Origin of the sequence: Nocardioides zeae (assembly GCF_030818655.1) — a bacterium.
Lineage (GTDB): Bacteria > Actinomycetota > Actinomycetes > Propionibacteriales > Nocardioidaceae > Nocardioides > Nocardioides zeae_A.
Genome location: NZ_JAUTAN010000001.1, coordinates 1250976 through 1481661, shown reverse-complemented (window position 1 = coordinate 1481661; position 230686 = coordinate 1250976). Strand labels below are relative to the sequence as shown.

The window sequence follows — 230686 nt, the reverse complement described above, 5'->3', positions numbered from 1 at the left end:
ACGTGGTGTTCCCGGCGCTCGCACTGCTCGACTGGCTGCTCGTCGGTGACCGGCACCGGCTGCGGTGGCGGTCCTGGTGGATCGTCCTGCCGTACCCCGTCGTCTGGCTGGTCGTCGTGCTCGTCCGCGGGGCCACGGACGGCTGGGTGCCCTACGGCTTCCTCCTGCCGGAGCGCGGCGTGGCCTCCCTCGCCGCGCACTGCGTGGGGCTGCTCGTCGCACTCGTGGCGGCGGGCGCCGTCGTCTGGGCGGGTTCGCGGCTGCGGGGGACCCTGCTCCCCCGCAGCTCGCGCCGCCCTGCCTGAGGCGGCCGGGTCAGGCGGCCGACCGGGTGGCCGGCCCGCCGTCGACGTCCACGTCGCGGCGGTCGACCCCGGTGGTGACGGCGTACGCGAGGCCGGCGATCGCCGCGCCCGCGAGCGGCGCGACGACGAACAGCCACGACTGGCCCAGCGCCGCGGTGTCGAACCAGGCGACGCCCAGCGACCGCGCCGGGTTGACCGAGGTGTTGGTGACCGGGATCGAGACCAGGTGCACGGCGGTCAGCGTGAGGCCGATGGCGAGCGGCGCGAAGCCGACGGGCGCACGGCGGTCGGTGACGCCGAGGATGACGAACACGAAGACGGCGGTGAGCACGACCTCCGTCACGGCGGCCGCCAGCAGCGTGTAGCCCTCCGGTGACCGGTCACCGAAGCCGTTGGTGGCGAAGCCGTCGGCGACGGAGAACCCGTCGCGGCCCGACGCGACCACGTAGAGCAGCCCACCGGCCACGCTCGCGCCGACGAGCTGCGCCGCGACGTACGCCGGCACGTCGCGCCACTCGAAGCGACGGGCGACGGCGAGGCCCAGCGTCACGGCGGGGTTGAAGTGACCGCCGGAGACGTGACCGACGGCGTACGCCATCGTGAGCACCGCGAGCCCGAACGCGAGGGCGACGCCGAGGTACCCCACCTGCTCCCCCGCCAGCACGGCCGTGCCGCAGCCGGCCAGGACGAGCCAGAAGGTGCCGACGGTCTCGGCGGCCAGGCGCGGGCCGAGGCGGGCCGGGGCGGCCTCGGCGCGGGCGGGCGTGGGACGGGTGGCGCGGGTCATGCGGTGCTCCTCGGTTCGGGTCGGGGCCGGGTGGCCGGGACGGTCGGACGGGAGTTGGTCGCGCGGCGCGGTGCGATCGTCACGCTCGACCTCCTGGGAGGATCACCACATGACCGTCCCCCTCGGAGTCGCGACGACCGCCGACGTCCGTGCCTGCGCCGCCGTCCTCGCCGAGGCGCTCGCCGACGATCCGGCCCTCCACCGCCTCGTGCCGGGCGAGCACGACCGCCACAGCCGGGTCGCGGCCGTCTACGAGGGCACCGTCCGCGGCGCGCTCGTCGCCGGCATCGTGGACGTCGCCCGTCGGGAGCCCGGCGGACCCGTCATCGGCGTGGCCGTCTGGGAGGCGCCGGACCGGCGCCGGGCTCCCCTGGTCGGACTGCGCGGGCTCCCCCGCGCCGTCGGCGCCGTCGGGGTCCGCAACCTGCGGGCGTCGCACGCGGAGAGCGCGCGGTACGCCGCGGCCCGGCCCGCGACGCCGCACTGGTACCTCACGGACATCGCGGTCGGGGGCGCGGCCCGCGGGCTCGGCGTGGGCAGCGCGCTCCTGCGCCACCGGCTGGCGACGATCGACGCCGACGGCGCCGCGGCGTACCTCGAGGCGACGAGCCCGGTGAACCAGCGGCTCTACGAGCGCTTCGGCTTCGCTCCCCGGGGCCGCATCGGAGGGCCGGGTGACGACGAGGGCCTGACGACCATGTGGCGTCCCGCCCAGGGCTGACCGCGCGCCTCCGCCGCGGCGGGCGGCGACCTGGCTACCGTCCTCCCGTGGTCGCTGCACGGGAGCTGGACCGGGTCACGGTGCGGGTGGCGGTCGACCGCTACCTCGACGGCGTCGCGCGGGCGGTCGCGGGTCACTCGCTGGCCGCGACGACGGCCGCGAACTACCGGCGCGACCTGGCCGAGTTCGTCGAGCTGGCCGGTCCCGAGACCGTGCTCGACGACATCACCGGGGCGCAGCTCGACGACATCGTGCTCGCCTACGGCGCCCGGCCCGACGGCCGCTTCCGCGGCAACCGGGACGGCGGCAGCGCCGTACCGGCTCCCGGGTCCACCAAGACCCGCGGCGCTGGCGCGACCCGCCGCTTCCAGTCCTCCGTCTCGCGGTTCTTCGAGCGGGCGACCCGTGAGCGCTGGGTCGAGGCGAACCCGGTGCTCGACGCGGAGGTGCGCGTCAAGCGGCCCCGCACCTCCGACCCCGCCCGCAAGGCCGTGCCCACGCCCGTCGCGAAGGCGCTCCTCGACGGCACCACGGCGACGCCGCCGGGTGCGGCCACCAAGCCCGGCGCCGACCGCGACCTCGGTCCGCGCGACGAGCTGATCTTCCGGCTGCTGCTCGAGACCGGCATCCGGGTCTCCGAGCTCTGCGGGATCGACCAGGCCGACATCGAGGAGCGGATCGTCGGCGAGGGGTCGGGCGCGGACGGCGACTACGCGACCCAGACCTGGCTGCGCGTCCTCGGCAAGGGCAGCAAGGAGCGGTGGGTGCCCCTCTCCCCCGGCACCGTCGCGATGGTCGACGCGTACGTCGCGGGCTCCCGCCCGACGCCCCAGCCGCGGACGGTCAAGGACCCGGAGACCGGTGAGCGGGTCGTGACCGTCGGGGTCGAGGACGCCGAGCGGGCGCTGCTCCTGACCTGGCGGGGCCTCCGCATCCGACCCCGCGACGTGCAGCTCATGGTGAAGCGGTCGTGCGACGCGCTCCCCCCGCGGCTGCGCCGCCGCGTGACGCCCCACGGGCTGCGGCACACCGCGGCCACCGTGCTGGTGCACCACGGCGTGCCGGTCAACGTCATCAAGGACCTGCTCGGTCACGCCTCGATCGCGACGACGGACGTCTACCTCGACACCGTTGCCGAGGAGCTGGTCGCCGCCGTGAACCGGCATCCGTTGACGTCGGGATGAACGAGCCACGCCCGGCCGCCCCGGCATCCGGCTTCCTCGGAATGTAACCGAGCCGACACCCCTCGAGCCCCCCCGCCATGTTCAGATGATTCTGAACCTACTGGGGGGGTCTCGGGATGAACCACGGACAGGTCCACCGGGTGGCGGCCGCGCATGCGTCGCCACTCGTGCTGAGCGGGCTGGAGGCGGCGCTCGCCGACGTCGACGAGCTGCGGCACGTGGGCTCGTGGAGCCCGCCGACGAGCATCGACGAGCTGGTGACGACCTGCCGGCCCGACGTCGTGCTGATGGAGTACGAGCACGTGGTGCGCACCCCCGGCTGGCGGGCCGCCCTGCGGCGCCACGAGAGGGTCCGGGTGGTCTTCCTCGGGCGGGTCGACGAGCCGCAGGAGGTCCTGCGTTCGCTGCACCTGGGCGCCGTGGGGTTCCTGCACCACAGCGTCCCGGTGCCCGACCTGGTCCGGGGCCTGCTCGACGTCGTCCGCGGACGCACCTGCATCTTCCTCGACGCGGGCCCGCCGCCGCCGGTCGAGGCAACGCCTCCCTCTGCGGCCTGCGACCTGACGCGGCGGGAGCAGGAGGTGCTGGGCATGCTGCTGCTGCGGCAGTCGAACGACGAGATCGCCGAGCACCTGACGATCACGCGCCAGACCGCCAAGAACTACGTCAGCCAGGTGTTCCGCAAGCTCGGGGTGTCGAGCCGACGGGAGCTGCTCCACCTCGACCCGCCGCGCGCTGCCTCGGCCACCGTGTCGGCCGCCTCGTCGGTCGTCGGCGCGGCGCCCCTGCGGGCTCGTGTGCGTCACGGATGAAGCCGGGCACGCGGTCGTCGTGCTAACGTTCAGAATATTCTGAATCTGAAGCACCTGCTCGGGAGGCCACCATGACCGCCGTCATCCACTGCACCGCGTTGACCAAGAAGTTCGGGGACTTCACCGCGCTCGACGCCGTCGACCTCACCGTCGGCCCGGGCACCGTCCTCGGCTACCTCGGCCCCAACGGGGCCGGCAAGAGCACGACGATCCGGATGCTCCTGGGGCTCTCGACACCGACGAGCGGCAGCGTGCGCGTGCTCGGCCACGACCCCGCGCGCGACCCCGCCGTACGGGCTCGCATCGGGTACTCCCCCGGTGAGCTCCGCCTCGACGACCGGCTGACCGTCGCACAGACCCTCGAGAGCTGGAGCCGACTGCGCCCCGGCGTCGACACCGCCTTCCGCGCAGAGCTGGTCGACCGCTTCGCGGTGCGCCTCGACAAGCCGGTCAAGGGCCTCTCCACCGGCAACCGTCGCAAGATCGGGCTCGTGGGCGCGTTCATGGCCCGACCCGAGCTGCTCGTCCTGGACGAGCCCACCAACGGCCTGGACCCCCTCATGCAGGAGGTCTTCCTCGACACGGCTGCGGAGGCCGCAGCCGCGGGGGCCACCATCCTGCTGTCGTCCCACGTCATGTCAGAGGTCGAGCGCATCGCGGACCAGGTCGTCGTCATCCGTGCGGGCAGGGTCGTCGCCAGCGGCACCACCCAGGAGATGCGTTCCGGTGCACCGCTGCGCGTCCGGGTGGTGTTCGACGGCAGCGGGCCGTCCGCGTCGGACGTGGCCAGGCTGCCGGGCGCCGCGGCGGTCGAGCAGGTGGCTCCGCAAGAGCTCCGGCTGCGGTGGACCGGGCCCCCCAACGACCTCTTGCGCCTTCTCGCCGCCCACGACGTGCACACGCTCAGCCTGCCGGAGCCCGACCTCGAGGATGCGTTCTTCGAGCACTACCGCTCCCCCGCCCCCACCGCTTCCAGTCCGTCCGTCCGCCCGTCCGCCTCCGTGCACTGAGACGAGGGAGATCCCATGTCGTCCACCTCCGAGCTCGTCAACCGCGGCCTCCAGGCGCAGCGCCGCGCGACCGTGGTCTGGACGGTCGCGCTGCTGCTCCTGGCGGCGTCCGTCGTGTCCGTCTGGCCGTCCATGGAGGAGTCGGGCTCACTCGACTCGCTGAGCTCCGGACTGTCCCCGGATGTCGCCGCAGCCTTCGGGCTCGACCAGATCGCCACTGCCAGCGGCTACCTGCGCGGGAACCTGTACGCGGTCCTGCTCCCCCTCCTCCTCGGCCTCATGGCCCTCACGGCGGCGACGTCGCTCACCGCCGGTGACGAGGAGGCTGGTCGGCTCGAGCTCCTGCTCGCGCTGCCGGTACGCCGCCGTACGGTCTTCCTCACCCGTCTGCTCACCGTCGTCGTCAGCCTCGCGGTGGTGTCGGTGCTCGTCGGTCTCCTCGTCGCCGGCTGGGTGGCTGCCCTCGACATGGACGTGTCGACGACCGGCGTCGCCGCGGGCACGACCGCGACCTCGCTGCTCGCGGCGCTGCACGCCTGCCTGGCCTATGCCGCCGCCTGCTCCGGTCTGAGCCGCTCGGCGACGATGGCGGTCGCTGGGGGCGTGCTCGTGCTGGGATACCTGCTGCACGCCATCGCGCCGCTCTCCTCGGCACTCGAGCCCCTCGCCGTCGTCTCGCCGTGGGAGTGGGCCCTGGGCAGCAACCCGCTCGAGACCGGCTTCGACCCCGTCGGCCTGCTCGCACTGCTGGTGGCGTCGGTGGTCGTGACGGCGGTGGGCACTGCTCTCGTCGAGCGGCGCGACGTGCGCACCGCCTGACGGGGGGCGCTCCACCCGTTCCACCACGGAGGGGCCGGTGACCCGAGGGGTCACCAGCCCCTCGTCCATGCCCGGTCGCGGCCGTCGACCCTGCTCGTGAGGTCGGTCACGGTACCCGCGGTCCTGCTACCCGCCGGTTCCAGTACCGCGCGGGCCTACGGAGGCACGGTCGACGGCTCCTAGCGTCGTGCCATGGCCGACCACACCATGCACGAGGATCCCGTCGTCGTCACGGGCATCGGAACGGTGCTCCCCGGAACCCACGACGTGGGCGACCTCTGGTCGCACGTCAGCAACGGCCGGTCCCAGGTCTCCCGCCTGGACCGGTTCGACGCCGCGGCGGCCGGGCTCCCCGTCCACGCCGCCGCGCAGGTCCGCGACTTCGACCACCGGTCCTACCTCCCCGCGCTGAAGGACGAGCACGCCGCGAAGTACAGCCGAGAGATCCTGGTCGCCATGTCGGCCATCGCCTCGGCGCTGGCCGACGCGGGCCTGCAGCGCGGCGACGTGCCGGGCGAGCGGGTCTCGATCGTCCAGTCGTCCTCGCGAGGCCCCCTGGCGTGGTGGGCCTCGGCCATGGACCCGGGAGCCGGCGGAGCGCCGTACGGCGACAGCGGCGCCATGTTCCGGGGGTTGGCGGGCTGCCCGGCCTCGCTCGCGGCGATCTACCTCGGTGCGCAGGGCCTGGTGACCACCATCAGCAGCGCCTGCGTCGGCGGGCACCACGCCGTCGGCATCGCCCTCGACGAGCTGCGCAGCGGCCGTGCCGACGTCGTGCTCGCCGGGGGTCACGAGTTCCCGGTGCTCGCCGAGGTCGCCCGCTGCTACCTGGCGTTCGGTCCGGGTGTGCTCTCCAGCGAGTCGGAGGACCCGACCCGAGCCGTACGGCCCTACAGCGCGGACCGTGAGGGCTTCGCGCTCGGCGAGGGCGCCACCACGCTCTGCCTCGAGCGGGAGAGCTCGGCGCGGGCACGCGGCGCGCGGATCTACGCCCGTGTCCTATCCCACGCGCCCGCGAACGAAGCGGCCCACGGGACGAGCATGGACCTCACAGGGAAGGTCACCGCCAGCGTCATGGGTCGAGCCCTCGCTGCTGCGGACCGCGACCGTGACCAGGTCGGGCTGGTTGTCGGGCACGGGACGGCCACCCGCTACAACGACCTCGCCGAGTCGCGAGCGTTGCGGGCGCTGTTCGTCGGGCGTGACGACGCGGACCTTCCGCCACACACCTCCAACAAGCCGATCTACGGCCACACCTTCGGCATGGCCGGCGTCATCAACGTTGCCGCGACCGCGCTCGCGCTGCACCACCAGACCCTCACCCCCACGGCGAACCTGGTGGCGCCCGACCCCGAGTGCGACACCGACCACGTCGCCGGGGGGCCCCGGCGTGCCGCGATCGACGTCGCCCTCTCCCTGTCGTTCGCCTTCGGGAGCCAGACGTCCGTCATGGCGATGGAGCGGGCGTGAGGGCCACCCCGGGGTCGCTCGCCGTGTTCCACGCCAGCGGTCCCGACGACCTCGTCAGCACCTTCGTCGGCGCGGACGACCACGTCCACCTCGCAGCCACGCTCTCGCGGCCCAACGCCCTGGGCAACGCACTCGCCCGGCAGTTCCGCGGGCGGCGGTCGCTGACCGTGAGCACGACCGCCGTCCACTCCAGCGCCCACGCCCTCACGATCGCCGGCGCGGTCCGCAAGGTCGTCACGGGCTTCCTCGGTGACACCTATCCGACTCCCCGGCCCAACCCCCTCTACCGCGCCGTCGCCGACGGCGAGCCCTTCGAGGTGGAGATGTGGTCGCTCCTCACCTACACGCAGCGCCTCATGGCGGCTGCCACCGGGCAGCCCTGGGCGACGACCGGCTCCCGGATCGCGGAGTCGGACCTCTCTGCCGCCCGTACCGAGCACGTGGCCCGCGTGACCCACCCCGACGGCACGGAGGTCACGCTGCTCTCGCCGTTGCGGCCCGACTGGACGCTCGTGCACGGCGCCTGCGCGGACCGACGCGGCAACGTCGTCCTGGCGGCCCCCGTGGGCGAGGGCGCGTGGGCGGCGTACGCCGCACGTCACGGCGTCCTCGCCTCGGTGGAACGGGTGGTCGACGAGCACGACGCCGTGCTGCCACCCGACCACGTGATGGTGCCGGGCCACCTCGTGCGGGGCATCTGCGAGGCCCCGTACGGCGCCCATCCCCAGTCGCTGCGCAGTGCCGGCATCGGCGGGGTCGAGGGCTACCTGGACGACTACCACCACCTGACCGAGATCGTGGAGGCCTGCCGCACCGAAGAGGGGAGGCAGGCCTGGTTCGACCGGTGGGTCCACGTAGAGGGCCACGAGCAGTACCTGGAACAGCTGCGGGTGGACGGAGCCCCGGCGCGGATAGCTCCGTCGGCCCCGCCCGCCGCCGCGGCCACCGTGGGCCCGGGGGTCGTCGAGCCCGGCCCCCCGTCCTCCGCCTCGACGCAGGAACAGCTCACGGTGCTGGCCGCGCGCGCCGTGGTCGCGCTCGTGGAGGAGCGTGGGTACGACACGCTGCTCGCCGGCATCGGTACGTCGCACGTCGCGGCGTGGCTGGCGCGACGGATGCTCCAGGAGCGGGGGCGGCGGGTGGCTGTGGCCGCGGAGCTCGGGTTCCTCGACATGGACCCCGTCGACGGCGACGTCTTCCTCTTCAGCCAGCGCCACGCCAGCCGCTCAGCCATGCTCGGCGGGGTCGCGGAGGTGCTGGGCGGCGCGGTCGCCGCCAACCCGCGTTGCCTCGGGGTGCTGTCCGCGGCCGAGATCGACCGCACCGGAACGATCAACACGAGCCAGCTGCCCGACGGTCGCTGGATCACCGGGTCGGGCGGCGCCAACGACATCGCCTCCACGACGGACTGCCTGGTCGTCGCGCCCGCCTCCCGACGCCGCTACGTCGACCGGGTCGCGCACCGCACCAGCCCCGGTGACCGCGTGCGCGACGTCGTGTCGCAGTTCGGCTGGTTCCGTCGCGACGACGCCGGGCAGGACTTCACGCTCACCACCTGGCTCGCCCCTCCCGACGCGCCGCCCGACCTCGACCCGCGCGGCGCGCTGCGCGGCCTCACGACCTGGCCGGGCGACGGCGCCCGTGCGACCGCCGAGAAGCCCGTGACCTCGTCCGAGCTGCGCATCCTCCGCTCCCTCGATCCGGAAGGCCACTACAGATGACCACCATCGACCGCTCCCCGGCACCGGCCCCGCCGGTCGTCGGCCCCGCACCCGGGCTCGCCGTCGCCGCGCCCACCCGCCTCCGTGGCATCGCTCACTACTTCCCCGGCGAGCCCGTGGGCAACGACTTCTTCGAGGCCATCCCCGCACTGGGGATCGACGACGCCTGGATCCAGCGCAGCACCGGGGTCCGCAGCCGACACTGGCCCGAGGAGGACGGCGGCGAGCGTGCCGTCGAGATGGGTGCCCGTGCCGTCGAGGTCGCCCTGGACCGCGCGGGCCTGCAGCCCGAGGACGTCGACCTCGTGGTCGGCACGACATCGACGACCCGGCCCCGCGTCAACCCCAGCTCGGCGACGAACCGCTACATGGACATCTCGCTGCCGCTGCAGGCACAGGCCGGCCTGGTCAACGCCACCTGTTTCGACGTCACGGCCGTCGCCTGCGCCGGTTTCCTCTACGGGAGCGCGGTGGCGGCGTCCCTGATGCCCACCCTCGGCATGCGCAACGCGCTCGTGGTGTGCGCCGAGAACCCGCGTCCGATCCTGAACTTCAACTACCGCTACTCCGCCCTCTTCGGCGCCGGTGCCGCGGCGGCAGTCTGGACGTCGGTGCCGACCGACGGCGCCGGGCCGGGAGCGAACGGCACGCCCGCGATAGCGGGCCCGCAGCTCATCGACGTGGTGCTGCACGCGGACGGCACCCACTTCGACGCCTTCGACATCGACGACGACGACAAGATGCTGATGAAGGGCAAGCAGGTCGGCGACCTCGGGCCCCGCCTGCTCGGAGCGGTCGGCACGGAGCTGCTCGAGCGCAACGGGCTCACCGTCGACGACGTCGCCTGGTTCGTCCCGCACCAGGGCAACCTCAACATGATCCGTCAGGTCTGCGCCGCCCTCGACGTGCCGCTGGACCGGGTGCTCACCAACATCGAGAGCCGAGGCAACACCTCCAGCGTCAGCATCCCCAGCTGCCTGTCGGAGAACCTCGCCGCGGGACGCATCCGCACGGGTGACCTGGTGGTCGCGATCGGGATCGGACGGGGCTTCAGCTGGGGCGGCATGCTCCTGCGCGCCTGAGCCCCGCCCCACCTCATTCCCCGACACGAGAGGGACCTCATGGACGAGGCACAGCTCTGGGCCCGCAGCGGCCTGAGGATCACCGGCTACGGGCACCACCTGCCCGGCGCACCCATCACCAACCCCACCCCGCCCGTTCTGGACGCCACGTCCGTCGACGCCGCCGTGATGGGAGCGGTGGACGTGCTGTCGCGTCACCGGGCCGAGGACGGGCAGACGCCGGACGTCCTGGGCGCCGTCGCGGCCGAGCGGGCGCTCCAGGACGCCGGGATCGACGCCTCCGAGGTCGACCTCGTGGTGCTGAGCAACTGGACCGACCGGCAGTTCGTGCCGGAGTGGGGGCCCAGGCTCGCCAGTGCGCTCGGCGCACGCCGTGCCTTCGCCTTCGACGTCTGCGGGGCCTGCACCGGCTTCGTGCACGGCACGCAGACGGCCGCGGCGCTGTTGACGGCCACGCCGCACTGGCGCACCGCCGTCGTCGTCTGCGCCGAGCGCTTCTCACGGCGGGTGCGCCCCACCAGCCACGGCGAGCAGATCGTCGGCGACGCCGCCGCCGCCGTGGTGCTCCGGGCCGATGGCGCCGACCAGCGTCTCGGGCTGCTCGACAGCATCATGGTGAGCGACGGCGAGCAGCACGAGGCGACCACGGTGTTGCCCCCCGCGGGCTGGATCAAGAGCCGCAAGGACCTCCTCGGCACCGCGGTGGCCTCGCACGTCGACACCGTGCGGCGACTCCTCGACCGCGCCGGTCTCGGGATCGAGGACCTCGACTGGGTGGTACCGCACCCGGGGACGGGTGCGCTGCACCGGGCGGTGCAGGAGGCGATCGGCGTCGACGAGCGCCGTTTCGTCACGAACTTCGCGCGGATCGGCAACACCGGCTCGGCGTCGATCCCCGTCGTCCTGTCGGAGATGCGTGCCGACGGCCGACTCCGGGACGGCGACCTCGTGCTCACCCCGTCGGTCGGTTCCGGCTGGTTCTACGGGGGGCTGCTGCTCCATGTCTGAGACCCGTACCGCCCTCGTGACCGGCGCCAGCCGTGGCCTCGGTGCCGCCCTCGCGCTCCGTCTCGCGGCCGCCGGCTGGCACACCGTGACCTGCGCACGAGACCCCCAGGCGCTCGCTGCCCGCGCGGCCGACGGAGCGGCGCAGGGTCTCCGGCTGCATCCCGTCCCCGCGGACGTCACGGACGAGGAAGCGGTGACCCGACTCTTCGACCGCATCGCGCAGGAGGCCCCTCCGCTCGGCCTGTGCGTCAACAACGCCGGGGGCAACTACGCGCACACGCTCGTCGGCCGGCGCTCGCCCGCACCGGGCGCGGGTGGTGTCGACCTCCGCCCGCACCCGCTCGACGCCTGGCGTCGCACCATCGACCTCTGCCTGACCGGCACGTTCCTGGTCGGCCGTGGGGCCGCAGGGGCGATGCTGCGCGCCGGCACCGACGGCGTGATCGTCAACATCTCCTCCACGGTCAGCCGCGGTGCCTACGCCCAGTCGGCGTACACAGCGGCGAAGGCCGGGGTCGAGGCCCTGACCCGCACCTGGGCCGTCGAGCTGGGCGACGCGGGAATCCGCGTGCTCGCGGTCTCCCCCGGCGTCATCGACGGTGATGCGCTGCGCAGCCGCACGGCAGCGAGTCCGCGCCACGCGGCGTACATGGCGGCGATGCTCGAGCAGGTGCCCCTACGCCGCTGGTGCACCGAGGACGACGTCGCCGACGCCGTCCTCCTGGCGGCCACGAACCGTGCGATGACCGGAACGATCCTGGAGGTGGACGGTGGAGGCATCCCCGCTCGTGTCGTGGTCTAGCCCGAGCTCGGCCGCGCAGGCCCCGGCGCAGCTGGAGCAGGCCCGAGGCGCGGGCCTGATGGCCGGGCGCACGGTGCTCGTGACCGGCGCCAGCAGCGGCATCGGCGAGGTCGTCGCGCGCACGCTCGCTGCCCAGGGCGCCCAGGTCGGCCTGCTCGCCCGCAACGAGTCCGAGCTGCGGCGGGTCGCCGGCGACGTCTCGACGGACGGCGGCACGGCGTGGGCCGCCCCCGCCGACCTCCGCGACACCGCAGCGGTGGGCCGGGCGGTGACCGAGGTCGCCGAGGCACTGGGCCCGGTCGACGGGCTGGTGCACTGCGCCGCCGAGGCGCGGGACCAGGCGTTCTTGTGCGACCTGCCCGAGGAGGTGTGGGACCGCACGCTCGACATCAACCTGACGGGCGCCTACCGGGTGTGTCGCGCGGTCGTGCCGACCATGATGCAGCGGCGCTCCGGCGGGATCGTCCTGGTGACCTCGATCGCCGGTTCCCGCGGCCTGCCCGCCAACACGGCCTACTGTGCCTCGAAGTTCGGGCTGACCGGTCTGATGCAGTCCCTGGCGGCCGAGCTCGGCGCGTTCGGCGTCCGGGTCAACGCCGTCAGCCCCGGGCTCGTCGAGAGCCCTGCGTCCACTGACGCCGACCGCTACGGCGACGCGTTCATGGCGAGCCTGGCCCGCCACCACGGGCCGGCTGACCTGACGTGGGAGCGCTACCTCCGGCGCGCCGTCAACGGAACCATCCTGCGCCGCATGGTCCAGCCCCAGGAGGTCGCGAACCACGTCCTGTTCCTGCTCTCCGACCTCTCCGACGGCGCCACGGGCCAGTCGGTCGCGGTGGACGGCGGAGTCCTGTGACGTCCTTGCAGCGCAGCGCGCGGGACGCCGTCGTCACGGGGATGGGCTTCTGCCTGCCTGGGTCCGGCGGACGCCCGAGCGTCACCGCTGCGGACGTGTGGCGGACCGCGTCGACAGGTAGCTCGCACCTCGACAACGACGGCTTCTTCCACGGCATCGTCCACGGTGCGCGGGAGGAGTTCGCCGCGCGGTTCCCCGAGGTGCCGGCCCGCCACCTGCGCAGCTACGCCGACGTGCACCTCTACGGGGCGGTCGCCCTGGACGAGGCCGCCCGCGACGCCGGTCTCGACCGCGCTGCCGGGGACCTCCGCGACGCCGCCGTCCTGACGGCCCGCGCAGGCGTCGACAGCAACTACGACGCCTACCGGGCGTGGCACGACGCCGACCCTGCCACCATCGACGCCGCGAGTGCCAAGTCGCTGTTCGTGGCCCTCGTGATCGCCGGGACCAACAGCGACGTGGGCGCGGTCCAGGCCTCGTTGTGCTCAAGCCAGGGGCCCAGCTTCACGGTCAGCTGCGGCTGTGCCTCGTCGGCGGTGCTGCTCGGCATCGCCCGCACCCTCATCGCCACGCGGCAGAGCGACCTGGTCGTCGTGACCGGTGCGGACCGCTTCGACGTCGAGCGCGTGCTCCACGGTGACGCGCTGCGCGAGGTGGTCGAACGGGAGCAGCCCGTGCAGGCCCGCCACAACGACGAGCCCCCGGCCGCGCCGCGCCACGACCGTCGCATGCGGCCCTACGACGCGCGCAGCGACTGCATGAACTACGGCGACGGAGCCGTCACGCTGGTGCTGGAGAGCCGGGAGCGCGCGGACCGCCGCGGAGCGTCCAACTGGGGGACGGTGCGCGCGCAGGCGACCACCCGCTCGGGTCTCGGCAGCGCCGTGGGCATCGACACCAGCGGGTCGGCGCTGGTCGAGGCGAGCCGGGCCTGCCTGGAGCAGGCCCGCCTCGACCTGGACGAGATCGGGTACGTCAACGGCGGCGCCGAGGGCGATCCGCTGTTCGCCCGCATCGAGGCCAACGCGGTCGCCGCTCTGTGGGGCACGCCGAACGACCTGCTCGTGTCCTCGCAGGAGGGCGCCTTCGGGCACAGCGGCGCACCCCTGGGCAACCTGGGCGCCGCGCTGACCCTCATGATGATGCGCGAGCGTGCCGTGTGCCCGTCCGCCGGGTGCGAGGAGCCATCGCCGGTCCTCACCTTCGACCCCGTGGCCGGCACCGCCGTGCGGCGCCGCGCGTTCGAGCACGCCCTCTCGTTCAACTACCAGATCGGTGGCGTCAACAGCGCCCTGCTGCTGGGGGCCGACCGTGAGCGCTGAGGCGTCGTCCCGGTCGACCCGGGGGACGCGCGGTCCCGCGGGAACGCTCTCGGTGACGCTGGCGGGCGCGGGCGTGGTGCTGCCGGGCCCGGGCGCGGCCTGCACGGACCTCGCGACCTTCTTCGAAGTGGTGGGCGCGGGACGCTCGTGCCTGGCGCCGTACGACCAGCCCGGACTTCCGCTGCGGATCGCCGGCACCGTGGGCGCGTGGGACGAGCAGGCCGCCACCGGGCTGGACGAGCGGCGGCTCGCCCGGACGTCCCGGGCGGCTCGGATGGCGCTGGCCGCGGTGCGTTCCGCGCTCGCGGACGCAGCACTGTGCGCCGCGGACCTCTCCGACGAGCGCTCGCTGCTCGTCGCCTGCTCGCTGCAGTTCGCCTCGCCGGAGTTCGAGGACTACCACGCCACGATCGCCGCCGAGGGGCCGGCCGCGCTGGGCATGCGGTACTGGATGACCGGGACCCCGGCGAGCGTCGTCGGGACCGTTGCCTCCAGCCTCGGCACGGGCTGCCCGACCCTGAGCGTCGCGGGGTCGTGCAACGTGGCGCTGCGCGCCGTCCATCTCGTGCACCAGCTGCTCCTCGCCGGGGAGATCGACCGTGCCGTCGTCGTGGGGGTCGACACGACGGTCGACCCGGTGTTCGTGGCGGGAACGTCCTTCGAGGGCCGCAGCGGCTACCGCGCCTCCTCCCTGAGCGACGACCCGCGCGACGTCCGCCCGCACGACCGTGTGCAGAGCGGCAACGCGACCGGGGAGGGAGCGGTGGCCGTGGTGCTGGAGCGCACCTCGTTGACCGCACGCATCGACCGGCCCGCCTTGCGGGTCCTGGCCGCCACGTCCCGCAGCAACGGTCCGTCCGCGGTCGCGACGGGGCCGCCGGACAACGTCGTCGCCGACGTGCTGTCGCTCCTCGACCGCAGCGGGCGGGGGCTCGGCGACGTCGCCTTCCTGAGCGACTACGCCGACGGCAATCGCTTCGTCGAGGACCACTTCTGCGACGCGCTCCTCGGCGTCCGACGGCGTACAGGTCACGACGACGAGCTGTTGGTGACCAACCAGGAGGCCGTGTTCGGCCACGTCGCCGGCACCGGTGGCCTCGTGAAGCTGATCTCTGCCGTCCAGATGCTCGCCGACGGCCGGGTCGCCCCCAGCGCCGGCTGTCTCACGCCGTACGAGCGCCTCCTCGCGCGGCCCGTCGGGGCCGCCGGGACGCCCCACGACGGTGACGCCGCGCTCGTCGTCACGTCGGGCGCCGGGGGCGACGCCACCAGCATGCTGCTCCAGCTCGAGGGAGGAACCCTGCGATGACCCACCCCCCGATCCCGCTCGCTCCCGAGCGCGTCACCACCGCGCCGCCTGCCGTCGGGACGCCCTGCGTCCTCCTCGGCACGTCCGACCAGCCGTCCTCGGTCGTGGGCGCCCTGCGCGCCGCGCTCGGTGTCGCCGGTCTGGTCGAGTCGACGGCCCACGACGCGGACGCGGCGGTGGTCGTCGTGCCGCTCATGGGCTGCACGGCGCTCGGGGCCGTGCCCCCGGCCGGCCTCGACCGCGGAGCGGTGGTCCGTGCGTTGGCGCGCGCCGCCCGCGGCGGGGCGGCTCGAGCGGTGCTGGTGACCGACCTCGGGGGCTCTCCGCCCCTGCTCGAGCCGGAGCTCGCGGGCCAGGTCGCCGCCGACCTGGCCTGGTGGCAGGACCTGGCCGTCACCTACGCCGCGCGTGGCGCGCTCCTCAACACCGTGCGTCTGGGCTTCTCCCCGATCTTCGGGCACCGGCTCACCGCGGCGGAGCAGCGCGCACGCCACCGCTACCAGCCGCTGCGCCGCGACGTCGGCGTGCGGGACGTGGCCGCCGCGCTGCGGTTGTTCACCGACCCGGCCAGCAGCTACCTCGTCGGCGAGACCCTGCCCGTCGACGGGGGCGCGTCGCTCGGGCTCTTCCCGGCCGTGGCACGTCCCGGTAGCGGTCGCCCGGCCCGGCGACGACCGACGGACACGCCGACAGCGCTCCCCGGATCCGAGGACCTCTCCCCGCTGCCCCCCGAGGACCTGCTGGGACGCACCGTCCTCGTCACCGGGGCGAGCAGCGGCATCGGGCGCGCCGCCGCGCTGCACCTCGCCCGCCGCGGTGCCGACCTCGTCGTCGCGGCGCGCCGCGAGGACGCGCTCGCGGACCTGGCCGACGAGGTCGTGCGGCAGGGGCGCCGGGCGTGGACGTTGTCGGTGGACCTCGCCGACCCGGGCGCGGCGGCGGCACTCGCGCCGCGGGCTTGGAGGGCAGCCGGACGGGTCGACGACCTCGTGTACGCCGCGGGTCACCTCGGACTCGCGGCACCCGACGACGACGCCACCCGGCGCCGTACGTTCGAGATCAACTTCTTCAGCTGCGCCCACGTCACCGAGGCCTTGACGACCCGGTGGGTCGAGACGGCCCACCGGGGCGCCAGCGTCGCCGTCTCCTCGGTGAGCCACACGCTGGTGCCCGTCCCCCTTCTCGAGCACTACGGCCCGAGCAAGGCGGCGCTGACGCAGCACGCCCGCGCGCTCGCCGTGTCCGTCGGCCGCCACGGCCTCCGCTACAACGTCGCCGCACCGGGCATCATCGCCACCGACATGGGGGATGCGGCGGGTCCGGCGTACCGCAACGGCTGGATCAGTCGGATCCCCCTCGGCCGGGTCGGGAGCGCCGAGGAGGTCGCCCCCGTGCTGGGTCACCTGCTCTCGCCCCACGCCGCGGCCGTGACCGGCACACACCTGCGGGTGGACGGCGGTTTCGGACTGGGCTGGATCGACACGAGCGCGGACGGCGGTGACCGGTGACGGCCCCCGGCACCGCGCTCGTCACGGGCGCGTCCTCGGGGATCGGTGAGGCGACCGCCCGAGCCCTGGCGCGCGCCGGCTGCCACGTCGTGCTCGTGGCGCGGCGGCGCGACGAGCTGGAGCGGGTCGCGGCGGCGATCCGCGCCGAGGGTGGACGCGCCGACGTCGCGCCCGCGGACCTGCGGGAGACCGGTGGGGTCGACGCCGTGGTGGCCCGCGCGGAGGCCCTCGCCGGACCGATCGAGGCCCTCGTCGGCTGCGCGGGCGCGGTCCGCCTGGGCGAGCTGCACGAGGTCGACGACGGCTCGTGGCACAAGCAGATCCTGCTCAACGTCACGGTGCCCTTCGCGCTCACGCGTGCCGTGCTGCCCGGCATGCGACGCCGGGGGCGTGGCTGGATCGTCCACGTCGGCTCGGCGGTCGGCGGGACGGCCGTGCACGGCAGCGGCGCCTACGGCGTGAGCAAGAGGGCCCTGCAGCACCTGACGGAGCTGACGCACCTCGAGAACCGTGACCACGGCATCCACGCCCATGCCGTGTGTCCCGGATGGGTGGCCACCCCGCTGGCCGCCGATCCGGCCGCGCTCGGGATCGACCCCGACCTGGTGCTGTCGCCCGAGGACGTCGCTGCAACCGTCGTCTGGTTGCTCGAACGCCCCGGGCACGTGGCGGTGGGGCCGGTGGTGAACGTCGAGCCCCTCGCCGGTGCAGCCGACGCCCGCGCCACGATGACCCGCGTGGCCCGCGCGGGGGCCACGAACACGCCCCCGCCCGTCCGGACGGTGGTCGAGCACGACCTGGCGGTGCCGATGCGCGACGGCACGCTGCTGCGCGCGGACGTGTGGCGTCGCGAGGGCGACGCGCCACGGCCCGTCGTGCTGTTCCGCACCCCCTACGACAAGTCGGCGGCACCGCTGGGGACCCTCAGCCCCGCCCAGTGCGTCGACGGGGGCTACGCGGCGGTCGTGCAGGACACGCGGGGCCGGTTCGCCTCGGACGGCCCGTGGACGCCGCTCGACTGGTCCCAGGAGGGCCCGGACGGCCACGACACCATCGAGTGGATCGCTGCGCAGCCGTGGTGCGACGGCAACGTCGTCATGGCCGGGACGTCCTACCAGGCGATCGTGCAGTGGCTCGCGGCCGCCGAGCGTCCGCCCCACCTGCGGGCCATCGCCCCCACGATGTCGACGTCCGCCGGGTTCGACCGGGAACAGACCGGTGGTGCCCTGCGGCTCGACCACCTGACGAGCTGGCTGGCCCTCACCGCCGCGGAGTGGGTCCGCCGGCGCGCCGCGGCAGGGCACCGCACGGACCCCCGGGTGCTCGAGGAGATCACCGCGCTCCTCACCGACCCCGAGTGCGCCGTCCTGGCGCGGCCCGCGGCCGAGATCCTGGACGTCGAGGGGTTCCCCGGTCGGCTCCGCGACGTGGTCGAGGGCCGTCGCGCCACCATGTCCGAGCTCGACCTCGACGGCGTCGAGATCCCGACGCTCTCGGTCGGCGGGTGGTTCGACGTCTTCCTCCACGGCACGGTGTCGCTGCACCGCGCGTTGGTCGATCGCCACCCCCACGTCGGCCACGAGCTCGTCGTCGGCCCGTGGGTGCACGGCGGCCAGCTGCCGCAGGTCTGCGGCACCGTCAACACGGGCGTGCTCGGCTCGGCTCTGGGCGGTGGTCTCGCGCGACGGCACCTGGAGTTCTTCGACCGCCACGTCGGCCGCGGCGACGCGGACGGCTCCGGCGCCGAGGAGGAGCGCGGGGACGCTGTCCACTACTTCGCGATGGGGCCGAACCGCTGGCTCTCGGCCCCGGCCTGGCCACCGCCCGGCACCACGCACGTGGAGGTGCCGTTGGTGCCGCACGGCGAGCACGCTCCGGGCGCGCCCGGACCGCTCGTGCACGAGCCGCACCCCGCTCAGCGAGCTCGGCCCGCGGGCGACGGCGCGAGTGCGTCCGTCCGCTTCACGTACGACGCGGACGACCCGGTCCGCACCCACGGCGGGCGGGTGCTCCAGCTGGGCACCCAGGTCGCGGGTCCGCAGGAGCAGTCCCACCTCTGCGGGCGCGCCGACGTCGTGACCTGGACGTCGGCGCCGCTGACCGAGGACCTGCTGCTCGTCGGTCGCCAGCGCCTGGTGCTCGACCACGACATCGACCCCACCACGACCGACCTCGCGGTGCGGCTGTGCGACGTCGGTCCGGACCTGCGCTCGACGCTCCTCGCCGAGGGCCACCACCGACCCGACCCGCTCCGGGCCGGTGCCGCCACGACGTCCGAGGTGCTGCTCGGCGACACGGCGTGGCACGTGCCGGCCGGGCACCGCCTGCGCCTGCACGTGACCTGTGGGAACCACCCGCAGCACGACCGCAACCCCGGGCTCGACCGGATGGTCGCGGACGGGCTGCGCCCCGTGACCGAGCAGTCGGTCGTCCACGGCTGCGGCAGCGCCAGCCGGCTGCTCCTCGAGGTCGGCCCGCGGTCCGGTTCGGACGCATCGGCGGCGTCGGCCACGAGGGCCGCGCCCGGTCCGGTCCCCCCTGACCCTGCACCGGCCGACCCTGCGCCGGCCGACCCGCCGCTGCTCGACCCCGGCGACCCCACGGTGCCGTCTCCCCGGCAGTGCGTGGTGGAGCCCCTCCTGCGGTACCGGGCGCGGCGCACGCCGGATGCACCCTTCGCGGTGTTCGAGGACGGCCGGACGTGGGACTACGCGACGCTCCTGCACCGGTCCGAGCGGACCGCAGCGGGTCTGCAGCAGCTCGGCGTCCGACAGCGTGACCACGTGCTGTCGTGGCTGCCGAACGGCCCCGACGCGCTGCGGACCTGGTTCGGCACCAACCTCGCGGGGGCGGTCGTCGTGCCGATCAACGTCGCCTACCGCGGCGCCATGCTGGAGCACGTCGTGGCCGACTGCGGTGCGCGGATCCTCGTGACGCGCCCGTCCCTGGCCGTGCACCTCCTCGACGTGGCGGTGTGCAGCCTGACCACCGTCGTCCTGGTGCCGGCCCCGGGCGAGACGGTGCCCGACGAGGTCGCCGCCCTGGCCGAGCGGGGCATCACCGTGGTCCTGGGACTGGACGCCGACGTCTTCGAGCCGCCCGGCGAGCCGGTGCGGGCCGAGGACACCCAGAGCATCATCTACACCTCGGGCACGACGGGCCCCTCGAAGGGCGTGCTGTCGTCGTACGCGCACCTCTACTCCAGCGCCGCCGCGGCCTTCGGGGGGCGCACCACTCCCGCAGACCGCTACCTGCTGCAGCTGCCGCTGTTCCACGCGGGCGGCACCATCGGTGTCTACGGCATGCTGCTGCACGGGGCGTCGGTGGCCGTGGTGCCGTCCTTCCGCACGTCGACCTTCTGGGACGTCGTGCGCGAGCGGAAGGTGACCTCCTGCACCTTGCTGGGCGTGATGGCGTCGTACCTGCTCCAGCAGCCACCCGGTCCCGCGGACCGCGCCCACCCGCTCCGCGAGATGTTCGTCATCCCCCTCGGCGCCTCCGCCGACGAGCTGCGTCGGCGCTTCGGCGTCCGCGTGCACGCCCTCTTCAACATGACGGAGGTGGCGTGCCCGGTGATGGCCCTCGATGCCCCGGCGGTGCCGATGCTCGCGGGACGGCCACGTGCGGGGGTGGAGGCCCGTGTCGTCGAACGCGACGGGTCGGAGGTGTCGGCCGGGGAGGTGGGTGAGCTCGTGCTGCGTCCGCACCGACCGTGGTCGTTCGGCCACGGCTACCTCGGGCGGCCCGAGGCCACGGCCGCCGCCTGGAGGCAGGGCTGGTTCCACACCGGCGACAGCTTCCGCCAGCTGCCGGACGGGTCGCTGGTGTTCGTCGACCGGATCAAGGACGCGATCCGTCGGCGCGGCGAGAACATCTCGTCGTTCGAGGTGGAGGCCCAGGCCCTGGCACACCCGGCGGTGCGGGAGGCCGCCGCGGTGGCGGTGCCCTGCGCCGACGGCGAGGACGACGTGCTGCTCGTGGTGGCGGGCCCGCCCGGTGGCCCGCCACCGGACCCCCTCACGCTCTGCGTCCACCTGCAGGAGCGACTCGCGCACTTCATGGTCCCGCGCTACGTGCGGGTCGTCGACGCCCTGCCGCTGACGGTCACCGCCAAGCCGCGCAAGGACCTGCTCCGTGCGGAGGGGGTCGCGCCCGGCACGTGGGACCGCGAGGCGGCCGGCCTGTCGGTGCGGGCGGTGAAGGTCCGGTGACGGACGGGCCCCCGCCTGCGGCCACCGACCCGACGGTGGGCAGGCGCGGCGGGTACGGCGCGTTCGTCGCCTCCCTCGATCCCTCGGGACCGCTGGCGCTGGAGCTCGACGGCGCCGTCGCCGTCGTCCGGATGCGGCGAACGGAGCGTCGCAACGCGCTGGTGCGCGCGATGACCGAACCCATGCTCGAGGCGCTCGTGCGCGCATCCGCTGACCCGGACGTGCGGTGCGTGCTCCTGACCGGCGGCGAGGACGCCTTCTGCGTGGGCGACGACGTGGCCAGCGTCGAGGCGTGGCGGCATGGCGACGCGGCCACGACCCCCTTCGACGCGCTGACCCACGACGCCCACTACCTCCGCATGTGCGAGGAGCTGCTGCGGATGCCGAAACCGGTCGTCGCCGCCGTCGGCGGTGCGTCAGCCGGGGCGGGCACCGAGCTGTTGTGCGCGGCGGACTACCGCGTGGCGGGGCGGGACGCCGTGATCGGCAACCGCCTCCTGCAGGTGGGTCACGTGGGGAACGTCGTGCTGCTCTCACGCCTGGTCGGGCCCGGGCGGGCCACCAACCTCTACCTCACGGGTCGCATGGTGCCCGCGGAGGAAGCACTGTCGATCGGTCTCGTCGACGAGGTCGTGCCCGCCGGTGACGTCGTGGCCGCCGGTCGGCGGCGCGCCGCCGAGCTCGCTGCTCTGCCGACCCGCGCCATCGCGCTCTTCAAGGACCTGCGCGAGCGCACCTGGGGTCAGCCCGCCGAGCTGGGCCTGCGCTGGCAGGACCGCTGCCACCTCGTCACCCACGACACGGTGCGGGACGCGGCCGAGGGCATGGCTGCGTTCGCCGAGCGACGGGCACCCCGCTACGAGGGGCGCTGAGCCACCGCGTCGAGCAGGTCGAGCGCCGTCGAGCCGAGCCATGCGGCAGCAGTGCCGGGGGTCAGGGGCAGCGCAGCGACCTCCGCGGCGAGCAGGTCGACGGCCACCGGGTTGACCCAGCCGGAGGTGCCGAACATCATGCGCCCCCGGGCGAGGGCACCGTCGTGCTGCAGCGCGGCCTCCCAGCCGGAGCCCGGCGTCGTCATCGTGCGGGCCCGGTGCGAGGAGAGCTCCAGGCGCACCCGGGGATGGCGGGCGGCCGTGAGCAGCATGTGCGTGACGTCGGGCCACCCGGCGTGCCCGGCCACGAGCCACAGCGACGGGTGGCGCCGGGCGAGCTCCTCGACCACCACCCAGCTCCCGAGGCCGCTCGGCTGGCTCGCGGCGACGTGGTGCCCGGTGTGCAGCCACACCGGTAGCCCCGCTGCGGCGGCCGTCGCCCAGAAGGCGTCGTGCGCCGGGTCGGTCGCGGTGGTGCCGTCGAGGAACGGGATCACGCAGAGCCCCTCGGCCCCGTCGGCCGCCAGCCGCGCCACCTCGGCGTCGGCACCGGGCTGCAGCGCGACACCCGCCCACACGGTGAAGTGGTCGGGGTTGGCGCGGGTGACCTCGAGCAGCCAGTTGTTGTCCGAGCACCCGTCGGGCCGTCGCCCGGGACCGCCCAGCACGACCTCGCGAACGACACCGCGCGCCCGCCGGTCCGCGACGTGGGCGGCCAGGTCGAGCTCGGGCCGGTCCGGCGGGAGCAGCACGTCGAGGGCGGCGTCCCAGTCGTGGGCCAGCGCGGCGGCGTAGGTCCCGTGGTCGGCACCGAAGTAGCGGCACATGGCGCGTCCGAACACCGACAGGTACTCAGGCGCGTGGACACGGAACCGGTCGAGGTAGAGGCGCCAGCCATCGGTGTCGTGCAGGAGCGCGCACATGTCGACGACCGGCGGGCGATCCGTCGGCGCCGTCACGCCGACGTGTCCCGCAGCGCGGCGACCTGCCCGGGGTCTGGCGGGCCGGTGCGCTCGGCGCGACGCTGCTCGAGCACGTCGTTCGACACGTCGACGTACACGTCGAAGAGGTCGGCGATGTCGGTGAGCCGCCGCTGCGTGCTGCCCTGCGCCACGCGCGCACCGTCGCGCAGCGTGCTGGAGAAGCGCTTCAGCTGCACCCCGTTGACCTTGAGCAGGCGCTCGATGTCGCCGTCGACCTCGTAGAGGATCCGGCGCGAGCCCGGCTGGGAGATGCGGCGCACGAGGAACCACGACTCCAGCTGGCGGGCCGCGACCGAGAGCCCGCTCTTCGAGGCGCCGAGGTCGAGGACCATCGTGTCGAGGTCGACCGGGTCCTCCTGGAGCAGGAGGTACGCGTACAGCTGCCCGGTCACCGGGGGCAGGCCCCAGCGCTTCATCAGTGACGCGAGGTCCGCCACGAACGCGTGCTGGTCAGGGTCGTGGGTCATGCCGCCTCCCTCTCGAGGAACCGGATGACCTCGTCGGCGACGAGGTCGGGCTGGTCGAGCTGCGCGACGTGGCCCGCGTCGGGCACCGTCACGAGGAGCGCCCGCGCGTCGCGCCGTGCCCAGCGCTGCATCGCGTCGCCGATGTTGCCGGTCTCGTCCCGGGCGCCGACGAGCAGCAGCTGCGGCACGTCGGAGGTGTACCCCGGCCGCGGTCGCACGGCACGCGCGACGCCGGCCCAGACCTGCACGAACCGCCGCTTGCCCAGAGCGGTGAACACGTCGGCCAGGTAGACGCGCGCGGGCTCGGTGACCGCGGAGGCACGCACCATCGAGCGCACGAGGCGCTTCCGGGGCACCAGGCGCAGGAGGGGGCCGGCCAGGCGCAGCTGGAACCGCTCCCACCGCGTCACGGGCAGCGTGTTGGACGTGGAGCCGATCGCCACCAGCGCTCCGCACCGTTCCGGGTGGTCCAGGAGCACCTGCTGGGCGATGTTGCCGCCCATCGACTGGCCGAGCAGCACCACGGGGCCGCGCACACCGATCCGGTCGAGCAGCTGCACGAGCACCTGTCCCGCCTCCGCCACGCTGAACCGGTCTTCCCCCAGCGGCGACCGACCGTGGCCCGGGACGTCCCAGACCAGCGTGCCGAAACCGGCGGCGTGCAGGCGCGGGAGCAGCAGGTCGAACATGTGGTGGTCCGCGCCTGCCCCGTGCGTGAGCACCACCGTCGCTCCGCCCGTGCCGGGCTCGTGCTGCCACCACACCCGACGGGACACGTCTGGCTCGTTCATACGATTCAGAATATGCCACGAGGTCCTCCGGCGGGCGGCTACGCGCGTCACGGTGTGCCGCCATGGACCGGCGCCGACTGACCTCTCGCCGACAACCTGACCTGGGTCAGATAATCTTCGTCCCGTGACCGTCGTCGACACCCTCCGCCGCTTCAACCGCACCTACACCCAGCGCGTCGGCGTGCTCGAGGAGTCGCACCTCGGCACCGGACGCACGCTGGGGGCCTCGCGCCTGCTCTACGAGGTGGACGGCGACACGGGCTCGACCGTCGGCGAGCTCCGCGACCTCCTCGGGCTCGACTCCGGGTACGTCGCCCGCCTGCTCCGCGCCCTCGAGTCCGACGGCCTCGTCGCCACCGAGCCCGACCCCGCGGACCGCCGACGCCGCCGCGTCGTGCTCACCGCCGCCGGCCGCGCCGCCCGGGCCGACCTCGACCAGCGCTCCGAGGACCTCGCCGCCCGGCTCGTCGCCCCGCTGACGCCGCGGCAGCAGGCGCGGCTCGACGACGCGCTCGCCACCGCCGAGCTGCTCGTGCGCGCCGCCACGGTCGAGCTCCGCGAGGTGGACCCCGCCGATCCCGCCTCCGTCCGCGCCGCGCGGGAGGCCCTCGACCGGTACGTCGCGGAGGTCGCCGACCGGCTCTCCGGGGGCTTCGCGCCGAGCGGCCTCGACGCGGTGGAGCCCGGGTCGACCTGGGTCGTGGCGACGAGCGACGGCCGCCCCGCGGCGTACGGCGGGATCCGCCCCCTCGACCTGCCCGCCGGTGTGGCGGGCGACGGGCCGGCCGTCGAGGTGAAGCGCATGTGGGTCGACCCGGCGTGGCGGGGAGCCGGGCTGGGCGGCCGGATGCTCCGGCACCTCGAGGAGCTCGCGCGGAGCCGCGGCGCCGAGCGGGTCGCGCTCGACACCAACAGCGCGCTCGACGAGGCGGTCGCGCTCTACGAGCGGGCGGGGTACGCCCGCGTCGAGCGCTACAACGACAACGCCGACGCCGAGCTGTTCTTCGCGAAGCGGCTGTGAGGGCGGCTCCTCAGGTCGACCACACCCCCACGACGTAGCCACCGCCGTCGTAGGGCGCGCGGTCCCACGACGCCCACACCTCCGGCGGCGCCAGGCCCGCCGCGGCGAAGGCCGCCTCGACGTCGGCCAGCGGCGTGGGCGGGCAGCCCGACGGCAGGTGGGCCGCGTCGAGGCCGAACCCCGCGACGAGGAGGCCGTCGGGCGCGACGTGCGCCGCGAGAGCCGCGGCCGTCGCGCCCAGCGTGCCCGGCTCCAGGAGCGGGAGCACGTTGCCCGCCACGACGACGACGTCGAAGCGCTCGCCCAGGTCGAGCGCCGCCAGGTCCGCGACGTGCCACGCCAGGTGGGGGGCGTCGCGGCGGGCGACCCGGACCATGGAGCGGTCCACGTCGACACCGACGACGGGGTGCCCCAGCTCGTGCAGCCGCACCGCCACCCGCCCCGTGCCGCAGCCCGCGTCGAGCACCCGGGAGGGCGGTGGGGCGAGCGCCGTCACCAGCGTCGCCTCGCCGTGCACGTCGGCCCCGGCGTCCGCCTGCTGCCGGAAGCGGGCGGCGTACGCCGCGGCGTAGTCCTCCCCGGCCTGTGCTCGTGCGACCTGCTCCCACCTCGTGACCACGGGGTGAGTCTCGCCGATGCCCCCTACTTCCGGCCGCGGCCCCAGTTGAGGCCCCAACCGAACGCCTGGTCCAGCTCGACCTGGTCCGCGCCGTACCGCACCTCGCGACGTACCTGCAGCGAGCCGCCCTCGTTGGTGAGGAGGGCGATGGCGCAGGCGCGGCGGTCGGCGGCGGGCTCGTCGAGCCGCACCTCGATGGGGGGCGCGCCGACCGGGTGCAGCGTGACGACGCCGTCGGCCGCCGCCCAGTTGGGGACGCCCTCGTAGATGAAGGCGTAGATCAGGATGCGCTTGATCTCGCCCAACCGGTCGAGGTTGACGAAGAGGTTCTCGCCGCCCTGCGCCGTACCGGAGCGGTCGTCGCCGTCGAGCATGACCCACGGCGGACCGTCGATGCTGCCGAACGCGTTGCCCAGCGCCTGCACGCCGCCCTTGCGGCCGTCGCTCAGCTCCCAGAGGCACCCGAGGTCGAGGTCGACCGCGCCGCTGCCGGCGGCGAACGCCCGCTTGAGGAAGCCGCCCTTGGCGGGCGCTGCGCCCTGCGACCAGTTGAGGTTGATGCGCATGCGGCCGCCGGCACCGGCACCCTTCGTGAGCGAGATGCTGGGGGCGGCCTTCGTGAGTGTGACCTTGGAGAGGTTCGGTCCCCCGGCCGGCGGCTGGCTCGGCGGCTGCTGGGGAGGCTGGCTCGGCTGCTGGGGGCGCTTGGTGTAGTCGACCATGGCGACCGTCCTGCCCCGCGGGCGCGCCGGTGAACCCCCGTGCGGCGGTCCGGATCGCGCGCGTTTGGACCGCGCGCGTTTGGACCGCGCGGCACGGGCAAGAGTGCGCGACGGTCCGGGAGGTCCGGTCCACGCACGGAGGAGGAACCAGTGGTCGACCTGACGAAGCGCGCCGACACGGCGCAGGGCGCCATCATCTCGCTGCTCAAGCGGGAGGCCGACAAGGGCATCGACCTGGGCGAGATCACCGCTCGTGTCGTGGTCGCGATCGACTACTCGGCCTCGATGAACAGCCGTTACGCCAACGGGGAGGTGCAGGACCTCGTCGAGCGCGTGCTGGCGCTGAGCCTCGCGGGGCTCGACGACGACGGCGACATCCAGGTCCACTTCTTCCACAACGACCCCTTCCCGCCGCAGGAGGTCGACAGCGCGAGCTACAGCGGCTTCGTCGACCGTTGGCGGTCCGGCAAGTCCATGGGCGGCACCAACTACTCCGGTGTCATGAAGGCGATCCTGGCCGAGGCCGGCCACGGCAAGAAGGGCCTCGGCAAGCGGCTCTTCGGCCGCGGCAACGCCCAGCCGGAGGGCCCGGTGGCGGTCCCGACGCTCGTGCTCTTCGTGACGGACGGCGAGCCGTTCGACAAGGACGCGACCAAGAAGCTCCTCGTCGAGGCCAGCGCCACGCCGGTCTTCTGGCAGTTCCTCGGGCTGGGCTACTCGCCGCAGTTCCTCCAGGACCTCGACACCATGGGCGGTCGCGTCGTCGACAACGTCGGGCTCACGTCGATGCAGGACTCGAAGGCCACGGCCGACGAGGCGTGGTTCCACGCCGTGCTCGAGGAGTACGTGACGAGCTGGGTGCCCGCGGCCCGCCAGGCCGGCCTCATCGCCTGAGGGCGGGCGACGCTCTCGCGGTCCGGGCGGGGTGCGCGCCACCGCGTACGTTGGTGGGCATGACCATCGACGTCCCGCTGCGGACCCTCAACGACGGCACGACGCTCCCCGCGGTCGGCTTCGGCACCTACCCGCTCAAGGGCGACGAGTGCGTCACCGGCGTGCTCTCGGCGCTTGAGGTCGGCTACCGCCTCATCGACACCGCGGTGAACTACGAGAACGAGGAGGCGGTCGGCGAGGCGCTGCGTCGCAGCGGCCTCCCCCGCGACGCCTACCAGGTGACGAGCAAGGTCCCGGGCCGCGACCACGGGTACGACGACGCGATCGCCAGCGTCGAGGGCAGCCTCGCGCGGCTCGGCCTCGACCACCTCGACCTGCAGGTCATCCACTGGCCCAACCCGAGCCGGGGGAAGTTCGTCGAGGCGTGGCGGGCGTTGGTCGACCTCCGCGAGCGCGGGCTCGTGCGGAGCATCGGCGTCTCCAACTTCACCGAGGCACACCTCGAGGAAGCGATCGACGCGACCGGCGTGGCCCCCAGCGTCAACCAGGTGGAGATGCACCCCTACTTCCCGCAGACCGCGCTGCGGCAGGCCCACCGGCGCTGGGACGTGCTGACCGAGGCGTGGAGCCCGCTCGCCCGGGTCGGCGACCTCGCCGAGGAGCCCGCCGTCACCGGACCGGCCGCGCGCCTGGGCGTCGACCCCGCCGCCGTCGTGCTGCGCTGGCACGTCCAGGTCGGGTCGCTGCCCATCCCCAAGTCCGCCTCACCCGCGCGGCAGCGCAGCAACCTCGACGTGTTCGGCTTCGAGCTCACCGACGCCGAGGTCGAGGCGCTCACCGCCCTCGGTCGACCGGACGGCCGCATCTTCGGCGCCGACCCCGAGACGCACGAGGAGATGTGACCGGGTCGCCGGCGACGCCGTACCTCGCCGTCGACGGCGCCCGTCTCGACGCCAACGTCCGACGCGTCCAGGCCGCCGCCGACCGCGCCGGCGTGCGGCTGCGGCCGCACGTCAAGACGCACAAGGTGCCCGCGATCGCGCAGCGCCAGCTCGACGCCGGCGCCGTGGGCGTCACGGTCGCGACGGTCGGCGAGGCGGAGGTCTTCGTCGAGCACGGGTGCACGGACGTGCTGGTCGCCTACCCGGTGTTCCTCGACGAGGCGCGGGTACGGCGCGTGCTCGACCTCGCCGAGCGCGCGCGGGTGGTCATCGGGGTGGACTCCGTCGACGGCGCCCGGCGGGCGGCTCCGCTGGCCGGAGCCGTGGGCGTCGCGGTGGAGGTCGACTCGGGACACCGCCGCAGCGGCGTCGATCCGGAGGGCGCAGGCGCGGTCGCGCTGGCCGCGGCCGACCTCGGCGTCGCGGTGGAGGGCGTCTTCACGTTCCCCGGCCACGGGTACGCCCCGGGGGTGGCCGCGGAGGTCGCGGCCCAGGAGGCGGCCGCGCTCGCCGAGGCGGCGGCGGTCGTCGTGGCCGCGGGGATCCCTTGCCCCGTGCGCAGCGGCGGGTCGACGCCGACGCTCGAGGCCACGCTGGTGCGGTCCGAGGCTCCTCCCGTGGTGGACGAGCTCCGACCCGGCGTCTACGTCTTCGGGGACGCGCAGCAGTGGGAGCTCGGCCACCACGCGCCCGAGGACATCGCCCTCGTGGCCGTCGCCACCGTCGTCAGCCACGCCGGGGGGCGCGCGGTGCTCGACGCGGGCTCGAAGACGCTGGGGGCCGATCGCGCGGCGTACGCCAGCGGGTTCGGTCGGCTCCTCGACCACCCGGGCGCCCGGATCGTCCAGCTCTCCGAGCACCACGCCGTGGTGGACCTCGCCGGGGCGGCGCTCCCGGCGGTGGGCGAACGGGTGCGCGTGGTGCCGAACCACGTCTGCGCCGCCGTGAACCTCGCCGACACGCTCGTCGTCGACGGCGAGCAGGTGGCGGTCGCGGCGCGGGGGCGCAACAGCTGACGGAGGAACCCTCCGCAGGAAGGCCTCAGGAACGCCCCCTACGATCGCGGCCCATGAGCTACCGCGCCTGGTCCTCCCGCCGCCTGATCGCCGTCACCGCCCTCGTGGCCGTCCCGCTCCTCGCCGGGTGCGGCGCCGACGAGGGCGACTCCGACAGCTCCGGCAGCTCCGGGAACGGGTCGTCCGCCGGGTCGTCCGCCAGCGCCGCGGACGATGCCGTCGCCGGCACGTGCGAGTACCGCGAGACCGGCCAGGCCGCCCGCGACGTCGACCTCCCGCCGGCCGAGCCGACGGTCACGGTCGACACGCCGGCGACCATCGCGACCAGCAACGGCGACCTCGACGTCACCCTCCTCGGCGCCGACGCGCCGTGCACGGTCGGCTCGTTCGTCTCCCTGGCGGAGCAGGGGTTCTACGACGACACCCCGTGTCCGCGGATCACGACCATGCCCGGCTTCGAGCTGCTCCAGTGCGGCGACCCCACCGGCACGACCTCCGGCGGGCCGGGCTACGAGTTCGACGACGAGCTCTCGGGCGACGAGACCTACGAGGCCGGCACCCTAGCCATGGCGAACGCGGGCCCGGGCACCAACGGCTCGCAGTTCTTCATCGTCTACGGCGACACGCAGCTGAGCCCCGACTACACGGTCTTCGGCACCGTGTCCGCCGACAGCCTCTCCGTCATCGAGGAGATCGCGGCGGACGGCGACGACGGCAGCAACCCCGCCGGCGGCGGCGCGCCCGTGACGCCGATCGACATCGAGTCGGTCACGATCGGCTGACCCGCGCCCCGCACCACCCGCGGGACGTCATGCGTCGCGGCGCCTCGGGCGACCGGGCCGCATGACGTCCCGAGGGCGTCGCGGTGCGCGGGGCTCCCGGGGCGTGCCCTCCGCCGCGGCCACCGCGTCCAGGCGGCGTTCCAGCACCTCGAGCCGGCGGTCCGCCGCGGCCCGGTACGGCGCGAGCCAGCGATCGACGGCCCCGAGCGGCGTCGGGTCGAGCGCGTAGATGCGCCGCGGTCCCTCGCTCCGCACCCGCACCAAGCCCGCGTCAGCGAGCACGGCGAGGTGCTTGGAGACGCTCGGCTGGGCCATCCCGGTGGCCTCGACGAGCGCCCCCACGGCGCGCTCCCCCGCGACGAGCTCGTCGAGGAGTGCGCGGCGCGCGGGCTCGGCGAGCACGGCGAAGAGGTCGCGTCCCATGCGTCCATATTCCCCGGCGGGCATAGGTCGGGCAAGGAATCGGGAGGCGCTGGATCCCGGTGGTGGAGCGGGATCGGGCCCGCGTCGCGCTCCCCCGGCGGCGCCGGATGCGCCCGCGGGCTTGATCGCCTCGCCAGGACGGGCACGGTGGGACCGGTCAACGCCCGCGACACGGAAGGTGGAAGCACATGCTGACCCTCACCGAGAACGCCAGCACGATCGTCAAGGACATCACCGACGCGCAGCCCGACGCTGCGGGTCTGCGGATCAGCAGCGAGAGCGCGACGGAGCCGGCCTTCGCCGTGGCCGTCGCCCCCGCGCCCGAGGAGGGCGACCAGGTCGTCGAGCAGAGCGGCGCGACCGTCTACCTCGACACCGACGCCGCCCAGCAGCTCGACGACAAGGTGCTCGACGCCGCCGTCGACGACCAGGGTGCGGTGCAGTTCGCGCTCGGGATCCGGGACTGATCTCGCCCCTCCTCGTGTAACGCGGTGTTCGTGCTACTGAAGCAGCGGTCGACCACTGCCATGGACACCCGGACACCGCGTTACAGCACGGCACGGCGGCCACCCTTCTCCTAGGGTGGCCGCCGTGACTGCTCCCAGCGTGTCCCTCCGCCACGACGAGGCCCGGCAGCGGGCGAGCCTGCTCGACGTCACCGCCTACGAGGTGGAGCTGGACCTCGCCTCCTCCGACGCGACCTTCGCCTCGCGCACCACGCTCCGCTTCACCAGCGAGGGCGGCCCGACGTTCGTCGACGTGAAGCCGCGCGAGCTGCGCAGCGCCACGCTCAACGGCTCGCGGCTCGACCCGGGCACGCTCGACCGCGGGCGGCTCCCCCTCGTCACCGCCGCGGGCGAGAACGAGCTCGTCGTCGACGCGGTCATGGCGTTCCGCACCGACGGCGAGGGCCTGCACCACCACACCGACCCGGCCGACGGGCGGCGCTACGTCTACGGGATGAGCTTCATGGACGCGGCCCCCAGCGTCTTCGCGTGCTTCGACCAGCCGGACCTCAAGGCGCCGTACACGTTCACGGTCCGCGCCCCGCGCGACTGGACGGTGACGGGCAACGCGCCCGGACGCGAGGTCGAGCCCGGGCTGTGGCGGTTCGACGAGTCGCAGCCGCTCTCGACGTACTTCGTCACCCTCGTCGCCGGGCCCTACCACCACCTGCGCGACAGCCACGACGGCATCGGGCTCGGGCTCTCGTGCCGCCAGAGCATCGCGCGGCACCTCGAGTCCGACGCCGACGAGCTGTTCACGCTGACGCGGCAGTGCTTCGACGAGTTCCACCGGCTGTTCGGCATCCGCTACCCGTTCGGCGACTACCACCAGGCGTTCGTGCCGGAGTTCAACGCCGGGGCGATGGAGAACCCCGGGTGCGTGACCTTCCGCGATCCGCTCGTCTTCACGAGCCGGGTCACCCGTGGCACGCGGATCCAGCGCGCCACGACCGTGGCGCACGAGATGGCGCACCAGTGGTTCGGCAACCTCGTCACGCCGCGCTGGTGGGACGACCTCTGGCTCAACGAGTCGTTCGCGGAGTACATGGGCAACCGGGTCACCGCCGACGTGACGGAGTACGGCGACGCGTGGGTCCACAACGCGCACCGGCGGCGCCAGTGGGGTCTGGTGGCCGACCAGCGGCCCACCACGCACCCGGTCGCCGGCAACGGGGCGACGGACGCCGCCGGTGCGCTGCAGGACTTCGACGGGATCTCCTACGCCAAGGGCTCGAGCGTGCTGAAGCAACTCAACGCGACCCTCGGCGACGAGGTCTTCCTGGCCGGCGCGGTCGACCACTTCACCCGGCACCGCTTCGGCAACGCGACGATGCACGACCTCGTCGGCTCGTGGGAGCGCGCGGGCGCCGGCGACCTGTCGGCCTTCGTCGAGGGATGGCTGCGCACCCCGGGCGTCGACGACCTGCGCCTCGACCGCGCGGCCGGTGCGGTGCTGCGGGTGCCGCCCGCCGCGCACCCCGCCGACCGCAGCCACACGGTCCGCATCGCGACCGCGGAGGCCGACGGGGAGTGGGAGGTCCACGCCACGACGCTCGCGGCGCCGTCCACGCCGTTCGCCGTCGGCCCCGCCACGGCGGTCGTCATCGACGCCTTCGAGGACTCCTGGTCGCGCTCCGCCCCGGACGCCGCGACCCTGGTCGCGCTCCCCGCGCTGCTCCGGCAGGGCGGGGACCCGATGCTGCGCGCGGGCGTCTGGAACAGCCTGCGCACCGGCGTCCACACCGGCGCGGTCTCCCCGGCGGAGGCGACCGGGGTGGTCGTCGCCGGGCTCGGCACCGAGGAGGACGACGACGGCGTCACGGTCGTCGGCGGCTGGGCGCTCGCGCGGCTCCGGGCCGTGGTCGACGACCCCGGCGCGCTCGACGCCGGCGTGCACCGGGCCGCCGGGGAGGTCCTGGCGCGGGCGACCCCGGCGAGCACCCTGCAGCTCGCGGCCTTCGGGCTGCGGGTGACGTCGAGCGCCGATCCCGCGGCGCTCCGCGGCTGGCTCGTCGGGGAGGGACTGCCCCCGGGCCTCGAGCTGGACGAGGCCGTCCGCTGGCGGATCCTCCTGCGCCTCGCGGTGCTGGGCGAGGTGGACGCAGGGTTCCTCGACGACCGGCTCGACGAGGCCCCGACCGCCGTGGCGCGGGTCGAGCACGCGCGGGCACGTGCCGCCCTCCCCACCGCGGAGGCGAAGGCCTGGGCCTGGCGCCGGTTCACCGGCGAGGACACGGCGCCCAACTACGAGGTCGAGGCCGCCGGCCTCGCCTTCTGGCAGCGGGGCCAGGAGGACCTGACGGACCCGTACGTCGAGCGCTACGTCACCGGCGTGCCCCGGCTCGGCGACGTGTTCTCGGGCTGGCTGCTCGGCGACGTCGTCGAGGCGTTCTTCCCGCTGACGGCCCGCCGCCCGGACGTCGTCGAGCGGACCCGTGCCCTGGCGGCGCAGCCCGACCTGCCCGGGCCGGTACGCCGGCGGGTGACCGACATGGCGGACGAGCTGGAGCGGCGCCTGTGACGCCGGCCCACGCCGGTGTCCCGGCGTGGGTGCGCAGAACTGTCGGCGGCCGAACCTAGGTTCGTCGCGTGCGCATCCTCCACACCTCCGACTGGCACCTGGGCCGCTCGTTCCACCGAGCCGACCTGCTGGGCCACCAGGCGGCGTTCGTCGACCACCTCCTCGAGGTGGTCGTCAGCGAGGGCGTGGACCTCGTGGTCGTCGCGGGCGACGTCTACGACCGGGCGCTCCCGCCGGTCGACGCGGTGCGGCTCGCGGACGACGCGATCGCCCGTCTCGCCGCGACCCCGGCCCGGGTCGTCGTGTCGAGCGGCAACCACGACTCCGCGCGACGCCTCGGCTTCGGCGCGCGGGTGATGGACGCCGCCGGGGTCCACGTGCGCACCGACCCGGCCGGGGTCGGCGTCCCGGTGCTGCTGGAGGACCGGCACGGGCCGGTCGCCGTCCACGCGCTGCCCTACCTCGACCCCGACGCCGTGCGCGAGCCGTGGGGGCTGCCGGCCCGCTCCCACGAGGCCGCGCTCGGTGCCGCGATGGAGCGGGTGCGCGCCGACCTCAGCGGGCGGCCGGGCACCCGCTCGGTCGTCCTGGCCCACGCCTTCGTCGCCGGCGCGCAGCCGAGCGAGTCGGAGCGCGACATCGCCGTGGGTGGCGTCGACCGCGTGCCGACGAGCGTGTTCGACGGGGTGGACTACGTGGCGCTCGGCCACCTCCACTCCCCCCACGTGCTCGACGACCGGTTGCGGTACTCGGGGTCCCCACTGGCCTACTCGTTCTCCGAGGCCGCCCAGACCAAGGGGTCCTGGCTGGTCGACCTCGCCGCCGACGGCACGGTGCGGGCCGAGCTCGTGCCCGCGCCGGTCCCCCGTCCGCTCGCGCGGCTGCGGGGCACGCTCGAGGAGCTGCTGGCCGACCCCACGCTGGCCGCCCACGAGGGTGCCTGGGTGCAGGCCACGCTGACCGATCCGGTGCGTCCCCGGGGCGCGATGGAGCGGCTCCGCCGCCGGTTCCCCCACGCCCTCGTCCTCGGTTTCGAGTCCTCCGACCGACCGGCGGGACTGCCCCCGCGCCCGACGGCGGGCCGCGGGGCGCACGACGTCACCCTCGACTTCGTCTCGTTCGTGCGGGGCACGCCGGCCGACGCCGCGGAGGCGGCCCTCCTGGCCACGGCCTGCGAGGCGTGCACGGGTGACCGTGAGGCCGACCCTGCGGACGGCCCCGTGGACGGCCCCGTGGAGGTGGCGGGGTGAGGCTGCACCACCTGGAGATCACCGCGTTCGGCCCCTTCGCCGGCACGGTGGCGGTCGACCTGGACGCCCTGGCCGACGGCGGCCTGTTCCTGCTGTGCGGCCCGACCGGGGCCGGCAAGTCGAGCGTGCTCGACGCGATCTGCTTCGCGCTGTACGGCGCGGTCCCCGGCGAGCGCAACGGCGCCCGTCACCTGCGCAGCGACCAGGCCGCTCCCGAGGTCGCGCCCCGCGTCGTGCTCGAGGCGACGCTGTCGGGACGCCGCTTCCGGTTCAGCCGCAGCCCCGCGTGGGAGCGGCCCAAGAAGCGGGGCGAGGGCCTCACGACCCAGCAGGCGACGGTGCTCGTGGAGGAGCGGGTCGACGGTGCGTGGAGCCACCTGACGGGACGCATCGACGACGCCGGCCACCTCGTCGGGCGGCTCGTCGGCCTCACCCTGACCCAGTTCTGCCAGGTCGTGCTGCTCCCCCAGGGCGAGTTCCAGCGGTTCCTGCGCGCGGGGGGCGACGACCGGCAGAAGCTGCTCCAGAGCATCTTTCGCACGGGCCGGTTCGGTGACGTCGAGCGCTGGCTCGCCGAGCACCGCCGCGTGCTGCGCCAGGAGTCGCTGGCGCTCCAGCGGCCGATCGCCGAGGCGGTCAACCGCATCAGCGAGGCAGCGGGCGTCCCGCTGCCCGCGGAGGTCCGGTTCGACGATCCTGCCGGCGGGGTCGGCGCCGACGACCTCGCAGCGTGGGCGGGGGCGGCCGAGGCGGACGCGGCCGAGCTCTCCGTCGCGGCGGAGGCGGCGCTCGCACCGGCCGTCGCCACGGCCGCCGCGGCGGCGCAGGCCCTCCGGGCGGCTGAGGAGCTCGAGGCCGCACGCCGGCGCCGGCAGCAGCTCGCCGCGCGTCACGACGCCCTGCTCGCCCGGGCGCCGGAGGTGGACGCCCAGCGCCGACGGGTCGAGGAAGCCCGGCGCGCCGCCCCGGTGCTCGGTCTCGTCATCACCCGTGACAGGGCGGCCGACGCCGTCCGGGCCGCCGACGCCGCGCTCGCCGCGGGCCTGCGTCGTCTCGGTCCCGTCGCCGCGGAGACGGCTGGCACGCTCGTGCTCACCCTGGACGACGTCGTCGACCCGCTCGTCCAGGCCGCGCTCGACGAGCCCGCCGTCCGGGCGGCGCTGGCGGACGCCCGGGCGCGCTGCGAGCGCTGCACGGACGCGGTCGGCCGCCAGGCGGAGCTCACCGAGCTCGAGGCCGCCTCCTCCCGGGCGTCGGCCGAGCTGGCCGAGCTCGACCGTCGAGGCGCCGAGCTCGACGAGGCGGAGCGGACACTGCCGGCGCAGATCGGCCGGGTGCGCAGCGCCCTGCGGGCCGACAGCGCTGCCGTGGAGGCCCACCGCGCGGCCGAGCACCGCCGCGCCGCCGCCGCGGCCGCGCTCGCCGCAGCCGAGCGGGTCGAGAAGCTGGCCGGTGTCCTCGCGCAGGCCGAGGTCGAGCTCGCCGCCGCCCGTGAGGAGACCCAGACGCGCCGGGAGCACTGGCTCGACCTGCGGGAGCGCCGCCTCGACGGCATGGCCGCCGAGATCGCCCTCGACCTGGCCGTCGGCGACGCCTGTCCCGTCTGCGGCTCCTGCGACCACCCGCACCCCGCGGCGGTCGGCGCGGACGCGCCCGACGCCGCTGCCGAGCGCACCGCACGCCGGGCCGTCGACGACGCCGAGGCCCTCCAGCAGGCGCGGGTGGACGCCGTGCGCGCCGCCGCCGAGAACCTGGCCCGGGCGCGCGAGGCCGCCCAGGGCACGGACGTCGCCGGGTGGCGCACGGTCGTCGCCGACCTCGACGCGATGCTCGCCGCCCTCACCGAGCAGGTCGACGGGCTCGCCGCCCGCGAGGCCGAGCTCGCGCTGCTGGAGGCGCGCCAGCAGGCGCTGGCCGACGACCGCCGAGCTCTCGCCGAGCGCACGGCGGCGCTGACCGCCGAGCGGCAGCAGCACGCGGTCCGCAGCGGCGAGCTCGCCCGGGTCGTCGGGCGCGTGCGGGCCGTCGAGGGGCAGGAGCCGGCCGCGGCGCTGGCCGCGTTGACCACCACCACGGAGCGGTGGGAGCAGGTGCTCGTCGCGCGGATCGACCTCGACCGGGCCGAGGTGCACCTCGCCGAGACGCAGGAGGTCGCGCTCACCGAGGCGAAGGAGCACGGCTTCGACGACCTCGACGCCGTCACGTCCGCCGGGCTGCCCCACGCCGAGCTCGCGACGCTCGAGCAGCAGCTGCGTCGCCACGACGAGGAGGTCGCCACCACGCGGGAGCAGCTGGCCGACCCGCTCCTCGTCGCGGCGGCGTCCGCCGCTCCCGTCGACCTCGGCGCCCTCCGCACCGCGGCCGAGGAGACGGCGCGCACGGCGAGCGAGCTCCGCACGCGGCACGACATGGCCGCGCGGCGGCGCGACCGCCTCCGGGCGCTCGTCGCCGACCTGCGCGGTGCGCTCGCCGCGTGGGCGCCGGTCCGCGCGCGGCACGACGTCGCCGACCGGGTCGCCACCCTGGCCTCCGGCCGATCGGCGGACAACCGCGTGCGGCTCGGGCTCGCGGCGTACGTGGTGTCGTGGCGGCTGGGGCAGGTCGTCGCGGCCGCCAACCAGCGGCTGGCGCCGATGACGGCGACCCGCTATTCGCTGGAGCAGGAGGCCGGCGCGCTGCGGCTCCTCGTGCGCGACGAGTGGAGCGGCGAGCTGCGGGACCCGGCCACGCTGTCGGGCGGCGAGACCTTCCTCGTCTCCCTGGCCCTCGCGCTGGGGCTGGCCGACGTCGTGGCCGGCGAGTCGGCCGCGGACGGCGAGGGCAGCGACCTCGAGACGCTCTTCGTCGACGAGGGCTTCGGCTCCCTCGACGCGGAGACCCTCGACGACGTCATGGACACCCTCGACGAGCTGCGCGAGGGCGGACGGGTCGTCGGGGTGGTCAGCCACGTCAGCGAGCTCCGCACCCGCATCCCCACCCAGCTCCAGGTCGCGCCGTCGCGCTCCGGGTCACGATTGAGCATCGTCCACGCGGACGGCTGAGGCGCGGCCGCGAGGCGGTGGGCCGGTGGTCTAGGTTCGGTCGCATGAGCGGTCTCGGCATCGACGCGTCATTCCTCGACCTCCCCTTCCGGCATCTGGCGGACGTCGCCCTCGGCCGCGCGGCCGACCTCGGGGTGACCCACGCGGACTTCCGGTTCGAGCGGGTGCGCTACCAGGACCTGCACGTCCGCGACGGCTCCCTGCTCGGCACGCAGGACAGCTCGGACGTCGGGTTCGCCGTCCGTGTCGTCCACGGCGGGGCCTGGGGCTTCGCCTCGGGGGTCGTGCTCACCGAGGACGAGGCCCGGCACGTCGCCGAGCGGGCCGTCGAGGTCGCCCGGGTCGCGGCGGCGATGACGACCGTCCCCGTCGAGCTGGCCGACGAGCCCGTCTACCCGGACGTGTCGTGGACGTCGCCCTACGAGATCGACCCGCTCGAGGTGCCGGTCGCCGAGAAGGTGGCCCTGCTCGTCGACTTCACGGAGCGCCTCCGCGCCCACGACGTCGTCGGCCACGCCACCGCCGGCCTGCGGCAGGTGCGGGAGAACAAGTTCTACGCCGACCTGGCGGGCACGCGCACCACCCAGCAGCGGGTGCGGCTCATGCCCGAGGTCACCGCCATGGGGGCCGACGCGGAGCGCGGCATCTTCGACTCCATGACGTCGATCGCCCCGCCGGTGGGCCGCGGGTGGGAATACTTGGTCGGCCGCCCCGACGCCGGCGGCTGGGACTGGGACGCGGAGCTGGCCGAGATGCCCGACCTCCTGGCCGAGAAGCTGCGGGCGCCGAGCGTCGAGGCCGGCACCTACGACCTCGTCATCCACCCGTCGAACTTGTGGCTCACCATCCACGAGTCGATCGGCCATGCGACCGAGCTCGACCGGGCGCTGGGCTACGAGGCGAACTACGCCGGCACCAGCTTCGCGACCTACGACCAGCTGGGCTCGCTCCGCTACGGCTCGCCCGTCATGAACGTGACCGGCGACCGCACCGCGCCCCACGGGCTCGCCTCGATCGGCTGGGACGACGAGGGCGTCGCCACCCAGTCGTGGGACATCGTCAAGGACGGCGTGCTGGTCGGCTACCAGCTCGACCGCGTGATGGGCCGCCAGAAGCTCGAGCTCAACGACGGTCGGTCCAACGGCTGCGCCTACGCCGACTCGCCCGGCCACATCCCCATCCAGCGGATGGCGAACGTCTCGCTGCAACCCGACCCCGACGGCCCCAGCACGGAGGGCCTCATCGAGCGCGTGGAGCGCGGCATCTACGTCGTCGGCGACAAGTCGTGGTCGATCGACATGCAGCGCTACAACTTCCAGTTCACCGGGCAGCGGTTCTACAAGATCGAGGACGGACGTCTCGCCGGCCAGCTGCGCGACGTCGCCTACCAGGCGACGACCACCGACTTCTGGGGATCGATGGAGGCCGTCGGCGGCCCCGAGACCTACGTGCTGGGAGGCGCGTTCAACTGCGGCAAGGCCCAGCCCGGCCAGGTGGCGTCGGTGAGCCACGGCTGCCCGACGGCGCTGTTCCGCGGCGTACGGATCCTCAACACCGGAGAGGAGGCGGGCAAGTGACCACCTCGCCCACGCCCCAGGAGCTCGTCGAGCGCGCCCTCGCGGCCAGCCGCAGCGACGACGCGGTCGTCATCGTCCGCACCACCTCCAGCGCCAACCTGCGCTGGGCCAACAACACCCTGACCACCAACGGCGAGATGAGCGGCGTCCAGGTGTCGGTGCTCGCCTTCGACCGCCGGGCCGACGGCGTCGCGGTCGGCTCGGTCACCAGCGCCGCGAGCGACCTCGCGCAGGTGCTCGCGCTCGTCGAGCTGGCCGACACGGCGGCGCGGGCGGCCGACGTCGCCGACGACGCCGCGGACCTCGTCGACGGCGTCGCCGCTCCGGACTGGGCGGAGCCGCCGGCCCGCACCTCCATCGGCGTGTACGACGCGGTGGCGCCCGCGCTCGGCACCGCGTTCGGCACCGCCGGGGGCGGCGGGCGGGTGCTCTACGGGTTCGTCGACCACGAGGTCGCGACGGTCTACGTCGGCTCCACCACGGGTCTGCGCCTGCGGCACGTGCAGCCGACGGGCCACTGGGCCTGCACGGCGAAGCCGACGTCCCTCGACCAGAGCGCCTGGGTCGGCGGGGCCACCCGCGACTTCGCCGACGTCGACCCGGTCGCGTTCGAGGCCGAGCTCACGCGTCGCCTCGGCTGGGGCAGCCGTCGCGTCGACCTCCCCGCGGGGCGCTACGACACGGTGCTCCCGCCCACCTCGACCGCCGACCTGATGATCTACCTGCTGTGGATCTCGGGGGCGCTCGACGCCCACGACGGCCAGTCCGTCTGGAGCCGGCCCGGCGGCGGCACCCGCGTCGGCGAGCAGGTCGCCGCACCCGGCGTGCGGCTGCACTCGGCGCCGGCCTACCCCGGGCTCGAGGCCGTCCCCTTCGTCCACACGACCGCGTCGAGCGAGACCAGCTCGGTCTTCGACAACGGCCTGCCGATCGTGCCGACCGACTGGATCCGTGACGGTGTCCTCACCTCCCTGCTGACCAGCCGCCACTCGGCGCGGGTCACGGACCTCCCCGTCAACCCGGCACCGGACAACCTCGTGCTCGACGTCGCCGGCGGGGCCGGCACGACGGAGGACCTCGTGGCGGGCACGGAGCGGGGGCTCCTGGTGACCTCGCTCTGGTACATCCGCGTCGTCGACCCGCAGTCGATGCTGCTGACGGGCCTCACCCGCGACGGCGTCTACCTCGTCGAGGGCGGCGAGATCACCGGCCTGGTCACCAACTTCCGCTTCAACGAGAGCCCCGTCGAGCTCCTCAACCGGTTCAGCCACGCGGGGGCGACGGAGCTCAGCTTCAGCCGCGAGTGGGGCGACTACTTCTCGCGCACGGCCACGCCCGCGCTGCGGATCCCCGACTTCAACATGTCGAGCGTGTCCCAGGCGCAGTAGCCGCGCACCGGTGGGTACCGGGGGCCCGCTGCGCCGACCGGGCGCAGCGGGCGCACGAGCGCCGCACACCGACCGAGGGAGATTCGCATGCGCAAGCTGACGCTGGTGATCGGGATCGGCATCGGGTACGTGCTGGGGGCGCGTGCCGGGACGCAGCGCTACGAGCAGCTGAAGGCCCAGGCCCAGAAGGCCTGGCGCAACCCGACCGTGCAGGACAAGGTCGAGCAGGCCCAGGAGAAGGTGAAGGAGACCGCGCCGCAGGTCGCCGAGAAGGTGAGCGGCAAGGCGGGAGAGGTCGCCCAGACCGTCACCGAGAAGGTCAAGGGCGACAGCGACGAGGACGGCAACGGCGGCGGCGCGCACGCGGCCGGTGCCGCGCAGCCCGGCTCCGCCTTCGGTGCGTGAGGGGCTGCCGATGAGCAGCGTCCACGGGGACGAGACGACCGGCGAGCTGATCGCGCGCCTGTCCACGCAGACGTCCGAGCTGCTGCGCGGCGAGATCCGTCTCGCGCAGGCGGAGATCACGCAGAAGGTGAGGTACGCCGGGTTCGGCGCCGGCGCGTTCGGTGCCGCCGGCGTGCTCGCGCTGTACGGCGGCGGGGCACTGGTGGCGACGGTCATCATCGCCCTCGCGGTCGTGCTCCCCGCCTGGCTCGCCGCGCTCGTCGTGACCCTGGCCCTCTTCCTCCTCGCCGGCCTCCTCGCCGTCGTCGGTCGGAGCCAGGTGAAGCACGCCGCTCCCCCGGTGCCCGAGCGCGCCGTCGAGGGCCTCAAGACCGACGTCCGCACCGTGAAGGAGGCCCGCGAGCATGGCCACGCCTGACGATCCGCACGAGGAGCACCAGCCGACCGTCGCCGAGCTGGAGGAACAGGTCGAGCAGACCCGGGCCGACCTGGCCGACACGGTCGAGGCGTTGGCCGCGAAGGCCGACGTCACCGGTCGCGCCAAGCACAAGGCCGAGGAGGTCGTGCAGCACGCCCGCACGTCCGCCGAGGTGACCGCCGGGCAGGCCGCGCAGGCGGTCGCGAACGCCCGTGACCAGCTGACCGACGACCGTGGCAAGCCGACGCCGGCCGCGCTCGGCGGCGCCGGTGGCCTGCTCGTGCTGGGCCTCGTCGTCGCGGTCGTCGTCTGGCGGCGGAGGAGGTAGCCGTGGCCCTGCTCGGAAGGCACCGCACCGACACCGCGGAGGAGCGCTCCGAGGAGCGCTCCACGGGGGGCTCCGCGGACCGCGCCGAGGAGCGCGCCGACGCGCCCTCGCCCGACGACCCGCGCAAGCCGGACTCGGTCGGCGACATCGAGGCACCGTCGTGGCGCTACGTGCTGCGTCGCACCCTGCGCGAGTTCAGCAAGGACCAGTGCACCGACCTCGCGGCGGCGCTGACCTACTACGCCGTGCTGGCGCTGTTCCCGGGCCTGGTCGCGCTGCTCGCGCTGGTGGGCCTCGTGGGCCAGGGGCAGGCGACGGTGGACACGCTGCTGCAGGTGCTCCGTGACGTGGGCGCCGGCAGCGCCGCCACCACGCTGGAGCCCACGCTCCAGCAGCTGGCGTCCTCGCAGACGGCCGGGGTCGCCTTCGTCGTCGGTCTCGCGACGGCGCTCTGGTCGGCGTCGGGCTACGTCAACTCGTTCGGCCGCGCCATGAACCGGGTCTACGAGATCCGCGAGGGCCGCCCCGTGTGGAAGCTGCGTCCGGTGATGCTGCTGCTGACGGCGGTCGCCGTGGTGCTCGTCGCGCTGGTGGCGCTGGCCCTCGTGCTGACCGGTCCGGCCGCCTCCGCGGTGGGCGACGCCATCGGCCTCGGCGACACCGCCGTGTTCGTCTGGAACATCGCCAAGTGGCCGGTCGTGCTCGGGGCCGTGGTGCTGGTCGTCGCGCTGCTCTACTACGTGACGCCGAACGTGCAGCAGCCGAAGTTCCGCTGGATCAGCCTCGGTGCCGTGCTGGCGATCGCCGTCTGGCTGGTCGCGTCGGCGGCCTTCGGCTTCTACGTGGCCAACTTCAGCAGCTACAACCGCACGTACGGGTCGTTGGCGGGTGTTGCGGTCTTCCTGCTGTGGCTCTGGATCACCAACCTGGCCCTGCTGCTCGGGGCCGAGCTGGACGCCGAGCTGGAGCGCGGGCGCGAGCTGCAGGCCGGGATCGCCGCGGAGGAGAGCATCCAGCTCCCACCGCGCGATACCCACGCCATCGAGAAGAGCGACGAGAAGCACGCCGACGACGTGGACGACGGTCGGCGGCTGCGGCACGCCGCCGGCCGACGTCCCGAGCGGGACGGCCGAGAGGACCGCTGACCCCTCAGGTGCCGGTCGCCGGGTGTCCGCCCGGCACCGGCACCTCGGGGTCGTACGGGGTGCGCGTGTAGACGAACGTCGCCACGACCAGGTGGCTCACGCTGCCGTCGGGACGGCGGTGCACCTTGAGGGTCTCGCCGTCGTGGTAGCCCCCGGTGCCGACCAGCCGCTCCTCCCCCGGCGCGCCGCGCACGGCGAACCGGTGCGCCACGGCGTCACCGCGGCGCACGACGACCTCGTCGCCCGCTGCGCCCTCCACCCGCACGACGTACGGCGTGTTGCCCCAGTGCCACACCCCGACGACGTCCCGGACCAGCGCGGGCACGGCGGCCGGCGCCCGCCAGGGCGTCGGCAGCGTCGGTTCGTGCGCGTGCAGCAGCTCGAGCAGGTCGACGGCGAGCCCGCCCGCCGGTACGCCGGTGGTCGAGCCCGCGAGGACGACCGCGCCCGTGCGGCGCGGGGCGTCGACGAAGCAGGCCGCCTGGAAGCCGGGCATCGAGCCGGTGTGGCCGCGGAGCATCCCGGACCCGCCCGCCAGGAGGGCGAGCCCGAGCCCGTGGGCGCTGGCCAGGCCTGACGCGCGGGTGGCGCCCACCGGGTGGCTCGCCAGGTCCAGCCACCGACCGTCGAGCACGTCGGGGTGCCCGGCGGCGAGGAACGCGGCGTACCGGCCCAGGTCCGTGACCGTCGACCAGACCTGCCCGGCGGGTGCCATGGCCCCCGTGTCGGTGGCGGGCTCGGGCACCAGCTCGCTCGTGTAGGGGTGCACCGAGGCGCCGCTGGCGTGCGGGGCCTCGGGGCCGTAGGAGGTGCGCGCCATCCCCAGCGGCTCGAGCACGGCGGAGCGCACGAGCGACCACCAGTCCGTGCCGCGGACGCGCGCGGCCGCCTCGCCGAGCAGGGCGAAGCCGAGGTTGGTGTAGTGGTATTGCTGGCCCGCCGGGAAGACCGCGCCCGCGCCCGGGTTGGCGGCGACGAGGTCGGCGAACGAGCCGCCCTCCGTGCGCTCCCACCACGCGCCGGCGGGCTCGGACTGCATGCCCGACGTGTGGGAGAGCAGCTGGCGGAGGGTGCGGTCGCCGTAGGTGCCGATCGGCTCGCCGAGGGCCTCGTCGATCCTGCCGCCGAGGTCGAGCAGGCCGTCGCGCACGGCCTGCAGCACGACGACCGCGGTGAGGGTCTTGGTGATCGACCCGATGCGGTACTGCGTGTCCTCGACCGGCCCGGGCACCTCGCCCCAGCCGCCCGACCAGACGAGCGTCCCGTCCCGCACCACGCCGGCGACGAGCGACGGCGCCCGGGCGGCGACCTGGGTCTCCGCGACGCGGGTGAGCAGCGCGCGGGCGGTGCCGGCCAGGACCGGCGCGTCGTCCCTCACGCGCCCTCCCCCACGAGGACCCCGTCCTCCGCGAAGGCCTCGAGGGGCGGGCAGGCACAGACGAGGTTGCGGTCGCCGTACGCCTGGTCGATGCGGGCGACCGGCGGCCAGTACTTGTCGACGTCGTGCCCCTGGGGGAAGACGGCCGTCTCGCGCGAGTAGGCGCGGTCCCACTCGCCGACCAGAGCGCGGGTCGTGTGCGGCGCGTGGCGCAGCGGCGACTCCTCCGCGCTCCACTCCCCCGCCTCGACCCGGGCGATCTCCGCGCGGATCGAGATCATCGCGTCGCAGAAGCGGTCGAGCTCGGCCAGGTCCTCCGACTCGGTCGGCTCCACCATGAGGGTCCCCGCCACCGGGAACGACATGGTCGGCGCGTGGAAGCCGTGGTCGACGAGCCGCTTCGCGACGTCGTCCACCGTCACGCCCGTGGCCTTCGTGAGCGGCCGGAGGTCGAGGATGCACTCGTGGGCCACCAGCCCGTTCGCGCCGCGGTAGAGCACCGGGAAGTGCTCCCCCAGTCGGGCGGCGACGTAGTTGGCCGACAGCACGGCGACCGCCGTCGCCCGCGCGAGCCCCGCAGCCCCCATGAGGCGCACGTAGGCCCACGAGATCGGCAGGATGCCCGCCGACCCGTGCGGAGCCGAGCTGATCGGGCCGATCCCGTCCCGCCGCTCCGGGTCGGGGTGGAGGGGGTGCGAGGGCAGGTACGGCGCCAGGTGCGCCCGCACGGCCACGGGGCCCACGCCGGGACCGCCGCCACCGTGCGGGATGCAGAACGTCTTGTGCAGGTTGAGGTGGGAGACGTCGCCGCCGAAGGCCCCCGGCCGGGCGTGGCCGACGAGGGCGTTGAGGTTGGCCCCGTCGACGTACACCTGGCCGCCGTGGGCGTGCACGACCTCGCACAGCTCGGTGACGGTGTCCTCGTACACGCCGTGGGTCGAGGGGTAGGTGATCATGATCGCCGCGAGGTCGTCCGCGTGCTCCGCGCAGGCGCGGCGCAGGTCGTCGAGGTCGACGCCGCCGTCGTCGCGGGAGGCGACGACCACGACCCGCATGCCGGCCATGACCGCGGACGCCGCGTTGGTGCCGTGGGCCGAGGACGGGATGAGGCAGACGTCGCGGGCGGACTCGCCGCGCGCCTCGTGGTAGGCCCGGATCGCCATCAGGCCGGCGAGCTCGCCCTGCGAGCCCGCGTTGGGCTGGATCGAGACGCGGTCGTAGCCGGTCACCTCGGCCAGCCAGCCCTCGAGGTCGGCGACGAGGCGCCGGTAGCCGGCCGCGTCCTCCGCGGGCACGAAGGGGTGGAGGTCGGCGAAGCCCGGGAGGCTCACCGGCTCCATCTCGGTCGTGGCGTTGAGCTTCATCGTGCACGAGCCCAGCGGGATCATGCCGCGGTCCAGCGCGTAGTCGCGTCCCGAGAGCCGGCGCAGGTAGCGCAGCATCTGCGTCTCGCTGTGGTGGCTCGAGAAGACGTCGTGGGTGAGGTACGGCGTCGTGCGGGCCAGCGCGGTGGGAAGGGCGTCACGGATCGGGTCCACGCGGGCTGGCACCACGCCGAACGCGGCGTGGAGGGCGCGGAGCGTGTGCGGCCCGCTCACCTCGGAGAACGCGATGCCGACCGTGTCGGCGTCGACGAGCCGCAGGTGGAGACCCTCGTCCCGCGCCGCGGCGACCGCGCGGGCGGCGCCGCCGGGGACACGGACCGTGACGGTGTCGAAGAACCCGGCCGTCGGTACGTCGAGACCGGCCGCCCGCAGCGACGCGGCGGCCCGCGCGGCGAGGTCGTGGATGCGCTCCGCGATCCGGCGCAGGCCGTCAGGCCCGTGGTAGACGGCGTACATCGACGCCACCACCGCGAGGAGCACCTGCGCGGTGCAGATGTTGGACGTCGCCTTGTCGCGACGGATGTGCTGCTCCCGGGTCTGCAGCGCGAGCCGGTAGGCCGGCCGCCCCTCCGCGTCCACGGACACCCCGACGAGGCGCCCGGGGAGGTTCCGCTCCAGTCCGGCGCGCACCGCGACGTACGCCGCGTGCGGTCCCCCGTGGAAGAGCGGCACGCCGAAGCGCTGGGTCGAGCCGACCGCGACGTCGGCCCCCAACGTGCCCGGCGACTCCAGGAGGGTGAGTGCGAGGAGGTCGGCGGCGACGACGGCGAGCCCGCCGTGCTCGTGCGCGGCGTCGATGACCGGCCGAGGGTCGCGGACCTCGCCGGAGGCGCCGGGGTACTGCACCAGCACGCCGCACAGGCCGGTCTCGGCGACCGACGACGGCAGTCCGCCGGCGAGGTCGGCCACCACGACCTCGATGCCCATGGCGGCCGCGCGGGTGCGCACGACCGCGATCGTCTGCGGCAGCGCGTCGGCGTCGACGACGAAGGGCCCGCGGGCCTTGCGGTTCGCGCGCCGCACGAGCGTCATGGCCTCCGCGGCCGCCGTGCCCTCGTCGAGGAGGGACGCGTTCGCGGTCGGCAGGCCGGTCAGGTCCCCCACCATCGTCTGGAAGTTGAGGAGCGCCTCCAGCCGGCCCTGGGAGATCTCGGGCTGGTAGGGCGTGTACGCCGTGTACCAGCTCGGGTCCTCGAGCACGTTGCGGCGGATCACCGCCGGGGTCACCGTGCCGTGGTAGCCGAGCCCGATCATCGGCTCCGCCAGGCCGTTCGCCGCGGCGAGGGCGCGCAGCTCGGCGGCGACGTCCTGCTCCGAGGCCGGCGCGGGCAGGTCGAGACGGACGTCGCGGTCACGGATGGAGGCGGGCACGGCGGCGTCCATGAGGGCGTCGAGCGAGTCGTGGCCCAGGCGGGCCAGCATGGTGGCGACGGCATCGGCGTCGGGGCCGATGTGGCGGCGGGCGAAGCCCAGCAGGTCGTCCGTCGCGAAGTCGGGGGTCGTGGGATCGGCGTCCATGAGGCGCTCCGTTCGGGGTCGGCCGGTTCGCCTCCCCCTCTGTCCCGACCACGGCGTGCGGTTCAGAGTCGCCTGCCCGTGCGGTCCGGGTGCCTGAGAGGTTCCGGGGAGGAATTGCCCCTTCGGCGCGCCGCGGGCGGACCCGCGGAGGCTCTCCCGCACGGGATGAGCAGCGATCGCCAACCTAGCACCCGGCGCCGCGGCGTACCGCCCCCTCGACGGCGTAGTCCCTGACGTTCTGCACCCGACACGCCGCCCCGGAGGGGCGACACGGTGCGGAACGTCAGGGACTACGGGGAGAAGAAGAACGCCCGTACGGCGCGGGGAGAGGTCAGCCGATGCGCCGGGCGCGGCGCGCGGCGAGCTCGTCGACGGCGCCCGGTCCGGAGGACGCCGCGGCGGCGTCGTCGCCGGTGCGCTCGCTCGGGAGCTCGGCGAGCGAGCCCTCGATCTCCCGCCAGACACCGCCGATGGCGATGCCGAACACGCCCTGGCCGCCCTGGAGCAGGTCGATGACCTCGTCGTTGGTCGTGCACTCGTAGACCGACGCGCCGTCGCTCATCAGCGTGACGCGCGTCAGGTCGTCGGTGCCGCGCTCGCGCAGGTGGGAGATCGCCGTGCGGATCTGCGGCAGCGAGATCCCCGCGTCGAGCAGACGCTTGATGATCTTGAGGATCAGGATGTCGCGGAAGGAGTACAGCCGCTGCGAGCCCGAGCCCTTCGCGCCGCGGATGGTCGGCTCGACCAGCCCGGTGCGGGCCCAGTAGTCCAGCTGGCGGTAGGTGATGCCCGCGGCGTTGCACGCGGTGGGACCGCGGTAGCCCTGGTCGCTCGGGAGCGGCGACACGTCGTCGGTGAACAGCAGACCCTGCTCCTCGGCGACCTCGGTCGCCTCGACGACCGCGCGATCGTCAGCAGCACCGCGCACGTGCTGCTCGTCGTTCATGCCCACTGCGACCTCTTCTCCGGTTCCTCCGCGCGTCGCAACTCCGTTGGGGGAAGGGTGTCGTGCGGAGCACAACGGTGGAGTTACAGCGAAGGGCTCCAACGTAGGCGGCACCCGTAGCCCGGTCAACGCACGACACGCCGACCAGAAGCCTCAATCTCAAGTTGAGGGTCAGACCTGGACCCCGGGTCAGTCCGACTCGAAGTCCTCGGGCGTCACGTGGTCGAGGAACTCGCGGAACTTCTCGACCTCGTCCTCCTGCTCGGCGGGGACGGCGAGACCGGCCTCGTCCAGCACCTCGTCGGCGCACACGATGCGCGAGCCGGTGCGGAGCGCCAGGGCGATGGAGTCCGACGGACGGGCGCTGACCTCGACGCCGGAGGCGAGCACGAGCAGCGCGAAGAACACGCCGTCGCGCACCTCGACGATGCGCACCTCCTCCAGGGCGTTGCCGGTCGCCTCGAGCAGGTCCTTCATCAGGTCGTGCGTCAGCGGGCGGGGCGGCGTCACCCCCTGCTGCGCGAACGCGATGGCGGTGGCCTCCACGGCCCCGATCCAGATCGGCAGGTACCGCTCCCCAGCCGCCTCGCGCAGCAGCACGATCGGACTGTTGGAGGGCATCTCCACCCGGACTCCGACGACATCGACCTCGCGCACGACGTCCACCATAGACGCACCCCCGAACCGCGGGCGGTGCGGCCGCCGCCGTCAGCGGTCGGGCAGGGCGGCCTTCACGAGCGTGGCGTGGAGGCGCACCGTGAGGGCGGCGATCTGGGCCGCCGTGTCCGCGGCGCGCGCCTCCGCCGCGGCGTCGCGGCTGCGACGCACGGGCGCCACGACCTGCTCCACCAGGCCCGCCTCGCGGTCCGCCGCGGCACGGAACGCGCGCAGGTGCCGGGGCTCGATGCCGAACGCGTCGAGCTCCCGGGCGGTGTCGGCGACGACGAGGTCCTCCGCGTCGTAGTGGCCCGACGCGTTCGCGCGCACCAGCCCGAACTGCTCGAGCACGGCGAGGAACGCGTCGTCGATCCGGGCCACCTCGACGAGCTCGCGGCGCGTGAGGCGCATGGAGGTGCGCCGGCGGAACTCCTCCGGACCGGGGAGGCCGTCGGACGCCAGCGCCACCTTCGGCACCTGCGGCTGCAGGCCCTCGATCGGCGGTGGCTCGAGGCCGCGGTCGATGGCGTCCAGGTGCTCGCCGATCACCTTGAGCGGCAGGTAGTGGTCGCGCTGCATGACCAGCACGTACCGCAACCGCTCCACGTCGTGCGCGGAGAACTTGCGGTAGCCCGCCGAGGTGCGCTCGGGCTTGATGAGCCCCTTGTCCTCGAGGAAGCGGATCTTGGGGATCGTGATCCCCGGGAAGTCCGGACGCAGCAGGTCGAGGACCTGGCCGATGGTGAGACGACCCGCCGGTGCGTCCTCGCTCCGGCGCGGGGCCGGGCCGGGTGCGGCCATGCTCAGACCGGCGAGCCCGAGAAGAAGACGAGCCGGTACTTGCCGATCTGCACCTCGTCGCCGTCCTTGAGCGTGACCTCGTCGATGCGGTCACGGTTCACGTAGGTGCCGTTGAGGCTCCCGACGTCGCTGACGGTGAACACTCCCCCGTCGCGGCGGAAGTCCGCGTGGCGACGGGAGACGGTGACGTCGTCGAGGAAGATCTCGCTGTCGGGGTGGCGACCGGCGGACACGAGGTCGGTGTCGAGCAGGAAGCGGCTGCCCGCGCCGGGCCCCCGCTGCACGACGAGCAGGGCGTGGCCCGGCGGCAGGGCGTCCACGGCGGCGGCGTCGACCGCGTTGAGCGCGCGGTCGGAGCTCTCCGTGGCCGACGACGACGGGATCGAGATCGTCGCCGTCGCGTCCGACACCGCGCTCGGCGCCGAGGTCACCATCTTGGTGCCGCACTGGGAGCAGAACCGGGCGTCGTCCGGGTTCTGCCTACCGCAGGCTGTGCAGAACGGCATGGTGAGGGCCTCCTGAGCGTCCTTCGTCGATGGCACGAACCCTCAGCACGCGGCTGAGGGTGTCGGGTGGTCAGAACCTATCAGCCACGCTGGTCCGATCAAGCCGAACGGGGCCCGGGGACGGGGCTGGTCCAGCCCTCGGTCCCCTCAGCCGGGGAGGTCGGCCTGGTACGCCGCGGCGTCGAGCAGCCCGTCCACCGCGTCCGCGTCGGCCGGCACGACCTCGAACAGCCACCCGTCGCCGTACGGGTCCGCGTTGACGACCTCGGGCGTGGCGTCGAGGGCCTCGTTGACCGCGACCACCTCGCCGGTGACGGGCGCGTAGATCTCGCTCACCGACTTGTGCGACTCCAGCTCGCCGCAGGGCGTGCCCGCCGTGACCGTCTCCCCGACCTCGGGCAGCGTGACGTAGACGATGCCGCCCAGCTCGTCCTGCGCGTAGTGGGTCACCCCGATCCGCACGGCCGGGCCGTCCCCGGTGCGGACCCACTCGTGCTCGGCGGTGTACTTCAGGTCGTCGGGGTACACGGCGCTCCTCGTGTCGATCGGCTGCGGTCGTGCCCGACCCTAGGTCATCGGTCGGACGGCGGTGGGTGACGTCAGTCGGAGCGGCGTGCGAACTGCGGCTCGGCGACGTCGGGCACCGTGGAGGCGATCTCGAGCTGGTCGACCTCGTCGACCTCGACGGTCGCCGCGCTCCCCCGCTCGAAGGTCTGCGTCGGTCCGTCGGGGAACGACATCGCCCCGTCGAGGGTGGTCGCGGTGCCGATCGCCTCGACGACGTACGGCGGGCGCAGCGGCACGCTGTCGACCACGATGCCGTCGCCGTCCTGGATCGCCCAGGACCCGGCGACGAGCCGCACCTGGTCGTTGATCTCGATGGCCTCGGCGCCCGCCGAGCGGAGCTCCTGGACCATGTCGACGATCGCCGAGGCGCGGATCGTGCCCGCGTCCTCCGCGATGGTCACGCGGATGCCCGGGCCCCCGACGGGCACGGTGCCGGCCAGCACCTCCAGGGCGCGCGCCTCGCGGCGCGCCTCCTCGATGGCGGCGCTGCGGGCCGTCGTCGAGGAGCGGAGGTCGTCGCGGATGTCCTCGAGGCGGGTGATCTCCGTCTCCGCGCGCTGGGTGGTGCCCGCGAGACCCGTCAGCAGGTCGATGAGGTCCTGCTCGCGGTAGCCCGAGTAGGTGTCGTCCTCCGCGGTGGTGCGCATCTGCACGACGCCCGCGAAGCCGACGACCGCCAGCAGCACGGCCACGACGACCTGGCTGCGCGACGGGCGCGTGAGCGCGTCCCGGAGCCGCGCCACGCCGGGCGGCGTCGCGCGCTCGCGGGTGGGCTCCGGCGTGGGCTCCGGGGTCGGCTCGGGCTCAGGCATGGAAGACGTGCCGGCGGATGGCGGCCATGTTGGAGAAGATGCGGATGCCGAGCACGACGATGACGCCGGTCGACAGCTGGCCGCCGACGCCGAGGCGGTCGCCCAGGTAGACGATGACGGCGGCGATGACGACGTTGCTCACGAACGAGACGACGAAGACCTTGTCGTCGAAGATCCCGTCGAGGTAGGCGCGCAGGCCGCCGAAGACCGCGTCGAGCGCGGCGACGACGGCGATCGGCAGGTAGGGCTGCAGCGCGAGCGGCACCTCGGGCTCGAGCACGATCCCGAGCACGATGCCGACGAGCAGGCCGAGGGCGGCGATCATGGGGTGTCCTCCGTGGAGCTGCTGGACGAGCCGGACGGCGTGGTCGGGTCGGAGAGCGTCGGGGCGTCGGCACCGACGGGAAGGGCGTTGCGGAGCACCGGGGTGCTGCCCGCGGGCAGCTCGAGCGCCTCCACGTTGTCGATCTGGAGCTGCAGGTCGAAGCTCGACACCACGGCGAAGAAGGTCTGACCGTAGACCGTGTCGGCGAAGTCCGCCTGCAGCGACCGCGTGTCGCCGATCGCCGAGACGACGTACGGCGGGGCGAGCGAGCGCTGGTTGACCGTGATCGCGGTGCCGGACGTGGTGATCGACGAGAGCGCGGTGAGCCGCAGGCCGTTGATCGCGATGGCCTCCGCGCCCACCTCCCAGAGGCCGGTGACGAGCTGGCGCAGGTCGCGGGCGACGACGACGCTGTCACCGTCGTCCCCACCGTCCTCGCCGTCGTCGACGACGAAGCGGACGCCCGGGCCGGTCACGGCGCTGTACCCCGTGGCGAGCCGGAGCGCGTCGACCTCGGACGCCACCGCGTTCTCCTGCTCGAGGGACCGGTCGTAGGCGGCCTGCAGGTCGGTGGTCTCCTGCGTGAGGTCGGCGATCCGGTCCTGCAGGTCGGCGAGCCGGGCGCGGCCCTCGTTGGCCCGCCCGACCAGCTCGGTGCGCGAGGTCTCGTCCGTCGCGGCCTGTCGCTCGGTCTGCACGGCGGCCGTGGCGACGAGCAGCCCGAACACCCCGACGACCACGGCCGCGGTGCGGCCGACACGGCGCTCCCGCGGCTCCAGGGGTCCCGCGGGGCCGCCGGACCGCGCGCGCTGCGCCGCGACGTGCGCGTAGTCGCCCTCGAGCGACTGCTGGACCACCCGCTCCAGGAGCGGCAGGGTGATCGGCGACCGGTCGCTCACCGGGGGCCGTCCACCGGGGGGCCGGAGCCCTCGGAAGTGCTCCGGGCCACCGCGTCGCGGTCGCCGCGCCTCGCGCGCGGCAGCGGCTCGGTGGTGGCGAGCAGGCGGCGTACCTGCCAGGCGTAGAGCAGACCGGCCCACCAGTACAGGCCGATGCCCCACACCGTGAAGGCCCACCCGAAGACCAGGGCGAGCGTCGCCACGACCCCCTCGCCCTCGCCGAGCAGGAGCAGGGGGAAGGCGTAGAGCAGGTTGAACGTGGCGGCCTTGCCGAGGAAGTGCACCGGCAGGGCGCTGTAGCCGCGGGTGCGGAGGAAGGGCACGAGGCCCCACAGCAGGGCGTCGCGCAACGGCAGGATCACGACCACCCACCAGGGGATGACCTCGCGGAGGCCGAGGCCGATGATCACCGCCAGGATGTAGAGCCGGTCGGCGACGGGGTCGAGGATCTCGCCGATCGACGACCGCTGGTCGAGGCGACGGGCCAGGTAGCCGTCGAGGAAGTCGGTGACGCCCGAGACGACGAGCACGAGGAGGGCGAGCTCGTCCTCCTCCGGCCCGAGGACCAGCCACAGGAAGAGCGGCACGCCGAGCAGGCGGAGACCCGACAGGACGTTGGGGATCGTCCACACCCTCGCGTCGCGGGTCACCTCGTCTGCCACGGACGGCACCTTAGCCACCCGCCCGGCTCAGCCGACGGCCGGCTCGTCGGCGTGGGCGGCGTCGCGGATCTCGCCCACCAGCTCCTCCAGCACGTCCTCGAGGGTGGCCAGGCCGAGCACCCGGCCCTCGTCGTCGACGACGCGCGACATGTGGGCACCCTTGCGCTGCAGCACCTCGAGTGCGTCGTGGAGCAGGTCGGTGGCCCGCACCCCGGCGAGCGGGCGGATCCACTTGTCGTCGACGACGCGGCCGCGCCGCTCCTCGTCCGTCTCCAGCACGTCCTTGATGTGGAGGTAGCCCACGAGGTCGTCGCCGTCGCGCACGGGGAAGCGGCTGAAGCCGGTGGAGGCGCACAGGTCCTCGACGTCGGCCACCGTGGCCCCGCGCGGCACCGTGGCGAGGGAGCCCAGCGGCATGATGACCGCGTCGACGCGCTTCTCGGTGAAGCCGAGGGCGCCGGCGAGACGGTCGTACTCCCCCGCCTCGATGAGGCCCTCGCCGCGTGACTCCTCCACGAGCGCCGCGACCTCCTCGCGCGTGAACGTGGAGGACACCTCGTCCTTCGGCTCGACGCGGAGCAGGCGCAGCGTGGTGTTGGCGACCGCGTTCAGCGCGATGATGACCGGCTTGAGCACGAAGACCACGACCATGAGGGGCGGTCCGAGCACGACGGCCGCGCGCTCGGGCGACGCCAGGGCGATGTTCTTCGGGATCATCTCGCCGAGCACCACGTGCAGGTAGACCACGACCGTGAGCGCGATGGCGAAGGAGATCGGGTAGACGAGGCCCTCCGGCACCCCGACCGCTGCGAAGACGGGCTCGAGCAGGTGGGCCACGGCGGGCTCGCCCACCGCGCCGAGGCCCACGGAGCAGATGGTGATGCCGAGCTGTGCGCCCGCCATCATCACCGAGACCTGCTCCATGGCGCGGAGCGTCACCTTCGCCCAGCGCGAGCCGCCCTGCGCGATGGGCTCGATCTGGCTGCGGCGGGCCGCGACCAGCGCGAACTCCGCGCCCACGAAGAAGAAGTTGAGGGCCAGCAGCAGCACGGCCACCCCGACCGCGACGTAGTCGTTCACCGCTGCTCCTTCCGGAAGGTGCGCGTGTCCGCGACGCCGCGGACCTCGCGCTCCTGCTCGGTCGCGGGCTCGTCGTCGAGCAGCCGCAGGCTGACCCGGTCGACGCGCAGACCGTCCATGTGCTCGACCGTCAGCACGGCCAGCCGCTCCCGCGGCGGCTCGTCGTCCTCGCCCGTGGGGCCCGGGACCGGGACCTCCGCGACGTCGCCGGTCACGGGGATGCGGCCGACCTCGCGCACGACGAGGCCGGCGACCGTGTCGTAGTCCTCGTGCTCGGGGAGCTCGATGCCGGTGACGTCCTCCACCTCGTCGGGGCGCAGCAGGCCGGACAGCGACCAGGTGCCGTCGCGCCGCTGCCGGGCGCGGGCGCCGAGCCGGTCGTGCTCGTCGGCGATGTCGCCCACGATCTCCTCGACGACGTCCTCGAGCGTGACGATGCCGGCCTGCCCGCCGTACTCGTCGACGACGACCGCCATCTGGAACCCGTCGCGCCGCAGCAGGGCCAGCAGGGGGTCGAGCGGCAGGGTCTCCGGCACGAAGCGTGCGGGCGCCATGATGCTGCGGATCCGGGTCGTGGACCGCTCGTGCACCGGCACGCCCACCGCGTGCTTGACGTGCACGGCGCCGACCACGTTCTCCTCGGCGTCGAGGACGGGGAAGCGCGAGTGGCCCGTCGAGCGCGCCAGCGCGATGACGGCGCTGGCCCGCTCGGTCTGCTCCAGGCTGTCGGTGCGCACCCGCGGGGTCATGATCTCGCCCGCGGTGCGCTCGCCGAACTCGACCGAGCGACCCATCAGCTCGGCGGTGTCGGGGTCGAGGGTGCCCTGGTCCGCCGAGCGGGCGATGAGCGAGGCCAGCTCGCGGGAGGAGCGCGCCGAGCGGAGCTCCTCCTGCGGCTCGAGACCGAGGCGCCGCACCGCCGAGTTGGCGGAGCCGTTGAGCACGCGGATGGGGCCGGCCATGACGGCGGTGAACGCACGCATGAACCCCTGGGTGGCCTTGGCGGTGCGCAGCGGCAGCGCGATCGCCAGGTTCTTGGGCACGAGCTCGCCGAACACCATGGTGAGGGCGGTGCCGATCACCAGGCCCAGCGTCACCGAGACCGGGGTGACCGCGCCGTCGGGCACCCCCGCGGCTCCGAGCGGCCCTCGCAGGAGCGCGGCGATCGCCGGCTCGGCGAGGAAGCCGACGGCCAGGTTCGTGACCGTGATGCCCACCTGGGCCCCGGACAGCTGCGTGGAGAGCTGTCGCAGCGCGCGCTGCACCCCCGCGGCGCCGACCTCCTCGTCGGCGACGGCGCGCTCGACCTGGCCGCGGTCGACCGTGACGAAGGAGAACTCGGCCGCCACGAAGAGCCCGCAGGCCACCACGAGCAGCAACGACACGGCCAGCAGGATCCACTCGGTCACCGCTGTCGCCCCCCGACGTGGTCGAGGTCAGGGGGCGTCGGACTTTGCGCTGCGTCCATCGGTGGGGTCGAACCGTCCTTCGAGATCGCGGTGGGGCAGGGAGAGGGACCGGGTGCCGGGCCGCCCGGGCGAGGGGCGATGGTTGGTCAGGGCAACAAGGTACCGGAGGCCCCCGTCGAACCTTGCCCCTGCGCCGCCGCCCGCCGGCGAGCCCGACAGGACTTCCCTCGGTTTTCCCCTCAAGGCGGCCGCCCGTCGGCCGATGACGTCCGCACGGAGCGAACCACTCGGGTCCCGCTCGCAGGCCGCCTGGAGGCATCGTGTCCCCCGCCCCCACCGTCCTCGCGTCCTTCACCCCGACCCGGTACGGCGCGGGCGCGCCCCTCGACGCCGAGCAGCGCCATTTCGTGAGCCGCTGGTCCTACGGCTACACCCCCGCGCTGGCCCGCGACGTGCTCACGGCCGGGGGCACGGCCGCCTGGTTCCGCCAGCAGCTGCAGCCGTCCGCCATCCCGGACACGGCGGCCGACGCCACGTGGGGATGGTGGCCGTCGCTGGCCCGCGGCGCCGCCGACCTGTGGAAGCGCCAGGTCGACGACGTGGAGGGCGGCTGGGAGGTGATGGCCTACTACGGCAGCTGGCTGATGCTGCGCCGCATCACCAGCAAGCGCCAGGTGCTCGAGCTCATGACCGAGTTCTGGGAGGGCCACTTCCACGTGCCCGTCAACGGCGACTCCCACTTCGTCTACCGCGTGCCCTACGGCCAGGTGGTCCGCCAGCACGCCCTCGGGACGTTCGCGGACCTGCTCAAGGCCACGATCACGCACCCGGCCATGGGGCTGTTCCTCGACAACGCCGTCTCCACCAAGAGCAAGCCGAACGAGAACCTCGGCCGCGAGCTCCTCGAGCTCCACACCGTGGGACGCGGCGAGTACACGGAGGCGGACGTCAAGGAGTCGGCCCGCATCCTCACCGGTTACCGCGTCGACGTGTGGCGCACGTGGGACGCGTCGTACCGGCCCGCGGACCACTCCACGGGCCCCGTGCGCGTCATGGGGTTCTCCCACGCCAACAGCGACCCCGACGGCCGGGCGGTCACCGCGGGGTACCTCGACTACCTGGCGCGCCACCCGGCCACCGCGCGCCGCATCTGCCGCAAGCTCGCGACCCGCTTCGTGCAGGACGAGCCCTCGACCGCCCTCGTCGAGCACCTCGCGCAGGTCTACCTGGCGAGCGGCACGAGCATCCCCGCCGTGCTGCGGGCGCTCGTCGTGCGTCCCGAGTTCCGGGCCGCCCGCGGCACGAAGATGCGCGACCCCGGCGCGGACGTCGTCGCGACGTACCGCTCCCTGGGCGCGACGTTCGCCACGCCGACCAGCACGGACGCCGCGGCGACGCAGATCCTGTGGATCGCCTCCAACCTGGGACAGCGCCCCTTCGAGTGGGGCCGTCCCGACGGCCCCCCGCTGGTCAACAGCGCCTGGAGCTCGACGTCGCGCGCGCTGGCGTCGTTCTCCTTCCACTGGAGCGCCGCCGGCCGCTGGTGGCCGGTCAAGGACATCGCCTACCAGTCCCCCGCGCAGTGGCTGCCCCAGGCGAGCCTGACCTTCGCGCAGCTCGTCGACCACCTCTGCGTGCGGATGCTCGGCGTGCCCTCGACGGCGGCGCTCCTGCAGGCGTGCTGCGAGGTCACGAACTACACCCCCACGACCCGCATCACGGCGGACCACGCGCTCGTGAAGTGGGAGTTCCACCGCCTCCTCAGCACGCTGCTCGACTCCCCGCAGCACCTCGCACGATGACCCCGCCGCCCCTCGGAGCCCCCATGACCTCGACGTCCTCCCCCTCGTCGACCCCCGGCGACTGCTGCGCCGAGTTCGCCCGCCTCTCCCCCCGGGGTCCGAGCCCGACCCGGCGGGGGCTGCTGCGCGGCGGCCTCGGCGTGGGTGCCCTCGCGACCTTCAGCGCGACCTTCGGCGACGCGGTCGTCAGCGCCGCGCCGGCGCTGGGGTCGAGCACGGCGGCGCCCAACGGCAACGCGCTGGTCGTGCTCTCGCTGCGCGGTGCGGCGGACGGCCTGTCGCTCGTGGTCCCCCACGCCGACCCCGTCTACTACCAGGCCCGCCCGGGCATCGCCGTCGCCGCGTCGACCTTGCTGGCGAAGGACGGGATGTTCGGTCTGCACCCCGAGTTCGCGCCGCTGCTGCCGCTGTGGAGCGCGGGGAAGGTCGCCGCGGTCCACGCGACCGGCCTGCCCGCCCCCAACCGCTCCCACTTCTCGGCGATGGAGGAGGTCGAGGACGCGGCACCGGGCAGCACCGTCCGGGAGGGCTGGCTCAACCGGCTGCTCGGGCGCGACGAGGTGGTCGGGGCCGACGGTCCGCTGCACGGCGTCGCCGTGGGCGACGGCGTCGTCCCGACGTCGCTGTACGGCGCGGAGCCGGTGCTCGCCATGCGCGACCCCGGGTCGGTCCAGCTGGCGGGTGCCGACCAGTGGGACACCTTCGGCGGGCGACGCCGGTCGATCCAGACCCTCTGGGGAGGGTCGTCCGCTCCGCTCGGGCCGAGCGTGCGCGACGCCCTCGCCGCCATCGACGACTTCGCGCCGGTGCGGACCGGCGCGTCGGCCCCCGCGAACGGTGCCGTCTACACGACATCGAGCCTGGGCAAGGCGCTCTCCTACGCCACCCGGATCGTCCGCGGGCAGATCGGCACCAGCGTCATCACCGTCGACCAGGGCGAGTGGGACATGCACAGCGACCTCGGCACCCTGTCCTGGGGCGCGATGCGGGGCAACGTGAAGGACCTCGCCACCAACCTCGCGGCCTTCTTCACGGACCTCGGCAGCCTCGGCGACAAGGTCACCCTCGTCGCGCTCAGCGAGTTCGGTCGTCGGGTGCGCGAGAACGCCAACTACGGGCTCGACCACGGCTACGGCAACGTCATGTTCCTCGCCGGCGCGGGCGTCAAGGGCGGGCGCTACTACGGCACGTGGCCCGGGCTCACCAACACGGCCGACGCCGACCTCCTGGTCACCACCGACTACCGCAGCGTGCTCGCCGAGGTGGTCTCGAAGCGCTTCGGGGCCAGCACCGCGGAGGTCTTCCCGGGCTTCTCGCCGACGCGCATCGGGGTGCTCTGAGGGCGGCTCCCGCGGCGTACGGCCCCGACGGTCAGCGGCGCGACGCGACGTAGCAGGCGACCGCGCTGGCCGCGGCCACGTTGAGCGAGTCGATGCCGCGGTGCATCGGGATGATCGCCCGGCGGTCGGCGGTGGCCTGCCAGCGGGGCGAGATGCCGTGGCCCTCCGAGCCCAGCACGAGGGCGATCTTGTCGACGCCGCGCACGGCGTCCTCGAGGTCGACGGCGTCGTCGGCCAGGGTCAGCGCGACGGTGGTGAACCCGTACGACGCGAGCCGCGGCAGCGCGTCGTACCAGTCCGGCAGGCGGGTCCACGGGAGCGAGAAGACGGCGCCCATCGCGACCTTGACGGCCCGCCGGTAGAGCGGGTCGGCGCAGCGCGGGGCGAGGAGCACCGCGTCGAAGCCGAGGGCCGCGCCGCTGCGGAGCACCGCGCCGACGTTGGTGTGGTCGACGATCTCCTCCAGCACGAGCACCGACCGCGCGCCGGCCAGCACCTCGTCGAGGGACGGCAGCGGCCGCCGCTCCAGCGACGCCAGCGCGCCGCGGTGCACGTGGAAGCCCGTCACCTCCTCGGCCAGCCGCTCCGAGAGCACGAAGCACGGCGCGTCGGTGGTGGCGAGCACGTCGGCGAGGCCGTCCAGCCAGCGGGGCGCCATGAGGAAGGAGCGCGGCGTGTAGCCGGCCTCGACCGCACGTCGCACGACCTTCTCCCCCTCGGCGAGGAAGAGCCCGTGCTCGGCCTCGACGTGCTTGCGGAGGGTGACGTCCCGCAGGTCGCGGTAGTCCGCGAGCCGGGGGTCGTCGGCCTCCTCGACCTCGACGAAGGTCGCCATCAGTGCGTCACGCGCGCACGCCGTAGTGGCCCGGGTTGGCGACCGCCACGACCTCGCCGACCACGATGATCGCCGGCGGGCGGACGCCCGACGTGGCGATGTCGTCCGCGAGCGTGGCCAGGGTGCTGAGCACGGTGCGCTGCTCGGGCATGGTGCCCTCGGCGACGACCGCGACGGGGGTGTCCGCCGGGCGACCGCCCTCGACGAGCGCCGCCGCGATCGCGCCGGCGTTGGCCACGGCCATGAGCAGCACGAGGGTGCCGCGGAGCCGGGCGAGCGCGTCCCAGGCCACGAGCGAGTCGGGGTGGCCGGGCGGGATGTGCCCCGAGATGACGGTGAACTCGTGGGCGACGCCGCGGTGGGTGACGGGGATGCCCGCCACGCCGGGCACCGAGATCGACGACGACAGCCCCGGGATGATCGTGACCGGGACGCCGGCCGCCTCACAGGCCTGGATCTCCTCGTAGCCGCGCCCGAAGACGAAGTTGTCGCCCCCCTTGAACCGCACGACGCGCTTGCCCTCGCGGGCCCGCGCGACGATGACGTCGTTGATGGCCTCCTGGCTGGCGGCCCGGCCGCGGGGCAGCTTGGCGACGTCGACCAGCTCGACGTGGGGCGCCAGCTCGTCGAGCAGCTCGCGCGGCGCGAGGCGGTCGGCGACCACCACGTCGGCCGTGGCGAGCGCCTGGCGGGGCGGCGACGGTGACGAGACCGGGGTCGCCGGGGCCGCCGCCGACCAGCACGACGCCCGGGCTGTGGACGGTCGAGCCGGTGCTGATCCGGCCGTCGACGAGCGCGCCGACGATCGCGTCCCGCAGGGCTGCGGAGCGGCGGGGCTCGCGGTTGCCGAGCACGGCGACGGTGACGCCGCCGTGGCGACCGGTGGCCGGCGTCCACGCCGAGGCCTCGCGGGCGTCGTCGGCGCGCACGCAGAAGATCCGGCGCTCGTCGGCGGCCTGCACGACGGCGTGGTTGACGCTGGCGTCGTCGGTGGTGGCGAGCGCGTACCAGGCCCCGTCCAGGTCCGCCGGCTCGAACCGGCCCTCGCGCCAGGTGATCTCCGCGAGCATGCCCTCGAGCGCCGGCGTCAGGACCGGCGAGACGACGAGCACGTCGGCGCCGGCGGCGATCAGCCCCGCCACGCGGCGCTGGGCCACGTGCCCCCCGCCCACCACCACGACGCGCCGGCCCGTGAGGCGCAGGCCGACGGGGTACGGCGGGTGCTCGGCCAGCTCGTCCAACCGGTCGGCGTCGGGGTTGGCCGCGCTGCGGGCGTGGGTGGGGCGGTCGGGCTCGGTGGTCATCAGACCTCCTTGCGGGCGACGCCCGCGGAGTCGAAGGTGGCCATCTCGGCGAGCACGAGCGCCGCGCTCCGCACCAGGGGGAAGGCCAGGGCCGCGCCGCTGCCCTCCCCGAGACGCAGGTCGAGGTCGACGAGGGGACGCAGACCCAGGTGCGACAGGGCCGCGAGGTGGCCGAACTCCGCCGAGCGGTGGCCGGCCAGCAGGTAGCCCGTCACCTCGGGGGCCAGCGCGTGGGCGACGAGCGCGGCCGACCCGGCGATGAAGCCGTCGAGCAGTACCGGCACGCCGGCCGCGGCGCCACCGAGCACGAACCCGGCCAGTGCCGCGTGCTCGAGGCCCCCGACCGCCGCGAGCGTGGCGACCGGGTCGGCGGCGGGGTCGGTCACGGGGGCACCCAGCCGGCGCACCGCTTCCGCCACCACGCGGGTCTTCAGCGCCAGCGTGGCGTCGTCCACGCCGGTGCCGCGCCCCGTGACCGCTGCCGGGTCCGCACCCGTGAAGGCAGCGACCAGGCAGGCCGCCGGCGTGGTGTTGCCGATGCCCATGTCGCCGGTGAGCAGGAGGTCGTGGCCCCGCGCGACGAGCTCCGTCGCGACGTCGATGCCGACCTGGAGCGCGGCCAGCGCCTCGTCACGGGTCATCGCGGCCTCGGTGTGGAGGTCGGCCGTGCCGCGCCGTACGTTGCGGTCCCAGACGATCTCGTCCGCGGCGACGGGCGCGGCCACCCCGACGTCGACCACGACGACGTCCGCGCCGCAGGCGCGCGCGAGCACGTTGACGGCCGCGCCGCCGGCCCGGAAGTTCTCCACCATGCCGAGCGTGACCTCGGCGGGCCACGGCGAGACGCCCTGCGCCAGCACCCCGTGGTCGCCCGCGAACACCGCGACGACCGGGCGCTCCGGCGCCGGCGGCGGGCACGTGCCCGCGATCCCGGCCAGCTGCACCGAGACGTCCTCGAGCACGCCGAGCGCACCGGCGGGCTTCGTCAGCTGGGCCTGCCGCTCGAGGGCCGCCGCACGGGCGGCGGGGTCGGGCGGGGCGATGCGGGCGAGCGTCTCGTCGAGGGTCGGCACGCGGGCATTCTCCCCTGCCCGCGCTTCCGCCGACCTCCTAGGGTCGAGGCATGAGCCTCGATCGCCCGGTGAGCCCGGACCCCTACACGCTGCTGCCCGCCGTCCCGTCCTTCACGGTGACGAGCACCGACGTCACCGACGGTGCGCCGCTGGAGGACGACCAGGTCGCCGCCCACGGCAACACCTCGCCCCAGCTGAGCTGGAGCGGGGCGCCGGAGGGCACGAAGTCCTACGTCGTCACGTGCTTCGACCCCGACGCCCCCACGCCGAGCGGGTTCTGGCACTGGGTGCTCGTGGACCTGCCCGCCTCGGTGACGTCCCTCGACACGGGGGCCGCCGCCGGCGACCTGCCCGAGGGCGCGTTCCACGTCCGCAACGACGGTGGCGAGCACGGGTTCATGGGTGCCGCCCCGCCCGAGGGCGACCAGGTGCACCGCTACTTCTTCGTCGTGCACGCCGTGGGCGAGGAGAAGCTGGGCGTGGACGAGTCCGCCAGCCCGGCGGTCGTGTCGTTCAACCTCGCGTTCAAGACCCTCGGCCGGGCCATCGTCACGGGGACCTACCAGCACTGACGGGGGTCGGCCTGGCGTCACTTTCCCCGGTCGACCGGGGAACACGCCGCTTTGACCATCAACATTGATGGTCAAAGCGGCGTGTTGTCGCTTCAAGCGATACTCGTACGCCGCTACAGCCCGCTCGTCGTCCCCAGGCGAGCACCGCGGACGCGTCATCCACCGATGGGGCCGTGCGACCCGTGACCTGCTGCCCAGTGGGAACGAGGCCGTCATGCATCCACGACTCCGAGCCCTGGACCAGAAGCAGGGCTACTTCCTGACGCGGGACGCGCTGGCGGCGGGTTACACGACGTCGGCCTTCTACCGCGCCCGTCGCGCTGGTGAGATCGTCGCCATCCGGCACGGGACGTACGCCTTGAGCAGCACGTGGAAGGAGCGCTCGGAGGTCGAGCGACACCGGGCACGGCTCCGGTCGGCGCTCGAGCGGGCCAACGTCGGGCAGGTCGCGTCCCACACGTCGGCAGTGCTCCTCCACACCGAGGGCCACTGGGGCCTCGACCTCTCGACGGTCCACCTCACGCATCCGCGACGTCGCTCGGAGCGCCGTGAGTCCGGGCTGGCCCACCACCGCGCGGACCTGCCGGAGGAGCACGTCGTCGACCTCGGAGGCGTGCCCGCCGTCGTACCCGCGCGTGCGGCGGTCGAGCTGTCCACGGTTGCGGACACCGAGCGGACCCTGGTGGTGATGGACAGCCTGCTCCGCGAGGGGCGCATGACGGCTGCCGAGCTCGACGCGATGGTCGCCTACGCGCGGAACTGGCCGGGAACGCTGCACACGGCCATCGCGGCGAGCCTCGCCAGTCCGCTAGCGGGCTCCGTCGGCGAGAGCCGGCTCTTCTACGGACTGTGGCGCGGCGGTGTCCCTGCACCGGTCCGACAGCATCCGGTGTACGACGGAAACGAGCTGGTCGCCGTGCTCGATCTCTGGTGGCCCGAGCACGGCGTGGCGGGTGAGTTCGACGGGGCGGTGAAGTACTCGAGGCTGCTGCACCCGGGTGAGACGCCCTCGGACGCGGTCGTGCGCGAGAAGGTCCGCGAGGACCGTGTACGGGAGCTCCTGGACTGCCGGTTCATCCGCTACGTCTGGCACGACCTGGACGACCAAGACCGGCTCGTCGCTCGGACGCGACGAGCGCTCGGAGTCGCGAAGGGCGCACCCGAAGTGTCGCTTTGACCATCAACATTGATGGTCAAAGCGACACGTTCCCCGGTCGACCGGGGAAAGTGACGGCCCCCGAGGCCAGCAGCCCCGAGCGTCAGAGGCCCTCGCCGCGCAGCAGCGCCTCGAAGGGCACGACGTCGCCGAACTCCTCGTCGGCCGCGGGCAGCGCCGTCGACCGCCGGGACGCCGCGACCGGGGCGCCGGCGACCAGGGCCGCGAGCTCCCCGGCCGCCCGGTGGACCCGGGCGGCGAGCTGCGTGTCGCCGCCGAAGTCCTCGGTGGCGGCGAAGACGCCGGTGGGCACGGTGACCGCCCGCAGGTAGGCGAACAGCGGCCGCAGCGCGTGCTCGATCACGAGCGAGTGCCGCGCCGTGCCCGCGGTCGCGGCGAGCAGCACCGGCTTGCCCGCCAGCGTCTCCGGCTCGAGCACGTCGAAGAAGGTCTTGAACAGGCCGGAGTACGACGCGCTGAAGACCGGCGTCACCACGATCAGCCCGTCGGCCCGCGCCACGTCGCCGATCGCCTCGGCGAGCCCGCCGGTGGCGAAGCCCGTCAGCAGGTGGTCGGTCAGCGCGTGGGCGACGTCGCGCAGCTCGACCACGTCGACGTGCACCTCCTCGCCCGCCGCGCCGAGCGCCGCCGCCGTCGCGTCGGCGAGCTGGTCGGCGAGGAGCCGGGTGCTGGACGGCTGGGAGAGCCCGGCCGTCACCACGGCGATCCGGCGGGTCACGCCCCCACCTCCACGGCGTCCTCGGCGCGGGCGCCGGTGACGTCGTCGGCGGCGTGCACGGTCGTGTCGCGCGCGCCACCGGCGGCGGCGACGAGCGAGGCGTGGGTCGGCGCGTCCGGCACGTTGGCCGGGCGGCCCTCCGCGAAGCCCTTCCGCATCTCCGGCAGGATCTCTCCGAGCAGGTCGAGCTGCTCGAGCACCGTCTTCAGCGGCAGCCCGGCGTGGTCGATGAGGAACAGCTGCCGCTGGTAGTGACCCGCGTAGTCGCGGAACGACAGCGTCCGCTCCAGCACCTGCTGCGGCGAGCCGACCGTCAGCGGCGTCTGCGAGGTGAAGTCCTCGAGCGACGGGCCGTGGCCGTAGACGGGGGCGTTGTCGAAGTAGGGGCGGAACTCCCGCACCGCCTCCTGGCTGTTGCGCCGCATGAAGAACTGGCCGCCCAGGCCGACGATCGCCTCGTCCGCGGTGCCGTGGCCGTAGTGCTCGAACCGGCGACGGTAGAGCGCCACCATCTGCCGTGTGTGCGACGCCGGCCAGAAGATGTGGTTGTGGAAGAAGCCGTCACCGTAGTAGGCCGCCTGCTCGGCGATCTCGGGGCTGCGGATCGAGCCGTGCCACACGAAGGGCGCGACGCCGTCGAGCGGGCGCGGCGTCGAGGTGTAGCCCTGCAGCGGCGTGCGGTGCTTGCCCTGCCAGTCGACGACGTCCTCGCGCCACAGGCGACGCAGCAGCGCGTAGTTCTCGATCGCCAGCTCGATGCCCTTGCGGATGTCCTTGCCGAACCAGGGGTACACGGGCCCGGTGTTGCCGCGACCCATCATGAGGTCGACCCGACCGTCGGTGAGGTGCTGGATCTTGGCGTAGTCCTCCGCGATCAGCACCGGGTCGGTGGTCGTGATCAGCGTCGTCGCCGTCGACAGCACGATGCGCTCGGTCTGCGCGCCGATGTAGGCGAGCGTGGCCGTCGGGTTCGAGGAGATGAACGGCGGGTTGTGGTGCTCCCCCGTCGCGAACACGTCGAGGCCGACCTCCTCCGCCTTGCGGGCGATCGCGACGGTCGACTTGATGCGCTCGTGCTCGCTGGGGGTGCGGCCCGTGGTGGGGTCGGTCGTGACGTCGCCGACGCTGAAGATGCCGATCTGCATGTCGCTCACTCGCTCCTCGTGTAGTTGAAAGTGAAACTATCACGTCAACCGGGACCGCTCCAGCTTTGTTCCCCGATCAGTCCCGCACCACCAGGAGCACCGCGCGGTCGTCGTCGCCACGGCTGACCTGCGTGATGATCCGGCTCGCGGCCCCCCGGAACCCGTCGGCCACCTCGCGGGCGGCCGTCGCCTGGAGCCAGGCGATGCCGACGTCGAGGTCCGCGTCGCGCGACTCGACGACGCCGTCGGTGTAGAAGAGCAGGGCCTCACCCGGCTGCAGCGTGCCGCGGCTCTCGACCAGCTCCGGGCGCGGGACGATGCCCAGCGCCGTGCCGCGGGCGTTGTCGACGAGCCACCGCGCCGCACCCTCGTCGTACCGCAGCGCCGGCGGGTGCCCGGCGCTGACGATGCTGTAGGAACCGGTCTCCAGGTCGACCCGCACGTGCACGGCGGTGGCGAAGGAGTCGTCGTCGCCGCGGCGCAGCAGGAAGTCGTTGGCGGCGCCCATGAGCGCGACCGGGGGCAGCGCACCCAGGAGCCCGCCGAGCGCACCGGCGAGCTGCAGCGCCTGCGTGCCCGCGCCCACGCCCTTGCCGCAGACGTCGACGAGGATCATCTCGAGGTGACGGCCGTCGCCGGTCGTGTCCGCCACGAGGAAGTCGCCGGCGTAGGCGACGCCGTAGGCCGGGCGGTTCGCCGACTCCGCCGACCATCCGGCCGGGAGGGCAGGCACGACGCTCTGAGCCTGCAGCCGGTCGCGCAGGTCGACGAGCATCGCCTCGCTGACGACGGTGGGCAGACCGGTGCGTTGCCGCCGGGCGTGGACGAGCACGAGCGCCGAGGCGACGAGCAGGGCGACGAGGGCCGAGATACGGGGGGCGGTGAACTCGCCGGCGGCGAGGACGGTCGTGAAGCCCAGCACCGCGCACACGGTCGCGAACACCGCCAGCGGCCAGAACCGCAGCAGCATCATGCCGACGATGAGCCAGACGAGGTAGGCGGTGACCGGCATGAAGCCGTAGTCCCACACGGAGACGCCGAAGCAGACGACGACCCCGACCAGCAGCAGGTCGAGCACCCACCGCTGACCGCTGGCCGAACCCGTGCGCCAGCGACCGACGCGGTCGTCGAGGTAGGCCGCGGCGCCCGAGCGCATCCGCGTGGTGGTGCTCACCGGCGAAGCGTACGGCCTGCGCACCGCCCACCAGCGGTGGATGGTGAGATGGCCCCATGAGCCAGCCCGACGTGCTCGGACCGCCCTACACGGCCGAGACGATCCCGCTCCGCCCCGACGACGAGGGCGAGGTCGTCGCCACGCTCGTCCACCGCCCCGCCGTCGGTCCGTCGCGGGGTGCCGTGCTCCACGTCCACGGGTTCTGCGACTACTTCTTCCACACCGAGTACGCCGCGTGGTGGGCCGAGCGGGGCTACGACGTCTACGCGCTCGACCTGCGCAAGTACGGCCGGTCGATCCTCCCCCACCAGACCCCCACCTACGTCGACGACCTCGCCGCGTACGACGAGGAGCTCGACGCCGCCTGGGAGCGGATCACCGATCGCGACGGCCACGAGCGGGTGCTGCTCTCGGGCCACAGCACGGGTGGGCTCATCGTCGCGCTGTGGGCCCACGACCGCACGCCGTCGGGGCTCGTCGGGCTCGTGCTCAACTCCCCGTGGTTCGACCTGCGCGGCTCCCTCCTCGCGCGCACCGTGGGCACGGTGGCGATCGACCTGCTGGGCGCCCGCTTCCCCCGCCGCGTGCTGCCCCGCAACGTCAGCGGGCTCTACGGCCGCAGCCTCCACCGCGACCACGAGGGCGAGTTCGACTACGACCTGCAGTGGAAGCCGCTGGAGTCGGTGCCGGTGCAGCTGGGGTGGCTGCGGGCCGTGCGCCGCGCCCACGCGCGCCTCCACCGCGGGCTCGCCGTCGGGGTGCCGGTGCTGGTGCTCTCCTCGGACCGCACGACCGCGCCCCGGGAGATGGGCGAGGACGTGCTGTCGAGCGACGTCGTGCTCGACGTCCAGCAGATCCGGCGCTGGTCGCCCTACGTCGGGGCTCGGCACCTGACGCTGGCGACCGTGCCCGGCGCGCTCCACGACGTGATCCTGTCCCGGCAGCCCGCCCGGTCGCTCGCCTACGCGGAGCTCGACCGCTGGCTGCGGAGCCGGATCGACGAGGACTGACCCGCCGGCCGTCGTTTGAGCTGCCCCGGAGGTGGGCAGGTCGGCGCCTGACCTCGCCCCCGCCGATACGGTGGTGGCCACTGCAGCAGCCACCCCTTCGAAGGAGACTCCTCGTGAGCTACAACCAGCCCCCGCCGCCCGGTGGGTACGGCGCACCCCAGCCCGGCGCGTACGGCGCACCCCAGCCCCGCCCGGCCGAGCTGATGGACCGCTTCCTGGCGCGCCTCATCGACGGCATCCTGCTGACGATCGTCAGCTTCGTGATCGGGCTGGTCCTCGCCGCGATCCTCATCGGTTCCGGTGGCGAGGCGAACTACGCCGTGACCGCTATCGGTGCGATCCTGGGCCTCGCCATCTCCTTGGGCTACTACGTCTTCTTCGAGACCACGTCGGGCCAGACGCTGGGCAAGAAGGCCATGAAGCTCAAGGTCGTCGGTCCGGCCGGCGCGCCCGTGACGCCCGCGCAGTCGGTCAAGCGCAACTTCTTCTACCTCTTCGGTCTGCTCGCGCTCGTGCCCCTCGGGATCTTCAACGTGCTCAGCACGCTGCTGCAGCTCGGCGTCTACATCTTCATCGCCGTCACGATCAGCCAGGACAAGCAGCTCCGCCAGGGCTTCCACGACAAGCTCGCCAACGAGACCTACGTGATGAAGCTCGGCTGACCCGAGCACCCGTCCACGACGAGGGGCCCCTGCCGACACCGGCAGGGGCCCCTCGTGCGTCGTGGGTCAGCCCGCGAGGAAGACGCCGAGCGCCACGACCCCGACCACCACGATGATGCCGCGGAGCACGCCGTCGGGCAGGCGGCGCCCGTAGCGAGCCCCGACCTGGGCGCCGACCACGGCGCCGACGCCGACGAGCAGGACGACGAGCCAGTCGACGTCGACGAAGACGGCGAAGAGCACGCCCGCGATGCCGTTGACGAGGGCGACGAGCAGGTTCTTCATGGCGTTGAGCCGCTGCAGCGTCTCGTCGAGGCCGATCCCGAGGAAGGCCATCATGATGATGCCCTGGGCGGCGCCGAAGTAGCCGCCGTAGACGCCGCAGAGCGCCACCACGGGCCAGAGCCACCAGGGGCCGTGCTCGGGACGCTCCCCCAGTCCCCGCGCCTCACGCCGCCGGGCGATGGCCGCGGAGATCCGCGGGCCGGTGACCACCAGCACGAGGCCGAGCACGATGAGCGCCGGGACGATCGCGGAGAACGCGCCGTCCGGCAGGGCGAACAGCAGGACGGCACCCAGGATGCCGCCGAGCGCGGAGGCGCTGGCGAAGCGCAGGATGCGTGCCCGTTGCCCGGCCAGCTCGCGGCGGTAGCCCCACGCGCCCGACAGCGAGCCCGGCACGAGACCGATCGTGTTCGAGGCGTTGGCCACGATCGGCGGCACGCCGAAGGCCAGCAGCGTCGGGAACGTGACGAGGGTGCCCGAGCCGACCACCGTGTTGATGGCGCCCGCCACGCCCCCGGCGGCGAGGATCGCCACCATCTCCACCCAGGAGGGGTCGAAGCCGCTCACCGCGGGCTCAGGCCTGGCGGCGCGAGCGCCGACGGGCCGACCAGCGACCGTCCTCGAGGCGGACGGTGAGCGGGGTGTCGAAGGTGGCCGAGAGGTTGGCCTCGGTGAGCGTCTCCGCGATGGGGCCGGCCGCCGTCACCCGGCCCTCGCGGAGCAGCAGCGCGTGCGTGAAGCCCGGCGGGATCTCCTCCACGTGGTGGGAGACCAGCACCGTCGCCGGCGAGTCCGGGTCGTAGGCGAGGACGGACAGCGTGCTGACGAGGTCCTCACGACCGCCGAGGTCGAGGCCCGCCCCCGGCTCGTCGAGCAGCAGGAGCTCGGGGTCCGTCATGAGCGAGCGTGCGATCTGCACCCGCTTGCGCTCGCCCTCGCTCAGCGTGCCGAAGGTGCGGTCCGCCAGGTGCTCGACGCTCATCTCGCGCAGCAGCGCGTCCGCGCGGGCGTGGTCGGGCTCGTCGTAGGACTCCTTCCAGCGCCCCACCACGGCGTACGCCGCGGTGAGCACCAGGTCGCGCACCGTCTCCCCACGGGGGATGCGCTCGGCGACGGCCGCGCTGGCCACGCCGATCCGGGGCCGGAGCTCGAACACGTCCACGGTGCCCAGCAGCTCGCCGAGCAGGCCGACCGCACCCGAGGTGGGGTGCAGCTGGGCGGCGGCGATCTGGAGCAGCGTGGTCTTCCCGGCCCCGTTGGGGCCGAGCAGCACCCACCGTTCCCCCTCGGACACCACCCAGGTGACCCGGTCGAGCAGGACCGCGTCCCCCCGTCGGACCGTCACGTCGGCGAGCTCGAGCACAGCGGTCATGACCGGCACCCTATCGAGGTCGGGCGCCGAGCCCGCGCCGTACCCTCGCCCCGTGGAATCCCAGCCCGTCTCCCTCACCCTCGCCTGGTGGGGCACCGCCTGGCTGCGCGGGCACGTCGCGGCCGACGACCTCCTCGACGCCCTCGGCGAGCACGCGGTGCGCCACGTCGTGGCCCCGGCCCACGGGGGCCCGTCGACCAGCCTCGTGGAGGCCCTGGGCCTCCTGCGCAGCGCCGGCGCCCAGGAGATCGGTGCCGCCTTCCCCGTGGCGGGCGACCTCGTCGGTCTCGGCGGTCCGGCCGCGTTCAACGCCGCGGCGCTCGACGCCGGCGAGGCGGTCGTGGCGGCCGCGGTCGGCGTCGGCTGGACGCCGGCCGGGGTCGGGGCGGCGATCGAGTGGACCGCGCACGCCGTCGGTCGGCGTCCGCTCCCCGACGTGGGCGACGCGGACCGGGGGCTGCGGTCCGCGCTGCTGGAGGCCGCCGACGGGCTCGCCCGGCTCGACGTCGCCCGCTGGCAGCCCGAGGTCGCCGACGAGCTCCTGGACCTGCGACGGGTGGGCAGCGACCTCGAGGCTCCGCCCGGCGTCCCCGCCCGCTGCGTGGACCTCGCCGGCCGTGCCCTGCGGTTGCAGCGCGTCGCGGCGCTGGCCGGGAGGACCGACGGCGCCGCCGTCACCGCCGTCGAGATCGACGCCCGTCGCGACGCGGTCCAGGGGTTGGCCCGCGCCGCCCGTCACGCGCTCACCGCCGCGGCGTCGCCCGAGGTCTGGCCGCCCGCCTGACGCCGGTCCGGCGCCGGCCCGACGCTGGACACCGGGCCGACGCGCCCGAGCGGTACCCTCGCCCCCGATGAGCGCTCCCGCCGACCCCAGCCAGCCCCGTCCCACGGACGGCGGTCCCGCCCACCCCGCGCCCCACGGGTCGCCCGGCGCGGCCTTCCCCGCCGGTGCTCCCGGTGCCGAGCGGACCCTCCTGCTGACCCTCACGGGCAAGGACCGGCCCGGCGTCACCACCTCGATGCTCGGCGTGCTGGCGCAGGCGGGCGTCGACGTGCTCGACGTCGAGCAGATCGTGCTGCGCGGTCGCCTCGTGCTGGGCCTGCTGGTCACCGCGCCCGACGCCCCCGCCGAGGTCGACCGCCTGCGCGACGAGGTCACGCGCGCCGCGACCGCGGTCGGGATGCAGGTGGAGGTCGAGCAGGGCACCGGCGACAACCACAGCCGCGGCGCCGGCCGGGTGCACGTCTCCGTCATCGGCGCACCGCTCCGGGCCGAGGCGCTCGCCGAGATCACCGGCCGCATCGCCGACGCCGGTGCCAACATCGACCGCATCGAGCGCATGGCGCGCTACCCCGTCACCGCGATCGACCTCCACGTGTCGGGCGCCGACCCCGAGCGTCTGCGCCTCTCGCTCGCAGCGGAGGCGGCCCGCCAGGGCGTGGACGTGGCGGTGCAGCCGGCCAACCTGCTGCGGCGCAGCATGCGGCTCATCGTCATGGACGTCGACTCCACCCTCATCCAGGGCGAGGTCATCGAGATGCTGGCGGCCCACGCCGGGTGCGAGGACGAGGTCGCCGCGGTCACCGAGGCCGCGATGCGCGGCGAGATCGACTTCGAGGAGTCGCTGCGCCAGCGCGTGGCGCGGCTCGAGGGCGTCGAGGCGACCGCGTTGGACGAGGTCTACGCCGGGATCCGGCTCGCCCCCGGCGCGCGCACGATGGTGCGCACCCTCAAGCGGCTCGGCTACCGCTTCGCCATCGTCTCGGGCGGCTTCAGCCAGATCACCGACCGGCTGTCCGCCGACCTCGGCATCGACTTCGCCCGGGCCAACGAGCTCGAGATCGTCGACGGTCGCCTGACCGGACGCATCGTGGGCCCGGTCGTCGACCGGGCGGGCAAGGCCACGGCGCTCCGCCAGTTCGCGGCGGAGGTGGGCATCCCCGTCGAGTCGGTCATCGCCGTCGGCGACGGCGCCAACGACCTCGACATGCTCGGCGTCGCGGGCCTCGGCATCGCGTTCAACGCCAAGCCCGCGGTCCGGGAGGCCGCCGAGGTCGCCGTCAACGTGCCCTACCTCGACACGATCATCTACCTGCTCGGCATCTCCCGCGAGGACGTCGAGGCCGCCGACGCGGCCGCCGGCCTCGTGACCCCCGCCCCCGTCGCGGGCTGAGGCGCGGCGTACCGGCTCAGGGCCGCGGCGAGCGGAAGTCGACGAGGCGGGCGAGCCCCCAGGCGAGCTCGCGCCACGGCACGGGCACCGCGAGCACGGTGACCGCCGCCGGCGGGTAGCCCTGGGCCATCCGCAGCGCCGCACGCTCGCTGCCGCGCCCGTCGTGGAGCAGGTGCGCGAGGGAGGCGACGGTCGGGTTGTGGCCCACGAGCAGCAGGGTGCCCACCCCCGCGTCGGTCGCGCGCACGAGGTCGAGCGCCGACTCCGGACCCGCGCTGTAGAGCGCGGGCGCGTGCTCGACGGGCACGTCGAGCAGGTTCCCGGCGGCGGCCAGCTCCTCCCAGGTACGGCGCGTGCGACGCGCGTCCGACACGAGGGCGCGGTCGGGCAGGTGGCCCTCCGTGCGCAGCCATCGCCCCACGCCGGTGGCCTCGGCGCGACCCTGGTCGGTCAGGTCGCGCTCGTGGTCGCTGGCAGCGGCGCCGGTGGCGGTCCCGTGCCGCAGGACGACGAGGCGGCGGACGGCCGGGGGGTCCGTCAGGGGCTCCGAGTCGCTCACGGGGTCCAATGTCCCACCGCGGTCCAGGCCGTGTCCGCCCAACCCACCGATCGGGCGTGCGGGGATGGTGCGATGGGCTACGCTGATCCCGCTCTCATGGGAGGGAGGCTCAGCCTCCCGGGGCACCATGCCGGCAGCCCCGACTGGGAGGGAGGGGCTGCACTGGTGTGGTGCCCCGCACCCCGTGGGCCGGGTGTCCCCCGCCCCCGGCGCGGTGCCCCAGCGGCCTGAGGGATCTCAGGCGCCCATCGCGTGGAAGCCGCCGTCGACGTGGACGATCTCGCCCGTGGTCGCGGGGAAGAAGTCCGAGAGCAGCGCCACGACGGCCTTGGCGGTCGGCACCTGGTCGCCGTTGTCCCAGCCCAGCGGCGCGCGGTCCTCCCACGTCTGCTCGAGCCGCTCGAAGCCGGGGATGGCCTTCGCGGCGAGCGTCTTCAGGGGGCCGGCCGAGACGAGGTTCACGCGGATGCCCTCGGGGCCGAGGTCGCGCGCCAGGTAGCGCGAGCACGACTCGAGACCGGCCTTCGCCACGCCCATCCAGTCGTAGGCTGGCCACGCCACGGTGGCGTCGAAGGTGAGGCCCACGATGGAGGAGCCCGAGGAGAGCAGCGGTCGGGTGGCGGTCGCGAGCGACTTCAGCGAGTACGCCGAGACCTGCACCGCCTGCGCCACGTCGTCCCAGGGGCCGTCGAGGAACTGGCCGCCGAGCAGCGTCTCCGGGTTGCCGTAGGCGATCGAGTGCACGACGCCGTCGAGCCCGTCGACGTGCTCGCGCACCTGGGCCTCGAGGCCCGCGAGGTGCTCGGGGTCGGTCACGTCCAGCTCCAGCACCGGCGGCTCGACGGGAAGCCGCTTGGCGATGCGCCGCGTGATGCCGAGCGCGCGGCCGAAGTTGGAGATGAGGACGGTCGCGCCCTGCTCCTGCGCCACCTTCGCCGTGGCGAACCCGATGGACGAGTCCATCGTGACGCCGGCGACCAGGATGCGCTTGCCCTCGAGGATGCCCATGTGTGCGTGTCCTTCTCTCTGCGGTGCGGTGACGTGCGGTGACGTGCGGTGATCGTGCGGGTGGTGGCGCGGGTGGGTCAGTGCCCCATGCCGAGGCCGCCGTCGACGGGGATGACGGCCCCGGTGACGTAGGCGGCCTGCTCGCTCGCCAGCCAGGTCACCGCGCCGGCGACCTCCTCGGGGCGGGCGTAGCGGCCGAGCGGCACCTGGCCCTTGATGGCGGCGCGCTGCTCGTCGCTGAGCACCTCGGTCATGTCGGTCTCGACGAAGCCGGGAGCGACCACGTTCGCGGTGATGGAGCGGCTGCCCAGCTCACGGGCGATCGAGCGGGCCATGCCGACGAGCCCCGACTTGGAGGCGGCGTAGTTGACCTGGCCGGCCGAGCCCAGCAGCCCGACGACGGACGAGACGAGCACGATCCGGCCGCGGCGCAGCTTCAGCATGCCCTTGGCGGCGCGGCGCACGAGGCGGTAGGAGCCCGTGAGGTTGGTGTCGATGACCGACGACCAGTCCTCGTCGCTCATCCGCAGGAGCAGGGTGTCCTTGGTGATGCCGGCGTTCGCCACGAGCACCTCGACCGGGCCGAGCTCGGCCTCGATGGTGGTGAAGGCGGCGTCGACCTGTGCGGCGTCGGTGATGTCGCACCGCACGTCGAGCGCGCCGTCGGGGGCACCGCCGTTCCGGGTCGTCACGGCGACGCGGTCGCCCTGCGCGATGAACGCCTCGGCGATGGCGCGGCCGATGCCGCGGTTGCCGCCGGTGACGAGGACGATGCGCCCGGGGGCGCCGTTCTGGGCAGTGTCGGTCACGACCGGTGACGCTAGTGCTTACCCGGAAGTACGCATAAACCTCCCGGCCGCGCGGCGAGGCGCGACCGGGAGGTCCCGGGGTGCGGGCGGGCGCGACGAGCGCCCACGGGTCACTCGTCCTCGAGGCGGAAGCCCACCTTGAGGGACACCTGGAAGTGGTCGACCTGCCCGTCCTTCACGTGGCCACGCACCTGCGTGACCTCGAACCAGTCCAGGTGGCGCAGCGTCTTGCCGGCGCGCGCGATGCCGTTGCGGATGGCCTGGTCCACGCCCTCCGGGGAGGTTCCGACGATCTCGGAGATGCGGTAGGTGCGGTCCGTCATGGTGGCTCCTCGTGGCTGTGCGTTCGGGCGCGGACAGGTCACACCGCGTCCGCTGGTGTCGTGATGCTACCGACGTACGCTGGGGGCCATGCCGTCGCTCCGTCGTACCTCGTCCAAGGACGAGCCCGTGCGCATCACCACGGCGCAGACCGCCCCCGACGAGAGCCTCGACAGCCGCCAGCGCCGCTACATCTTCGCGATGGCCGTGCGCACGCTGTGCGTCGTCGGTGCGTACGCCGTCGGCCCGGGCTGGCTGCGGTGGGTGCTGCTCTCCGGCGCGGTCTTCCTCCCCTGGTTCGCGGTCGTGGCCGCCAACGTCACCACGCAGCGCTCCGACGGCTTCGAGGTGGAGCCGGTCGACGCCCCGGCGCTGCCCGCGGGCGGGCAGGCCATCCACATCGAGGCCGGCGACTGGCAGACCCGCGAGGAGCGGGACTCCGCGTGAGCATCTTCGCCGGGCTCGGCGGCGGGCCCGACGGCACCGCGGAGGACACGGCCGCCCCGCTGTGCTCGTCGCGCGGCTGCCGCGCGGTCGCCGTGTGGGCCCACCGGTGGAACAACCCCCGCCTCCACACGCCGGAGCGTCGCAAGGTGTGGCTCGCGTGCGACGACCACCGCGCGTCGCTGGCGGACTTCCTCGGGTCGCGCGGGTTCCTCCGCGACACGGTGCCGGTCGGCGACCTGGCGCCGGAGGACGGCTGACCGGGGCTCAGCCCCCGATGGCCGACATCGGCCGCGCCGGCTGCAGGAACGTCGGGTCGTCGATCCCGTGGCCGGGCGCCTTGGGCCACATCGCCCGTCGCCAGAGGTCCGCGATCGTCGCGTCCGAGGCTCCGTCGCGGAGCGCACCCCGCAGGTCGGACTCCCCCCGGGCGAAGAGGCAGTTGCGCACCTGGCCGTCGGCGGTGAGCCGGACGCGGTCGCAGTCGCCGCAGAACGGCCGTGTCACCGAGGCGATGACCCCCACCCGGCCGCGGAGCCCGTTGCCGGCGTCGACCACGAAGCGCTCGGCCGGCGCGCTCCCCCGTGCCTCGTCGTCGGGTCGCACGTCGAAGGCCGCCTCGAGGGCCGCGAGGATCTCGTCGGCGGTCACCATCGTGTCCCGCGACCAGCCGTGCTGCGCGTCCAGCGGCATCTGCTCGATGAAACGCAGCTCGTGCCCGGCGGCCAGCGCCCACCGCACGAGCTCGGGCGCCTCGCCGTCGTTGACCCCACGGAGCAGCACCGCGTTGACCTTGACGGGGCTGAGGCCTGCGGCCGCCGCGGCCTCGATCCCGGCGAGCGCGTCGTGGAGCCGGTCGCGGCGCGTGAGCGCGGCGTAGGACTCGGGACGGATGCTGTCGAGGCTCACGTTGACCCGGGTGAGGCCGGCGGCCGCCAGGGCGGGCGCCGTGCGGGCGAGGCCGAGCGCGTTGGTGGTGAGCGAGAGCTCCAGCTGCGGCGCGGCCCGGTGGACCTCGTCGACGATGGTGACGAGCCCGCGGCGTACCAGCGGCTCGCCGCCCGTGAACCGCACCTCCCGCACCCCCAGGTGCTCGGCCGCGATGGTCACGAGCCGGACGACCTCCTCGTCGGTGAGCACGTCCTCGCCCGGCAGCCACTCGAGCCCCTCGGGCGGCATGCAGTAGGAGCAGCGCAGGTTGCAGCGGTCGGTGAGCGAGACCCGCAGGTCCGTCGCGACGCGACCGTGCCGGTCCACGAGCCCGCGCTCCGTCCCCGGGCGCGCGTGCGCCACGGGGGTCGGCAGGTCGACGAGGTCGGTCATGGGCCAAGGATAGGCGCCTGCCGGGCGCCGGGCCGTCGGCGAGTAGCCTCTGGGGGTGGGCTCCTTCCGCTTCCTGCTCTCCCGGCGCTGGATCCTCTTCGGCATCACGGTCGTCCTGCTGACCTACGTCGCGTACCTCCTCGGGCAGTGGCAGTTCCACCGCCTCGACGACCGCCGCGAGCGCAACGCCATCGTCGAGCGCAACGAGGGGCGCACCGTCGACGTCGGCCAGATCATGTCGCCGGGCGGCGACGTCGACGCCGAGGACGAGTGGACCGCCGTGACGGCGACGGGCACCTACGACGTGGCCAACACGGTCGTGGTGCGGTACCGCACCCGCGACGGCCAGCCGGGCGCCGACATCGTGGTCCCCCTGCGGCTCGACGACGGCACGAGCGTGCTCGTCGACCGCGGGTGGATGGCGACCGAGAACTCGGGCGACCTCGCGGGCTCGGACCCCGACGCCCTCCCCGACTCGCCCGGCGGCGAGGTCGAGATCGTCGGCTACGCGCGGAGCGACGCCGAGGGCCGCAGCACCGAGGTCACGGACACGCAGTCCACGCGCGCGATCTCGTCGGACGCGATCGGGCAGGCGCTCGACCTCGACCTCCTCGGCGGGTTCGTCGACCTCGCGGAGGAGACCCCCGCCGCGGCGGACCCGCTCGTGCCACCGCCGCTCCCCGAGCTCGACGAGGGTCCGCACTTCTTCTACGGCCTGCAGTGGTGGTTCTTCGGCGCGCTGGCCGTCTTCGGCTTCTTCTACCTGATGTACGACGAGGTCCGCGGCGGCCCGGCCCGCCGCGACCGTCTGCGGGCGGAGAAGCGCGCCCGCGTCGAGGCGCAGGAGCGCCAGCAGGCGGAGATCCAGGCCCGGATCCGCGCCGAGCGCGAGGCGAGCCGCCGCGGCTGACCCGACGCGCCGGCGTACGCCGCGGGATCAGGCCACGGTCGGCGTGACGTCGTCGACGAGCTGCGTGGCGTGGAGCCGGGCGTAGAGGCCGTCGCGCAGCAGGAGCTCGGTGTGGGTGCCGCTCTCCACGATGCGCCCGCCGTCGACGACGAGGATCTGGTCGGCGTCCCGGACGGTCGAGAGACGATGGGCGATCACCAGCGACGTGCGCCCCTCGAGCGCGGTCGCGAGCGCCTCCTGCACCGCCTGCTCCGAGCCGCCGTCGAGGTGGGCCGTCGCCTCGTCGAGCACGACGAGCGGGGGCGCCTTCAGCAGCAGGCGCGCGATCGCCAGGCGCTGCCGCTCACCGCCGGAGAGGCGGTAGCCCCGGTCGCCGACCACCGTGTCGAGCCCGCTCGGCAGCGACCGCACCAGGTCCCCCACGCGCGCGGCGTCGAGCGCCGCCCAGATCTCGGGGTCGGTGGCGGAGGGCCGCGCGTAGCGCAGGTTGGCGCCGATCGTGTCGTGGAAGAGGTGGGCGTCCTGCGTCACGTAGCCCACGGCGTCCTCGAGCGAGTCCAGGGTCACGCTCCGCACGTCGTGGCCGGCGAGGCGCACGGTGCCGGCGTCGACGTCGTAGAGCCGCGCCACGAGGTGGGTGATGGTCGTCTTGCCCGCGCCCGAGGGACCCACCAGGGCGACCTTCTCCCCCGCCTCGGCCACGAACGTCACGTCGTGGAGCACCTGACCGCCCCCGTTGCGGTCGGGCGACGACACGGTCTCCAGCGAGGCCAGGGTCGTGCCGGCCGCGTTCGGGTAGGCGAACGAGACGTGGTCGAGCTCGAGCCGGATCCCGCCCGCGCCCTCGTGCCGCGGCAGCGGCACGGCGTCGGCCCGCTCGGGGACGCTGGCCGGCAGGTCGAGCACCTCGAAGACGCGCTCGAAGCTGACGAGCGCCGTCATGACGTCCACGCGCACGTTGGAGAGGCCCTGCAGCGGGCCGAGCAGGCGGAGCAGCAGCGTCGCGAGGGCCAGCAGGGTGCCGAGCGTGAGCTCCCCCCGGACCACGAGGTAGCCGCCCACGCCGTAGACCAGCGCCGTGGCCATCGCGGGCACGAGCATCATGGCGGCGGCGAAGAGGCGGGTCAGGAGCGCGATCCGGACGCCCAGCCCGCGCACGACCTCCGCCTTGCCGGCGAACAGGGCGTCCTCCTCCGGCCGGCGGCCGAACAGCTTGAGCAGCATCGCGCCGCCGACGTTGAAGCGCTCCGTCATCATGTTGCCGAGGTCGGCGTTGCCGTCCATCTGCCGCCGGGTCAGTCCGGCCAGCCGGGCCCCGACCCAGCGCGACACCCCGAAGAGCAGCGGGAACATCAGCAGGCAGAGCAGGGTGACCTGCCAGCTGAGCGCCACCATGGTGATGCCCACGACGACGACCGCGACCGTGTTGGACACGGCGCTCGACAGCACGCTCGTGAACGCCTTCTGCGCGCCGACGACGTCGTTGTTGAGCCGCGACACGAGTGCCCCGGTCTGGGTGCGGGTGAAGAACGCCAGGCCCTGGCGCTGCACGTGGGCGAACACCTGCCGTCGCAGGTCGTAGATGAGTCCCTCGCCCAGGCGGGCCGACAACCACCCGCCGAGCACGCCCAGCACCGCGTCGACCACGGCGGTGAGGGCCATCAGCCCGGCGACCACCCCCACGACCCGCAGGTCGCCGGCGACGATGCCGTCGTCCACGAGGCGCTGCACGAGCAGCGGGGTGACCACCACGAGGAGGGCGTCGAGCACGGTGACGCCGCCGAACCAGCCCAGCACGCGCCGGTGGGGCCGCGCCGCGCCGAGCACGCGCCGTACGACGACGCGGTCGACCTTCGTCGACACCGCGGAGCGGTCGGTGCGCAGGTGCCGCCACGACGCGCCCATCCCCGACATCCCTGACATGACCCTCCCAACCGTCGCGGCGCGTCGCGTGTTCCCGCTCACCGCTGCCGCTCCTGACCCTACGATGCGAACCGTGAGCACCGAACCGTCCGTCGCTGCCGCGGCGTACGGGTCGCGCCTGCTCGGCCGCCCCGACGAGAACATCCGGTCCCTCCGCGTGCGGGTGCAGCTCCTCCTCACCGCCGTGCTGCTCGTGGCCAACCTCATCGGCGCCGTCGTCGTAGCGGCCCTGCTCCTGCTCGTGCGGCCCTCGGAGCCCGTCTCCGGCGCCTACTGGCTGGCCCACGCGATCGCGGTCCCCGTGTACGTCGCTGCCGCCGCCGTGGTCGGCGTCCTCACGATCACGCGGGGACTGCTGCGCGTGCTCACCTGGGCGCGGGAGGACCGGCCGCCCCGGGAGGAGGAGGTGCGGGCCACCCTGCGGGCGCCGCGCCTCGCCCTGGCGCGCCAGGGCGTGCTCTGGGCCGGCGGCGTCGTCCTCTTCACCGTGCTCCCGCTGTGGCTGCAGCCGGAGATGGCGCTGACCGAGGGCATCGCCGTGACCGTCGCGGGCGTGCTCGTCTGCGCGATCTCCTACCTGTGGACCGAGTTCATCCTGCGGCCCATCACGGCGCGCGCCCTGGTCCAGGGGCCGCCGCCCGTGGGCCGCACCTCGGGGGTGCACCGCCGCCTCATCCTGTTCTGGGTGCTCGGCACCGGGGTCCCCGTGGCCGTCCTCATGCTCTGCGGCATCCTCGCCCTGTCCGGCGACGACCAGGTCGACCTGACCCGGCTGGGGGTCCTGTGCCTCGTGCTCGGCGGTGTCGTGCTCCTGTTCGGCTACATGATAATCGGGCTCACGTCACGCTCGATCGTGGCGCCGCTCGCCTCCGTGCGCCAGGCGCTCGCCGCGGTCGAGGACGGCCGGCTCGACGTCGTCATCCCGGTGTACGACGCCACGGAGATCGGCCACCTGCAGAGCGGCTTCAACCGGATGGCGGCCGGCCTCCGGGAGCGCGAGCGGATCCGCGACCTGTTCGGACGCCACGTCGGCCAGGAGGTGGCGGCCGCCGCCGTGAGCGCCGACGTCGAGCTCGGCGGGGAGACGCGCGTCGTCTCCGTGCTCTTCGTCGACCTCATGGGCTCGACCGCCATGGCGACCCGCCTCGAGCCGCAGGACGTCGTCACGGTGCTCAACCGGTTCTGCGCGGTCGTGGTCGACGAGGTCGACCGGGCCGGCGGGCTCGTCAACAAGTTCATGGGCGACGCGGTGCTCGCCGTCTTCGGCGCCCCCGTCCCACGGGACGACCACGCCACGGCGGCGCTCCGGGCGGCGCGTGCCATCGCCGTACGGCTAGCGGAGGAGGTGCCGGAGATCAGGGCCGGGGTCGGCGTCGCGACCGGCGAGGCCGTCGCGGGCAACGTGGGCGACGAGCGCCGGTTCGAGTACACCGTCATCGGCGACGCCGTGAACTCCGCGGCCCGGCTCACCGAGCTCGCCAAGAAGCGTCCCGGGCTGGTGCTGGCCGCCGCGGCCTCGATCGCCGCCGCCGACGAGGACGAGGCAGCGCGCTGGCGCGCCGACGGCGAGGAGGTCCTGCGCGGGCGGGAGGAACCGACGGGCCTGGCCGTGCCGCGCTGAGCCCGCTCCTCCTCCCCGCTCCATGCCCCGGTCGTGGTGTGAGACCACCACTTTCCGCAGGTCGGGCACCACGACCCCGGTGGGGGGAGGGCTCAGGCGAGCGAGACCAGCTCGGCGTAGGAGGCGTTCCAGAGGTCCTCGACGCCGTCCGGGAGGATGAGCACCCGGTCGGGCTCGAGCGCGTGCACGGCACCCTCGTCGTGGGTCACGAGGATGATGGCGCCCTCGTAGCGACGGATCGCGTCGAGCACCTCCTCGCGGGACGCCGGGTCGAGGTTGTTCGTCGGCTCGTCGAGCAGCAGCACGTTGGCGCTCGAGACCACGAGCGAGGCGAGCGCGAGCCGCGTCTTCTCCCCGCCGGAGAGCACGCCCGCCGGCTTGTGGGCGTCCTCGCCCGAGAAGAGGAACGAGCCCAGCACGGTGCGCGCCTCGGTGTCGGTCAGCTGCGGCGCCGCGCTCTGCATGTTCTCGAGCACCGTGCGCCCGGTGTCGAGCGTCTCGTGCTCCTGCGCGTAGTAGCCGATCTTCAGGCCGTGCCCCGGCACGACCTTGCCCGTGTCGGGTGCGTCGACCCCCGCGAGGATCCGGAGCATCGTCGTCTTGCCGGCGCCGTTGAGACCGAGGATGACGACGCGGGACCCCTTGTCGATGGCCAGGTCGACGCCGGTGAAGACCTCGAGCGCGCCGTACGTGCGGGAGAGGCCCTCCGCGGTGAGCGGGGTCTTGCCGCACGGTGCGGGCGAGGGGAACTTGATCTTGGCGACCTTGTCGGCGGCCCGCTCCCCCTCGACGCCGGCCATCATCTTCTCGGCCCGCTTGAGCATCGACTGCGCGGCCTGCGCCTTCGACGCCTTGGCGCGCATCTTGTTGGCCTGGTCGGTGAGCGTCTTCGCCTTGTTCTCGGCGTTCATCCGCTCACGCTTGCGCCGCTTCTCGTCGGTCTCGCGCTGGGTGAGGTAGTGCTTCCAGCCCATGTTGTAGACGTCGATGACGCAGCGGTTGGCGTCGAGGTGGAACACCTTGTTGACCGTGTCGGCCAGCAGGTCGTTGTCGTGGCTGATGACGATGAACCCCCCGCGGTGCGCCTTGAGGAAGTCGCGCAGCCAGACGATCGAGTCGGCGTCGAGGTGGTTGGTGGGCTCGTCGAGGATGAGCACGTCGGCCCCGGAGAACAGGATGCGCGCCAGCTCCACGCGACGCCGCTGGCCGCCCGAGAGCGTCTTCAGCTGCTGGCCGAGGATGCGGTCGGGGATGCCGAGGCTGGCCGCGATGGTCGCGGCCTCCGCCTCCGCGGCGTACCCGCCCCCGGCGTGCAGCTCGCTGTCGGCCCGGGCCCACCGCTTCATCGCCCGCTCCGCCACGGCCGGGTCGTCGGAGCCCATCTGCGCCTCGGCGTCGCGCAGGCGACGCACGACGTCGTCGAGGCCACGCGCCGAGAGGATGCGGTCGCGGGCGAGCACCTCGGGGTCGCCGACGCGGGGGTCCTGCGGGAGGTAGCCGACGTCGCCCGAGCGGTGCACCGACCCGCTGGCGGGCAGCGCCTCGCCGGCGAGGATCTTGGTCATCGTGGTCTTGCCCGCGCCGTTGCGGCCCACGAGGCCGATCTTGTCGCCGGCGGCGACGCGGAACGAGACGTTCTCCATCAGAAGCCGGGCACCCGCACGGACTTCGAGGTTCTGTGCGGTGATCATCGTGGCCGAACTCTACGGCGCGGCGGCGCCCGCGCCCGCATCGTGACCGTGCGTGGACGGCTGCGCCGGAGGCCGCCGGACGGACCGCTAGAGCAGCGCCTCCAGGTGCGCGAACTGCCGCTGGAGGGTGCGCAGGTGCGGCAGCACGCTGGGGTGCCGGAACTTGCCGGCCAGGGCACCCTCGCCGTCCGCGACCCGCGCGAGCGCCCACTCGGCGCGGTTGAGGGCCGTGTACACCGCCGTCACCCGCGCCCCCAGCAGCGCGTCCTCGGGGCTGGCCACGCCGGGCGGGAGCGCCGCGACGTAGGCCTCGAGCAGCACCTCCAGCGACTCCGGCACGGTCAGCGCCACGTAGCCGAGATCACCACCGACCGGCCCCGTGCCGAGGCTGCCCCAGTCGAGCGCGAGGACCACGTCGTCGACCCGCGTCGCGAAGTTCGCCGGCACGGGGTCGCCGTGCTGGAGCACCTGCGGCAGCCCGTCCAGCCGGGCCAGGAGGGTGCCGCGACGGTTCCAGAGCCGGTCGGCCGCGTCGGCGATGCTCGTGCGGGCCAGCGTGCGCCACCCGCCACGCCACGCCACCCGTCCCAGCCGCGAGCGCAGCTGGTCGCGCGCGAGCCAGGGGACGTCGGGCACGGCGTTGCCGGCGAACGCACCGAGCCGGCTGGCGAGGAACAGTCCGGGGAGGCGCTCCCCCGCGGCGTACGCGAACCGCAGGGTGACGCCCTCCTCGTCCTCGGCGACGTCGAGCACCGGTACGCCGCGGATCCCGGCCGTCCCGTCCACGAGCCCGCGCAGTGCGACGGCCGCCGGTCGCTTCCACCACGCCGGATGGGTGCTGTCGGAGAGCTCGGCGGGATCGCCGGGCCCGGGGGCGAGCAGCCGCTTCACCACGGTCGGCGTCCCGCCCGAGGGGTCGAGCCAGACGCCACCGGTCGAGGTGCCGCGCCCTCCGGGCAACGGCTCCCACCCGTCGTCGGGGCGCCACATGCTCCGGAGTCTGGCAGGTCCGACCGCGGGATCGCTGCAGCGACGCGGGTTTCGCGGCACCTGGCCCGGGTACGCCGCGTGCCGTGCCCGCTCGCCACCACCGCCCCGTCCGTGCCCTCGCCGCCGCAGCGGCGAGCGTGGTCCTCCTCGGCGGGGGGCTGACCGCCTGCGGCACGAGCAGCGGCGAGGCCGACCCCGCCGCACCGACCGCGGACCGTGGCGGCAGCGACGGGCGGCAGGGCGACGGCCTCGTTCGGACGGCGGTCGCCGCACTGCCCACCACGGCGTACGACGGGTTCCAGATCACCGTCGGCGACCTGGACCGGGCCGCCGAGCTGGGCGGCCTGGAACGCCCCACGGACCCCGCCGACGAGGCTGCCGTCGCGGCGTGGGTGCAGGGCCTGACCGGCATCAGCGGGAGCACCCGACCTCGGTCTCGAGGTGCCCCAGGTGCTCGGCGGCGCGAGCGCCCTCGACCAGACGTCCGTCGCCGACGAGACCGGCACCTGGCTGGGCGACGCGCGGTGGTACGGCGAGCTCACGGCACCGCCGGCGCGGACCTCGGTCGTCGAGGGCACGATCGACGTCGCGCACCTGGCCGCCACGTACGACGGGGAGAGCGACGCCGACGGCGGTCGCTGGACGGTCGGCGAGGGCGAGAACCTCTCCACGCACCCCGACGACGCGTCCCCCGTGCGGCGCCTGGGCCAGCCGCTGCACCTCGACGTGGCGGCCGACCGCCTCACGGCGTCCCTCACCGAGCCGGACCTGGCACTCGCTGTCGCCGGCGACCGGGGCAGCGAGCCCGCGCTCGACCTGGCCTCGGCCCTCGACGCGCACGACGTCTACGCCGCGCGCGTCGTCGTCGGCCGCTTCGACGGCGGGGTGGCCTCGCTGCCGGCCGCGTTCGACGCGGTCGCGGTCGGTCTCACGGGGCAGGAGGGTGACGAGGAGGTCGTCGTCGCCTATGCCCACGACGACGCCGCGGCCGCGGAGGAGAACGCCGACGCCGTCGCCGACGTGCTCGCCGATGATCCCGCCGGCGCGCCGCTCGAGGTCACGGGCACGGAGGTCGACGGCGACGTGCTGACGGTGACCCTCCGGATGACCGACGACGCACCCGTGCGGACGGCGTGGACCGTGCTCGACCGGCGGGCGCCGCTGGTCAGCCACCGCTGACGGCGTCGACGCCCGGCCTCAGGTGCCGGGGGCGTTCTCGACGCGCACCTGCACGGCCGACGCGTCGGCGACGGCCTGCTCGAGCACCGAGCGACGCGGGTCGGGCACGTCGAGGAAGGGTCCCACCGTCGCCACCTCGAGGCGGCGGTCAGCGAGCACGTCCGCGACGGCTGTGCGGTCGCCGCCGACGGCCACGACGAGCGGTCCGGGGCCCCAGACCCGGTGCGCGTGGTCGGCGGCCGCGTCGTAGGCGGCCTGCGCCTGGTTGGCCCGCCGCCGGGCGAAGCGCTGCTGGCTCTGCCCGCCGGCCTTCGTCCTTCCCTGCACGTGCCGGCTGCCGACCTTGCTCGCGACGGTCGTGTGCCCCGCGAGCCGCGCCACGGCGTACCCGCCCTTGCGGACCAGCAGCACCCCCCAACGCCCGGGCAGCTCCCGGGCGTCGAGGAAGGCCGCCGGGTCGGGCACGCCGGAGTACGGCGCGTCGAGCGGCAACCGGGCCTCGAAGGACGAGCCGTCCGTGGAGGCGCCGACGAGCGCGCCGTCGACGACGGCCAGGGAGGTGCCGGGGTGGCGCGTCCCGAAGTTCGCGACCCACCGCTCCCAGCGCGCCGCCGGCACGTGGACCAGGACCGGCGGCGTCACGGGAGGCTGATCAGACGTTGAAGCCGAGGGCGCGCAGCTGGTCGCGGCCGTCGTCGGTGATCTTGTCGGGACCCCACGGCGGCATCCAGACCCAGTTGATCGCCACGTCGTTGACGATGCCCTCGAGCGCCGTCGACGTCTGGTCGCTGATGACGTCCGTCAGGGGGCACGCCGCCGACGTCAGGGTCATGTCGATGACGGCGTTCGAGTCCTCGTCGACGTGGATCCCGTAGACCAGGCCGAGGTCGACCACGTTGATGCCGAGCTCGGGGTCCACGACGTCCTTCATGGCCTCCTCGACGTCGTCGAGGGACACGGTCGCGGAACGACTCGACGACACGCCGCCGGACGCCTCGGGAACCTCGGGGAGGTCGCCGTGGTCGTGCCCGTGGCCATGACCGTGGCTGTGGTCGTGCCCGTGGTCGTGCGCGTGGTGGTCGTGCTCGTCGGCCTCGCCGGGCGGTCGGCCGGAGCCCTCGGCGCCGGCGGCACCGGCCGCGGCGGCGCGCTCCGCGGCCTCGGCCGGGGCGTCCGCGCCGGGTGCGACCTCGCCCGCGTTGGGCGCCACGTCGCCGTCGGTGACCTCACCGGTCACCGGGCCGTCCGTCGTCGCCGCGGTCTGGTCGTCGGGGGTCGGGGACTCAGTGGTCACGTGCGGGTCTCCTCCAGCACTCGGGTCGTGGCGTCCTTCCAGGCCATCCACGACAGCAGGGCGCACTTCACGCGCGCCGGGAACTTGGCGACACCGGCGAAGGCGATGCCGTCCTCCAGGACGTCCTCGTCGGGCTCGACCTGCCCCTTGCCCTGCATGAGGGTCAGGAACGTCTCGTGCACCTCGAGCGCCTCCGCGACGGGACGCCCGATGACGAGGTCGGTCATCACCGAGGCGGACGCCTGCGAGATGGAGCAGCCGAGGGAGTCGTAGGACACGTCGGCCACGGTCTCCGCGCCCGGCTCACCCGTGAGGTGCACGCGCAGCGTGATCTCGTCGCCGCACGTGGGGTTCACGTGGTGCACCTCGGCCTCGTGCGGGTCGCGGAGGCCCTTGTGGTGCGGGTTCTTGTAGTGGTCCAGGATGATCTCCTGGTACAGCGCATCCAGGTCCTGTGCGGTCACGAGTCACCCAACCGGAAGTAGGAGCGGGTGTATTCCAGGGCCTCGACGAGCGCGTCGATCTCGCCGGGCGTCGTGTAGAGGTACGACGACATCCGGGTCGAGCTCTGCACCCCGAACCGGGCGTGGGCGGGCTTGGCGCAGTGGTGACCCGCACGCACCGCGACGCCGCGGGAGTCGAGCACCTGCGCGACGTCGTGCGGGTGCACGCCCTCGATCTCGAAGCTGATCGCGCCGCCCCGCTGAGCGGCGTCGAGCGGGCCGAGCACCGTCAGGCCGGGGATCGTGGCCAGACCCTCCAGCGCGTACGCCGTGATCGCCTGCTCGTGCGCGTGCACGTGCTCCATGCCGAGGTCGGACAGGTAGTCGACCGCCGCGCCGAGCCCGACGGCCTCGACGATCGGCGGCGTGCCGGCCTCGAACTTGTGGGGGATGCCGGCGTAGGTCGAGCGCTCCATCGCCACCGTCGCGATCATCTCGCCACCGCCGAGGAACGGCGGGAGCTGGTCGAGGACGGCCCGGCTGCCCCACAGCACGCCGATGCCGGTCGGACCGACGACCTTGTGGCCGGTGAAGGCCAGCAGGTCGGGTCGCTCCTCGACGGGCATCGCGGCCAGGTCGATCGGCAGCTGGGGCGCGGCCTGCGAGGCGTCGACGACGACGAGCGCGCCGACCTCGTGGGCCCGACGGGTGATCGCGGCGACCGGGTTGATCGTGCCGAGCATGTTCGACACCCAGGTGAGGGTGACGAGCTTCGTGCGCTCGGTGATCAGCTCGTCGATGTCGGAGAGGTCGAGGTGACCGTCCTCCGTGAGCCCGAACCAGCGCAGCGTCGCGCCCGTGCGCTGCGTCAGCAGCTGCCACGGCACGATGTTGGAGTGGTGCTCCATCTCGGTGGTGACGACGACGTCGCCCTCACCGAGCGCCAGGTCGCCGCGGGCCCACGCCAGCGTGTTCGCCACCAGGTTGAGGGCCTCGGAGGCGTTCTTCGTGAAGATGACCTCGTCGCGGGAGGGAGCCCCGATGAACGACGCCACCTTGTCGCGGGCGGCCTCGAACGCCTCCGACGACTCCGCACCCAGCTGGTGCATGGCGCGGGCGACGTTGGCGTTGTGACGCTCGAGGTGGTCGACCATCGTGTCGATCACGCACTGCGGCTTCTGCGAGGTGTTGGCGCTGTCGAGGTAGACCAGCGGCATCCCGCCCGCGAGCGTGCGCTCGAGGATCGGGAAGTCCTTGCGGACCACCTCGAGCTGGGGCAGCAGACCAGCGATCGACATGGTGTTCCTTTCTGGCTGTCGGGCTCACGCAGCGGCGTGAGAAGTGGTGCAGGGCAAGGCGGAGGAGCGACGGCGGCCTTGGAGCGGAGCGGCCGCCGAGCGACGACAACGCCGCCCGGTGCCGCTTATCGCGCCGCTGCGACGTACTTGTCGTAGCCCTCGGCCTCCAACTGCTCGGCGAGCTCGGCGCCGCCGGACTCGGCGACCTTGCCGGCCACGAACACGTGGACGAAGTCGGGCTTGATGTAGCGGAGGATGCGCGTGTAGTGCGTGATGAGCAGCACGCCCTTGTCGCCGTCCTTCGCGAACGTGTTGACGCCCTCGGAGACGACCTTGAGCGCGTCGATGTCGAGCCCGGAGTCGGTCTCGTCGAGCACCGCGACCTTCGGCTGCAGCAGGTTGAGCTGCGCGATCTCGTGGCGCTTCTTCTCGCCGCCGGAGAAGCCCTCGTTGACGGAGCGCTGCGAGAAGGAGGCGTCGAGGCCGTTGGCGCCGAGCGCGGTGTTGACGTCCTTCACCCACGTGCGGAGCTTCGGCGCCTCGCCGTCGATGGCGGTCTTCGCGGTGCGGAGGAAGTTGGCGACGGAGACGCCGGGCACCTCGACCGGGTACTGCATCGCGAGGAAGAGACCGGCGCGCGCCCGCTCGTCGACGCTCATCTCGAGGACGTCCTCGCCGTCGAGGGTGACGCTGCCGCTCGTGACCTCGTACTTGGGGTGGCCCGCGATCGAGTAGGCGAGGGTGGACTTGCCCGAGCCGTTGGGGCCCATGATCGCGTGCGTCTCGCCGTCCTTGATGGTCAGCGTGACGCCCTTGAGGATCTCCTTGGGGCCGTCCTCGGTGGTCACCGAGACGTGCAGGTCCTTGATCTCCAGCGTGCTCATGTTCTCTCTCGTTCTCCAGCGTGGGTGGAAAGTCGGTGGGGGGTGGCGACCGGCGGGCTCAGCCGCTGGGGCGCACTCCGTTGAGGGTGGTGCTCACGTCGACGTACACGTCGTCGCCGCGCACCTCGACCGGGAAGGTCGCGACGGGCTCCGTGGCAGGCAGCCCGGAGGGCTCGCCCGTGCGGAGGTCGAACTCCGAGCCGTGCAGCCAGCACTCGATCCGGCAGTCGGCCACCTCGCCCTCGGAGAGGGCGACCGCAGCGTGGCTGCAGAGGTCCTCGAGGGCGTAGAAGGTCTCGCCGTCACGAGCGACGGCCACCTCCGCCGACCCCACCGTCACAGCGACGGCCGTGTCGGCGGGGACGTCGGCTGCGGCGCATGCGCGCTCGAACGCCATCGCTCAGGCCTGGCCGTCGGTGAGGACGTGGCGCTCGAGCTCGGCCTCGACGACCGCGCGCAGGCGCTCCTCGAGCTCGGGGACCCCGACGCGACGGATCAGGTCGTTGAAGAACCCGTGCACGACGAGGCGGCGGGCCTCGGACTCCTCGATGCCGCGCGAGCGCAGGTAGAACAGCTGCTCGTCGTCGAAGCGACCGATCGCCGACGCGTGGCCCGCGCCCTCGATCTCGCCCGTCTCGATCTCCAGGTTCGGCACCGAGTCGGCCTGGCAGCCGTCGGTGAGCACGAGGTTGCGGTTCTCCTCGTAGGTCTCGATGCCCTCGGCGACCTTGCGGATGAGGACGTTGCCGATCCACACCGCGCGGGCGCCCTCGCCCTGCAGCGCGCCCTTGTAGGTCACGTTGCTCTTGGTCTTCGGAGCCGTGTGGTCGACGAAGAGGCGGTGCTCGATGTGCTGCCCGGCGTCCACGAAGTAGAGACCGAGCAGCTCCGCCTCGCCACCGGGACCGGCGTACTCCACGTTGGTCGACGTGCGCACCAGGTCACCGCCGATGGTGAACTCGCTGGCCCGGACGCGTGCGTCGCGCCCGACGCGGATGCCCACCTGGCCGGCGTGCACCGAGTCGTCGCTCCAGTCGTTGAGCGTGACGAGGTCGAGCTGCGCGCCGTCGCCGACGAGCACCGTGGTCGCGTGGCTGTAGCGCGCCTGGCCGCGGTGCTCGATGACCACGGTGGCGCGGGCGAAGCGGCCCACGCGCACGACGACCTGGCCCCACACCACCTGGTCGAGACCGGTGCCCTCGAGGTCGATGCGCACCGGCTCGTCCAGCTCGGCCTCGGCCGGGATGTCGAGCAGCATCGCGCCGCCCGCGTGGGCCACCGCGAGCGCGGCGAGCCGGTCGAACGGCAGGAACTCCCCGAGCTCGCGCGCCTCCTCCCCCGAGATGGGGGTCAGCGTCACGCCGGCGGGGAGCTGGGTGCTCCACGCCAGGTGGGCGTCGGACGCCTCGTCCTCGAGCAGGCCCTGGAGCCGCTTGAGCGGCGTGAAGCGCCAGATCTCCTCGCGACCCGTCGGCGCCGGGTGCAGCGCCAGGTCGTAGCCCGGCTCGGGGTGGAGGTGGCTCGACACCTTGCCGGTCTCCACGGCCTGGGCGGCGGCGGGCGTCTCGTCGATGACAGTCACTTCGTCTCTTCGTCTTTCCTCGGGATCGGTACGGCGCGGGTGCAGCGGCTGCGGCGTCGGGGCCGGGTCAGCCGACCGCGCCCTCCATCTGCAGCTCGATGAGGCGGTTGAGCTCGAGCGCGTACTCCATCGGGAGCTCCTTGGCGATCGGCTCCACGAAGCCGCGCACGATCATCGCCATCGCCTCGTCCTCGGCCAGGCCGCGGCTCATCAGGTAGAACAGCTGGTCCTCGGAGACCTTGGAGACCGACGCCTCGTGGCCCATCGACACGTCGTCCTCGCGGATGTCCACGTAGGGGTAGGTGTCCGACCGGCTGATCTGGTCGACGAGGAGGGCGTCGCAGAGCACGTTCGACTTGGAGCCGTGCGCACCCTCGTTCACCTGGATCAGGCCGCGGTACGACGTGCGACCGCCGCCACGGGCGACCGACTTCGACAGGATCGAGGAGGACGTGTGGGGCGCGGCGTGCACCATCTTGGCGCCCGCGTCCTGGTGCTGGCCCTCGCCGGCGAACGCGATCGACAGCGTCTCGCCCTTGGCGTGCTCGCCCATGAGGTAGACGGCCGGGTACTTCATCGTCACCTTCGAGCCGATGTTGCCGTCGACCCACTCCATGGTCGCGCCGGCCTCGCACGTGGCGCGCTTCGTGACGAGGTTGTACACGTTGTTCGACCAGTTCTGGATCGTCGTGTAGCGGACGCGGGCGCCCTTCTTCACGATGATCTCGACGACCGCCGAGTGCAGGGAGTCGGACGAGTAGATCGGCGCCGTGCAGCCCTCGACGTAGTGCACGTAGGAGTCCTCGTCGGCGATGATCAGCGTGCGCTCGAACTGGCCCATGTTCTCCGTGTTGATGCGGAAGTAGGCCTGGAGCGGGATGTCGACGTGGACGCCCTTGGGCACGTAGATGAACGAGCCGCCGGACCACACCGAGGTGTTGAGCGCCGAGAACTTGTTGTCGCCGACGGGGATGACGGTGCCGAAGTACTCCTTGAAGAGCTCCTCGTGCTCCTTCAGCGCCGTGTCGGTGTCGACGAAGATGACGCCCTTCTCCTCGAGGTCCTCGCGGATCGAGTGGTAGACGACCTCCGACTCGTACTGCGCGGCGACACCGGCGACGAGGCGCTGCTTCTCGGCCTCGGGGATGCCGAGCTTGTCGTAGGTGTTCTTGATGTCCTCCGGCAGCTCCTCCCAGCTGGTGGCCTGCTTCTCGGACGAGCGCACGAAGTACTTGATGTTGTCGAAGTCGATCGCGCCGAGGTCGGAGCCCCAGGTCGGCATCGGCTTGCGGTCGAAGAGCTTGAGGCCCTTGAGGCGGAGGTCCAGCATCCAGCCGGGCTCGCTCTTCTTGGAGGAGATGTCGCGGACGACGTCCTCGTTGAGGCCGCGCTGCGCGGCAGCGCCGGCGGCGTCGGAGTCGGACCAGCCGAACTCGTACCGGCCGATGCCCTCGAGGCCGGGGTTGAGCTCGTCGATGCTCGGGGTTGACGTCATGCGGACGCTCCGTTCTCGTCGGGGGTCGGACGGTCGATCAGGTCGGTGTCGCGGGTGGTCGGGAGGTCGGGGATGCAGGTCGTGCAGACCCCGTCGCCGTGCGCGATGGTCGCGAGGCGCTGGACGTGACGGCCGAGCACCTCGCTGATGGCCTCGGTCTCCGCCTCGCACAGCTGGGGGAACTCGGCGGCGACGTGGGAGATCGGGCAGTGCTGCTGGCACAGCTGGTCGCCCACGGGCGAGGCGCGCACGCTCGCGGCGTACCCCTCCTGCGTGAGCACGCGGGCCAGGACCTCGGCGGGCGACAGCCCGGGGTGCGCCTCGCTGACGGCACCGAAGTCGCGGCCGATGAACGCCACCCGTCGGCGGGCGAAGTCGAGGACCGCGTCGTCGCCCTGGGTCTCGGCGAGGAAGCGGAGGGCCTGCACGGCGAGGTCGTCGTACTGCTGGTCGAACTGCTGGCGGCCCGTGTCGGTCAGGTGGAAGACCCGGGCGGGGCGACCGCGGCCCCGGGAACCGCCGGGACGCTGCTGGCGCACCTCCACGCTGCCGTCGTCGACGAGCTGGTCGAGGTGGCGCCGGACAGCCGCGGGCGTCAGGTCGAGCCGCTGGGCGAGCTGCGCCGCCGTCGACGGACCGGCCTCCAGGATGCTGCGGACCACCCGCGCGCGGGTGGGTGCGTCGGAGTCGTCGGCCCCGGGGGGACCGGCGATCGCAGCACCTCGCAGCATTTCCACTACGCCAGTGTGACGTTATTCGTCCCGGCCCTTCAAGCAAGGGTGACCTAACCCCTCGCGAGGCGGCCGGGACCGAGCCTCGGGGCGGGCGGGCGCGGCCGGACTCCTACACTGGCACGGTGCCGTCCCCCCCTCCTGCCGTCGCCGTCGACGGCCTGGTGATGCGGTACGGCGACCTCCTCGCCGTCGACCACCTCGACCTCCGGGTGGAGGCCGGCACGATCACCGCCGTCCTCGGCCCCAACGGCGCGGGCAAGACGACCACGCTCGAGACCTGCGAGGGCTACCGGCGGCCGCAGACCGGCACGGTGCGGGTCCTCGGCCTCGACCCCGTCCGCGACCGGCGCGCCCTGCTCCCCCGGATCGGCGTCATGCTGCAGGCCGGCGGTGCCTGGTCGGGGGTGCGCGCCGAGGAGATGCTGCGCCACGTGGCCGCGCTGCACGCCGACCCCCTGCCGGTGGGCCTGCTCGTCGAGCGCCTGGGTCTCGCGGAGTGCGGACGCACGCCCTTCCGCCGCCTCTCGGGGGGGCAGCAGCAGCGCCTCGGGCTCGCGACGGCCCTCGTGGGCCGGCCCGAGCTCCTGTTCGTCGACGAGCCGACGGCGGGCATGGACCCGGCCATCCGTCGTACGACGTGGGAGCTGCTCGAGGAGCTGCGGGCGGACGGCGTGACCACCGTGCTGACGACGCACTACCTCGAGGAGGCCGAGCGCCTCGCCGACCACGTGCACGTCATCGACCGTGGGCGGCTCATCGCGAGCGGCACCCCGTACGAGCTGACCCGCGCCGGCGGCGCGACGACCGTGCGGCTCGTGGTGACCAAGCCGTTCCCGCCGCACGCCCCGGCGTCGCTGCAGACCGCGCTCGGCCCGGCCACGGAGGTCACCACGATCAACGCCCAGAGCCTCCTCGTCACGGGACCGGCCGACGCCTCGACGCTCGCGAAGGTGTCCGCCTGGTGCGAGCAGCACGGGGTGCTGCCCGAGTCCCTGACCCTGGGGCAGCGCACCCTCGAGGACGTGTTCCTCCAGCTCACCGGGCGTGTGCTCACCGAGCCGACGCCGAGCGGGGCCGCGGGATGAGCGCCGGCACGTTCGCCCCCGCGCCGGGAGCGGCGCCGCTCGCGCGCCAGGTGCGGGCGCAGGCCCTCATGGAGACGCGGCTGATGCTGCGCAACGGCGAGCAGCTGCTCGTGGCGCTCGTCATCCCCGTCATGGCCCTCGTCGGCGGTGTCGTCGCCGGGCGGCGCGGCGGCATCGAGCTGGACGGACGTGCGGTCGACGTGCTCACGCCCGGCGTGCTGGCGCTCGCGGTGATGTCGACCGCCTTCACCTCGCTGGCGATCGCGACGGGCTTCGAGCGGCGCTACGGCCTCATCAAGCGGCTGGGCGCCTCTCCCCTGCCCCGGTACGGCCTGCTGCTCGGCAAGCTCGGCGCGATCCTCGTCGTCCACGTCGTGCAGGGCGTGGTGCTCGTGCCGGTGGCGCTCGCGCTCGGCTGGCGACCGGGGGGCGGTGTCGTCGGCGTGCTGGCGGCCGTGCTCGCGGTGCTCGTCGGCGCTGCCGCCTTCGCCTCGCTGGGGTTGCTGATGGCCGGCACGCTCCGGGCCGAGGCGACCCTCGCCGCGGCGAACCTCGTCTACCTGCTCCTCCTCGTCGGCGGCGCCGTGGTGCTTCCGCGGGCCTCGTACGGCGCGGCCGGAGACCTCCTCGCCGTGCTGCCCTCGGCGGCGCTCGGCGACGCGATGCGCGCCGCGCTCATCGACGGCCGGGTGGCCGTCGTCCCCCTCCTGATCCTCGTGGCGTGGGCCGTCGCCGGCGCCGCAGCCGTGTCCCGATTCTTCCGCTGGGAGTAGCCAGATGTCCCCCGCCGCACCGTCCACCGCTCCGCGCTCGACCCCGCCCCGCCCCGGGCTGGACGGCCTCGCCGACCGGCACCTCGGGTGGCTCGCCGTCGCGAACCTCGTCGCCAACATCGGCATCGTCGTCACCGGCGCCGTCGTGCGGCTCACCGGGCTCGGGGCTCGGCTGCCCGACGTGGCCGCGCTGCACGGAGGAGTCCTACGCCGCGCACCCGAGCATGGGCATCCACGGCGCCATCGAGTTCGGCAACCGGCTCCTGACCTTCGTGCTCGCGGCGATCGCGCTGCTGACGTTCCTCGCCGCGTGGCGCGCCACGTCGCGGCGGGCGTCGTGGATCGCCTTCGGCATCGGCCTCGGCATCCCGGCGCAGGCCGTCATCGGCGGCATCACCGTGCTCACCGACCTCAACCCGTGGATCGTCGCGCTCCACCTGCTGCTGTCGCTGGCCATGATCGGGCTGTGCGTGGTGCTGCTCGACCACGTGCGGCACCCCGAGGTGTGGGGTTCCGCCGCGCGGGCGACGGCGCCGGCCACGCCTCCGCTCGTCCGACGGCTCACGATCGCCGCGTTCGCCGTCGGCTGGGTGGTGCTCTACCTCGGCACCATCGTCACCGGCAGCGGCCCCCACGCCGGCGACGAGAACGCGCCCCGGACGGGGCTCGACCCCGCGACCTTCTCGCACGTCCACGCGTGGGCGGTCTACGCGCTCGTCGCGCTCACGGTGGCCCTGCTCGTGGTCGCGCGACGTCGGGGCGACACGCAGCTGACCCGGGCGGTCACCGCGCTCCTGGCGGTCGAGCTCGCGCAGGGCCTGGTGGGCTACGTCCAGTACTTCACCGGGCTCCCCGTCGGCCTCGTCGCCCTCCACATGCTCGGCGCCGCCGTCACCTCCGCTGCCCTGACCTGGGTCGTGGTGCGGGCGTTCCGCCCCGTCACGATCGTCGCCGAGCCCGACGTGCGGGTCGCGCGCGTCTGACGCCGGGGCCTGGAACTGTGCGCCTGGGGCCACCTGGACTCGGTGCGAAGCGCCCCAGCCGCCCAGTTCTCACCCACGCAGGAGGCGAGTACGCCGCGCGACCGGCCCCGCGCCGTACCCCTGCCCGGTCGTGGTGGGAGGCCGCCGGTTCCCGCAGGCCTGGCACCACGACCGCGAGCTGGTGCGTTGCCGGGGCCTGGAACTGTGCGCCTGGGGCCACCTGGACTCGGTGCGAAGCGCCCCAGCCGCCCAGTTCTCACCCGCGCAGAAGGCGAGTACGCCGCGCGACCGGCCCCGCGCCGTACCCCTGCCCGGTCGTGGTGCGAGGCCGCCGGTTCCCGCAGGCCTGGCACCACGACCGCGAGCTGGCGCGTTGCCGGTGCCTGGAACTGTGCGCCTGGGGCCGCCCGGACTCGGTGCGAACCGCCCCAGTCGCCCAGTTCTCACCCACGCAGGAGCGAGTACGCCGCGCGACCGGCGCCGCGCCGTACCCCTGCCCGGTCGTGGTGGGAGGCCACTGGTTTCCGCAGGTCTGGCACCGCGACCGCGAGCTGGTGCATTGTCGGTGCCTGGAACTGTTCGCCTGGGGCCGCCCGGACTCGGTGCGAAGCGCCCCAGCCGCCCAGTTCTCACCCACGCAGAAGGCGAGTACGCCGCGCGCCCGGCGCCGCGCCGTACCCCCTGCCCGGTCGTGGTGGGAGGCCGCCGGTTTCCGCAGGCCTGGCACCACGACCGCGAGCTGGCGCGCTGCCGCACGGCACTTCCCGACGCCCGCGGCGCGCTCGTGTCCTGAGGGAGGGGCGGATGCGCCGGAGGAGCGCAGTGGAGGAGGCGTGGCCGGGTTCGACCGAGGGACAGGAGCCCGGAGCGCTGCGGGCACGGCCGAGCGGAGCGAGGCCCGAAAGCAGAGCCTCAGCGCATCAGCAGCGGGTCGATCGCGATGGCGACGAACAGCAGCGAGAGGTACAGGTTCGACGTGTGGAACAGGCGCATCGGGTTGATGACGCTGAGCTGGTCGCTGTGGCGGGTGCGGCCCCACATCTTGTGCGCCTCGACGAGGAACACGACGCCGAGGACGGCGGCGGCCGCCGGGTAGAAGAGTCCCGTGCCGGCGACGGGCCACAGGGCCAGCGACATGGCGACGGTCGCCCAGGTGTAGAGCACGATCTGCTTGCCGACGACGGCGCCGGGCGCCACCACGGGCAGCATCGGCACGGCGACGTTGGCGTAGTCCTCGCGGTAGCGCAGCGCCAGCGCCCAGGTGTGGGGCGGCGTCCACAGGAACACGATGAGGAAGCAGACGACCGGCGGCCAGGCGAGCTCGTTGGTGACGGCGGTCCAGCCGATGAGGGCCGGGAAGCAGCCGGCGGCACCGCCCCAGACGATGTTCTGGGTGGTGCGGCGCTTGAGCCACATCGTGTAGACGAGCATGTAGAACGCGTTCGCCGACAGCGACAGCACGGCGGAGAGCGGGTTGACGAAGACCCAGAAGATCAGCGTCGACAGCACGCCGAGCGTCAGCCCGAAGACGAGCGCGGCACGCGGGGTGACGATGTGGCGCGGGAGCGCGCGGCGCCGGGTGCGGCGCATCTGCTCGTCGATGTCGCGGTCGTAGACGCAGTTGAGCGCCGACGCGGACCCCGCCGACATGGAGCCTGCGACGACGGTGGCGAGCACGACGCCGAGCTCGGGCACGCCGCGGGCGGCGAAGAACATGACGGGCACCGTGGTGAGCAGCAGCAGCTCGAGCACGCGCGGCTTGGTGAGGCCGACGTACGCCGCGACGACATCGCGCAGGGTCGCGCGCGAGGCGGGAGCCGGCTCGTCACGGACACCGAGGTCGTCGGCGGTCTCCTCCTCGCTCAGCGAGCCCGGAGGGACGGGCGGAAGCGACTCGGACACCGGAACAGGATGCAGGTCGTGCTCCGGCGTCACGACGACGGGGTCCTCCTCCGTGCGAGCGGAGGTGGACGACTGGCCGGCGTGCGTCACAGGGGTCCTCGTCAAGCGGTCTGGGGCCGAGCGGCTCCGGCAGGCGGAGCGGGCGGTCCGGGCGGTCCAGTGCGGGGTCGAGTCTAGACCGAGGCGGCAGTAGGCTCGGCATCGGCCGTGGCGGCAAGTGGGTACCGGGAGTCCGTGGAGGATCTTCACCCGTATCCCACGCCTGCCGCGCCCACGAACGCGCCACCACCCCCGGAGAGGATCCCTGTGACCGAGAGCACGCTGGACTGGACCGACCTCGACCGGAAGGCGGTGGACACCGCCCGGGTCCTGGCGATGGACGCCGTCCAGAAGGTCGGCAACGGTCACCCGGGCACCGCCATGAGCCTGGCCCCCGCGGCGTACCTGCTCTTCCAGAAGGTCATGCGCCACGACCCGTCCGACCCGAGCTGGATCGCCCGCGACCGCTTCGTGCTGTCGTGTGGCCACTCGAGCATCACGCTCTACACGCAGCTCTTCCTCGGCGGCTTCGGCCTGGAGATCGAGGACCTCAAGGCGCTGCGCACGTGGGGATCGAAGACGCCGGGCCACCCGGAGTACGGCCACACCGCCGGTGTCGAGGTGACGACCGGCCCGCTCGGCCAGGGCGTGGCCAACGCCGTCGGCATCGCCATGGCCGCCCGCCGCCAGCACGGCCTCCTCGACCCCGACGCCCCACTGGGCGAGAGCCTCTTCGACCACGACGTCTTCGCGATCTGCTCCGACGGCGACCTGCAGGAGGGTGTCAGCGGCGAGGCCAGCTCGATCGCCGGCACGCAGAAGCTCGGCAACCTCGTGGTCATCTACGACCGCAACCGCATCTCCATCGAGGGCGACACCGACGTGGCGTTCAACGAGGACGTCGCGAAGCGCTACGAGGCCTACGGCTGGCACGTGCAGACGGTCGACTGGACCAACGGCGGTGACCACTACGAGGAGGACGTGCCGGCGCTGTACGACGCGGTGCAGGCCGCCCGCGGCGTCACGGACCAGCCGTCGCTGATCGTGCTCGACACGGTCATCGCCTGGCCCGCGCCGAACGCGCAGGGCACCGAGGCGGCGCACGGCAGCGCCCTCGGCGCCGACGAGGTCGCGGCGACGAAGGAGGTGCTGGGCTGGAACCCGGACACGACCTTCGACGTGCCCGCCGACGTGCTCGAGCACACGCGCAGCCTCACCGTGCGCGGCGCGGCGTGGGGCAAGGAGTGGGACGAGAAGTACGCCGCGTGGGCCGCCGCCAACCCGGAGCGGGAGGCGCTGCTGCACCGCCTGAAGGCGCACGACCTGCCCGAGGGCCTCGTCGACGCGCTCCCGGTGTTCCCGGCCGACCCCAAGGGCGTCGCGACGCGTGCCGCGTCCGGCAAGGTCATCAACGCGATCGCGGGTGTCATGCCCGAGCTGTGGGGCGGTTCCGCCGACCTGGCGGGCTCCAACAACACGACCATCAAGGACGCCCCCTCCTTCATCCCGGAGTCGCGCTCCACGCGTGACTGGACGGGTGACCCGCTCCAGGGCCGGGTGCTCCACTTCGGCATCCGCGAGCACGGCATGGGCGCGATCATGAACGGCATCGCGGCCGACGGCCTGACCCGCGTCTTCGGCGGCACGTTCCTCACGTTCTCCGACTACATGCGCGGCGCCGTACGCGTGGCGGCGCTCAGCAAGCTCCCGGTCACCTACGTCTGGACCCACGACTCGATCGGTCTCGGCGAGGACGGCCCGACCCACCAGCCGATCGAGCACCTCGCGGCGCTCCGTGCGATGCCGGGCCTCGACGTCGTGCGCCCGGGTGACGCCAACGAGACCGCGGCCGCGTGGGCCGCCATCCTCGGCAACGACGACCGCCCCGCCGCGCTCGCGCTGTCCCGCCAGAACCTCCCGGTCTTCCCGCGCGGCGAGGAGGGCTTCGCCACCACCGACGGCGTCGCCCGCGGCGCCTACGTGCTGAAGGACGTCGAGGGCGGCCTCCCCGACGTCGTGCTCATCGCCACCGGCTCCGAGCTGCAGCTCGCCGTCGCCGCGGCCGAGCAGCTCGCCGAGGAGGGCGTGCGGGCGCGCGTCGTCTCGGCGCCGTGCCTCGAGTGGTTCGCCGAGCAGGACCTGGCCTACCAGGAGAGCGTCATCCCGCCGACCGTGAAGGCGCGCGTCGCCGTCGAGGCCGGCATCGCGATGCCGTGGTGGCGCATCGTCGGAGACCACGGCAAGGTCGTCTCGATCGAGACCTACGGCGCCAGCGCGTCGGCCGAGCGCATGTTCGCCGAGTTCGGCTTCACGCCGGAGGCCGTCGTCCGGGCCGCCCAGGACAGCATCCGGGTCGTCGCGGGCTGATCCCCGCGCCGTACGCCCGCATCCCCGCACGTCAGACCGCAACCCAGGAGGTAGCAATGTCCGACCGTCTCTCCGCACTCGCCGACGCGGGTGTCTCCATCTGGCTCGACGACCTGTCCCGTGAGCGCATCGAGACCGGCAACCTGGCCGCGCTCGTGAAGGACTCCTCGGTCGTGGGCGTCACGACCAACCCCTCGATCTTCGCCGCGGCGCTCGCGGAGGGCGAGCGGTACGACGCGCAGGTGCGCGAGCTCGTCGCCGAGGGCACCGACGTGGACCGGGCCGTCTTCGCCCTGACCACGACGGACGTGCGGGACGCGGCCGACGTGCTCGCGCCCGTGGCCGAGGCCACGAACGGCACCGACGGCTGGGTGTCGATCGAGGTCCCGCCGGGTCTCGCCTTCAAGACCGAGGAGACCGCCGAGGCGGCCCAGGAGCTCTGGAAGGCCGTCGACCGCCACAACGTGATGATCAAGATCCCGGGCACCACCGAGGGCCTGCCGGCCATCACCCAGACGCTCGGCGCGGGCATCTCCGTCAACGTCACGCTGATCTTCGGCCTGCCGCGCTACCGCCAGGTCATGGAGGCGTACGTCGCCGGGCTCGAGCTCGCGCGCGACAACGGCCACGACCTGTCGACGATCCACTCGGTCGCGTCGTTCTTCGTCTCGCGCGTGGACTCGGAGATCGACAAGCGCCTCGAGGCCGCCGGCGCGACGGACCTCCAGGGCAAGGCCGGTGTGGCCAACGCACGGCTGGCCTACCAGGCGTTCGAGGAGTTCTTCGACGGTCCGCGCTGGGAGGCGCTGGCCGCCGCCGGGGCGAACCGGCAGCGTCCGCTGTGGGCCTCGACGGGCGTGAAGAACCCCGAGTACCGGGACACGATATACGTCGCGGACCTCGTCGTCGAGAACACGGTCAACACGATGCCGGAGAAGACGATGCAGGCCTTCGCCGACCACGGTGAGGTCACGGGCGACGCGGTGCGCCCGCACTACGCGGACGCCCGGGCGGTGCTCGAGGCCGTGGCTGCGGCGGGCGTCGACTACGACGACGTGATCGCCCAGCTCGAGAAGGAGGGCGTCGACAAGTTCGTCGCCTCCTGGGACGAGCTGCTCGAGACCGTCCAGGGCCAGCTCGACGGGGCGAAGGCCTGAGGCGGGGTCGATGAGCAGCGCACCGCACGTCTGGCCCGTCGACCCCACCTCCACCGCCGCCTGGTCGCGCCTGCGCGACCGGGTCGGCGCGTTCGAGCCCGACCTGCGGGGGTGGTTCGCCGCCGACCCGGGTCGGGCCGAACGCCTCTCCTTCACGGCGGGCGACCTCTTCGTGGACCTGTCCAAGGCCCTCGTGGACGGTCCCCTGCTGGACGACCTCCTCGCGCTCGCCGACGAGGTCGGCGTCGCCGGGCGACGGGACGCGATGTTCCGTGGCGAGCACATCAACACCACGGAGGACCGTGCGGTGCTCCACACCGCGCTGCGCCTGCCGGAGACGGCCACGCTCGAGGTGGACGGCCAGGACGTCGTCGCCGACGTCCACGCGGTGCTGCGGCGCGTCTACGCCTTCGCGGAATCCGTGCGCTCCGGCGAGTGGCGGGGCGCGACCGGCGAGCGGATCCGCACCGTCGTGAACATCGGCATCGGCGGCTCCGACCTCGGTCCCGTGATGGCGTACGAGGCCCTGGCGGCCTACCGGCACCCGTCGATCGAGTGCCGCTTCATCAGCAACATCGACCCGACCGACGCGGCCACGACGCTCGCGGACCTCGACCCGTCGACGACGCTGTTCATCGTCGCCAGCAAGACGTTCGGCACGCTGGAGACGCTGACGAACGCGCGGCTGTGCCGGCAGTGGCTGCTGGACGGTCTCCGTGCGGCGGGCGCTGACGCGTCGGTCGTCGACGACGCGGTCGCCCGGCACTTCGTGGCGGTCTCGACCGCGCTCGACAAGGTCGCCGACTTCGGCATCGACCCGGACAACGCCTTCGGGTTCTGGGACTGGGTCGGCGGACGCTACTCGGTGTCCTCGGCCATCGGTACGTCGCTGGTCGTGGCGATCGGTCCGGAGCGCTTCGCGGAGTTCCTCGACGGTCTGCACACGATCGATGAGCACTTCCGCACCGCGGCTCCCGCGGAGAACGTCCCGCTCCTCATGGGGCTCCTCAACGTCTGGTACACCGACTTCCTCGGTGCGGCCACCCACGCGGTGCTGCCCTACGCGCAGCTGCTGCACCGCTTCCCGGCGTACCTGCAGCAGCTCACGATGGAGTCCAACGGCAAGGGCGTGCGCGCGGACGGGACCCCGCTCACGGCGGGGACGGGCGAGGTCTTCTGGGGCGAGCCGGGGACGAACGGGCAGCACGCGTTCTACCAGCTGATCCACCAGGGCACGCGCATCATCCCGGCGGACTTCATCGCCGTGGCCAACCCGGCGTACCCGCTGGCCGACGGCGACACCGACGTCCACGAGGTGTTCCTCGCCAACTTCTTCGCGCAGACCAAGGCGTTGGCGTTCGGCAAGACGGCGGACGAGGCGCGCGCGGAGGGCACGGCCGAGGACGTCGTGCCGGCCCGCGTCTTCACCGGCAACCGCCCCTCGACGTCGATCCTGGCGCCGGAGCTGTCGCCGTCGGTGCTCGGTCAGCTGATCGCCCTCTACGAGCACATCACCTTCACCCAGGGCGTGGTGTGGGGCATCGACAGCTTCGACCAGTGGGGCGTGGAGCTGGGCAAGCAGCTGGCGCAGCAGGTGCTGCCGGCGGTGACGGGGGACGCGGACGCCCTCGCGGACCAGGACGCCTCGACGCGGTCGCTCATCGAGCGGTACCGCGCGGAGCGTCGGTCGTGAGCCGGGGGGAGACCGTCCGGGTCCACCCCGACGCGGAGACGCTGGCGCGGACCGTCGCGCTCGCCCTGCTGACGCGGCTCGCGGAGGTGCAGGCCGAGGGCCGCACGCCGCACGTCGTGCTGACCGGCGGCACCATCGCCGACCGGATCCACCACGAGGTGGCGGGGCAGGCGGGCGAGTCCGGGGTGGACTTCACGGACGTCGTGTTCTGGTTCGGCGACGAGCGCTTCGTCGCCGGGGACTCCTCCGACCGCAACGCGGGCCAGGCCCGGGCGGCCTTCCTGGACGCGGTCGGGGCGACGCAGGTGCACGACGTCCCGTCGGCCTCCGACGTCGCGTCGGCGGACGAGGCAGCCGCGGCGTACGAGCGGCTCCTGCAGGAGCACCTCGTGGGCGAGGTGGACCTCGTGATGCTGGGCGTCGGCGAGGACGGCCACGTCGCGTCGCTCTTCCCGGGCTACCCCCAGCTCGACGAGACCGAGGCGCTCGCCGTCGGCGTGCGGGACTCCCCCAAGCCGCCGCCGGACCGTGTGACGCTGACCCTCGCGACCCTCAACCGCGCCGGGGCGGTGTGGTTCCTCGTGAGCGGCGACGGCAAGGCCGCAGCCGTGGCCGAGGCCCTGGGCGGCGCCGACCTGCACGACGTGCCCGCGACGGGCGTCGACGGCCGTACCGAGACCGTCTGGTGGCTCGACGCCGCCGCGGCCTCGCGCCTCTGATCCCTCGCGCGTCGAGTTGGGTCGTACGGCGCGGCGTGGGCGTCGAGTTGGGTTGTACGGCGCGGCGTGGGCGTCGAGTTGGGTCGTACGGCGAGGCGTGGACGTCGAGTTGGGTCGAGGGTTATCCACAAGCGAGTCGTAGGCGGGTGCACGAGCCGCCCTCAACACGCACACTCACTGGTCATGACGCTCGCCAAGTTCCAGGGTCTGCCGGTCCTCGATGACTCCTTCCCGCTGCCTCTCGATCGCCCTTTCCACCGACACGACGCCGTCGCGGAGGGGTTTCCACTGCGCTGGCTGAGCGCGCTCGTGGCGTCCGGCCACCTGCGTCGGCCCCTGCGGGGGGTGTACGTCGCGGCTCAGGTGCCCGACGACACCGCGGCGCGCATTGCGAGCCTCAGACTCGTCGTGCCGGACGACGCGGTCATCTGCGATCGGCACGCGGGGTGGCTCCACGGCGCTGACATGGTCCTGGCGCCAGGAGAGCACCTGGGCGCGCACCCCATCCGAGTCTTCCGGTTCCCCGGTTCGTACCGCCTGTCAGGCCCCCAGATCGACAGCGGACAACGCGCGATGCTGGCCCGCGACGTCACCGAGGTCGACGGCCTCCTGGTGACCACGAAGCTCCGGACTGCGCTGGATCTCGGACGACAGCGGTCGGCCGTCGTCGCGCTCAGTGGTGTGGACGCGATGCTTCGTGCTGATGTCGACCGGGACGAGCTGCTGGCCGAGGTGGGACGCTTCGCCGGTGAGCGGTGGGTCAGGACCTTGCGCTACGTCGCCCCCTTGTCGAGTCGGCTCAGCGCGTCGCCGCCAGAGTCCGCGGTGAAGCTCGCCTGGTACGAGACGACCGGCACGCTCCCCGACCTCCAGATCGAGGTGACCGGGCCGCGGGGGCGTCCAGCATTCCTCGACCTCGGGAGCAAGGCCCTGCGGTTCGCGGTGGAGTACGACGGCGCGGAGTGGCACAGCTCCGGCAGCGACAGGGCCCATGACGACGAACGACGGGACCACATCACCCGCGTCCACCGCTACGACATCGACGTGGTGACCGCCTCGAACGTGTACGGGCCGACCCGCGACATCGAGGCGATCATCCGGTCCGGTCTGGAGCGAGGACGACGCCGCCTCGGTACAGCCGCTTGAAGCTCAGCCCGCGCCGTACGACCCAACTCGACGCGCACGCCGCGCCGTACGACCCAACTCGACGCGCACGCCGCGCCGTACAACCCAACTCGACGCAGGTCAGAAGACGAGGTCGCCGGAGGCACGGCGGGTGCGGAGCTGCTTGAGGGCCTCGTCGAGCAGCACCTCGGCCTCGGCGTCGGAGCGGCGCTCCTTCACGTAGGCCAGGTGCGTCTTGTAGGGCTCGTTCTTGGGGACCGCCGGCGGGTTGTCGGAGTCGAGGCTGGCCGGGAGGCCGCACTTGGGGCAGTCCCACGACTCGGGAGCCTGGGCCTCGATCGAGAACGTCATCACCGAGCGGTGGTCACGCCCGCAGAAGTACGTCACGGTCTGGCGAGGGGCCGCCTCGCCGCGCGCGTCCTCCCCCATGGGACCGGATCCGATCCGCGTGCCGCGGATCGCGCTGCCACCTCTGCCCGCCATGCTGCTTCCTCTTCTCTACCGGTGGGTCGCGCCAGGAGGGCGTGGATCAGGCGTAGGCGAGCAGGAGCCCGAGCGCGATGACGCTCGCGAACCAGATGATGCCGATGCCGATGGTGTAGCGGTCGAGGTTGCGCTCCGCGACCGACGAGCCGCCCAGGCTGGTCGAGACGCCACCACCGAACATGTCGGAGAGGCCACCACCCCGTCCCTTGTGCAGGAGCACCAGGACGATCATCAGGAAGCTCGTGATCATGAGCACGGCGGTGAAGAGGACAGTCACGGAGGGAAACCTTACGTCACGGGTGGAACCGTGGGCGGGCGAGGACCCGCCCGCCCACGGCGATGGTGCGATGGATCAGAGCAGCGGCATGTCGTAGAACCGGCAGATGCCGCCGAACTCGTCGGCCTGGAGGCTGGCACCGCCGACGAGCGCGCCGTCGACGTCCTCCTTGACCATGATGCCGGCGACGTTCGCCGCCTTGACCGAGCCGCCGTAGAGCACCCGCACCCCGTCGGCCGCGGCGTCGCCGTGGACCTCCCGGATGCGGGCACGGATGGCCGCGCACACCTCCTGCGCGTCCTCGGGCGTGGCGACCTCACCAGTGCCGATCGCCCAGACCGGCTCGTAGGCGATGACCAGCCCGGCGACCTCCTCGGCGCTGAATCCGGCGAGCGAGCCGTCGACCTGCGCGACCGTGTAGGCCACGTGCTCGCCGGCCTTGCGGACCTCGAGGCCCTCGCCCACGCACACGATCGGCGTCATCTCGGCACCGAGCGCGGCCCGCGCCTTGGCGTTGACCACCGCGTCGCTCTCACCGTGGTACTCACGGCGCTCCGAGTGGCCGACGACCACGTAGGAGACACCGAGCTTGGCGAGCATCGCCGCCGAGATCTCGCCCGTGTAGGCGCCCGACTCGTGCACGGACACGTCCTGCGCGCCGTACTTCAGCTTGAGGCGGTCGCCGTCGACCAGGGTCTGCACGGAGCGCAGGTCGGTGAACGGCGGGACCACCACGACCTCGACGGCGTCGTGGTCGTGCTTCTTGTCGGACAGCGTCCACGCGAGCTTCTGGACCAGCGCCACCGCTTCGAGGTGGTTGAGGTTCATCTTCCAGTTGCCCGCCATGAGCGGCGTGCGGCCGCTCGTCGTCGTGCCCGCCATCAGTCCTCCAGCACCTTCACGCCCGGGAGCTCCTTGCCCTCGAGGTACTCCAGGCTCGCGCCGCCGCCGGTCGAGATGTGGCCGAAGGCCGACTCCTCGAACCCGAGCGTCCGCACGGCCGCGGCCGAGTCGCCGCCGCCGACGACCGACAGGCCGTCGATCCGGGTGAGCGCCTCGGCGACCGCCCGCGTGCCACCGGCGAAGGCCGGCACCTCGAAGACGCCCATGGGGCCGTTCCAGAACACGGTGCGCGCGCCCGCGAGCGCCTCGGCGAACGCAGCCGCCGAGTCGGGCCCGATGTCGAGGCCCAGGCTGCTCGCCGGGATGTTCGACGCCGGCACGACGATCGGCTGCGGCTCGGTGTCGCCCGACGGGAACTCCGTGTCCACGACGATGTCGCTGGGCAGCACGATCTCCACGCCCGACTCCTCGGCGCGACGCAGGTACTCGATGCACACCGGCACCTGGTCGTCCTCGAGCAGGCTCCGCCCGACCTCGTGGCCCTGGGCCTTGAGGAAGGTGAAGACCATGCCGCCGCCGATGAGCAGCTTGTCGGCCTTGCCGAGCAGGTTGTCGATGACGCCGAGCTTGTCGGAGACCTTCGAGCCACCGAGCACGACCACGTAGGGCCGCTCGGGGGTCTCGGTGAGGCGCTTGAGCACCTCGATCTCCGCGCTGACCAGCGCACCCATCGTGTGCGGCAGGCGCTGGGCCACGTCGTACACGCTCGCCTGCTTGCGGTGGACCACGCCGAAGCCGTCGGACACGAAGGCGTCCGCCAGCGCGGCGAGCTCGTCCGCGAACGCGCCGCGCTCCGCGTCGTCCTTGCTCGTCTCGCCCGCGTTGAAGCGGACGTTCTCGAGCACGGCGACCTGGCCGTCGGCCAGGCCCGCGACCGTCTCGCGGGCGCTGTCGCCCACGGTGTCGGTCGCGAACGCGACCGGCGCGCCCAGCAGCTCGCCGAGGCGAGCGGCCACGGGGCCCAGGGAGTACGCCGCGTCGGGCGTGCCCTTCGGACGACCGAGGTGGGCCGTGACGACCACCCGGGCGCCCGCGTCGGCGAGCGCCTTGATGGTCGGCACGCTGGCCCGGATGCGGCCGTCGTCGGTGATCGTCGTGCCGTCGAGCGGGACGTTCAGGTCCGAGCGGACCAGCACCCGCTTGCCGGCGACCTCGCCGAGACCGGGGTAGGACCCCACGTCAGAGGGTCTTGCCGACGTACGCGATCAGGTCGGCGAGGCGGTTCGAGTAGCCCCACTCGTTGTCGTACCAGCCCGCGACCTTCACCTGGTTGCCGATGACCTTCGTCAGCGGGGCGTCGAAGATGCAGGACGCCGAGTCGGTGACGATGTCGGAGGACACGATCGGGTCGGTGGAGTACTTCAGCACCTTGCCGTCCGCGGCGGCCTTGACCGCCTCGTTGACCTCCTCGACGCTGGTCTCGCGCGAGGCCTCGAAGGACAGGTCGGTGAGCGAGCCGGTCGGGGTCGGCACACGCAGCGCGTAGCCGTCCAGCTTGCCCTTGAGCTCGGGGAGCACGAGGCCGATGGCCTTCGCCGCACCCGTCGAGGTCGGGACGATGTTGAGCGCGGCGGCGCGGGCGCGACGCAGGTCCTTGTGGATGTTGTCCTGCAGGTTCTGGTCGGCCGTGTAGGCGTGGACCGTCGTCATGAGGCCCTTGTTGATGCCGACGGCCTCGTTGAGGGCCTTCGCCATGGGGGCGAGGCAGTTCGTCGTGCACGACGCGTTGGAGATGACCGTGTGCGCGGACGGGTCGTAGAGCTCGTGGTTGACGCCGTAGACGATCGTGATGTCGTCGTTGGTCGCGGGCGCCGAGATGATGACCTTCTTCGCGCCGCCGTCGACGTGGGCCTTCGCCTTGGTCGCGTCGGTGAAGAAGCCGGTGGACTCGACCACGACGTCGACGCCGATGTCGCCCCACTTGAGGTCGGCGGGGTTGCGCTCGGCGAACGCGTGGATCTCCTTGTCGCCCACGACGATCGCGGAGTCCGTGGAGCTCACGTCGGCGTCGAGGCGGCCGAGGATCGAGTCGTACTTCAGCAGGTGCGCCAGCACCGCGTTGTCCGTGAGGTCGTTGACGCCGACGATCTCGATGTCCAGACCGGAGGCGCGGACCGCCCGGAAGAAGTTGCGGCCGATGCGGCCGAAGCCGTTGATACCTACGCGAACAGTCACTGCTTCTCGACTCCTAGGGGTGCGGACCCGGGGCGAATGACCCGGCTCGTGGCGGGTTGCCGGGCACGACCCTACCTCCCGCCGCCGACACCCTGGAGAGGTGGCACAGACCGGTGGACACCTACCGGTCGGTACGTCGCCGGAGCGGCCGCTCAGACCTCCTCGGCGAGCATCTCCGGGGTGAGCGACGCCTCCGTGTCGGGGATGCCGAGGTCCTCCGCGCGCTTGTCCGCCATCGCCAGCAGGCGGCGGATGCGCCCGGCGATCGCGTCCTTGGTCAGGGCCGGCTCGTGCAGCTGGCCCAGCTCCTCCAGCGACGCCTGCTTGTGCTCGAGCCGGAGGTGGCCCGCCGTCTTGAGGTGGTCGGGCGCCTCCTCCCCGAGGATCTCCAGCGCCCGCTCGACCCGGGCTCCGGCGGCGACCGCGGCCCGCGCCGAGCGCCGCAGGTTCGCGTCGTCGAAGTTGGCCAGGCGGTTGGCCGTCGCCCGCACCTCGCGGCGCATGCGGCGCTCCTCCCAGGCCATGAGCGCCTCGTGGGCGCCGAGCCGCGTCAGGAGGGCGCCGATCGCGTCACCGTCCCGCACCACGACGCGGTCGTAGTTGCGCACCTCGCGCGCCTTGGCCTGCACGCCCAGCCGGCGGACGACCCCCACCAGGGCCAGGGCGGCCTCCGGACCGGGGCAGGTCACCTCCAGCGACGAGGAGCGACCGGGCTCCGTGAGCGAGCCGTGCGCGAGGAACGCGCCGCGCAGGGCCGCGACCGCGTCGCACGCGCCCCCGGAGACGACCTGCGGCGGCAGCCCGCGCACCGGACGACCGCGACCGTCGAGGAGCCCCGTCTGGCGGGCCAGCGCCTCGCCGTCCTTCGCGATGCGCACCAGGTAGCGGCTCCCACGCCGGATGCCGCTGCTCCCCTGGACGAGCACGACGTCCGAGTCGTGCCCGAAGACGTCCTTGAGGTCCTTGCGGAGCCGACGGGCGGCGGCGCCGGTGTCGAGCTCGGCCTCCACCACGATGCGGCCCCCCACGATGTGCAGGCCGCCGGCGAAACGGAGGAGCGTCGCCACCTCGGCCTTGCGGCAGCAGGTCTTGGTGATGTGCGTGTTGGAGAGCTCCGCCTTCACCTGTGCCGTCATCGCCATGCGCGACATCCTGCCACGGCGCGCGACACGCCGAGGCTTCGTCGCCGAGATCCCGGGCGTGCCGCGACGTACCAGCCCGCGGCTCCGCTCCCGATCAGCCCATCAAGCGCTCGAAGACCCCGGCCAGCTTCGCCGGGTCGTGCCGGGGGCTGCCGTCGCCCACGGCGACGTCGGCCAGCACGAGGCGCGCGCCGTGGGTCGCGACCCAGGCCCGTACGCCGCCGCTGTCGCCCACCGCGCCCTCGTCGGCCACGACGGTGTCGATGCGCAGGTCGGGGGCGTGCTCGAGCAGCGCGTCGAGGTGATCCTCCGGGCCGTAGCCGGCCGTCTCCCCCGGCTGGTCCGCCAAGTTGAGCACCACGACCACCCGCGCGTCGGACTCGACGAGCGCACGTCGCAGCTCGGGGACCATGAGGTGCGGGATGACGGAGGTGTACCAGGACCCGGGCCCGAGCACGACCCAGTCCGCGGCGCGCACCGTCGCCACCGCCTCCGGGCAGGCGTCGGGGTCGGGCGGGTCGAGCTGGATGTTGACGATGCGGCCGGACGTGCTGGCGACCTCGACCTGGCCGCGGACGTGGACGAGCTCCTCGCCGTCCCCCTCCGCGACCCGCACGTCCGCCGTGATGTCCATGGGGGTCACGGCCATCGGCAGCACACGGCCCTGCGCGCCCAGCAGCCGCCCGACCCAGTCGAGGGCCGGGACGTGGTCACCCATCAGCTCCCACAGACCGACGATGAGCATGTTGCCGACGACGTGGCCCCGCATCTCGCCGTCGCCGGCGAACCGGTGCTGCAGCACCTCGGCCCAGGTGCGGCCCCAGTCGTCGTCCCCGCACAGGGCGGCCAGGGCCATCCGCAGGTCACCCGGCGGCAGGACCCCGAACTCGCCGCGCAGGCGCCCGGAGGATCCGCCGTTGTCCGCCACGGTCACCACGGCCGTCAGGTCACCGACGACGCGGCGCAGCGCCGCCAGCGAGGCGAACAGGCCGTGGCCGCCGCCGAGCGCCGCGACCGAGACGCCGGGCAGCGCGACCGACCGGGGGCCGATCGGTGCCTGGGCGTCGCCGAACGGGCTCACTCGCGCCCGAGGTCGCGGTGGGTGGCGCGGACCTCGAAGCCGTCGGCGCGGAGCCGGGCCGCGATCTCCTCCGTCATGGCGACGCTCCGGTGCTTGCCACCGGTGCAGCCCACCGCGACCGTCATGAACCGCTTGCCCTCGTTGAGGTAGCCCTCGGCGACCGTCTCCAGCAACGGCACGTACTGCTCGAGGAACGGCTCCGCCGCCGGACGGCCCTTCACGTAGGCCGCCACGTCGGGATCCTGCCCGGTCAGCGCCCGCAGCTCGGGCACCCAGTGGGGGTTGGGGAGGAAGCGCATGTCGGCCACGAAGTCGGCGTCGACGGGGATGCCGTACTTGAACCCGAAGCTCACCACCCGCACCTTCAGCCGCGTCGTGTCCGGGGTGCCGAACGCCTGCGCGATGCGCTTCGTGAGCTGGTGGACGTTGAGGCTCGTCGTGTCGATCACCAGGTCGGCGTCGGACCGCAGCTTGGCGAGCACCGCGCGCTCGCGGTGCAGCCCGTCGAGCAGCCGGTCGCTCCCCTGGAGCGGGTGGGGCCGGCGCGCCGCCTCCTGACGGCGCACGAGCACCTCGTCGGCCGCCTCGAGGAACAGCAGCGTGGCCTGGCGATGGGTCGCGCCCTCCGCGAGGTTGACCTGGAGCGAGTCGAAGAACGAGCCCGAACGCACGTCGACGACGACGGCGATGGGCTGCTGGGAGCCCTTGCTCTCGTCGACGAGGCGCACGACCTCCCGCAGCAGCGTCGGTGGCAGGTTGTCGACCACGAAGAAGCCGAGGTCCTCCAGCTCCTTCGCGGCCGTGCTGCGACCGGCGCCGGTCATGCCCGTGACGATGACGAGCGGCCCTCCAGGGGCCTCGGGTGCTGGAGCGGACACTCAGTCCTCCTCGATCTCGCCGGTCGCGGTGTTGACCCGCACATTCTGTCCGCGGCTGCGGCGTTCCGCATCGTCCTTCGCCAGCGCGTCCTTGATCGCCGCCGCCGTCGCGGGACCGATGCCCGGCACCTGGGCGATGTCGGCGACCTCCGCGGCGCGCAGCTTCTTCAGGGAGCCGAAGTGCTTCAGCAGGCCCTTGCGGCGCACCTCGCCGAGGCCGGGGACGTCGTCGAGCACGCTCTCGACCATCGACTTCGACCGCCGCGACCGGTGGTGGTTGATGGCGAACCGGTGGGCCTCGTCGCGGATCCGCTGCAGGAGGTAGAGGCCCTCCGACGTGCGCGGGAGGATGACCGGGTCCTCCTCCCCCGGCACCCAGACCTCCTCCAACCGCTTCGCGAGGCCGCAGATGGGGATGTCGTCGATGCCGAGCTCGTCGAGCGCGCGCTGCGCGGCCGCGACCTGCGGGGGCCCGCCGTCGACCACGACGAGACCGGGCGTGTAGGCGAACTTGCGTGGACGACCCGTGTCGGGGTCGACGAGCATCGGCCCCGACTCGTCGTCCCCGGGACGCAGCTCGCTGCGCGCCTGCTCGTCGAGCAGCCGTCGGAACCGTCGCGCGATGACCTCGTGCATCGACGCCACGTCGTTCTGGCCCTCGACGTCCTTGATGACGAACCGCCGGTACTCCCCCTTGCGGGCCAGGCCGTCCTCGAAGACGACCATCGAGGCCACCACCTCGGTGCCCTGGAGGTTGGACACGTCGTAGCACTCGATCCGCAGCGGGACCTCGGACAGCTCGAGCGCTTCCTGGATCTCCTCCAGCGCCCGGTTGCGGGTCGTCAGGTCGCTCGCCCGCTTCGTGCGGTGCAGCGCCAGCGCCTGCTCCGCGTTGCGGGCGACCGTCTCCTGCAGCGTCCTCTTGTCACCCCGCTGGGGCACCTTGATGCGCACGCGGCTCCCGCGCAGCTCGGAGAGCAGCGCCTCGACGGTCTCGACGTCGGGCGGCAGCGCCGGCACGAGCACCTCGCGCGGGATGGCGTCGGGATGGCCCGCCTCCCCGGCGTACAGCTGCAGGAGGAAGCCCTCGACCAGCTCGGGCACGCCGCCGTCGTCCGACCGGTCGGCGACCCAGCCGCGCTGGCCGCGGATGCGGCCGCCGCGCACGTGGAAGATCTGCACGCCGACCTCGAGCGGGTCCTCCGCGAGCGCGACCACGTCGGCGTCGGTGCCGTCGCCGAACACGACCGCCTGCTTCTCCAGCGCCCGTTGCAGCGCCCCGAGGTCGTCGCGCAGCCGCGCGGCGCGCTCGAACTCCATGGCCTCGCTCGCGGCGTACATCTCCTTCTCGATGCGCTTGACGAACGCCGCCGTCTGGCCGCCCATGAACGCGCAGAAGTCGTCGACGATCGCGCGGTGCTCCTCGGCGCTCACCGAGCCCACGCAGGGCGCGGCGCACTTGTCGATGTAGCCGAGCAGGCAGGGTCGCCCGACCTGCTGGGACCGCTTGAACACACCGTTGCTGCAGGACCGCATGGGGAAGACGCGGAGGAGCGTGTCGACGGTGTCGCGGATCGCCCACGCGTGGCTGTAGGGCCCGAAGTAGCGCGTGCCCTTGCGCTTGGCGCCGCGGCCGACCATGACGCGCGGGAACTCGTCGGAGACCGTCACGGCGAGCCACGGGTAGGACTTGTCGTCCCGGTACTTCACGTTGAAGCGCGGGTCGAACTCCTTGATCCAGGAGTACTCCAGCTGGAGCGCCTCGACCTCGGTGCCGACCGTCGTCCACTCCACGCTCGCGGCCGTGGTGACCATCGTCGCCGTGCGCGGGTGGAGGCCCGCGACGTCCTGGAAGTAGGACGACAGGCGCGCCCGCAGGTTCTTCGCCTTGCCGACGTAGATCACCCGCTGGCGCGCGTCGCGGAAGCGGTAGACCCCCGGCTGCGTCGGGATCTCCCCCGGGCGCGGGCGGTAGGTCGTCGGATCAGCCACGGATCGACCCTACGTCGCCCCGCCGACGGTCCTGGACGCCCCGGTACGCCGCGGCGCGAGGCGTGACGGAGGTCGCGGAGCGCCTCACGCGAGGACGACGTCGTCGCCCGCGACGTCGACGGCCACGGCCGGCAGGGGCTCGTCGGCGGGACCCTCCTGCACGGAGCCGTCGGCCACGGAGAAGAGGCTGTTGTGGCAGAGGCAGACGATCGACCCCTCCTCCACCCGGGTCACCTGGCAGCTCCGGTGGGTGCACGTCGAGGAGAACGCCTTGAACTCGCCCGCGGTCGGCTGCGTCACCACGACGCCCTGGTCGTCGAGGATCACGCCGCCGCCCACCGGGACCTCGCCCGTCGCGACCAGCACGTCGCCCGGGGAGCCCGACGGTGCCGAGACCTCCTCGCCCCCGCAGGCGGCCACGGCCGGGGCGACCACGGCGGCGCCCGCGACACCCGCCCCGGCGCGGACCAGCCCGCGCCGGTCGATCCCCCGGCCCGCCGCGGTCATCGGCCGCGCCCGGCGGTGGTCGCCTTCGCCGCGGCCGCCTTCTTGGTGGCGGTCTTCTTGGCCGCCGCCTTCTTCGCCACCGTCTTCTTCGCGGGGGCCTTCGTCGCGGGGGCCTTCGTCGCGGCGGCGACCTTGCCCCCGCCCCTGCCGAGCGGCGCCTCCTCGGCCGGCCGCGGCGCGCTGGCGCTCGCGGCGCGCCCCTCGAGGAGGGGGGCGAGGAAGCGCCCGGTGTGGCTCGCCTCCACTGCGGCGACCTCCTCGGGCGTGCCCTCGGCCACGACGTACCCGCCGCGCGAGCCGCCCTCGGGACCCATGTCGATGATGTGGTCGGCCGTCTTGATGACGTCGAGGTTGTGCTCGATGACGAGCACCGAGTTGCCCTGGTCGACCAGGCGGCCGAGCACGACCAGCAGCCGCGAGATGTCCTCGAAGTGGAGGCCCGTCGTGGGCTCGTCCAGCACGTAGAGCGTGCGGCCCGTCGAGCGACGCTGCAGCTCGGTCGCCAGCTTGACGCGCTGGGCCTCACCACCGGACAGGGTGGTGCCCGGCTGGCCGAGCCGCACGTAGCCCAGCCCCACCTCGAGGAGGGTCTTGAGGTGGCGGTTGATCACGGGGACCGCGGCGAAGAAGTCGACGGCCTCCTCGATCGGCATGTCGAGCACCTCGGCGATGGTCTTGCCCTTGTAGTGCACCTCGAGCGTCTCGCGGTTGTAGCGCGCACCGTGGCAGACCTCGCACGGCACGTAGACGTCCGGCAGGAAGTTCATCTCGATCTTCAACGTGCCGTCGCCCGCGCAGGCCTCGCAGCGGCCGCCCTTGACGTTGAACGAGAACCGCCCCGGCATGTAGCCGCGCACCTTCGCCTCGGGCGTCGCCGCGAAGAGCTTGCGGACGTGGTCGAAGACCCCCGTGTACGTCGCGGGGTTCGACCGCGGCGTACGCCCGATCGGCGACTGGTCGACGTGGATCACCTTGTCGACGTGCTCGAGGCCGGTGATCTTGCGGTGCCGTCCCGGGACGGCCTTCGCGTTGTAGATGTGCTTGGCCAGCGACGCGTAGAGGATGTCGTTGACGAGCGTCGACTTGCCGGAGCCCGAGACGCCGGTGACGGCGAGGAACAGGCCCAGCGGGAACGTCACGTCGACGCCCTGGAGGTTGTTCTCGCGCGCGTCGACGACCGTCAGCTCGCGGCCGGTGGTGCGCGGTCGGCGCACGGCCGGCACGGGGATCTCGCGGCGGCCCGACAGGTACTGCCCCGTGATCGAGTCCGGGTGCTCGTAGAGCCCCTGCACGCTGCCGGAGTGCACGATCTGGCCGCCGTGCTCGCCGGCGCCGGGACCGACGTCGACGACCCAGTCCGCGACCCGGATGGTGTCCTCGTCGTGCTCGACGACGATGAGGGTGTTGCCGAGGCTCTTGAGCCGCAGCAGCGTCTCGATGAGGCGCTGGTTGTCGCGCTGGTGGAGGCCGATCGAGGGCTCGTCCAGCACGTAGAGCACACCGACGAGGCCCGCACCGATCTGCGTGGCGAGCCGGATGCGCTGGGCCTCGCCGCCGGACAGCGAGCCCGAGGAGCGGTCGAGCGTCAGGTAGTCGAGACCCACGTCGAGCAGGAAGCGCAGCCGCTCCTGGATCTCCTTGAGCACGTTGGCCGCGATCTGGCGCTGGCGCTCGCTCAGCTGCAGCCCGTCGAGGAACGCCGACGCCTCGTTGAGCGGCATCCGGCAGACCTCGGCGATGTTGCGGCCGCCGACGGTCACGCTCAGCACGACGGGGCGCAGACGGGCGCCGCGGCACGTGGGGCACGGCACCTCGCGCATGAAGCCCTCGAACCGGTCGCGGCTCGTGTCCGTCTCCGCCTCGCGGTGGCGCCGCTCGACGTAGGCCCGGACGCCCTCGAAGTCGGCGTGGTAGGACCGCTCCCGCCCGTAGCGGTTGCGGTGCCGCACGTGCACCTTCTTGGCGTGGCCGTCGAGCACGACCTTGCGGACGCGCTCGGGGAGCTCGTCCCACGGCGTGTTGAGGTCGAAGCCCATCTCGTCGCCGAGGGCGGCGAGCAGCCGCAGGAAGTAGTCGGCCACGTGGGCGCCGGTCCAGGGCGCCAGCGCGCCCTCGCCCAGGGTCGCGGTGGGGTCGGGCACGACGAGCTCGGCGTCGACCTCCATGCGGACGCCGAGGCCGGAGCAGTCCGGGCACGCGCCGTACGGGGCGTTGAAGGAGAACGAGCGGGGCTCGAGCTCGTCGACCTCGAGCGGGTGGTCGTTGGGGCACGCGAGCTTCTCGGAGAAGCGCATCTCGCGACCGGGGTCGTCGTCGGGGAGGTCGACGAAGTCGAGCACCACGAGGCCGTTGGCGAGGCCGAGGGCCGTCTCCACCGAGTCGGTGAGGCGCTGCTTGGACGACGGCTTCACCGCGAGCCGGTCCACCACGACCTCGATCGTGTGCTTCTTCTGCTTGTCGAGCTTCGGCGGCTCGTCGAGGGCGTGCGTCTCCCCGTTGGTGCGGGCGCGGGAGAAGCCCTGGGTCTGCAGGGAGCGGTAGAGCTCGAGGTACTCCCCCTTGCGGCCGCGCACGACCGGAGCGAGCACCTGGAACCGGCGGCCCTCCTCGAGGCCGAGCACGCGGTCGACGATCTGCTGGGGGGTCTGGCGGGCGATCGTCTCGCCGCAGACGGGGCAGTGCGGCGTGCCGGCCCGGGCGTAGAGCAGGCGGAGGTAGTCGTAGACCTCCGTGATGGTGCCGACGGTCGAGCGCGGGTTCTTCGAGGTGGACTTCTGGTCGATCGACACCGCCGGCGACAGGCCCTCGATGAAGTCGACGTCGGGCTTGTCCATCTGGCCCAGGAACTGGCGGGCGTAGGCCGAGAGCGACTCGACGTAGCGACGCTGGCCCTCCGCGAAGATGGTGTCGAAGGCGAGGCTCGACTTGCCCGACCCGGACAGACCGGTGAAGACGATGAGGCTGTCGCGCGGCAGGTCGACCGAGACGTCCTTCAGGTTGTGCTCGCGGGCACCTCGGATGATCAGCTGGTCGGCCACGGTGGTCCTTCGCGTGTCGGAGGGGACCGCGGCCCCGAGCGGGCCGCGTCGCGTCGAACAAGTTTTCGACATCGGGCGTCGAACCGCAAGCCGACGCGCGGCACCACGATGTCACCCCGCCCCAACCGCTCCTACGATCGGCCCATGACCGATGACTACACGGGCCGTGTCACGCCGGGTGGCCCGCCGCAGGTGCGCGAGCTGCCGGGCCTCACCATCACGAAGCTGGCGGTGGACGACACGATGTCCAACAACGTCTACCTGCTGCGCTGCACCGCCACCGGCGCGCAGCTCCTGGTGGACGCGGCCGCCGAGCCCGAGCGGGTCGTGCCCCTTGTCGGGGACGCGGGGCTCGCGGGCGTGGTGACGACCCACCAGCACTGGGACCACCACCGCGCGCTGGCCGCCGTGGTGGAGGCGACGGGAGCGACGACGTACGCCGGCGCGCCCGACGCCGACGCGATCACCGAGCAGACCGGTGTGGCCGTCGACCGGCGCCTCGAGCACGGGGACACCGTCTCCTTCGGCGAGGTCACCCTCGGCGTCATCGCGCTCGCGGGGCACACCCCCGGCTCGGTCGCGCTCGTGTACGACGACGGCTCGGGCGCTCCGCACCTCTGGACCGGCGACTCCCTCTTCCCCGGGGGCGTCGGCGGCACGTTCGGCGACGACGCGGCCTTCCGGCAGCTCCTCGGCGAGGTCGAGACCAAGATCTTCGGGACGCTGCCGGACGCGACCACCTTCTACCCGGGCCACGGCGACGACTCGACCCTCGGCGACGAGCGCCCCTCCCTCGGCACGTGGCGCGAGCGGGGCTGGTGACCGACGCCACCCGGACCGCCGGCGCGGGAGCGGCCTGCGCGGAATAGCGGTGCGCGGGGGCCCGTTGTGACCCTTCGTGCCCGTGAGGTCCGCGGGCTCTCGGAAAGGCGGTCCTCCGTGTCCCACGCTCCCTCCGCAGCCTCCCCCGGCCCGGACTCCGGTCCCGACGCCGGACGCGCGTCCGGCGGTCGGCGCCGCCCGGCGTTCCTGCGCGTGCCGTTCTGGGCGCAGATCGTCCTGGCGCTCGTGCTGGGCGTCGCGCTCGGCCTCGTGGCGCGCCTCGGCGACGTCAGCTGGTTGACGACGACGCTGCAGACGATCGGCGACGTGTTCGTCGGGCTGCTCAAGGCCGTGGTGCCGCCGCTCGTGTTCGCCGCGATCGTCGTGAGCATCGCCAACCTGCGGCAGGTGGCGAACGCGGCCCGCCTGGCCGCGCAGACGCTCCTGTGGTTCATGATCACGTCGCTCATCGCCGTCGCCATCGGCCTGGGCCTCGGCCTGCTGACGAACCCCGGACGCTCGGCCGACGTGAGCGCCCAGGGCGCGACGTACGACGGGGGCACCGGCTCGTGGGTGGACTTCCTGACGGGCCTCGTCCCGGCCAACTTCCTCGGCATCTCCTCCTCGGAGAGCGGCATCAGCTTCAACGTGCTGCAGATCGTGGTCGTCGCCCTCGCCATCGGCGCGGCGGCGCTCAAGGCCGGTGACAAGGCCGAGCCGTTCCTCGGCATCATGCGGTCGTTCCTCGCCGTGGTGCAGCAGATCCTCTGGTGGATCATCAAGCTCGCGCCGCTCGGCACGCTCGGTCTCATCGGTGCCGCGGTCGCGTCGTACGGCTGGGACCTGCTCGGTCCGCTCGCCGTCTTCACCGTCGACGTCTACGTCGGCTGCGCGATCGTGATGTTCGTCGTCTACCCGGTCATCGCCCGGCTCCACGGGCTCTCCCCCGCGAAGTTCTTCTCGGGTGCGTGGCCGGCGATCCAGCTGGCGTTCGTGTCGCGCTCGTCGGTCGGCACCATGCCGCTGACGCAGCGGGTGACCACGCGCAACCTGGGGGTGCCGGAGGAGTACGCGTCGTTCGCGGTGCCGTTCGGCGCCACGACCAAGATGGACGGCTGCGCCGCGATCTACCCGGCGCTCGCGGCGATCACCGTCGCCCAGATCTTCGGCATCCCCCTGGGGATCCAGGACTACCTGCTCATCGCCTTCGTGTCCGTCATCGGCTCGGCGGCCACGGCGGGCCTCACCGGCGCCGTCGTCATGCTGACGCTGACACTGACCACGCTGGGGCTCCCGCTGGAGGGCGTGGCGCTGCTGCTCGCCATCGACCCGATCCTGGACATGATGCGCACGGCGACGAACGTCGCCGGCCAGGCGCTCGTGCCGACGATCGTCGCGAAGCGCGAGGGCATCCTCGACCAGGAGCGGTACGACGGCCCGCGGATCGACGTCACCGTCGACGACCCCTCCGACGTCGCCGCCCCGGTGCGCGCGGCTGCCTGATCGGGGCGGGACCACCACGGGTCCCACTCCGTGCGGCGTCCCCCGCCCTCCCGGGACGTCATGCGAACCGGGGGCCCCGGCGGTCGCCGCGCATGACGTCCTGCGCGAGGCCGCACGCTGACCTCCCGGACGTCATGCGACGCGGCGCCCCCGACGAGCGACAGGCATGACGTCCGCAGCGGGACCCGCGCCCGGTGCGGACGTCATGCGAACCGGCTCCGCCCCCACTGGTGCGGTGCTGGTGCGTCCTGTGCGGTGGTCGACCGCGTGTGAAGTAGCCCGGACACCGCGTTACACGACGGTGGGGCGCGGCGGCTGCTCGGCGGTCGGGGCCTCGGCGACGAGGCGCGCGTAGGCGCTGCGGTGGTAGAGCAGCGGGGCGGCGTCGCGGACGCGCTCGACGCGACGCACCCGGCCCACCACCAGGTCGTGGTCGCCGCCGTCGTGGACGGCCTGCACCGTCGCCTCCACGTGCGCCAGGGCCCCGTCGAGCAGGGGCTCGCCACCGAGGCCCGGGGTCCACCGGAGGTCGCGGAAGCGGTCCCCGCCCGACGCCATCGCCGCGGCGACGTCAGCCTGGTCCTCCGCCAGCACGTTGACGCAGAACCAGCCCGCGTGGCGGACCCGGGGCCACGTGCGCGACGTGCGTGCGGGGGCGAACACCACGAGCGGCGGTCGCAGCGACAGGCTCGCGAAGGACTGCACCGTCATGCCGACGGGCTCCCCCTCGTCCAGCGCCGTCACGACGACGACACCGGTCGCGAAGGTGCCCATCACGTCGCGCAGGCGCGGGATCGGCACGTCGGGCAGCGGGACGGACGGGGGGACGGACACGCACTCATCGTGGCACCCGGGTCCGCGACCGGCGGGCAGCACCCTCCGGTGACCCGCGAGTAACCAGGCGTGGCCGCGCCGCCTACAGTCACCCCGTGGGTCTCCTCCGTCGCCAGCTCGCGCTCGCCGCCCTCAACGCCAACGCCTTCCACCCGCCCCGCGGGCTGCGGTCGGGCGTCTACGCCTTCGCCGCCGGCTGGCTCACCACCGAGCTCGCTCCGCAGCTCCTGGGCCTGACGGCGCTCGACGCCGCCACGCACCCGCCCCGCGCGGGCGACCGCAGCCGTGCGGCCGGCCTCGCGCTCGCGGCCGCCAACGCCGCCGCCCTCGGGGTCATGGTGGCGCAGGCGCAGCGCGCCCGGGGCGGCGTGGAGACGGCCCTGACCGACGCCCTCGGGGTCGACTACGTCGAACAGCTCGACCAGGCCCCCACCCCCGCCGACCTCGCCCTGCCGTGGCGGCAGCTCGCGACGCCGCTGCGCGTCTTCCGCCGCGGACCCGACGGCGTCCAGGTCGAGCGCGACATCGCGTACGCCGACGCCGGCCGCCGCACGATGCTCGACGTCTACCGGCCCAGCGAGCCGGTGCACCCCGGCGGGGCGCCCGTGCTGCTCCAGGTCCACGGCGGTGCCTGGCGCGTGGGCAGCAAGGAGACCCAGGCGGTCCCCCTCATGCAGCACTTGGCGAGCAAGGGCTGGGTCTGCGTCGCGATCAACTACCGCCTCGCGCCGCGGGACCCGTGGCCGGCGCACATCGTCGACGTCAAGCGCGCCATCGCGTGGGTCCGGCAGCACATCGGCGCTTACGGCGGCGACCCGTCCTACCTCGCCATCACCGGCGGCTCGGCCGGCGGCCACCTCGCGGCCCTCGCCGCGCTCACGCCCGGCGACCCCGACTTCCAGCCCGGCTTCAAGGACGCGGACACCCACGTCGAGGCCGCGGTGCCGCACTACGGGGTCTACGACTTCGCCGGCGCGACCGGGCTCCCCCGGGCGATCCGCATGCGGGACCGCTTCCTCGGTCCGCTCATCCTCCGCCGGCGCTTCGCCGACGACCCGGCGCCGTTCGAGGCCGCCTCGCCCCTCCTGCGCATCACGCCGGACGCCCCCGACTTCCTCGTCCTCCACGGCACCGCCGACAGCCTCGTCGACGTGGAGCAGGCCCGCTTGTTCGTCGACCGCCTGCGGGAGGTCTCGGACCGCTCGGTGGTGTACGCCGAGCTCCCCGGCGCCCAACACGCCTTCGACACCCTGCCGTCGATCCGCAGCGCCCACGTGGTGCGGGCCATCGACCGCTACCTGCACTGGCACTGGAACGGCTGGCGCGGCCGGCCCGTGGGCGACAGCCCCGCCGAGGTCGCGGAGGACCAGTCGTGACCGAGATGCCCGCCGACCTGCTCGACCACGCGCTCGCCGCGAAGGGCTTCATGCCGCCCGACGAGGGCCTCCTCCTGCACCGCTGGGCCCGCGCGCGGCTCCCCCACGGTCCGGTGCTCGAGGTCGGGACCTACTGCGGCAAGTCGGCGATCTACCTCGGCGCCGCGGCCCGCGAGGTCGGCGGCACCGTGGTGACGGTCGACCACCACCGGGGCTCCGAGGAGAACCAGGCGGGCTGGGAGCACCACGACGCCACCCTCGTGGACCCCGCGTCGGGCCTCATGGACACCCTGCCCACGTTCCGCCACACCCTCGAGCACGCCGGCCTCGAGCACCTCGTGGTGCCGGTCATCGGCCGCTCGACCACGGTGGCGGCGTTCTGGCGCACTCCCCTCGCGCTGCTGTTCATCGACGGCGGCCACGCCGAGGAGCACGCCCACAACGACTACACGGGGTGGGCGCGCTGGCTCGACCGCGGCGCGGCCCTCGTCATCCACGACGTGTTCCCGGACCCCGCGGACGGGGGCCGCCCGCCGTACGACGTGTTCTGCCGCGCCCTCGACTCCGGCGACTTCGTCGAGGTCGAGGCGCTGGGCTCGATGCGCGTGCTCGAGCGCGTGCGCGGCGAGGCGGGCGACCCGGTCACCTGAGCCGCGACCGCGGCCCCCGGCTCAGGTCGGGGCCGGGACGGTGCAGCCGCAGTCGCCCGCCACCTCGGCGGGGTGCGGCCCGAAGGTCGAGCCCACCATGATGTCGGCCCCCGGCGTCGTCCCGCTGAGCTGGTCGGCGGCGAGCAGCACCGCGGCCGCGGTGTAGGTCGTGCGCTCGTTGGGCCAGAACACCTCGTCGGGCCACACCCAGCCGGTCGTGTACCCACCGTCGTCCACCCGCAGGTGCTGCATGTCGCCGAACAGCCGCAGGGCGCGCTCGCGGTCGCCGATGGCGTCGAGCGCCATGACCAGCTCGCAGGTCTCGGCACCCGTGACCCACGGGTTGGTGTCGACGCAGCGGATCCCCAGCCCGGGCACGACGAAGTCGTCCCACCGGGCCTCGATCATCCGGTGGGCGGCCTCGCCGCGGACGGCGCCGCCGAGCACGGGGTAGTACCAGTCCATCGAGAACGTCGACTTGTCCAGGAAGTCGCCGGGGTGGTGGCGCACGGCGTGGCGCAGCCGTCCGGCCGCGAGCTCCCACGTCGGCTGCGCGTCGTCGACCAGCTCGGCCAGCGCCAGCCCCGCTCGCAGCGACTGGTAGCAGCTCGACGACCCCGTCAGCAGGGCCTCCTGCCGCACGCCCGCGGGCGCGCCGTCCACCCAGTCCTGCACCCACGCCAGACCACCGAACGGCAGCTGCATCCCGACGACGAAGTCGAGCGCGGCGCGCACCATCGGCCAGGCGGCCTCCACGAACGCCCGGTCGCGCCGGACGAGCCAGTGGTGCCAGACCCCCACCGCGACGTACGCCGTCATGTTCGACTCGCCGCTGTCGTCGGCGACCTCCGTGCCGACGACCTTGACCGGCCACGAGCCGTCCGCCCGCTGCTGGGCCCGGCACCAGTCGTAGGCGCGCTCGGCCGCCTCGACCTCGCCGCCGACGAGCAGCGCCATGGCCGCCTCGACGTGGTTCCAGGCGTCGGTCTTGTCGCCGGTCGTCCACGGGATCGCACCGTCCGGGTGCTGCATCGCGGCGATGGAGGCGGCCGTGCGGCGTACCTCCTCGGCGCTCAGCACGCCGGCGACCGCGGGCACGGCGTGGCCCACGCTCTCGGCGGCGCTCCCGGCGCCGCTCATGCGGGCTTGCGGAAGTAGAGGACGAGGCTCTTGCCGATCAGCGGGTCGAGCACGCGGCCCGCCAGGCGCAGCGCACGCGGCTGCTTCATGATCTCCCAGACGAGGAGCCGGTGGTACGCCCTCGCGAGCGGGTGGTCGTCGTTGCGCACGCCGACGGCGCACTTGATCCACCAGTACGGCGCGTGCAGGCCGTGCGCGTAGTCCTTGCCCACGAGCTCGAGGCCGGCGTTCGTCACCTTCGTGACGAGCTCCTTGTCGGTGTAGATGCGGATGTGGCCGCCGGGCGTGTCGTGGTACTCCGTCGACAGCTGCCAGCAGATGGCCTCCGGGAGCCACCGCGGCACGCTGACGGCCAGCGTCCCGCCCGGACGCAGCACGCGCACGAGCTCGTCGATCGCCTGGAGGTCGGCGGGGATGTGCTCGAGGACCTCGGCGGCGACGACACGGTCGAACTCGCCGTCGGCGAACGGCAGCCCGAGGGCGTCGCCCTCCTTGGTGTCCGCCTCGGCGCCCGCAGGCACCTCGCCGGCCTCCTTCATCGCGCCGAAGAGGTCCCGCACCCCGGCGAGCTCGTCGGCGTCCTGGTCGAAGGCCACGACGTCGGCGCCGCGGCGGTACATCTCGAAGGCGTGCCGGCCGGCACCGCAGCCCATGTCGAGCACGCGCTCGCCGGGCCGCAGGCCCAACCGGTCGAAGTCAACGGTCAGCATCCTGCTCGCTCCTCACTCGGCCGACGCGACGTGCGCGGCGTGGTCCTGGCGTCCGCGCGTCACCGCGACGACGTCCTCGTAGGCCTGCGCGGTGGCCCTGGCCACCGCCCGCCAGCTGAACTCGGCCCGCACCCGCTCGCGGCCGGCGCGACCCATGCGCTCGCGACGCTCCGGGTCGTCGAGCAGCGCACCCAGCGCCTGCTCGAGCTCGCCGACGTCGCCGGGGGTCACCAGGTCGGCACAGAGCCCGTCCGGCCCGGTGACCTCGGGGATCGCGCCGGCGCGCGACGCCACGAGGGGCGTGGCGCACGCCATCAGCTCGGCGGTCGGCAGGGAGAAGCCCTCGTAGAGCGACGGCACGCAGGCGACCTCGGCCGATCCCATGACGCGCACGAGCTCGGCGTCGCTCACGCCGTGCACGAAGTGCACGTGGTCCCCGATGCCGAGCCGCTCGACGAGCTGCTCCGTCGGCCCGCCCGGCTGCGGCCGCGAGACGAGGACCAGCTCGACGTCCCGCTCCGTGCGCAGCTTGGCGAACGCCTCGAGGAGCGTCCCGATGCCCTTGAGCGGCGCGTCGGCGCTCGCCATGGCGAGGATGCGCCCCGGGACCCGCGGCTCCGTCGGCGGCTGGAAGACGTCGTCGACGCCCAGCAGGATCACCCGGATGCGCTCGGGGTCGACGCCGAAGTCCGCGACGATGTCGCGCTTGGACGACTCCGACGGGGTGAGCACGAGCGTCGCACGGCGCGCCACGCGCCCCTGCATGCGGAGGAACCCGTACCACCGCCGCAGCGAGAGGCGCTTGCGCCGGCTCGTCGCGGCCTCGAGGTCGATCCGGCGGTCGAACGTGATCGGGTGGTGGAGGGTCGTCACCACCGGCATCCCGTCGGCGGCCAGGTCGAGGATCCCGTACCCCAGCACCTGGTTGTCGTGGACCACGTCGAACTCGTCCGCCCGCTCGCGCACCACGCGCCGCACGCGCTCGCTGAAGGTGCGCGGCTCGCCGAAGCCGGCGGTCCACATCGTCGCGACCTCGCGCAGGTCGGTGAGGTCGCGGAGCTCCCCGGGGTACGGCGTGCGGAACGGGTCGGGGTCGCGGTAGAGGTCGAGGCTCGGGACCGGCGTGAGCCGCACGCCGGGGTCGAGCTCGGGGTAGGGCTGGCCGGAGAACACCTCGACCTCGTGGCCCAGCGCGACCAGCTCCCGGCTGAGGTGCCGCACGTAGACGCCCTGGCCCCCGCAGTGCGGCTTGCTGCGGTAGGACAGCAGGGCGACGCGCATCCGTTCTCCTGACGCTCTCGGGGACGCGCGGCCTGCCGGCCGCGTGCTCGGGAAGGTTACCCGTCAGTCAGGTGCATCCGTGGGCCGACTCGGGATGAACGCGTAGGCCGTGCCCCCGACGCTCCGGATCCACTCCTCGCGCACCCCGGCCTTGCGGAGCTTGCGCCGGAGGTTGCCGACGTGGACGTCGAGGAGGAACTGCGACTCGCCGAACTCCTCGGTCCAGACGGCCCGCACGAGGTCGCGCCGCTCCCAGGCCCGCCCGGGCTCACGCGCGAGCGCGGCGAGCACGAGCACCTCGGCACCGGTCAGCGGGAGCGGGACGCCCTCGACGAGGGCGAGCTCGCGGTCCGGCACCACGACGAGGCCGCGGGCAGGGTCGACCACGGAGGTCGGTGCCACCATCGGCGCCGGCACGGGACGCTCGGCGGCCGGTCGTGCACGGCGCAGCACCGCGGCCACGCGGGCCCGCAGCTCCTTCGGCGAGAAGGGCTTGACCATGTAGTCGTCCGCCCCCACGTCGAGCCCGATCAACCGGTCCGACTCGTCGGCGCGGCCCGTCAGCATGATCACGTAGGCGTCGCTGAACTCACGGAGGGCGCGGCACACCTCGGTGCCGTCCATGTCCGGCAGACCGAGGTCGAGCGTGACGAGGTCGGGCGCGTGCGTGCGCGTCGCCTCCACGGCCGCGGCCCCCGAGCCGGCCTCCTCGATCCGGTAGCCCACGCCGCCGAGCACCACGGCGACCAGCTCCCGCTGGTCGGGGTCGTCGTCGACCACCAGCACCGTACGCTGCTCCGGGTTCGCCGTCCCGTCGGCCACGGCCACCTCACCTCCTCGATGTACCGATATCTTCGGACCGATTTCGTCGTTCTTGAGGAAAAAAGGCGGCAACCGGATGGCGCCGCGCGGTCTCCTGTGGTGGCCACGCTAGCGTGGCACTCGTCACCGACACCGCTGCGCCTCCGGGCGCTGTTCTGAGGGAGCGGAGAAGAGGGCGTGGACGACGTCGTACCCGAAGTCAGGTCGGGCGAGGAAGCCGCGGCGCGCGAGCGTGCTGCGGCGGGCATCGCCGACGCCGTCGACGCTGCGCACGAGCAGCTCGACCGGATCACCCGCCTCGCGCGCAAGCTGTTCCGCGTCGACGCGACCTCGATCACCCTCCTCGACGCGCGCCACGCGTGGCTGCCGAGCGCGCAGGGCCTGCCGACGGGCACCCTGCCGCGCCGGGACACCTTCTGCCACACCACGCAGGCCCTCGGCGAGCCCATGGTGGTGCCCGACGCCCGGGGCGACGAGCGGTTCAGCTCGCTGCCCGTCGTCGCGGGAGGGGACGTGGTCTTCTACGCCGGCCACCCGCTGAAGGACCACCTCGGCAACGTCGTCGGCACGCTCTGCCTGTTCCACGGCAGCAGGCGGGACCTCGACGACGAGGAGCGGGCCGACCTCGCCGACCTCGCCGCCTGGGCCGAGCACGAGCTGGTGTCGTCGAGCGAGATGGGACAGGCGCGCCAGGTGCAGTCGGCGCTCTTCCCGACGACCCCCGTCGACCGTGACGGCTGGCTCGTCGACGGCTTCTGCCTCCCCGCCCTCGCGGTGGGCGGTGACTTCTTCGACTACGGCGTCGGGGGCGACGTGCTGCACCTCGGCGTCGGGGACGTCATGGGCAAGGGCACGAGCGCGGCCCTGCTCGGCGCCGGCGCGCGGTCGGCGGTGCGGGCGACCCACCAGGCCGTCGTCGCCGGGGCGGACCTCGGCGTGGTCGCCACCCAGGTGGCGCGCAGCCTCCTGCCCGACCTCGAGGGGGCCGGCGCGTTCCTCACCCTGACGGAGGCGGCGGTCGACCTCGACGACGGCTACACCCGGTGGGTCGACGCCGGCGCCGGCCTCGCGGTCATCGTGCGCGCCGGCGGCGGGTACGAGGTGCTGGCCGGCGAGGACCGTCCGTTCGGGGTGCTCCCCGACGACCACTGGAGCGAGCACACGTCCGTGCTGGACCCGGGCGACCGCCTCGTGATCGTCAGCGACGGGATCCTCGACGTGCTCGACGACCCGCTCGACCCCTGGCCGGAGATCGACCTCGTCGTGCGCCGCTCCCCCACGCCGACGGCGCTGCTCGACGAGGTGCGGGGCCTGACCCGTCGGCGGGCGCCCCTCGACGACGTCACGGTCCTCGCCGTCTACCGGTGCGGCTCGTGACGCGGCGCCTGGTGCTTCTCCGCTGCGTGGTCGTGCTGACCGCGCTGCTGGGCATCAACTACATCACCTGGCGGTGGCTCTTCTCGGTGCACTGGTCGGCGTGGTGGATCGCCGTCCCGCTGATCCTGGCCGAGACCTACAGCATGGTCGACTCGCTCCTCTTCGGGATGACCATGTGGCGCCTCAAGGAGCGCGGCGACCCGCCGACGCCGGACCCCGAGGCGACCGTCGACGTGTTCATCACGACCTACAACGAGCCCGTCGAGCTCGTCCGCGACACCGCCGTGGCGGCGGTCGCCATCCGGCACCCCCACCGCACCTGGATCCTCGACGACGGCAACCGTCCGGAGATGCAGGCGCTCGCCGAGGAGCTCGGCATCGGGTGGATCACGCGGTCGCCCGAGTGGGTCGGCATGCCGCGGCACGCGAAGGCCGGCAACCTCAACAACGCCCTGCTGGCGACCGACGGCGAGTTCCTGCTCATCCTCGACGCCGACCAGATCCCGGTGCCGGAGATCCTGGACCGCACCCTCGGCTACTTCACCGACGACGAGGTCGCGCTGGTGCAGACGCCGCAGTACTTCGTCAACGTGCCGGAGTCCGACCCCCTGGGCAGCCAGGCGCCGCTCTTCTACGGTCCGATCCAGCAGGGCAAGGACGGCTGGAACGCGGCCTTCTTCTGCGGCTCCAACGCGGTCATCCGGCGCGAGGCGCTCATCCAGGTCGGCATCGCCCGCTACGTGCACGACACCACCCTCGGCGTCACCCGCGCACTGCGCTCGGCGCGCACCGTCCTCACCACCGCGCGGAAGGACCTCGGCCCCGACGACGCGGCCGTGGCGACCGCCCTCGACGAGGTCCTGTACGACGTGGGCCGGGCCCAGCGGGAGATCGACCGCGGCGGGGCACTGCTCGACGTCACCTACCGGTTCCAGGCCCGCGTCGCGGAGATCCGTCGCCAGCTCGTGGCGGCCGACCTCCAGCTCGTGGCGGCAGACCTCGAGGTCATCGCCCAGCTCGAGGCGCTCGGCGAGTCGGACGAGACCCTCGCATCGGTCAGCCTGGAGAGCCTCGACCGCGTCACGGCGCGCGACCTGTCCCCCCTCGGCGCCATCGAGGCCGTCGAGGCGCTGGTGCGGTCCATCGACGTCGACCGGTCCGGCGAGGCCATCCCCGTCATGCCCATGGCGACCATCTCGGTCACCGAGGACATGGCGACCTGCATGCGCATCCACGGTCTCGGCTGGCGCACGGTCTACCACGACGAGGTGCTGGCGCACGGTCTCGCGCCGGAGGACCTGGAGTCGATGCTCACGCAGCGCCTCCGCTGGGCGCAGGGCACGGCGCAGGTGATGTTCCGGGAGAACCCGCTGACCCAGCGCGGTCTGTCGTGGCCCCAGCGGCTCATGTACTTCGCCACGATGTGGAGCTACCTCTCCGGCTTCGCGGCGCTCGTCTACATCGCGGCACCCGTCATCTACCTGACGATCGGCGTGCTCCCCGTCCAGGCGCTCAGCTCCGACTTCTTCTGGCGGCTGGTGCCGTTCCTCGTGCTCAACCAGCTCCTGTTCTTCGTGGCCGCGGCGGGGAGACCGACGTGGCGGGGCCAGCAGTACTCCCTCGCGCTGTTCCCGGTCTGGATCAAGTCCGTCACCTCGGCCTTCGGCAACGTCTTCCTCAACGTCTTCCTCGGCCGCTCCCTCGACTTCTCGGTGACGCCCAAGGTGGCCAAGGAGTCCACCGTGCAGCGGTGGGACCTCGTCCGTCCCCAGCTCGTCGCGATGGGACTGCTGGTGCTCGCCGCGGCCGTCGGCGTCGTGCGGCTCGCCGCCGGACAGGCCTCCTGGCTCGGCACGTCGCTCAACATGATCTGGGTCGTGTTCGACCTCGTGATCTTCTCCGTGATCATCCAGGCCGTGCGCTACCGCGGGTTCGCCGCGAGCGCGGAGGGTACCGACGGGGTCGACCCACCCGCGGCGTCCTCCTCCCCACCCTCCTCCCCGCCCGACACCCCTGAAGGAGCCCGATGATCGAGATCGACGTGTCCACCGAACGCGGTATCGCGATCGTCGTGCCGCGTGGCCGGCTCAACATGGTGGCCGCCAAGCAGCTCCGCGAGACGCTCGCCGGGGTCGTCGGCGCCGGCACCAACCGGGTCGTCGTCGACCTCGGCGAGACCACCTTCCTCGACTCCTCCGGGCTGGGCGCGCTCGTCAGCGGCCTCAAGGCGGCCCGCCAGGCCGGCGGCGACCTGCGCGTGGCGCGGCCGACGCCGGAGGTGCTCGCCGTCTTCCAGCTCACCAACATCGACAAGGTGCTCCGGCCCCGGCCGGACGTCGCCAGCGCCTTCGATGTCTGAGCCGACCGGGCGTCCCGTCGCCCGTCTCGAGCTGCCCGCGGACCCGGAGGCGCTCGACACCGCGCACGACGCCCTCGACGCAGCGTGGTCCGAGCACCCGGACGTCGGTGCCGGGGAGCGACTGCGGTTCGTGACCGCGCTCATGGAGATCCTCGGCAACGTCGTCGAGCACGCCTACGCGGCCGACGCCCGCGCCCACGAGCGTCGGCTCACGGTCGAGGTCGACGGCGACGGCGACGGTGGCCTGCACGGACGCATCGAGGACAACGGCCAGCCGGCGGCGCTCGACCTGAGCGACGTGGCGATGCCGGACGCCGACGCCGAGAGCGGCCGGGGGCTCGCCCTGGCCGTCGCGGCGCTCGACGACCTGTCCTACGAGCGGGTGGGGAGCCGCAACGTGTGGACCCTGCGATGCGAGCGCCGACCGTGACACCGGCGCCGTCGACGGCGCCCGCCGCATCCGCATCCGCATCCCCGACCCGACCGCGCTCCGTGCGCGCGGCGCTCCTCCTCGCCGTGCTCGGGCTCGTCGCGGGGCTGCTCTCGTGGGCACCCCCGGCGTCGGCCGCCGACGACGACGCGCCCCCGGGCCTGCCCGCCGCGGGCAGCCCGTGGTTCGGTCCGAGCCTGACGTGGACCGAGGACTCCGCCGCCGACTATGCGAACCGCCTCGGCGCGTCACCCTCGCTCTACACCCAGCGGGTCAACTACCCCCTCGGTGAGGACGACCGCACCTACCTCCGGCAGTTCGTCGAGCAGGCGGCCACCCAGGGTGCCGTCGCGGTCGTGAGCCTCGAGCCCGTCGTCCCGCTGGAGGAGCTCACCGAGGACGACGCGGAGGCGTTCACGGACGACCTCGTCGAGCTCCACCGCGAGCTCGACACCTACTTCCTCGTGCGCTTCGCCCCCGAGATGAACGGCACCTGGTACGGCTGGGGCCAGCAGCCGCGGGCGTACGTCGAGGCCTTCCGCACCGTCGCCGACCAGGTCCACGCGGCCACGCCCCACGCGGCGATGGTCTGGGCGCCGGTGTACGGCGCGGGCTACCCGTACGGCGCGGCCTACGGCGACGTCGACCCCGAGCGGATGACCGAGGCGGGCGAGCTCGACACCGACGACAACGGCCGCCTCGACGAGGGTGACGACCCCTACGGGCCCTACTGGCCGGGGGACGACGTCGTCGACTGGGTCGGGCTCACGCTCTACCACTTCGGGCCCGACCGGGGCCGGATCGACAACGACCTCGGTCTCGACGGCGACGGCGAGACCGGCGACCTCGAGACCAGCGAGGGCTTCGAGCTCGACCGCGTGGCCACCCCCGACGCCTACCGCGAACGGCTCGAGGAGCGCTTCAACTACAACCAGGGCGGCGGGGGCACGCCGTTCTACGAGCGCTTCGCCGCGACGTACGACAAGCCCATGCTCGTCGAGACCGGCGCCCTCTGGATCCCCGACGGCGAGGGCGACCCCGAGGTCGCCATCAAGCAGGGGTGGTGGGAGCAGGTCCTCGAGGCCAACGCGGACTACCCGCTCGTCCGCGGCATCTCCTGGCTGGAGCAGCGTCGGCCGGAGGCCGAGGCGGACGACCGGGTCGTCGACTGGCGGGCCACGCGCACCGACGAGCTCGCGGACGCCCTCCGGGCCGACCTGGGCTCCGACCGCGTCGACATCGGTCCGGTCACCCGGGTCCTCGACCAGGAGGCGGCGAACGAGGCCACGGCCCAGGGCCGGCAGCCGGCCGCGGACGAGATCGGCGCCGAGATGGGCTGGATCGTCTTCTGCGTCGCGGTGCTCGCGGTCCTCTTCCTCCTGGCCGGCATCGCCGGCAAGTACGTGCCGTCCTGGCGCTACCCGAACGAGAACGACCCCCGCGACCAGCGTCTCGACCTCTTCCGCGGCTGGATCATCCTCGCCGTCGTCATCACCCACGTCGAGGTGACGTCGCCGTACTCCTACATCACCCTCAACGCCGTCGGCGCCATCACCGGCGCCGAGATGTTCGTGCTGCTCTCCGGGATCGTGCTCGGCATGATCTACCTCCCCACCGTGCGGAAGCTGGGCGAGTGGGTCACGGCGGTGACGATGTGGAAGCGCGCACGCAAGCAGTACCTCGTCGCGCTGGTCGTCGTCATGCTCGTCTACCTGCTCGGCCTGCTGCCGTTCGTCGACGCCACGGTGATCACGACGTTCACCGACCGCGGGACGGGCGAGAACGGCGAGGCGGTGACGGGGCAGGTCTACGACCTCTACGCCAACGCTCCGCGCCTGTTCGACTACCCGCCGCCGTGGTACGCCGTCAAGCAGCTGCTGCTGCTCGAGATGGGCCCGTGGGTCTTCAACATCATGGGGCTGTTCGTGGTGCTCAGCCTGCTGCTCCCGGTGCTGATGTGGTTCATCAAGCGCGGCCTGTGGTGGCTGGTGCTGGCCGTGTCGTGGGCGCTGTTCGTGTGGAACTCGATCTCCGAGGTGCACGTGCTGCCGTCGCAGTTCGAGGACGTCTTCCCGTTGCTCACCTGGCAGATCGCCTTCACCCACGGCCTCGTGCTCGGCGTCTACCGACGCCAGGTGACGCAGGCCCTGGTGAGCCGAGCGGGCAAGATCGGCTGCGCGGTGTTCGTCTTCGCCTACGCGGGCGCGCTCGTGTGGCTGTGGCTGGCGCACACCTACGGCTACTCCGCCTCACCGTTCCCGGAGGGCTCCTACGGCTGGCTCTACGACAACGCCTACACCCGGGTCTTCCTGCAGCCGGGCCGTCTCCTCGACCTGGTCCTCATGATCATCGTGGCCTACGCGGTGCTCACCACCATGTGGAAGCCCATCGACAAGATCGTCGGCTGGTTCTGGATCCCGCTCGGCGCGGCGAGCCTCTACGTCTTCATCGTGCACGTGTTCTTCGTGCTCGCGGTCGGCAACATCCCCGGCCTCGACCGCGGCTCGTGGTGGCAGGGGACGCTCGTCCACACGGCCGTGCTCGCGCTCATCTGGGTGATGGTGAAGAAGCGCTTCCTCTTCTCGGTGATCCCCCGCTGACCCGCGGCGAGGCGTACCGGGTGCGTCAGGGGGTGGCCGCGGCGGCCGCGTGGGCACGGGCCGTGCGGCGCAGTCGCCACACCTGGGTGAGGCCGAGCGTCCAGAGCACGTACTGCAGGCTCATCGCCCAGCGGAACGCGTCGGCGGTGTAGCCCGTGCCGCCGCCCGGCGTGCGCCAGTCGAGCACGAGGCCGATGCCGATCACGAGGCTGAGGGTCGCGATGAACCCGCCCTGGTTGACGAGGCCGGTGGCGCTCGCGAGGCGCTCCACGGGGTTGGCGGTGCGGGCGACGTCGAACCCGATCATCGACGCCGGTCCACCGACGCCGGTCACGACCACGAGGAGCACGAGGAGGGGCAGGGGCGCGTCGCCCGGCCAGGCGAGCACGACGGTCCAGAGGAGCACGATCGCCCCGACGATCCCCAGCACCATCGTGGACCGGTGGTAGGGGAACGTGCCGACGAGCCAGCCCAGCGTGGGCCCCGCGACCATCATCACGAGCACCATCAGCGTGAGCAGGCCGCCGGCCGTCGCCTCCGAGAGCCCCTCGCCGCGCACGAGGAACGGGTAGCCCCAGAGCAGCCCGAGGGCCGTGGCGCTGAACTGGGTCACGAAGTGCATCCAGAAACCGAGCCGTGTCGCCGGGTGGGTCCACGACGCCGCCAGGCTGGCCCGTGTCTCGCGCCACGAGAGCGACGCGCCGCGCAGGTGGCGCCGGTCGGGGGTGTCGCGCACGACCACCAGGAGGACCACGAGGAGCACGACGCCGACGAGGGCCGACACCAGGTACGTCGTGGTCCAGCCCAGCTCCCGGAACGCGAGGGTCATCGGCACGGCGGCGACCACCGCCCCCAGCTGGCCCACCGTGCCGGTCAGCTGGGAGAACAGCGGCACCTGCCGCGTGGGGAACCACGACGTCACCAGGCGCAGCACGCAGATGAAGGTGAGGGCGTCCCCCATGCCGACGAACAGGCGGGCGACGAGCGCCAGCGCGTAGGTGTCGGCGAACGCGAAGCCCGTCTGGGCGAGGCTCATCACCACGACGCCCGCCGTGAGGATCGAGCGCGAGCCGAACCGGTCGACCAGCAACCCGACCGGCACCTGCATCGCGGCGTACACCGCCAGCTGGAGCATGACGAAGGTCGCCAGCTGCGCCGCCGTGATGTCGAACCGCTCCGTGGCGAGGAGGCCGGCCACGGCGAGCGAGGAGCGGTGGAAGACCGCGAGGAGGTAGACGGAGACGGCGACGGCCCAGACGAGGTGCGTGCGTGCCACCCCGCCGGGATAGTTGCTCATCACAAGCAGATGCTACGCAACGCCCGCGCCGCCTACTTGGCCGCCTCCATCATCTGCCGCAGCTCCTTCTTGAGCTCGGAGATCTCGTCGCGCAGCCGGGCCGCCAGCTCGAACTGCAGCTCGGCGGCGGCCGTCTTCATCTGGTCGGACAGGTCCTGGATGAGCTGGGCCAGGTCGGCGCTGGGCAGGCCGGCGGCACCCGACTCGCGCTCCTTCGCGCGCTCGCCGAGGACGGGCACGGGCGCCCGGGCGGGCGACTTCGCCGAGGGCTTCACCCCGCCGGCACGGCCCTTCTGCCCGACGTCGGCCCACGTCTGGAGGAGCGCCTCGGTCGTCTCGTCCTCGCGGGCGAGCATCTCGGTGATGTCGGCGATCTTCTTGCGCAGCGGCTGGGGGTCGATGCCGTGCTCGCGGTTGTAGGCGATCTGCTTGTCGCGGCGCCGGTTCGTCTCGTCGATCGCCCGCTCCATGGAGGGGGTGATCCGGTCCGCGTACATGTGGACCTGGCCCGAGACGTTGCGCGCCGCGCGGCCGATGGTCTGGATGAGCGACTTGTCGGAGCGGAGGAAGCCCTCCTTGTCGGCGTCGAGGATCGCCACGAGGGAGACCTCGGGCAGGTCGAGGCCCTCGCGGAGGAGGTTGATGCCGACGAGCACGTCGTAGGCGCCCATCCGGAGGTCGCGCAGCAGCTCGATCCGCTTGAGGGTGTCGACCTCGGAGTGCAGGTAGCGCGTGCGCAGACCGGCGTCGAGCAGGTAGTCGGTGAGGTCCTCCGACATCTTCTTCGTCAGGGTCGTGACGAGCACGCGCTCCTCCCGCTCCACCCGGGCGCGGATCTCACCGATGAGGTCGTCGATCTGGCCCTTCGTCGGCTTGACGACGACCTCGGGGTCGACGAGGCCGGTCGGCCGGATGATCTGCTCGACGACGTCGCCGCCGACCTTGTCGAGCTCGTAGTCCCCCGGCGTCGCCGAGAGGTAGATCGTCTGGCCGATCCGCTCGAGGAACTCCTCCCAGCGCAGCGGCCGGTTGTCCATGGCGCTGGGCAGCCGGAAGCCGTGCTCCACCAGGTTGCGCTTGCGGGACATGTCCCCCTCGTACATCCCGCCGATCTGGGGCACGGCCACGTGCGACTCGTCGACGACGAGCAGGAAGTCCTCCGGGAAGTAGTCGAGCAGCGTGTTGGGCGCCGTGCCGCGGGCACGGCCGTCCATGTGCATCGAGTAGTTCTCGATGCCCGAGCACGACCCGACCTGGCGCATCATCTCGATGTCGTAGGTCGTGCGCATCCGCAGCCGCTGCGCCTCGAGCAGCTTGCCCTGGGCCTCGAACGCGGCGAGCTGCTCCGCCAGCTCGGCCTCGATGCCGCGGATCGCCTTCTCCATGCGCTCGGGGCCCGCGATGTAGTGCGACGCCGGGAACACGTGGAGCTCGGTGTCCTCCGTCAGCACCTCGCCCGTGACCGCGTGGAGGGTCGAGAGGCGTTCGATCTCGTCGCCGAAGAACTCGACGCGCACCGCGTGCTCCTCGTAGACCGGGAAGATCTCGAGCGTGTCGCCGCGCACGCGGAACGTGCCGCGCGTGAACGACATGTCGTTCCGTGCGTACTGGATCTCCACGAGGCGCCGCAGCACGCTGTCCCGGTCGTGCTCCTCGCCCACCCGCAGCCGCAGCATCCGGTCGACGTACTCCTGCGGGGTGCCGAGGCCGTAGATGCACGACACGGTCGAGACGACGATGACGTCGCGGCGGGTGAGCAGCGAGTTGGTCGCCGAGTGGCGCAGCCGCTCGACCTCCTCGTTGATCGCCGAGTCCTTCTCGATGTAGGTGTCCGTCTGCGGCACGTAGGCCTCGGGCTGGTAGTAGTCGTAGTAGGACACGAAGTACTCGACCGCGTTCTTCGGGAAGAGCTGCCGCAGCTCGTTGGCGAACTGGGCCGCCAGGGTCTTGTTGGGCTGCAGGACGAGCAGCGGGCGCTGGAGCTGCTCCGCGACCCACGCGACGGTGGCCGTCTTGCCGGTGCCGGTCGCACCGAGGAGCACCACGTCCTCCGTGCCGCCCTGGATGCGCCGCGTGATCTCGGCGATCGCCGTCGGCTGGTCGCCGCCCGGCTGGTAGTCGGAGAGCACGTGCAGCGGGGCCACGCTGCGCTCGAGATCGGTGACGGGTCGCATGCCTGCGAGCGTACGACGCGGCACCGACAGTCCTCGCGGGCGACGGCGCCCCGAGCGTCAGGCCAGCTCGACCCCGCGCGCACCGAGCGCCTCGCGGACCGTCGCGCGCAGCTGCTTCGGCGCGAACGGCTTGCTCATGAACTGGTCCGCCCCGCTCTCCGAGCCCACCTCGCGGTCGGCGCGCTCCTCGCGGGCCGTGAGGATCAGCACGTAGGCGTCGGAGAACTCGCGGAGCCGACGGCACGTCTCGATGCCGTCGATGTCGGGCAGCCCGAGGTCGAGGGTGACGAGGTGCGGCGACTCGCGCCGGGCCAGCTCGAGAGCGGTCAGCCCGTCACCGGCCTGCAGCACGTCGACACCCAGCTGCCCCACGACGATGGCGACGAGCTCCCGGATGTCGGCATCGTCGTCGACGACCAGCACGCGGCCCCGCTCCGTCATCCACAACCCTCGTCCCGCGTCGTCCAGCCCGGTCCCACCCTGTCGGGCAGAAGCCAACCACATCCGCCGGAGACCGTCCCCCAGGCGCTCCGCGGCGGACAACGGCTCCCACCGCCGCCCGGACGCCGCGGTTGGGTAGGTTGGGTCCGTGAGACTCCGGGGCGCCCCCACCGACCGGCTGCTGCGTGCCCTGCGCCGGACGCTGCTCGCGCTGGTCGGCGTGCCGTTCGCCCTCGCGATCGGGATGACCCTCGTGGACTCCTACCGGCGGCGTGGCAAGAAGCCCCGCCCGTTCCCCACCACTCCCCCCTCGAGCAACGAGGTGGGCGGCGGGGAGATGACCGTCTACACCTACGGCCAGGATCTCTACGACGACATGCTGGCGGCGATCGCCGGCGCCCGGAAGCGGATCCTCCTCGAGACCTACATCTGGAAGGGCGACGAGGTCGGCGAGCGGTTCAAGGCGGCACTCGTCGACGCCGCCCGGCGCGGGGTCGAGGTCTACTGCATCTACGACGCGTTCGCGAACCTCGTCGTCTCGCCCCGCTTCAAGCGCTTCCCGCCGGAGATCAAGGTCCTGCGCTACCCCGTCTACAGCGCGGGCCTGCGCTTCTGGGACCTCCGCCGGTACGGGCGCGACCACCGGAAGATCCTGGTCGTGGACGACGAGGTCGCGTTCGTCGGCGGGTACAACATCGGCTCCGCCTACGCCACCGAGTGGCGCGACACCCACGTGCGCCTCACCGGGCCGAGCGTCTGGGACCTCACCCGCACCTTCGCGGACTTCTGGAACCTCAACCGGCGCAAGCGCTTCCGCTCCAGCGAGCGCCCGCTCCTCCTCGAGGCGGCGTCGGTCTGGGAACCCCGCATCCGGATCCACCGCAACATCCCGCGGTTGTGGATGTTCCCCATCCGCTCGATGTACCTCGAGGCCATCGACCGCGCCACCGACCACATCTGGATGACGCACGCCTACTTCATCCCGGACCAGGACTTCGTGGACTCGCTCGTGCGCGCGGCGAACCGGGGCGTCGACGTCCGCGTGCTGCTCCCCCACAAGTCGAACCACGTGGTGGCCGACTGGATCTCCCGGGGCTACTACTCCCAGCTGCTCGACGCCGGCGTGCGCATCCTGCGCTTCCGCGAGGCGATGGTGCACGCGAAGACCTCGACGATCGACGGCAGCTGGTCCACCGTCGGGACGGCCAACGTCGACCGGCTCAGCCTCCAGGGCAACTACGAGGTCAACGTCGAGGTGATCGACGAGCAGTTCGCCGCGACGATGGAGGCCATCTTCCTCACCGACCAGGGCCACTCGCTCGAGCTGCACAGCGCCGAGTGGGAGGCACGCTCGGCGCACCGGAAGTTCACCGAGTTCGTGCTCGCCCCCCTGCGCCCGCTGCTCTGAGCCTCAGCGGTCGAGCGGCGCCGGGGCGTGCTGGGCCCCGCGTCGCACCGGCCCGCCCACCGCGCACCGGCCGTCGAGGAACAGCGGCTGCTGGTCGACACCCATGGGGTCGGCCCGGAAGTCGCGGTAGTCGCACTCGTCGGCCCCCTGCAACCACAGGTCCACGTTCAGCCAGCCGTCCTCGAAGGCGGAGGCGAAGCGGCTGTTGCCGTAGACGAGGGCGTCGGGCAGTGCCCGCAGGTGCGGCTCGCGCTCGTAGACCACCTGCCCGAGGACGTCGAGCTGCGTGAGCAGCGGCGGCAGCACGGGGCGGAGGTCCGCGACGAGCAGGCGCGTGTTGGCGAAGTCGCCACCGGCGCGGGAGAGGATGTCGCGGAAGGTGGGGTCGAAGTCCCGCAGGAAGGCCGCGAGCGAGGCGGCCGCGGCCGAGAACCGTTCGAGGTTCTCCTGGTTGCCCTGGAGCACCTCGCCCACCGTCTCGCCGTTGACGAGGAGGTTCTGGGTCTCGGGCCACACCTCGTCGAGGGCGGTCGAGAGCTGGTCGGTCGCGTCGAGGAGCGTCTCGAGGTCGTCGCCGACGCCGTCGGTCGCCGTGCCCAGCTCCTGCAGCACCGTGCGCAGCTGGTTCTGGTCGATGACCTCGATGAACGCGTTGACGCTCTCGGCCGCCTCGGCGAACGAGACCGGGATGTCCACCGCGTCGGCGGAGATCGTGTCGCCGTCGGCGAGGTACGGGCCCTCGTCGTTCTCCGGACGGAAGTCCAGGTACTGCTCACCCACCGGCGAGAGGCTCCGCACCTGCGCCTGCGTCGAGCGCGGGACCTCGACCCCGTCCGACAGGCTGACCGTGGCGGTCACCCCGCCGTCGGGGTTGATGCGGATCTGCTCGACGGTGCCGACCCGCGACCCCCGGTACGCCGCGGCCGACCCCTCGAAGAGACCACCGGAGCGCGGCAGCTCGATGGTGACCCGGTCGGGTCGACCCGTGAGCGGCAGGTTGAGCACGACCGTCAGGAGGTACCCGACGCAGATCGCGAGCGTGACGACGAGCCCGACGACGCTGAGCACCGGCTTGCTGGGGACGAGGCGCGCCATCTCAGCCTCCGTTCGGGGTCGAGCCGCCGAGCAGGTCGCCCAGGCCCGGCAGCGGTGAGTTGAGGACGGAGGTGACGCGCAGCTTGAAGTAGAGGTTCAGGTAGTCCGTCGGCGTGCGCGAGTCGATCGTGGCACCGAAGGTCTGCAGGTCGTCGAGCGCCGGCAGGAGCTCGTCCTCCGCGTCGAGGAGCGTGTCCAGCACCGGTCCGAGCTCGTCGACGATCTGCACGAGGTCGTCGCGCGTGCTCTCCACCAGGCCGTCGGCCGTGATCGCCAGCGCGTCCGCGCTCTCGAGGAGCGCCGCGAGGTCGTCGGTGTTCTCCGTCAGGGTCTGGGCCGCCGGCCGGAGGTCGCGCAGCGCCGCGTTGATGGTCTCCTCGCGGGCGTCGAGGGTCTGCGACGCGGCCGCGAGGGCGTCGAGCACCCGGTCGATCTCCTGGGTCGAGGCGAGGGCCTCGGCCAGGAAGACGTCGGTCTGCTCGATGAAGTTCTGCGTCGCCCCGACCCGACCGTCGAGCGCGGTGTTGAGCTCGCCGACGATCGTCTGGATCTGCCCCAGGTTGCCGCCGTTGACGAGCAGCGAGGCCGAGGCCAGCGCGTCCTCGACGGTCGTCGCGACGGTCGTCGCGTCGGCGGGCACCACGGCGCCGTCCGCCAGCGGCGCCCCGCCGTCCTCGGCGGCCGAGACCTCGACGTACACCTCGCCGAGAGCCGTCGTGTAGCGCAGCCGGAAGTCGGAGCCCTCCGGGATCTCGACGTCCTCGTCGACGGCCATCGTGACGCGGGCGGCGTAGTCGGCGGGCTGGATGTCGACGACCTTGCCGACCTTGACGCCGTCGAGCTTCACGGCGGCGCCCGCCGGGAGGTTGAGGGCGTCGGAGAAGGTCGCCTCGATCGTGTACTGCCCGGCGCCGACCGCGGACGGGCGCAGGGCGTCGGCCCGCTCGCGGGCCGAGCTGCAGCCCGTGAGGGCGGCGGCGCCCAGTCCGAGGGCGACGACGGCGGCGACGAGGCGCCGCGCCGGGGCTGCGGTGGAGGTGCGGGGGTCGATCATGGCTGCAACAGCTCCCTCAGGTCGCCGAGGAGGGCGAGCAGGTCGGGACTCGTGCCGAGCTGCTGGCACAGGTCCAGCGGCAGGTCGGCCAGGCTCTGGCACAGGGCCTCCGTCACCGGTTGGACCGGCGAGAAGTACTGGGGCGGCAGCTTCACCAGCACCCGGTTGTCGTCGGTGACCGCGTCGCCCACGTTGCGGAAGGCGAGCGGCGCGATCTCGATGGTCTCCTCGAGCTGGGCCCGGTGCTCCACGAGGTTCTCGAGCACGTCGGTGAGGCCGCGCGTGGTGTTGACGATGCCCGCGCGGTTCTCGACCGAGAAGCGGCCCAGGGCCTCGAGCGCGTTGCTCAGCGCCACGAGCGAGTCGCCGAAGTTGTCCTGCTCCGCCGCGAACAGCTCGGTCGCCTCGGTGACGCTGGTGAGGAACTCGTTGATCGTGTCCTGGTTGGTGGCCAGCAGGGTCGTCAGCTCGTCGAGGTCGACGATGGTGCCGGCGACGTCGTCGGTGTTGCCCGACAGCGCCTCCGCCGCGGCGGCGAACTGGGTGATCGTCTCGTTGATCTGCTGGCCCCGGCCGTTGAGGGTCTCGGCGCCGACCTCGAGCAGGCGGTTGAGCGTGTCGGCGTTGCCGTCCGGTCCGCGGAGGCCGTCGCTGAAGGTGCGCAGCGTCTCGAGCACCTCGTCGAACTCCACCGGCGTGCGGGTGCGCTCGACGGGGATCACCGCTCCGTCCTCCAGGCGGGGCCCGTCGGCGAAGGCGGGCGTCATCTCGACGTACCGGTCCGTGGCGACCGAGCGCGACGCGACGACCGCCCCGGCGGTGGCCGGCAGGTCGGCGTCGGGCCCGATCTCGAGGGTCACGTCGACGATCTCGCCGCGCGGCTCGATCTCGGTGACCGTGCCCACCGTGACGCCCAGGATGCCGACGTCGTTGCCGACGAACAGACCGGAGGTCGTGCGGAACTGGGCCGTGACGGTGATGCTGTCGTCGCCGACGGAGCACCCGCCGGTGCTCGCCAGGAGCCCGGCGATCGCGAGCCCCGCGAGGGCGCGCCGCACGAGGGGGCGACGGCTCGGTCGGGCCGTGGTCGGCGTGCTCATCCCACGCACCGCCTTTCGATGACGCACTCGAGGTTGTCGGGCAGGGCGGCGGGCGTGTAGAGCGCGACCCACGGCCCGGTGCCGGCGCTGTTGGTGAAGTACCGGGCGGTCGCCGGCAGCATCGTCAACGCCTGGTTGAGGGTCTGCTCGTGGCGCTGGAGCACGCCGACGGTGACGTCGAGGTCGCTCAGGAGCGGGCCGACGGCCTCCTCGTTGTCCTCGATCACCCCCGTCAGCAGGTTGCCCAGCTCCGTCATGTCGGTGAGCAGCTGGCTGATCGCGTCGCGGCGCACCCGGAGCACGTCGAGGATGAGGTCACCCTGCTGCATGAGCTCGATGAGCGCGGGGGTCGTGTCCGTGAGCTGCTGGGTGACCTGGCGCGCCGCCGTCAGCAGCGAGGAGAGCTGGTCGGACCGCTCGACGACGACCCCGGAGAGCGCCTCGACGCCGTCGAGGGCCGGACCGATGTCGTCCCCCGTGACGTCGAGCACCTCGGTGATCTGGGCGAGGCTCTGCTCGAGCTGCACGGTGTCGAACTCGGAGAGCTCGCCCACCGCGCCGTCGACGGCGTCCTGCAGGTTGTAGGGCACCCGCGTCTGGGCCACCGGGATCGTGTCGTCGTCGAGCTCGCCCTCGCCGCCCGGCGTGACGAGCAGGAAGTGCGTGCCGAGGAGGGTGGCGACCTTGACCTCGGCGGTGGTGCCCGCACCGAGCTCGATGTCCTCGTCCATGGTGAAGGTGACGCGCACGGCCTCGCCGTCGAGCTCGACGGACGTCACGTCGCCGGCACTGACACCGGCGACCTGGACCTCCTCGCCGGCTCGGATCCCGCCGGTGCTCTGGAGCATCGCCGAGTAGGTGCGGGTGCCGATCGAGAGGCCCGACGCGGCGCCGACGAGCGCCGCGACGAAGGCGAGGACCGCGAGACCCGCGAGTCCGACGCGGTAGCGGTTGGCGTTGGCCAGGCTGAACTTGCTCACAGGGTGCACCCCTCCGAGTACGGGCCGCCCGCGCTGGGCACGTAGGCGGTCGCGCCGAGCACCTCCACCCCGAGGGTGCAGATGTAGACGTTGAGGTAGGCGCCGTAGGACATGGACCGGCCGTACCCGCCCAGCAGCAGCGGCAGCGACTCGATGGTGCGCGCCACCCGCTCCTGCTCACGGGCGAGCAGCGCGGCCGTGCTCTGCAGGCTCTGGATGTCGGAGGCCAGCGGGGCCCGGATCTCCCCGAGGAGGTCCGAGGTCGAGGCCACGAGGTCACCGAGGTTGTCGATGGAGTCGGCGAAGACGTCGCGCTGGGCGGCGAGCCCGGTCATCAGGTCCCGCAGCTGGTCGACGGTCGCGTCGAACTGCGCCGACTGCTCGTCGAGGTTCTCCAGCACGGGCGTCAGGTTGGTCAGCACCTCGCCGAAGACCTCGTCCTTGCTCGCCAGGTACTGCGTCGCCTCGGCCGTGTTCTGCAGCAGCGACTCGATCGTGCCGGCCTCGCCCTGCAGCACCGCGACGATGTTGGCCGCCAGCTGGTTGACCTCGCTGGGCTCCAGCACGTTGAAGAGCGGCTCGAAGCCGTTGAGCAGCACGGTGAGGTCGAAGCCCGGTGACGTCCGCTCGAGCGGGATGGTGCCGCCCGGCTCCAGCTCGGCCCCCCGGTCCTCGGGGGCGCTGAGCGCCAGGTACCGCTGGCCCAGCAGGTTCTGGTACCGCAGCGCCAGCAGGGTCTTCTCGTAGACCGGCTGGTCCTCGCGCAGCGAGAACGTCACCTCGGCGACGTTGCCCTCGCCGAGCTCGATGGTCTCGACGCGGCCCACCTTGACGCCGGCGACCCGCACGTCGTCGCCCTCGCGCAGGCCGCTGACGGCCGTGAACTGGGCGGTCCACGTCGCGGTGTCGCCGCCGACGGAGTTCGTCATCATCCGGAACAGGCCGACGAAGAGCACGACGGAGATGACCGCGAAGATGGTGAACTTGACGAGGGTGCTCTTCCATCCGGTCACGTCAGCACCCCCGTCCGCGCAGGTCGCCGTACGTCGGGCAGTCGGCCGCGCCGTACGGCCGCGGTCCGGTGAGCACGAGGTTCGCGTCGATGCGCACGTAGCGGCCGAAGCTCATGGCCTCGGTGAAGCCGCGGCCGAAGTCGGCCGCCGCCAGCACGCCGGCGACCACCTGGTCGCGCTCGTCGAAGAGCACGTCGACCGTCACGGCCGTCGTCATGAGGACGGAGATGAGCTGCTCCTCGTTCTCGGTCAGCAGGGCGTTGGTCTCGTCGAAGGCCGCCGAGCCGTTGGTGACCAGGGCCGCGAAGTTCCCCTCCTGCTCGATGAGCGTGCGGGCCGCGACGAGCACGTCGTCGGTGGCCTCGAAGAGGTCGGGGGCGTAGCGCTGGAAGGCCTCGAGGTTGGACGACAGGAGCTCGAGGTTGCGGCGCACGGCCGGCATCTCCGGGTTGAGGCGACCCAGGTAGGACCCCAGCCGCTCGATCGTCACGCCGAGCTGCTCGCCGTTGCCGTCGAGCGCCTGGGCGAGGTTGCGCAGCGTGGTCGCGAGCTCGGCGGGACCGAGTGCCGTCACGATCTGGTCGATGCTGTCGAGCACCTGCTGCAGCTCGAGGGTCTCCTGGCTGGTGTCCTGCGGGATGCGCTGTCCGGCCTGGAGGAAGTCCCCGCTCGCGCCGGGCGAGACGAGCTCGACGAACGACGTGCCGAACACCGTCGCGGGGAGCACCCGGGCGACGACGTTGTCGGGGACGTCCTCGGAGAGCTCGGGGTCGAGCTGCACCCCCACCTCGACGGGCTGGCGGCCGGTCTCCGCGTCGCGCTCGGAGCCGTGGGCGATCGACTGGACGCGACCGATCACCACGCCCTCGTAGCGCACGTCGGAGCCGCCGACGAGCGCGCCGCCGGCGTTGTCGAGCGTCACCGTCGCGTCGAACTTCTCCGCGAAGGCGCCGCGCCCGACGAGCACGAGCAGGGCGACCACCAGGGCCAGCACGGCCAGGCCCACGATGCCGCGCACCACGAGCGTGGCACGGCTGGGGTCGCGCGTGTTGCCGCGCAGCAGGTCCATGACGTTCATCGGTCCACCCCGTTCACCCCGTGATCCGGAATCCGGGGTCGTTGCCCCAGAAGGCCAGCGTGAGCAGCATGTTCATGAGGATGACGACCACGATGCTGGCGCGGATGGCGCGGCCGGTCGCCTCGCCGACACCCTGCGGTCCCCCGCCCGCGTTGAAGCCGAACCAGCAGTGGATGAGCGTGACGAGCGCGGCGAAGACCACGATCTTGATCACCGAGAAGAAGACGTCGCGTCCCGAGATGAAGATGTCGAAGTAGTACTCGTAGGTTCCGGCCGACTGGCCGAACACCACCACCACCGCGAACTGCGACGCGATCCACGAGCCGATGAGCCCGATGAGGTAGAGCGGCAGGATCGCGATCATCGACGCCAGCACGCGGGTCGTCACGAGGTAGCGCAGCGGGTGCACCGCCATGACGCCGAGGGCGTCGATCTCCTCGTGGATCCGCATGGACCCGAGCTGAGAGGTGAACCGGCAGCCGACCTGGGCGGCGAGCGCGAGCGCCGCGATGAGCGGCGCGAGCTCGCGGGTGTTGACGGACGCCGACACGAAGCCGGTCAGCGGTGCGAGGCCGACGAGCTCGAGGCCGTTGAAGCCCTCGATGCCCAGCGACGTGCCCGCCGAGAGCGACAGCAGCACCATGACGCCGATCGTGCCGCCGCCGACGATGATGGCGCCGGAGCCCCAGCTGATGTCCATCAGCTGGCGCAGCACCTCCTTGCGGTAGTTGACGAGCGTGTACCGGGTCGCGAGCAGCGCCCGCACCGCGAAGGTGACGAAGTCGCCGAACCGCGCGAGCGCGTCGGTGGGACCGTCGAGGATCTTGCTGGCCACGTCTCTCCTCCTCTCAGGCGATCCGCTGCGGGACGAGCATCACGTAGGCCTGCGTGAGGGCGACGTTCACCACCGACAGCAGGATGAAGCTCAGGACGACGGCCTGGTTCACCGCGTCGGCGACGCCCTTCGGGCCGCCCTTCGCGTTCAGGCCCTTGTGGGCGGCGACGATCGTCGCGATGAAGCCGAAGATCGCCGCCTTCATCTCGGCCAGCAGGAGGTCCGTCACCTGGGAGAACGAGATGAACGAGTTCAGGTAGGTGCCCGAGCTGACGTTGCCACCGCCGACGTTGAGGAAGTAGCCCGTCGCGATCGCGGTCACCGCCACGATGACGTTGAGCAGCAGCGCCACGACGATCGCGGCGAACAGACGGGGGGCGACCAGCCGGTTCACCGGGTTGATGCCCATGACCCGCAGCGCGTCGACCTCCTCGCGCACGGTGCGCGCGCCGATGTCGGAGCAGAGCGCCGAGCCGACCGCGCCGGCGATCATGAGCGAGGTCACGAGCGGCGCACCCTGGCGCAGCACGCCGATGCCGTTGACGGCGCCGGAGAACGAGATGGCGCCGATCTGGTTGGCGATGCCGCCGATCTGCACGGAGACGATGACGCCGAAGGGGATGGCCACCAGGATCGTCGGCAGCAGCGACACCTTCGTCATGAACCAGGCCTGGAAGAGCGCCTCCTGCCAGGAGAACTTCCGCTTCGCGATGTCGACGAAGATCGCCCTCGTCGCCTCGACGGCGAGGATGATCATCGCGCCCGTCGTGGTGATGCCGGTCTGCGCACGACCCTTCAGGTCGCTGACCAGCGCGACCCCGGGCACGCTGCGGGTGGAAGCGGACACTGCGTGCTCCTCAGCTCGGTCGGGGGATGTCGAGGGCGGTGCTGAGCTGCAGCGCCGCGGTTCGGTCGCCGCGCACGGCCAGACGTCCGCGGAGGACGGCCGTGACGGGGTGGAGGTGGCCGGTCGCGAGCCGCAGGAAGTCCTCCCCCGTGCAGGTGAGCGTGACGTCGCGCCGAGAGGCGGGTGGGGCGTCCGGCCCCGTGAGCCGCGTCACCTTAACGCGTCCGTCGGTCATCGTGACGACGAAACGGTCGGTCACCTCCGGCGCGTCGTCGCGCGACGGACCGGTGACCCGCAGCACGGCCGTGAGCCGCAGTCGCGCCGCCTCCGGCCGCACGTGCTCGGGCAGCCGCCGGGCCACCTCGCCGAGCACCACGTCGCGGAACGGGCCGCGCATCACCGAGCGGAGGTGCGCGGTCGACACGCCGCGCAGGGCGGACGCGACGGCGCGCGGCTCGAGCCCGGCCGGGTCCACCAGCGCGGTCCCGTTCGCCGGGCAGCGCAGCACGCGGCCGGCGTCCAGCACCGTGGCCGCGTCCCCCTCCACGCCCAGCCGGTCGGCGAGCAGCTCGAGCGGCGCGGAGCACTGGCCCGTCACGAGCCGCGCGAAAGTGAGGGGCGTGCACCGGACCACGACCGAGCGCACGTCCGCGCGCAGGGCGCGGGCTCCGTCGTACGGCGCGGCGCCGCCACCCGGGCTGCCCGCCTCCAGCAGGAGACGGACGCGGTCGACGACCTGGCCGCGGCGGTGGAGCGCGAAGGTGACCAGCACGTCGGCGTCGACGGCGCGGCCGCGGGAGCCCTCGACGAGGAGCTCGGTGAGCCGGACGAGCAGCTGCGGACCGGTGGGCCCGCTGGCCCAGGTCGCCAGGGCGGCGTCGGAGGTCGTCGCCACCGTCGCCAGCACGCTGCCGGCGCCCCGGTCGGCGAGGTGGCCCACGGAGGACGGCGCGGTCACCGTCATCCGTCCACCCGCCGACGCCACGACGGGCTGCTCGTGCAGCCGGTCGTGCTCCGGGCGCGAGGCGTCCACATGCATTGGCTCCGTTCCACTCCCTCAAGCGGTCACAGGGGGTAACGCGGGGTTCACCCCGGGGTTACGCGGATCACAGAGTGGAGGGTCGGGAGGGAGTTCGCAAGTCCCCCGGGCCGATCTCCCTGCCACTGGCGCCTGCCAGTGGCAGTACAGCGTCACCGCTGGCCAGAGCGCTGCCCGCCCTCACCGCCGGGACCCCGGGAGGTGGCGTCGGGGCGCCATCCGCGCGCCCCGGCGGGGCCGCCCCAGGCCGGCGCGCGCGAGCAGCTCGACGACCCGCCCCCGATGCGGTCGGTAGGGCTCGAGGAGCTCGGCCAGGCCGGCGTCGTCCACCGGCGTGCCCGTCAGCGCCCACCCCACGTCCTTCGCCACGTGGTAGTCCCCGAAGCTCACCGCGTCGGGGTCGCCCCAGGCCCGCCGGAGGGTCTCCGCAGCCGTCCAGACCCCGACGCCCGGCACCGAGCGGAGCAGCGGCTCGGCCTCGCGGGGAGGGCGCGCGACGGTGCGTTCCAGGCCGGCGGCGACGCGCGCCACCTGGACCGCGGTGCGCGAGCGGGCGTGGTCGACGGGGAGCTGGAGCCACTCCCAGGACGGGATGCGGGCGAGGACTTCCGCCGACGGTGCGACCTGCAGTCGCGGCGCCGCCGGCACGTCCGGACCGGGGGCGGCCTCGCCGTGCCGGCGCAGCAGCCGACCCCACGCACCGAAGGCCTCCTGGCCCGTCACCTTCTGCTCGAAGACCGCGGGCACGAGCGCGTCCAGCACGAGGCCGCTGCGCGAGAACCGCCACGACGGGTTGCGCCGCCACACGTCGGCCACGATCGCGTGCCGGGGCGTGAAGCCGGCGACGTCGTCGTCCGCGCCGAGGAGGCCCGGTGCCGCGTCCAGGAGCCACTCCGCGCCGTCGCCCCAGGCGTCGAGCTCGACCTCGCCGGCCACCGCGCGGACCCGGAGCGTCCCCAGCCCCTGCGGCGTGCGGAAGGCGCGCCAGTGGGCACCGTCCGGGGTCACGGCGTACGAGGGGTCACGTCCGCCGTGCCGCTGCTGCACGAGCACCCCACCGACGGGGCACGGCCACGCGGGTCGCCAGCGACGCGTCTGGTGCTCCACGGCTGCCACTCCCCTCCTGCCGACCCTCCTGCCGACCCCGCCCGTCAGCCCAGCCTGCCAGCCTCGGTGCCCGGGGTCCGGCACCCTGCCTGCGACCCGTGTGCAACGGGCGTGCAACTGCACGTTGCACTAGGCTCCTGCCATGAGCGACCCCAGGGACACCGCTGCGCCCGCGGGTGCCGCACCGCGCGACGGACGCCGCTCGGCCGCCGCCTCCCGCCGGCGGCAGCGCGAGCGCGAGATCCTCGACGCCACGCGCGCCCTCTTCGACGAGCGCGGCGTGCGTGACGCCCAGATCGAGGACATCGCCCGCGCCGTCGGCATCAACCGCGCGATCGTCTACCGCCACTTCACGGGCAAGGAGGAGCTGTTCGCGCTCACGCTCGTCGGCTACCTCGACGAGCTGCGCGACGCCCTGGCCGCCGGAGCGGCGTCGCACGGGCCGTCCGCGGCGCGCCTGGAGGCCGTCGTCTCGGCGTTCGTCGACTACGGCATGGCCCACCCGGCGTTCGTCGACTGCGCCCAGACCCTCATGCGCCGCACCGGCACCGAGCTGCTCGACGAGATCAGCGAGAGCGCCCTGCTGCGGCTGGGGCGCGGCATCTCGGGCTGCCTCGCGGTGCTGACCGCCGTGCTCGAGGACGGCGTGCAGGCGGGCGACTTCGCGGTCGAGGACCCCATCCTGCTGTCCAACACGCTCTACGCCAGCGGGCTCGGCGCGCTCCAGCTCGCGCGGGTCGGCATCCTCGTCAAGGAGGCCGCACCGGGCATCCCCGTCGTCTCGTCGATCACCACCGAGCAGGTCCGCAGCCACATGGTGACCTCCGCGCTCGCGCTGGCGGCCTCGGCCTCCTGAGCGGCGCCAGTCCCCGGCACGCCGACCGGCCCCGCCGCTCCGAGGTGCGGCGGGGCCGGTCGGGTGACGTCAGGGGCGCTCGAGGATCGCGGTCACGCCCTGGCCACCGGCCGCGCAGACCGAGATGACGGCCTTGCCCGATCCCTTCTCGGCCAGCAGCTTCGCCGCGTTCGCGACGATGCGGCCGCCCGTGGCGGCGAACGGGTGGCCGGCGCCGAGCGACGAGCCCTTCACGTTGAGCTTGGAGCGGTCGATCGCGCCCAGCGGGGCGTCGAGGCCGAGACGCTCCTTGCAGAACACCGGGTCCTCCCAGGCGGCCAGCGTGGACAGCACCTGCGAGGCGAACGCCTCGTGGATCTCGTAGAAGTCGAAGTCCTGCAGGTCGTAGCCCTCGCGCTGGAGCATCCGGGGCATCGCGTAGGCCGGGGCCATCAGCAGTCCCTCGCCGCCGTGCACGTAGTCCACGGCCGCCGTCTCGTAGGCCGTGAAGTAGGCCAGCACGGGGAGCCCGTGCGCCTCGGCCCACTCCTCCGAGGCCAGCAGTACCACAGACGCTCCGTCCGTCAGCGGCGTCGAGTTGCCGGCCGTCATCGTCGCGGCCTCGCCCTTGCCGAACACCGGCTTGAGCTTGGCGAGCTTCTCGGCCGTGGAGTCGGGGCGGAGGTTCGTGTCCCGCTCGACGCCGCGGAACGGCGTCACCAGGTCGTCCTGCCAGCCCTCGTCGTACGACGCACCCAGGTGCTGGTGCGACGCCGCGGCGAGCTCGTCCTGCGCCTCGCGGGCGACCTGCCACTCGATGGCGGTGAGGGCCTGGTGCTCGCCCATCGACAGCCCGGTGCGGGGCTCGCCGTTCTGCGGGATGGTCGGGATGATGTCGGCCGGCCGGATCTTGGCGAACGCGGCCAGGCGGCCCTTGAGGTCCTTCGCGCGGTTGGCCTCGAGCAGGATCTTCCGCAGGTTCTCGCCGAGGGCGATCGGCGCGTCGGACGTCGTGTCCGAGCCGCCCGCGATGCCCACGTCGATCTGGCCGAGGGCGATCTTGTTCGCGACGTAGATGACCGCCTGGAGGCCGGTGCCGCAGGCCTGCTGCAGGTCGGTCGCAGGCGTCGTCGGCGCGAGCTTCGAGCCGAGCACCGACTCGCGGGCCAGGTTGAAGTCGCGGGAGTGCTTCAGCACGGCGCCGGCGACGACCTCGCCGACCTGCTCCCCGACGAGGCCGAAGCGCTCGGCGAGCCCGTCGAGGGCGGCGGTCAGCATCTCCTGGTTGGAGGCGTCGGAGTAGACGGTGTTCGACCGGGCGAACGGGATGCGGTTGCCGCCGATGACGGCGACACGGCGGGTCTGTGCCTGCATGTCGGTGTGCTCCTGATCGTTGGGAAGTCTGTGCCTATCCTGGCGATGGCCCGGCCGTGACGGAACCGGCTGAGGGTCACGTCACGAAAAGTGGACACGGAGTTACACTACCCGTTACTTACTGATGAGTAGTGTTGCCCCCGCACCATCATCCACCGTCGCCCGATCCTGCGCACCTGGAGGACGTCCCACCATGACCGATCGCTACCAGAGCTTCGTCGCGAGCCCCGTCGGCAAGATCCTCGTCAAGAACCTCGGCCTGCCCAGCCCGGTGGCGCTCGACCGGTACGTCGAGGGGGCGCCCCTCGTCGACGGCACCGTCCTCGTCGGCGGCCGCGGCCGGCTCGTCGAGCAGCTGCCCGAGACGCTCGACGCCCTCGGGATCACCTCGGCGTCCCTCCCGGAGGACGGCGCGTCGTACAAGGGCCTGGTCTTCGACGCCACCGGCCTCACCACCCCCGAGGACCTGCGCGCCCTGCGCGACTTCTTCACCCCGGTGCTGCGGAGCCTGACGTCCTCGGGACGCGTCGTCGTGCTGGGCACGACGCCCGCCGACACCACGTCGACCGACGAGCGGATCGCGCAGCGCGCGCTCGAGGGCTTCACCCGGTCGCTCGGCAAGGAGGTCGGCCGCGGCAGCACCGTGCAGCTGGTCTACGTCGCCCCGGGTGCCGAGACCGCCGTCGACTCGACGCTGGCGTTCCTCCTGTCCCCCAAGTCGGCCTACGTGTCGGGCCAGGTCGTGCGCATCGGCGCCACGGGCACCACGGCGGCGGAGCCCGTCCCCGACCTCGCGAAGCCGCTCGCGGGCAAGGTCGCCCTCGTCACCGGCGCCAGCCGGGGCATCGGCGAGCAGATCGCCCGCGTCCTCCACCGCGACGGCGCGACCGTCGTCGGCGTCGACGTCCCGCAGGCGGCCTCCGACCTGGTCGCGCTCGTCAAGGAGCTCGACGGCGACCACATCGCCCTCGACATCACGGCGAAGGACGCGCCGCAGCGCATCGCGCAGCACGTGCTCGCCAAGCACGGCGGCGTCGACATCGTGGTCCACAACGCCGGCATCACGCGCGACAAGAAGCTCGCCAACATGAAGGAGGACCGCTGGGACTCCGTCATCGCGGTCAACGTGGCGGCACCCGAGCGCATCACCGCCGAGCTGCTCGAGCAGAAGGCCATCCGGCCCAACGGCCGCGTGATCGGCGTGGCGTCCATCGCCGGCATCGCGGGCAACGTGGGCCAGACCAACTACGCGGCCTCGAAGGCCGGCGTCATCGGGCTGGTCGAGGCCCTCGCTCCCGAGCTGACCGACGGCATCACCATCAACGCCGTGGCGCCGGGCTTCATCATCACGCAGATGACCGCGGCCGTGCCGTTCGCGACCCGCGAGGTCGGCCAGCGCCTCAACGCCATGGCGCAGGGTGGCCTGCCCGTCGACGTCGCCGAGACCATCGCCTGGTTCGCCTCCCCCGGCTCCACCGCGGTCAACGGCAACGTCGTGCGGGTGTGCGGCCAGATGATGCTGGGGGCCTGACGCGATGGCCGCTGCTGCGAGCCCCACGACGAAGACCCTGACCTCCACCGGCGGCGGCCTGGGCGTGCTCGCGCGGGCCGCGCTCCCCGCCGTACCCGGTCTGAACCAGCTCCCCGGCGTCCGCAAGACGGGCGGGGACCCGGCCGGGCTGGCCTACGAGCGGCCGCCGGTGCGGGTCGAGCGGGACGCGGTGCGGGCGTACGCCGAGGTGTGCGGCTTCCCCGCCAAGGACACGGCGCCGCTCCCCTTCCCCCACATGCTGGCGTTCCCGCTGCACATGGCGATCATGAGCGACCCCGGCTTCCCCTACCCGGCGATCGGCACGGTGCACCTGGAGAACTCGATCTCCTCCCACCGCCCGATCGCGATCGGCGAGGAGGTGGCGGTGCGGACCGAGGTCGGCTCGCCCCGGCCGCACCCCAAGGGCAAGGTCCTGGACTTCCGCACCAGCGCGCACGTGGGCGACGAGCTGGTCTGGGAGAGCACGTCGGTGTACCTGCGCCGCGGACGCGGCGACGACGACGCGCCGTTCGGCACCCCCTTCGAGGAGGTGGCCCCGACCGGCACGCGCTGGCGGCTGGGCGGCGACCTCGGCCGCCGGTACGCCGCCGTGTCGGGCGACCACAACCCGATCCACCTCTACCCGTGGACGGCCAAGGCGCTCGGCTTCCAGCGCCAGATCGCCCACGGCATGTGGACCAAGGCCCGCTGCATCGCGCAGCTGGAGAACCGTCTGCCCGACGCCGTGCGGGTCGACGTCTCCTTCCGCAAGCCGGTGTTCCTGCCGGGCACCGTGGCCTTCGGGTCGCGCGCGGAGCACGACGGCTGGGCGTTCTCGCTCACGAGCCCGCGCAACGGCGCGGTGCACCTGCTCGGGCGCACGCACGCGCTCTGACCGCCGGCCGGGGGCGACCCGGCAGCACAGGAAAACGCGGACCGCACGTACGGAGCGGTCCGCGTTTTCCTGTTCCGGCGGGAGGCCGGTCCGCGTTTTCTTCTCCGGCCAAGGGCCGGTCCGCGTCTTCCTCCGGAGCGTCAGATGGCGTTCGGGTTCGGGCCCTCGACCCGGCGGATGAGGCCCTCCTGCGCGACGCTCGCGACGCGGCCGCCGTCCTCGGTGTAGATCCCCGCCGTCGCGAAGCCGCGAGCCCCGCCGGCGGACGGCGACTCCTGGTCGTAGAGCCACCAGCGGTCCGCCCGGAACGCGCGGTGGAACCAGACCGTGTGGTCGAGCGAGGCCGGCTGCAGTCCCGGCGAGTTGATCGTGGTGCCGTGCGGCACGAGCGTGGCGCCGAGGAGGGTCAGGTCGCTCGCGTAGACGAACGCCGCCTGCTGCAGGACCGGGTCGTCGGGGAAGTCGCCCTCGATGCGCACCCAGATGCGGGCCTGCGCGGGGTTCGCCTCGTCGGCGGGGAGCCCCATCCCCGAGATGCCGACGTAGCGCACGTCGAGCGCCGACCACTCGCGCTCCCACACGCTGACGTCCGCGTTCCTCTGTCCCCGGATGATGTCGACCAGCCGCATGCCGTCCTCGGGGGCCGGCACCGACGGCATGCGCGTCTGGTGCTCGAAGCCGTCCTCGGCCACCTGGAAGCTGATGGTCACGTAGAAGATGTCCCGCCCGTGCTGCCGGGCCACGACGCGTCGCGTCGAGAACGAGCGTCCGTCGCGGAGCCGCTCGACGTCGTACACGATGGGAACCCGCGGGTCCCCGGGGCGCAGGAAGTAGGCGTGCAGGGAGTGGGCGGCCCGGTCGGCGTCGACGGTGCGCGCGCCGGCGAGGAACGCCTGCGCGGCGACCTGGCCACCGAAGACCCGCTGGCGCACCGTGTCGGGCTGGCGGCCGCGGAACAGGTTGACGTCGATCGTCTCGAGGTCGAGCAGGTCGAGCAGCTCGGCGGCGGTCTGGGGCATGGCGTGGCCTCTCTCGTCTCTCGGGAGGTGCGGGCTCAGGCCCGGTCGTCGGGACCGTCGGGACCGTCGAGCCCGGCGAGGAACTGCTCGAACTGGCGTCCGATCTCCTCGCCCGACGGCAACGGCGCGTCCTCGGCGAGCAGGTTCGACCCCGCGGCCTCGGCACGGTGGAACGTGTCGTACTGGCGCTCGAGGCCCTCGACCACCTGGCGCACCTCGTCGTGCTCCACCAGGTACTCCGCGACGTCCGCGTCCGTGCGCTCGGCGGCCGCGCGCAGGTCGGCGAGGTCCACGTCGAGGGAGGCCACCCGGGTGACGTGCTCCAGCAGGCTGATCGCGGCCCGCGGGTAGCTCATCTGGGCCAGGTAGTGCGGAACGTGCACGACGGCCCCCTGCATGAGGTGACCCCACTCGCCCAGCCGGATCTCGAGGAGCGCCTGCGCGCTCGACGGCACCCGGAGCTCTCCCTGCCACGCCGAGCTGCCCAGCACGACCGACGGGTCGTTGGCGTGCTCGGTGAGCGCGACGGGCCGCGTGTGCGGGACCGCCATGGGCACGGCCGCCATGGAGACGACCCGGGCGACACCGAAGCGCTCCACCACGGTGCGCACGCCGCGGGCGAAGGCCTCCCAGCGGATGTCGGGCTCGGGGCCGGTGAGCAGGAGGTACGGCGTGCCGGCGTCGTCCGCCTGCCGTCGTACGACGAGGCGCGGCGCCGCGTAGTCCGCGTAGTGGTCGCGGACGAACGAGACCGGGGGACGGCGCGCGCGGTAGTCGTAGAGCTCGTCGACGTCGAACGTCGCGACCACGGGCCCGCGCTCGGTGAGCAGGTGGTCGACGGCGAGGTCGGCCGCACGGCCCGCGTCGAGGAAGCCCTCGAGGGCGAGCAGCAGCACGGGAGCCTCCAGCGGCTCCACGTCGTCGACGACGTGCACGAGGCGGTCGGCTCGCTCCTGCTCCACGCGTTCCTCCTCAGCCGGTCCTGCGCGCCGGCGGTCACCGGCGCAGGGCACAACCGTAGTGGGCCCCGCCGTTGTTCCCCGACGAGGTCAGCGACCTGGGACGGCCTTCTCGCCCGATTCCTCGCGCGCCAGGTTGCTGCGGCGCACGCCGTAGGCGAAGTAGACGACCACGCCGATGAGCATCCACACGCCGAAGCGCACCCAGGTCTCACCGGTGAGGTTGAGCATGAGGTAGCCGCACAGCAGCACCGAGAGCGTCGCGACGAGCGTGACGGCGGGCGCCCGGAAGGCGCGGGGCAGGTCGGGACGGGTGCGGCGCAGCACGACGACCCCGATGCTCACCAGCACGAAGGCGAACAGCGTGCCGATGCTCACGAGGTGGCCGAGCGTCGCGAAGGGCACGAAGCCGCTCATGACCGCGACGCCGACGCCCGCGATGATCGTGATGACGTACGGCGTGCCGTACGTCGGGTGCACCTTGCTCAGCACCGGCGGGAGCAGGCCGTCGCGCGCCATGGCGAACGCGACCCGCGTCTGGCCCATCATCAGGATCATCACGACGACCGTGAGGCCGATGCAGGCACCGATCGCGATGACGTCGCCGATCCAGTCCTGGCCGACCGCGTCGAACGCCGTCGCGAGCGGGGCCGCGTCCGTCGGGTCGATCTCGTCGTAGCTCTGCATGCCGGTGATGATGAGGCTGACCGCGATGTAGAGGCCCGTGACGATGGCGAGCGAGCTCAGGATGCCGATCGGCACGTTGCGCTGCGGGTTCTTCGTCTCCTCGGCCGTCGTCGCGACGACGTCGAACCCGATGAACGCGAAGAACACGATCGAGGCGCCGGCCACGACGCCGGCCACGCCGTACACCGCGGGCTCCAGGCCGAAGATCGACGAGATGAGGGTGGACGACCAGAAGTCCCCGCCCCCCTCGCTCGCCGGGGGCTTCGACTCCGGGATGAAGGGCGTGTAGTTCGACAGCTTCACGTACCCGATGCCCATGACGATGACGATGGCGACGACCGCGAGCTTGATGGCGACGACGACCTGGTTGATGCGGCTCGACAGCTTGACGCCCCCGATGAGCACGACCATCACCAGCAGCGAGATCACGATCGCCGGCAGGTTCACCACGCCGGACTCGACCGAGGCGATCTGGTCGGGGATCGCGAACGGCGTGCCCTCGAGCACCGCCTGGAGGTAGCCGGAGAAGCCCACCGAGAGCGCAGCGGCGCCCACGGTGAACTCCAGCGCCAGGTCCCAGCCGATGATCCACGCGACCAGCTCGCCGAACGTGGCGTAGCTGAACGTGTAGGCACTGCCCGCGACCGGCACCGTGGAGGCGAACTCGGCGTAGCAGAGCGCCGCCAGCGCGCACGCGAGGCCCGCGATGGCGAAGGAGATCGCGATGGCGGGCCCGGCGTTGCTGGCCGCCACCTGGCCCGTGTAGACGAAGATGCCCGCGCCGATGATGACGCCCACGCCGAAGACCGTGAGGTCGAGCGCGGTCAGGTTCTTCTTGAGCCGGTGCTCCGGCTCCTCGGTGTCGGCGATCGACCGTTCGACGGACTTGGTGCGCAGGACGTTCACAGGAGGGACCGTACGACGCGGGTGGTGACCCCGGGCTCGTCGCGGCCGCGACGCGCCGCACGGGACCCGGCCGGACCGGCCGCGGGCGCGCTCCCCGGCGCCGGCCTCAGCCGGTGCGGTCGACGTCGAGGAGGCGGCTGTGGTCGGCCAGCGCCGTGATCTCCTCGACGCACGACCGGGCGAGCGTCTGCGCGTCCAGGCCCACCTGCTCCAGGATCGCGGCCCGCTTGGCGTGGGCCAGGAACTCCTGGGGGATGCCGTGCACCCGCACGGGGGTCGTCACCCGCGCGTCGTTGAGCGCGCTCAGGAGCGACGCCCCGCAGCCGCCCTGGCGGCCGTTGTCCTCCACGCTCACCACGAGGCGGTGGTCGCGGGCGAGGTCGACGAGCGCCGGTGCCACCGGGATGACCCAGCGGGGGTCGACGACCGTCACGCCGATGCCCTGGGCCTCGAGCCGGGCGGCGACGTCCATGGCCGTCGTGGCCATGGCGCCGACGGCCACGAGCAGGATGTCCTGGCTCGCGCTGCGGTGCAGCACGTCGACGCCGTCGACGGTCTCGACGGTCGGGATGTCGGCCGGCGGCGGACCCTTCGGGTAGCGCACGACGGTGGGGGCGTCGTCGACCTCGACGGCCTCCGCGAGGAGCTCGGCGAGCCGGGTGGCGTCCCGCGGCGCGGCGAGCCGGAGCCCGGGCACGACCTGGAGCACCGACATGTCCCACATGCCGTTGTGGCTCGCACCGTCGTCGCCCGTCACGCCGGAGCGGTCGAGCACGAAGGTGACCCCGCAGCGGTGCAGCGCGACGTCCATGAGCACCTGGTCGAAGGCGCGGTTGAGGAAGGTCGCGTAGACCGCCACCACGGGGTGCATGCCCGCCAGGGCCAGGCCGGCGGCGGACGTCGCCGCGTGCTGCTCGGCGATGCCGACGTCGAAGGTGCGGTCGGGGAAGCGCTCGGCGAAGGCCTGCAGGCCCACGGGGTGGAGCATCGCCGCGGTGATGCCGACGAGGTCGGGACGCTGCTCGCCGAGGCGCACGATCTCCTCGGAGAAGACGTCGGTCCAGCCGCGGCCCTTCGGCTTCTCGACGCCGGTGCCGACGTCGAACGGACCGGGCGCGTGGAACTGGTCGGCCTCGTGGCGCAGCGCCGCCTCGTACCCCTGCCCCTTGTTCGTCAGCGCGTGCACGATGACGGGGCCGTCGAACCGCTTGGCTTGCGCCAGCGCGTGCTCGAGGGCCTCGAGGTCGTGGCCGTCGACCGGCCCGACGTACTTCAGACCGAGGTCCTCGAAGAGGCCCTGCGGCGCGATCGCGTCCTTGAGCCCCTTCTTGATGGCGTGGAGGGTGTCGTACGCCGCGGGCCCGACCCCCGGGACCGCGGTGAGCCGACGCTTGACGAGGTCGAGCACGTTCTCGTAGCGCGGGCTGGTGCGCAGCGCCGTCAGTGCCGTGGCCAGGCCGCCGATGGTCGGCGTGTAGGACCGCCCGTTGTCGTTGACCACGATGACGAGCCGGCTGTTCGGCGCGATCGCGATGTTGTTGAGCGCCTCCCAGGCCATGCCACCGGTGAGCGCGCCGTCGCCGATGACCGCGACCACGTGGCGGTCGGCGCCCTGGAGCGCGTAGGCCTTCGCCAGGCCGTCGGCGTAGCTGAGCGCCGTCGACGCGTGCGAGTTCTCCACGATGTCGTGGGGTGACTCCGCCGCGCTCGGGTAGCCCGACAGGCCACCCTCCTGGCGGAGCGAGTCGAAGGTCGCAGCACGCCCCGTGAGCAGCTTGTGCACGTAGGTCTGGTGGCCGGTGTCGAAGACGACCCGGTCGTGCGGCGAGGCGAAGGTGCGGTGGATCGCCAGCGTGAGCTCGACGACGCCGAGGTTGGGGCCGAGGTGGCCGCCGGTGCGCGCGCAGGTGGCGACGAGCAGGTCGCGGATCTCCCCGGCCAGGTCCGTCAGCTCGGCGGTCGAGAGGTCACGCAGGTGCTCCGGCGTCGTGATCGACTCCAGGTGTCCCATGCGTGCGGTCCTCTCGTTGGCGTGGTGCCCGTGCGGCCGGAGGCCGGCCCGACCGGCCCCGAGGCGTCCGGCCACTCTAGCCGCGGTCTGGTCGGAGCCGGGCGACGGCGGCTTCGTGCAGGCTGCCCAGCCAGACGGTGCCCTCGTGCTCCCGCACGCCGGTGACCATGTGGAACGCCCGACGGGCCGCCGGGTCGTCGACGTCGAGGTCGTGCACCACCCGGCCGTCCGCGTCGACCGCGCGGACGTGGACCACGCGCTTCGGCGCGGGCTGCACGGCCTCCGGCAGGGAGGTGGCCGCGCGACGTACCCACAGCGGCGCCCGCTGCAGCCGCTCCACGACCGGGTCCCGCGGGCTCGCGAGCGCGAGCCAGACGAGGCCGTCGGAGCCGCGGGCGATGTTGTCGGGGTAGCCCGGCAGGTCCTCGGCCAGGAGGTCGCGCTCCCCCGCCCGCGGGCCGGTGAGCCAGAGCCGCACGACGGTGCGGGCGGCCGTCTCGGCCACGGCGACCCAGGAGGCGTCCGGGGCGAGGGCGACCCCGTTCGCGAAGGCGAGCCCGTCCAGGAGGACGGTGACGGTGCCGTCGGGGTCGCGGCGGAGGAGCCGGCCCGTGCGGGTCAGGCGCACGAAGTCGTGCTTCCACTCCGCGATCCCGTGCCGGGTCGAGGAGTCCGAGAAGAAGACCGTGCCGTCGGGCGCGACGGCCGCGTTGTTGCAGAAGCGCATCGGCACGCCGTCGACCTCGGTGAGCAGCGTCTCGACCGCGCCGGTGGCGGGGTCCAGGGCCAGGAGGCCACGGTGGGCGTCGCAGACGAGGAGCCGTCCGTCGGGCAGCTCCTCGAGGCCGAGCGGACGCCCGCCCGTGTGCCCGACGCGCGTCACCCGGCGACCGTCGTGGGCGACCCGGAGCACCGCCCCGTCCTCGGTGCCCGTGAAGACCGACCCCTCGTGGGGTCCGGCGGTGGCGACCAGCACGTCCTCGGCCCCGTGTCCGGGCACCTCGACGACGTCGAGCGGGGAGGACGGCCGCGTCACCGGGTGGAGCCCCCGTCGGCCAGCCGCTCCTCGACGCGCCGGACCTTGCCGTCGAGCTCGCCCTCGTGGCCCGGACGGATGTCGGCCTTGAGCACGAGGGACACCCGGGTCCCGTGGGCCTGGACGGCCTCGGTGGCGCGCTTGACGACGTCCATCACGGTGTCCCAGTCCGGACCCTCGATCGTGGTGAACATGGCATCGGTGCGGTGCGGGAGCCCCGACTCGCGCACCACGCGCACGGCGTCGGCGACCGCGTCGGCGACGGACGCGTCGTCCCGGCCGGTGCCGCTGGGGGCGACGGAGAACGCAACGAGCATCAGGCGGCCCGTCCGGAGCGTGCGGGGACCGGGCGGGGGGTCGGGATCACGGTGGTCATGTCCCCAGCATCTCCCGCAGCGAAGTGACCCGCGAGTAGGGTGAGGCGCATGTCACGACCCGTGCTCACGTCGATGGCCCGGAGGCTCGACCTGCCCGTCGAGCGGCTCGCGCTCCTCGAGGCCTACGACGAGGCCGACCTGACCGTGCTCGACGACGCGATCAGCCTCGCGATCCGTGCGGAGGACCGCGCCGTGGCCGACGGGCTCGAGGAGGCCGTGCGCTTCGTGCCCCGACCGCTCCGGGGCCGGGCCCGGGCGCTCGTGTTCGGGACCGACCGTGGCTGAGACCGCCGCCCGCGACGCACCCCGGGGCGGCAACGCCGCCACCCGGCTCGCCGCCCGCATCGAGCTCACCAAGCTCGCCCACGAGCTCGACCTCGGCCTGGACGAGGTCGCCTTCCTCGCCGACGCGGACCCCGACGACCTCCGCCGGTTCCGCACCGACGTGGCCGAGCGGCTCTTCGCCCGGCACGCCGACCGGTTCGCCCGCATCGCCCACCTCAGCTCCCTCGTGCCGGTCGCCATCGCCGCCCGCGCGGCACAGCACGCGGTCGGGCCCCTCGTCAGCGCCCGCATCGCCGGCTCGCTGCCGCCGACCGAGGCCGTGCGCCTCGCGCGGCGGCTGCCCGCCGACTTCCTGGCGGAGGTGTGCCTCACCCTCGACCCCGACCGGGTGCGCGGCATCGTCGCGGACCTCGACGTGGAGCTCGTGGCGCAGATCGGCCGCCTCCTGCTGGAGCGCGGCGAGCACGTGGTGCTCGGACGCTTCGTGTCCGTGGTGCCGACGGCGTCGGCCCTCGCCGTCGTCGACGGCGCCGACCCGGGCGACCTGCTGCGCGCCGCGCTCTTCGCCGACGACCGCTCGGTGCTCCCGGCCCTCGTGGACGGGCTCGACGACGACGTCCTCGTCGCCGTCGTGGAGCACGCGCACGCCACCGACGCGCACCTCGACGCCCTCACCCTGGTCACCTCGTTGGACCCGAGGGCGCGCGCTCGCGTGGTCGGCGTCGTCGCCGGTCTCCCCGCGGACCGCGCCGCGGGCTTCCTGGCCGCCGTGGCGGAGATCGACGCCTGGCGCGAGCTCCTCCCCGCGCTGGGCGCCCTCGACGACGGAGCGCTGCGCGCCCTGGTCAACGTGCCCGCCACGACGGACCCGACCGTGCTCGACGCCGTGCTGCGCACCGGCCGGGAGCTCGACCTCGCCCCGACGCTGCTGCGGGTGCTCCACGCGCTCGACGAGGAGCACCTCGCCGCCCTGCGGGGCGCGCCGGCACTGGCCGACGCCGACGTGCGGAGGTGGCTGGAGCGGCACGACGACGGCGACGACCGCCTGACCGCCCTGCTGCAGGCATCGTGAACGCGCCTCCGCCGCTCGAGCGGGTGGCCGAGCGCCTCGGGCTGGCTCCCGACGACCTCGCCTACCTCGGCCGGTTCGACGACGCGCAGCTGGACGCCCTCGACACGGCGGTCGCCATGGCGCAGCACCGCGAGGACCTCGAGGTACGCCGCGGGATGCGCGACGCCGTACGTCTGGTCCCCGCGCCGTTGCGGCGGCGGGTCGCCGCGACGCTGTTCCCGCGGGACGGGGCGGCGGAGCCGTCCGCGGCCACCGGGGCGTCCTCGTGAACGCCGGCCGGTCGGTGGTCGAGGTCGCCAAGCTCAAGCACGCCCTGCAGGTGCCCGCGGACGCCTCCGACCTGGACTTCCTGGCCGCGCTGTCCCCCGCGGAGGTCACCCACCTGCGTCGCAGCGTCGACGCGGCCCGGCACGCCCGCCAGGCCGGACGGTTCGCGCGCCTCGCCGGCATCACCCGCTTCCTCCCCGTCGCGGTGGCGGCCAAGGCCGCCGAGACGGCGCTCGGCCCCCTCGTCTCGGCCCGCACGGCCTCCGTGATGGAGCCCGATGAGGCCTCGCGGCTCGCCGAGCGGATCTCGCCCGACTTCCTGGCGGAGCTGACCGGCCACCTCGAGCCGACCCGGGCGACCGCGATCGTGACGGGCCTGCCCGCAGACCTCCTCGTCGCCGTCGGCCGGCGCATGCTCGCGAACGGCGACCACCTGACCCTCGGCGGCTTCGTCGGCGTCATGCCCGCCGACGCCAGCGTCGAGGTGGTCCGGGACGCCCCCGGGCTGGCGATCCTCGAGATCGCCGTCCACGCCGAGGACCCGGCGGCGCTCGACGAGGTGCTGGCCGGGCTGCCGGACGCGACCCTGGAGCGGATCCTCACCGCCGCGGGCGAGCACGACCGCGCCGACGAGGCCGTCCTGCTGATGGCGCTGCTCGGGCTCGAGGCCCGGGCGCGGTTGTTCGAGCTGCTGCCCCGGCTGGACCGCCTGCACCAGCGGCGCCTCGTGCGGGCGGTCGTCCGGCAGGCCGCGTGGGAGCAGGTGCTGCCCGTGCTGTCGCGGATCAGCGCCGACGCCCTCCACCACCTCGTGCGGCTACCCGAGATCGCCGATCCGGACCTGCTGGCCGGGCTCGTGCACGACGATGGGTGAGTGACCGCTCCCCTCCCCCTCGGGTCCCGCTCCGACTCCGCCACCGCCGGCCGCGCCCGCGACCTCGGCATCGACGCGGCCCGCGGGCTGGCCCTCGTGTCGATGTTCGTCGCGCACTTCGCGCCCGGCGGCGGCCCCGGCGGCGTCCTCGACCTCAGCGAGTACCTCACCGCGCCGCTCTTCGCGTTCCTCATCGGGTGGGGAGCCCAGCTGGGCCGCGGCCGCCACGGCGAGGTCGTCGCCGTGCTGGTGCGGGCGGCGGCGCTCATCGGCATCGGCCTGCTGCTCGAGCGCAGCGACGCGCAGATCGTGGTCGTCCTCGTCTGGCTGGGCGCGCTGACCCTGCTGTGCCTCGTGCTCGTCCGGCTGCCCGACCTGGCGCTGCTCGGCATCGCCGTCGCCCTCTACGTGCTGGAGCCGCGGCTGCTGACGAGCACCGCCGCCGCGCTCCGCGACTGGCGGTTCGAGCGGCTGATGGCCGGCGAGACCGCCGACGGGCTCTACCCGCGGCTCCTCGAGCTCGCGGTCGCCGGCCCCTACTACCGCCTGACCTCGATGCTCGTGGTCGCGTGCCTCGCGATCGTGCTCGCCCGGCACGCCGGGCGGCTGGTGACCGTCGCGAGCCTGGCGGGGTGTGCGCTCGTCACGGCCGGGATGATCGGCGCGCAGCGCGCCGGGACGCTCGACATGGCGCCGTACACGGGGACCCCGGCCGTCCTGACCTTCGAGGTCGTGCTCGTCGTGGCCGTCGTGCAGGCGGTGCGGCTCGCGGCGACGTGGGTGCCCGCCGCGGCGCGGCCCCTGGCCGACGCCGGCCGGATCACCCTCACGGCCTACGTGGTGCAGATCCTGGTGGCCCACCAGTGGGTCCAGGACCGGGAACCGGGCTTCCGCGACGACTCCTGGGGGCTCATGGCCGCGATGATCGTGGGCTCGCTGGCGCTCGGGTGGCTGTGGCCGCGACTGGTGCGCTGGGAGCCCTGGTCGCGGGGCCCCGTCGAGGGGATCGAGCGCGGACTGGCCCGGGGCATCACCGCGGGCGTCGACCGCGTGCGGCGCTAGACCGACCTCGTCGTACGCCGACGGCCCGCCCCCGCGGGTGCGGGGACGGGCCGTCGGTGGGGGGACCGGGAGATCAGCCCTTCAGCAGGCTCCGGAGCACGAACTGCATGATGCCGCCGTTGCGGTAGTAGCTCGCCTCGCCCGGGGTGTCGATGCGGACGACGGCGTCGAACTCGACGTCGCCGGCCTTCACCTTGACCGTCCGGGGCGTGCGGCCCTCGTTGAGCTCGGTGATGCCGGTGATGGAGAAGGTCTCCTCGCCGGTGAGGCCGAGGCTCTCGGCGTTCTCGCCCTCGGGGAACTGCAGCGGGATGACGCCCATGCCGATGAGGTTGGAGCGGTGGATGCGCTCGTAGCTCTCCGCGATGACCGCCTTGACGCCGAGCAGCGAGGTGCCCTTGGCCGCCCAGTCGCGCGACGAGCCCGAGCCGTACTCCTTGCCCGCCAGCACGACCAGCGGGATGCCGGCCTCCTGGTAGTTGACCGACGCGTCGTACACCGAGGTGACGGGGGCGTCGTCCTGGGTGAAGTCGCGGGTGACGCCGCCCTCGGTGCCCGGCGCGATCTGGTTGCGCAGGCGGATGTTGGCGAAGGTGCCGCGGATCATGACCTCGTGGTTGCCACGGCGCGAGCCGTAGGAGTTGAAGTCACGCTGCTGCACGCCGTGCTCGGTCAGGTAGAGACCCGCGGGCGAGTCCTTCTTGATCGAGCCCGCCGGGCTGATGTGGTCGGTCGTGACCGAGTCGCCCAGCTTGAGCAGCACCCGGGCGCCGTCGATGTCGGTGACCGGCGTCGGCTCGTCGGGCATGCCGTCGAAGTAGGGCGCCTTGCGCACGTACGTCGACGACTCGTCCCACGTGAAGATGTCGCCCTCGGGGGTGGGCAGCGAGCGCCAGCGCTCGTCGCCCTTGAAGACGTCCGCGTAGGACTCCGCGAACATGTCCGAGTTGATGGCGCCGCGGATCGTGTCCTCGACCTCGGCCGGCGAGGGCCAGATGTCCTTGAGGTAGACCGGGTTGCCGTCGGTGTCGTCACCGAGCGAGTCCTCGAACAGGTCGACGTCCATCGAGCCGGCCAGCGCGTAGGCGACGACCAGCGGCGGGGAGGCCAGGTAGTTCATCTTGATGTCGGGGCTGATGCGGCCCTCGAAGTTGCGGTTGCCCGAGAGCACCGAGACGACGGCGAGGTCGTTGTCGTTGACCGCGGCGGAGACCTCGGGGATGAGCGGGCCCGAGTTGCCGATGCAGGTGACGCAGCCGTAGCCGACGAGGTTGAAGCCCAGCTTGTCGAGGTACGGCGTGAGGCCGGCCTTGTCGTAGTAGTCGCTGACGACCTGCGAGCCCGGGGCCAGCGTCGTCTTGACCCACGGCTTGCGGGACAGGCCCTTCTCGACGGCCTTCTTCGCCAGCAGCGCCGCGCCGATCATCACCGACGGGTTCGACGTGTTGGTGCAGGAGGTGATGGACGCGATGGTGACGGCGCCGTGGTCGAGCGTGAACTCGGTGCCGTCCTCCAGCGTGACCTTGACCGGCTTGCTGGGGCGGCCACCGTCGGCCGGCGCGGCCGACAGGTAGTCACGCGGCGGGGCGGCCTCACCGTGACCGTTGGACGTGACCGGGTCGGAGGCCGGGAAGGTCTCGGCGACGGACTCGTCGTAGCCCTCCTCCTCACCGTCCTCGTCGACGTACGACGCGAGCGCGCCGCGGAACGACTCCTTGGCGACCGAGACCTCGACGCGGTCCTGCGGGCGCTTCGGGCCGGCCAGCGAGGGGACGACGGTGGCCAGGTCGAGCTCGAGCTTCTCCGAGTAGCGCGGCTCGGCGTCGGGGTCGAGCCAGAGGCCCTGCTCCTTGGCGTACTTCTCGACGAGCGCGACCTGCTCGGCCGGGCGACCGGTGAGCTCGAGGTACTTCGTCGTCTCGCCGTCGATCGGGAAGACCGCGATGGTCGAGCCGAACTCGGGGCTCATGTTGCCGATGGTGGCGCGGTTGGCCAGCGGCAGCGCCGCGACACCCGGGCCGTAGAACTCGACGAACTTGCCGACCACACCGTGCTTGCGCACCATCTCGGTGATCGTGAGCACGAGGTCGGTGGCGGTGGAGCCCTCGGGCAGCTCGCCGGACAGCTTGAAGCCGACGACGCGCGGGATGAGCATCGAGACCGGCTGGCCCAGCATGGCGGCCTCGGCCTCGATGCCGCCGACGCCCCAGCCGACGACGCCGATGCCGTTGACCATCGTCGTGTGGGAGTCGGTCCCGACGCAGGTGTCGGGGTAGGCCAGCAGCTCGCCGTCGACCTCGCGGGTGAAGACGGTGCGCGCCAGGTGCTCGATGTTGACCTGGTGGACGATGCCGGTGCCCGGGGGGACGACCTTGAAGTCGTCGAAGGCGCCCTGGCCCCAGCGCAGGAACTGGTAGCGCTCGCGGTTGCGCTCGTACTCGATCTCGACGTTGCGCTCGAACGCCTCGGGGGTGCCGAAGACGTCGGCCATCACGGAGTGGTCGATGACCATCTCGGCGGGCGCGAGCGGGTTGATCTTGGAGGCGTCGCCACCGAGCTCCGCCATGGCCTCACGCATCGTGGCGAGGTCGACGATGCAGGGCACGCCGGTGAAGTCCTGCATGAGGACGCGCGCCGGCGTGAACTGGATCTCCTTGTCGGGCTGGGCCGTCTCGTCCCACCCGGCCAACGCCTTGATGTCGTCGGCGGTGATGTTGGCGCCGTCCTCCGTGCGGAGGAGGTTCTCGAGCAGCACCTTGAGCGAGAAGGGCAGCGAGTCGACGTCGAGACCCTCACCCTTCACCGCGTCGAGGCGGAAGATCTCGTAGGACGTGCCGTCCACGTCCAGGGTGCTCTTGGCACCGAAGCTGTTCTGACTTGCCACAGTCCGTCTCCTCGTCCGCTGGTTGGCCGCGCCCACCCATCTTGCCGCTGGGTCGGGAACCGTTCCCAGGAAGGCTCGCCTTACCTGGCGCGGTCCCGGGCGGCGTGCCGTGGTGCACGCGTCGGCCGGTTTGTCTTGACGTCAAGATACACGATGTCGAGCGACAAATCCCGCAGGCCGGTGTCCACCCCCGTGTAACGCGGTGTCCGAGTCACTGTGCACGCGGTCTACCACTTCCATGGACACCCGGACACCGCGTTACACCACCGGGAGCGCAGCGACCGACGGGCGCAGCAGCGCGACGCACTCGACGTGCTGCGTCATCGGGAAGAGGTCGAACCCGCGCACCTCGACGAGCTCCCACCCGGCCGCCCGGAACAGTCCGACGTCCCGGCCCAGCGCGGCGGGGTCGCACGCGACGTACGCCACCGCACGCGGAGCGCGCCGCACCAGCTCGTCGACGACCGCTCGGCCGGCCCCCTCGCGGGGCGGGTCGAGCACGACGAGATCGGGTGCGGCCAGCGCGGGGAGCGTCGCGTCGCCGTCGGCGAGCACGGTCGCCACGTCCCCCCGTACGGCGCGCACCCGCCCGGGTGCCGCGCGCAGGTTGTCGACGGCGTGGGCCGACGCGGTCGCGTCGCCCTCGACGCTGAGCACCGAGCCGTCGGGCCCGAGCGCGTCCGCCAGGTAGCGCGCGAAGAGACCCACCCCGCCGTACAGGTCGAGCGCGGTCTCCCCCGCCTGCGGCTGCAGCAGCTCGAGCACCGTCGCGACGAGGGTGCCGGGCGCGCCGGGGTGCACCTGCCAGAACCCGTCGGTCGCGACGGCGAAGGCGTGCTCCCCGGTGACGGCCCCCGGGCCGGCCACCGCGACGTGCTCGGTGGTCGTGCCGGGGTGCGGCTCCCGGGCGTCCGGGTGGGCGATGAGGCACTCGTCGACGGGCACGACGTCGTGCGACCGGTGGCGGCGCATCCCGCGCCCTCCCCCGGGCAGCGCGACGTAACGGACCCGGGTGCGCCAGCGCAGGCCGGCCAGCTGTTCGGGGAGGTCCCCCGCGACGGGCTGCACCTCGCCGTCCCAGGTGACCTCGGCGAGGCGCTGCAGCTGCTCGGCCACGACCGCCGTCTTCAGGGTGCGCTGGTGGGCGAGGTCGACGTGCTGGAAGTCGCAGCCGCCGCACAGGCCCGGACCCGCGACCGGGCAGGGGGCGACGACGCGGTGGGGCGAGGCCTCGCGCACCTCGACCACGTCGCCGCGCGCCAGAAGCGGTCGCCGTCGGAGCCCTCCGTGATCTCGAGGACGACGCGCTCGCCCGGGATGCCGTGGCGCACGAACACGACCCGGGGCCGCTCCTCCCCGGCGACGGCCACGCGCGCGACGCAGTGGCCGCCGTGGGCGACGGGCCCGATGTCCGCGTCGTACCGCTCCCCCACGCGCGAGCGTCCGCGCGGCGCGCGGCTGCGGGTGCCGCGGCCCCGCTGGGGACCGGGACGACGGCGGTGGTCGGGGCGGCTCACCGCTGCCTCGGCGAGCGGGGACGCACCCGGTCGGGCGCCTCCTCGCTCGTCACGCGACCCCGACGGAGGTCGCCGGGACGCACGCGGGTGAGCTGGCGGTCCTCCCGCTCGAGCGCGACGGCCGAGGACTGGAGCTGGAAGGGCACCGACGTCACCATCACGCCGGGCGTGAAGAGCAGGCGGCCCTTGAGGCGCAGCGCGCTCTGGTTGTGGAGCAGCTGCTCCCACCAGCGACCCACGACGTACTCCGGGATGTAGACCGCCACGACACCGCGCGGGTTGGCCTGCCGGATCTCCACCGCGTAGTCGACGATGGGCTTGATGAGCTCGCGGTAGGGCGAGTAGAGCACCTTGAGCGGCACGTCGATGCGGCGCTCGTCCCAGGCGGCCAGCAGCCGGTCGGTCTCCGCCGGGTCGGTGGACACGCAGACTGCCTCGAGCACGTTGGGGCGCGAGGCCTTGGCGTAGGCGAGCGCGCGGAGCGTCGGCTTGTGCAGCTTGGAGACGAGCACGATCGCGTGGACGCGGGTGGGGAGGACCTTGTCGGTCTCCTCGGCCGCGATCTCCGTCGCCACCCGGTCGTAGTGGCGCCGGATGGAGCGCATGAGGAAGTACGCCGCGGTCATCGCCAGGATCGTGATCCAGGCGCCCTCGAGGAATTTGGTGAGCAGCACGACGACGAGGACCACCGCCGTGAACGCCAGGCCGATCGCGTTGATCAGCCGCGACCGCTGCATCGTGCGCCGGCGACCGGGGTCCTTCTCCGTGGCGAGGTGGCGCGTCCAGTGGCGGATCATGCCGAGCTGGCTCAGGTTGAACGACACGAAGACGCCCACGATGTAGAGCTGGATCAGCTTGGTGGTCTGGGCGTCGAACGCGACGATGAGCACGATCGCCATGACGGCCAGGAAGACGATGCCGTTGCTGTAGGCGAGACGGTCGCCGCGGGAGCCGAGCGCGCGCGGGGCGAAGCCGTCCTTCGCGAGGATGGAGCCGAGCACCGGGAAGCCGTTGAAGGCCGTGTTGGCCGCGAGCACGAGGATGACGCCGGTCATCGTCACGACGAAGTAGAAGCCCGGCGGGAAGTCGGCGAAGAGCGCACCCGCGATCTGGGCGATGACCGTGTGCTGGTCGTAGCCGTCGGGCATCGGGTCCCCCGCCGCCGTGCGGAGGCGGTCGAGCTCGTGGGGGTCGACGTAGCGGATGCCCATCTCCCGGGCGAGCAGGATGACCGACAGCATCATCGTCACCGCGATCATGCCGAGCATGAGCAGCGTCGAGGCCGCGTTGCGGCTCTTGGGCCGCGTGAACGCCGGGACGCCGTTGGAGATCGCCTCGACGCCGGTCAGCGCCGCGCAGCCCGAGGAGAAGGCCCGTGCCAGCAGGAAGACCATGGCGAACTGGGTCAGCGGGCCCTCGAAGCCCTCGCGGGGGACGACGTCGAGCGCGGCGCTCTCCACCTCGGGCAGCGTGCCGACCGCCCACCGGTAGCCACCGTAGACCGCCATGCCGATGATCGCGACCATGAAGAGGTAGGTCGGCACGGCGAAGTAGCTGCCCGACTCCCGGATGCCCCGCAGGTTGAGCGCCATGAGCACGACGACGAGCGCGGAGGCGAAGAGCACCTCGTGCCCCGACAGGAACGGGATCGCCGCCGCGGCGTACTGCGAGCCCGACGAGATCGACACCGCCACGGTGAGCACGTAGTCGACGAGCAGGGCGCTCGCCACCGTCGTACCGGCGGCGGGGCCGAGGTTGACGCTCGCCACCTCGTAGTCGCCGCCCCCGCTCGGGTAGGCGTGCACGGTCTGGCGGTACGACGCGATCACCGCGGTCATCACCAGGGCGACCGCGACACCGATCCACGGGGAGAAGACGTACGACGTCGTCCCCGCGATCGACAGCATGATGAAGACCTCGTCGGGCGCGTAGGCGACCGACGACAACGCGTCGCTGGCGAAGACCGGGAGCGCGATGCGCTTCGGGAGGAGAGTTTCCCCGAGCTGGGAGCTGCGGAGCTTGCGCCCCAGCAGGATCCGTTTCGAGGCGTCGGCAAGACCCACGAGGCGCGATGGTACGCGTCGGAGACGGCGCACGGGTGCCAGCGGCGGTGATCCACCACACGGACCGCTGCTGGGCTACCGTTCCGCACGTGCATGTCGTGATCATGGGCTGCGGCCGCGTCGGTTCCACGCTGGCGCGCAGCCTCGAGGACCGCAACCACACGGTGTCGATCATCGACGTCGCGTCCGAGGCGTTCCGGCGGCTCGGGCCCGAGTTCAACGGTGACAAGATCACCGGCGTCGGCTTCGACCGCAAGGTGCTCGTCAAGGCGGGCATCAAGCGCGCCGACGCGTTCGCCGCGGTCTCGAGCGGCGACAACTCCAACATCATCGCGGCGCGCGTCGCGCGCGAGTCCTTCGGGCTCGAGCAGGTCGTGGCCCGCATCTACGACCCCGGGCGCGCCGAGGTCTACCAGCGGCTCGGCATCACCACCGTCGCCACGGTGAAGTGGACGGCCGACCAGGTGCTGCGACGCCTGCTGCCCGCGGGCGCCGAGCCCGACTTCCGCGACCCGTCCGGCACCATCCGACTCGACCAGGTGCCGGCCCCCGGCGCGTGGGTCGGCCACCGCACCGTCGCCTTCCAGGAGCAGACGCGCACGCGCATCGCCTGGATGGACCGGCTCGGCGAGGGCGAGCTGCCCCACCGCGAGAGCGTCATCCAGGAGGGCGACCTCCTCCACCTGGTGATGCGCGAGGAGAACGCCGCGCACGCCTACCGCACCATCGACCGCGGCCCGGAGGAGAGCTGATGCGCGTCGCCATCGCCGGAGCGGGCGCCGTCGGGCGCTCCATCGCGGCCGAGCTCATCCAGAACGGCCACGAGGTCCTCCTCATCGACAAGTCCGCCGAGGCGATCCGCCCGGAGCGGGTGGCGGAGGCCGAGTGGCTGCTCGCCGACTGCTGCGAGCTGTCCTCGCTCGAGGAGGCCCGGCTCGACAAGTGCGACGTCGTCATCGCCGCGACCGGCGACGACAAGGCCAACCTCGTCACGTCGCTGCTGGCGAAGACGGAGTTCGCCGTGCCGCGCACCGTGGGGCGGGTCAACCACCCCGACAACGAGTGGCTCTTCGGCGAGGCCTGGGGCGTCGACGTCAGCGTCTCGACGCCGCGCATCATGTCGGCGCTCGTCGAGGAGGCCGTCGCCGTCGGCGACCTCGTGCGGCTCTTCACCTTCCGCCAGGGCCAGGCGAACCTCGTGGAGCTGACGCTGCCCGAGGACTCGCCGTACGTCGGCACCCCGTCGGGGCTCGTGCCGTTCCCCGACAACTGTGCCCTCGTCACGATCCTGCGCGACGGCCAGGTCTACACGCCCGACGCCGAGCAGCCCCTCGAGGCGGGCGACGAGCTGCTGTTCGTCATCCCCACCGAGCTCGAGGACGACCTCGAGCGCCTCCTCGCGCCGTCCACCCACCCCTGAGGCGCGGGGCTGCGTCGAGTTTGGTCGTACGCCGCGGCAGACGCGTCGAGTTTGGTCGAACGCTTCGACCAAACTCGACGTCCACGCCGCGGCGTTCGACCAAACTCGACGTCAACGCCGCGGCGTTCGACCAAACTCGACGTCAACGCCGCGGCGTTCGACCAAACTCGGCGAGGGATCAGGCCTCGGGCTCGGCCTTCGGCTCGGGCTTGGCGTCGACGCCGGCCTCCTTGCGCTGGGCCGGGGTGATCGGGGCCGGGGCCGCGGTCAGCGGGTCGAAGCCGCCGCCCGACTTCGGGAACGCGATGACCTCACGGATCGAGTCGACGCCCGCGAGCAGCGCCACGATCCGGTCCCAGCCGAAGGCGATGCCGCCGTGCGGGGGCGCGCCGTACTTGAACGCCTCCAGCAGGAAGCCGAACTTCTCCTCGGCCTCGGCCTCGTCGAGGCCCATGATCGCGAACACGCGCTTCTGCACGTCCTCGCGGTGGATGCGGATCGAGCCGCCGCCGATCTCGTTGCCGTTGCAGACGATGTCGTAGGCCCACGCCAGCGCGTTGCCGGGGTCGGCGTCGAAGGCCTCGACGTCCTGCGGCGAGGTGAAGGCGTGGTGCACGGCCGTCCACGCACCGGCACCGACGGCGACGTCGCCGCTGGCGACCGCGTCGGAGGCCGGCTCGAACAGCGGGGCGTCGACGACCCAGAGGAAGCTCCAGGCGTCCTCGTCGATCAGGCCGCAGCGACGACCGATCTCGAGGCGCGCGGCACCGAGGAGGGCGCGCATCGGCTTCGTGGCGCCGGCGCTGAAGAAGATGCAGTCGCCGGGGACGGCGCCGACGTGCGCGGCCAGGCCGGCCTTCTCGGTGTCGGAGAGGTTCTTCGCCACCGGACCGGTGAGCTCGCCGTCCTCCTGCACCAGCACGTAGGCGAGACCACGGGCACCGCGCTGCTTCGCCCACTCCTGCCAGGCGTCGAGCTGCTTGCGCGGCTGGGACGCACCGCCGGGCATGACGACCGCACCGACGTACTCCGCCTGGAACACGCGGAACGTCGTGTCCTTGAAGTACTCGGTGCACTCGACGAGCTCCTGCCCCATGCGCAGGTCGGGCTTGTCGGAGCCGAACCGGGCCATCGCCTCGGCGTACGTCATCCGCGGCAGCGGCGTCGGCACCTCGTGCCCGACGAGCGCCCACAGCGCGGTGAGGATCTCCTCGGCCAGGGCGATGACGTCGTCCTGCTCGACGAAGCTCATCTCGATGTCGAGCTGCGTGAACTCCGGCTGACGGTCGGCGCGGAAGTCCTCGTCGCGGTAGCAGCGCGCGATCTGGTAGTACCGCTCCATCCCGGCCACCATCAGCAGCTGCTTGAACAGCTGCGGGCTCTGCGGGAGCGCGTACCAGCTGCCCGGCTGCAGCCGCGCGGGCACCAGGAAGTCGCGGGCGCCCTCGGGCGTCGAGCGCGTGAGGGTCGGCGTCTCCACCTCGACGAAGTCGTGACCCGCGAGCACCGCGCGGGCCGCGCGGTTGACCTCGCTGCGCAGGCGCAGCGTGCGACCCGGGCCCGTACGGCGCAGGTCGAGGTAGCGGTGCCGCAGGCGCGCCTCCTCGCCGACGTCCACGTGGTCGTCGATCGGGAACGGCAGCGGCGCGGCGGCCGACAGCACCTCGACCTCGGTCGCGATGACCTCGATCTCGCCGGACGCCAGGTTGGGGTTGGCGTTGCCCTCGGGGCGCAGGGCGACGTCGCCGGTCACCTTGACGCAGTACTCGTTGCGGAGCCCGCCGGCGACCTCCTCGTCGCGCACGACGACCTGGGCCACGCCGGTCGACTCGCGGAGGTCGAGGAACGCCACGCCGCCGTGATCGCGCCGCTTGGCCACCCACCCGGCGAGGGTGACGGTCTGGCCGACGTGCTCGGGGCGCAGGGCCCCGGCGTCATGGGTGCGGATCACGAGCTTGTCTCCTCGGTGGTGGGGCTGACGACCTGCGGACGCAGGTCCTCGGTCGATGGTGTCCAGGCCGCCGGGTCGGCGTCCACCTGGTTCCCGTCGCGGATGTCCTTGACCTGGTGGGTCGGCGCGCCCTGCTCGTCGGTGCCGACGAACCAGACGAACGGGATGCCACGCCGGTCGGCGTGCTTGATCTGCTTGCCGAACTTGGCCGCCGTGGGGGCGACCTCGCAGGCGATGCCGCGGGCCCGGAGCGCGTCCGCCACGGCGTCGCTCGCCGGGCGGGTGGCCTCGTCGGTGAGGGCGACGAGCACGACGCTGGGCACCGAGCGGCTCGCGGTGAGGACGCCGCGCGACAGCAGCGGCACCAGCACGCGGGAGACGCCGAGCGAGATCCCGACGCCGGGGTACGTCGTGCGCCCGTCGGAGGCGAGCGCGTCGTACCGACCGCCCGAGCAGATGGAGCCCATGGACTCGTAGCCGTCGAGGCGCGTCTCGAACACGGTGCCGGTGTAGTAGTCGAGGCCCCGGGCGATCGACAGGTCGGCGGTGATCCGCACGTGCTCGTCGGCCAGCGGGGCGGCGCCGCGCACGAGCGTGGCCAGCTCCTCGAGACCCTCGTCGAGCAGCTCGTGGGACACCCCGAGGGCGCGCACCTGCTCGACGAACGAGTCGTCCTCGGCCTTGATGGTCGCCAGGCGCAGGCACGCCTCGGCCTGCTCGGGGGTCGCCCCGGCCTCGGCGACGAGCAGCTCCGCGACCTTCTCCGTCGGCAGCTTGTCGAGCTTGTCCACGAGGCGCATGACCTCGTCGACCTGCGTCAGGCCGAGACCCAGGTAGAAGCCCTGGATGAGCTTCCGGTTGTTGACCTGCAGGCGGAAGCCCGGTAGGCCGATGACGTCGGGGTGCGCGAGCCGGCGCAGCGCGTCGAGCATCACCTTGGTGACCTCGACGTCGTGGTGGAACGGCAGCGTGTCCCGGCCGATGACGTCGATGTCGGCCTGCGTGAACTCGCGGTAGCGCCCGTCCTGCGGCCGCTCGCCGCGCCACACCTTCTGGATCTGGTAGCGCCGGAACGGGAACTCCAGCTTGCCGGCGTTCTCCAGGACGTAGCGGGCGAAGGGCACGGTCAGGTCGAAGTGCAGCCCGATGCCGGCGTCCGAGCCTGCCTCGTCGGCCTGCAGGCGCCGCAGCACGTACACCTCCTTCGAGGTGTCGCCCTTGCGCAGCAGCTGGTCCATCGGCTCGACGGCGCGGGTCTCGATGCCCGCGAAGCCGTGCAGCTCGAAGGTGCGGCGCAGGGTGTCGACGACGAGCTGCTCGACGACCCGCTGGGCGGGCAGCAGCTCGGGGAACCCGCTCAGCGGGGTGGGCTTGCTCATGGGGTGGGGTCTCCTGGGACGGGTCGAGCGCTCAGAGGCCGCGGCGCACCGGCGGGGTGCCGTCGCCGTCGCTCTCGAGGAGGTCGAGCAGGTAGGGGTTCGTGGCGCGCTCGCGACCGATCGAGGTCTGCTCGCCGTGGCCGGGCAGCACCACGACGTCGTCGGCCAGCGGCAGCACCTTGCTGGCCAGCGTGCGCAGCATCGTCGGATGGTCGCCGCCGGGGAGGTCGGTGCGTCCGATCGAGCCCTTGAACAGCAGGTCGCCCGCGAACATGACCTCCGAGATCTCCGGCTGGCCCGCCGCCGCGCCGTACGGCGTGCGGAAGGTGACGGAGCCGGCCGTGTGGCCCGGCGTGTGGTCGACGGTGAAGGTGAGGCCCGCCAGCTCGAGCGCCTGGCCGTCCGCGAGCTCCGCGACGTCGTCGGGCTCGACGAACTCGTGCCGGCCGCCGAGGAGCATCGCGGCGCTCTCGCGGGAGATGCCGGCCATCGGGTCGCTCAGCAGGTGCCGGTCCCGCGGGTGGATCCAGGCCGTCGCGTCGTAGGCGCCCGCCACCGGCGTCACCGACCACATGTGGTCGATGTGGCCGTGGGTCAGCAGCACCGCGACGGGCTTGAGCCGGTTCTCGGCCACGACCTGCTCGACGCCCGAGGCGGCGTCCTGACCGGGATCGACGACGATGCACTCCGTGCCCTTGCCGGTCGCGACGACGTAGCAGTTCGTGCCCCACGAGCCTGCGGGGAATCCGGCGATGAACACCGGAGCACAGTACCGAGTGGGTTCGTGCCCCCGCACTTCGGCGCTTCTGACTAGCATGGGCCCCGGTAGTCGCACGGACGGGCACACCCCCCGACGCAGCGGCTGCGGCCAGCGGCCAGCGAGCGAAGAGGACGACCACGTGACGGGTCATGAGTGGGGACGAGTCGACGAGGACGGCACGGTCTACGTGCGCACCTCCGACGGGGAACGTGCCGTGGGGCAGTACCCGGAGGGCTCGCCCGCGGAGGCGCTGAAGTTCTTCACGGACCGGTACGACGCACTGAAGTTCGAGGTCGACCTGCTGGAGCAGCGGATCTCGGGCGGAGCGGTCGGTCCCGAGGACGCCGCCGCCTCCGTGCAGAAGGTCCGGTCCGCGGTCACCGACGCGAACGCCGTGGGCGACCTCGCCAGCCTGCTGGCGCGGCTCGAGAAGATCACCACCACCATCGACGCGCAGCGCGAGGCCAAGAAGGCGGAGCGCGCCGAGAAGGTGGCGGCGGCCCGCGGCGAGAAGGAGCGGATCGCCAGCGCGGCCGAGGCGATCGCCGAGGGCGACGACTGGCGCAACGGCGCCAACCGCCTGCGCGACCTGCTCGAGGAGTGGAAGGCGCTCCCCCGGCTCGACCGCACCTCCGACGACACGCTGTGGCGCCGGTTCTCGGGCGCGCGGGACGGCGTACACGCGGCGCCGCAAGTCGCACTTCGCCCAGCTGAACGAGAAGCGCGAGGGCGCCCGCGCCGTCAAGGAGCGCCTCGTCGTCGAGGCGGAAGCGCTCTCGACGTCGACGGAGTGGGGCCCGACCGCCGGTCGCTACCGCGACCTCATGCGCGACTGGAAGGCGGCCGGTCCCGCGCCGCGCGACGTGGACGAAGCGCTGTGGCGTCGCTTCCGCGGCGCGCAGGACGCGTTCTTCGGTGCCCGGGACGCTGCGAACTCCCAGCTGGACGCCGAGTTCGCCGCTAACGCCGAGGTCAAGGAGCAGATCCTCGTCGAGGCCGAGGCCCTCGTGCCCGTGCAGGACCTGGAGGCCGCCAAGCGGACGTTCCGCGATCTCGCCGAGCGCTGGGACGCCGCCGGCAAGGTGCCCCGCGAGCGCATGAAGGACCTCGAGGGCCGGATGCGCCGCGTCGAGCAGGCGCTGCGGGGCGTCGAGGACGAGCAGTGGCGCCGGTCCGACCCCGAGAAGTCGGCCCGTGCCAACGACGTGATCACCAAGCTCGAGTCCGCGATCGCCGAGGTCGAGGCCGAGCTCGAGCAGGCGCGCGCCGCCGGCAACCAGAAGAAGGTCACCGAGCTCGAGGGCAACCTCGCCTCGCGGCAGATGTTCCTCGACGCCGCGCGGCGCGCGTCGGCGGACTTCGGCTGACCGACCCCGTACGCCGCGCACGAGCCCGGCCCCGCACCGTCGTCCAGGTGCGGGGCCGGGGTCGTTCGTGCCCGGTCCTCGTGGCCGGTTCGGGCGGTACCGCGGAAGGGCGCGGTCCCGGGCGAGGCCCCTCCGGGGAAGGAAAACGCGGACCGCGGGTCTCCGAAGCCCGGCTTGGATCGTTCCAGAGGCGCAGCCGGTCCGCGTTTTCTTTTTCGGGTCCGCGTTTTCTTCCGCCGCGCGGGGGTCGACCAGCAGATGCCGGCCGGTCTCGTGGGTCGGGCTACTGCGTCACGCGGTAGGCGTCGAACACGCCCGGCACGGTCCGCACGGCGCGGAGCACGGTGTCGAGGTGCTTCGCGTCGGCCATCTCGAACGTGAACCGGCTCTTCGCCACCCGGTCGCGGGTGGTGCTCAGCGTCGCGCTGAGGATGTTCACGTGGGCGTCCGACAGCACCATCGTGATGTCGGAGAGCAGCCGCGCCCGGTCGAGCGCCTCGACCTGGATGTTGACGAGGAAGGTCGACTGCGCGGTCGGCGCCCACTCCACCTCGACGAGCCGCTCCGGCTGGCCCTGCAGGTTGCCGGCGTTGGTGCAGTCCTGCCGGTGCACCGAGACCCCGCCGCCCTTGGTGACGAAGCCGAGGATCGGGTCGGGCGGCACGGGCGTGCAGCACTTGGCGAGCTTGACCCACACGTCGGCGACACCGCGCACGATGACGCCCGACTCGGTGCTGCTGGGCGTGACCTTGCGGGCCCGCCGCGGCGAGGTGATCGTGACGCCCTCGGCCGCGTGCTCCCGTGCCCCCTCCTCGCCGCCGTGGAGGTCGATCACGCGGCGTACGACGGCCTGGGCGGAGAGGTTCCCCTCGCCCACCGCGGCGTAGAGCGCCGTGATGTCGTCGAGCTTGAAGTGGACGGCCGCGAGCCGCAGCGTCTCCGCCGACATGAGGCGCTTGAGGGGCAGGCCCTCCTTGCGCATCAGCTTCGCGAGCTGGTCCTTGCCGCGCTCGATCGCCTCCTCGCGGCGCTCCTTGGTGAACCACGCGCGGATCTTGGAGCGCGCCCGCGGCGACTTCACGAAGGTCAGCCAGTCCTGCGACGGGGCGGCCGTCTGCGCCTTCGACGTGAACACCTCGACGACGTCGCCGTTGTCGAGCGTGGACTCGAGCGGCACCAGGCGACCGTTGACGCGCGCGCCGATCGTGTGGTGGCCCACCTCGGTGTGCACCGCGTAGGCGAAGTCGACCGGCGTGGCACCCGTCGGGAGAGCGATGACGTCGCCGCGCGGGGTGAAGACGTAGACCTCGGCGCGGTTGATCTCGTAGCGCAACGAGTCGAGGAACTCGCTCGGGTCCTCGACGTCCGACTGCCAGTCGAGCAGCTGGCGCACCCAGTTCATGTCGTCGGGGTCGCCGAGCCGGTCGGTGTCCACCCCGGCGCGGTTGTCCTCCTTGTACTTCCAGTGCGCCGCCACGCCGTACTCCGCCCGCTTGTGCATCGCGAACGTGCGGATCTGGATCTCCACCGGCTTGCCCTGCGGGCCGATGACGGTGGTGTGGAGCGACTGGTACATGTTGAACTTCGGCATCGCGATGAAGTCCTTGAACCGGCCGAGCACCGGGTTCCAGCGCTGGTGCACGGTGCCCATCACCGTGTAGCAGTCGCGGTCCTCCTCGACGAGCACGCGGATGCCGACCAGGTCGTAGATGTCGGTGAACTCGCGGCCGCCGACGATCATCTTCTGGTAGATCGAGTAGTAGTGCTTCGGCCGTCCCGTGACGGTCGCCTTGATCTTCGCGTCCTTCAGGTCGGCCGTGACCTGGGCGATCACCTCGGCGAGGAACTGGTCCCGCGAGGGCGCCCGGTCGGCGACGAGCCGCACGATCTCGTCGTAGATCTTCGGGTGCAGCGTCGCGAACGCCAGGTCCTCCAGCTCCCACTTCAGCGTGTTCATGCCGAGGCGGTGGGCGAGCGGCGCGAAGATGTCGAGGGTCTCGCGGGCCTTGCGCTCCTGCGTCTCCTGCTTCACGTAGCGCAGCGTGCGCATGTTGTGCAGCCGGTCGGCGAGCTTGATGACGAGCACGCGGATGTCGCGCGACATCGCGACGATCATCTTGCGGATGGTCTCGGCCTGCGCTGAGTCCCCGTACTGCACCTTGTCGAGCTTCGTCACGCCGTCGACGAGCAGCGCGACCTCGTCGCCGAAGTCGGCGCGCAGCTCGTCCAGCGTGTAGGGCGTGTCCTCGACGGTGTCGTGGAGCAGGGCCGCCACCAGCGTCGGCTCCGTCATGCCGATCTCGGCGAGGATCGTCGTCACGGCGAGCGGGTGCGTGATGTAGGGGTCACCGCTCTTGCGCATCTGCGTGCCGTGCATCCGCTCGGCCGTCAGGTACGCCCGCTCCAGGAGCGCGAGGTCAGCCTTGGGGTGGTTGGCGCGCACGGCGCGGAACAGCGGGTCGAGCACGGGGTTGCCGGGCTGGCTCCGGGTGCCGATCCGCGCGAGCCGCGCTCGCATGCTGCGGGCGGAGGTCACGGCCTCGGTGCTCCGGGTCGGCGCGGTCGCGACGTCGCGACCCGGCGTGGGGCGCCGGGTGCGCAACCAGGCGGCCCGACCGGCGTCGTCGCCGTCGGCATCGGGAGCGTCGCCCGGGACCGCGGCGTCGTCGTCCCGCGGACGGACCTCTGCGCCCGTGCTGCCCGCCCGCTCGTCGCTCACCTTCGCCAGTCTAGGCGCTGGCACCGACACCACGTCCCCGGACCCGGCAGCGAGCACCACCCACCGCGTCGCCCCACCTCACACCTGGTGCAGCGTCAGCACCGGCGTCTCGCCGAGCGCCGCGCGGCCGGGCAGGAACGTGAGCTCGAGGAGGAGCGCGAAGCCGACCACCTGGGCACCGCACCGCTCGACGAGGGCCCGGGTGGCGACGGCGGTCCCGCCGGTCGCGAGGACGTCGTCCACGACGAGCACGCGCTCCCCCGGCGCCACGCCGTCGACGTGCACGGCGAGGGTCGCCTCGCCGTACTCCAGCGCGTAGGACTGCTCGTGCACCTCCCGCGGCAGCTTGCCCGCCTTGCGCACGGGCACGAAGCCCACGCCGAGGGCCTGGGCGACGGGCGTGCCGAACAGGAAGCCGCGGGCCTCCATGCCGACCACCTTGTCGACGACCACGGACCCGTCGTCGCCGCGACCCGCCTCCGCGAGCGCGGCGACCGTCGCGGCGAAGCCCGCCGCGTCGGCGAGGAGCGGGGTGACGTCCTTGAACACCACCCCGGCCTCCGGGAAGTCGGGCACGTCGACGAGCAAGGCGGCGACCGCTGCGGCGCCAGCGGCGATCCGCTCGTCGCGGGTGGGGGTCGAGCCGGGGACGGGGATCACGGGACGGGCACCTCTCGGTCGGGACGGGACGGGGGTACGGCGGGACTTCCGCCGGGAGCGGCGGCGGGGGCTCCGGCCGCCGCGGCCGTCAGGCACAGCGCGCTCGTGAGCGCGACGGCCAGACCGGCGAGCACCACGGCGAAGGGCCCGCGGACGGAGGGCGCGGCGACCACGACGGCGGCGAGGGGAACGAGGTGCAGCAGGCTGCCCGCGACGTACCGCGGAGCCAGCCGCGCGCCGCTCGCCCGGTCGGCGACGACGGCCAGGTGGGTGGTCACCCCGACGACGGCGACGACGCCGAGGGCGGCGAGCGTGGCGGGCGACCAGGTCACGCCGACCCAGGACGCCAGGCCGAGGCCCAGGAGCAGGTCGACCGCGGTCGCCGCCAGCACCACGGGCACGAGGCGGAGAGGCCCGGCGATGAGACGGCGCCCGAGCACCACGCCGCCCAGCAGCGCGAGGCCGAGCAGCGCGGCACCCACCTGCCACGCGCGGGTCGACCCGGCGGCGTCGAAACGGCTGGTGGTGACGGGTCCCGTCACCACGGGCACGGCGCCGACGGCGCCGACGAGGTCGGCACGCTCGGCCTCCGTGAGCGTGGGCGTGGTGAGGAGGACCGTGCTCTCCCCCGCGTCGCGCAGCGACGAGACGGCCACGCCCGCGTCCCGCGCGGCGTCACGCACCGCGCCCCGCGCGTCGACGGGGTCACCGCTGACCGTGACGAGGTGCTCCTCCCCGGCGGTGAAGGCCGGGTCGGAGGCGACACCGCGCACCACGAGGCCGGTGATCGCGATGGCACCCACGACCCCCAGTGCGGCGACCACGAGGGGTGCCGGACGCGCGGTTCCCGCGCCGGGCGCGGTGGCGGGCGTGGTGGCGGAGGCGGTGGGCGCCGCAGCCGCGCGGCCCTCCCCCGCCGCGCCGGCCAGCAGCACGGCGCCGGAACGCACGAGGGTCCGGCCCGTGACGAGCGCGGCGAGCAGGACGGTGCCGACCGCGACGGCGACGTCGCCGACGAGGTCACCGGCGGACGTCCGCACCAGGGCCGCACCGACGACGCCGGCGGCGACGGACGGCCACCACCGTCGCCAGACCTCGGCGCCGGCGCGGGCCGCCGCCGACTCCGGCGTGCGGCCCGGCAGCTCGCGCTCCTGGACCACGAGGATCCCGATCGCGAGCAACGGTGCGACGCCGAGGGCGCCGAGGGTCGCGACGACGACGGGCAGGGACAGGGCCAGGCCGACGACCTGGTCGGCGACGAGAAGGCCGGGAGCGGCGAGCGCGCCGGTGCCGACGACGGCCGCGACGGGCAGCAGGGCGCGGCGGCGGAGGAGCGCCAGCGCGGCGAGGACGGCACCGAGGAGCCCGACCAGGGCCGCGACCGCCGCGTGCGAGCCCTCGTCGCGGTCGAGCGTGGAGCCGAGCCGCACCACGGAGACCTCGTCGACGGCGGCGGGCAGCGCGCCGTCCCGCACCCGGGTGGCGACGTCCGCGGCGGAGCGCTGGTCGAGCGTGGGGTCGGCGACCGCGACGACGCCCTCCGGGGAGGTGCCCGTCGCGCCGTCCTCGCCGTCCCCGCCGTCCCCGCCGTCGGGGTCGGCGAGCCCGCCGACCCCGGCGTCACCCACGGCGGCGAGGTCGGCGTCGAGGGTCACCGCGAGCACGCGCAGGGGCGGCCCCTCGTCCTGGTCGCTGCCGTCGCCCTCGTCGTCCGGCGCGCCGGACTCCTCGGAACCCTCGGACCCGGTGGACCCGTCGGGCTCGTCCTCGGCTGCCACGGCCACGCGCTGCTCCGCGACGGGCATCAGCTCCGTGACGGCGGCGGCGACGATCGCGGCCGCGCCGGGCTCGAGGTCGAGGTCCACCGCCCAGGTCCCGGCGTCCAGCTCCGCACGAGCGTCGTCGACGGCGGTGCCGGTGACGAGGGCGGGCCCGAGCAGCAGGGGCACCCCGGTGGGGTCGCAGGCGAGCAGTGGACGCCGGGGGTCGGCGTCCTGCTGGGCGAGCATGCCGGCGGTCGCCGGGTCGTCGCACCGGAGGGCGGCCAGGGCGGCGGGCCAGCCGTCGTCCGGGGCGAGGGTCCAGGCCGCGGCCGACCCGTCGGGCGTGGCGAGGTCGGCGGTCGGCGGAGCAATCGGGGCCCCGGACGGGGGCGGCGGCAGGCTCGGGAGCGTGAGTCCCACGGCCGCCACGCCGCGGAGCGCGACCTGGTCGTTGGAGCGGAGCGCGTCGAGCACCCGGTCGTCGGGGCGTCCCGGGAGGGCGACGAGGAAGGACCCGTCGCTGCCGCGTCGTACGGTCGCGCCGGGGGCGCCGGCCGCCCGTGCGCGCGACTGGAGCTCGGCGGCGGTCGCGTCGAGGTCGGCGTCGGTCGCGTCCGGGTCCGCCGGGGTCACGACCACCCGTGTGCCGGCCAGCACGTCGACGCCCCAGCGGGGCGTCCAGGTCGCTGTCAGGAGCAGCAGACCGATGGTCGTGAGGAGCAGCAGCGCGTAGAGGACGGCGCCGCGGGAGCCGCGGGACGCGACCGCGCTCATCTCAGCTCTCGTCGGCCCGCTTGTCGAGGTCGACGACCGCGTCGGCGTCGGTCGGGGTCGCCGCCGGCTCGTCCGCGGCCTCGGGGACCACGACGGCGACCGCGCCCCGGACGACCTCGACGACGACACCGGGGGCGATCTCGACGGTGACGTTGTCACCGCCCTCGACGCCCACCAGCGTGCCGAAGACGCCGCTCGTCAGCATGACCCGCTGGCCCGCCTCGAGGGACCGCTGGAGCTCGAGCTGCGCCTTGGCGCGGCGCTGCTGGGGGCGGATCAGCACCAGCCAGAAGAAGAAGACGATGACGACAAGGAACAGCAGCTCGAACACGAGAGAAGGGTCTCTTCCGATCGACGACGTGGAGCCCGGAGGCGGGGCCGATCCTATCCGGACCTCGCCCCGGGGCGCCGACCCGCGGGGTCAGCGCTCGAAGAGGGGGGCGTCGACCGGGTCGGCCCCGGCCCCGGCGGGCGGCCGCAGCCCGAGGTGGGCCCACGCGGCCGGGGTGGCCACGCGGCCCCGCGGCGTGCGGGCCAGGAGACCCTGGCGCACGAGGAACGGCTCCGCCACCTCCTCGACCGTCTCGCGCTCCTCGCCCACGGCGACCGCGAGGGTCGAGACCCCCACCGGTCCCCCGCCGAACCGTCGGCAGAGGGCGTCGAGCACCGCACGGTCGAGGCGGTCGAGCCCGGAGGCGTCCACCTCGTAGAGGTCGAGCGCGGCCTGCGCCACCGCGCGGGTCACGACGCCGTCGGCGCGCACCTGCGCGTAGTCGCGCACGCGCCGCAGCAGGCGGTTGGCGATGCGCGGCGTCCCGCGGGAGCGGGAGGCGATCTCCGCCGTGCCGTCGAGCTCGACCTCGCAGCCGAGCAGCCCCGCCGAGCGCCGGACGATGCGGTCCAGGTCGTCCGGCTCGTAGAACTCGAGGTGGGCCGTGAAGCCGAAGCGGTCCCGCAGCGGCCCGGGGAGCAGGCCCGCGCGGGTCGTCGCGCCGACGAGGGTGAAGGGCGGGATCTCCAGCGGGATGGCCGTCGCCCCCGGGCCCTTGCCGATGACGACGTCGACCCGGAAGTCCTCCATCGCCATGTAGAGCATCTCCTCCGCCGGGCGCGACATGCGGTGGATCTCGTCGACGAAGAGGACGTCGCCCTCGTTCATGCCGGAGAGGATCGCCGCGAGGTCGCCGGCGTGGGTGATCGCCGGGCCGCTCGTGAGGCGCAGCGGCGCCGACATCTCGGCGGCGATGATCATCGCGAGCGTCGTCTTGCCGAGCCCCGGCGGCCCGGAGAGCAGCACGTGGTCGGGCGTGCGGCCCCGGCGGCGTGCGGCCTCGAGCACCAGGCCGAGCTGCTCGCGCACCCGCACCTGGCCGACCACCTCGTCGAGCGTGCGCGGACGCAGGGCGGCCTCGACCGCCCGCTCGTCACCGTCCGCCTCCGCGGCCACCAGCGACCGCAGGTGCAGCTCCTCGGCGGCGGCGAGCTCGTCGTCGTACGTCATCGCGTGCCGCTCAGGCCCGGCTCAGCGACTGCAGCGCGGCGCGCAGCAGCGCGCCGACGTCGGGAGCGTCCCCGGCCTGGGGCGCGACGCCCTCCACGGCCTTCTCCGCCTCCTTGGCGGTCCAGCCGAGACCGACCAGGCCGCCGTGCACCTGCTCGCGCCAGCCCGCGGCGCCCGTCGTGGTGCCGTCGGGCAGGGTGGCAGCGGTGCCGGCGACGCCGACCTTGTCCTTGAGCTCGAGGATGATGCGCTGGGCGCCCTTCGGGCCGATGCCGGGCACGCGGGTGAGGGTCTTGACGTCCTCGTCGCGCACCGCGCGCCGCAGCTCGTCGGGCCGCAGCACGGCGACCATCGCCTGCGCGACCTTGGGACCCACGCCCGACGCGGTCTGCACGAGCTGGAACACCTGCTTCTCGTCGTCGTCGAGGAAGCCGAAGAGGGTCAGCGAGTCCTCGCGCACGACGAGGGTCGACGGCAGGGTGACCTGCTCGCCGCGCCGCAGCGTGGCCAGCGTGCCGGGCGTGCACTGGAGCTCGAGCCCGATCCCCCCGACGGCCACGACCGCCGACGTCAGCCCGACGGCGGCGACCTCACCGCGCACGAACGCGATCATCGCTGCTTCCTCCCGCTCATGCCCTGCCTCCCGTGCGCGGCGACGGCCGCGGCGTACCTGTTCGGTGCGGTGGTCCCGGTGGTCCCGCCGGCTCCGGCGGCCCGGGCGGCGACGACGGTCGCCGCCTCCAGCCGCTCCTGCGCCCCGCCGCGCCAGATGTGCGTGATCGCCAACGCCAGCGCGTCGGCCGCGTCGGCCGGCTTCGGCATCGCGTCCAGCCGCAGGATCCGGGTGACCATCGCCCCCACCTGGGCCTTGTCGGCCCGGCCGCTGCCGGAGACGGCCGCCTTGACCTCGCTGGGGGTGTGCAGCGCGACCGTGATCCCCCGGCGCGCGGCGACCACCATCGCGATGCCGCTCGCCTGGGCCGTCCCCATGACCGTGCTGACGTCGGACCGCGCGAAGACGCGCTCGATGGCGACCACGTCGGGCCGGTGCTCCTCGATCCACGCCTCGACGCCGCGCTCGATCGTGACGAGGCGCTCCGGCACGGGGACGCTCGCCGACGTGCGGATCACGTTGACGTCCACGAGGGTCAGCGGACGGCCGAGCCGGCCCTCCACGACGCCCACGCCGCACCGAGTCAGACCGGGGTCGATCCCCAGCACGCGCATGCCACTCTCCCTCGACGTCGAACGCCTGTTCTAGCCGCGCACGCTATCCGTTGCGGGGCCCGACGCGGGGGCCGACGCGCCGGGGCGGTCGGGGACCCGGCTCAGGCGTCGACCTGCTCCATGACCTCGTCGGGGATGTCGGCGTTGGTGAACACGTTCTGCACGTCGTCGAGGTCGTCGACGACGTCCACGAGCCGGAACACCTTGCCGGCGGCCTCGGGCTCCGTCACCGGGATGTCCATCGTCGCGACGAACTGCACCTCGGCGGAGTCGTAGTCGATGCCCGCGTCCTGCAGCGCGGTGCGGACCGCGACGACGTCGCCGGGCTCCGACTGCACCTCGATGGTGTCGCCGTGGTCGGCGACCTCGTCGGCACCGGCGTCGAGGGTGACCTCGATGACCTCGTCCTCCGAGACCACCTTCCCGTCCTGCTCCTTCGCGACCACGACGACGCCGCGACGCTGGAAGAGCCGGGAGACCGAGCCGGGGTCGGCCATCGTGCCGCCGTTGCGGGTCACCGCGGTGCGGACCTCCATCGCGGCGCGGTTGCGGTTGTCGGTGAGGCACTCGACGAGGAGCGCCACGCCCTGCGGCCCGTAGACCTCGTACATGATCGTCTCGTAGTCGACGCCGCCGCCGTCGAGACCGCCGCCGCGCTTGACCGCGGCGTCGATGTTCTTGTTGGGGACCGACTGCTTCTTCGCCTTCTGCACGGCGTCGTAGAGCGTCGGGTTGCCGCCCAGGTCGGGGCCGCCCATCTTGGCCGCGATCTCGATGTTCTTGATGAGCTTGGCGAACAGCTTGCCGCGCTTGGCGTCGATCGCGGCCTTCTTGTGCTTCGTGGTCGCCCACTTGGAGTGGCCGGACATGCGCTACCTCTTCTTCTCAGCTGCCTCGAGCGGCGCTCGCCGCCTCGTCGATCACGTCCAGGAGCAGGCGGTGCACCACCGATCCGCCGCCCTCCCCGATCTCGGGGTGGAACGACGTCGCGAGCACGGCGCCCTGCCGGACCGCGACGATCCTACCTGCGGCGTCGCCCTGCGCCGGGGACGCCTCGACCCGTCCGAGCACCTCGACCCCCGGTCCGACGGACTCGACCCAGGGGGCGCGGATGAACACGCCCGGCACCGGCACCTCCGCGCCGTGGAGCAGGATCGGGGTCTCGAACGAGTCCACCTGGCGCCCGAACGCGTTGCGCCGGACCGTCACGTCGAGGCCGCCCACCATCTCGCTGCCGTCCTGCTGGGCGGGGGTGCCGTCGAGCACCCGGTCGGCCAGCAGCACCATCCCGGCACACGTCCCGAGCACCGGGCGGTCGGCCGCGACGTACGCGCGCAGCGGGGCGAGCATGTCGAAGTGCCGGGCGAGGCGGCCGATCGTCGTCGACTCGCCGCCGGGCAGCACGAGGCCGTCGCAGCGGTCGAGCTCCGCGGGCCGGCGCACCGGGCCCGCGGCGACGCCGAGCGCCGTGAGGGCGGCGACGTGCTCCCGCACGTCTCCCTGGAGGGCGAGGACGCCGACGTACGGCGCGGTGGGGCGGGACACGAGGGGTGACGGTAGCCGCCGGCCCGCGCGCGGCACCGCCCGCCCACCCGCTGGGACGCTCACCCCGCGCGCAGCGTCACCACGACGACCTCCGGCGGGGCGGCCACGCGCACCGGCGGGCCCCACGCCCCGGCCCCGCGGCTCGTCACCACCTGCACGCCCTCGACGTCGTCGACGCCGGCCAACGCCGGCTGGTCGAGCCGCACCAGGTAGCCGAACGGCCACAGCTGGCCGCCGTGCGTGTGCCCCGACATCTGCACGTCGATCCCCCGACCGCCCTCGACCTGCGACGGCTCGTGCGCCACGTAGAGGATCGCGTCGTCCGGGCTCGTGCCCTCCAGCGCCGCATCGGGGTCGGGGGCGTCGTCGCCCTCGCCCACCGCGTCGTGCACCCCGGCCACCACGAGCCGGGCACCGTCCCGCTCGACGACGACCTGCTCGTTGCGGAGCGCGGTGACGCCGAGGCCCTCGAGCCGCGCCATGACCTCGTCGGCGTCGCCGTTGATGAACTCGTGGTTGCCGGTCACCGCCACGACCCCGAACGGCGCGTCCAGCTCCCCGAGGGGATCGAGGTAGGGCCCGACGTGGCGCTCGAGGCCGTCGCTGTAGTCGCCGCCGAGGACGACCAGGTCGGCGTCGGCGTCCTGCACGCGGTCGACGACGGAGGCCACGAAGTCCGTGTCCCGCACGGGGCCGACGTGGAGGTCGGTGACGAGGGCGATGCGCAGCCCGTCGAGGCCCGGGTCGAGGTCGTCGACGGTCACCTCGACCTCGCTCGTGCGGACGTCGCCCGCCTCGACGAGGCCGTAGCCCGTGACGCCCAGGGCGAGGACGACGGCGCCCACCGCCCCCACCCGCGCGACCGCGTCCCGCCACGCCGGCCGCCGCAGCAGGCGCAGCACGCCGCAGACGAGGGCCACGAGCGCGAGGGCGAGGGTCAGGTACCAGACCACCGACACCCAGGTGAGACCCAGCCAGAGGAGCGGCCGCCACGGCGCGGGGTCGACCAGGCGCTGGAGCACCTCGGCGACCACGAGGAGCACGGTGCCCACCACGACGACGGCACCGGCACCGCGCCGCACCCACCGCGCCGCCCCCGCGGGCAGCACCTCGTCCCAGCGCGGGGCGACGGCCAGGCGCCGGACGAGCCAGACGACCCAGCCGAGGAGGAGAGCGAGGAAGAGGAGGAGGCCGAGCCAGATCACCCGGAGATCCTCGCGGACGTCACCAACCGCGCTCGGCGAGGCGGTGGGGCTGCGGGATCTCCTCGACGTTGATCCCGACCATCGCCTCACCCAGCCCGCGCGACACCTTCGCGACCACGTCGGGGTCGTCGTGGAACGTCGTCGCCTTCACGATCGCCTCGGCACGCTGCGCCGGGTTACCCGACTTGAAGATGCCGGAGCCCACGAACACGCCCTCGGCGCCCAGCTGCATCATCATCGCCGCGTCGGCGGGCGTCGCGATGCCGCCGGCGGTGAACAGCACCACCGGGAGCTTTCCGCTGGCCGCGACCTCCGCCACCAGCTCGTACGGCGCCTGCAGCTCCTTGGCCGCGACGTAGAGCTCGTCCGGGGTCAGCGCACCCAGCCGTCGGATCTCGCCACCGATCGTGCGCATGTGCATCACCGCGTTGGACACGTCGCCCGTGCCGGCTTCGCCCTTGGAGCGGATCATCGCCGCGCCCTCGGTGATGCGCCGCAGTGCCTCGCCCAGGTTCGTCGCCCCGCACACGAACGGAACCGTGAACTGCCACTTGTCGATGTGGTTCGCGTAGTCCGCCGGCGTCAGCACCTCGGACTCGTCGATGTAGTCCACCCCGAGCGACTGCAGCACCTGCGCCTCGGCGAAGTGCCCGATCCGGGCCTTGGCCATCACGGGGATCGAGACCGCCTCGATGATTCCGTCGATCATGTCGGGGTCACTCATTCGCGACACCCCGCCCTGCGCACGGATGTCAGCCGGCACCCGCTCGAGCGCCATCACCGCCACCGCGCCGGCGTCCTCGGCGATCTTCGCCTGCTCCGGCGTGACCACGTCCATGATCACGCCACCCTTGAGCATCTCCGCCATGCCGCGCTTCACGCGGGAGGTGCCCGTGCTCGAGGGGGTGCCGCTGTTCTCCGTGCTCGTCATGGGCGGAACCCTAGAGCCGAGGGGTGACAGGTCCCGTCGGCGCCCGTCCCTCGGACCGGCGCCACGGCACGCTGCGGGTGCGCCGGGCCCGGTCCAGCTCCTCCTGCCGACGCCGCTCGGCGGCCACCCGCACGACCTCGGCCATGTCGGCCCGGTCGACGAGACGGCGCCGCGGCCGACCGTGCTCCGCCCCCCACGCCCGCTCGTAGGAGTCGACGGCGCGCCAGCCGTCGAGGTCGAGCGCGCCGGGCACCCGCTGCCGCACGAGCGCCGCGAACGACGTCAGTGCCCGCGCCGGGTCCGGGAGCGCCCCCGCGTTGAAGTCGTCGACGAGGTGGGCGACCGTCTCCTCGGCATCGCTCTTGTTGGTGCCGATGAAGCCCGACGGGCCGCGCTTGACCCACCCCGCGACGTACGTGCCCGGCACGGCGGTGCCCGCCGCGTCGACGACGCGGCCGGCCCGGTTCGGGATCGTGGCCGACACCTCGTCGAACGGGACGCCGGCCACTGGGCGGCCGCGGTAGCCGACCGAGCGGAGCACCAGGCCCGCGTCGAGGAGGCTCGTGCGGTCGGTGGCCACGGCACGCACGTTGCCGTCGGCGTCGAGGACCAGGTCGTTCTCGACGAGCTCGAGCCCCGTCACGGCCCCCTCGCCGAGCACGCGCACGGGGGATGCGCCGAACCGCAGCACCACCCGACGTCGCCCGGCCCCGCGCGGCTCGGGCAGCTGCTCGAGCACGCGCAGCTTCTGCTCGAGCATGGGCTCCAGCGTGCCCGCGGCCCGTCGCCGCAGCGTCTCGTCGTCGAGGCGCAGGCCCCCCTCGACGACGAGGTCGATGTCGTCGCGCATGGCGAGCCCGGTCAGCTCGGGCAGCGTGTACGCCGCCTGCCCGGCCCCGCGGCGAGCCACCAGCACGACCTCGCGCACCTTGCTCTCGCGCAGGGCGGCGAGGGCGTGGTCGGCGATGTCGGTGCCGGCCAGGCGCTCGGGGTCGGTGGCGAGGATCCGCGCCACGTCGAGCGCGACGTTGCCGTTGCCCACGACGACGACCCGCTCGGCGTCGAGCGGCACGTCGAGCTCCGTGTGGTCGGGGTGGCCGTTGTACCAGGCCACGAAGGCCGTCGCCGTGCCGCTGCCGGGCAGGTCCTCACCCGGCACGCCGAGCCGCCGGTCGAGGGACGCACCGGTGGCGTAGAGCACCGCGTGGTGGTGTGCCAGGAGGTCGTCGTGGGTCAGGTCCGTGCCCACCTCGGCACCGAGCACGTAGGAGAAGCCGGGCTGGCGCTCGATCTCCCGGAAGAGACCGATCACCGCGCGCGTGTCCGGGTGGTCGGGCGCGACACCGGCCCGCGCCAGCCCGTACGGCGTCGGGAGCCGGTCCACGACGGTGACCCGGGCGCCGTCCTGCTTGAGCACCTCGTCCGCGGCGTACAGCGCCGCCGGCCCGGAGCCCACGATCGCGACCCGCAGCCCGCCCCGCGCGGGGTCCGTGCGGGCGATCGTGCGGAGCGGTGCCTGGACCGGGCGCGGTGCCGGCGGCGTGTGGAAGAGCTGGTTGATCTCGAGGAACGGCAGCTCGGCGTCCGTCAGCTTGGTGTGCGGCTTGATCGCCCCGACCGGGCACGCGGAGACACACGCCCCGCAGTCGACGCAGGCGACCGGGTCGACGTAGAGCATCTCGGCCGTCGCGAAGTCCGGCTCGTCGGGCGTGGGGTGGATGCAGTTGACCGGACACGCGAAGACGCAGGAGGCGTCGCCGCAGCAGGATCGGGTCACGACGTGGGGCATGGGGTTCTCCGGCCTCGGGAGCGGCACGCGGCGGCGCCGACGCAGGTCGGCGCCGCCGCGGGGCGGGGTGTCGGGAGGGTGGGGTGTCGGGAGGGTGGGGTGTCGGGAGGGTGGGTGTCGGGAGGGCGGTCCTGGCGCGCGAGGGGCTCAGGCGAACTTCACGGCGGGCTCGCTGCGGTAGCGCGACGGGCGACCGTCGATGCCCAGCGCTCGCCAGATCCGACGGGAGAAGCGGGTCATGAGACCCGACTCCTCGGCGAGCATCCGCACGTCGGAGAACAGCTCGCTGAGGAACACCTTCGACTCGGGCGACTCCCAGAACAGCTCGTCGATCACCTGGTCGGGGATGGAGAACTCCTGCTGGAACTCCTTGACCGGCACGAGGATCGCGTCGCCGAGCACCCGCATGATGATGGGGAAGGCGACCGATACGAGGAAGCGGTCGACGGGGCCGACGCGGGGGGCGTTGCGCTTGACGTACTCGTGCGCGAACGAGATGTGCCGCGCCTCCTCGGCCACGTGGATCTGCATGATGCGCTTGATCATCGGGTGGACGTCGACGTCCTCGCGGAGCAGCGCCTTCTGCGTGTGGTCGATGGGCTCCTCGCCGGCGAGCACGCCGATGAAGAACGCCAGCGGCACCTTGCTCGCGGCCAGCGGGAGCGCCCACGCGACCGCGCGCAGCCAGCGGGGCATGCCGGGGGCGTCCACGCCCATCCGGTTGACGCCCTCCTGGAACATCTGCGTGTGGTGGCACTCCTCGGTCGCCTCGTGGGTGAGGTACCGGTACTCCTTCGAGCCGTTCTCGGCGGTGAAGACGTACTGCATGATCCCGCGGATCAGGATGTTCTCGAACTGCAGGCCGACCTTGAAGATGTTGGCGTAGCGCCACTGGCCCACCCGGATCTGCTCCTCGAGCGGCAGCGCCTTGTACCAGGGGTGGCGGCCCACCGGGTCGACGTCGGGGAGCACCCACCGCGGGTCGTCGGCCCGCACCTCGAAGTCGGGGTGGTCCCAGTCGATGTCGGCGAAGGCGTCGAAGTGGCGCTCGACGGACGCGACCGAGAGCCGGTGCAGCACCTCGTCGTACTCCGCGTCGGTGAGGCCGTCGGGCACCTCCGGCTCGTTCCAGTCGATGAGCTCGAGCCGGGAACGCGGCTCGGTGGCGGCCGTCCCTCGCGTCTCGTCGACCTCGTGCAGCTCGTGGGCCTGGGCGGACATGGTGCCCTCCTCGTCGTCGCGGACCGCGTCGTGACCGGCGCGGGGGTGGCGGAGAACCACCCGGTCGCACCAGCCTGCGTCGCGGCCCGGACGATGTCAAGGGTTATGTAACATTCAGAGTGTCACGTTCGGCCGCAGGTGCGCTCAGGCACCTCCGGCCGCTGCGTCGTGCTCGTCCATCGCCTGCTGGCGGACCACCCAGATGCGCTGCACGACGGTCACGGTGCTCGCCGCCGCCAGGGCCCACAGGGTGACCTGCTGGAGGATCGGGAGGCCGAGCAGCGCGCCGAGCCCGGTCATGACGAGGATCGAGACGAGGCGGTCGCTGCGCTCGGCGATGCCGACCTTGGCCTGGTAGCCCAGGCCCTCGGCACGGGCCCGCGCGTAGGACGTCACGCTGCCCATGACCAGGCAGACGAGGCTGAGGACCAGGTAGAGGTCGGAGTCCCCCGGACCGGCCCAGTAGAGGGCGAGCCCCCCGAAGATCGCGCCGTCCCCGATGCGGTCGAGCGTGGAGTCGAGGAACGCACCGAACTTGCTGGTGCGACCCGTCTCGCGCGCCATGAACCCGTCGATGAGGTCGGAGAAGACGAAGGCCGTGATGAAGAGGACGCCGGCCAGCAGGTGGCCCTGCGGGAAGAAGACCAGGGCGCCCGCGCAGACCCCGAGGGTGCCGACGAGCGTCACCGCGTCGGGGCTGACACCGCGGCGGATGAGGAAGCGGGCGACGGGCGAGAGGAGGCGGGTCCAGAACCCGCGGAAGCGCTCGAGCATGGTGGTGGCAGGTTAGGCCATCACCAGCGCCGGACGATCACCCGTCGGCCCCGTCCACCAGGGCCGCGCAGGCCTGGGCGACGGCGGTGGGCGCCCCCGCGGCGTACCACTCGAGGCCCTCGTGGCGCACCCGCTGCGTCGTGCCGCCCGCGCCCCGCACGAGGGCGGCGCCGGGGAGCTCGTCCCACGGGGGCACGGAGTGCTGGAGCACGAGCCCGACCTGCCCCTGGGCGACCGCGGTGGCGTCCATGCTGCCGGAGCCGAGCATGCGGACCGCCGCGGCGCTGCCCGCGGCGCGGTAGAACGCCGCGCCCGCGCCCGCGCTCGCCGCCAGGTCGCCGGGGGCGAAGTAGGTGGCCATGCTGGTGCGCGCGAGCGGTACGTCGCGGAGCGGCCCGATCGGCACGCCGTCGCGCGTGCTCGGCAGGCCGGGCCCGCCGAGGTGGAGCGCGTCGTCGTGGGGGTGGTAGATCGCGCCGAGCACCAACTCGTCGCCGTCGAGCAGCGCCACCGCCGAGCACCACCAGGTGAGGCCGGAGAGGAAGTTGTAGGTGCCGTCGACCGGGTCGATGACCCAGCGCCGCCCGCTCGTGCCGGGCTCGTCGACCCCCTCCTCCCCCAGCACGCCGTCGTCCGGGCGCTCCTCCGACAGCCGTCGGGCGACCAGCTCCTCCGCCGCCCGGTCGGCCGCGGTCACCACGTCGGAGACCGAGGTCTTCTGCTCGACGCCGAGGCCCTCGACCCCGTCGGCGCGCATCCGAGCCGCGAGCGAGCCCGCCTCGCGGACGAGCGCCCCTGCGAGCCGGACGTCGTCGGGGTCGGGGGCGCTCACGCCGACCACGCGTCCCGCAGGAGGTCGCGCGTGTCGGTGAGCAGCTGCGGCAGCGTCTTGGTGCCGCCCAGCACCGTCATGAAGTTCGCGTCACCGGACCACCGCGGCACCACGTGCTGGTGCAGGTGGGCGGCCAGCGACCCGCCCGCCGCCGAGCCGAGGTTGAGGCCGACGTTGAAGGCGTCGGGCGTCGCGATCGCGCGCACGGCCCGGATCGCCGCCTTCGTCATGGCCGCCACCTCGACGGTCTCGGCGTCGGTCAGGTCGACGTAGTCCGCGACGTGGCGGCGCGGCAGCACCATGAGGTGCCCCGGGTTGTAGGGGTAGAGGTTGAGCACCGCGAACGCCGTCTCGCCCTCGGCCACCACCAGGTCCGGACCCGTCGCCGTGCCGGCCACCATCCGGCAGAACGGGCAGCCCGCCGGCTCGCTGGTGGGCGGTGCCGCCTCCGCGTCGCCGGCGTCGGCGTCGGGCGCGGCGTCGGCCGCGGCGTCGGGCGCACCCGCGGCCGGCTCGCCACCGGCGATGTAGGCCATCCGGTAGGGCGTGTAGAGCCGCATCAACCCGTCGGGGTCGGTCACGCGTCCTCCTGCATCAGTCACGGTCGGTCGGTCGGGATCGATCGGGGTCAGTACTGGTGGAACCAGCGCTCGAGCTCGGCGGCGACGCCGGGGCAGGTGACGTTCTGGTCGCGGTCGGCCTCGACCCACTGGCCCAGCACCGCCGGTCCGCCCTGGATCGACCAGTCCGGACCACAGCGCTCGAGCGCCTCGTCGCGCGAGGTGTGGCCGGCGGCGCGCCACTCCGGTATCCCGAGGGCGAGGTCGCCGACGACCTGCTCCCACAGGTACGGCGTGGAGTACACCCCGATGGCGTAGCCCGCGTCGGTGTAGGCCCGGGCGACGCCCTCCACCACCGCGGCGTTGGCGACGGGGTCGTCGCTCCAGGCGAAGTCGGGCACGGGCTCGACGTCGATCCACACCACCGGTGTCGTGAACCCGGTGTCGCGCAACGACGCCACGTTGAACCGGCCCTGCGCGTAGCCCGTGTTGCGCAGCCGGTCGAGCTCCGCTCCCCCGGCCCAGGGACCGGCGGCGCCGTGGGCGGCGACCGTGGCGTCGTCGGGGAAGCTCGCGACCGCGTACGCCGCGCCGAGGAGGTGCCGGTCCGCCACCCAGGCCAGCTGGTCGGCGAGGCACGGGTTCGCGTGGAAGCCGGGGCCGTTGGTCAGCCCGACCACGACGTACTCCGCCGCGTCGAGCGGCATCGGCATGCCGAGCGTGCGCTTCTCCGGGATGCCCATCCCGCGGGGGCACTGCGGCCACGAGACGTCACCCCCGAGCACGGCCTCGGCCGGGTCCCGCGTCGGGCTCACGGCGACGGTCGGCACGTCGCCGGCGGCGCCCTCCGCGAGGCGCGCCAGGTCGCCCTGCGGGTCGGTGCCGGCCGAGGCGGTGGCGTCCGTCGCGGTCGGCGCCGCGGAATCCGCGGAGGGGTCCGCCCGCGGCGTACCGGCGTCGGCGCAGCCGGCGAGGAGCCCGAGCAGGAGCACAGCACCCAGCCACGGTCGGCCGAGCGCCCGTCGTGCCACTGCTGCCCTCCTCGCCGGCCCGTGCCTCAGACCTGGGTGCGGGCGGCGACCGCGTCCACGACGCGCTGGATCGCCTCGTCCAGCGGCACGCCGTTGTCCTGGTCGCCGTTGCGGTAGCGGAAGGACACCGCGCCCGCCTCGACGTCCGCGTCGCCGACGATGACCATGAAGGGCACCTTCTGCAGCTGCGCGTTGCGGATCTTCTTCTGCATCCGGTCGTCGGAGTCGTCCACCTCGACGCGGATGCCGGCGGCCTTGAGGCGCTTGGCCACGTCGTACAGGTAGTCGACGTGGCGCTCGGCGACCGGGATCGCCTGCACCTGGACCGGGGCGAGCCAGGGCGGGAAGGCGCCGGCGTAGTGCTCCACGAGCACGCCGAGGAACCGCTCGATCGAGCCGAACTTGGCCGCGTGGATCATCACCGGCTGCTGCTTCGAGCCGTCGGACGAGGTGTAGGTCAGGTCGAAGCCCTGGGGCTGGTTGAAGTCGTACTGCACCGTGCCCATCTGCCAGGTGCGACCGATGGCGTCCTGCGCCTGCACGGAGATCTTCGGGCCGTAGAACGCCGCGCCGCCGGGGTCCGGGACGAGCTCGAGACCCGACTCGGTCGCCACGCGCTCCAGCACCGCGGTCGCCGACTCCCACTGCTCGGTCGTGCCGACGAACTTGTCGGGCTTCGACTCGTCGCGGGTCGACAGCTCGAGGTAGAAGTCCTCGAGGCCGAAGTCGCGCAGCACGCCCAGCATGAAGTCGAGGAGGTGCTTCACCTCGGCCGGCGCCTGCTCGGGGGTGCAGTAGGAGTGCGAGTCGTCCTGCGCGAACCCGCGCACCCGGGTGAGGCCGTGGATGACGCCCGACTTCTCGTAGCGGTAGACGTGCCCGAACTCGAACAGCCGCAGCGGCAGCTCGCGGTAGGACCGTCCGCGCGAGCGGAAGATCAGGTTGTGCATCGGGCAGTTCATGGCCTTGAGGTAGTAGTTCTCGCCCTCGAACTCCATGGGCGGGAACATGCCGTCGGCGTAGTAGGGCAGGTGGCCCGAGAGGTGGAACGTGCCCTCCTTCGAGATGTGGGGGGTGCCCACGTACTCGAAGCCCTCCTCGACGTGCCGCTGGCGGACGTAGTCCTCCATCGCGCGCTTGATGACGCCGCCCTTGGGGTGGAAGACGGGCAGCCCGGAGCCGATCTCGTCGGGGAAGCTGAACAGGTCGAGCTCACGGCCCAGCTTGCGGTGGTCGCGGCGCTCGGCCTCCTCGATGCGGTGCAGGTGGGCCTCGAGGGCCTCCTTGCTCTCCCAGGCGGTGCCGTAGACGCGCTGCAGCTGCTTGTTCTTCTCGTTGCCCCGCCAGTACGCCGCGGCCGACCGCATCAGCTTGAACGCCGGGATGCGCTTGGTGGTCGGCAGGTGCGGGCCGCGGCAGAGGTCCTTCCAGACCACGTCGCCGCTGCGGCCGATGTTGTCGTAGATCGTCAGCTCGGCGCCGCCCACCTCGACGCTCGCTCCCTCGGCGGCGTCCTCGGCCGCTCCCCCGCCCTTGAGCGCGATGAGCTCGAGCTTGTAGGGCTCGTCCTGCAGCTCGGTCAAGGCGTCGGCGCCGGTGGTGACGCGCCGGGAGAAGCGCTGGTTCTCCTTGACGATCTTGCGCATCCGCGACTCGATCTTCTCGAGGTCCGCGGGGGTGAACGGGGTCTCGACGTCGAAGTCGTAGTAGAACCCGTCGCGGATCGGCGGTCCGATGCCGAGCTTGGCCTCCGGGAAGAGCTGCTGCACGGCCTGGGCGAGCACGTGGGCGGTCGAGTGCCGCAGGATGTCGAGGCCGTCCGGGCTGGAGATCTCGACGGCCTCCACCTCGTCGCCGTCGGCGAGCTCGTGGGCGAGGTCTCGCAGCTGGCCCGCGACCCGGGCCGCGATGACGTCGGGCTGCTCGGCGAAGAGCTCCCACGCCTTGGTGCCCGTCGTGACCCTCCGCTCCTCACGCTCGTCGGCGTGGATGCGGGTGATCAGGATGTCGGGCACCGGGGGGCTCCTCGGGGGTCGGGTCGTGGTGGTCGGGCACGTTTCATGTCCGGGCGCGATGCTAGCGGTCGTCGATGGTCGGGCTCGCGTCGGTTTCGGGACGCCGGCCCCGGACGTGGGGACGACGGTCTAGGTTCACCGGCGTGGACGCACCCGAGGACCAGCCCGCCGGCGTCGTCTGCGCGCAGTGCGGCCGGACGCTGGACCTGCGGTCGCCCGACACGACGCGGGTCGCGCTCTTCCGGGACTGGAACGGGGGACGGGGACGTGGCGCCGTGGGACGAGGTCGACGACGACTGGCCTCCCGAGGGCGACTGGATGATCCGGTGCGTGCGGTCGTTCTGCGACGCGGGCCACGCACGCGCGTGGATGGCCGCCGGTCATCCGCTGCCCGACGAGTGGGAGCGCCGGCAGCCTCCGCCCGACTCGTCCGACCTGGGCTGCGTCCTCGGCTGCGTCGTCGCGCTCGCCGTGCTCGTCATGCTGGCCTGTCTGGTCATCCTCGGCGCGGCGGAGGCCTGGCGGATCATCTTCTGACGCGACAGCGCGGTGGTTCGCTGAGCAGACGGGTGCTCAGCGAACCACCGCGCTGTCGGGTCTCTCCGGCGTCAGCCCAGGTCGCGGTACCGCTTCGCCGCCGCGAGCTTCTCCTCGAGGAGCGCGACGGTGGACGGGTGCGGGTTGGCCCAGTCGTCGCCGTCGACGAACAAGCCGGCGTACGCCGGGAGGTCCCGCTGGTAGCGCCAGCCCTCGGCGAGCGGACCCACGTCGTAGGCGTCGTAGCCCAGGTCGTCGAGCACCTTGGCCGCGGTCGTCTTCGCCTCCGCGTCGTCGCCCGCGATCGGCAGAACGCTGCGCTCGGGATCACCGTCCGGCCGGGCGAGCAGCAGGAGGTGCTGGTAGAAGATGTTGTTGAAGACCTTCACCACGTGCGACTCCGGCAGGTGCGCCTGGAGCAGCTCGCTCGTGGTGGTGCTCTCGTCGTCGAGCTCGGCGATCCGGCCGTCGCGCTCCGGGTAGTAGTTGTTCGTGTCGAGCACGACCTTGCCGGCGAGCGGCTCGACCGGCACGTCGCGGTACGCCTTGAGCGGGACGGTCACGACGACGACGTCGCCCTCCCGTGCCGCCTGCTCGACCGTCGCGGCCCGGGCCGTGTTGCCGATGTCGGCGACGAGGTCGACGAGCGACTCCGGTCCCCGGCTGTTGCTGAGCACGACGTCGTACCCGGCCGCGACGGCCAGACGTGCGAGCGTGCTCCCGATGTTGCCTGCTCCGATGAGCCCCAAGGTGGTCATGCGAGGGCCAACGGTCGGTGGGGGCGAGGGATTCCCCGGCGCGCGTAGCCTTCGACGGTGAGCGCCGAGACCACACGCGTCGACGTCGACGCATCGAGCTGGAACGACCTCGACGACGCTCTGGCGGGGATCGCGCGGGTGCTGCGCTTCCCGGACTACTTCGGAGGCAACCTCGACGCACTCGTCGACTGCCTCCGCGACATCGTGGACGGCGAGGGTGGGATCGACCTCCGGTCGCGGGCACTCGCGGTCCACGTGCGGGGATATCGCGGATTCGCGGCGCGATCGACGGGCCCGGCCGCGCGACTCGAGGCCGTGCTCGCCGACGCGTCGTCGGAGGCGGCGGCAGAGGGCTTCGCCCTGACGTGGGACCTGGACGGCCGAGCGCCGATGGGCGGTGGGGGTCAGTGATTCCCCGTCCCGTGGATCACTCGTCCGGTTGCGGGAGGAAGACGTCGGTCGTCGCGTCGAGGCAGTCGCCCGGGATCTCGGGATCGAGCACCTCGTTGGCGGCCTCGACATCGATTCCACCGCCGCCGAGCTCGAGCTGCTCGCCAAGCCGTGCACGGGTGCCGCCAGGGGTCACGACGGCACCGTCCTCCACCTTCGTGCCGCGGGGCCACACGACGAGCGTCACGAAGCCGTCGCTCTCGACGCCGACGCAGCCCCCGGCGGCGACCAGCTCACCCGACATGAGGGCGTCCATGCCCCCGCCCGGCCGCGTCGTGTCCGTCAGCACCCGCAGCCCGTCCAGCTCCGCGTCGGGCGCCGGGGGCAGCGCGCGCCACGCGACGAAGCCACCCACGACCAGCGCCGTACCTCCGAGGACGGCCAGCGCGGGAGAGGGGCGACGGCTCCAGCGGGAGCGCTGCCGGTTGTTCACGAGGTCGGTCATCGCCCCAGTCTGGGGCAGGACGTGACCCCGCCGTCGTGTAACGCGGTGTTCTGGTCACTGCACACGTGGTCGACCACGTGTGCAGTGACACGGACACCGCGTTACACGACGCGGGGCCGGGCCGGAGAACCCCGGCTCAGCCCACGGCGACCGGGAAGCGCTCCCAAGCGCGGTGCGTGGCCAGCAGCTCGGTGAGCGCGGGCCACACGGCGGCGGCCTCGAGGTCGGTGAGCACACCCGACACCTCCGCCGGCACGTTGGCCGCCGGGAGCACCTCGGCGCCACGACCGACGGCGGCGATCGCCTTCGCGTGCCGGAAGACCTCCTCGACGAGCAGGGTCACGCGGGGGTCGACGTCGAGCGTGCGTCCCGTCGGCGACGGCGGCACGTCGGGACCGGGCACGGGGGCATCGGTGAGCACCAGCGCGTCGAACTCGACCGAACGGGCCGTCGCGAACGTCCGCTGCACGGTCGCACCGGCGACCTCGCCGCCGTGGGGACCGATGAGCAGCGGCACGTTGCCGTCCGCGAGCACGGCGTCGCGGAGCACCTCGACGTCGGCGGGGTCGGAGCCGGCGCCGACGACGATGCCGATCATCCGGCCCTCGACCGGCCAGGTCGCCCCGAGCTGCGAGAGCGCCGGGCTCGGCGCCGCCTCGGGCAGGGGCTCCGTCGCGGTCGGCACCTCGAGCCCGAGACCGGCCGCCACCTGGGCACAGAGGTCGGCGTCGACCTGCGCGAGCGCCAGCAGCTGCCGCTCCTTGACGGCCTGCTCGTAGCACTTGCCGAGCTCGAAGGTGTAGGCGCGCACGACGTGCTCCCGCTCGACCGGGCTCAGGCTCAACCAGAACATGCGCGTCTGGCTGAAGTGGTCGTCGTACGACGCCGGCTGGTCGCGCACCTTCCGCCCCTCCGCCACCGTCACGGCCGCCTCGACGAACGCCCGCGTCGCGGGGTCGCTCTGGTCGGTCGTCGCGTGGAAGGGGCAGCCGCCGTCGAGCGAGTTCGGCCGGTACGGCGCAGCACCGCCGTGCACGGCCGTCTGGTGCATCCCGTCCCGCAGCATGTCGTTGACGGGCGCGTGCGGCCGGTTGATGGGCAGCTGGTTGAAGTTCGGCCCACCGAGCCGGCTGAGCTGGGTGTCGAGGTAGGAGAAGTTGCGCGCCTGCAGCAGCGGGTCGTCGGTGGCGTCGATGCCGGGGACCATGTGCCCGGTGTGGAACGCCACCTGCTCGACCTCGGCGAAGAAGTTCGTCGGGTTCGCGTCGAGCACGAGCCGGCCGATCGGCTGCACGGCCGCGAGCTCCTCGGGCACGAGCTTCGTCGAGTCGAGCAGGTCGATGCCCTCGAACATCTGGTCGGGCGTGTCGGGGAAGACCTGCACGCCGAGCTCCCACTCCGGATGGGCGCCCGACTCGATCGCGTCGTAGAGGTCCCGCCGGTGGAAGTCGGGGTCGAAACCGCCGAGCATCTGTGCCTCCTCCCACGTCAGGGAGTGCACGCCGAGCTTCGGCTTCCAGTGGAACTTGACGAGGTTGGTCTGACCGTCCGCGTTGGTGCACCGGAAGGTGTGGACGCCGAAGCCCTCCATCATCCGGTAGGAGCGCGGGATGCCACGGTCCGACATGTTCCAGATGGCGTGGTGCTGCGCCTCGGTGTGGAGCGAGACGAAGTCCCAGAAGGTGTCGTGCGCGCTCTGGGCCTGCGGGATCTCGCGGTCCGGGTGCGGCTTGCCGGCGTGGATCACGTCGGGGAACTTGATGCCGTCCTGGATGAAGAACACCGGGATGTTGTTGCCGACGAGGTCCCAGATGCCCTCGTCGGTGTAGAACTTCGTCGCGAACCCACGGGTGTCGCGCACCGTGTCGGCGGAGCCGCGCGAGCCGAGGACCGTCGAGAAGCGCACGAAGACCGGGGTCTCCTTGCCCTCGTCGAACACGCTCGCGTGGCAGATCGAGGCCGCCGTCCCGTAGCCGGTGAAGCGGCCGTGCGCCGCGGCACCGCGGGCGTGCACGACGCGCTCGGGAATGCGCTCGTGGTCGAAGTGCATCAGCTTCTCGCGCAGGTGGTGGTCCTGCAGCAGCGTCGGCCCGCGCCGTCCCGCCTTCAGCGAGTGGTCGGTGTCGTGCACCCGCACGCCGGTCGCCGTCGTCAGCCACCGGCCCTGCTGGGCGCTGTCGAGCGGGTCGCCGGTGACGGGGACGCCGGTGGGCGAGACGGGTGCGGGGGTGCCCTGGTCGGGCTTCGGCGCCGGCGGGTGCGTGGTGCCGGCGGGATCGGTCGGTTCCTCGACCGTCGGGGTGGTGCTGGACGGGACACCCGGCACGTGGGGCGTGTCGGGGAGCAGCCGCTCGGCGGCCTCCTCGAGCTTCTGGGCGGCCTTGGCGACGGGCTTGGACGGGTCCACTCTTCCTCCAGGGGAGTCGGGTACGTCGGTGCACGGACGCGTGCCTGGCGCCGGTACCCGACCACCGGTCGAGGATGCCGGTCGCCTCAGCCCCGGGGTCGCAGCACCACCCGGGTCGCGGGCCGACGCGGCATGCGGGTGAGCGGCTGCTCCCGGCCGCCCGGCGGCGCGGCGCGCAGCTCGACGCGCGCCAGCTCGGCCAGGGTCGCCCGCACCAGGGCCACCGTCAGCGGCTCGCCCGGGCAGCGGTGCCCGTGCGACGGGTCGCCCCCGCCCTGCGGCACGAAGGCGTACGGGTCGGGCTCGGCTCCGTCGAACCGGGTCGGATCGAACTCGCCGGGGCCCGTCCACCACGCGGGGTCGACGTTGGTGCCGGCCACGTCGAGCACCACCCGCTCGCCCGGTTCCAGCCGGACGCCGTCGTGGGTGGTCGCGCGCCGTACCTTGCCCGCGAGCGCGGGCACGAAGGGACGCACCCGACGGGACTCGTGGGCCACGCACGTGCCGACCCGGTCGGCGTCGATGCCGCGCAGTCCGTCGGCGATCTCCGGTCGACGCTCGTCCACGACCGTCTCGACGGCCGCCCACGTCGCTGGCCAGGCCACCGCCACCGTCGGCCGCAGGAGGTTGAGCAGCTCGACACCGGCGGTGCGGGCCGGGAGGTCGAGGGCGGCGATCCGCCCGAGCGGGGTGTCGTCGCCGCCCCTGTCTCCACGACCGGCCCGGCGCACGTCCCGCACCACGCGCGTCGCCCACCGGTCGAGCACCAGGCGATCGCGCCAGCCGCGCGCGTAGGCCGTGCCGGCACCCCCGAACCCGTCGACGATCGCCGCCATCCGGTGGGCGAGCCGCAGCCGCTGCGCGTCGGACGCGGGCACGCCCGCCCACCGCAGGACCGTGTCGCCGTAGACCTCGACGAGCACGTCGAACAGGTCGACGGTCACCTCCCCGTCGGGTCCGACCCGCGCCAGCTCGTGCTCGAGCCGGTGCCGCAGCAGGTGCGCGGCCGCGGCGGAGACCTCCGCAACGGCCGCGCGGTCGAGGAGGTCCAGGAACAGAGCCTTGCGGTGACGGTGCTCGGCGCCGTCGAGCCCGTGCATCGCCCCGCTGCCGAAGATCAGGCCGGCCACGGGCGGTGGCACCGCGCCGACCCGGCTGACGAGGCTCTCGTCGTAGAAGAACCGCACCCCCTTCCGGCCGTGGAGCACCACGGCGCGCCGTCCGAGGAGACGGGTCGCGAACGTGTCGGCGCCACCACGTCGCTCTCGCTCCTCGGGCAGCGCCCGGTAGCCACGTCGCATCAGGGCGAGGGAGAGGTCCATGAGCGGCCGGTACCCCTCGTCCGCGGGGGTACCGGCGTGCCGACCGCGCACCACGACACTCGACGCACCCCGACCCCACCCCTGGAGGACCCCGTGCTCACCTCGTTGTGGGAGCTCCGCACCCCCACGTCCCCCACCGACCCGACCGACCTGCCCAGCGACGCCGGCACGGTCGTGGTCGGCGGCGGGCTGACGGGACTGACGACCGCCCTGCTGCTCGCCGAGGAGGGCGAGGACGTGCTCCTGCTGGAGGCGCGGCACCTCGGCGCCGGCACCACGGGTCGCAGCACCGCGAAGCTCAGCCTCCTGCAGGGGACCCAGTTCTCCCAGGTGTCCCGCAAGCACGGCGACGGCGTGCTGCGCCAGTACGCCGCGGCCCACCGCGACGCGCAGGCGTGGGCCGTCGACCTGGCGACCACCGAGGGCGTCACCCTCGAGCAGCGCGACGCCGTGACGTACGCCAACGGTGCCTCCGGCCTCCGCGCCCTGCGGCGGGAGGAGTCGGCGGTCCAGCGCTCCGGTCTGACGGTACGTCGCGGCGACGCCCCCGAGCTGCCCTTCGAGGTCGCCGGGGCGCTGTGGATGGACGGGCAGTACCAGGTCGACCCCCTCGCCCTCGTCGCCGCACTGGCGCGGCGGGCCCGGGCGGCCGGTGTCCAGGTCGTCGAGGGCGCGCGGGTGACGTCGGTCAGCGACGGCACGCCCGTGCGCCTGGAGGTCAGGCGGGCGGACGCGGACGCCGCCACCGTGCGCGCCGGTCGGGTCGTGGTCGCGACGAACATGCCCATGCTCGACCGCGGCGGGTTCTTCGCCCGGATGAGCCCGCAGCGCTCCTACAGCATCGCCTTCGAGCTGCCCGGCCGTGCCGCAGCCGTCCTCCCGCGGGCCATGTACCTCGCCGCCGACCAGCCCTCCCGGTCGCTGCGCGAGGCGTCGCTGCCCGACGGCCCGCCCGTGCTCCTCGTGGGCGGCGCCGGCCACGCGACCGGCCGCTCGCGTCCGACGAGCGACCGGCTCGGCGACCTCCGCTCCTGGACGGCCGAGCACTTCCCCGGAGCCGTGGAGGTGACCGCGTGGTCCGCCCAGGACTACGCCCCCCACCACTCGCTCCCCTACGCCGGACCGATCGTGCCGGGCAACCACCGGATCCTCGTGGCAGGCGGCTTCTCGAAGTGGGGCATGACCGGCGGCATCGCCGCGGCCCTCGCCCTGGCCTCTGACCTCCGCTCCGACCCGCCGGAGTGGCGCGACGCCCTCCGGCCGTGGAGCCGCCACGAGCTGACCGGCCTGCCCTCCTCGGGCGTCATCAACGCCGAGGTCGCCGTGGCGATGGCCCTCGGCTGGGTGGCACCGCGCTCCACCTCGGTGGACCGCGCGTCCGCGGCGCCCCAGCCCGACGTCGTACGGCGCTCGCGGTTCTGCGGCCTCCGCCGTGGCAGCGGTGCTGAGGGGTCGGCCGTGTGCACCCACCTGGGCGGGGTGCTGACGTGGAACGACGCCGAGCGCAGCTGGGACTGCCCCCTGCACGGCTCCCGCTTCGACGAGCCGGGCGACGTGCTGGAGGGCCCGGCCGTGCGCGCCCTGCCGACGCCCGACGCGGGCTCGCCCCGGGCCTAGGACCCGGCCTCAGGCCCACTCGGGCAGGTCGTCGCCGAGCCAGGCCCGGAGGGCGGTGGCGTCGTCCCTGACGGCGTCCGCGAACGCGGCGCGGGTGCCGGCGTCGAGCGTCGGCCCCGCCGGTGCCGGCACCCGGGTACGTCGCGGCTCCGGGCCACGCGCCGGGTCGGCCCCGACGTGCCGCAGGACGCGGGCGAGCTCGCGCGCCGGCTCGGCCCGCAGCCGCTCGAGCACGACCACGAGCAGCTGCGCGTCGTCGAAGCTCGCCCGGTACGGCGCGAGCGCCTCGTGGTAGCGGCTGCGCGCGACGTACGGGCTGGCCGGATCCGGGAGCGCGCGCGGCGCGGGACGCTCCTCGCTGCCCTCGCGGACGCGGTGCCGCCAGTGCGACAGGGCACGCTCGAGGGGGTCGCGCACGAGCATCACCAACCGGACGTCCGGCGCGGTGGACGCGATGCGCGCCGCCGCCCCGGGATCGGCCGGGTCCGTCCACCCCGCTGAGGCCGCACCGCGCAACGGAGCGCTCGGGGAGCGGCCGGACATCGCGATGTCGGGGTGGGTGTCCAGGAGCCCCTGCAAGGCGGCCGTCCCGGCCCTCATGGCGCCGATCACGAGCAGGTCCGGGGCGGCCGAGGGTGTCGTCACGGGCCGCCGGTACCCGCGACGGCCCGCGCTCGACCGCACGGGTCCGAGCCGGGACGAGGGGTACCGGATCCGGTCCCCCTCCCACCCGCCCCGAGGAGCCACCATGAGCGCGACCCACGTCCCCACCCAACCGCGACCCGGCGCCCGCTTCCTGCGCACCGCCACCCTGGTGGTGGGCGCGACCTTCCTGCTGGTCGGCGTGCTCGGGTTCGTGCCCGGCATCGTCACCGACCACGACCAGCTCGCGATGGCCGGCCACCACAGCGAGGCCTACCTGCTCGGCCTCTTCCAGGTGTCGGTGCTGCACAACGTCGTCCACCTGCTCTTCGGCGCCGTCGGCCTGCTCGCGGCGTCCCGGCCCCGGTGGGCGGTCGGGTACCTCGTCGGGGGTGGCCTGGTCTACCTGGCGTTGTGGATCTACGGCCTCGCCGTCGACCAGTCCCACGACGCCAACGTCGTGCCCCTCAACGACGCCGACAACTGGCTCCACCTCGGCCTGGGCGTCGGCATGGTCGCCCTCGGCGTCGCCGGCTACCGGTGGTGGCGCGGCGGCATCGGCGGCGACGCGGTGCTCTGAGCCGAACAGCCAGAACCATGCATCCTGCTCCGGCGTGTCGCAGCCGGTCCTGCGTTACCGTCGAGGAGAGGGCTCCTGCACCGGGCCCCGCACCCCACGAGGAGAGGCGTCCCATGGACCCGCTCCACGACTCTGCCGCACTCGCGGCACTCGCGGACCGCCTGTACGCCCGCCACGATCCGGGCGGCACCGCGCGGCTGATCGTCGACCAGGTCGGCAGGCTCGTCCCCGGCGCCGACCACGTCAGCCTCACCCTGCGGCACCACGGGGTCAACACGACGCTCGCGGCGAGCGACCTGGTGGCGCGGGACGCCGACGACCTGCAGTACGCCCTCGACGAGGGCCCCTGCGTCGAGTCCACCTCCACCTGCCGGTGGATCCGCAGCGGCGAGGTCGGCACGGACGACCGGTGGCCCCGCTGGGGACCGCAGGCGCGGTTGCTGGGCGTGGGGGCGGCGTTGTCGCTCGACCTGCCGCGTGGAGGCCGACCCCAGGGGGCGATCAACATCTACAGCGACGCGAGCGGCGGGTTCCACGACCGGGCGGGCGTCGACCTCGCACGCTCCTACGCCGCGCACGCGGCCCACGCGCTGGCGTCGGCACGGCTCGAGATGGAGCTCCGCTCCGCCATCGGTTCGCGGCACGTCATCGGCATGGCCCAGGACATCCTCATCGAGCGCTTCGGGCTCACGCAGGACTCCAGCTTCGAGCTGCTCCGCCGCCTGTCGTCGAGCCAGGAGAAGAAGGTCCGCGACGTGGCCGAGGAGCTGGTGCGCTCGGGGCGGCTCCCCGGCGACTGAGGACGGCGTGGCGAGGTCATCCACAGGTCACCACCAAGAGGTGGTGCTCGAACGCGTGTTCGACTAAAGTTGGGGCTATGGATCGGGGGACCCAGCACACGGCGACCGCGTTGATCGACGCGGTCCGCGAGCGCACGACGGCGGCTCGTGTCGCGGAGGCGGCTGCGTTCGTTGCGGTGGGTGACTGGGCTTCTGCCCACAGCGTCGGCCGAGGTGGTGGGTGACCCGATCACGGTGCTGGGTGAGTGGCACGAGGAGTCCTATGTCGAGACGTTGGCCGGGGATCAGTTCCTCGAGCTGGGTGGTCCTGGGGCGCCGGTGGTGGCGGAGTTCTGCATCGGCGAGGTCGCCGCCGCCCGGGGTTGTTCCTTTGACGCCGCCCGGCGGCTGGTGGGCGACGCGGTGGAGCTGCGCTACCGCCTCCCACGGGTGCACGCCCGTGTCGCGGCCGGCGAGGTCGACGTGTGGCGGGGACGGCGCATCGCCCAGACCACGCGGACGCTGAAGTTCGAGGCGGCGGGGTTCGTGGACAGACACATCGCGTACGTCGCGGGCAAGGCGACCGGTCCTGAGGTCGACCGGCTGGTCGCCGAGGCCGCTGCCCGGTTCGACCCCGAGACCACCGAAGCCGAGCGGGCCGAAGCCGACGGAGGACGCCACCTGACGATCGAGCTCGGCGACGTCGCCTACGCCGACCCGCTCACCGGGATGCTGCGCGGGACCGTCGACGTCCACGGGACCCTCGACCTGGCGGACGCGCTCGACCTCGAACGCACGATCGCGCACGTGGCCCGGCAGCTGACCGAGCTGGGCTGCGACCAGGATCTCGACGTGCGCCGCTCCATCGCCCTGGGCGAGATCGCGCGGCGCTGCGAGGGTGTGGCGACGTTGGAGTACGGCGCGGCCAGTGGGCCTGCTGGCGACGAGCCCCGACCTGTTCAGCGGGCGCGGCGCGAGGTCGTCTTGTTCGTGCACCTCGACCAGGCCGCGATCACCGGCACCCTGAACGGGTTCGGGCCCGGGATCGACCACTGCACCGGGACGACCGGCATCGACCTCGCCCGCCTCGACACCCCCGGCGCACCTCGAGGCGCCGTCACGGTCGAGCAGGTCCAGGCCTGGTGCGCCGCACCGGACACCACCGTCACGATCAAGCCGATCATCGACCTCAACATCGATGACGCCGTGAACGGCTACACCCCACCGAACCGCATCGCCGACCACGTCAGAGCCCGCTGGCCCCGCTGCGTCTTCCCCTACTGCACCCGCTCATCGAGAACAGCCGACCTCGACCACTGCCAGGCCTACGACGAGCACGGTCCACCCGGCCAGACCTCGACCAAGAACCTCTTCCCGCTCTGCCGACGCCACCACCGCATGAAGACCCACCGCGAACTACGCACCGGCAAACGGTGGACCTACCGGCCCACCCACCCAGACAACGGCGAACCACCCCACGCGCTCATCTGGACCAGCCCGACGGGCCTGCGCTACCTCGTCGACCGCGACGGCACCCGACCCTGGCCACCACCCGACGAGGCGCCAGACCAGACGCACGAGACCTGACCCCGGCCAGCACCACCCGCCGCCCGCCCACGCCCGTGGCCGGGCGGCGCAGCATGCCCTGAGGGACCAATCCCCTACAGCGTGTCCGCCCCGGTCCCCGCGAGCTCCGCGCCCCGTGCCGGTTGCGGCACGACATGGAGGTGACGCACCGTCCGCGTGACGAGCGGCAGCCGCTCGGCGCGGTCACCCAGCAGCGCGCGGACCGCGACGAGGACACGGTGGGCCATGCACCCCGCCGGTGCGTCGAAGCGCACGGCGATGCCCTGCGCGGCCGCGGTCACGACGGAGGCCTCGAGGAGGCGGGTGGCGGCCGCGGACAGGAGGTCGGCCCCGCGCAGGTCGACGACGACGTCGCGCGGACCCTCCGCTCCGGTGGCGCGGGCGGCCACGAGCACGGCGTCGTCGAGGCCGCGCACGGTGACGTCGTCGAGCACGCCGGTGAGGGTGACGACGCCGTCGATGACGTCGATGTCGACACTGAAGTGGGTCCGCCGACGAGGGCGTTCAGAGGGGACGAGGGTGGGCACAAATGCCTCCCGAGGATGTCGCGCCGGAGCGCGGGGCCGGCTCCCACGTGCTGGAGAACCGTGAACGGTCCGGACCGGACCAACTGCCAGTACACCGCGTCCGGCCCCCGCTGTCCACCGCTCGGGCGGGTGGCCCACCCGACCGGGTGCCCGCCTCAGAAGGCGTAGCGCACGCGGCAGCCAGGCAGCTCCGTCGCGACCAGCTCGAGCAGCTGGTCGAGCCAGCGCCGCTTCCACGCGGCTCGGTAGCGCACGTTCACCTGCCCGCTGTGGCTGCGCTTCGGCTCCTGCAGGTCGGGACGCCACAGCAGGTCCTCGCCGCGCGGGTGCCACCCGAGGTTGATCTCGTGCAGCCCCTCGTTGTGGGTCAGCATGATGATCTCGCAGGCCAGCTGCTCCCGGGCCGCCGGCGACACGACGTCCGCGATCTCGCGGAGGAGGTCGCGCCACTCGTCGTACCAGCCCTCGTGGAGCACCACGGGACTGAAGTTGAGGTGCACCTCGTAGCCCGCGGCGACGAAGTCGTCGACCGCAGCGATCCGTTCGCCGATCGGCGAGGTGCGCAGGTCGAGGCGCCGCGACATCTCGCGGGGCATCAGCGAGAACCGCACCCGGGTGCCGCCGCGGGGGTCCCAGTCGAGCAGGTCCCGGTTGACGAGCTTCGTCGCGAAGCTCCCCTTGGCGCCCGGCGTGCGGGCGAACAGGTCGACCAGGTCGCGCACGTTGTCGGAGATGAGGGCGTCGACCGAGCAGTCCCCGTTCTCCCCGAGGTCGTAGACCCAGTCGTGGGGGTCGCACTGGTTGGGCTCCGGCTTCGGTCCCTGCCGTGCGACGTGCCGCTCGAGGTAGCCCAGGATCCGCTCGATGTTGACGAAGACGGTGATCGGGTTGGCGTAGCCCTTCCGGCGCGGCACGTAGCAGTAGGAGCACGCCATGGCGCACCCGTTCGAGGTGGACGGCGCGATGAAGTCCGCGGAACGCCCGTTGGGTCGGGCCTGCAGGCTGCGCTTCTCCCCCAGCACGAGCACGCCCCGCTTGTTCCGCACCCAGTCGTCGACCTGGCCGGCGTTGCCGTAGAGACCGGGGATGTCCTGGTGGGAGGGCACCTCGACGAGCTCCGCGTCGGGGAACCGGGCCAGCACCTCGCGGCCGCGCGCCCAGTCGTGCACAGCGGGCTCGTGGTAGATCCGCTCGATGGCGAGCAGCCGCTCGGCCGCCCTGCGGGGCACCCCTCCTCAGCCCCGGACGGCCGTGCCGACGACGGCGCCGACGACGGTGTCGACGGCCAGCCCGGCGTTGCCCGTCGCCCTCGTCTCGTCCTCCGCGTCGTGCACGAAGGCGGTCGCGCCACGGCGGACGCCGCAGTAGTCGAGGATGCCGCGCTCGACCTGCGTGGTGAACGACTCCGCGTATCCGTGCCGCGAGAACGAGCCCTGCGCCGTGCCCAAGATCGGCACGAGGTGGACCGTGAGCCGCTGCTGCGCCGGCACCACACGGCCGCCGTCGTCGATCGCGAAGGCCCACGGCGCTACGAACACCCGGTCGACCCACCCCTTGAGCAGAGCCGGCATCGACCACCAGTAGACCGGGAACACGAGCACGAGGTGCTGCGCCGCGTCGAGCCGCTCCTGCTCCGCGAGCACGTCACGCGGGTGGCCCTGGCCCGTCAGGTACGCCTGCCGGTCGGTCGCCGTGAACCGGGGGTCGAATCCCTCCTGGGCGAGGTGCGCGGTCGTGACGTCCTCCCCGCGGTCGGTGAGGCGCTCGCACAGGCGGGCAGCGACGTGGTGCGTGAGCGAGGTCGGGTCGGGGTGCGCGGTGACGACGAGCGTGGACACCCCCCCATCGTCCGGCAGGGATCAACCCGCGACGTACGCGTCGATCTCGGCCAGCACCCGCGCCTTCGTGCCGTCGTCGGCGAAGGAGGCCCGCACCGCCGCGCGCGCGAGGTCCGCCACGCCGGACTCGTCGAGCCCGAGCAGGTCGGCGGCCACGCCGTACTCGCGGTTCAGCGTCGTGCCGAACATCGGCGGGTCGTCGGAGTTGATGGTGACGGTGACCCCGGCGTCGCGGAAGGCGCGCAGCGGGTGCTCGTCGAGCGAGGCCACGGCCCGGGTCGCGATGTTGGACGAGGGGCACACCTCGAGCGGGATCCCCGTCGCGGCGAGGTGCGCGAGCAGGGCCGGGTCCTGCGCCGCCGACGTGCCGTGCCCGATGCGCTCGGCGCCGAGCAGCCGCAACGCGTCCCAGACGGTCTCCGGGCCGGTCGTCTCCCCCGCGTGCGGCACGCTGCGCAGCCCCGCGGCGCGGGCGGCGGCGAAGTGGGGTGCGAACTGCGGGCGGGGCACCCCGATCTCGGGACCCCCGAGGCCGAAGCCGACGAGACCGGCGGGCGCGTGGTCGAGCGCGAAGCCGAGCGTCGCCTCCGCGGCGGGCAGCCCCGACTCCCCCGGGATGTCGTAGATCCAGCGGAGCACCAGCCCGAAGTCGCGCTCCGCCGCGACCCGCGCGTCCTCGAGGGCCTCCGTGTAGGCCTCGATCGGCATGCCGACGCCGTCCAGGTGGGGCTGCACCGAGGTGTACGGCGTGCACGTCAGCTCGGCGTACCGCAGCGCCTGCCCCTCGGCCATCTCCCGCGCCACCTCGTAAGTGAGGTAGCGGATGTCCTCGGGCGTGCGGACGAGGGCCACGACCGCCAGGTAGACCTCGATGAAGTGCGCGAAGTCGCGGAACTCGAAGAAGCGCGCCAGCGCGTCCACGTCGCTCGGCACGGTGCCGGGGTGCCGCGCCGCGAGCTCCGCCACGATCCGCGGCGACGCCGAGCCGACGTGGTGGACGTGGAGCTCGGCCTTGGGCAGGCCGGCGATGAAGTCGTGCACGCGGGTTCCTCCGGTGGGGACGGGCAGGCTCGGCCGCTCAGTCGCGCAGGAGCGCGACGTCGCTGACCATCGTGATGTGCTCGTGCATGGCGCGCGCGGCGGCGTCCGCATCGCCGGCGGCGATGGCGTCGGCGACGGCGCGGTGCCCGGCGAGCGAGTTGCGGGGCCGCTCGGGCTGGGACAGCGACTCGATGCGGGACTCGCGGATCAGCTCGCCGATGGTGCCCATCATGTCGGCGAGCAGGCGCGAGTGCGCGGCACGGGTGACCGCCCCGTGGAAGAGCTCGTCGCCCTCGACGCCCCGGCCGCCCGCCTCGACGTCGGCCGCCATGGCGTCCAGGGCGGCCTGGATCGCGGCGAGGTCCTCCTCCGTACGCCGCTCCGCCGCCAACCGCGCGATCTTGGTCTCCAGCGCGTCGCGTGCGTCGATCACCTCGGGCAGGCGGTCGGCGTGGGCCCGGATGGCGGAGAGCACGGGGGCGGCGGCGGGCTGGGCGCCGGTGAGCACGGTCCCGTCACCGTGGCGGACGGCGACGACGCCGACGACCTCGAGGGCGACGAGCGCCTGGCTGAGGGTGGCGCGGCTGACCCCGAGCTGCACGGCGAGCTCGCGCTCGGGCGGCAGCCGGTCACCGGCGCCGAGGCCGGCCTCGGCCACCCACCGTGTGATCTGCTCCGCGACCTGCTCGTAGAGCCGCGTCCGCGCGACGGGCGACGGCAGCTTGGAGTCGGGCGTGCTCACCGGGTCAGCGTATTGACACACGGCTCGATCACCTATTGGCTAGGCCAATCAGCCACTAGCGCAGTGGGCCAACGCAGACGAAGAGGTCGACGATGACGACTGCAGTCCAGGAACCCGCCCCCCGGGCCCGGCGGCTCGGTGCTCCCGAGCTCGTCGCGGCGGTGCTCGACGCGGGCACGTTCGAGTCCTGGGACCGGCCGGTCGACACGTCGCACCTGGCGCCGGACTACCGCGGCCAGCTCGCCGCCGCCAGCGAGAGGTCGGGGCTCGACGAGGCCGTCCTGACCGGGCGTGGCGAGGTCGGGGGCCGCCCGGTCGCCGTCGTCGTCAACGACTTCCGCTTCCTCGCGGGGTCGATCGGCGCCGCCACCGCCGCCCGCATCGTCGCGGCCGTGCGCCGGGCGACCGACGAGGGCCTGCCCCTCCTCGCCAGCACGTCGTCGGGGGGCACGCGGATGCAGGAGGGCACCCCCGCCTTCGTCGGCATGGTCGACATCACCCGCGCGGTCATGGCCCACCGTGCCGCGGGCCTCCCCTACCTCGCCTACCTCCGGCACCCCACCACCGGTGGCGTGCTCGCCTCGTGGGGTTCCCTCGCCCACGTGACCGTGGCCGAGCCCGGCGCCCTCGTCGGCTTCCTCGGACCGAAGGTGTACGAGGCCCTCAACGGCCGCGCCTTCCCGCCGGGCGTGCAGACGGCCGAGAACCTCGCCGCGCACGGCATCATCGACGCCGTCGCCACCGCCGACGAGCTGCGCGGCCTGGTCGACCTGGCCCTGGGCGTGCTGCTCGACGCGCCGCGGCCACCCCGGTTGCCGCGCCGTACCGCCGCCGACGGCGTCGCGTCGCCGGTCCCCGCCTGGGAGTCGATCGAGCGCACGCGCGCCGCGGGCCGCCCGGGCGTGCGGGACCTGCTGCGGCACGCCGCCGAGGGCACCGTGCGGCTCCGGGGCACCGAGCAGGGCGAGCACGACGGGTCCATCCTCATCGCGCTCACCCGCCTCGACGGGCAGCCCTGCGTGCTCGTCGGGCAGGACCGCGTACGGCAGACGCCGTCGAGCCCCATGGGGCCGGGGGCGCTGCGCGAGGCCCGCCGCGCCATGCGGCTCGCCGAGGAGCTCCGGCTCCCCCTGGTGACCGTCATCGACACCCCGGGTGCCGAGCTCTCGCAGGCGGCCGAGGAGGGGTCGATCGCCGGCGAGATCGCGCGCTGCATCGCGACCATGACGACCATGACCGTGCCGACGGTCTCCCTGCTGATGGGACAGGGCTGCGGCGGCGGCGCCCTCGCACTGCTGCCCGCGGACGTCGTCGTGGCCGCCGAGCACGCGTGGCTGTCGCCGCTGCCCCCCGAAGGTGCGAGCGTCATCGTCCACGGCACGCCCGAGCGGGCCGACGAGCTGGCGGAGCAGCAGCGCGTGCGCGCGGCCGACCTGCTGGCCGACGGCATCGTCCACGCCGTCGTGCCCGAACCGGCGGACGGCCCGGAGAGCACGGACGACGCACTCGTCCGCGCCCTGGCGGCCGAGTGCGCCCACCACCTCGACCACCTCACGACCGGGCACGGCGGCGCGGTCGTGAGCCACGCGGCGCAGCGGGGGTTCCCCGCCGCCTGGTGAGTCCCGTGGCGAAGGCGATACCGCCCGGGGGCGCGCCCGGGGGCTCCCGCATGGTGTGATCGCGCCGTGACGACGCGACGAGGGCGACGCTCGCCCGGCGAGCGGCTCCCGGCGCTCCTGCTGGTCGTCGCCCTGCTGCTGGTCGCCGGCGCGTGGACGCTGACCGCCGGGGCCGCCGGCGACGACCGGCTCCAGCAGGCTCCGGTCGTGCTCGTGGGCCCCGACGTCGTGACCGCCGCGGTCGCCTCCGAGGTCGAGGCGATGCCCGGGTCGGAGCTGGCCGTCGGCGGCACCGACGACCTCGACCGGGCCCGGGCGCGGCTCGCGGACGGCGAGGTGGTGGCCGTCCTCGTCATCGACCTCGCCGGCACGCAGGACCGCCTGCTCCTCTCGGACGACCACGCCCCGGCACGCGACCGCGCGCTCGTGGCGCAGGCGCGCTCCATCGCCGACGCGCGGGACCGGACGGTCGTGGTGGAGCGCGGCGACCGGCTCTCCGCCGCCGTGCCGGCGGCCACGACCACGAGCCTCCTGGCCGTCGCGGCCGGGTTCGCGCTGGTGGTCGTGGTCTCGATGGTCTGGGGTCCGGTGCCGCGCACGTTCCGGCGCGGCGTCGTGCGGGTGGCCGGCATCGGAGCGCTCGGCGTCGCCGCGGGGCTCCTGGCCACCGCCCTCGCGAGCCCCCGGGCAGGGGCCGTCGTCCTCGCCGCGGTCGTCGCCAGCGGGCTGGTGACGCTGGCCTGCGAGGCGCTCGCGGGACTGCGGGGGCTGCTGGTGGCAGCGGCCCTGCTCCTGGTCCTGCCCCTCCCGCTCGTGCTCGCCGGTGACCCCTGGCTCCTCGCCCAGCCGTGGCGGACGGTGACGGCGTGGACGATCGTCGGCGCGGCCACGGACGCGCTCTCGCCCGCCGTCGCGACGACGACCGTCGCCTGGCGCTCCGGGGTGGTCCTCGCGGGGTCCGCCGTCCTGGCCCTCCTCGTGCTCCTCTCGACCCGCCTCGTGCTGCGCCGCCTTGCGCGCGAGGCGAGCCCTGACGACGACCCGTCGCTGGCTCCCGCTCCGTGGCGACGACAGATGGCCGTGCTCGCGGTGACGCTGATGGCGTCGACCACCGCCGTGCTCACCGTGGGGCTGCCCGGCAACCCGCCCCCCGTGGCACCCCGCGTGAGCCTCGCCTCCACCACGGAGTGCGTCGGGCCCGGGAAGGTCGACGACATCGACGACCTCAACCGCATCGCCGACCTCCGGGCCACCGACGCGTTCCAGGGAGGCGACGTCGGTGCCAGCGCGACCCTGCAGGACGGCCGGACGGTGTGGATGTTCGGGGACACCCTGCGGGGACCCGACGCCGGTGGCGCGCGCTTCGTCCGCAACTCGATGCTCGTCGTCGCACCCGACTGCCTGCAGGTGGTGGTGGCCCGCTCGGGCGGCGCGATCATCCCCGACCGCGACGGCGGTGTCGGCTACTGGCCGATGTCCGTGGCGGTGCTCGCCCAGCCCGGCTACGACCTGGTCGAGGTGACCGCCCAGCGGGTCCGCACGACGGATCCCGACGACCCGTTCGGCTTCGAGAACGTCGGCCCGGCGGTGGCGACCTTCGTCGTGCCCGTCGGCGGGGTCCCGCAGCTCGTCGGCACCACGGACGTCGGTCCTGACGACGCCGACACGACGCGCCCGATGTGGGGCGCGGCCACGACGCTCGCCGACGGGTGGCTCTACCTCTACGGCACGGCCCGCCCGGCCGACCCCGCACCGGGCACCGGGTTCTCCCTCCAGGTCGCGCGCACCCGGCCCGCCGACGTGAACGACCCGTCCACCTGGACGTACTGGGACGGCGCCACCTGGGGCCGCGACCCGGCCGACGCGGCCGCGCTGATCGGGGCGACCGAGGGCACGTCCCAGACGCTGAGCGTCTTCGAGCGCGACGGCACCTGGTACGCGGTCTCCAAGCGCGGCGAGGTGCTCGGCAGCGACCTCGTCGTGTGGACCGCACCCGCCCCGACCGGCCCCTTCACCGCGGGACCGCCCGTGGCGGAGCTGCCCTCGGACCCCGACGGTGGCCTGCTGCGCTACATGCCGCTCGCCCACCCGGACCTGCTCCCGGAGGACGGCGACGTCGTCGTGTCCTACAGCCGCAACAGCACCGACCTGGGCGCCGTGCTGGAGGACCCGCTGCTGTACCGCCCCCGCTTCATCCGCGTGCCGCTGCCCGGCCCGTCGGCGTCGTAGCCGCGAGGTGCCGGCTGCCCGGCACCAGCGCCGCGAGGGCGGGCCCGAGCACGCAGGCCACGGCACAGCCGAGCAGGACGGCCCGCATCCCCACCAGGTCGACGGCCGGCGCCACGAGCGCGAGCCCGAGCGGCGCCAAGCCGTAGGAGACGAGGAAGTCGAGCGACGACACCCGCGAGAGCCGTTCCGGCGCGACCTCCCGCTGCAGCGCCGTGAACCACGGCACGTTGAACAGCTCGATGCCGAACCCGACGACGACGTACGCCGCCACCACCACGGGGAGCCGCGGGTCCAGCGCCAGGGCGAGCGGCGCCGCCGCGTAGATCCCGAGGCCGCCCAGCGCCACCCAGCCCGTCGACGGCGGTCGCCAGCGCGCGAGCAGCAGCCCGCCGAGCAGGGCTCCCGCGGTGTACGACGTCGCGCCCGCCGCCAGCAGCACCCCGGACCCGGTGACGTCGGCGCTGACCAGCGGCAACGCCACGGCCGTCACCGAGTAGCCGGTCATGATCACCGTCGCCAGCGCTCCGAGACCACCGAGGAACCACGGGTGACGACGCGCCTCGCGCAGCCCCTCGACGAACTCGGCCCGGAACCCCGGACGCCGTCCCGCGGCTCCCCCGACCGCGCCGACGCGGGCCGTCCGGGCGGGGGCCACCGCTGCCACCACCCACAGCACACCCGTGGCGGTGACCAGCCACGCGGCCCCGGCCACCGCGGCACCGAGGCCCGCCACCGCAGGGCCGAGGAGGACCGAGGCGCGCACCGCCACGGTGATCGCGGCGTTGGCGGCCTGGCGGTCGGGCTCGGCGACCGTCGCCGGCACGAGCGCCTGGAAGGCCGGGCGGCAGGCGCCCTGCCCGGCGCCGACCAGCAGGGCGGCCGCCGTGGTCGCGACGACGGAGCGCCCGAGCGCCGCCGCGAGGGCGAAGGAGCCCGCCGCGGCCACCCCGGAGGCCAGCAGCACGACGACGCGCGGGGCGTGGCGGTCCGCGAGGACCCCCGCCACGGGGAGCACGACGAGGAAGCCGACGGTCCGCGCGGCGAGGGCCACCCCGAGCGCCGTCGCCCCGAGCGACCCGTCGACGACCGCGAGGCCGAGCACGAAGGGCATCGCCCACGTCGCCAGACCGGACGCCGTCGTACCGGCCCAGAGCCGCAGGAAAGCGCGGTCCGCCAGGAGCGCCCGCCGCTCCGCCGTCCCCGTCGCCCCCACCCCGCGGACCCTAGACGAGAACCGGACCTCCGCCGACCGGACGTCCCGGGGCTGCTAGCGTGCCCCTCGAGTCGAACGCATCCCTTGGATGCCAGGGAACTCCGGTGGGAATCCGGGACTGGCGCGCAGCGGTGAGGGCGACGACGGCACGACGAAGCCACTGGGGCGGCAACGCCCTGGGAAGGCCGTGCCGTCGGGTGAACCCGAGTCCGAAGACCTGTCGGCTCACGTGTTCACGACGGCCCCTCGCGACCAGGGCGCCAACACCGAGAGGCTCCGCCGTGCCCCCTTCCCGCCCCACCCCCGTTCCTGCCCGTCGCACCGTTCGGTGAGCCACGGCGAGAAGCCGCGACGCAGCTCCGTACGTCGCCGGCTCGCGTTCTGGCCCCTCCTGCTGCTCCTGCTCCTCGCGACGCTGGGCAGCCTCGTCGCCTCCCTGGCGTTCGGCTCGGAGCGGATCCCGGTCGGCGAGGTCGTCACCGCGGTGACCGACCGCTTCGCGGGGCGGGACCCCGGCCGGTGGGACGTCATCGTCTGGGAGCTGCGGATGCCGCGGGCGCTGCTGGCCGTGGTCGTCGGTGCCGGACTGGCCGTGGCGGGCGTCGGGATGCAGACCCTCGTGCGCAACCCGCTCGCCGACCCGTTCCTCCTCGGCATCAGCTCGGGCGCCTCGGTGGGGGCCACCGCGGTGATCACGACGGGGTTCCTGGGCGGGCTCGGGATCTACGCCGTGTCCACCGGTGCGCTCCTCGGCGCGGTCGGCTCGGCGCTCCTCGTGTGGCTCGTGGCGACGGCCCAGGGTGGTCTGACCCCGCTGCGGCTCGTGCTCTCGGGGGTCGTGCTGTCCTCCGGCCTGTCGGCGATCGCGTCGTTCCTCGTCTTCCTCAGCGGTGACCCGCGGGCCGCGAACTCGGTGATGTTCTGGATGCTCGGCAGCGTCGGCGGGGCGACCTGGGAGAAGCTCTGGGTCCCGGCAGTGCTCGTCGCGCTCCTGGGCGCGGGGATGCTCGCCCTCCACCGCTGGATGGACGCCCTGGCCGCCGGACCCGACACCGCCTCCGCCCTCGGCGTCAACGTCGCCGCGATGCGCACGACCCTCTTCGTCGGGCTCGCGGTGCTCGTCGGCGTGCTGGTCGCCGTCAGCGGCGGCATCGGCTTCGTCGGCCTCATCGTGCCCCACGCCGCCCGCCTCGTCGTCGGTGCGCGGCACCGCGTCGTCCTGCCCGTCGCCGCCCTCGGCGGCGGTCTCTTCCTGCTCTGGGTCGACGTCGTCGCCCGCCTGGCCGTGCGCCCCCAGGAGATCCCGCTCGGCGTCGTGACCGGTGTCGTCGGGGCACCCCTCTTCCTGCTGCTCATGGGACGTGGCCGCTACCGGTTCGGGGGTCAGCAATGACGGGCCCGACCGCACCGGGCGGCGACCGGCTGGCCGCCCGGCTCCGCGGCGTCGGGGTGAGCCTCGGCGGCCGTCCCGTCCTCGCGGACGTCGACCTCGACGTACCCCGGGGGCAGCGCCTCGGGATCGTCGGCGTCAACGGGGCCGGCAAGTCCACGCTCCTGCGCGTGCTCGCCGGGGTGCTGCACCACGGCAGCGGCACGGCCGAGCTCGCCGGTCCGGACGGTCGGCTCGAGGACCTCCACGACGTGCGCCCCCGCGAGCGTGCCCGCCGGGTCGCCTACGTGCCGCAGGAGGAGGTCGTCGCAGCCGAGCTCCTCGTCGGCGAGATGGTGGCGCTGGGTCGCGTGCCCCGCACGCGCCCGTGGGCCCGGGGCGGCCGCGACGAGCGGGAGATCGTGCTGGCGGCCCTGGACGCGGTCGGCCTGGCGGACCGCGTCGACAGTCCGTGCGACCAGCTGTCCGGCGGCGAGCGCCGCCGCGCGGTGCTCGCCCGCGGCCTGGCCCAGCGGTGCCCCGTCGTGCTCCTCGACGAGCCCACCAACCACCTCGACGTCGCCTGGCAGCTGCGCCTGCTCGACGTGCTCGCCGGCCAGGCCGAGACCCTCGTCGCGACGATCCACGACCTGGACCTCGCGCTGCGCTACTTCGACGTGCTCGCCGTGGTCGGCTGGTCCGGTGACGGGGACCCCGGTGGTCCCGCCACCGTCGTCGCGGTCGGGCCGCCCGCCGACGTGCTGGCCGCCGGGCACGTCGCACGCCACTTCGGTGTCGGTTCCGTCCAGGTCCCGCACCCGCACCTCGACCAGCCCCACCTCCTCATCCACCCCCGAAGGGACCACCCATGACGTCCGCCCGCCCCCTCGCCCTGCTCGCCAGCCTCGCCATCGCCGCCCCGAGCCTCGCCGCGTGCGCCCCCGAGGGCGCCTCCGGCTCGGCGTCCGGCGCCAGTGCCATCACCGTGCAGAACTGCGGCGAGGACCTCACCGTCGACGGGCCGGTCACCGAGCTCTACGCGTACGACGGCGGCATCATCTCGATCGTGCTCGCCGCGGGCGCACGCGACGAGCTGGTCGCCGTCACCGGCATGGAGCGCGACCAGGACCTCCTGGAGCTGGCCTACCCGGACGACCGCGTCGACGAGCTCACCGTGGTCGGCGAGGAGTTCCCCACCCTGGAGAACGTGCTGGCCGTCGACCCGCAGGTGATGTTCGCGGGCTACGGCTACGGCTTCAGCGAGGCCCGCAACCTGCTGCCCGAGATGCTCACCGAGCACGGGATCACGCCGTACCTGCTCAGCGAGACCTGCCAGCAGGACGACGGGGCCCGCGGCACGATGGACGCCTGGACGGCCCTCACGACCGACCTCACGAACATCGGTGAGCTCACGGGCCACAGCGACACGGCGGCGTCGGTGGTCGAGGACATCGAGGCACGGCGGGCCGCGCTGGAGGCGGCTCCGCAGGGCGACGAGCGGCCGACCGCGTTCCTCTTCGACTCCGGCACCGACGCGATCTTCACGTCGGGCTCCTTCGGCGGTCCCCAGGCCATCTTCGACACCGCCGGCGTCACCAACGCGACCGCCGCGGTCGAGGACACCTGGACCGAGGTCGGCTGGGAGACCCTCGCCGCCTCGGACCCCGACGTCATCTTCTTCGTCGACTACCCGGGGCAGTCCTACGAGGACAAGGTCGCCGTCCTGCAGGCCAACCCCGCCTCCCGGGACCTGGAGGCCGTGCGCGAGGAGCGCTTCGTCAACCTGCCCTACGCGATGTGGGTCTCGGGCCCGATGAACATCGACGCCGCCGAGTGGGTGCGCACCGCGGTCGAGCACTTCGGGCTGGCGCCGGAGTCGGGCGTCGAGCCCACCCTCGACATCACCGCGCTCGACGAGCTGCCGGGCAACGACTGGATCGGGTGACCCCACCCGTGAGGCCCGACCACGACGTGCTCGTGTGCCACGACTGCTGCTGCGGCACGGCCCGCAAGCACCCAGGCGTCGACCACGACGACCTCGTGCAGCACCTCCGCGACACCGTGCCCGCGGGCACGCGCGTGCGGGTGGTGAGGTGCCTCGGCGAGTGCGAGCGGAGCAACGTCGTGGTGGTGCGCGACCTGAGCACGCCGGGACGCCCCCGTGACACCTGGCACGGGGGCGTGCTCGACCGCGCCGCGGTCGACCGCATCGTCGCGCCGCTGTCCGAGCCGCGAGCGACAGGACACAACATCTAGGTAGTTGCATCGATGTGATTCCCGTATATGGTGGTCGGCGCAGCTGGTTCGACCCGTCCTCCAGACGGGTCGTCGCAAGAGGGAATCCGGTGGAAGACCGGAACTGCCCCGCAGCGGTGAGTGGGAACGACCTCCGTCAACAAGCACTGGGCACGGCCGACGCCAGCCTGGGAAGCGACGGACAGTAGGCCGGAGCACGATCGCCCACGAGTCCGAAGACCTGCCAGTGCCTCGCCCCCGACGGGCGAGGGTCCGCGACCCCGAGGGAGGGTCGGAGGATCGAACGCCGGCAGGAGGCCTCCCGTGAGGGTGGAGCGGCCTGTCCGTCGACCGTTCCTGCTGTCTCCCCCTCGTCCGCGGACGTGCGTCCCGCGACGTTCCACGAGGGGTGGAGACGACATGAGCACCACGACCAACGGCCGGATCGAGGTCGTCAAGCGCGACGGCACCCGTGTGCCCTACGACGGCTACGAGATCGCCCGGTCCATCGAGGAGGCCGCGGCCGGTCTCGACGACGGGGTCGCCCGCGCGACCCAGCTGCGTTCCGAGCTCGAGATCACGCTCTTCGACGGCATCACCAGCGAGCAGCTGGACGAGGCCGTCGTGCAGGTGGCGCTGCAGAACGTGAAGGACGACCCGGCCTACGACACCATCGCGTCGCGCCTGCTCGTCAAGAGCCTCTACAAGGGGATCTTCGGCGAGGGGGTGACCCGGGACGAGGTCTACGCGTTCCACGGCGAGGCCTTCGTCGCGTTCGTCCTGCGCGGCGTCGAGCTCGGCCTGCTCGACCGCCGACTCGGCGAGCTCTTCGACCTGGAACGGCTCGGCGCCGCGCTCGACCCGGACCGCGACGACCTGCTGCGCTACGTCGGCGTGCAGACCATGCGCACGCGCTACATGGTCGCCGGTCCCGACGGGCGCCCGCTCGAGATGCCCCAGTTCTTCTGGATGCGCGTCGCGATGGGGCTCGCGCTGAACGAGGACGATCCCACCCGCGCCGCGGAGCGCTTCTACGACAAGATGTCGCGCCTCGAGTACCTCGCCGCGGGCTCCACGCTCGTCAACGCCGGCACGTCCTACAGCCAGCTCTCGAACTGCTTCGTGATGCAGATGGAGGACGAGATCGAGCACATCGCGAAGTCGGTGCGCGACGTCATGTGGCTGACGAAGGGCACGGGCGGCATCGGCCTCTCGGTCACCAAGCTCCGCGCCGAGGGGTCGCCGATCGCGTCCAACAACACCACCTCGACCGGGCCGGTCCCCTTCATGCACACGATCGACTCGACGCTGCGTGCCGTGAGCCGCGGGGGCAAGAAGTTCGGTGCGCTGTGCTTCTACATGGAGAACTGGCACCTCGACTTCCCCGCGTTCCTCGACCTGCGCCAGAACTCCGGCGACCCCTACCGCCGGACCCGCACGGCCAACACCGCCGTGTGGATCTCCGACGAGTTCATGAAGCGCGTCGAGGCGGACCAGCCCTGGTACCTCTTCGATCCCGCCGAGGTGCCCGACCTGGTCGAGCTGACGGGGGCTGCCTTCTCCCGGCGCTACGCGGAGTACGCCGCCGAGGCCGAGGCCGGGCGGCTGCGCCACCGGAAGGTCGGGGCCCGTGAGCAGTTCAGGGCGATCCTGACCGCGCTGCAGTCCACCTCGCACCCGTGGCTGACGTGGAAGGACACGATCAACACGCGCGCCCTCAACCACAACACGGGCACGATCCACCTCTCCAACCTGTGCACCGAGATCTGCCTGCCGCAGGACCGCGAGAACGTCGCCGTCTGCAACCTGGCCTCGATCAACCTCTCGCGGCACGTCGTGGGACGGCGCCGCGGCGCCGGCGGGGAGGGCGCCCGCATCGACTGGGACCGGCTCGCGGAGTCCACCCGCCTCGCCGTGCGCCAGCTCGACAACCTCATCGACATCACCGTCTCCTCGGTGCCCGAGTCGGAGCACTCCAACGAGCGCAACCGCGCCCTCGGGCTGGGCGTCATGGGATTCACGGACGTCGTCGAGCGCTGCGGGCACAGCTACGCCTCCCCCGAGGCCTACGAGCTCATCGACCGGGTCATGGAGTTCGTCTCCTGGCACGCCATCGACGCCTCCGCCGACCTCGCGCGGGAACGCGGCTCCTACGCCCACTTCCCCGGGTCGCGGTGGAGCCAGGGGCTCGTCCCCATCGACTCCCTCGCCCTGCTCGAGGCGGACCGCGGCGTACCGGTCGAGGTCGACCGCACCACCCGGCTCGACTGGCACACGCTGCGGGAGAAGGTGGCCGGCGGCATCCGCAACTCGACCCTGCTGGCCATCGCCCCCACCGCGTCCATCGGGCTCGTCGCCGGCACCACGCCCGGCCTCGACCCGCAGTTCAGCCAGATCTTCAGCCGCACGACGAGCTCGGGCAAGTTCCTCGAGGTCAACCGCAACCTCGTCGAGGACCTGCGCGCCGCCGGCCTCTGGGAGGAGGTGCGCGACGACCTGCTCCGCCACCAGGGCGACCTGGCCCGGGTGGCCGCGGAGCGCGCGGACCTCACGATCCCCCGTGAGCTGGTCGAGATCTACCAGACGTCGTTCCAGCTGCCCGGCCGCGCCTACCTCGAGGTCGCGGCCCGCGCGCAGAAGTGGATCGACCAGGCGATCAGCCGCAACATCTACCTCGCGGACCGGAGCGTCGCGTCGATGGTCGAGCTGTACGCCGCGGCGTGGCGGATGGGCGTGAAGACCACCTACTACCTGCACATGATGCCGCGGCACACCGCCGAGCAGAGCACCGTCAAGGTCAACAAGGCGGACGGCCGCACCCCGGCGAGCTCCGGGGCGCGTCGGGGCTTCGGTGCCGCCGCGCCGGCACGTCGCGGCTTCGGTGCCGCAGCGCCGGCAGCACCCGTCGTACCGGCCGTCGTGCCCGACGTCGTGCCCGGCGACGTGCAGGAGCTGGAGGTGGTGGGCGAGGCCGCCTGCCCGGTGGACCCGCAGGAGCGGCTGCAGTGCGAGTCGTGCCAGTGAGCGCCGCGGAGGGCCGCCGGGGCATCCTCGGCACGGGCATCGAGGAGGGCCTGCTCCTCAAGCCGGTCACCTACCCGTGGGCGATGGAGCTCTACGACCAGGCCGTCGCGAACACCTGGTTCCCCAACGAGGTGCAGCTCGGCGAGGACCTCGCCGACTTCGAGCGGATGAGCGACGACGAGCGTCGCGCCCTGACGTTCCTGATGAGCTACTTCAACCCGAGCGAGCTGCTCGTCAACAAGGCCCTGGCGTTCGGCGTCTACCCCTACGTCAACGCGGCGGAGTGCCACCTCTACCTCGCGAAGCAGATGTGGGAGGAGGCCAACCACTGCATGAGCTTCGAGTACGTCCTCGAGACCTTCCCCATCGACCGGGAGGCGGCCTACGCCGCCCACGTGGACGTGCCCTCGATGGCGGCGAAGGAGGAGTTCGAGGTCCGCTTCATCAAGCGGATGACCGAGCAGACCCTGGACATCACCACGGTCGAGGGCAAGCGCGACTTCGTCCGGAACCTCATCGCCTACAACGTCATCCTCGAGGGGATCTGGTTCTACTCCGGGTTCATGGTCGCGCTGAGCTTCCGGCAGCGGAACCTGCTGCGGAACTTCGGCTCGCTCATCGACTGGATCGTGCGGGACGAGTCCCTGCACCTGAAGTTCGGCATCAACCTCGTCCTCACCGTGCTGGAGGAGAACCCCGAGGTCGCGACCGAGGAGTTCGCCGACGAGATCAGGCAGATGATCCTCGACGCGGTCGCGATGGAGGAGGCCTACAACCACGACCTCCTGCCGAACGGCATCCTGGGCCTCAACGCCGACTACATCAACCAGTACGTGCGGTACCTGGCCGACCGCCGCCTCGACGAGCTCGGCTTCGGTCCGCACTACGGCGTCGCCAACCCGGCGAAGTGGATGGCGGCGGCGAACGACACGCTGCAGCTCGTCAACTTCTTCGAGGCCATCAACACCTCGTACGAGGTCAACGCGCGGCAGGACTGAGGCGATGTCCTGCATCGGCTTCCTCAGCCCGGCGCACCGGGCCGCCCTCGCCACCTCCGGCGAGGGCGGTCCCCCGCTCTCCGCCTTCACCTCTCCCCCGGCGTCGGCGAGCAAGGTACGCCGCGTGCGCGCCCTCGCGGCCGACCCGACGACGGCGATCCGCGAGAGCGCGGCCCTGTCCCAGCACGCACCGATGGACGTCCTCGAGCACCTCGCCGCCGACGCCCAGTCGTCGGTCCGCGCCTGCGTCGCGCGCAACCCACGCACGCCGACCTGGGTGCTCGCCCTGCTGGCCGAGGACGCCGACAACCGGGTGCGGGGGTGGGTCGCGGCCCACCGCCTGTGCCACCCCGACCTGCTCGCCCGGCTCGCCGACGACCCCGACCCCGCGGTGCGGGCGGTCGTCGCGTGGGCCGCCGGCTGGCAGCCCTAGCACGCGGAAGCGAGACGACATGTACGAGAGCAGACGCCTGCGACGACGGCGCCTGTGGGCCGAGCGCCAGCAGGCGAGGCTCCTGGCCTGGTGGGGCCGGCGACGTTCGACCTCTGCCGGCGGCGCGAGCCCGGGCTGAAGACTCGAAGAACCGGCTTGCTGCAAATGTCTTGCAATAGCGCTATGGTCGCAGCAACCTTCGACCCGATCCACCCCAGGAGCGACCGTGCCCGACTACGTGCTTCCCGACCTGCCCTACGACGTCGCCGCGCTCGAGCCGTACATCTCGGGCGCGATCATGGAGCTGCACCACGACAAGCACCACGCGACCTACGTGAAGGGCGTGAACACGACGCTCGAGCAGCTCGAGGAGGCGCGCGCGACCGACACCTTCACGCACCTCACGGGGCTGGAGAAGTCGCTGTCGTTCCACCTGGGCGGCCACCTGAACCACTCGATCTTCTGGCCGAACATGTCTCCCGACGGGGGCGACAAGCCCACCGGCGAGCTCGCCCAGGCCATCGACGAGTTCTTCGGGCGCTTCGACAGGTTCCGCGCCCAGTTCCAGGCCAACGCCCTCGGCATCCAGGGCTCCGGCTGGTCGATCCTCGCCTGGGACGTCCTCGGTGAACGGCTCCACGTCGTGCAGCTCTACGACCAGCAGGGCAACCTGCCCGCCTGCCTCGTCCCCCTGCTCATGCTGGACATGTGGGAGCACGCCTACTACCTCGACTACCGGAACGACAAGGCCACCTTCGTGGCGCAGTGGTGGAACGTCGCCAACTGGGCCGACGTCCAGGCGCGGTTCGACCGCGCCCGCGCCCAGACCCCGGGGCTCCTCGCATGAGTGCGCGGCAGGAGACCGGGCTGGACGGGCTCCTGGGCTCCGCCCAGCAGGTCGCCGGGCTCGTCGCGGCGCGCGGTCGCGGCGACATCGACGGCGCCCGGGCACTCACCCGCCAGCTCGTCGAGGACGGCGACCTCGCCGGCGGCGCGCTCCTCGTGGCGGAGCTCGCCCTCGGCCTCCTCGCGCGGGAGTCGGGACGGAGCCTCGACGAGGTGGTCGGGCAGCTCAACCTCCGACTGATGCAGCTGCCCCACGCCTGAGCCTGGTCGTGCGCCGCGCACGCCGCTGGACTCCGCCCGCCGCGCCCGCTCCGACACCGAGGAGCAGCAGCACCCCACCGGGGACGAGCACGACCCACGGCGCGACCTCGAGGTAGCGCAGTCCCTCGGCCAGCATCGCGCCCAGCTCGGCGGCGTCCGGGTCCGCGCCCAGGCCGATGAAGCTGAGGCCGGCGATCGCCACGGCGTTGAGGGGCAGGCGGGCGAGCGCGTGCTGCGCCAGGGGACCGAGGACCCCGGGCAGCAGGTGCACGACGCCGACCCGCGCCCGCCCGAGACCGAGACGACGGGCTGCCCCGACGTGTCCCGCACCACGTGCCTCGACGACGAGGCCGCGGGCGTGGACCGCGAGCGGGATCCAGGCGACCGCGGCGACCGCGACGCAGGCGCCGAGGAGGCCCGGCCCGAGCGCGGCGGCGACGACCATGCCGACGACCGTGCTCGGCACGGTCACGAGCACGTCCATCGCCCCCACCCGGAGACGGCGGGCGGCGAGTCCCACGAGGAGGGCGACGGCGAGCGCCAGCACGCTGACCAGCACGGCCAGGCCGACGGTGCGGACCGTCGCGTCCGCGACACGGCCCCAGAGGTCGTGCCCGACCGCGTCGGCGCCGAGGGGGTGCCGCACACCGGGAGGGGCGAGGCGAGCGGCGAGGTCCGAGGACCCACCGTCGCGGGGCAGGCCACCGAGCACGAGGACCGCCAGCACCACCGTCACCAGCACGACGACCCGCGGCGACCCGTGGGACGCGTCGGCCGTCACCCCGAGATCGTCACGGCCGGTCGCGCCGACGAGCAGCAGCCGGTGCAGGAGGAGCGCCGCCCCGGCACCGGCGAGACCGAGGCCCACGACGGCCAGCAGGCAGGCCTGGAGCACGGGGACGTCCTGCGTGAGCGCCGAACGCACCGCGAGCGACCCCACCCCCGGCACGCTGAACACCTTCTCCACGGCGACCGCCGTGCCGAGCATCCCGACCCACACGACGGCGACCTGGGACGCGCCCCGGCCGACGACGCGGCGCGCCAGTGCCCGGGCCACCGGGGCCGTCGGCACCCCGTTGGCCCGCCACGTCGTCACCCACTGCTCCGTCACGGCCTGGTCGAGCACCCCCGCGAGCAGCCGGGTGAGCAGCCCTGCGGCCGGTACGCCGAGGGCGAGGGCCGGCGCGACGACGCTGCCCCAGCCGTGCCAGCCCGTGGCGGGCAGCAGACCGAGGTGCACGGACAGGGCGACGACGAGGAGACTGCCGGTGATCACCTCGGGGAGGGCCGCGACCGTGACCGCCGCGACCTTGAGACGCGGCCGCGTGGCGGTGCCCGTGCGGGCCGCCCGCACGACCGGGCCGATCAGGGCCAGCGTCGTGAGGACCAGGGCGACCGCGATCGCGCAGCCAGCCAGCGTGGCGGAGGCGGCCACCGCGGGCTGCGCACGCTCGAGCACGGGCTGGCCGCTGACCCAGCTCTCCCCCAGGTCTCCGCGCGCCGCGGCGGCCAACCACCGGGCGGCTCCGGTCACCGGGTCCGGCGCCAGGTCGAGCTGCTCGCGCAGCGCCCTCACCGCGTCGGGATCCTCGCCCCGCTGGCGGAAGCGCACGCGGAGCACGGTGACCGCCGGGTCCTCGCCCCGGAGCCACGGCAGCGACGCCACGACCAGCACGAGCCCCGCGACCGTGGCGAGGACCCGCAGCACCGCGCTCACCGGAGCGCACCCGTGCGTCGCCCGGACGCGTCCCGCAGTGCCCGTAGGGCCGCCGATCCCGCGTCGTCCGCGGCGAGCAACGCGATCGGACCGTCGTCCACCACCCTGCCGTCGGCGAGCACGACCACCCGGACGCCCAGTCGGGCGGCGACGTCGAGGTCGTGGGTGCAGACCACGAGCGTCGTGCCCGCTGCGTCGGCGTGGGCGCGGAGCGCCTCCGCCACCGCGCCGCGGGTGGGGGCGTCGAGTGCGCTGAGCATCTCGTCCCCCAGCAGCACCCGGGGTGCGGTCGCGAGGGCCCGCGCGATCGCGACCCGCTGCCGTTGGCCGCCGGACAGCGTGCCCGGGCGCCGGTCGAGGAGGTCGTGCCCCAGGTGAACCACCGAGAGCAGCTCGACCAGGCGGACGTCCTCGTGGTCGGGATCGTCCGGATGGCCGACGCGGAGCGCCTCGACGAGCAGCTGCCGCACCGTGCGCCACGGCGTCAGGGAACCACCGGCGTCCTGCGGCACGGACTGCAGGGCCGGCGTGCGACCCGCCCCCGGGGGCGACCTGCACGCTGCCCGCCTCCGGGCGGTCGCGAGCGGCAGCGAGCCGCACGAGGGTGGACTTGCCGGCGCCCGACGCACCGAGCACGGCGACGTGCTCGCCGGCGCGCACCTCGAGGGACACGTCGCGGACGCCGACGGTCGTGCCGCGTCCCCGGCAGCCGTCGGGACCTCCCGGGGCACGCCAGGTCCGGGTGACCCCTGCCCAGGTGAGAACCGGCTCCCCCGGCGCGAGCGGCACCGTGCGAGCCGCCGTCCGCGGATCCGGCGCCGCGGTCCCGGTGCCCTGGTGCACGCGACCGTCCGCGAGGCGCACGACGCGGTCGCACAGGACGGCGGCCACACCCGGGTCGTGCGTGACGAGCAGCAGCGCCGTACGGCGGGCGTCGAGGGCGCGCCGCAGCGCGGCCACGACCTCGGCGGCGGTCACCGGGTCGAGGGCCGAGGTCGGCTCGTCGGCGACGAGGAGGTCGGGCTCGGCGAGGAGCGCGAGCGCGAGGGCCACGCGCTGCCGCTGGCCGCCCGAGAGCACGGTCGGGTGCCGTCGAGCCACGGCCGGGTCGAGGCCGAGCTCGTCGAGCACCGCGACCACCGCGCGCCGCGCCGCGCCCCGGTCCGCGGTGCGGGTGCGGGCCACGAGCCCGAGCTGACGGCCCACCGTGCTCCCGGGGTCGAGCGCGGTCGCGGACTCCTGCGCGAGCAACCCCGTCCGTCCGCCGACCGCGACCGTGCCCTCGAGCCGCAGGTCGGCGGGCGGCGGTAGGCAGGCGAGGCGCGCGGTCAGCGTCTTGCCCGCTCCCGAGGGGCCGACCAGCGCGACCCGCTCCCCCGGCGCGAGGGCCAGGTCGAGCGGGCCGAGCACGGGAGAGGCGTCCGACCGCCGTCGCAGGCGGACGCCCTCCCACCGGACGAGCGTCAGCGGTCGACGCTCGTCGTGCTCGTGACGACCGCGCGCTCGAACGGGTCGCTCGCGAGGCCGGTCACGCCCTGGACGCCGAACTGCGTGGCGTCGTGCAC

212 protein-coding genes, 4 pseudogenes and 3 riboswitches (2 of these 219 only partly in view) are annotated in these 230686 nt (G+C 73.4%); of the genes and pseudogenes, 94 read left to right on the top strand and 122 right to left on the bottom strand.

Annotated elements, in window-relative coordinates; genetic code table 11:
- Positions 1-305, top strand: the final stretch of a protein-coding gene (locus QE405_RS07065) for a Pr6Pr family membrane protein (protein ID WP_307199494.1). It extends 349 nt beyond the left edge of the window; 305 of the gene's 654 nt are visible here — the last part of the coding sequence; the start codon falls outside the window, past its left edge; its stop codon occupies positions 303-305.
- 10 nt (positions 306-315) lie between these two features.
- On the opposite strand, the gene aqpZ is transcribed toward QE405_RS07065, so the two are convergent.
- On the bottom strand, positions 316-1092 hold the full coding sequence (aqpZ, locus tag QE405_RS07060; RefSeq protein ID WP_307199493.1) for an aquaporin Z: 777 nt from the start codon (positions 1090-1092) through the stop codon (positions 316-318).
- A 109-nt stretch (positions 1093-1201) separates the two neighbouring features.
- Between aqpZ and QE405_RS07055 the strand changes: the two genes are divergently transcribed.
- From QE405_RS07055 to QE405_RS06980, 16 genes are all read left to right on the top strand, one after another.
- The gene (locus tag QE405_RS07055; RefSeq protein WP_307199492.1) at positions 1202-1813 is read left to right on the top strand and encodes a GNAT family N-acetyltransferase; all 612 of its coding nucleotides are present in this window, start codon (positions 1202-1204) and stop codon (positions 1811-1813) included.
- Positions 1814-1860: 47 nt separating this feature from the next.
- Positions 1861-2997: a tyrosine-type recombinase/integrase gene (locus QE405_RS07050; protein ID WP_307199491.1), complete on the top strand. Its 1137-nt coding sequence runs from the start codon at positions 1861-1863 to the stop codon at positions 2995-2997.
- A gap of 116 nt (positions 2998-3113) precedes the next feature.
- Positions 3114-3809, top strand: a complete 696-nt coding sequence (locus QE405_RS07045) for a helix-turn-helix transcriptional regulator (RefSeq protein ID WP_307199490.1) — start codon at positions 3114-3116, stop codon at positions 3807-3809.
- A 71-nt stretch (positions 3810-3880) separates the two neighbouring features.
- Positions 3881-4819 carry an ABC transporter ATP-binding protein gene (locus QE405_RS07040; protein ID WP_307199489.1) on the top strand — a complete coding sequence of 313 codons (939 nt, stop codon included), beginning with the start codon at positions 3881-3883 and terminating at the stop codon, positions 4817-4819.
- 15 nt (positions 4820-4834) lie between these two features.
- Entirely contained in the window at positions 4835-5638 is an 804-nt protein-coding gene (locus QE405_RS07035) for an ABC transporter permease subunit (RefSeq protein WP_307199488.1), read from the top strand.
- Between the two features lie 192 nt (positions 5639-5830).
- Positions 5831-7108, top strand: coding sequence for a beta-ketoacyl-[acyl-carrier-protein] synthase family protein (locus QE405_RS07030; protein ID WP_307199487.1), 1278 nt, complete (start codon positions 5831-5833; stop codon positions 7106-7108).
- A complete protein-coding gene (locus QE405_RS07025; RefSeq protein WP_307199486.1) occupies positions 7105-8829 on the top strand; it encodes a CoA-transferase in 1725 nt (574 codons plus the stop codon). The genes QE405_RS07030 and QE405_RS07025 overlap by 4 nt, the downstream gene beginning before the upstream one ends.
- The gene (locus QE405_RS07020; protein ID WP_307199485.1) at positions 8826-9911 is read left to right on the top strand and encodes a ketoacyl-ACP synthase III; all 1086 of its coding nucleotides are present in this window, start codon (positions 8826-8828) and stop codon (positions 9909-9911) included. The genes QE405_RS07025 and QE405_RS07020 overlap by 4 nt, the downstream gene beginning before the upstream one ends.
- 39 nt (positions 9912-9950) lie before the next feature.
- Positions 9951-10919 (top strand): ketoacyl-ACP synthase III, encoded by a 969-nt coding sequence (locus tag QE405_RS07015; protein ID WP_307199484.1) that lies wholly within the window; start codon positions 9951-9953, stop codon positions 10917-10919.
- Positions 10912-11721: an SDR family NAD(P)-dependent oxidoreductase gene (locus QE405_RS07010; RefSeq protein WP_307199483.1), complete on the top strand. Its 810-nt coding sequence runs from the start codon at positions 10912-10914 to the stop codon at positions 11719-11721. Before QE405_RS07015 ends, QE405_RS07010 begins: the two co-directional genes overlap by 8 nt.
- Positions 11722-11779: 58 nt before the next feature.
- On the top strand, positions 11780-12577 hold the full coding sequence (locus QE405_RS07005) for an SDR family NAD(P)-dependent oxidoreductase (RefSeq protein ID WP_307199482.1): 798 nt from the start codon (positions 11780-11782) through the stop codon (positions 12575-12577).
- Positions 12574-13899: a beta-ketoacyl synthase N-terminal-like domain-containing protein gene (locus QE405_RS07000; protein WP_307199481.1), complete on the top strand. Its 1326-nt coding sequence runs from the start codon at positions 12574-12576 to the stop codon at positions 13897-13899. The genes QE405_RS07005 and QE405_RS07000 overlap by 4 nt, the downstream gene beginning before the upstream one ends.
- Entirely contained in the window at positions 13889-15208 is a 1320-nt protein-coding gene (locus QE405_RS06995; protein ID WP_307199480.1) for a beta-ketoacyl synthase N-terminal-like domain-containing protein, read from the top strand. The genes QE405_RS07000 and QE405_RS06995 overlap by 11 nt, the downstream gene beginning before the upstream one ends.
- On the top strand, positions 15205-16716 hold the full coding sequence (locus QE405_RS06990; RefSeq protein WP_307199479.1) for an SDR family NAD(P)-dependent oxidoreductase: 1512 nt from the start codon (positions 15205-15207) through the stop codon (positions 16714-16716). Before QE405_RS06995 ends, QE405_RS06990 begins: the two co-directional genes overlap by 4 nt.
- A complete protein-coding gene (locus QE405_RS06985) occupies positions 16713-20927 on the top strand; it encodes a CocE/NonD family hydrolase (protein ID WP_307199478.1) in 4215 nt (1404 codons plus the stop codon). Before QE405_RS06990 ends, QE405_RS06985 begins: the two co-directional genes overlap by 4 nt.
- Complete coding sequence (locus QE405_RS06980; RefSeq protein WP_307199477.1) at positions 20924-21799, top strand: enoyl-CoA hydratase/isomerase family protein; 876 nt, start codon at positions 20924-20926, stop codon at positions 21797-21799. The genes QE405_RS06985 and QE405_RS06980 overlap by 4 nt, the downstream gene beginning before the upstream one ends.
- On the opposite strand, the gene QE405_RS06975 is transcribed toward QE405_RS06980, so the two are convergent.
- Genes QE405_RS06975 through QE405_RS06965 form a run of 3 tightly spaced genes read right to left on the bottom strand, consistent with a single transcriptional unit; the run spans position 21784 to position 24040 of the window.
- Positions 21784-22758, bottom strand: coding sequence for an amidohydrolase family protein (locus QE405_RS06975; protein ID WP_307199476.1), 975 nt, complete (start codon positions 22756-22758; stop codon positions 21784-21786). The genes QE405_RS06980 and QE405_RS06975 overlap by 16 nt on opposite strands.
- Positions 22755-23249: a GbsR/MarR family transcriptional regulator gene (locus QE405_RS06970; RefSeq protein ID WP_307199475.1), complete on the bottom strand. Its 495-nt coding sequence runs from the start codon at positions 23247-23249 to the stop codon at positions 22755-22757. Before QE405_RS06970 ends, QE405_RS06975 begins: the two co-directional genes overlap by 4 nt.
- Entirely contained in the window at positions 23246-24040 is a 795-nt protein-coding gene (locus tag QE405_RS06965; RefSeq protein WP_307199474.1) for an alpha/beta fold hydrolase, read from the bottom strand. The genes QE405_RS06970 and QE405_RS06965 overlap by 4 nt, the downstream gene beginning before the upstream one ends.
- 124 nt (positions 24041-24164) lie before the next feature.
- Between QE405_RS06965 and QE405_RS06960 the strand changes: the two genes are divergently transcribed.
- The gene (locus QE405_RS06960) at positions 24165-25061 is read left to right on the top strand and encodes a helix-turn-helix domain-containing GNAT family N-acetyltransferase (RefSeq protein ID WP_307199473.1); all 897 of its coding nucleotides are present in this window, start codon (positions 24165-24167) and stop codon (positions 25059-25061) included.
- A gap of 10 nt (positions 25062-25071) precedes the next feature.
- Here the strand turns inward: QE405_RS06960 and QE405_RS06955 are convergent, their stop codons facing one another.
- Positions 25072-25680 carry a class I SAM-dependent methyltransferase gene (locus QE405_RS06955; RefSeq protein ID WP_307199472.1) on the bottom strand — a complete coding sequence of 203 codons (609 nt, stop codon included), beginning with the start codon at positions 25678-25680 and terminating at the stop codon, positions 25072-25074.
- A gap of 23 nt (positions 25681-25703) precedes the next feature.
- The gene (locus QE405_RS06950) at positions 25704-26402 is read right to left on the bottom strand and encodes a TerD family protein (protein WP_307199471.1); all 699 of its coding nucleotides are present in this window, start codon (positions 26400-26402) and stop codon (positions 25704-25706) included.
- Between the two features lie 150 nt (positions 26403-26552).
- On the opposite strand from QE405_RS06950, the gene QE405_RS06945 reads away from it, so the two are divergent.
- Genes QE405_RS06945 through QE405_RS06930 form a run of 4 tightly spaced genes read left to right on the top strand, consistent with a single transcriptional unit; the run spans position 26553 to position 30035 of the window.
- On the top strand, positions 26553-27296 hold the full coding sequence (locus QE405_RS06945; RefSeq protein WP_307199470.1) for a VWA domain-containing protein: 744 nt from the start codon (positions 26553-26555) through the stop codon (positions 27294-27296).
- 59 nt (positions 27297-27355) lie between these two features.
- On the top strand, positions 27356-28198 hold the full coding sequence (locus tag QE405_RS06940; RefSeq protein WP_307199469.1) for an aldo/keto reductase: 843 nt from the start codon (positions 27356-27358) through the stop codon (positions 28196-28198).
- Positions 28195-29253 (top strand): alanine racemase, encoded by a 1059-nt coding sequence (locus QE405_RS06935; protein WP_307199468.1) that lies wholly within the window; start codon positions 28195-28197, stop codon positions 29251-29253. Before QE405_RS06940 ends, QE405_RS06935 begins: the two co-directional genes overlap by 4 nt.
- A 53-nt stretch (positions 29254-29306) precedes the next feature.
- The gene (locus QE405_RS06930) at positions 29307-30035 is read left to right on the top strand and encodes a peptidylprolyl isomerase (RefSeq protein ID WP_307199467.1); all 729 of its coding nucleotides are present in this window, start codon (positions 29307-29309) and stop codon (positions 30033-30035) included.
- Positions 30036-30062: 27 nt separating this feature from the next.
- Here QE405_RS06930 and QE405_RS06925 read toward each other — a convergent pair whose 3' ends face one another.
- Positions 30063-30458 (bottom strand): ArsR/SmtB family transcription factor, encoded by a 396-nt coding sequence (locus tag QE405_RS06925; RefSeq protein ID WP_307199466.1) that lies wholly within the window; start codon positions 30456-30458, stop codon positions 30063-30065.
- 188 nt (positions 30459-30646) lie between these two features.
- Here QE405_RS06925 and QE405_RS06920 point away from each other — a divergent pair, with 188 nt between their 5' ends.
- The 10 genes from QE405_RS06920 (at position 30647) to QE405_RS06875 (ending at position 43037) form a co-directional block, all read left to right on the top strand.
- Positions 30647-30925 (top strand): Fe-S cluster assembly protein HesB, encoded by a 279-nt coding sequence (locus tag QE405_RS06920; RefSeq protein WP_307199465.1) that lies wholly within the window; start codon positions 30647-30649, stop codon positions 30923-30925.
- Positions 30926-31049: 124 nt separating this feature from the next.
- Complete coding sequence (gene pepN / locus QE405_RS06915; protein WP_307199464.1) at positions 31050-33485, top strand: aminopeptidase N; 2436 nt, start codon at positions 31050-31052, stop codon at positions 33483-33485.
- Positions 33486-33553: 68 nt separating this feature from the next.
- Entirely contained in the window at positions 33554-34735 is a 1182-nt protein-coding gene (locus tag QE405_RS06910) for an exonuclease SbcCD subunit D (protein WP_307199463.1), read from the top strand.
- Entirely contained in the window at positions 34732-37776 is a 3045-nt protein-coding gene (locus QE405_RS06905) for an AAA family ATPase (protein WP_307199462.1), read from the top strand. Before QE405_RS06910 ends, QE405_RS06905 begins: the two co-directional genes overlap by 4 nt.
- A gap of 44 nt (positions 37777-37820) precedes the next feature.
- A complete protein-coding gene (locus QE405_RS06900) occupies positions 37821-39353 on the top strand; it encodes a TldD/PmbA family protein (protein ID WP_307199461.1) in 1533 nt (510 codons plus the stop codon).
- Complete coding sequence (locus QE405_RS06895; protein ID WP_307199460.1) at positions 39350-40741, top strand: metallopeptidase TldD-related protein; 1392 nt, start codon at positions 39350-39352, stop codon at positions 40739-40741. Before QE405_RS06900 ends, QE405_RS06895 begins: the two co-directional genes overlap by 4 nt.
- An 87-nt stretch (positions 40742-40828) precedes the next feature.
- Positions 40829-41146: a hypothetical protein gene (locus tag QE405_RS06890; protein ID WP_307199459.1), complete on the top strand. Its 318-nt coding sequence runs from the start codon at positions 40829-40831 to the stop codon at positions 41144-41146.
- A 10-nt stretch (positions 41147-41156) separates the two neighbouring features.
- Complete coding sequence (locus QE405_RS06885) at positions 41157-41564, top strand: phage holin family protein (protein WP_307199458.1); 408 nt, start codon at positions 41157-41159, stop codon at positions 41562-41564.
- The gene (locus QE405_RS06880) at positions 41551-41892 is read left to right on the top strand and encodes a DUF3618 domain-containing protein (protein ID WP_307199457.1); all 342 of its coding nucleotides are present in this window, start codon (positions 41551-41553) and stop codon (positions 41890-41892) included. Before QE405_RS06885 ends, QE405_RS06880 begins: the two co-directional genes overlap by 14 nt.
- Before the next feature lie 2 nt (positions 41893-41894).
- A complete protein-coding gene (locus QE405_RS06875; RefSeq protein ID WP_307199456.1) occupies positions 41895-43037 on the top strand; it encodes a YihY/virulence factor BrkB family protein in 1143 nt (380 codons plus the stop codon).
- 4 nt (positions 43038-43041) lie between these two features.
- On the opposite strand, the gene QE405_RS06870 is transcribed toward QE405_RS06875, so the two are convergent.
- From QE405_RS06870 to QE405_RS06810, 13 genes are all read right to left on the bottom strand, one after another.
- Positions 43042-44415, bottom strand: coding sequence for a serine hydrolase domain-containing protein (locus tag QE405_RS06870; RefSeq protein ID WP_307199455.1), 1374 nt, complete (start codon positions 44413-44415; stop codon positions 43042-43044).
- On the bottom strand, positions 44412-47318 hold the full coding sequence (gene gcvP, locus QE405_RS06865) for an aminomethyl-transferring glycine dehydrogenase (protein WP_307199454.1): 2907 nt from the start codon (positions 47316-47318) through the stop codon (positions 44412-44414). The genes QE405_RS06870 and gcvP overlap by 4 nt, the downstream gene beginning before the upstream one ends.
- A 71-nt stretch (positions 47319-47389) precedes the next feature.
- Positions 47390-47487, bottom strand: a riboswitch (glycine riboswitch).
- A gap of 162 nt (positions 47488-47649) precedes the next feature.
- Positions 47650-48264, bottom strand: coding sequence for a MerR family transcriptional regulator (locus QE405_RS06860; protein WP_307199453.1), 615 nt, complete (start codon positions 48262-48264; stop codon positions 47650-47652).
- Between the two features lie 189 nt (positions 48265-48453).
- A complete protein-coding gene (locus QE405_RS06855; RefSeq protein WP_307199452.1) occupies positions 48454-48921 on the bottom strand; it encodes a bifunctional nuclease family protein in 468 nt (155 codons plus the stop codon).
- Positions 48922-48972: 51 nt separating this feature from the next.
- Positions 48973-49722, bottom strand: coding sequence for a transcriptional regulator FtsR (gene ftsR / locus QE405_RS06850; protein ID WP_307199451.1), 750 nt, complete (start codon positions 49720-49722; stop codon positions 48973-48975).
- 2 nt (positions 49723-49724) lie between these two features.
- Positions 49725-50228: an FHA domain-containing protein gene (locus QE405_RS06845; RefSeq protein ID WP_163771928.1), complete on the bottom strand. Its 504-nt coding sequence runs from the start codon at positions 50226-50228 to the stop codon at positions 49725-49727.
- Between the two features lie 147 nt (positions 50229-50375).
- Positions 50376-50756, bottom strand: a complete 381-nt coding sequence (gene gcvH, locus QE405_RS06840) for a glycine cleavage system protein GcvH (RefSeq protein ID WP_307199450.1) — start codon at positions 50754-50756, stop codon at positions 50376-50378.
- Between the two features lie 71 nt (positions 50757-50827).
- On the bottom strand, positions 50828-51607 hold the full coding sequence (locus QE405_RS06835; RefSeq protein WP_307199449.1) for a DUF881 domain-containing protein: 780 nt from the start codon (positions 51605-51607) through the stop codon (positions 50828-50830).
- Positions 51600-51932: a small basic family protein gene (locus QE405_RS06830; RefSeq protein ID WP_163771925.1), complete on the bottom strand. Its 333-nt coding sequence runs from the start codon at positions 51930-51932 to the stop codon at positions 51600-51602. The genes QE405_RS06835 and QE405_RS06830 overlap by 8 nt, the downstream gene beginning before the upstream one ends.
- On the bottom strand, positions 51929-52831 hold the full coding sequence (locus QE405_RS06825; protein ID WP_307199448.1) for a DUF881 domain-containing protein: 903 nt from the start codon (positions 52829-52831) through the stop codon (positions 51929-51931). The genes QE405_RS06830 and QE405_RS06825 overlap by 4 nt, the downstream gene beginning before the upstream one ends.
- Complete coding sequence (locus QE405_RS06820) at positions 52828-53493, bottom strand: CDP-alcohol phosphatidyltransferase family protein (protein WP_307199447.1); 666 nt, start codon at positions 53491-53493, stop codon at positions 52828-52830. Before QE405_RS06820 ends, QE405_RS06825 begins: the two co-directional genes overlap by 4 nt.
- 27 nt (positions 53494-53520) lie before the next feature.
- Positions 53521-54573 carry a hemolysin family protein gene (locus tag QE405_RS06815; RefSeq protein WP_307199446.1) on the bottom strand — a complete coding sequence of 351 codons (1053 nt, stop codon included), beginning with the start codon at positions 54571-54573 and terminating at the stop codon, positions 53521-53523.
- The gene (locus QE405_RS06810; RefSeq protein WP_307199445.1) at positions 54570-55982 is read right to left on the bottom strand and encodes a hemolysin family protein; all 1413 of its coding nucleotides are present in this window, start codon (positions 55980-55982) and stop codon (positions 54570-54572) included. Before QE405_RS06810 ends, QE405_RS06815 begins: the two co-directional genes overlap by 4 nt.
- Before the next feature lie 320 nt (positions 55983-56302).
- Between QE405_RS06810 and QE405_RS06805 the strand changes: the two genes are divergently transcribed.
- Both QE405_RS06805 and QE405_RS06800 read left to right on the top strand, forming a co-directional pair.
- Positions 56303-57784 carry a DUF1800 domain-containing protein gene (locus QE405_RS06805; protein WP_307199444.1) on the top strand — a complete coding sequence of 494 codons (1482 nt, stop codon included), beginning with the start codon at positions 56303-56305 and terminating at the stop codon, positions 57782-57784.
- Positions 57785-57807: 23 nt separating this feature from the next.
- Positions 57808-59124 (top strand): DUF1501 domain-containing protein, encoded by a 1317-nt coding sequence (locus QE405_RS06800; protein WP_307199443.1) that lies wholly within the window; start codon positions 57808-57810, stop codon positions 59122-59124.
- Between the two features lie 31 nt (positions 59125-59155).
- Here the strand turns inward: QE405_RS06800 and QE405_RS06795 are convergent, their stop codons facing one another.
- The 4 genes and pseudogenes from QE405_RS06795 to cobT form a co-directional block, all read right to left on the bottom strand.
- Positions 59156-59959 (bottom strand): TrmH family RNA methyltransferase, encoded by an 804-nt coding sequence (locus tag QE405_RS06795; RefSeq protein ID WP_307199442.1) that lies wholly within the window; start codon positions 59957-59959, stop codon positions 59156-59158.
- Positions 59960-59966: 7 nt separating this feature from the next.
- Positions 59967-60623: a uroporphyrinogen-III C-methyltransferase gene (gene cobA / locus QE405_RS06790; protein ID WP_307199441.1), complete on the bottom strand. Its 657-nt coding sequence runs from the start codon at positions 60621-60623 to the stop codon at positions 59967-59969.
- 247 nt (positions 60624-60870) lie between these two features.
- Positions 60871-61263, bottom strand: a pseudogene (locus QE405_RS06785) (precorrin-2 dehydrogenase/sirohydrochlorin ferrochelatase family protein); the annotation flags it as partial.
- Positions 61263-62336: a nicotinate-nucleotide--dimethylbenzimidazole phosphoribosyltransferase gene (gene cobT, locus QE405_RS06780; RefSeq protein ID WP_307199440.1), complete on the bottom strand. Its 1074-nt coding sequence runs from the start codon at positions 62334-62336 to the stop codon at positions 61263-61265. The pseudogene QE405_RS06785 and the gene cobT, both read right to left, overlap by 1 nt.
- Positions 62337-62386: 50 nt before the next feature.
- On the opposite strand from cobT, the gene QE405_RS06775 reads away from it, so the two are divergent.
- Positions 62387-62908, top strand: coding sequence for a YbhB/YbcL family Raf kinase inhibitor-like protein (locus QE405_RS06775; RefSeq protein WP_307199439.1), 522 nt, complete (start codon positions 62387-62389; stop codon positions 62906-62908).
- Positions 62909-63122: 214 nt separating this feature from the next.
- Positions 63123-64085: a type IV toxin-antitoxin system AbiEi family antitoxin domain-containing protein gene (locus QE405_RS06770; protein WP_307199438.1), complete on the top strand. Its 963-nt coding sequence runs from the start codon at positions 63123-63125 to the stop codon at positions 64083-64085.
- A gap of 82 nt (positions 64086-64167) precedes the next feature.
- Here QE405_RS06770 and QE405_RS06765 read toward each other — a convergent pair whose 3' ends face one another.
- The 3 genes from QE405_RS06765 to QE405_RS06755 form a co-directional block, all read right to left on the bottom strand.
- Positions 64168-64803 carry a CE1759 family FMN reductase gene (locus QE405_RS06765; protein WP_307199437.1) on the bottom strand — a complete coding sequence of 212 codons (636 nt, stop codon included), beginning with the start codon at positions 64801-64803 and terminating at the stop codon, positions 64168-64170.
- Positions 64800-65948: an LLM class flavin-dependent oxidoreductase gene (locus QE405_RS06760; protein ID WP_307205652.1), complete on the bottom strand. Its 1149-nt coding sequence runs from the start codon at positions 65946-65948 to the stop codon at positions 64800-64802. Before QE405_RS06760 ends, QE405_RS06765 begins: the two co-directional genes overlap by 4 nt.
- A gap of 76 nt (positions 65949-66024) precedes the next feature.
- Complete coding sequence (locus QE405_RS06755) at positions 66025-67122, bottom strand: PP2C family protein-serine/threonine phosphatase (protein ID WP_307199436.1); 1098 nt, start codon at positions 67120-67122, stop codon at positions 66025-66027.
- A gap of 56 nt (positions 67123-67178) precedes the next feature.
- On the opposite strand from QE405_RS06755, the gene QE405_RS06750 reads away from it, so the two are divergent.
- Positions 67179-68132 (top strand): alpha/beta fold hydrolase, encoded by a 954-nt coding sequence (locus tag QE405_RS06750; RefSeq protein ID WP_307199435.1) that lies wholly within the window; start codon positions 67179-67181, stop codon positions 68130-68132.
- 113 nt (positions 68133-68245) lie between these two features.
- Positions 68246-68794: an RDD family protein gene (locus QE405_RS06745; RefSeq protein ID WP_307199434.1), complete on the top strand. Its 549-nt coding sequence runs from the start codon at positions 68246-68248 to the stop codon at positions 68792-68794.
- Between the two features lie 66 nt (positions 68795-68860).
- Here QE405_RS06745 and QE405_RS06740 read toward each other — a convergent pair whose 3' ends face one another.
- On the bottom strand, positions 68861-69646 hold the full coding sequence (locus tag QE405_RS06740) for a sulfite exporter TauE/SafE family protein (RefSeq protein WP_444939680.1): 786 nt from the start codon (positions 69644-69646) through the stop codon (positions 68861-68863).
- Between the two features lie 7 nt (positions 69647-69653).
- Complete coding sequence (locus tag QE405_RS06735; RefSeq protein WP_307199433.1) at positions 69654-70451, bottom strand: ABC transporter ATP-binding protein; 798 nt, start codon at positions 70449-70451, stop codon at positions 69654-69656.
- Positions 70452-70503: 52 nt separating this feature from the next.
- Here QE405_RS06735 and QE405_RS06730 point away from each other — a divergent pair, with 52 nt between their 5' ends.
- On the top strand, positions 70504-71235 hold the full coding sequence (locus QE405_RS06730) for a hypothetical protein (RefSeq protein ID WP_307199432.1): 732 nt from the start codon (positions 70504-70506) through the stop codon (positions 71233-71235).
- Positions 71236-71302: 67 nt separating this feature from the next.
- Positions 71303-72625: a phosphoserine phosphatase SerB gene (gene serB / locus QE405_RS06725; RefSeq protein WP_307199431.1), complete on the top strand. Its 1323-nt coding sequence runs from the start codon at positions 71303-71305 to the stop codon at positions 72623-72625.
- 16 nt (positions 72626-72641) lie between these two features.
- Here serB and QE405_RS06720 read toward each other — a convergent pair whose 3' ends face one another.
- From QE405_RS06720 to QE405_RS06705, 4 genes are all read right to left on the bottom strand, one after another.
- Positions 72642-73184, bottom strand: coding sequence for a SixA phosphatase family protein (locus QE405_RS06720; RefSeq protein ID WP_307199430.1), 543 nt, complete (start codon positions 73182-73184; stop codon positions 72642-72644).
- Positions 73185-73421: 237 nt separating this feature from the next.
- Complete coding sequence (fabI, locus tag QE405_RS06715) at positions 73422-74192, bottom strand: enoyl-ACP reductase FabI (RefSeq protein WP_307199429.1); 771 nt, start codon at positions 74190-74192, stop codon at positions 73422-73424.
- Between the two features lie 77 nt (positions 74193-74269).
- On the bottom strand, positions 74270-75001 hold the full coding sequence (gene fabG / locus QE405_RS06710) for a 3-oxoacyl-[acyl-carrier-protein] reductase (RefSeq protein WP_307199428.1): 732 nt from the start codon (positions 74999-75001) through the stop codon (positions 74270-74272).
- Positions 75002-75111: 110 nt separating this feature from the next.
- Positions 75112-75324: a dodecin gene (locus QE405_RS06705; protein WP_307199427.1), complete on the bottom strand. Its 213-nt coding sequence runs from the start codon at positions 75322-75324 to the stop codon at positions 75112-75114.
- Positions 75325-75412: 88 nt separating this feature from the next.
- On the opposite strand from QE405_RS06705, the gene QE405_RS06700 reads away from it, so the two are divergent.
- Together QE405_RS06700 and QE405_RS06695 are read left to right on the top strand one after the other, a co-directional pair.
- On the top strand, positions 75413-75769 hold the full coding sequence (locus QE405_RS06700) for a DUF3099 domain-containing protein (RefSeq protein WP_307199426.1): 357 nt from the start codon (positions 75413-75415) through the stop codon (positions 75767-75769).
- A complete protein-coding gene (locus QE405_RS06695; RefSeq protein WP_307199425.1) occupies positions 75766-76026 on the top strand; it encodes a hypothetical protein in 261 nt (86 codons plus the stop codon). The genes QE405_RS06700 and QE405_RS06695 overlap by 4 nt, the downstream gene beginning before the upstream one ends.
- A gap of 7 nt (positions 76027-76033) precedes the next feature.
- Here the strand turns inward: QE405_RS06695 and moaA are convergent, their stop codons facing one another.
- Positions 76034-77089, bottom strand: coding sequence for a GTP 3',8-cyclase MoaA (gene moaA, locus QE405_RS06690; RefSeq protein ID WP_307199424.1), 1056 nt, complete (start codon positions 77087-77089; stop codon positions 76034-76036).
- A 55-nt stretch (positions 77090-77144) separates the two neighbouring features.
- Between moaA and QE405_RS06685 the strand changes: the two genes are divergently transcribed.
- Positions 77145-77999: an SURF1 family cytochrome oxidase biogenesis protein gene (locus QE405_RS06685; protein ID WP_307199423.1), complete on the top strand. Its 855-nt coding sequence runs from the start codon at positions 77145-77147 to the stop codon at positions 77997-77999.
- A gap of 27 nt (positions 78000-78026) precedes the next feature.
- Here QE405_RS06685 and QE405_RS06680 read toward each other — a convergent pair whose 3' ends face one another.
- Complete coding sequence (locus QE405_RS06680; protein ID WP_307199422.1) at positions 78027-79904, bottom strand: ABC transporter ATP-binding protein; 1878 nt, start codon at positions 79902-79904, stop codon at positions 78027-78029.
- An 82-nt stretch (positions 79905-79986) separates the two neighbouring features.
- Between QE405_RS06680 and QE405_RS06675 the strand changes: the two genes are divergently transcribed.
- On the top strand, positions 79987-81543 hold the full coding sequence (locus QE405_RS06675; RefSeq protein ID WP_444939679.1) for an adenylate/guanylate cyclase domain-containing protein: 1557 nt from the start codon (positions 79987-79989) through the stop codon (positions 81541-81543).
- Between the two features lie 92 nt (positions 81544-81635).
- Here the strand turns inward: QE405_RS06675 and QE405_RS06670 are convergent, their stop codons facing one another.
- Together QE405_RS06670 and QE405_RS06665 are read right to left on the bottom strand one after the other, a co-directional pair.
- On the bottom strand, positions 81636-83234 hold the full coding sequence (locus tag QE405_RS06670; protein WP_307199420.1) for an ABC-F family ATP-binding cassette domain-containing protein: 1599 nt from the start codon (positions 83232-83234) through the stop codon (positions 81636-81638).
- 87 nt (positions 83235-83321) lie between these two features.
- Complete coding sequence (locus tag QE405_RS06665) at positions 83322-84224, bottom strand: phosphotransferase (protein WP_307199419.1); 903 nt, start codon at positions 84222-84224, stop codon at positions 83322-83324.
- Between the two features lie 441 nt (positions 84225-84665).
- Here QE405_RS06665 and QE405_RS06660 point away from each other — a divergent pair, with 441 nt between their 5' ends.
- The gene (locus tag QE405_RS06660) at positions 84666-85403 is read left to right on the top strand and encodes a hypothetical protein (protein ID WP_307199418.1); all 738 of its coding nucleotides are present in this window, start codon (positions 84666-84668) and stop codon (positions 85401-85403) included.
- 18 nt (positions 85404-85421) lie between these two features.
- Here the strand turns inward: QE405_RS06660 and QE405_RS06655 are convergent, their stop codons facing one another.
- The 9 genes from QE405_RS06655 to QE405_RS06615 form a co-directional block, all read right to left on the bottom strand.
- Positions 85422-86045, bottom strand: a complete 624-nt coding sequence (locus tag QE405_RS06655; RefSeq protein ID WP_307199417.1) for an acVLRF1 family peptidyl-tRNA hydrolase — start codon at positions 86043-86045, stop codon at positions 85422-85424.
- A gap of 10 nt (positions 86046-86055) precedes the next feature.
- The gene (locus tag QE405_RS06650) at positions 86056-86385 is read right to left on the bottom strand and encodes a metal-sulfur cluster assembly factor (RefSeq protein WP_163772078.1); all 330 of its coding nucleotides are present in this window, start codon (positions 86383-86385) and stop codon (positions 86056-86058) included.
- Between the two features lie 308 nt (positions 86386-86693).
- Positions 86694-87161 carry a Fe-S cluster assembly sulfur transfer protein SufU gene (sufU, locus tag QE405_RS06645; protein ID WP_307199416.1) on the bottom strand — a complete coding sequence of 156 codons (468 nt, stop codon included), beginning with the start codon at positions 87159-87161 and terminating at the stop codon, positions 86694-86696.
- Positions 87158-88438, bottom strand: coding sequence for a cysteine desulfurase (locus QE405_RS06640; RefSeq protein WP_307199415.1), 1281 nt, complete (start codon positions 88436-88438; stop codon positions 87158-87160). The genes sufU and QE405_RS06640 overlap by 4 nt, the downstream gene beginning before the upstream one ends.
- Before the next feature lie 125 nt (positions 88439-88563).
- Positions 88564-89322: a Fe-S cluster assembly ATPase SufC gene (sufC, locus tag QE405_RS06635; protein ID WP_307199414.1), complete on the bottom strand. Its 759-nt coding sequence runs from the start codon at positions 89320-89322 to the stop codon at positions 88564-88566.
- Positions 89323-89380: 58 nt separating this feature from the next.
- Positions 89381-89719 (bottom strand): non-heme iron oxygenase ferredoxin subunit, encoded by a 339-nt coding sequence (locus tag QE405_RS06630; protein ID WP_307199413.1) that lies wholly within the window; start codon positions 89717-89719, stop codon positions 89381-89383.
- 3 nt (positions 89720-89722) lie between these two features.
- Positions 89723-90949: a Fe-S cluster assembly protein SufD gene (gene sufD, locus QE405_RS06625; protein WP_373459483.1), complete on the bottom strand. Its 1227-nt coding sequence runs from the start codon at positions 90947-90949 to the stop codon at positions 89723-89725.
- A gap of 22 nt (positions 90950-90971) precedes the next feature.
- Positions 90972-92399 carry a Fe-S cluster assembly protein SufB gene (gene sufB / locus QE405_RS06620; RefSeq protein ID WP_307199411.1) on the bottom strand — a complete coding sequence of 476 codons (1428 nt, stop codon included), beginning with the start codon at positions 92397-92399 and terminating at the stop codon, positions 90972-90974.
- Positions 92396-93130 carry a helix-turn-helix transcriptional regulator gene (locus QE405_RS06615; RefSeq protein WP_307205639.1) on the bottom strand — a complete coding sequence of 245 codons (735 nt, stop codon included), beginning with the start codon at positions 93128-93130 and terminating at the stop codon, positions 92396-92398. The genes sufB and QE405_RS06615 overlap by 4 nt, the downstream gene beginning before the upstream one ends.
- 125 nt (positions 93131-93255) lie before the next feature.
- Here QE405_RS06615 and QE405_RS06610 point away from each other — a divergent pair, with 125 nt between their 5' ends.
- The 3 genes from QE405_RS06610 to QE405_RS06600 are packed head-to-tail and all read left to right on the top strand — an operon-like array spanning position 93256 to position 95974.
- Positions 93256-94218: an ABC transporter ATP-binding protein gene (locus QE405_RS06610; RefSeq protein WP_307199410.1), complete on the top strand. Its 963-nt coding sequence runs from the start codon at positions 93256-93258 to the stop codon at positions 94216-94218.
- Positions 94215-94991, top strand: a complete 777-nt coding sequence (locus tag QE405_RS06605) for an ABC transporter permease (protein WP_307199409.1) — start codon at positions 94215-94217, stop codon at positions 94989-94991. Before QE405_RS06610 ends, QE405_RS06605 begins: the two co-directional genes overlap by 4 nt.
- On the top strand, positions 94940-95974 hold the full coding sequence (locus QE405_RS06600) for a COX15/CtaA family protein (RefSeq protein ID WP_307199408.1): 1035 nt from the start codon (positions 94940-94942) through the stop codon (positions 95972-95974). Before QE405_RS06605 ends, QE405_RS06600 begins: the two co-directional genes overlap by 52 nt.
- Before the next feature lie 912 nt (positions 95975-96886).
- On the opposite strand, the gene QE405_RS06595 is transcribed toward QE405_RS06600, so the two are convergent.
- Positions 96887-97840 (bottom strand): heme o synthase, encoded by a 954-nt coding sequence (locus QE405_RS06595; RefSeq protein WP_307205629.1) that lies wholly within the window; start codon positions 97838-97840, stop codon positions 96887-96889.
- A 342-nt stretch (positions 97841-98182) separates the two neighbouring features.
- Here QE405_RS06595 and tkt point away from each other — a divergent pair, with 342 nt between their 5' ends.
- From tkt to QE405_RS06570, 5 genes are all read left to right on the top strand, one after another.
- Positions 98183-100282: a transketolase gene (tkt, locus tag QE405_RS06590; RefSeq protein WP_307199407.1), complete on the top strand. Its 2100-nt coding sequence runs from the start codon at positions 98183-98185 to the stop codon at positions 100280-100282.
- Between the two features lie 56 nt (positions 100283-100338).
- A complete protein-coding gene (gene tal, locus QE405_RS06585) occupies positions 100339-101439 on the top strand; it encodes a transaldolase (protein WP_307199406.1) in 1101 nt (366 codons plus the stop codon).
- A gap of 10 nt (positions 101440-101449) precedes the next feature.
- Positions 101450-103132: a glucose-6-phosphate isomerase gene (gene pgi / locus QE405_RS06580; RefSeq protein ID WP_307199405.1), complete on the top strand. Its 1683-nt coding sequence runs from the start codon at positions 101450-101452 to the stop codon at positions 103130-103132.
- Positions 103129-103851 (top strand): 6-phosphogluconolactonase, encoded by a 723-nt coding sequence (gene pgl, locus QE405_RS06575; protein ID WP_307199404.1) that lies wholly within the window; start codon positions 103129-103131, stop codon positions 103849-103851. Before pgi ends, pgl begins: the two co-directional genes overlap by 4 nt.
- A 66-nt stretch (positions 103852-103917) precedes the next feature.
- Positions 103918-104997 (top strand): hypothetical protein, encoded by a 1080-nt coding sequence (locus QE405_RS06570; RefSeq protein WP_307199403.1) that lies wholly within the window; start codon positions 103918-103920, stop codon positions 104995-104997.
- Positions 104998-105096: 99 nt separating this feature from the next.
- On the opposite strand, the gene QE405_RS06565 is transcribed toward QE405_RS06570, so the two are convergent.
- The 11 genes from QE405_RS06565 to uvrA all read right to left on the bottom strand — a co-directional run bounded on the left by QE405_RS06565 (position 105097) and on the right by uvrA (position 117455).
- Positions 105097-105459 carry an RNA polymerase-binding protein RbpA gene (locus QE405_RS06565; protein WP_307199402.1) on the bottom strand — a complete coding sequence of 121 codons (363 nt, stop codon included), beginning with the start codon at positions 105457-105459 and terminating at the stop codon, positions 105097-105099.
- A gap of 46 nt (positions 105460-105505) precedes the next feature.
- Entirely contained in the window at positions 105506-105739 is a 234-nt protein-coding gene (gene secG, locus QE405_RS06560; protein ID WP_163771878.1) for a preprotein translocase subunit SecG, read from the bottom strand.
- 75 nt (positions 105740-105814) lie between these two features.
- Positions 105815-106621, bottom strand: a complete 807-nt coding sequence (gene tpiA, locus QE405_RS06555) for a triose-phosphate isomerase (protein ID WP_307199401.1) — start codon at positions 106619-106621, stop codon at positions 105815-105817.
- The gene (locus QE405_RS06550) at positions 106621-107820 is read right to left on the bottom strand and encodes a phosphoglycerate kinase (RefSeq protein ID WP_307199400.1); all 1200 of its coding nucleotides are present in this window, start codon (positions 107818-107820) and stop codon (positions 106621-106623) included. The genes tpiA and QE405_RS06550 overlap by 1 nt, the downstream gene beginning before the upstream one ends.
- A gap of 1 nt (position 107821) precedes the next feature.
- On the bottom strand, positions 107822-108817 hold the full coding sequence (gap, locus tag QE405_RS06545; protein WP_307199399.1) for a type I glyceraldehyde-3-phosphate dehydrogenase: 996 nt from the start codon (positions 108815-108817) through the stop codon (positions 107822-107824).
- Between the two features lie 152 nt (positions 108818-108969).
- Entirely contained in the window at positions 108970-109959 is a 990-nt protein-coding gene (gene whiA / locus QE405_RS06540; RefSeq protein ID WP_163771874.1) for a DNA-binding protein WhiA, read from the bottom strand.
- 94 nt (positions 109960-110053) lie between these two features.
- Positions 110054-111010: a gluconeogenesis factor YvcK family protein gene (locus QE405_RS06535; RefSeq protein WP_307205622.1), complete on the bottom strand. Its 957-nt coding sequence runs from the start codon at positions 111008-111010 to the stop codon at positions 110054-110056.
- A 26-nt stretch (positions 111011-111036) separates the two neighbouring features.
- Positions 111037-111918, bottom strand: coding sequence for an RNase adapter RapZ (rapZ, locus tag QE405_RS06530; protein WP_307199398.1), 882 nt, complete (start codon positions 111916-111918; stop codon positions 111037-111039).
- A complete protein-coding gene (gene uvrC / locus QE405_RS06525) occupies positions 111919-113910 on the bottom strand; it encodes an excinuclease ABC subunit UvrC (RefSeq protein ID WP_307199397.1) in 1992 nt (663 codons plus the stop codon).
- An 84-nt stretch (positions 113911-113994) separates the two neighbouring features.
- The gene (locus tag QE405_RS06520; protein ID WP_307199396.1) at positions 113995-114417 is read right to left on the bottom strand and encodes a Rieske (2Fe-2S) protein; all 423 of its coding nucleotides are present in this window, start codon (positions 114415-114417) and stop codon (positions 113995-113997) included.
- A complete protein-coding gene (gene uvrA, locus QE405_RS06515) occupies positions 114414-117455 on the bottom strand; it encodes an excinuclease ABC subunit UvrA (RefSeq protein WP_307199395.1) in 3042 nt (1013 codons plus the stop codon). The genes QE405_RS06520 and uvrA overlap by 4 nt, the downstream gene beginning before the upstream one ends.
- A gap of 144 nt (positions 117456-117599) precedes the next feature.
- On the opposite strand from uvrA, the gene QE405_RS06510 reads away from it, so the two are divergent.
- Both QE405_RS06510 and QE405_RS06505 read left to right on the top strand, forming a co-directional pair.
- The gene (locus tag QE405_RS06510; protein WP_307199394.1) at positions 117600-118277 is read left to right on the top strand and encodes an MBL fold metallo-hydrolase; all 678 of its coding nucleotides are present in this window, start codon (positions 117600-117602) and stop codon (positions 118275-118277) included.
- Between the two features lie 117 nt (positions 118278-118394).
- Positions 118395-119780: a dicarboxylate/amino acid:cation symporter gene (locus tag QE405_RS06505; protein WP_307199393.1), complete on the top strand. Its 1386-nt coding sequence runs from the start codon at positions 118395-118397 to the stop codon at positions 119778-119780.
- Between the two features lie 291 nt (positions 119781-120071).
- Here QE405_RS06505 and QE405_RS06500 read toward each other — a convergent pair whose 3' ends face one another.
- Entirely contained in the window at positions 120072-120614 is a 543-nt protein-coding gene (locus QE405_RS06500) for a flavin reductase family protein (protein ID WP_307199392.1), read from the bottom strand.
- Positions 120615-120709: 95 nt separating this feature from the next.
- Between QE405_RS06500 and QE405_RS06495 the strand changes: the two genes are divergently transcribed.
- Complete coding sequence (locus tag QE405_RS06495; RefSeq protein ID WP_307199391.1) at positions 120710-121990, top strand: alpha/beta hydrolase; 1281 nt, start codon at positions 120710-120712, stop codon at positions 121988-121990.
- Positions 121991-121995: 5 nt separating this feature from the next.
- Positions 121996-122640, top strand: a complete 645-nt coding sequence (locus QE405_RS06490; protein WP_307205617.1) for a class I SAM-dependent methyltransferase — start codon at positions 121996-121998, stop codon at positions 122638-122640.
- Positions 122641-122661: 21 nt separating this feature from the next.
- Here the strand turns inward: QE405_RS06490 and QE405_RS06485 are convergent, their stop codons facing one another.
- The 4 genes from QE405_RS06485 to QE405_RS06470 all read right to left on the bottom strand — a co-directional run bounded on the left by QE405_RS06485 (position 122662) and on the right by QE405_RS06470 (position 126593).
- A complete protein-coding gene (locus tag QE405_RS06485) occupies positions 122662-123780 on the bottom strand; it encodes a prenyltransferase (protein ID WP_307199390.1) in 1119 nt (372 codons plus the stop codon).
- Positions 123777-124490: a class I SAM-dependent methyltransferase gene (locus QE405_RS06480; protein WP_163771868.1), complete on the bottom strand. Its 714-nt coding sequence runs from the start codon at positions 124488-124490 to the stop codon at positions 123777-123779. Before QE405_RS06480 ends, QE405_RS06485 begins: the two co-directional genes overlap by 4 nt.
- A 12-nt stretch (positions 124491-124502) precedes the next feature.
- Positions 124503-125771, bottom strand: a complete 1269-nt coding sequence (locus QE405_RS06475) for a glycosyltransferase family 4 protein (RefSeq protein ID WP_307199389.1) — start codon at positions 125769-125771, stop codon at positions 124503-124505.
- A gap of 63 nt (positions 125772-125834) precedes the next feature.
- Complete coding sequence (locus QE405_RS06470; RefSeq protein ID WP_307199388.1) at positions 125835-126593, bottom strand: response regulator transcription factor; 759 nt, start codon at positions 126591-126593, stop codon at positions 125835-125837.
- A gap of 177 nt (positions 126594-126770) precedes the next feature.
- On the opposite strand from QE405_RS06470, the gene QE405_RS06465 reads away from it, so the two are divergent.
- The 5 genes from QE405_RS06465 to opgC all read left to right on the top strand — a co-directional run bounded on the left by QE405_RS06465 (position 126771) and on the right by opgC (position 133359).
- Complete coding sequence (locus QE405_RS06465; RefSeq protein WP_307199387.1) at positions 126771-127970, top strand: PP2C family protein-serine/threonine phosphatase; 1200 nt, start codon at positions 126771-126773, stop codon at positions 127968-127970.
- Complete coding sequence (locus QE405_RS06460) at positions 127967-130000, top strand: glycosyltransferase family 2 protein (protein WP_307199386.1); 2034 nt, start codon at positions 127967-127969, stop codon at positions 129998-130000. Before QE405_RS06465 ends, QE405_RS06460 begins: the two co-directional genes overlap by 4 nt.
- Complete coding sequence (locus tag QE405_RS06455; protein ID WP_307199385.1) at positions 129997-130329, top strand: STAS domain-containing protein; 333 nt, start codon at positions 129997-129999, stop codon at positions 130327-130329. Before QE405_RS06460 ends, QE405_RS06455 begins: the two co-directional genes overlap by 4 nt.
- Complete coding sequence (locus tag QE405_RS06450) at positions 130322-130759, top strand: ATP-binding protein (RefSeq protein WP_307199384.1); 438 nt, start codon at positions 130322-130324, stop codon at positions 130757-130759. The genes QE405_RS06455 and QE405_RS06450 overlap by 8 nt, the downstream gene beginning before the upstream one ends.
- Positions 130760-130821: 62 nt before the next feature.
- A complete protein-coding gene (opgC, locus tag QE405_RS06445; RefSeq protein WP_307199383.1) occupies positions 130822-133359 on the top strand; it encodes an OpgC domain-containing protein in 2538 nt (845 codons plus the stop codon).
- 25 nt (positions 133360-133384) lie between these two features.
- On the opposite strand, the gene QE405_RS06440 is transcribed toward opgC, so the two are convergent.
- The 3 genes from QE405_RS06440 to QE405_RS06430 are packed head-to-tail and all read right to left on the bottom strand — an operon-like array spanning position 133385 to position 137271.
- On the bottom strand, positions 133385-134656 hold the full coding sequence (locus QE405_RS06440) for an MFS transporter (RefSeq protein WP_307199382.1): 1272 nt from the start codon (positions 134654-134656) through the stop codon (positions 133385-133387).
- 32 nt (positions 134657-134688) lie between these two features.
- A complete protein-coding gene (gene uvrB, locus QE405_RS06435) occupies positions 134689-136830 on the bottom strand; it encodes an excinuclease ABC subunit UvrB (RefSeq protein ID WP_307199381.1) in 2142 nt (713 codons plus the stop codon).
- A gap of 57 nt (positions 136831-136887) precedes the next feature.
- On the bottom strand, positions 136888-137271 hold the full coding sequence (locus QE405_RS06430) for a response regulator transcription factor (RefSeq protein WP_307199380.1): 384 nt from the start codon (positions 137269-137271) through the stop codon (positions 136888-136890).
- A gap of 148 nt (positions 137272-137419) precedes the next feature.
- Here QE405_RS06430 and QE405_RS06425 point away from each other — a divergent pair, with 148 nt between their 5' ends.
- Positions 137420-138679, top strand: a complete 1260-nt coding sequence (locus QE405_RS06425) for a phospholipase D-like domain-containing protein (RefSeq protein WP_307199379.1) — start codon at positions 137420-137422, stop codon at positions 138677-138679.
- Between the two features lie 3 nt (positions 138680-138682).
- On the opposite strand, the gene QE405_RS06420 is transcribed toward QE405_RS06425, so the two are convergent.
- The 10 genes from QE405_RS06420 to QE405_RS06375 all read right to left on the bottom strand — a co-directional run bounded on the left by QE405_RS06420 (position 138683) and on the right by QE405_RS06375 (position 148827).
- A complete protein-coding gene (locus QE405_RS06420) occupies positions 138683-139774 on the bottom strand; it encodes an MlaD family protein (protein WP_307199378.1) in 1092 nt (363 codons plus the stop codon).
- Position 139775: 1 nt separating this feature from the next.
- Positions 139776-140828, bottom strand: a complete 1053-nt coding sequence (locus tag QE405_RS06415; protein ID WP_307199377.1) for an MCE family protein — start codon at positions 140826-140828, stop codon at positions 139776-139778.
- A complete protein-coding gene (locus tag QE405_RS06410) occupies positions 140825-141928 on the bottom strand; it encodes an MCE family protein (RefSeq protein WP_307199376.1) in 1104 nt (367 codons plus the stop codon). The genes QE405_RS06415 and QE405_RS06410 overlap by 4 nt, the downstream gene beginning before the upstream one ends.
- Positions 141925-142908: an MCE family protein gene (locus QE405_RS06405; RefSeq protein WP_307199375.1), complete on the bottom strand. Its 984-nt coding sequence runs from the start codon at positions 142906-142908 to the stop codon at positions 141925-141927. The genes QE405_RS06410 and QE405_RS06405 overlap by 4 nt, the downstream gene beginning before the upstream one ends.
- Entirely contained in the window at positions 142905-143921 is a 1017-nt protein-coding gene (locus QE405_RS06400) for an MCE family protein (RefSeq protein ID WP_307199374.1), read from the bottom strand. Before QE405_RS06400 ends, QE405_RS06405 begins: the two co-directional genes overlap by 4 nt.
- Position 143922: 1 nt before the next feature.
- Positions 143923-144999, bottom strand: coding sequence for an MCE family protein (locus tag QE405_RS06395; protein ID WP_307199373.1), 1077 nt, complete (start codon positions 144997-144999; stop codon positions 143923-143925).
- Positions 145000-145012: 13 nt separating this feature from the next.
- Positions 145013-145834 (bottom strand): MlaE family ABC transporter permease, encoded by an 822-nt coding sequence (locus QE405_RS06390; RefSeq protein WP_163771851.1) that lies wholly within the window; start codon positions 145832-145834, stop codon positions 145013-145015.
- A 13-nt stretch (positions 145835-145847) separates the two neighbouring features.
- Entirely contained in the window at positions 145848-146681 is an 834-nt protein-coding gene (locus QE405_RS06385) for an MlaE family ABC transporter permease (RefSeq protein ID WP_307199372.1), read from the bottom strand.
- 10 nt (positions 146682-146691) lie between these two features.
- Positions 146692-147714, bottom strand: a complete 1023-nt coding sequence (locus QE405_RS06380; protein WP_307199371.1) for an SCP2 sterol-binding domain-containing protein — start codon at positions 147712-147714, stop codon at positions 146692-146694.
- Between the two features lie 186 nt (positions 147715-147900).
- On the bottom strand, positions 147901-148827 hold the full coding sequence (locus QE405_RS06375; protein WP_307199370.1) for a DNA-3-methyladenine glycosylase family protein: 927 nt from the start codon (positions 148825-148827) through the stop codon (positions 147901-147903).
- 142 nt (positions 148828-148969) lie between these two features.
- Between QE405_RS06375 and QE405_RS06370 the strand changes: the two genes are divergently transcribed.
- Entirely contained in the window at positions 148970-149683 is a 714-nt protein-coding gene (locus tag QE405_RS06370; protein WP_307199369.1) for a TetR/AcrR family transcriptional regulator, read from the top strand.
- Positions 149684-149752: 69 nt separating this feature from the next.
- On the opposite strand, the gene QE405_RS06365 is transcribed toward QE405_RS06370, so the two are convergent.
- Entirely contained in the window at positions 149753-151036 is a 1284-nt protein-coding gene (locus QE405_RS06365) for an acetyl-CoA C-acetyltransferase (protein ID WP_307199368.1), read from the bottom strand.
- A gap of 193 nt (positions 151037-151229) precedes the next feature.
- Between QE405_RS06365 and QE405_RS06360 the strand changes: the two genes are divergently transcribed.
- Both QE405_RS06360 and QE405_RS06355 read left to right on the top strand, forming a co-directional pair.
- A complete protein-coding gene (locus QE405_RS06360) occupies positions 151230-152567 on the top strand; it encodes a 3-oxoacyl-ACP reductase (RefSeq protein WP_307199367.1) in 1338 nt (445 codons plus the stop codon).
- Between the two features lie 4 nt (positions 152568-152571).
- Positions 152572-153462, top strand: a complete 891-nt coding sequence (locus QE405_RS06355; RefSeq protein WP_307199366.1) for a MaoC family dehydratase — start codon at positions 152572-152574, stop codon at positions 153460-153462.
- Positions 153463-153602: 140 nt separating this feature from the next.
- On the opposite strand, the gene QE405_RS06350 is transcribed toward QE405_RS06355, so the two are convergent.
- From QE405_RS06350 to QE405_RS06325, 6 genes are all read right to left on the bottom strand, one after another.
- On the bottom strand, positions 153603-154481 hold the full coding sequence (locus tag QE405_RS06350) for an acyl-CoA thioesterase (RefSeq protein WP_307199365.1): 879 nt from the start codon (positions 154479-154481) through the stop codon (positions 153603-153605).
- A 35-nt stretch (positions 154482-154516) separates the two neighbouring features.
- Positions 154517-155443 carry a PAC2 family protein gene (locus QE405_RS06345; protein WP_307199364.1) on the bottom strand — a complete coding sequence of 309 codons (927 nt, stop codon included), beginning with the start codon at positions 155441-155443 and terminating at the stop codon, positions 154517-154519.
- Between the two features lie 87 nt (positions 155444-155530).
- Positions 155531-157033 carry an amino acid permease gene (locus tag QE405_RS06340; RefSeq protein WP_307199363.1) on the bottom strand — a complete coding sequence of 501 codons (1503 nt, stop codon included), beginning with the start codon at positions 157031-157033 and terminating at the stop codon, positions 155531-155533.
- A 106-nt stretch (positions 157034-157139) separates the two neighbouring features.
- Entirely contained in the window at positions 157140-159044 is a 1905-nt protein-coding gene (gene dxs / locus QE405_RS06335) for a 1-deoxy-D-xylulose-5-phosphate synthase (RefSeq protein WP_307199362.1), read from the bottom strand.
- Positions 159045-159120: 76 nt separating this feature from the next.
- Complete coding sequence (locus QE405_RS06330) at positions 159121-160080, bottom strand: SMP-30/gluconolactonase/LRE family protein (protein WP_307199361.1); 960 nt, start codon at positions 160078-160080, stop codon at positions 159121-159123.
- Positions 160077-160397 (bottom strand): MTH1187 family thiamine-binding protein, encoded by a 321-nt coding sequence (locus tag QE405_RS06325; RefSeq protein WP_307199360.1) that lies wholly within the window; start codon positions 160395-160397, stop codon positions 160077-160079. Before QE405_RS06325 ends, QE405_RS06330 begins: the two co-directional genes overlap by 4 nt.
- 108 nt (positions 160398-160505) lie before the next feature.
- Here QE405_RS06325 and QE405_RS06320 point away from each other — a divergent pair, with 108 nt between their 5' ends.
- From QE405_RS06320 to QE405_RS06300, 5 genes are read left to right on the top strand one after another with little or no spacing between them, the layout of a single operon-like run.
- Positions 160506-160742 (top strand): hypothetical protein, encoded by a 237-nt coding sequence (locus QE405_RS06320; RefSeq protein WP_307199359.1) that lies wholly within the window; start codon positions 160506-160508, stop codon positions 160740-160742.
- Positions 160735-161814: a hypothetical protein gene (locus QE405_RS06315; protein ID WP_307199358.1), complete on the top strand. Its 1080-nt coding sequence runs from the start codon at positions 160735-160737 to the stop codon at positions 161812-161814. The genes QE405_RS06320 and QE405_RS06315 overlap by 8 nt, the downstream gene beginning before the upstream one ends.
- The gene (locus tag QE405_RS06310) at positions 161811-162083 is read left to right on the top strand and encodes a hypothetical protein (protein WP_307199357.1); all 273 of its coding nucleotides are present in this window, start codon (positions 161811-161813) and stop codon (positions 162081-162083) included. The genes QE405_RS06315 and QE405_RS06310 overlap by 4 nt, the downstream gene beginning before the upstream one ends.
- Entirely contained in the window at positions 162080-162955 is an 876-nt protein-coding gene (locus QE405_RS06305) for a hypothetical protein (RefSeq protein WP_307199356.1), read from the top strand. Before QE405_RS06310 ends, QE405_RS06305 begins: the two co-directional genes overlap by 4 nt.
- Positions 162956-164017, top strand: coding sequence for a heparan-alpha-glucosaminide N-acetyltransferase domain-containing protein (locus QE405_RS06300; RefSeq protein WP_307199355.1), 1062 nt, complete (start codon positions 162956-162958; stop codon positions 164015-164017).
- A gap of 73 nt (positions 164018-164090) precedes the next feature.
- Here QE405_RS06300 and QE405_RS06295 read toward each other — a convergent pair whose 3' ends face one another.
- The 3 genes from QE405_RS06295 to QE405_RS06285 form a co-directional block, all read right to left on the bottom strand.
- Positions 164091-166901 carry an aconitate hydratase gene (locus QE405_RS06295; RefSeq protein ID WP_307199354.1) on the bottom strand — a complete coding sequence of 937 codons (2811 nt, stop codon included), beginning with the start codon at positions 166899-166901 and terminating at the stop codon, positions 164091-164093.
- 258 nt (positions 166902-167159) lie between these two features.
- Positions 167160-168140, bottom strand: a complete 981-nt coding sequence (locus QE405_RS06290; protein ID WP_307199353.1) for a class I SAM-dependent RNA methyltransferase — start codon at positions 168138-168140, stop codon at positions 167160-167162.
- Positions 168141-168414: 274 nt separating this feature from the next.
- Positions 168415-170481, bottom strand: a complete 2067-nt coding sequence (locus QE405_RS06285; RefSeq protein WP_307199352.1) for an APC family permease — start codon at positions 170479-170481, stop codon at positions 168415-168417.
- 89 nt (positions 170482-170570) lie between these two features.
- Here QE405_RS06285 and QE405_RS06280 point away from each other — a divergent pair, with 89 nt between their 5' ends.
- Together QE405_RS06280 and QE405_RS06275 are read left to right on the top strand one after the other, a co-directional pair.
- The gene (locus QE405_RS06280) at positions 170571-171233 is read left to right on the top strand and encodes a potassium channel family protein (protein WP_307199351.1); all 663 of its coding nucleotides are present in this window, start codon (positions 170571-170573) and stop codon (positions 171231-171233) included.
- A complete protein-coding gene (locus tag QE405_RS06275) occupies positions 171233-171901 on the top strand; it encodes a potassium channel family protein (RefSeq protein WP_307199350.1) in 669 nt (222 codons plus the stop codon). The genes QE405_RS06280 and QE405_RS06275 overlap by 1 nt, the downstream gene beginning before the upstream one ends.
- A 178-nt stretch (positions 171902-172079) precedes the next feature.
- Here QE405_RS06275 and aspS read toward each other — a convergent pair whose 3' ends face one another.
- From aspS to QE405_RS06260, 3 genes are read right to left on the bottom strand one after another with little or no spacing between them, the layout of a single operon-like run.
- Positions 172080-173852 carry an aspartate--tRNA ligase gene (gene aspS / locus QE405_RS06270; protein ID WP_307199349.1) on the bottom strand — a complete coding sequence of 591 codons (1773 nt, stop codon included), beginning with the start codon at positions 173850-173852 and terminating at the stop codon, positions 172080-172082.
- Positions 173849-175231: a histidine--tRNA ligase gene (gene hisS, locus QE405_RS06265; RefSeq protein ID WP_307199348.1), complete on the bottom strand. Its 1383-nt coding sequence runs from the start codon at positions 175229-175231 to the stop codon at positions 173849-173851. Before hisS ends, aspS begins: the two co-directional genes overlap by 4 nt.
- 31 nt (positions 175232-175262) lie before the next feature.
- Positions 175263-175991, bottom strand: coding sequence for an MBL fold metallo-hydrolase (locus QE405_RS06260; RefSeq protein WP_307199347.1), 729 nt, complete (start codon positions 175989-175991; stop codon positions 175263-175265).
- On the opposite strand from QE405_RS06260, the pseudogene QE405_RS20915 reads away from it, so the two are divergent.
- The 3 genes and pseudogenes from QE405_RS20915 to QE405_RS20905 all read left to right on the top strand — a co-directional run.
- Positions 175984-176559, top strand: a pseudogene (locus tag QE405_RS20915) (hypothetical protein); the annotation flags it as partial. The gene QE405_RS06260 and the pseudogene QE405_RS20915 overlap by 8 nt on opposite strands.
- Before the next feature lie 142 nt (positions 176560-176701).
- Positions 176702-176794, top strand: a pseudogene (locus QE405_RS20910) (hypothetical protein); the annotation flags it as partial.
- 21 nt (positions 176795-176815) lie between these two features.
- Positions 176816-177358 (top strand): DUF349 domain-containing protein, encoded by a 543-nt coding sequence (locus tag QE405_RS20905; RefSeq protein WP_373459446.1) that lies wholly within the window; start codon positions 176816-176818, stop codon positions 177356-177358.
- A gap of 283 nt (positions 177359-177641) precedes the next feature.
- Here the strand turns inward: QE405_RS20905 and QE405_RS06250 are convergent, their stop codons facing one another.
- The 18 genes from QE405_RS06250 to thrS all read right to left on the bottom strand — a co-directional run bounded on the left by QE405_RS06250 (position 177642) and on the right by thrS (position 197905).
- Positions 177642-179876 (bottom strand): RelA/SpoT family protein, encoded by a 2235-nt coding sequence (locus QE405_RS06250; RefSeq protein ID WP_307205612.1) that lies wholly within the window; start codon positions 179874-179876, stop codon positions 177642-177644.
- Positions 179877-180155: 279 nt separating this feature from the next.
- Positions 180156-180695 carry an adenine phosphoribosyltransferase gene (locus tag QE405_RS06245; protein ID WP_307205606.1) on the bottom strand — a complete coding sequence of 180 codons (540 nt, stop codon included), beginning with the start codon at positions 180693-180695 and terminating at the stop codon, positions 180156-180158.
- A 38-nt stretch (positions 180696-180733) separates the two neighbouring features.
- On the bottom strand, positions 180734-183274 hold the full coding sequence (locus QE405_RS06240) for a hypothetical protein (RefSeq protein WP_307199346.1): 2541 nt from the start codon (positions 183272-183274) through the stop codon (positions 180734-180736).
- A gap of 1 nt (position 183275) precedes the next feature.
- Complete coding sequence (gene yajC, locus QE405_RS06235) at positions 183276-183605, bottom strand: preprotein translocase subunit YajC (protein ID WP_307199345.1); 330 nt, start codon at positions 183603-183605, stop codon at positions 183276-183278.
- Between the two features lie 90 nt (positions 183606-183695).
- Complete coding sequence (gene ruvB, locus QE405_RS06230; protein WP_307199344.1) at positions 183696-184775, bottom strand: Holliday junction branch migration DNA helicase RuvB; 1080 nt, start codon at positions 184773-184775, stop codon at positions 183696-183698.
- Positions 184776-184785: 10 nt separating this feature from the next.
- The gene (gene ruvA, locus QE405_RS06225; protein ID WP_307199343.1) at positions 184786-185388 is read right to left on the bottom strand and encodes a Holliday junction branch migration protein RuvA; all 603 of its coding nucleotides are present in this window, start codon (positions 185386-185388) and stop codon (positions 184786-184788) included.
- Positions 185385-186002, bottom strand: a complete 618-nt coding sequence (ruvC, locus tag QE405_RS06220; protein ID WP_307199342.1) for a crossover junction endodeoxyribonuclease RuvC — start codon at positions 186000-186002, stop codon at positions 185385-185387. Before ruvC ends, ruvA begins: the two co-directional genes overlap by 4 nt.
- 101 nt (positions 186003-186103) lie before the next feature.
- Positions 186104-186871, bottom strand: a complete 768-nt coding sequence (locus tag QE405_RS06215; RefSeq protein ID WP_307199341.1) for a YebC/PmpR family DNA-binding transcriptional regulator — start codon at positions 186869-186871, stop codon at positions 186104-186106.
- Between the two features lie 16 nt (positions 186872-186887).
- A complete protein-coding gene (gene pdxT / locus QE405_RS06210; RefSeq protein WP_307199340.1) occupies positions 186888-187547 on the bottom strand; it encodes a pyridoxal 5'-phosphate synthase glutaminase subunit PdxT in 660 nt (219 codons plus the stop codon).
- 59 nt (positions 187548-187606) lie between these two features.
- On the bottom strand, positions 187607-188752 hold the full coding sequence (locus QE405_RS06205; RefSeq protein ID WP_307199339.1) for a metallophosphoesterase: 1146 nt from the start codon (positions 188750-188752) through the stop codon (positions 187607-187609).
- Between the two features lie 19 nt (positions 188753-188771).
- On the bottom strand, positions 188772-189683 hold the full coding sequence (gene pdxS, locus QE405_RS06200) for a pyridoxal 5'-phosphate synthase lyase subunit PdxS (protein ID WP_307199338.1): 912 nt from the start codon (positions 189681-189683) through the stop codon (positions 188772-188774).
- Positions 189684-189693: 10 nt separating this feature from the next.
- Positions 189694-191472 (bottom strand): FAD-dependent oxidoreductase, encoded by a 1779-nt coding sequence (locus QE405_RS06195; protein WP_307199337.1) that lies wholly within the window; start codon positions 191470-191472, stop codon positions 189694-189696.
- A 147-nt stretch (positions 191473-191619) separates the two neighbouring features.
- Positions 191620-192693 carry an AurF N-oxygenase family protein gene (locus QE405_RS06190; protein WP_307199336.1) on the bottom strand — a complete coding sequence of 358 codons (1074 nt, stop codon included), beginning with the start codon at positions 192691-192693 and terminating at the stop codon, positions 191620-191622.
- Between the two features lie 144 nt (positions 192694-192837).
- On the bottom strand, positions 192838-193467 hold the full coding sequence (gene pgsA, locus QE405_RS06185) for a phosphatidylinositol phosphate synthase (RefSeq protein ID WP_307199335.1): 630 nt from the start codon (positions 193465-193467) through the stop codon (positions 192838-192840).
- Between the two features lie 37 nt (positions 193468-193504).
- Positions 193505-194299: an inositol monophosphatase family protein gene (locus QE405_RS06180; RefSeq protein WP_307199334.1), complete on the bottom strand. Its 795-nt coding sequence runs from the start codon at positions 194297-194299 to the stop codon at positions 193505-193507.
- Positions 194296-194880 (bottom strand): HIT family protein, encoded by a 585-nt coding sequence (locus QE405_RS06175; protein WP_307199333.1) that lies wholly within the window; start codon positions 194878-194880, stop codon positions 194296-194298. Before QE405_RS06175 ends, QE405_RS06180 begins: the two co-directional genes overlap by 4 nt.
- 47 nt (positions 194881-194927) lie before the next feature.
- Positions 194928-195890 (bottom strand): hypothetical protein, encoded by a 963-nt coding sequence (locus QE405_RS06170; protein WP_307199332.1) that lies wholly within the window; start codon positions 195888-195890, stop codon positions 194928-194930.
- Positions 195891-195916: 26 nt separating this feature from the next.
- Positions 195917-197905, bottom strand: coding sequence for a threonine--tRNA ligase (gene thrS / locus QE405_RS06165; protein WP_307199331.1), 1989 nt, complete (start codon positions 197903-197905; stop codon positions 195917-195919).
- Positions 197906-198172: 267 nt separating this feature from the next.
- Here thrS and QE405_RS06160 point away from each other — a divergent pair, with 267 nt between their 5' ends.
- On the top strand, positions 198173-198442 hold the full coding sequence (locus QE405_RS06160; protein ID WP_307199330.1) for a hypothetical protein: 270 nt from the start codon (positions 198173-198175) through the stop codon (positions 198440-198442).
- Positions 198443-198513: 71 nt separating this feature from the next.
- On the opposite strand, the gene QE405_RS06155 is transcribed toward QE405_RS06160, so the two are convergent.
- Positions 198514-199200: an NADPH-dependent F420 reductase gene (locus QE405_RS06155; RefSeq protein WP_307199329.1), complete on the bottom strand. Its 687-nt coding sequence runs from the start codon at positions 199198-199200 to the stop codon at positions 198514-198516.
- A 57-nt stretch (positions 199201-199257) separates the two neighbouring features.
- On the opposite strand from QE405_RS06155, the gene QE405_RS06150 reads away from it, so the two are divergent.
- Positions 199258-199611 carry a barstar family protein gene (locus QE405_RS06150; protein WP_307199328.1) on the top strand — a complete coding sequence of 118 codons (354 nt, stop codon included), beginning with the start codon at positions 199258-199260 and terminating at the stop codon, positions 199609-199611.
- A 16-nt stretch (positions 199612-199627) separates the two neighbouring features.
- Here the strand turns inward: QE405_RS06150 and QE405_RS06145 are convergent, their stop codons facing one another.
- The 3 genes from QE405_RS06145 to QE405_RS06135 all read right to left on the bottom strand — a co-directional run bounded on the left by QE405_RS06145 (position 199628) and on the right by QE405_RS06135 (position 203824).
- On the bottom strand, positions 199628-200095 hold the full coding sequence (locus tag QE405_RS06145) for a hypothetical protein (RefSeq protein WP_307199327.1): 468 nt from the start codon (positions 200093-200095) through the stop codon (positions 199628-199630).
- A 136-nt stretch (positions 200096-200231) separates the two neighbouring features.
- Positions 200232-202502, bottom strand: coding sequence for a catalase (locus QE405_RS06140; RefSeq protein ID WP_307199326.1), 2271 nt, complete (start codon positions 202500-202502; stop codon positions 200232-200234).
- 86 nt (positions 202503-202588) lie between these two features.
- Positions 202589-203824: a cytochrome P450 gene (locus QE405_RS06135; protein ID WP_307199325.1), complete on the bottom strand. Its 1236-nt coding sequence runs from the start codon at positions 203822-203824 to the stop codon at positions 202589-202591.
- Between the two features lie 36 nt (positions 203825-203860).
- Here QE405_RS06135 and QE405_RS06130 point away from each other — a divergent pair, with 36 nt between their 5' ends.
- Positions 203861-205441: an FAD-dependent oxidoreductase gene (locus tag QE405_RS06130; RefSeq protein ID WP_307199324.1), complete on the top strand. Its 1581-nt coding sequence runs from the start codon at positions 203861-203863 to the stop codon at positions 205439-205441.
- 9 nt (positions 205442-205450) lie between these two features.
- Here the strand turns inward: QE405_RS06130 and QE405_RS06125 are convergent, their stop codons facing one another.
- On the bottom strand, positions 205451-206086 hold the full coding sequence (locus tag QE405_RS06125; RefSeq protein ID WP_307199323.1) for a sulfotransferase: 636 nt from the start codon (positions 206084-206086) through the stop codon (positions 205451-205453).
- A gap of 103 nt (positions 206087-206189) precedes the next feature.
- On the opposite strand from QE405_RS06125, the gene QE405_RS06120 reads away from it, so the two are divergent.
- From QE405_RS06120 to QE405_RS06105, 4 genes are all read left to right on the top strand, one after another.
- Entirely contained in the window at positions 206190-206663 is a 474-nt protein-coding gene (locus QE405_RS06120; RefSeq protein ID WP_307199322.1) for a DUF4383 domain-containing protein, read from the top strand.
- A gap of 113 nt (positions 206664-206776) precedes the next feature.
- On the top strand, positions 206777-207463 hold the full coding sequence (locus QE405_RS06115; protein ID WP_307199321.1) for a GAF and ANTAR domain-containing protein: 687 nt from the start codon (positions 206777-206779) through the stop codon (positions 207461-207463).
- 77 nt (positions 207464-207540) lie between these two features.
- Entirely contained in the window at positions 207541-207687 is a 147-nt protein-coding gene (locus tag QE405_RS06110) for a hypothetical protein (RefSeq protein ID WP_307199320.1), read from the top strand.
- Complete coding sequence (locus tag QE405_RS06105) at positions 207677-209029, top strand: HNH endonuclease signature motif containing protein (protein WP_307199319.1); 1353 nt, start codon at positions 207677-207679, stop codon at positions 209027-209029. Before QE405_RS06110 ends, QE405_RS06105 begins: the two co-directional genes overlap by 11 nt.
- A gap of 74 nt (positions 209030-209103) precedes the next feature.
- Here the strand turns inward: QE405_RS06105 and QE405_RS06100 are convergent, their stop codons facing one another.
- The 5 genes from QE405_RS06100 to QE405_RS06080 form a co-directional block, all read right to left on the bottom strand.
- Positions 209104-209556, bottom strand: a complete 453-nt coding sequence (locus QE405_RS06100; protein WP_307199318.1) for a hypothetical protein — start codon at positions 209554-209556, stop codon at positions 209104-209106.
- Positions 209557-209711: 155 nt separating this feature from the next.
- Positions 209712-210785, bottom strand: coding sequence for a spore photoproduct lyase family protein (locus tag QE405_RS06095; protein WP_307199317.1), 1074 nt, complete (start codon positions 210783-210785; stop codon positions 209712-209714).
- Positions 210786-210791: 6 nt separating this feature from the next.
- Positions 210792-211394 carry an NAD(P)H-dependent oxidoreductase gene (locus QE405_RS06090; protein ID WP_307199316.1) on the bottom strand — a complete coding sequence of 201 codons (603 nt, stop codon included), beginning with the start codon at positions 211392-211394 and terminating at the stop codon, positions 210792-210794.
- Positions 211395-211415: 21 nt separating this feature from the next.
- On the bottom strand, positions 211416-212435 hold the full coding sequence (locus QE405_RS06085; RefSeq protein WP_307199315.1) for an adenosine deaminase: 1020 nt from the start codon (positions 212433-212435) through the stop codon (positions 211416-211418).
- Positions 212436-212472: 37 nt separating this feature from the next.
- Positions 212473-213177 (bottom strand): FadR/GntR family transcriptional regulator, encoded by a 705-nt coding sequence (locus QE405_RS06080; RefSeq protein ID WP_307199314.1) that lies wholly within the window; start codon positions 213175-213177, stop codon positions 212473-212475.
- Between the two features lie 92 nt (positions 213178-213269).
- On the opposite strand from QE405_RS06080, the gene QE405_RS06075 reads away from it, so the two are divergent.
- Both QE405_RS06075 and QE405_RS06070 read left to right on the top strand, forming a co-directional pair.
- Complete coding sequence (locus QE405_RS06075) at positions 213270-214796, top strand: carboxyl transferase domain-containing protein (protein WP_307199313.1); 1527 nt, start codon at positions 213270-213272, stop codon at positions 214794-214796.
- A 66-nt stretch (positions 214797-214862) separates the two neighbouring features.
- Positions 214863-217025, top strand: a complete 2163-nt coding sequence (locus tag QE405_RS06070; protein WP_307199312.1) for a DUF4185 domain-containing protein — start codon at positions 214863-214865, stop codon at positions 217023-217025.
- Here the strand turns inward: QE405_RS06070 and QE405_RS06065 are convergent.
- On the bottom strand, positions 216988-218238 hold the full coding sequence (locus QE405_RS06065) for an MFS transporter (protein ID WP_307199311.1): 1251 nt from the start codon (positions 218236-218238) through the stop codon (positions 216988-216990). The genes QE405_RS06070 and QE405_RS06065 overlap by 38 nt on opposite strands.
- A gap of 55 nt (positions 218239-218293) precedes the next feature.
- A riboswitch (cobalamin riboswitch) is annotated at positions 218294-218477 on the top strand.
- Between the two features lie 89 nt (positions 218478-218566).
- Between QE405_RS06065 and QE405_RS06060 the strand changes: the two genes are divergently transcribed.
- The 9 genes from QE405_RS06060 to QE405_RS06020 all read left to right on the top strand — a co-directional run bounded on the left by QE405_RS06060 (position 218567) and on the right by QE405_RS06020 (position 227404).
- Positions 218567-219631: a FecCD family ABC transporter permease gene (locus QE405_RS06060; protein WP_307199310.1), complete on the top strand. Its 1065-nt coding sequence runs from the start codon at positions 218567-218569 to the stop codon at positions 219629-219631.
- The gene (locus tag QE405_RS06055) at positions 219628-220479 is read left to right on the top strand and encodes an ABC transporter ATP-binding protein (protein ID WP_307199309.1); all 852 of its coding nucleotides are present in this window, start codon (positions 219628-219630) and stop codon (positions 220477-220479) included. The genes QE405_RS06060 and QE405_RS06055 overlap by 4 nt, the downstream gene beginning before the upstream one ends.
- Entirely contained in the window at positions 220476-221552 is a 1077-nt protein-coding gene (locus QE405_RS06050) for an ABC transporter substrate-binding protein (RefSeq protein ID WP_307199308.1), read from the top strand. The genes QE405_RS06055 and QE405_RS06050 overlap by 4 nt, the downstream gene beginning before the upstream one ends.
- A gap of 8 nt (positions 221553-221560) precedes the next feature.
- Complete coding sequence (locus tag QE405_RS06045) at positions 221561-221863, top strand: hypothetical protein (protein ID WP_307199307.1); 303 nt, start codon at positions 221561-221563, stop codon at positions 221861-221863.
- Between the two features lie 26 nt (positions 221864-221889).
- Positions 221890-222105, top strand: a riboswitch (cobalamin riboswitch).
- Positions 222106-222262: 157 nt separating this feature from the next.
- On the top strand, positions 222263-224866 hold the full coding sequence (locus QE405_RS06040) for a ribonucleoside-diphosphate reductase subunit alpha (RefSeq protein ID WP_307199306.1): 2604 nt from the start codon (positions 222263-222265) through the stop codon (positions 224864-224866).
- A gap of 23 nt (positions 224867-224889) precedes the next feature.
- A complete protein-coding gene (locus tag QE405_RS06035; protein WP_307205599.1) occupies positions 224890-225864 on the top strand; it encodes a ribonucleotide-diphosphate reductase subunit beta in 975 nt (324 codons plus the stop codon).
- Between the two features lie 4 nt (positions 225865-225868).
- Positions 225869-226297, top strand: a complete 429-nt coding sequence (locus tag QE405_RS06030) for a variant leucine-rich repeat-containing protein (RefSeq protein WP_307199305.1) — start codon at positions 225869-225871, stop codon at positions 226295-226297.
- Positions 226298-226523: 226 nt separating this feature from the next.
- Complete coding sequence (locus tag QE405_RS06025) at positions 226524-227144, top strand: superoxide dismutase (protein ID WP_307199304.1); 621 nt, start codon at positions 226524-226526, stop codon at positions 227142-227144.
- Positions 227141-227404: a hypothetical protein gene (locus tag QE405_RS06020; RefSeq protein ID WP_307199303.1), complete on the top strand. Its 264-nt coding sequence runs from the start codon at positions 227141-227143 to the stop codon at positions 227402-227404. The genes QE405_RS06025 and QE405_RS06020 overlap by 4 nt, the downstream gene beginning before the upstream one ends.
- On the opposite strand, the gene QE405_RS06015 is transcribed toward QE405_RS06020, so the two are convergent.
- From QE405_RS06015 to QE405_RS06000, 4 genes and pseudogenes are all read right to left on the bottom strand, one after another.
- The gene (locus QE405_RS06015) at positions 227370-229121 is read right to left on the bottom strand and encodes an ABC transporter permease subunit (RefSeq protein ID WP_307199302.1); all 1752 of its coding nucleotides are present in this window, start codon (positions 229119-229121) and stop codon (positions 227370-227372) included. The two genes, QE405_RS06020 and QE405_RS06015, sit on opposite strands and share 35 nt — an antisense overlap.
- Positions 229118-229633, bottom strand: a complete 516-nt coding sequence (locus tag QE405_RS06010; protein WP_307199301.1) for an ATP-binding cassette domain-containing protein — start codon at positions 229631-229633, stop codon at positions 229118-229120. Before QE405_RS06010 ends, QE405_RS06015 begins: the two co-directional genes overlap by 4 nt.
- 94 nt (positions 229634-229727) lie before the next feature.
- Positions 229728-230531 (bottom strand): annotated as a pseudogene (locus QE405_RS20900) (ATP-binding cassette domain-containing protein); the annotation flags it as partial.
- 53 nt (positions 230532-230584) lie between these two features.
- Positions 230585-230686 carry the 3' portion of an ABC transporter substrate-binding protein gene (locus QE405_RS06000; protein ID WP_307199299.1) on the bottom strand. Its footprint extends 1404 nt past the window's final position, so 102 of the gene's 1506 nt are visible here — the last part of the coding sequence; its start codon lies off the right edge, out of view; its stop codon occupies positions 230585-230587.

What these genes read in the sequence shown, in the direction of transcription:
- QE405_RS06800 (WP_307199443.1), top strand. Translation starts at nt 57,808, where the DNA reads ATGACCTCGACGTCCTCCCCCTCGTCGACCCCCGGCGACTGCTGCGCC.
- QE405_RS06325 (WP_307199360.1), bottom strand. Translation starts at nt 160,397, where the DNA reads ATGCTCGTTGCGTTCTCCGTCGCCCCCAGCGGCACCGGCCGGGACGAC.
- QE405_RS06830 (WP_163771925.1), bottom strand. Translation starts at nt 51,932, where the DNA reads ATGATCGCCGCCCTCGGCCTGCTCGTCGGCATCGTGCTCGGGATCGTG.
- tpiA (WP_307199401.1), bottom strand. Translation starts at nt 106,621, where the DNA reads ATGGCGGGCACGACGACGAGCGGCCGCACGCCGCTCATGGCGGGCAAC.
- QE405_RS06420 (WP_307199378.1), bottom strand. Translation starts at nt 139,774, where the DNA reads ATGGCGCGCCTCGTCCCCAGCAAGCCGGTGCTCAGCGTCGTCGGGCTC.
- QE405_RS06925 (WP_307199466.1), bottom strand. Translation starts at nt 30,458, where the DNA reads ATGGGACGCGACCTCTTCGCCGTGCTCGCCGAGCCCGCGCGCCGCGCA.
- QE405_RS06475 (WP_307199389.1), bottom strand. Translation starts at nt 125,771, where the DNA reads ATGCGCGTCGCCCTGCTGTCCTACCGCAGCAAGCCGCACTGCGGGGGC.
- QE405_RS07035 (WP_307199488.1), top strand. Translation starts at nt 4,835, where the DNA reads ATGTCGTCCACCTCCGAGCTCGTCAACCGCGGCCTCCAGGCGCAGCGC.
- serB (WP_307199431.1), top strand. Translation starts at nt 71,303, where the DNA reads ATGAGCGCTCCCGCCGACCCCAGCCAGCCCCGTCCCACGGACGGCGGT.
- QE405_RS06455 (WP_307199385.1), top strand. Translation starts at nt 129,997, where the DNA reads ATGATCGAGATCGACGTGTCCACCGAACGCGGTATCGCGATCGTCGTG.
- aqpZ (WP_307199493.1), bottom strand. Translation starts at nt 1,092, where the DNA reads ATGACCCGCGCCACCCGTCCCACGCCCGCCCGCGCCGAGGCCGCCCCG.
- QE405_RS06520 (WP_307199396.1), bottom strand. Translation starts at nt 114,417, where the DNA reads ATGACCGCGGCGGGCCGGGGGATCGACCGGCGCGGGCTGGTCCGCGCC.
- ruvB (WP_307199344.1), bottom strand. Translation starts at nt 184,775, where the DNA reads ATGACGTACGACGACGAGCTCGCCGCCGCCGAGGAGCTGCACCTGCGG.
- QE405_RS07020 (WP_307199485.1), top strand. Translation starts at nt 8,826, where the DNA reads ATGACCACCATCGACCGCTCCCCGGCACCGGCCCCGCCGGTCGTCGGC.
- QE405_RS07030 (WP_307199487.1), top strand. Translation starts at nt 5,831, where the DNA reads ATGGCCGACCACACCATGCACGAGGATCCCGTCGTCGTCACGGGCATC.
- QE405_RS07015 (WP_307199484.1), top strand. Translation starts at nt 9,951, where the DNA reads ATGGACGAGGCACAGCTCTGGGCCCGCAGCGGCCTGAGGATCACCGGC.
- QE405_RS06250 (WP_307205612.1), bottom strand. Translation starts at nt 179,876, where the DNA reads ATGCGAGCGCGGCTCGCGCGGATCGGCACCCGGAGCCAGCCCGGCAAC.
- QE405_RS20905 (WP_373459446.1), top strand. Translation starts at nt 176,816, where the DNA reads ATGCGCGACTGGAAGGCGGCCGGTCCCGCGCCGCGCGACGTGGACGAA.
- gcvP (WP_307199454.1), bottom strand. Translation starts at nt 47,318, where the DNA reads ATGGACGCCGATCCCACGACCCCCGACTTCGCGACGGACGACCTGCTG.
- QE405_RS06920 (WP_307199465.1), top strand. Translation starts at nt 30,647, where the DNA reads ATGCTGACCCTCACCGAGAACGCCAGCACGATCGTCAAGGACATCACC.
- QE405_RS06440 (WP_307199382.1), bottom strand. Translation starts at nt 134,656, where the DNA reads ATGAGCAACTATCCCGGCGGGGTGGCACGCACGCACCTCGTCTGGGCC.
- uvrB (WP_307199381.1), bottom strand. Translation starts at nt 136,830, where the DNA reads ATGCGACCCGTCACCGATCTCGAGCGCAGCGTGGCCCCGCTGCACGTG.
- sufC (WP_307199414.1), bottom strand. Translation starts at nt 89,322, where the DNA reads ATGAGCACGCTGGAGATCAAGGACCTGCACGTCTCGGTGACCACCGAG.
- QE405_RS06860 (WP_307199453.1), bottom strand. Translation starts at nt 48,264, where the DNA reads ATGAACGACGAGCAGCACGTGCGCGGTGCTGCTGACGATCGCGCGGTC.
- QE405_RS06990 (WP_307199479.1), top strand. Translation starts at nt 15,205, where the DNA reads ATGACCCACCCCCCGATCCCGCTCGCTCCCGAGCGCGTCACCACCGCG.
- QE405_RS06145 (WP_307199327.1), bottom strand. Translation starts at nt 200,095, where the DNA reads ATGACCGACCTCGTGAACAACCGGCAGCGCTCCCGCTGGAGCCGTCGC.
- QE405_RS06360 (WP_307199367.1), top strand. Translation starts at nt 151,230, where the DNA reads ATGACCGATCGCTACCAGAGCTTCGTCGCGAGCCCCGTCGGCAAGATC.
- QE405_RS06630 (WP_307199413.1), bottom strand. Translation starts at nt 89,719, where the DNA reads ATGGCGTTCGAGCGCGCATGCGCCGCAGCCGACGTCCCCGCCGACACG.
- QE405_RS06940 (WP_307199469.1), top strand. Translation starts at nt 27,356, where the DNA reads ATGACCATCGACGTCCCGCTGCGGACCCTCAACGACGGCACGACGCTC.
- QE405_RS06075 (WP_307199313.1), top strand. Translation starts at nt 213,270, where the DNA reads ATGACGACTGCAGTCCAGGAACCCGCCCCCCGGGCCCGGCGGCTCGGT.
- QE405_RS06795 (WP_307199442.1), bottom strand. Translation starts at nt 59,959, where the DNA reads ATGGCGACCTTCGTCGAGGTCGAGGAGGCCGACGACCCCCGGCTCGCG.
- QE405_RS06055 (WP_307199309.1), top strand. Translation starts at nt 219,628, where the DNA reads ATGACGGGCCCGACCGCACCGGGCGGCGACCGGCTGGCCGCCCGGCTC.
- QE405_RS06700 (WP_307199426.1), top strand. Translation starts at nt 75,413, where the DNA reads ATGCCGTCGCTCCGTCGTACCTCGTCCAAGGACGAGCCCGTGCGCATC.
- QE405_RS06365 (WP_307199368.1), bottom strand. Translation starts at nt 151,036, where the DNA reads ATGCAGGCACAGACCCGCCGTGTCGCCGTCATCGGCGGCAACCGCATC.
- QE405_RS06240 (WP_307199346.1), bottom strand. Translation starts at nt 183,274, where the DNA reads ATGAGCGCGGTCGCGTCCCGCGGCTCCCGCGGCGCCGTCCTCTACGCG.
- QE405_RS06965 (WP_307199474.1), bottom strand. Translation starts at nt 24,040, where the DNA reads ATGAACGAGCCAGACGTGTCCCGTCGGGTGTGGTGGCAGCACGAGCCC.
- QE405_RS06430 (WP_307199380.1), bottom strand. Translation starts at nt 137,271, where the DNA reads ATGACGGAGCGGGGCCGCGTGCTGGTCGTCGACGACGATGCCGACATC.
- QE405_RS06675 (WP_444939679.1), top strand. Translation starts at nt 79,987, where the DNA reads ATGCGAACCGTGAGCACCGAACCGTCCGTCGCTGCCGCGGCGTACGGG.
- QE405_RS06485 (WP_307199390.1), bottom strand. Translation starts at nt 123,780, where the DNA reads ATGAGCGGCGCCGGGAGCGCCGCCGAGAGCGTGGGCCACGCCGTGCCC.
- fabI (WP_307199429.1), bottom strand. Translation starts at nt 74,192, where the DNA reads ATGGGCATCCTCGAGGGCAAGCGCATCCTGGTCGCCGGCGTCACGATG.
- QE405_RS06665 (WP_307199419.1), bottom strand. Translation starts at nt 84,224, where the DNA reads ATGTGGCGCCCCGACGACGGGTGGGAGCCGTTGCCCGGAGGGCGCGGC.
- QE405_RS06705 (WP_307199427.1), bottom strand. Translation starts at nt 75,324, where the DNA reads ATGACGGACCGCACCTACCGCATCTCCGAGATCGTCGGAACCTCCCCG.
- QE405_RS06750 (WP_307199435.1), top strand. Translation starts at nt 67,179, where the DNA reads ATGAGCCAGCCCGACGTGCTCGGACCGCCCTACACGGCCGAGACGATC.
- QE405_RS06110 (WP_307199320.1), top strand. Translation starts at nt 207,541, where the DNA reads ATGGATCGGGGGACCCAGCACACGGCGACCGCGTTGATCGACGCGGTC.
- QE405_RS06450 (WP_307199384.1), top strand. Translation starts at nt 130,322, where the DNA reads ATGTCTGAGCCGACCGGGCGTCCCGTCGCCCGTCTCGAGCTGCCCGCG.
- QE405_RS06215 (WP_307199341.1), bottom strand. Translation starts at nt 186,871, where the DNA reads ATGTCCGGCCACTCCAAGTGGGCGACCACGAAGCACAAGAAGGCCGCG.
- QE405_RS06155 (WP_307199329.1), bottom strand. Translation starts at nt 199,200, where the DNA reads ATGACCACCTTGGGGCTCATCGGAGCAGGCAACATCGGGAGCACGCTC.
- QE405_RS06760 (WP_307205652.1), bottom strand. Translation starts at nt 65,948, where the DNA reads ATGCAGATCGGCATCTTCAGCGTCGGCGACGTCACGACCGACCCCACC.
- QE405_RS07005 (WP_307199482.1), top strand. Translation starts at nt 11,780, where the DNA reads ATGGCCGGGCGCACGGTGCTCGTGACCGGCGCCAGCAGCGGCATCGGC.
- sufB (WP_307199411.1), bottom strand. Translation starts at nt 92,399, where the DNA reads ATGACGTCAACCCCGAGCATCGACGAGCTCAACCCCGGCCTCGAGGGC.
- QE405_RS06835 (WP_307199449.1), bottom strand. Translation starts at nt 51,607, where the DNA reads ATGCCTGAGCCCGAGCCGACCCCGGAGCCCACGCCGGAGCCCACCCGC.
- QE405_RS06845 (WP_163771928.1), bottom strand. Translation starts at nt 50,228, where the DNA reads ATGCCGTTCTGCACAGCCTGCGGTAGGCAGAACCCGGACGACGCCCGG.
- QE405_RS06320 (WP_307199359.1), top strand. Translation starts at nt 160,506, where the DNA reads ATGTCACGACCCGTGCTCACGTCGATGGCCCGGAGGCTCGACCTGCCC.
- QE405_RS06120 (WP_307199322.1), top strand. Translation starts at nt 206,190, where the DNA reads ATGAGCGCGACCCACGTCCCCACCCAACCGCGACCCGGCGCCCGCTTC.
- QE405_RS06410 (WP_307199376.1), bottom strand. Translation starts at nt 141,928, where the DNA reads ATGAGCACGCCGACCACGGCCCGACCGAGCCGTCGCCCCCTCGTGCGG.
- QE405_RS06565 (WP_307199402.1), bottom strand. Translation starts at nt 105,459, where the DNA reads ATGGCGGGCAGAGGTGGCAGCGCGATCCGCGGCACGCGGATCGGATCC.
- QE405_RS07040 (WP_307199489.1), top strand. Translation starts at nt 3,881, where the DNA reads ATGACCGCCGTCATCCACTGCACCGCGTTGACCAAGAAGTTCGGGGAC.
- QE405_RS06190 (WP_307199336.1), bottom strand. Translation starts at nt 192,693, where the DNA reads ATGTCCGCCCAGGCCCACGAGCTGCACGAGGTCGACGAGACGCGAGGG.
- QE405_RS06615 (WP_307205639.1), bottom strand. Translation starts at nt 93,130, where the DNA reads ATGCTGCGAGGTGCTGCGATCGCCGGTCCCCCCGGGGCCGACGACTCC.
- QE405_RS06415 (WP_307199377.1), bottom strand. Translation starts at nt 140,828, where the DNA reads ATGATCGACCCCCGCACCTCCACCGCAGCCCCGGCGCGGCGCCTCGTC.
- QE405_RS06775 (WP_307199439.1), top strand. Translation starts at nt 62,387, where the DNA reads ATGAGCCTCGATCGCCCGGTGAGCCCGGACCCCTACACGCTGCTGCCC.
- dxs (WP_307199362.1), bottom strand. Translation starts at nt 159,044, where the DNA reads ATGGGACACCTGGAGTCGATCACGACGCCGGAGCACCTGCGTGACCTC.
- QE405_RS06670 (WP_307199420.1), bottom strand. Translation starts at nt 83,234, where the DNA reads ATGATCACCGCACAGAACCTCGAAGTCCGTGCGGGTGCCCGGCTTCTG.
- ruvC (WP_307199342.1), bottom strand. Translation starts at nt 186,002, where the DNA reads ATGCGCGTGCTGGGGATCGACCCCGGTCTGACTCGGTGCGGCGTGGGC.
- QE405_RS06510 (WP_307199394.1), top strand. Translation starts at nt 117,600, where the DNA reads ATGACCGATGACTACACGGGCCGTGTCACGCCGGGTGGCCCGCCGCAG.
- QE405_RS07010 (WP_307199483.1), top strand. Translation starts at nt 10,912, where the DNA reads ATGTCTGAGACCCGTACCGCCCTCGTGACCGGCGCCAGCCGTGGCCTC.
- QE405_RS07055 (WP_307199492.1), top strand. Translation starts at nt 1,202, where the DNA reads ATGACCGTCCCCCTCGGAGTCGCGACGACCGCCGACGTCCGTGCCTGC.
- QE405_RS06040 (WP_307199306.1), top strand. Translation starts at nt 222,263, where the DNA reads ATGAGCACCACGACCAACGGCCGGATCGAGGTCGTCAAGCGCGACGGC.
- pdxS (WP_307199338.1), bottom strand. Translation starts at nt 189,683, where the DNA reads ATGACGAGCACGGAGAACAGCGGCACCCCCTCGAGCACGGGCACCTCC.
- QE405_RS06480 (WP_163771868.1), bottom strand. Translation starts at nt 124,490, where the DNA reads ATGCTGACCGTTGACTTCGACCGGTTGGGCCTGCGGCCCGGCGAGCGC.
- QE405_RS06275 (WP_307199350.1), top strand. Translation starts at nt 171,233, where the DNA reads ATGCGCGTCGCCATCGCCGGAGCGGGCGCCGTCGGGCGCTCCATCGCG.
- ftsR (WP_307199451.1), bottom strand. Translation starts at nt 49,722, where the DNA reads ATGGCCGCACCCGGCCCGGCCCCGCGCCGGAGCGAGGACGCACCGGCG.
- QE405_RS06880 (WP_307199457.1), top strand. Translation starts at nt 41,551, where the DNA reads ATGGCCACGCCTGACGATCCGCACGAGGAGCACCAGCCGACCGTCGCC.
- QE405_RS06640 (WP_307199415.1), bottom strand. Translation starts at nt 88,438, where the DNA reads ATGTCGATCGCTGGTCTGCTGCCCCAGCTCGAGGTGGTCCGCAAGGAC.
- QE405_RS06490 (WP_307205617.1), top strand. Translation starts at nt 121,996, where the DNA reads ATGCCCGCCGACCTGCTCGACCACGCGCTCGCCGCGAAGGGCTTCATG.
- QE405_RS06950 (WP_307199471.1), bottom strand. Translation starts at nt 26,402, where the DNA reads ATGGTCGACTACACCAAGCGCCCCCAGCAGCCGAGCCAGCCTCCCCAG.
- QE405_RS06770 (WP_307199438.1), top strand. Translation starts at nt 63,123, where the DNA reads ATGCATCCACGACTCCGAGCCCTGGACCAGAAGCAGGGCTACTTCCTG.
- QE405_RS06020 (WP_307199303.1), top strand. Translation starts at nt 227,141, where the DNA reads ATGAGTGCGCGGCAGGAGACCGGGCTGGACGGGCTCCTGGGCTCCGCC.
- QE405_RS06970 (WP_307199475.1), bottom strand. Translation starts at nt 23,249, where the DNA reads ATGACCCACGACCCTGACCAGCACGCGTTCGTGGCGGACCTCGCGTCA.
- whiA (WP_163771874.1), bottom strand. Translation starts at nt 109,959, where the DNA reads ATGGCGATGACGGCACAGGTGAAGGCGGAGCTCTCCAACACGCACATC.
- QE405_RS06890 (WP_307199459.1), top strand. Translation starts at nt 40,829, where the DNA reads ATGCGCAAGCTGACGCTGGTGATCGGGATCGGCATCGGGTACGTGCTG.
- QE405_RS06370 (WP_307199369.1), top strand. Translation starts at nt 148,970, where the DNA reads ATGAGCGACCCCAGGGACACCGCTGCGCCCGCGGGTGCCGCACCGCGC.
- QE405_RS06135 (WP_307199325.1), bottom strand. Translation starts at nt 203,824, where the DNA reads ATGGACCTCTCCCTCGCCCTGATGCGACGTGGCTACCGGGCGCTGCCC.
- pgsA (WP_307199335.1), bottom strand. Translation starts at nt 193,467, where the DNA reads ATGCTCGAGCGCTTCCGCGGGTTCTGGACCCGCCTCCTCTCGCCCGTC.
- QE405_RS06735 (WP_307199433.1), bottom strand. Translation starts at nt 70,451, where the DNA reads ATGACCGCTGTGCTCGAGCTCGCCGACGTGACGGTCCGACGGGGGGAC.
- QE405_RS06050 (WP_307199308.1), top strand. Translation starts at nt 220,476, where the DNA reads ATGACGTCCGCCCGCCCCCTCGCCCTGCTCGCCAGCCTCGCCATCGCC.
- QE405_RS06350 (WP_307199365.1), bottom strand. Translation starts at nt 154,481, where the DNA reads ATGCCCCAGACCGCCGCCGAGCTGCTCGACCTGCTCGACCTCGAGACG.
- QE405_RS06885 (WP_307199458.1), top strand. Translation starts at nt 41,157, where the DNA reads ATGAGCAGCGTCCACGGGGACGAGACGACCGGCGAGCTGATCGCGCGC.
- moaA (WP_307199424.1), bottom strand. Translation starts at nt 77,089, where the DNA reads ATGACCGACCTCGTCGACCTGCCGACCCCCGTGGCGCACGCGCGCCCG.
- QE405_RS06115 (WP_307199321.1), top strand. Translation starts at nt 206,777, where the DNA reads ATGGACCCGCTCCACGACTCTGCCGCACTCGCGGCACTCGCGGACCGC.
- QE405_RS06030 (WP_307199305.1), top strand. Translation starts at nt 225,869, where the DNA reads ATGTCCTGCATCGGCTTCCTCAGCCCGGCGCACCGGGCCGCCCTCGCC.
- QE405_RS06355 (WP_307199366.1), top strand. Translation starts at nt 152,572, where the DNA reads ATGGCCGCTGCTGCGAGCCCCACGACGAAGACCCTGACCTCCACCGGC.
- QE405_RS06680 (WP_307199422.1), bottom strand. Translation starts at nt 79,904, where the DNA reads ATGGGCGCGTCGTGGCGGCACCTGCGCACCGACCGCTCCGCGGTGTCG.
- QE405_RS07045 (WP_307199490.1), top strand. Translation starts at nt 3,114, where the DNA reads ATGAACCACGGACAGGTCCACCGGGTGGCGGCCGCGCATGCGTCGCCA.
- ruvA (WP_307199343.1), bottom strand. Translation starts at nt 185,388, where the DNA reads ATGATCGCGTTCGTGCGCGGTGAGGTCGCCGCCGTCGGGCTGACGTCG.
- QE405_RS06900 (WP_307199461.1), top strand. Translation starts at nt 37,821, where the DNA reads ATGAGCGGTCTCGGCATCGACGCGTCATTCCTCGACCTCCCCTTCCGG.
- QE405_RS06605 (WP_307199409.1), top strand. Translation starts at nt 94,215, where the DNA reads ATGAGCGCCGGCACGTTCGCCCCCGCGCCGGGAGCGGCGCCGCTCGCG.
- QE405_RS06930 (WP_307199467.1), top strand. Translation starts at nt 29,307, where the DNA reads ATGAGCTACCGCGCCTGGTCCTCCCGCCGCCTGATCGCCGTCACCGCC.
- pgi (WP_307199405.1), top strand. Translation starts at nt 101,450, where the DNA reads ATGAGCAGCGCACCGCACGTCTGGCCCGTCGACCCCACCTCCACCGCC.
- QE405_RS06395 (WP_307199373.1), bottom strand. Translation starts at nt 144,999, where the DNA reads ATGAACGTCATGGACCTGCTGCGCGGCAACACGCGCGACCCCAGCCGT.
- QE405_RS06195 (WP_307199337.1), bottom strand. Translation starts at nt 191,472, where the DNA reads ATGCCCCACGTCGTGACCCGATCCTGCTGCGGCGACGCCTCCTGCGTC.
- hisS (WP_307199348.1), bottom strand. Translation starts at nt 175,231, where the DNA reads ATGAGCAAGCCCACCCCGCTGAGCGGGTTCCCCGAGCTGCTGCCCGCC.
- tal (WP_307199406.1), top strand. Translation starts at nt 100,339, where the DNA reads ATGTCCGACCGTCTCTCCGCACTCGCCGACGCGGGTGTCTCCATCTGG.